This is a genomic window from Acinetobacter sp. 24-47-64, assembly GCF_057737055.1.
The window spans coordinates 1-230,686 of record NZ_CM173215.1; the positions used below are offsets into that span (position 1 = coordinate 1).

The window sequence follows — 230,686 nt, forward strand, 5'->3', positions numbered from 1 at the left end:
ATGCTGTGGACAGACTGCTTAAATCGCTTGCGACAAGAGCTCTCAGATAATGTCTTTGCAATGTGGATACGTCCATTGGTTGCCGAAGAGGTAGATGGTGTTTTAAAGCTTTATGCACCTAATCCTTACTGGACACGCTATATTCAAGAACATCATTTAGAATTAATTAGCATTCTTGCAGAACAAATGTCTGAAGGACGTGTTTGTAAAGTTGAAATTTTAGTCGACTCACGACCAGGCGCGATTTTATCTGCTTCAGAGCAACCAGCGACAACAACTGCAGCGCTTGAGTCTTCAGCAGCAGCACCTGTAGTCAGAGCAAAAAAAGAAAGCAATGACCAGCAAAATGCAAAAACATCAAAAAAACGATTATTAAATCCGCTGTTTAATTTTGCATTGTTCGTCGAAGGGCGTTCAAATCAGATGGCGGCAGAAACCTGCCGTAAAGTATTAACTCAGTTAGGCGAACCTCAACATAACCCGTTATTTTTGTACGGTCCGACCGGTTTAGGTAAAACACATTTGATGCAAGCAGTGGGTAATGCTTTATTACAAGCTAAACCAAATGCTCGTGTGATGTACATGACTGCTGAAAGTTTTGTTCAGGATTTTGTGAGCTCACTTCAACAAGGTAAAGTCGAAGAATTTAAAAAGAATTGCCGTTCATTAGACTTACTTTTAGTGGATGATATTCATTTACTTGCAGGTAAAGAAGCCAGCTTGGTTGAGTTTTTTTACACGTTTAATGCCTTATTAGATGAATCTAAACAAATTATTTTAACCTCAGATCGCTATCCTAAAGAGTTGACCGAGTTAGATCCTCGTTTGGTATCTCGCTTTTCATGGGGGTTATCGGTAGGTGTAGAACCGCCTGATATTGAAACTCGAATTGAGATTTTACTAAAAAAAGCTGAAAGTAATGGTATCGATTTGCCTCGTAACTGTGCGCTCTTTATTGCACAGCAGGTTGTGGCAAACGTACGTGAACTTGAAGGTGCATTAAATAAAGTCGTCGCGATTTCTCGTTTTAAAGGGACACCAATCGACTTAGATGTGGTGCGTGAATCACTGAAAGATGTTCTTGCGATTCGTGCTCGTACCATTAGCACCGAAAATATTCAGCGTGTAGTCAGTGAATATTTTCGTATCCCATTGAAAGAGCTGGTTGGACCTAAACGAACTCGTATTTATGCTCGACCACGTCAGTTAGCAATGGGGCTTGCGCGTGAATTAACGGGCGATAGTTTTCCTGAAATTGGCATGGCATTTGGTGGTCGTGATCACAGTACAGTCATGCATGCCTGTGAAAAAGTGCAGAGTTTGTGTGCTGAAGATCCTATCTTTAATGAAGATTACAAAAATTTAATGCGCTTATTACAAAGCTAAATCTGTTTAAATTCTATTCTTGCAATGCGGCATATTCTGCCGCATAGTACATGATTAAAAGTGTTTTAGTCTGTCGTCGATATACTTTTTTTAGAGGAAATCCATCGTGCGTTTGAAGATCGCGAAAGAAAGCTTACTCAATGTTTTGTCTCATGTTGTAGGTGCTGTAGAACGTCGCCATACGTTAAATATTCTTTCAAACGTCAAAGTTCAGGTTACTCAAGATGCACTGACGATTACAGGTTCCGATCTTGAAGTTGAACTTGTTGCGAGTACAACGCTTTTAGAGGGAGCATGTTTACAAGCAGGTCAAACCACAGTACCCGCACGTAAATTGATGGATATCTGTAAATCTTTACCGACAGCAGCACTGATTGATTTACAAATCACAGAAGACCAGCGTTGTATTTTGAAATCTGGTAATAGCCGCTTTGTATTAGGAACATTATCTGCTGAGGATTACCCTTTATTAACGACTGAAAATAGTCAAGGGACTCAAGTTCAGGTCACTGAACGTGAACTAAAACGTTTATTTGAAAAAACCTCTTTTGCGATGGCTGTTCAGGATGTCCGTTTTTATCTTACAGGTACTTTACTTGAAATTGATGAAAATCAGCTTCGTGCAGTGACGACAGATGGACATCGTCTTGCTCTTTGTGAAACATTGGCCAGTTCGAATGCTTCGCAGTTAGTGCAAGCAATTGTGCCTCGTAAAGCGGTCGGTGAATTACAGCGTCTATTGAGTATCGAAGATAATCAACTCTCGTTGTTAATTGGTCGTGAACTGCTGAATGTTACTTTGACAATTCCAAGCCGTGATAAAGAGCAGGGTGATATTACTGTTCGTATTACTACAAAATTAATTGATGGTAAATTCCCTGATTATCGACGTGTTATTCCTCGTGGCGGTGATAAAACAGTTACGATTGCACATGATATTTTCAAACAATCATTACAGCGAGTTGCTATTCTGAGTAACGAAAAATTACGTGGTGTATTTTTAAACTTCAATCCAGATTCACTGCAACTTCGTGCCAATAACCCTGAGCAAGATGAGGCAGTTGAAGATCTTGCGATTCAATACAATAATGCACCTATGGAAATGTCATTCAACGCACAATACATTTTGGATGTATTGAATGTGTTGGATGGTGATGATGTATTAATGACAATGACTGAGGCAAACCAATCTGTATTGGTTCAAGATCCTGCTCATCAAGATCAAACTTATGTCGTCATGCCGATGCGTGTTTAATGTTGTTTTTGATTTAGTTTAATCTGGTCATGTTCATTACGCGTTTAAATATCCAGCGTGTGAGAAATTTAAAAGCGGTTGCACTCCAAGAGTTGCAACCGTTTAATGTTTTTTATGGACAAAATGGTTCAGGAAAAACGTCTATATTAGAAGCAATTCACTTATTGGCCACTGGTCGATCTTTTCGTACACATATTCCTAAACATTACATTCAAAATCAAATGCAAGATGCGATTGTATTTGCACAGTCTGCTACTGAAAAGATTGGTATGCAAAAGCTCATTACAGGTGAGCAAAATATTAAAGTGAATGGGGACAGTATTGCTACGCAGGGACAGCTAGCCAAAATTTTACCATTACAGCTTATTGACCCTCTGAGTACAGATATTATTGATCACGGCGCTAAACCAAGACGACAATTGCTTGATTGGTTAATGTTTCACGTGGAACCAGATTTTTATTATGCATGGCAATTTTATTCTAGAGCTTTAAAACAACGAAACAGCTTATTAAAATCAAAACGTAATCTGACGCTGCAAGATTTAGAAGCATGGAACAAAATGCTTAGTGAGTACGGTGAAATATTACATTTACAACGTCAGGCTATTGTTGAACAGTGGCAGATATTTTTTCAGCAAGATCTTAAAACGCTATTACCAGATATCGAGATCCATATGGAGTATGCAGCAGGCTTTCATGTGGAACATGGCTTGGCTGAAGACTTGATTTTGTATCATCAAAAAGACTGCGAAAGACGCTATACAGAATATGGTCCACACCGTGCAGATTTAAAGTTAAAAACCCCAACAGGAGATGCAGATGCCGTACTGTCACGGGGGCAAAAAAAATTATTAATCATGGCTTTAAAATTGTCACAGATCGCAATGTTGCATGCGTCTAATAAGGAAACTGTGGTATTATTAGATGATGTGACAGCAGAATTAGATATAACCGCACAACAACGTTTAATTGAGCGATTGAGCCAACTTGGTAGTCAAGTTTTCATTACCACTTTAGACCATGAATCTGTACAAAAGCATTTACATGATTTGTCTATTTCTTATCAATTATTCAATGTTGAAAACGGTTCTGTTCAAGTTGTTGTGCAATAATTTTTTGAAGTTTTCTCCATCTTTGGATAGACCTTTTTTTCACTAGGGAGTAACCATGAGTTCAGAAGATCAAGCTGCTTCTCAAACAGAACAAACCATTGAAAAGGCTTATGATTCCTCTAGCATCAAGGTATTACGTGGTTTAGACGCAGTACGTAAGCGTCCAGGCATGTATATTGGTGATACGGATGATGGTACTGGTTTACACCATATGGTGTTTGAAGTGGTGGACAACTCGATTGATGAAGCCCTTGCTGGTCACTGTGATGAAATTCTGGTTACCATTCACGAAGACGAATCTGTTTCTGTCGCAGATAACGGTCGTGGTATTCCCACAGATATTCACCCTGAAGAAGGTGTATCTGCTGCTGAAGTGATCTTAACCATTCTTCATGCGGGTGGTAAGTTTGATGACAACAGCTATAAGGTTTCTGGTGGTTTGCACGGTGTGGGTGTTTCAGTTGTAAACGCTTTGTCTAGTAAATTGGAACTCACAATTCATCGTGCTGGTAAAATTCATGAACAAGAATACCGCCATGGTGACCCTCAATACCCTTTAAAGGTGGTGGGCGATACAGATCGTTCGGGTACACGTGTACGTTTTTATCCAAGTGCTGAAACATTCAGTCAGACCATTTTCAATGTCGATATTTTAGCTCGTCGTTTACGTGAACTGTCATTTTTAAATGCGGGCGTTCGAATTGTTCTACGTGACGAACGTGTTGGTTTAGAACATGTATTTGATTATGAGGGTGGTTTATCAGAATTCGTTAAATACATTAACGAAGGAAAAACGCATCTTAACGATATTTTTCACTTTACCACGCAAGCTGATAATGGCATTGGTGTTGAAGTTGCATTGCAATGGAATGATACGTACCAAGAAAACGTACGTTGCTTTACCAATAACATTCCTCAAAAAGATGGTGGTACTCACTTAGCTGGTTTCCGAGCTGCTTTAACTCGTGGCCTTAATAACTACATGGAAAACGAAAACTTACTCAAAAAAGAGAAGGTTGCGGTTTCTGGTGATGATGCACGTGAAGGTTTAACAGCAATTGTTTCAGTGAAAGTTCCTGATCCAAAATTTTCCTCTCAAACCAAAGAAAAATTGGTATCGAGTGAGGTAAAACCTGCTGTTGAACAAGCAATGAATAAAGCTTTTTCAGAATATCTTCTTGAAAATCCAGCTGCAGCAAAATCGATTGCGGGTAAAATTATTGATGCAGCACGTGCACGCGATGCGGCGCGTAAAGCACGTGAAATGACTCGCCGTAAGAGTGCGCTTGATATAGCAGGTCTTCCTGGTAAATTGGCGGACTGCCAAGAAAAAGATCCAGCTTTATCTGAACTATATCTTGTCGAAGGTGATTCAGCAGGTGGTTCAGCGAAACAAGGTCGTAACCGTAAAATGCAAGCGATTTTACCACTTAAAGGTAAAATCCTAAATGTGGAACGTGCTCGATTTGACAAGATGATTTCTTCTGCTGAAGTTGGAACACTGATTACGGCATTAGGTTGTGGTATCGGTCGTGAAGAATATAATCCAGACAAATTACGTTACCACAAAATTATTATCATGACCGATGCGGACGTGGATGGTTCACATATTCGTACGCTGTTATTAACTTTCTTCTTCCGTCAAATGCCGGAATTAGTGGAACGTGGTCATATTTATATTGCTCAGCCACCACTTTATAAATTAAAGAAAGGTAAGCAAGAGCAGTATATTAAAGATAATGATGCGCTTGAAACATATTTAATTTCGAATGCAATTGATGAGTTGGCATTACATATCAGTGCTGACGCACCTGCGATTCGAGGTGAAGCGCTTGCAAAAGTCATTGCAGATTATCAGACATCACAAAAAAGCTTACAGCGATTAACGATTCGTTATCCTGCAACTTTATTGGATGCTTTACTTGGTTTAGATGCTTTTAAATTAGATCAAAATCAAGATGAAGCTTATGTGACGTCTTGGGCAGAGCAATTGCGTCAAGCAATTGAAACACAACAGCCAAGCTTAAGACCTGAATTCACGCTCGAAGCATTCGAAAAAGAACTCGCAGATGGTTCACGTGAAACACATTACTGGCCACGTTTAACAGTGTATGTACACAACCTTCCTCATCACTATTTATTAGATGCTGGTTTATTAGGTTCAGGTGAATATAAACGTTTACTTCAAAACTCAAAGAGTTGGTTTACGTTACTTGAAGACGGGGCTTATTTGCAAAAAGGTGAGCGTAAAGTCAATGTTGCTAACTTCCATCAAGTATGGCAACAAGTATTGGCAGATTCACGCCGTGGCATGATGATCCAACGCTATAAAGGCTTGGGCGAGATGAATGCTGAGCAGCTTTGGGAGACCACGATGGATCCTGAAAATCGTAATATGCTTCAAGTGACGATTGATGATGCAATTGAAGCAGATCGCATGTTCTCTTGTCTCATGGGTGATGATGTTGAACCACGTCGTGCATTTATTGAAGAGAATGCATTGAATGCAGATATTGATGCTTAATGCTATAAGTTAAAAAAAGCACTCTTAGGAGTGCTTTTTTTGTATTAATCTAAAATCTTAAGTCATTTTTTTGGAATTAATTTCAATAAAATGATGTGCTTTAAGTCACATATTTTATTTATTATATGAAATATACAGATAATTAAATAAGCATTTACGAAATTAATAAATAATTAAAATCATAAAATTCAATAAGTTATAATTGAATAATAAAAAATAGAGCAATAGCTCTATTTTTTTAAATGGAGAGTGATTAAAATTTTTGTCATGGAAAAGAATCCATTTAAATGCTTAAAAGGAACTAAGAATGAAAAAAACAACTCTGGCTTTATTGGCGGCTTCAACCATGGGTATGGTTTCAACTGCTCAAGCAAAGGTTGATGTGTGTGTATTTGATTTACTCGGTAAGTCTGGTGAATCGTTCCAAATGGCTCAGGAATGGGCATTGGCAGCAAAGGGTTGGGGGGCAGATATTAATCTGATTCCACGTCAGGATGAGGCTGTAGCCGATAATGATTTCAAAGCAGGTAAGTGTGATGCTGTTTTCTTAACAGCGATGCGTTCTCGTCAATATAACAAGTTTGTAGGCTCGATTGACTCTTTAGGTGGTGCGCCTTCAAATGCAATTGCACAACGTGCGATTACTTTTGCTTTAGACAAACGTAATGCTGCAAAGATGGTCACAAATCTTGGTGGGAAAAAATATGAAGTGGCTGGTATTGCACCACTTGGCGCTGCATATATTTTTGTGCGTGATAAAAAAATTGATTCTATTGAAAAAGCCGCTGGTAAGAAATTCGCAGTATTAAGTTATGACCCTGCACAAAAAATTATGGTGCAACGTGTAGGTGCTCAAGCGGTTGGATCTGATGTTTCCAACTTCGTTGCGAAGTTTAATAATGGTCAGGTGGATATGGTTGGTGCACCAGCATATGCCTATAAGCCTCTTGAAATTTATAAAGGTTTAGGTAATACAGGGGCAATGTTTGATTTCCCTGTTGTACATATTACAGCTAACTTTGTAATGAACCCTGAAAAATTCCCTGAAGGATTTGGTCAAAAATCACGTGATTGGTTTGTGAAAAACTTGCCGAAAAGCTACGCAATGATCAAGCGTTTAGAAAGTGAAATTCCAGCGAAATACAAATTGCAATTCTCAGCTGAAGAAAAGCTGAAATATCAAAAACTACTTCGTGATGGTCGTATGGATCTCACTAAACAAGGTATTTATGACAAAGAGATGATGTCTGTTCTTAAGAAAGCACGTTGCTCTGTCGATAAATCCAACTTCGAATGTTCACTTGGTGGTGAATAATTCTGATTTCTAAAGAAAAAATCCTAGACCTGGTCTAGGATTTTTTTTATTCATTTTATGTCATTTTCGCCAATGCACATTTATAAGAAAAAAGTATGCTTTAATCACAATAAGTACTATTTAAATGATCTGTATCTAAAAACCATATACATACAGCATCTCAGGATCAGTATCTACACAATTGGATCGTGTAATCTCATTTTAGTTCAACACACTGACACTGAAGTTTAAGGTGTTCGATATGGGATATTCGAGACTATAAGAAAGAAGGAATAGGAAACAATAAAATGAATTTAACCAAAACATTATTACTATCAGCAGGTTTAATGATTGCTGCAACGGCTTCACAAGCAAAGCAAGTCATCTGCGTGTTTGATCTCGTCGGGAAAAACGGCGATGTCTATGCGTTAATGAAAGACTATCAACTTGCTGCTAAGCAGTGGGGAGCTGATATTGAGCTTAAAGTCGGACAAAATGAAGGCGTAATTGCTGAAGATTTCAAAGCAGGTAAATGTGACGGTGTAAGTATCACAGGGATGCGCGGTCGTCAGTTTAATAATTTCACTGGCTCTTTAGATGCCATTGGTGCGATTACTAATCTCAATTTAGCTGTCAAAGTTATGCAAGGTTTAGCAAGTCCAACCTTTGCAAAGCATATGAAAAATGGCAACTATGAAGTTGCAGGTGTGATTCCTGTTGGCGATGCTTATTTAATGGTGCGTGATCGTAGTATTAATACGGTTGCTAAAGCTGCGGGAAAAAAGATCGCCGTACTTGATTATGATCAGGCACAAAAAATTATGGTACAGCAAATTGGTGCGCAAGCAGTGAGTTCTGATGTCACTAATTTTGGTAGTAAATTCAATAATGGCCAAGTTGATATTATTGGTGCACCAGCAGCGGTATTCCGTCCTTTAGAACTTCATAAAGGGCTAGGAACGAAAGGTGCAATTGTTAATTATCCAATTCTCCAAGTGACCGGTAATATCATCATTCGTCATGATAAATTCCCGGAAGGTTTCGGACAGAAATCGCGCGATTGGGTGAAAACACAATTACCACGTGCGAATCAAATTTTAGGCAAAATGAAAGCGGATATTCCGGCTAAATATTGGATGAATGTTCCAGCTGGAGATAAACCTGGTTATCAAAAATTGATGCGTGAATCTCGTATTGCACTTACTAAACAAGGAGTTTACAACAAACAAATGATGAAACTACTTTGGCAGTTCCGTTGTAAGAATGAACCGACAAACTTTGAATGTAGCTTGCAGGATGAGAACTACAAATAAGTTCATAGGACGTTACATTTAAATCCGATAAATTTACTCTGAATAAACTTTAAAGTTCGAGTTATGACCATATATTGAGTATGTTATACTTGATATATGGTCTTTTAATTTCAAAGCCTATTTAATTTTTTGAGGAATCCATCATGACTGCCCAAGCACTTGAGCTGACTGACAATGCTGCGAATAAAGTTCGTCAACTTCGTGAGAGCGAAGGAAATCAAGATTTGATGTTACGTGTATATGTGACAGGTGGTGGTTGCTCTGGTTTTTCTTACGGATTCAATTTTGCTGAATCTCAAAATGAAGACGATGCTGAATTTGTGAATGGTGATGTGAAGATGCTTGTTGACTCACTGAGTTATCAATATCTCGTTGGTTCAGTTGTTGATTATGTCGAAGGTTTGGAAGGATCTCGCTTTATCGTGCAAAATCCTAATGCGACAACGACATGTGGTTGTGGATCTTCATTCTCAATTTAATATGCAGCAAAAAAAGCCCGCTAAGCGGGCTTTTTTTATGATAATTTGTGCTGTTCTTTCAGAATTAAATCAGTCAGCTCATGATAATTTTGAACTGGAATCCAATGATTCGCCTCTAAATGAATTTCCGTATATGGACCTTCAACATAATTTTGATTGAACTGAACCCCTTTAGCATCAATTGCAACGTCATCTTTGCCCCAAATAAATAAAGTGGGAACTTTGACTTTATTGAATAGCGTTTTATTAGAGCTAAAAGGTAAACCTCGATACCAATTGAGTGATGGGCTGAGCCGTTTTTCTATAATCATTTCTTGTTTAAAGTCATTTAATTGTTCAACTGTCATCCCAGAATTTTTTAATAAAGCCTCGCCAATTTGAGGTGTTTTATTAAAGAGCAACTCAGGTATCCATGGAAGCTGAAATAGTCCCATATAATAGGATTTAAAAAGTTGTGTACTGCTGTAAAAAGCCCGCATAAATGCTGCTTTGTGAGGGACGGAGATCGCGGTCAAATGTTTAATTTTATTAGGATAACGTAGAGCAACTTCCCAAGCAACGACTGCGCCCCAGTCGTGTCCTACGATATATGAAGGCTCTCCAATTAAGTCGAGTAAAACATTTACATCATCTGCTAAATGTTGAATGGCATAATCTGCGCGTTTTTTCGGTTGAGCCCTTAAGCTATATCCACGTTGGTTTAACGCATAGGTGCGAAAACCATGTTGGTTTAGTATTTCGGCACTATGCTTCCAAATTTTTGATGTTTCAGGAAAACCATGTAATAGCACAATTGGAGTGCCATCGATTGGACCGCTGTCTATTACATCAAAAATAAGATTACCTTTTTGAAACTCAGTGATTCGTTGTTGTTTGTCCATAATCAATATCCTCTTTCCTTTACATATCTTTATCAAATTTGGATGATAGGACTAGGGCTGAACGGGTCAGTTCTAGGTGAAAGAAGGTCGTTCATTGTCTGACAATATTATGGGTTGATTAAACGGTGTATTTGTATTGGGATTTGTTTTTTTAAGAACGTTAAGCAAAGTCTCAAAGCTAAGGTCCGATAGCTTAAGCTCGGAGTAACCAAGTGGACATCTTCAGGGATTAGAGACCATTCAGGTAAAATATGAATCAACGTTGAGTTGACTAATTGATGGGCCACTTGGATTTCTGCAACGGCGGCAATACCTAAATGTGCTTCTACAGCAGCGAGAGCATGTTCGGATGGTGTCACCATCAAATGGGTATAAATTTTAAATTTTTTTATCGTACCGTTTTTGAAAAGTTTGATTTTGGACAGCTCGCGGTTATGCGAGATAAAATGATGATCACACAGTTGCTCTGGGTGTTCAGGAATGCCACAACGCATTTGATAGGTTGGACTGGCGCATAAAATTCTTCGAACTTGTCCAACCTTTTGAGCATGGAGTGTAGAGTCTGCTAAATCACCAAGTCTGATGGCTAAGTCATATCCTCCAGAAATCAAATCAACTTTAGTGTCATTCAAATCAATTTCAATATCAATGTGTGGATATTCAATTAAAAATTGAGAGATTAAAGGCAATACCACCAATTTTCCAAAAGTTCCCGAAGCAGCTATTCGAATTCGACCTTTGGGTTGTATTTCTAATTGTGTGAGATCATTCGTCAGAGATTCAATCTGATGAAATAGGGGGGAGATTTCTTTTAAGAAAATCTTCCCAGCATCAGTCAGTGAGCTTGAATTGGTATTTCGATTTAATAATCTAATATTTAAGGATTCTTCAAGTCTTGAAAGTCGATTGGATAACGTGGATTTAGCAATATCATAACGTCTTGCTGCCGCAGATAAACTTCCAGCATCTGCAATCAGTACGAACCAATATAGGTCATCGATTGAGTAGGGTAAGCTGTTCATAAAATCGAACACCACCTTTCATTTTTATTGTCTATTCACATCATTATAGAACCGCTAGGTTAAGTCAATCGATCAGATGTAGCAAATGATCTGATTTAGCAAATTGAGGACATAGCAATGACAATGAATTGTGATTTAGAAACCGGTACTTGTTCAGTAGCCGAATTGGAAAAAGACCAAAATGCAGTGGTCAATGTAGCATCTGACCTCAGCCTGATTTATGTGGGTGACCCAATGTGCTCATGGTGTTGGGGAAGTTCAAATATCATTAAACAAGCGCGTGAATATGCAATTCAGCATGGTGTTGGCTTTCAAGTGATTAGCGGTGGTTTAAGACCTGGCGGAGGTGATGCTTGGACCGATACTTTCAAGAATTTTTTACGCACCGAATGGAAAAATATTCAGAGACTGACTAAACAACCTTTCACTGAAAAATTGTTAGAAAGAGCACATTTTAACTATGATACCGAGCCTTCAGCACGTGCTGTTTACGTTGCTCGACAACTTTGGCAAGACCATGATCATCATGATGAAAAACTTTTGGCATTTTTTTCAGCAATCCAATATAAATTTTATGTGGATGGTGAAGATCCGAACGAGCTTGAATATTATCGAAGTATATGTGAAACGTTTGAGCTGGATTTTGACGTATTCTCAACGTTGTTTGAATTACCTGAGACCCAAGCAGCGACCTATGAAGAGTTCAAGCTTAATCGAAGTTGGGGCATAAAAGGGTTCCCAAGTTTTGCGATACGTCATGGAGACAATGTCAAAATCATAGGCTCTGGTCATGTGGCATTGGAAAAATTAACACAAGCTATTGATGACTTAATCAAAGATGCGCGTATATAAGGAAAAGTTGAATGGCGATTATTCTACAAATTGATTTTCCCTATGATGGACCTTGGGGGCATGAAATGTTTGAAAGTTTCAAAACACTCGCGGATTCAATAGCAAATGAGAAAGGCTTGATTTGGAAAATTTGGACTGAAAATGAAGCGTCCAAAGAAGCAGGTGGAATTTACTTATTTGAAAGTCAAGCAGATGCAGAGGATTATCTAAATATGCATCTTCAGCGTTTAAGGGAAAATGGCTTTACTGAATGTAGACATCGAATTTTTGCTGTAAACTCGCCACTTTCAAAATTGAATTTTGCACCTGTTTAAGTAAATCGATGTATCAACTCAGGATAGTGGATACATCGATTCTTCATTTAAACCGCAGTGATCGTTCCTAAAACTCGATCTCCTTGAGCTCCTGTCACTTCAGGTAAATTACCAGCAAGTTGGTTTACAAATCGCATAGCCAACCACGCAAAAGCGGTCGCCTCCACCCAAGTCGGTGCTAATCCCAAATCTGCTGTGGTTTGAACACTCCACTCATGTTTATGTAAACGCCAACGTAATTGTTCTAATAATTGTGAGTTGTATGCACCCCCCCCACAGACATAAACTTCGCCTGTGTCCATAGGGGAGCGATAAATGGCTTTCTTAATGGCACGTGTCGTGAGTTTCATCAGCGTTGCTTGAATATTTTCAGGCGTATCTTCAAGTTCATCGTATTCAACATCGCTACGCCAATCGGCAATTTGTTCATCCAACCATTCCAAATTAAAGTCTTCACGACCAGTACTTTTTGGCGGTTCTTTCGAGAAAAAGTCATGTGATTGCAAACGATCAAGCAAAGCGCGAATAGGCGTACCATAAGCAGCCCAATTGCCATTTTCATCATAAGGCTGACCTGTGTAACGTTCACACCAAGCATCCATCAAAATATTGGCTGGTCCTGTATCGAAGCCATATACGCCTTTAGGATCACCCGCAGGTAACATACTGACATTGGCAATTCCACCGAGATTTAAGATCACACGGTGTATCGTCGGATGCTGAAATAAGGCTTGATGGAATGCTGGCACTAGAGGTGCACCTTGACCACCAGCAGCCATATCACGGCGTCTAAAATCTGATACCACAGGAATTTGAGTGATTTCAGTAATAATGTTGGGATCACCAATTTGAAGGGTAAATCCATGTTCGGGACGATGACGAATCGTTTGACCATGAGATCCAATGGCTTTTATTTGAGTTCTATCGAGATTATTTTCTTGTATAAGTTGATTGACTCCATGACCGATCATCTGTGCTAAAGCGACATCAGCCTTACCCATGCGGTCAATTTCATTATCGTCTGGCAAAGTAAGTGCCATCAGTTCATCACGTAAATCTGGATCAAAGGCTAATGTCAGCGTTGCATGGATCTGTAATGGATCAAAAGAAGCGGCTACAAAATCGACGCCGTCCATACTCGTGCCAGTCATTACACCAATGTAGATTGTAGTCATGATTATTCTTAAGCCTGCATTGTGCTGAAAAAGTGTTAGTATATCGCACAAATTGAACAACAGATGTATTTGGGTTTTGTGATGTCAAATTTCCTGCCTGCTGAAGAACAACTTGCCCTCATTCAACGAGGCACACATGAAATTATTTCTGAAGAAGATCTTCTGAAGAAATTAAAATTGAATCGTCCTTTGAAAATTAAGGCGGGTTTTGATCCTACAGCACCAGACTTACACTTAGGTCATACGGTATTAATTAACAAGCTTAAAGTGTTTCAAGACTTAGGTCATGAAGTATTCTTCTTGATTGGTGATTACACTGCGATGATTGGTGACCCAACAGGTAAAAGTGCAACTCGTCCACCATTGTCACGTGAGCAAGTCTTAGAAAACGCGAAAACCTATCAGGAACAAGTGTTCAAAATTCTTGATCCAAATAAAACTAAGGTGGTGTTTAACTCAGAATGGTTTGCTCAAAAAACTGCTGCTGATCTGATCCAATTGGCTTCACAGCAAACGGTTGCACGTATGCTTGAACGTGATGACTTTACTAAACGCTATAACAACCAACAGCCGATTGCGATTCACGAGTTTTTGTATCCATTGGTGCAAGGCTATGACTCTATCGCGCTTGAGGCAGATGTTGAGTTAGGGGGTACAGATCAAACCTTTAACTTGCTGATGGGGCGTACTTTACAAGGTCGTTATAATCAAGAGCCACAAGTGTGTATCACTGTACCAATTCTTGAAGGTTTAGATGGCATCAACAAAATGTCTAAATCTTTAGGTAACTACATTGGTGTATTTGATGCACCTGGTGCGATGTACCAAAAAGTACTTTCAATGCCAGACAGCTTAATTGAGCGATATTTCGAACTGCTGAGCTTCAAGTCAATGGAAGAGATCGAAGGCTTATTGAAAGAAATGGCTGAAGGTCGTAACCCTCAAGAAATTAAACGTATCTTAGCGCTCGAGTTAGTGGAGCGTTTCCATGGAAGCGAAGCTGCTGCGAATGCACATAAAGGTGCAGGGAATATCATCACAGAGGGTGAGCTTCCTGAAGGAACGCCAGAAGTGACGATTTCACGTGGTGAATTCGGTGGTGAAATGTTTATTGCTTCTATTGTTCGTGCAGCAGGGTTAACTAAAAATGCAGCGCAAGCCAAAGATGCTGTTTCACGTGGAGCCGTAAAAGTTGATTGGGAGGTGGTGGATGCATCATTCTCAATTAAGGAAAACAAAACAGTGATTGTTCAAGCAGGTAAAAAGGCCATTGCTAAAGTAACTTTTACTGACTAAATCATAAAGTTTTGAATGATTCAAAAGCCATCCTGAGTGATGGCTTTTTTATGTCAAGAATGAAATGAAGATGAAAGATGGATTAATTTTTGGTTGTTCTGGTTGAAATCCATTAAAATGCGCCATCCAATACTTATTTGTTTGAATATCTATGATTCAGTTAGACCAACTTACCATTCGCCGCGGCGGTCGCATTTTATTTGAAAAAGCGTCTATGCAACTTCACCCTGGTTGGAAGATTGGTTTAACAGGTGTCAATGGTGCAGGAAAATCGACATTGTTTTCAGCATTACTTGGAGGCATGGAATCAGATGGTGGCTCATTGACACGACCATCGGTTTGGACAGTGGCGCATATGGCGCAAGAGATTAAAGCGCTGGATATGAAAGCGATTGATTTCGTTCTATCAGGTGATGAAGAGTATTGGGATATCCAACACAAACTTGAGCATCCTGACGGATTGTCTGATCAAGATTTGGCAAATCTATATGGTCGTTTTGATGAAATTAGTGGCTACTCAGCGCCGTCTAAAGCATCACAACTGATGGCTGGGCTAGGCTTCTTTGAACATCAGTCAGAACTTAGCGTAAAAAGTTTCTCTGGTGGATGGCGTATGCGTTTAAATCTTGCGCGTACTTTGATGAGTCGTTCAGATTTACTCTTACTTGATGAACCGACGAACCATTTAGATTTAGACGCTATTTTATGGTTAGAAGACTGGTTGAAAGCATATGAAGGCACATTGGTACTGATTTCGCATGACCGTGATTTCTTGGATGCCATTACCGACCATATTTTACATATCGAAAACCAAGAACTAACGCTTTATACCGGCAACTATTCAACCTTTGAACGTACTCGAAGTGAACGTTTAGCTCAACAACAACAAGCCTATGAGAAACAGCTTGAGCTACGTGCACATCTGCAAAAATATATCGATCGTTTTAAAGCTAAGGCAACCAAAGCAAAACAGGCACAAAGCCGTATTAAACAGCTCGAACGAATGCAAGAGCTTTCTGCTGCGCATGTCGATACGCCTTTTACCTTTAGCTTCCGTGAACCGACCAAAATGAGTTCTCCGTTGTTACAACTGGATAGTGCTGATATTGGTTATGGTAACAAACTGATTGTGACCAATGTGAAACTACAAATCACGCCAACCAGCCGTATCGGTTTACTGGGAATGAATGGTGCAGGTAAGTCCACATTAATTAAATCATTGGTGGGTGATTTACCTTTAATTCAAGGTCAACGCAAAGCATCCGAATTACTTAATATTGGTTATTTCGCCCAACATCAAATGGATGCATTAGATGGTAATGCGAGTCCAATGTTGCAGTTATCTCGTATTGCAGATAAAAAGATTAGTGAAGCGACTTTACGTGCCTTCTTAGGGAGTTTTGGTTTCTCTGGTGAGCGTATGGATACGCCGTGTGAAAGCTTCTCTGGGGGTGAGCGTGCACGTTTAGCATTGGCTTTGATTGTCTGGCAGCGTCCAAATGTTTTAATTTTAGATGAACCGACCAACCATTTAGACTTGGATATGCGTCATGCATTAACTATGGCACTACAAGACTTTGAGGGGGCAGTGGTGTTGGTCTCACATGAACGCCAATTAATTGCAAGTGTCTGTGATGAATTACTCCTAGTGCATAACGGTAAATGTCGTGAGTTTGAAGGTGATCTGGTCGCTTATGCAGACTGGTTACGTCAAGCACGTGCAGAGTTGATGAAGCAAGGGCAGCAAGCACCTGAGCCAGTAAAATCTCAAGTGATCGATAAGCCTGTAGTTTCTAAAGTAGATAAAGAAGCACAGCGTAAAGAAGCTGCGCGTCGCCGTGAAATGAGCCGACCAATTCGTAAAAATATTGAAAAAATGGAAGCTGAGATTGCGAAAATCCAACCACGTCTAGGTCAGATTGAGGATGCTTTAGGAGATGCATCACTTTATGATGCGTCTCGGAAAGATGATCTTTTAAAATTGATGAATGAACAAACTGAGCTTAAAGGAAAATTAGCACAAGCAGAAGAAAAAATGCTTGAACTGATGATGGAACTTGAAGAGTTAGAAAGTTCGTTTGATGAGTAATTCGTGATAAAGAGCCCAATGTAGATTGGGCTTTTTTATTAAAATAGGCAGGTTATTTTGGTCATCGTCATAAAAACTGTCATTTTAATTTTTCTATTTTATTTGTGTTTTTAATTCAACTTGACCTCAAGCTAACTTGAGATTTGATCATAAGAAATCTAATAACAAAATTGGAAAAACGACAGTGCCATCATCAATCAATAAAACTTTTTTAATTCATGGCATCAGTTATGGTCTAGGAAAAGCGTTAGCTACTTTAGTTCCAAATGATGATGATTTAATCTATGGAATATCACGCTCAACCCCACAACTACCACGCCAGATTGAGTGGATTCAAACTGATTTAGCTTATCCTGTCCAAGCATGCAAGAAAATTAAAGACGTAATTGGAGATAAAGCATTAGATGTATTTATTTATAATGTAGGTGTTTGGGAACAAGATGCTTTTACGCATGACTATGATTTTTCATCAATCTCAGCATTAGAAATTCAAACGATCATCAATACAAATATCACCAGTTGTATTTTATCTATACAATCCATTTTGGAAAATTTACAGAAATCAGATTATGCCAAAGTGATTCTCATTGGTTCAACATGGGGTTTAGACAATCACAATGGAAAAGAAATAGTGTTTTCAGCTACCAAATTTGCATTACGTGGAATTTCCCATGCCTTAAGAGAGTTGATACGAAAGGATCGAATAGGCGTTACGGTGTTAAATCTTGGATATTTAGCACCTGATTTTGATCTAGATACAACAATAGAATCTGTCCTAGAAGAAACAGACGAATCTTTAATTCCTGTGTCTGATGTAGTTGCTGCCGTTCATTTTGTGCTTAATATGTCTAGAGCATCTTGTGTGAAAGAAATTATGATGCCTGCAATGCAAGATACAAATATCTGATAATCATTTAAAAATTCAAAGATGTAAATAAAAAAACCGCGCTTTCGCGCGGTCTTTTATTTAAAGTGACAAATTATTTTTTGTCATCTTTAACTTCAGTGAACTCAGCATCTACAACACCGTCGTCCGCTTTTTGTTGTTGACCAGCAGCATCACCTTGGAATGCATTTGGATCAAAACCTTGCGCACCACCTTGAGCACCCTGCGCAGCTTCATAAGCACGTTGAGTGATCGGCATGATGATGTTTTGAAGTGCTTCAGTTTTCGCTTTGATCGCGTCAACATCATTTTCTTTGGTTGCAGCTTCAAGTTCTGAAACAGCAGTTTCAACCGCAGTTTTTTCATCAGCAGTCACTTGTTCACCAAGGTCTTTTACTGCTTTTTGAGCAGAAGAAACTAATGCATCAGCTTCGTTACGTGCTTTAGCAAGTTCTTCAAACTTACGATCTTCTTCAGCATTCGCTTCAGCATCTTTGATCATCGCTTCAATTTCAGCATCGCTCAAACCTGAGTTTGCTTTAATTTGAATTGATTGCTCTTTACCAGTGCTCTTGTCTTTCGCAGATACTTTCAAGATACCATCAGCGTTGATGTCGAACGATACTTCAATTTGCGGCACGCCACGTGGAGCAGGTGGGATATCGCCCAATTGGAAGTTACCCAACAATTTGTTTTGTTGAGCCATTTTACGTTCACCTTGGTAAACCGAAATGTCTACTGCAGGCTGGTTATCAGCAGCTGTAGAGAACACTTGTGATTTTTTCGCAGGGATTGTTGTGTTTTTCTCGATGATTGGAGTTAACACGCCACCCATTGTTTCAATACCAAGTGTCAAAGGTGTTACGTCAAGTAATAGAACGTCGTTCTTATCACCTGAAAGTACAGCACCTTGGATCGCAGCACCCATTGCCACAGCTTCGTCAGGGTTCACGTCTTTACGTGGCTCTTTACCGAAGAACTCTTGTACTTTTTGTTGTACAAGTGGCATACGAGACTGACCACCAACCAAGATCACGTCAGAGATATCAGAAGTTGATAGACCTGCATCTTTAAGTGCAATCTTACATGGCTCGATTGTACGAGCAACTAAGTCAGCAACAAGACCTTCTAATTTCGCACGTGTTACGTTGATCACTAAGTGTTTAGGACCAGTCGCATCAGCCGTGATATATGGAAGGTTAATTTCAGTTGCATTAGAAGAAGACAATTCAATCTTCGCTTTCTCAGCAGCTTCTTTTAAACGTTGAAGTGCAAGAGGATCGTTCTTCAAGTTTACGTTTTGTTCTTTCTTGAACTCTTCAACCAAGAAGTCGATTAACGCGTTATCAAAGTCTTCACCACCAAGGAATGTGTCACCATTAGTAGACAACACTTCGATTTGTTGGTCGCCATCAAGGTCAGCGATTTCAATGATTGATACGTCGAAAGTACCACCACCTAAGTCGTAAACCGCGATTTTACGGTCGCCTTCTTTCTTGTCCATACCGAACGCAAGCGCTGCAGCTGTTGGTTCGTTGATGATACGTTTAACATCTAAACCAGCAATTTTACCAGCATCTTTCGTTGCTTGACGTTGAGCATCGTTGAAGTATGCAGGAACAGTAACTACCGCTTCAGTAACTGTTTCACCTAAGTAATCTTCCGCAGTTTTCTTCATTTTCTTAAGAACTTCTGCAGAGATTTGTTGTGGTGCTAGTTTCTTGTCGTTTACATCAACCCAAGCATCGCCATTGTCAGCTTTGATGATTTTGTAAGGTACAAGACCAATATCTTTTTGAACTGCTTGATCTTCGTAACGACGACCGATCAAACGTTTGATCGCAAATAATGTATTTTTCGGGTTTGTTACCGCTTGACGTTTAGCTGATTGACCAACAAGGATCTCGCCATCTTTATACGCAATAATAGACGGAGTTGTACGAGCGCCTTCAGCGTTGTCGATTACTTTAACTTTATCGCCTTCAAGTACTGCAACACATGAGTTTGTAGTACCTAAGTCAATACCAATAATTTTAGCCATTGATGTGTTCCTCGAAAATTTTGTTGTGATCTTTCACTTGTTATCCGATATGAGAGCCATTCATTATTTTTCAAGTTAAAAACTTAAAAAATTTTTACAAACTCCCGTATTTCTTGACTTATTGGCCTACCATGACCATTGCAGGACGAAGTAAACGGCCAGAAAGGGTGTAACCTTTTTGAAGTACCGTACCAATCTCACCCGCTTTTGCATCTGGAGCAATACCTACTGCTTGATGCAAATCAGCATTAAAACCATTTTCAGTGTCAACTGCCACAACACCAAATTTTTCTAATGTTGCTAATAATGACTTCAGTGTGAGTTCTACACCTTCTGATAAAGGAGTTTTTTCATCACCTGCAGCAGCAATTGCACGTTCAAGGTTGTCAACTGAATCCAATAATTCTTTTGCAAATTTCTCTAAAGCAAATTTTTTCGCAGTATCCGCTTCACGCTCTAAACGTTCTTTGGTTTTTTCTGCTTCATACTTCGCATTTGCAGCAACTGCTTTTTCATATTTTAAGTTTTCAGTCAGCGTTGCGATTTGCGCTTGAAGGTCTTCTACAGAAACTTCAACTTCAGCTTGTTGATTTTCAACTTGCTGTTCAGTTTGTTCCGTTTGAACGTCCTGAGTTTGTTCGTTTTGCTCATTTGCCATGGAAGATCTCCGCTTAAATGGGTTTTTAAACATGTACAGTCCTTTGGCATCAGTGTTAACTGCGTTAATCTGAACTGCCATGCGTGTGTAATTCATCAATACAAAGGTAATGTGGGCGACTATAAATAATTCAAGCTTAAACGATGTTTATTTCTACTAAATTCATCTTTACAACAAGGAATGAAAATTTTTCGATCCATTTAGAGAAATCTAAAGTCTAGAATAAGACGAGGAGATGAACTGGAGAAAGATTATAAAAATATGATTTAGTGTATATTTTATATATAAAAAATATAGATTCAGATAAAACAAGTCTTTCCTTTTAAATAATCAAAACTGTATTATCTTTAACCAGATACTAACGCTGTAGTTTCTATTTATTTTGTTTTTGCTTTTTAATAGCTCATCCAACCTCCTTGGATGAGTTTTTTTTTGCTTGTCGAGATCTGAGTAACAATGTTAAGCAACCGATATACCGTGTAGCCACACTGTGATTCAGTCACCTTCAAAAAGGGCTTATATCGCACCACATATTCACTAAAAAATAAATTAAATAAATGGCTTAGGAGATATATTCAACTATAAAAGTTGAATTGCATTTTCTTTACACTTTTTTCATAAGTTCAACCTGAAGTCATCGAAACTTGAACCAAGAACTGACGCATGAAATAAAAAAGTCAGGAATGATAAGCCTTCAAAGTTAACTCTGACTTTGAATGTTTCAAGTAAGGAATTAAACAATGAAAAAATTAGGTCTCATTTCCCTGGCATTTGCAGCTATTGGTTTTGCTACTGTAGGTTGTACTTCAAACCAATCTGCTGAAACTGCTCAAGCGACTCAACCGACCACACAAACAGATGCTTCAATAGCGCAAGCGGCAACTACTGAAATGGATACCCAAAATGGTGTGGCTGTACAAGCTGACCCAAGTGTAGAGTCTGCTGAACCGATTCAAGCTGTCCCAGCTGAAGGTGCAGAAGCCCCTCAAGTTGTTGAGTAAAATGCAATGAAATTTAATTCATTTAAACTGCTTATAATGGATTAAATTTTATGAAAAAGCAGAGAATAGAGAGTAAATAGGATGCCTTTACTGTCTATTTTTAGAATCACAGCACTTAAAAAAACCTAACATTCAAATGTGAATGTTAGGTTTGTGAGGTAACTTTAAATCAATTGTGTTGAGTCCAAGAAACCTTAACGATCTCGGCGATCGTGTTGACGTTCCTGTTCTCGCTTCTTGCGGTCCTGTTCTCGCTTCTTACGGTCCTGTTCTAAGCGCTTACGTTGTTCTTCAATCGCTTTTTTACTATTATCTTGATTCCAACGATTACGTTCAGCTTGACGTTGTTTTAGAATTTCCTTTTGACGTTGTTCAATCTGTTTACGACGATCATGCTCAGCACGTTCTTTATTACGTCGATCTGCTAATTCACGTTGTTGGCGTTGACGTTCATATTGACGTTTGCGCTTTTCTTGTTCAAGGCGCTGTTGATGTAAACGTTGTGCGCGTTCTCTCTCCCAACGTTGACGGTCATAGTTGCGATCATAACGATGGTCATAATTACCATTATAATAAGGGCCATCATCAGGGAAGGCCACACAACCGACTGCAAGAACTGCTGTGGCCAATGACATTATCATTACTTTTATTGCCATAGCTTTCACCTTTATATGTTGAATCAGGACAACTAAAAAATTCCTGATGTTGGATTAAATAGTCAATGACAAGACTGCTATAGTCAGATTAGCGTAAATGGGATTGAAGTTTGTATATTGATCAGTAGACTTAGTTAACAAAATAGTCATGAAATGGCTGATCGTGTAGAAATTATGAAGAATACGGATTTTTAAAAGGATCGGAATCGTGAATCAAAAAATACAACAATTACTTGAAAATGGTCAGGGTTCTGCAGGACGTGCATTAGATCGACTCCCAAAGATCGTTCAAGAATCTCTAGTGAAGTTACTTGGCTATCCCTATGACTATCCTCAACTCGATAGTTTTACAAAATGCTTGATGGCTGCACAGTTGAAACAAGGAAAATCAGGCTTTATTGGCGCTGATATTGATAAATCAAGAAAAGAATTTGAAAATCAAATCCAATCCATCACACATAAATCATCTCATGTTCAATATGTAGAAGATATTCGTCTTCCTTTACAAAGTGGTACTGTATTTGCCAGACATTATCATCCTGCTCCGAATAAAAAACTACCAATGATTGTATTTTATCATGGTGGTGGGTTTGTTGTCGGAAGTGTGAATACACATGATGAAGCGTGCCGAATCATTGCGAATTATGCAAAAGCACAAGTAATCAGTATTGATTATCCTTTAGCACCAGAAGTTTCTCCACAATCATTGATTCAATCATGTGAAGATGCATTGGCATGGGTATATCAAAATCGCCGTCACTTTAAAATCTTAAAAAACCGTATTGCTGTAGCAGGAGATAGTGCTGGCGGTAATATTAGTGCTGTCGTTGCTCAACGTGCACTAAATGCCAGTTATGCGCCTCAAGCTCAATTTTTAATATATCCTGCGGTAGATTTCAAAAGTCGTCATCCATCATTCTTTGCGTATAAAGATGGTTTAGTATTAACCAACAGCGATATTGACTATGTGACAGAATACTACGCGACAAGACATAAAGTTGCTTTGGATAATCCACTAATCTCCCCAACATACGGTAATCTAAAAAAATTGGCACCAGCCTATGTTGTTACAGCGGGACATGATGTATTGCATGATGAAGGCAAAATTTACGCCCACAAATTACGTCAAAATGGCACTAAAGTGTTGTATCAAGATTTTGAAGATCAAACACACGGATTTATTAATCTAACGCTAGTCTCAGGGCGTTCTAAAAAATTGTTGATTGAAATGAGTAAAGAGTTTAGAAGATTTTGGGATAAAAATAGTTAATAGATGCTTACTTTCAAATCCTGAGATTCAAACGAAACTCAGGATTTTTTCTTTATATACAGTAATCGAATAAAAATACTTTGATGCTTAACAAAAAATTGAATCTTTTCTGGCGATTGATTCGTGAATAATAGATAAGATAAAACATCAATAAGAGGATAGCGTATGTTAAAAAAAATGATGTTAGGTGCTTCTGTTGCGGCGATGAGTACTTTGTCTTTGGCAGCAAATACGCATATGCAAATCAAAACATCAGCAGGAGATATCGAAATCGAGTTGTTTAATGATAAAGCTCCGATTTCAGTAAAGAACTTTGAAACTTATGCGAAAGCTAATTTTTATAACGGCACAATCTTCCATCGGGTTATTCCAGGGTTTATGATCCAAGGTGGAGGATTAGATGTATCGATGAAAGAAAAAGCGAATCGACCTCCAATCAAGAACGAGTCTTATAATGGCTTAAAGAATAACCGTGGCACTTTAGCCATGGCACGTACAAACCAGCCTGATTCAGCAACAAGCCAATTTTTTATCAATATTGCGGATAATGATTTTCTAAATAAAGCGCCAATGAATCCTGGTTATGCTGTGTTTGGTCAGGTAACTAAAGGCATGGATGTTGTCGATAAAATTGCAAAAGTGCCTACTGGTAGATTTGGTATGCATCAAGATGTGCCAAAAAATCCTATTAAAATTTTAAGTGTGAATATAAAACCTTCAAAAGCGAAATAGTGATTAAAAAAAGAAGCAGAAATATTAAATTAATATTTTTGCTTCAATATTATAGGGTTAAGTGTAAATGTGATTATTAATGAATCATAATGGTGCATAAAAATAGAACACTCAATAAAACATGGGGTTAAAAGCACTTGCAATGATTTCGAAATGCTCTAGAATGCACCCCATACCGACGAGATACACGGAAACGAGCGAAGCAGGTTGCTGAGTTGTTAAGTGTTTCGAGTCCAGCTTCTAGCATTGACGAGATGTTAGAAAGATCATTAAGAGATTATGAAGAACAACTTGTGTGGATTTTTACTGGTTGATTGGTCGATATATATTATCATTAATAATTGGTAGAAATTTCTCGAAGTTTATTTGAGCAAATTTTTTGTCAGTAATTGATGAGCCAAGATTGGTACCCTTTAGGTACTATTGATTTTAAACTGAAGAGTTTGATCATGGCTCAGATTGAACGCTGGCGGCAGGCTTAACACATGCAAGTCGAGCGGGGGAAGGTAGCTTGCTACTGGACCTAGCGGCGGACGGGTGAGTAATGCTTAGGAATCTGCCTATTAGTGGGGGACAACATCTCGAAAGGGATGCTAATACCGCATACGTCCTACGGGAGAAAGCAGGGGACCTTCGGGCCTTGCGCTAATAGATGAGCCTAAGTCGGATTAGCTAGTTGGTGGGGTAAAGGCCTACCAAGGCGACGATCTGTAGCGGGTCTGAGAGGATGATCCGCCACACTGGGACTGAGACACGGCCCAGACTCCTACGGGAGGCAGCAGTGGGGAATATTGGACAATGGGCGGAAGCCTGATCCAGCCATGCCGCGTGTGTGAAGAAGGCCTTTTGGTTGTAAAGCACTTTAAGCGAGGAGGAGGCTACTAAGATTAATACTCTTGGATAGTGGACGTTACTCGCAGAATAAGCACCGGCTAACTCTGTGCCAGCAGCCGCGGTAATACAGAGGGTGCGAGCGTTAATCGGATTTACTGGGCGTAAAGCGTGCGTAGGCGGCTTTTTAAGTCGGATGTGAAATCCCCGAGCTTAACTTGGGAATTGCATTCGATACTGGGAAGCTAGAGTATGGGAGAGGATGGTAGAATTCCAGGTGTAGCGGTGAAATGCGTAGAGATCTGGAGGAATACCGATGGCGAAGGCAGCCATCTGGCCTAATACTGACGCTGAGGTACGAAAGCATGGGGAGCAAACAGGATTAGATACCCTGGTAGTCCATGCCGTAAACGATGTCTACTAGCCGTTGGGGCCTTTGAGGCTTTAGTGGCGCAGCTAACGCGATAAGTAGACCGCCTGGGGAGTACGGTCGCAAGACTAAAACTCAAATGAATTGACGGGGGCCCGCACAAGCGGTGGAGCATGTGGTTTAATTCGATGCAACGCGAAGAACCTTACCTGGTCTTGACATAGTAAGAACTTTCCAGAGATGGATTGGTGCCTTCGGGAACTTACATACAGGTGCTGCATGGCTGTCGTCAGCTCGTGTCGTGAGATGTTGGGTTAAGTCCCGCAACGAGCGCAACCCTTTTCCTTATTTGCCAGCGGGTTAAGCCGGGAACTTTAAGGATACTGCCAGTGACAAACTGGAGGAAGGCGGGGACGACGTCAAGTCATCATGGCCCTTACGACCAGGGCTACACACGTGCTACAATGGTCGGTACAAAGGGTTGCTACCTAGCGATAGGATGCTAATCTCAAAAAGCCGATCGTAGTCCGGATTGGAGTCTGCAACTCGACTCCATGAAGTCGGAATCGCTAGTAATCGCGGATCAGAATGCCGCGGTGAATACGTTCCCGGGCCTTGTACACACCGCCCGTCACACCATGGGAGTTTGTTGCACCAGAAGTAGGTAGTCTAACCGCAAGGAGGACGCTTACCACGGTGTGGCCGATGACTGGGGTGAAGTCGTAACAAGGTAGCCGTAGGGGAACCTGCGGCTGGATCACCTCCTTAACGAAAGATTGACGATTGGTAAGAATCCACAACAAGTTGTTCTTCATGACGATGTATCTGAGGGTCTGTAGCTCAGTTGGTTAGAGCACACGCTTGATAAGCGTGGGGTCACAAGTTCAAGTCTTGTCAGACCCACCATGACATACTCATACGATACATTGATCTAAATGATAAGCTGGGGACTTAGCTTAGTTGGTAGAGCGCCTGCTTTGCACGCAGGAGGTCAGGAGTTCGACTCTCCTAGTCTCCACCACGTATTCATTCGAATACGTAGTAAGCAAACGAGTTGATAGCTTATAGAGCTTAGTAATAAAGCTGTGTATACTGCACGCCTTGATTATTAAGCTCTGTGATTTATCACAGTTGACTGCGATCTGACGAAGACGTAGTGAATCATTAACAGCATATATTTGAGTTGAAATAATTTGTTCATACTCATAGAAAGAGCGGAAACGAGATAACGTAAGTTATTAAGTTGAAGTGATTGAAATGAGAACTAGCGAAATTAACTGAATCAAGCGTTTTGGTATATGAATTTGAATTGAAGCTGTACAGTGTTTAGATACACAGTACTTCAAACTGTAATGTTGAACGATCTACTTGTAGGGTCGAACGACTGTTTGGGGTTGTATAGTCAAGTAATTAAGTGCATGTGGTGGATGCCTTGGCAGTCAGAGGCGATGAAAGACGTGATAGCCTGCGAAAAGCTCCGGGGAGGCGGCAAATATCCTGTGATCCGGAGATTTCTGAATGGGGGAACCCACCTATCATAAGATAGGTATTGCAACATGAATACATAGTGTTGCAAGGCAAACGCGGGGAAGTGAAACATCTCAGTACCCGTAGGAAAAGAAATCAATTGAGATTCCCTCAGTAGCGGCGAGCGAAAGGGGAAAAGCCCATTAAGTTATGTAAGCTTTAGTGGAATGCTCTGGGAAGTGCAACCATAGTAGGTGATAGTCCTGTACACGAAAGGGCTTACATGATGATGTCGAGTAGGGCGGGGCACGTGAAACCTTGTCTGAATATGGGGGGACCATCCTCCAAGGCTAAATACTCCTGACTGACCGATAGTGAACCAGTACCGTGAGGGAAAGGCGAAAAGAACCCCTGTGAGGGGAGTGAAATAGATCCTGAAACCGCATGCATACAAGCAGTGGGAGCCACTTCGTGTGGTGACTGCGTACCTTTTGTATAATGGGTCAGCGACTTACATTCAGTAGCAAGGTTAACCGAATAGGGGAGCCGTAGAGAAATCGAGTCTTAATAGGGCGTTTAGTTGCTGGGTGTAGACCCGAAACCAGGCGATCTATCCATGAGCAGGTTGAAGGTGAGGTAACACTTACTGGAGGACCGAACCCACTGTCGTTGAAAAGCCAGGGGATGACTTGTGGATAGGGGTGAAAGGCTAATCAAGCCTGGTGATAGCTGGTTCTCCCCGAAAGCTATTTAGGTAGCGCCTCGGACGAATACCATTGGGGGTAGAGCACTGTTTCGGCTAGGGGGTCATCCCGACTTACCAAACCGATGCAAACTCCGAATACCAATGAGTACTATCCGGGAGACAGACTGCGGGTGCTAACGTCCGTAGTCAAGAGGAAAACAATCCAGACCGCCAGCTAAGGTCCCTAAATCATAGTTAAGTGGGAAACGATGTGGGAAGGCATAGACAGCTAGGAGGTTGGCTTAGAAGCAGCCACCCTTTAAAGAAAGCGTAATAGCTCACTAGTCGAGTCGGCCTGCGCGGAAGATGTAACGGGGCTAAAACTATGTACCGAAGCTGCGGATTTGCAATTTATTGCAAGTGGTAGGGGAGCGTTCTGTAAGCCGATGAAGGTGGATTGAGAAGTCTGCTGGAGGTATCAGAAGTGCGAATGCTGACGTGAGTAACGATAAAACGGGTGAAAAACCCGTTCGCTGAAAGACCAAGGGTTCCAGTCCAACGTTAATCGGGGCTGGGTGAGTCGACCCCTAAGGCGAGGCCGAGAGGCGTAGTCGATGGGAAATTGGTTAATATTCCAATACTTCTGTGTAATGCGATGAGAGGACGGAGAAGGTTAAGTCAGCCTGGCGTTGGTTGTCCAGGTGGAAGATTGTAGGCATGTATCTTAGGCAAATCCGGGGTACTCTATGCTGAGAATCGATAGCAAGCTAGTTTACTAGCGAAGTGGCTGATACCATACTTCCAGGAAAAGTCTCTAAGCTTCAGTTACACAGGAATCGTACCCGAAACCGACACAGGTGGTCAGGTCGAGTAGACCAAAGCGCTTGAGAGAACTCTGCTGAAGGAACTAGGCAAAATGGTACCGTAACTTCGGGAGAAGGTACGCTGCCGGCGGTGATAGGACTTGCTCCTTGAGCTACTGGCAGCCTCAGAAACCAGGCCGCTGCAACTGTTTATTAAAAACATAGCACTCTGCAAACACGAAAGTGGACGTATAGGGTGTGATGCCTGCCCGGTGCTGGAAGGTTAATTGATGGGGTTAGCGTAAGCGAAGCTCTTGATCGAAGCCCCAGTAAACGGCGGCCGTAACTATAACGGTCCTAAGGTAGCGAAATTCCTTGTCGGGTAAGTTCCGACCTGCACGAATGGCATAATGATGGCGGCGCTGTCTCCAGCAGAGGCTCAGTGAAATCGAATTCGCCGTGAAGATGCGGTGTACCCGCGGCTAGACGGAAAGACCCCGTGAACCTTTACTGCAGCTTGACATTGAACTTTGATCTTACTTGTGTAGGATAGGTGGGAGGCTTTGAAGTAGAAACGCCAGTTTCTATGGAGCCGTCCTTGAAATACCACCCTGGTAATATTGAGGTTCTAACTCTGCTCCATTATCTGGAGCGAGGACCATGTCTGGTGGGTAGTTTGACTGGGGCGGTCTCCTCCTAAAGAGTAACGGAGGAGTACGAAGGTGCGCTCAGCGTGGTCGGAAATCACGCGTAGAGTATAAAGGCAAAAGCGCGCTTAACTGCGAGACCCACAAGTCGAGCAGGTACGAAAGTAGGTCTTAGTGATCCGGTGGTTCTGTATGGAAGGGCCATCGCTCAACGGATAAAAGGTACTCTGGGGATAACAGGCTGATACCGCCCAAGAGTTCATATCGACGGCGGTGTTTGGCACCTCGATGTCGGCTCATCTCATCCTGGGGCTGAAGCAGGTCCCAAGGGTATGGCTGTTCGCCATTTAAAGAGGTACGCGAGCTGGGTTTAGAACGTCGTGAGACAGTTCGGTCCCTATCTACCGTGGGCGTTGGAAATTTGAGAGGATCTGCTCCTAGTACGAGAGGACCAGAGTGGACGAACCTCTGGTGTACCGGTTGTGACGCCAGTCGCATCGCCGGGTAGCTATGTTCGGAAGGGATAACCGCTGAAAGCATCTAAGCGGGAAGCCTACCTCAAGATTAGATTTCCCAAGGACTTTATGTCCTCTAAAGAGCCGTTGAAGACTACAACGTTGATAGGTTGGATGTGGAAGTACGGTGACGTATGAAGCTGACCAATACTAATTACTCGTGAGGCTTGACTATACAACACCCAAACAGTTGGTGTTGTGGTTCAAATCATGACAAATAACTTGATTTAGTTAGATAAAACGCTAAACTGCACAAATTAAAGCAACTCAAATAGCTGTTAATAACTTCTTTGACCAAGCAAAGGCACGCAAACAATACATGCGAATAAGACCCAAGCAAAGTCACAACAGTTGTGCTGGCGACAATAGCAAGAGTGAACCACCTGATCCCTTCCCGAACTCAGAAGTGAAACCTCTTAGCGCTGATGGTAGTGTGGGGTTACCCATGTGAGAGTAAGTCATCGCCAGCTCATTATTCTAAACACCCCCTTCAATACAAGGGGGTGTTTTTTTATGTGAAAAGAAAAAAATAAACAAATAAAATTAAGGGAAAGGCATGGGTACGGGAAAATTAACTTCTAAATCGATGTCTTCACATAGTTAATTACAAGCGCAAACCATATCAATAAATACAAAAATGCCTGTATCGTTAACAGGCATTTTGAAAAGAGAATCAATGGAATATTACTGTTCTATATTGTTTGCTATTAAATTACCTTGTTCAGCTTCTCGCATGAAACGATCATGAGTTTCCTTGCTACGAACCAAGCCAGGCATTCGATATTCTGTATGACCGTAGTCATGAATTTTTGTCCAACGTCCTCCCCAAACTAAACCGACAGACTCAGCAACTTGACCATATAACTGATAGCCACGCATAGCCCAAGGATCACGTTCAGAAATAACGACTTTACCATCTCGCTTGAATGCGACATCAGCTGCCAAACCAAATTGGTGATAGCTACGGTATGCAGTCGCTAAAGTGGTTGCTTTATTCCGAGATAGGCTATTTTGTCGTGCAGGACTACGATAACCCTCTAGTAATACTAATTCATAGCCATGTTGTTCCTTCATAATTTTGAAGACCATAAGTAATCGTTGTTTATAGCGTGGATGCATCTTGTCCCACTTACGATTTACCATTGAAGTATCGAGATGACCATGAGAAAACTCTGAATTTTCTACATTAGGAATAGTTGTAGATGAAACAGAACCGCCAGTTTGAGCTTGATATTGTTGCTCAAGACGTACAGCTTCAATGATTGCTGCATCAACGAGACTTTCTTCAACCTCTGGTGGAGGGGAAAGAATTTCCCCATTTAATAAGTTATAAATTTGAGGATCAGCTTTCTTTAAATAGTTTGCTTCTATTTTTGTAGGATCAACGGGTTTTGTAAAAGCAAAAAGCATAATACTGCTAAGTAAGAAAAAACCAGCAATGAGTATCCACCATTGCTGTAAGTGCCAATGCGTTTGAATTTGGTCTGCTGAAGCAGCATGATTCATTTCATGTGCAAATTTACGTGCGTTTAAAAGCTTTTTTTTACCTTGTGGTAATAAGCTTTGTGCAAAATCTATTACTTTTTGTCTTATCTCATAAGACATCAATAAAGTCAGTGCGATGATTAATATCACAAAACTGACAATGATAAAAAAAATCACGGTGCAGGTTCTTTAGCAGTTCGTGTGACTGAAACTTCTACGCTGGCTACAGGAATATCAATATTTTCATCAGTGTCAGCTTTACTTTCAGCAACTTTATTTGCATTGGCTGTCGTAGGCTTAGACTCAGGCTTTTTTATGGTTTTCGGTAATGCTTCAGTTGTGGTCTTTTTTACTGGTTCTGCTTTAGGTGGAACTTGGGGAGTTTTGTTACTTAAAGGTTGCGCTTGATTAAAAGTTGATTCAAAGGGATTTTTACTTGAAGTCACTGGTTGAGTTGCTTGAGCAGAGTTTGTTTGCTGATGTTTGAAAATATTATTAAGCTCATTTAGCTTGGGTTGAGCTTGGTGATATTCATCAGGTTCAGATTGCTCGTTTTGATCAGCTTGAGTGACTCCTGAATCAATATTGGATAATTTATCATTTGAGTGTGTTGAATCTGTATCTGCTGCGTTAATTGGTTGGAAGCTTGGTTGATTTAAATAGGTATAAAAAGCTAAAGATGTGGCAGAGATACCAATTGCTACACCAATGATTCCACTTACTAGAGGCGAAATTTTTTTATTTTTTTTAGTAGGTGTAAGGACTCTAATATTTTTCTTTTCTTGGCTCATGTTGAATATCTTTTATGGTAAATGAATCGTTATGTGGGCCTGTTCAGCAGGTGCACTAATGACATTATTATATTGAGTCATGGCTTTGGTCTCTTGTTGACTGAGCATATAGCGAAGTCCAGAAAATGCCAATAATGCAAAGAGGAGTAAAAATAAGAGAATCCAAGCGAATGGAAGTTCTCTATGAATAATGTTTTTAATTTGATCAGGCAATGCAGCGAAAGGTGAAAAGAGGGCTTTTTTACCTTTTAAATAATCTATTTCATCGCCTACGCGTGCAACCAAATGATTTAAGCTTTCAATTGATTCAATACGGTATTTACCTTGAAAACCTAACAGTAAACAGTAGTGAAAAACTTCTAAAGCCGCTAAGCGATCTTTTCCACGAGTTCTAATTTTTTCTAATAAGTCAAAAAATTGATAACCTGCGAGTTGAGATCCAAATAAAGTTAACTGAAGAGGACTAATTAACCACGAATTTTGTAAATGGAAATAACTAGGGTCCTGTTGTGTGACAATCGTTTCATCAAGTAATGCACAAAATGCATATTTTGCATCATGGATATCCTCGGCTGAGAACTGCAACTTCTTCGCTTGTAATTCGAAACGTTGTAGTTGATCCATGATTTTTTGGCGAAATTCATCGACATTGTCAGGAACGTATTGGTTACGAATTAAAAAAACGATATAGAAACCGTCATGCATTAAATCAACCAAATTAGAAGACTGTGTCAATTTATTCTGTTGCTGTGGTGTAGAGCCTGCTCCAATCTGACCGTCATCGAACAGTGAAGGTGCTCCATTAGGCATATTCATATTTTTCTCTTCTCAATCTCTAGCCATTCATCACTGCGATGAGTTCAATGCTGATATCTTGGAATCCAGCAGGTACATAAATACAGATGGTTTCAGACTCCAACATGCGTTGATAGAGTTCATGATGAGGTTCAATTTCAAAATAACTCACACCAGAGCGGACTGGAATCGCAGTAGGTACTTGCATCAAATGGTGAATCGGAATAGCAGGCAATGCAGAGACGACACGTTGCTCAACATCGACTGTTGTGCCCACTTTAAAACGTAGTGGGACAATTTGTACAAGTTCGTGTGTCTGCATCATTGAACTAGACACAGCAATATACAGACGAGATTCGCGAGTGATCTTATCTGACTCTAAGCTACCAACCCAATACGAAGGACGTATTTCTTTAAGACTGATATTGAAGTATCGACTTGAAATGATTGTGTCGAGTAACTCTCTTAAAATGACATCTAACTGCGCAAAGCTATCTTGTAAATTATGATGTTGATATTGAGGTAAATGTTCAACTTCATAGGCTGTTGAGAATGTCAGTAATGAGCCAGTCAATCTGAGTAATTCAAAAAATAAGCGTTCAGGGTGAATTTGGGGATGAGTCAATAAATGGCTGAGAGTTGCATGAGCAGTATTCAATGCATTCACTAGCCAAAATGAAACAATGTCACCTGATCTAAATTCAATTAATTTTTGTTCGTTTTCGCGATTGTTGGTTTGAATAGTTTTGATTTTTGCTTTAATGACATTCAAGGTACGTTTTAAATTAGCAACCAATGACTCACATGAAGCAATATGCAAAATTGGTGGAATAAATTTTGTATCAAGTTCAAAGCTTCCTGAACTATGACGCTTAATTTTTCCTATTGGCAAATATAAAAAACCATCCAGTTCATGAGGAGTATCATTCTGAGATTCCAGTAATTTCAGCTCAGCACGACGACGAATGTAAGTAATTTCAGCAGGTGTGGCATCTGTGAACAAATCATGAGTTTCATTCAGATACGAATGATATCGACTTGGTTGTGTCGAAGCCTCATGGGCGATATTACGCTTGTTTGGTTGAACGATAGGGAGCGCAAGAAAAATGGTCATTTCACCACGGAAATTGAGCTCATCGAGCAGTACGGGCTGAGGTAAAAGATCTCGCGAAGGAGCAGCGTAAATTTCACCATCTTGCCAAATCATTTCAATGTGCTCAATTGCTAGCACATGGGTCGTTAATTGAGATTCATCAAATTTGAGCTGTTGTACCCCATATGCGAATGGAATGGTGGCGCGAATAGTTTGATTTAAACGCTGTTCATGATAACTGTCTTGAATTTGAAAGTGCTGTGGTCTTAAAAACAGACCTTCACCCCACAGTACTTTTTCTGCTTTAAACATTGAGATTACCATTCATTAGATTCATTGCTATTTTTTACACCCAAGAGTTCATGGACTGATTCCAATGGGTTGTTATCGTTTTTAATGACTTGTGCGAGCCATTCATGAAGCGGCATTTGGCTCCATTTAATGGTTTTTTGAAGCATATAACTCACAGGACTATGTGGTTCATTTGCTTGAAAATAATCCGCAATATCTTTAAGCACTCGCATTGCTTGTTCACGATTTTGTAGATGACTTTGTGGTTGAGGTTGAAATGACTGCTGAGTTACTGCTGCTTGTATATTTGCTGTTGGAGCAGAATTTATATTTGAATTGTTTTCTTGGAATTGTAGGTCTTGATTCATGTCAGGAGTATCCTCAGACATTAAAAATGCATCTGCTTTGTAAATTTTTTTCAGTGTTTTATGTATGTCTTCCAACTGAGAATCAGTATTTGCGAAACTTGGAGCGTCTAATTGCATCAGTTGATCAAGTACTTGCTTGAGGGTATCCCAGTGCATCAAAATTTCTAAAAAGAACTGATAATTGCTGTATTGGAAACTTTTTGAGGTATTAAATAAGCTTTGTTCGAACTGCTCAACTTCTGGATGATTCTGAGAAGATCCATAATCATCAGCATTTTTTAATCTTACATTTTGTTGATGCAGTAATTTTTCATAATCGTAGATTGAATAGAAAGGAGCTGAATTGATGAGTGGAACACGTTTAATCAAAGCAGGTAACTGAGAAGTCAAACCTTGCAATAAACCCAGACGTTGATCTAAATCATCATCTTCAATTTCAGGATGTATAGCTTTCCAATAATTGGATAACATACGATGCGAAAGCTCAAGGCTACGAGCGACTCCTTCGTAACCGTAGAGTTGACTCCAAGCCTCGCTTAACCAAGTCAATAAACGAATATCTTTACTTTTTTGAGTCAGAACATCGATACATTTTGCCGAAACAAATGACCAATCTGCTTGCTTAGGTTCAGCTACCCAATCCCCCATATCTAAGAGCGGATCATCTTGGGTTTTCGCTTTCTTGATCTCATGAAATTCATTCGAAAAAGATAGATCTTCGCCACAGATTGCTTGATCTGAGATTGGTTGAAGTAGCTGTTCTATATCAATGTTCATATTAATTCATATACTCAAATAATTATGCTTCAACAATTTTCTTTTTGGTGGCTTTACGCTTTTTCGGTGCTGTTGTTGGATCTAATCGATAATCAATCACGTCATCTTTGCTATCAATTTGAATTAACTTAGGGACTTTGTTATCAGCCAAGGCGATCAATATTTGTGTTGCAAGTTCAGGTAAAACTGAAGAGTTTAGAATATTGTCGACATTACGTGCGCCACTATCGACTTCTGTACAGCGACTTAAGAGTAGTTCCACCAAATCATCCGTGTATTCAACACGTGTTTGATATTGTTTGAAAATACGATCAGTAATTTTGCCTAACTTATGATGAATAATACGCACAAGTAGATCATCATGGAGTGGGAAGTAAGGCACGATACGCATACGTCCCAAGAAGGCCGGTTTAAACTGTTTATATAAACTTGGCTTTAAATGTTCAATTAAGTCTTCTGCCGTAGGCCATTCTTCTACAGGTTTAGTCAAACAGGCCTGCATAATTGCGCTTGAGCCAGTGTTAGAGGTCAATAAAATTGTGGTGTTTTTAAAATCGATAACACGTCCTTCACCATCTTCAAGTGTGCCTTTGTCAAAAACTTGGTAAAACAACTCTTGAACATCTGAATGTGCTTTTTCAATTTCATCTAACAAAACAACGCTATACGGATTGCGTCTAACAGCTTCAGTGAGGACACCACCTTGACCATATCCTACATAGCCTGGAGGCGCACCTTTCAATGAGGAAACAGTATGAGCCTCTTGATACTCAGACATGTTAATCGTGATGAGATGAGATTCCCCACCATACAGCTCATTGGCTAAAGCTAAAGCCGTTTCTGTTTTCCCTACACCACTTGGCCCAACCAACATAAATACCCCTTGAGGCTTGTTTGGATCTTCAAGTTTTGCTTTAGAGGTTTTGATTCCTTGAACAAGTTGATGCAGGGCATAGTCTTGCCCCATGACGCGTTGTTCCAGTTTTTCTTCTAAACTTAGAATTTGCTTAATTTCGTCATTGACCATTTTTCCTACAGGAATACCAGTCCAGTCTGAGATAATCTCATTAATGATTTGAGCATTAACACGTTCAAATACCAGAGGTTGTTCACCTTGTAATATTTTTAAATCTGATCTAAGTTGCTGAATCTGATTTTTAAAATCATTACTTTGTTCTTCATCTTTTATTTCAAAATTTTTTTGCTCAAGTGTTTTAATTTGTTGAACAATTTCAATTTCTTGTTTCCACTTTTCAGTTGTGGTATTTAACTCATTTTCTATTTCATTGATCGTATTTTTAAGATCGGAAATGCGTTCGTCATGCTGTGGGAACTGATTATTCTCTTGTTCCAAAATATCTAATTCAAGCAATAAATTATGATGTTGAGCATGTAGCTGATCTAACTTTACTGGCTGAGCATTCTGAGTCAATGCCACACGAGCGGCAGCAGTATCTAAAACACTCACTGCTTTATCTGGGAGTTGTCGACCAGCAATATATCGATGTGAAGAATGAACAGCAGTCACAATGGCTTCGTCATCGATTTGAAGATTAAAGTGTTTAGCCATGACAGGAATCATGGCGCGAAGCATATCAATCGCAACCTCTTCAGTCGGTTCTTCAACTTTGACGACTTGGAAACGACGACTGAGCGCCGCATCTTTTTCAAAATATTGCTTATATTCAGCCCATGTAGTTGCAGCAATTGTTCTTAACTCGCCACGTGCTAAGGCTGGTTTAAGGAGATTCGCCGCATCATTTTGACCCGCTTGACCGCCTGCACCAATCAGTGTGTGTGCTTCATCAATGAAGATGATGATAGGATGAGCGGAACTTTGAACCTCTTGGATGACTTGTTTTAAGCGATTTTCAAACTCACCTTTTACACTTGCACCTGCTTGTAATAGACCCATATCAAGAACATGGATATGTACATTTTTTAATGCATCAGGCACTTGGTTGTTGGCAATCTTCAGCGCTAAACCTTCAACGACAGCAGTTTTACCTACGCCTGGCTCACCCGTTAAAATAGGATTATTTTGACGACGACGCATCAGAATATCCAACATAAGGCGAATTTCAAACTCACGTCCAATGACAGGATCAATCCCACCGTTAAGCGCTTTTTGAGTCAAGTTAATGGTGTATTGATCTAGTGCAGGTGTTTTTACATGAGATTCTGAACTTTGAATCGTATCCTGATCCTGAACATCATTTTGATGATCAGCTTGAGGGAGATGCTCTTCAATGCTAGCTCTACAAATTTCTATAAATTTGTGTTTCATCGTATCAATCGGGAACAGATCGAATAAACTCGATGCACGAAGCGCGATTTGATATAAATCTCCTGCAGTCAATAACGCAACTAATAAGTGTCCGCTACGGATGACTGGGGTTTGATCTGCGGAAGCGATAAGCCAAGCTTGTTCTAGCAAACGTACAATCGATTGAGCAAAAATAGGTGTACGCGTATTGCCTTTGGGCAAGTGCGAAATCGTTTCTTGTAAATCATCGATCAGTGCATTTTTAGAAATTTTATAGTGATCGAGCAAAATGGAGAGATCATTTTTTACGTTTTGATTTAATAATTCGAAGAGTAGATGTTCAATTTCGATTTCATAATTTTGTTGATTAATACAATAATTTGCAGACTTTTCTAGTGCTGTTCTTGTCGTAGGAGATAGTTTTGTAATCAAAATTTTCAAGTTATTCATCAGAATTCTCTGTGTTCAAATTATTTATAGTTACTTAAAATAAACCTGCATAACGTCTATTTTTAAGATTTTTAACGACTAAATATTTAATAAACAATAATTTTTAGTATGAAAAAATTCACCCATATTTTTTATTCTACCTAAATAAAGGTGATAAAAAAACTATCCTATAGTGTGAATCGTTTACAGAACTATATAATTTTGTAACTTAAAAAACTTAATTGTTTCTTTATTATAATGGTCATAATGTTGACTAAGTTTGCATTTATAAGTTTAAATTTTAATTAAATCTAATATATAGAAGACATTGCTCTAAACATTGAGTGTGTTAAAAAAATGATTTAATGAATCATATAGTTAATGTAAATTTTATAATAAATGAGGGTGTGTTTTGAATACTAAAATTCTGCTTATAACTCTGCTAATTGGGTTGGGGATGGCGTCTACAACTTACGCAGATGAAGTAAAACTCAAAAGAGGTTGTGTTAAAGATCATCCATTAGTAGCGGGTGAAACAGACCAGACATTGCTACAAATTTATGCTCAAGCATGTGATAAAAAAAATAAAGACAACAAAAATGGTTTTCTAGCACAAGCAGCTCAGCGTTTTCAACAAATCGGACAAAATCAGAAAGCACTTCAATTGGTGAACAGTCTTAATGCACAAAATGTTCAGCACTCATCGTTAACAGATACTAAGTTTTTAGCTGGAATCGGAATCGCGAATGAGGCATTAGAGCAAATGCGTGGACCAGAAGTACGTTATTTGACTGAAGAGACTTACGAACCTGCGTTGGCACTTTCTGAAGCAGTTAAAAAAGCTAAACCTTTGACTGTAATCGAAACCAAAGTTGAAGAAGCCCCTAAGCGTGTTCAAGAGACTCGAACTACTCGACAGCCTGCACGTACAACGCGCCGTGCATCGACTCCAGCAAAAACAACACCTGCTAAAACAACGACACCTGCGAAAGTTGAAAAACCAGCAGCACCAAAACGTGAGAATCCGTTTGGCTCGTTGAACTGATCAAATTACAAATTTAGGAAAAAATAATATGGCTAAGCGTGAAAGTGTTCAAAAAAAATTACAACGCATCCGACCACCTCGAGTACAACTGACGTATGACGTAGAAGTAGGTGATGGTAAAGAAATAAAAGAACTTCCTTTTGTTGTTGGTGTATTAGGGGACTTCTCAGCAGCATCTGAACTTGAAAGAACCAAACTGAAAGATAAGAAATTTATTAATGTGGATTTGGATAACATTGATGAAGTAATGAGTTCGCTAGCACCAAGAGCAGCCTTCCAAGTTGAAAACACAATTTCGGAAGAGGGTGGAAATATGTCGGTAGATCTTACTTTTAACTCAATGGAAGATTTCCGACCTGAAAATGTTGTTCAACAAGTTGACCCTTTACGCAAATTGGTTGAAGCGCGTGAACGCCTTTCAGATTTGCGTAATAAAATTTCAAATAGTGAACGTTTAGAAGATCTGCTTGATGAAATTCTTCAAAATACAGATCAAGTACGCAAATTAAGTGCTGAAGCAGGAGGCGACGACCGTGAGTAATTTACAAACCGCACCTGCGACAAGCAATGCTGTTGAAGAAACGAGTCTTCTAGATTCGATTGTTGAACAAAGTCGAATTGCGCGTAACGATGATGAACATGTTCGTGCGAAAAATTTAATTGGTGAATTAGCCAAAGAAGTTATGGCTGGAACAATTACTGTTTCAGAAAACATGACGGTCTCAATAGATAAGCGTATTGCTGAAATTGATGCTTTAATTTCTGCTCAATTAAGTAAAATTATGCATCATGAACAGTTTCAAAAGATTGAATCGACTTGGCGTGGACTTTACTACTTCTGTCAAGAAACACCATCAAATCCTTTAATTAAAATCCGCATTTTAAATACCACAAAAAAAGAATTGATTAAGGACTTCCAAGGCGCAACTGACTTTGATCAAAGCACATTGTTCAAAAAAGTGTATGAAGAAGAATATGGTTCTTTTGGTGGTGCACCATACGCAACTTTGATTGGTGATTTTGAGTTCGATCGCACACCGTCAGATATGTATCTTTTAGAACAAATCTCTCATGTTGCCGCTGCCTCTCATGCACCCTTTATTTCAGCAGCAAGCCCTTCAATTCTAGGTCTTGAATCTTTCACTGAAATTGATCGTCCTCGTGATGTATCTAAAATTTTTGAAACTGCAGAATATGTACAGTGGCGCTCATTCCGTGAAAGTGATGATTCTCGCTATGTGGCTTTAACTATGCCACGTGTTTTAGGTCGCCTGCCTTATGACCCTAAAGAGGGTTGGGCAACAGAAGGCTTTAACTTCGTTGAAGAAGTCTCAGGTGAAGATCACGATCAATATCTCTGGATGAATGCAGCATACGGTTTCGGTACACGTTTAACGAATGCATTTGATATGCATGGTTGGTGTGCAGCAATTCGTGGGGTTGAAGGTGGTGGTTTAGTAGAAGGCTTGCCAGTACATACTTTCAAAACTAATGATGGTGAAGTCGTATTTAAGTGTCCGACAGAAGTTGCGATTACGGACCGCCGTGAGAAAGAGTTGAGCGATCTCGGTTTTATTCCATTAGTACACTGCAAAAACACAGACTACGCAGCGTTCTTTGGGGCTCAATCGACCCAAAAGCCTAAGAAATATGATAGCGATACAGCGAATGCAAATTCAGCACTTTCAAGCCAGATTCAATACATCATGGCTGTGTCGCGTATTGCGCATTATTTGAAAGCAATGATGCGAGATAAAGTCGGAAGTTTTGCTTCAGCTGGAAATGTAGAAAGCTTCTTGAATGATTGGTTATCTCAATATGTATTACTAGATGATGGTGCATCACAAGAGGCTAAAGCTAAGCGCCCGCTTCGTGAAGCATCTGTAAAAGTTGTGGAAGACCCGGCAAACCCTGGTCACTACAAATCGGTCGTGTTTTTAAGACCGCACTTCCAGTTGGACGAGTTGTCGGTATCTTTGAGACTTGTCACTGAGTTACCTCAGTCCTCTAATTAAATAGAGCAACTTTATAATAACGTTAAATAAAACAGGAAATCTTCATGAAAGATATATATGTTCAATTTCGAGGAAAATACAAAGTAGACGGCGAATCTCGTGACACTGAGCACAAAGATTGGTTGGAAGTTAATTCTTGGTCTCATAACATCCGTCAGCCTAAATCTGCGACATCTTCAAGTGTTGGTGGTCATACTTCTGAGCGTGTTGAACATTCAGACATGTTGTTCGTTAAAGATTTAGATGCGACTAGCCCGAAACTTTGGGAAGCATGTTCTGCTGGTTACACTTTTGATGAAGTACAAATCGATTACTACCGTGCGAATGGTGATAAGCGTATCAAGTACCTTCAAATCAAATTGAAACATGTTCTAGTTTCAAGCGTAACACCATCTGTAAATGCTGAAGGTGTTCCGACTGAAGCATTTGGTTTGAAATATGCTGCTGTTGAGTGGACATATAACCAACAAGATATCGATGGTACTCAAAAAGGTGCGATCACGAAGCAATGGTCACTTTCTAACAACACTGCAAGCTACAAAGCTTAAAGTCTTGAAAGTGAGAGGAGTAGGGGCTGACTTAAGTTGGCCTTTATTCATCTTCTAGAGTAGGCAAGATGAAAACAAATTTAGATCATCTTTATCCATTTGGCTTCCGTTCAACTTTATTTGATCGCTTGATTCCAGAATACGAGGATCAGATCAAAGGCTTGTCTATGCAAGAGCTGCGTGAATCTGTTGCACATGACTTGGAAGATCTACTCAATAGTCGAGTAGCTAAGTTTGATCAGATTGATGACTTCCCTACGGTTAAAGGCTCGATTGCACAGTTTGGCATTATTGATTTTGTTGGATTATCAACAGCGAATCCAATGGATCGAGACAAAATTTGCCAATCTATTCAGCAGTCCATTGCGGCACATGAACCTCGCCTACGACAAATTCAAGTTGAAATGCTGTTAGACAGCGACAATATGGGCGCACTTTGCCTCAGTATTCAAGCATATTTAAATATCCATCCATTGTATGAGCCTGTAGTTTTTGATGCTTTATTGAAACCAACGACACAACAATATGTAATTTCGGCTAGATCTTAAGATTGGGGCTTTTGTGATAGAAGAACTTTTACCGTACTACGAAAAACAATTACAAGAATTTGGTCAACAATCTCGCGAGTTTGCTCAGAAGTATCCTAAAATTGCCCAACGGCTCTCGCTCAACCAAGAACAGATTGATGATCCACACATTGAGCGCTTAATTCAGGCGTTTTCGTTGATTGCTGCTCGAATTGATAAAAAATTAGCAGACAGTTATGACGTTTTTACACGTGCTTTATTTGAGGTGATGTTCCCTCAATATCTAAGACATTTTCCAAGTTGTACTGTCGTCAGTTTCGAGGATCAAAATAAAATAAAACAATTAACTGAAGCTCACGTCATTCCGCAGGCAACAACGCTAAAATCACGAAGCTTTAAGGGGGTACAATGTGAATTTAATACCTCTCAAGCTGTACGATTACTTCCCATTCAACTGAATCAAGTTCAATTTAAAACGAACCCAAGTGCTCAAATTCATCTCAATCAAAATGCCACTTTGCAATTAAGTTTTGAAACTTTCAATGAAGCAGGCTTGTGGATTCATCAAGAAAAACTCCCTATTTATTTAGATGCTATTTCAAATTTTCCGCTGCAAGTTTTGGATAGTATTTTCAAAAAAGATACGACTTTTACGGTACGCATTGGAACACAGCTTTATCAAATTTCTAATCCATTTTCCTTAATGGGCTTTGAGGAAGATGAGAGTTTATTGCCTATTGATCAACATACACATCATGCCTATCGCTTGTTGATGGAATATTTTTGTTTTGCAGATAAATTCAGCTTTCTTAATCTTGATTTTTCTTTTTTAAGAAATTTATTAGATCAGCAAACGAGTTTTGATCTCCAAATTCATTTTAAGTTAAACCTAAACGATCAGGCGATTATTCGTAATTATTCAGAGCTGAATGTTGCAAATTTCAAATTATTTAGCACGCCGGCTGTTAATCTTTTTGAAAAAAATGCTGAACCACAAAAAATACATCATCGACAACTTGAATATCCATTGATCACGGATGCGCATCATCCTGAGTTTTATCAGGTCTATTCGATTCAGAAAATGCACATGGTTCGTGAAAAGATTAATCAGGAACAGGTTTATCATCCAGTGTTGCCGTTCTTTGGAATGAGTCATTACCATGATGAAAATGTCCAATTTTTCTATGCATTGAACTCATCACAGCTCAACAATAAGTTTGTTGAAACGGGTTATTCCATTATTTCTAAGCATTTACAGCCGTATGATACAAAGTCTGATTTTATTAGCACCGTATTGCTATGTTCGAATCGGAATTTACCGCATGAAGCATTAAGCCAGTCAAATAATATTTTAAATCTGAATGATAGTAGTTTGGCACGTCGAGCGTTGGTATTGAAGCGTCCGAGTTTACCCTATCAATTTGAGCAAAATCAGAAAGAGCAATGGCGCATTATTTCTCATCTTTCATTAAATACGTTAGCACTGATGAAAGGGGATGCGGTAGTACATTTAAAAGAATTATTAGAGTTATATAACTTACCGGCGAATAAAGAAAATCATCTGTTAATTAATTCGATTAAACAAATTGAATTTAGCCTGACGCATAAGTTGGTTGAAGCAAAACCTTTCCCGCTTTTCGTACGAGGACTCAAAGTTGTTATCCGAATCGATGAACAAATATTCAGAGGTCATAGTCTTTATATTTTCAGTCAATTGCTGAGTCATGTGTTTAACTTAAAAGTGCAGTTAAACAGTTTTGTCGATGTCATAATCGAAGATGCTCAATCACAACAGGAGTTATACCAATGCGTGCAGAACGTTGGTGGCAAGAAGCTTCTGTAATAGACCATTTATTTCAACAGCCGACTGCTTATGAGTTTATTCAGTCGATTCGATTGTTAAGACATGTGCCCTTTGCTCGGCCACATACACCATGGGATCGTGATTTTAAATTTCATCCTTCCTTAGAGCTTAACTTCCCTAAAAAAGAAATTGAATCGCTAGCTTTAGAAGATGAAAAAGTTCAGCTTACAAATTTAATGGTGGGTTTGACTGGCATGCAGGGGGCATTACCCTATAGCTATACCAATAAAGTTAAATCAGCATCACGCAAATTTCGAGTTGAAACAACGCAATTCTTGAGTTTATTTAATCATAAGCTCACTTCACAATTCGTTGATGCGACGGTCAAGTACAATTTACCAGTACGGTATGAGGTCGAGTCTGAAAATCATTATCTGAATATTATCCATGCTTTAAATGGTTATATTAGTCAGCAACATCAACAACAAGAACTTGATGATTATTTTGCTGAATTTGCAGGATTAATGCAGGGGCAAAATAATACAGCACATGCTTTAAAAACCATGATTGCACAGGTATTTAATCAGCATGTGGCAATACAAGAGTTTATCCCTGAAAAATTTAAATTAGAGCTTCAGCAGAGAACATCCTTAGGAGGGGCGACGCCAAGCTTGTTAGGATTGAATACATTTTGTGGAGAGACTATTACCCAAATTGATGGCAAAATTGAAATTCAAATTGGACCGTTGGATCGTAAAACTTACCTAGATTTTCTACCACAACAAAAACTAAGTTTAAAATTAAAAAAACTACTACAAAGCTGGTGTAGCCCAACCTTATTGGTTGATGTTCGTTTAATTTTATCAAAACAAGAAATACAGCCTATTACTTTAAATTCGGAGCATTCTATGGGGCTTAGTCAGGGTGCCTTTTTAGCTCATAATCAACCGCTAGACAATGATGAAACTTGCTACCCATTGCTTGGAGTCGCGTCATGATCAAAATCATTGTTGGAGTGTTCCTTACTGTTTATCTGGTGATTTCTGCGATTGTGGTGCTGTATTGGCGTGACATCAATTTTGATCCTTCTGGCAGTGATCTACTTATCTTTTTTGGATTGTTACCTGTTGCAATCACTGCTTTTTTGGTGATGCCATATATGATTTATCATTGGATAAAAGAGCAAAAAAATAAACAGAATGATCCTCAACTTAGCGATGAGGTCGCAATTGAGGAGCTACAGCCTGAGCCTGTGGAGTGGATCAATTTAAATGTCTATCGCGCTTATGCACTCAATGCTTTGGGTCAAAATCATCTGATTATTGATGCGATTCGGGAATTCAAGAGTCCTGAACTTGATGACAAATTATTGAATGGGTATGGCTTGCCTATTCTGAGTTATCGAATTTCTGATTTAGACGTCGAACAAGATGAAGAGGATGAATATAGCTTCAAACGGCAATACCGCATTCACCAATTGATTCTGACTCAACTCGAACAACAAACAGAAATACTCTGGGAAATTAGTGAGCATTTAAAAAAATCTGCACTTTTCTACGATACTCAAATTAGCCAATCTTATCGTATGCATCCAGCATGGATTGATCCTCAGGCTGAGTATCATGATGGGGAAGAAGATACTCCTTCTGTGCAGCAAGTTTATCGACTGAATAAGCTTAAAATCCACCTGATTCTCGCTGAAGAATTACTGCATGTTTGGGATGAACAAGATTCTGAGCAACTCATTTCAGACTACCTGAGTCAGCTCAATTATATTCCTGAAGTGTTTCACGTGGAACACCACTATTGGGGTGCTGAAACAAGCTATAGTGAATGGATTCATCTTTTACAAAGTATTGAAAAAGATGAGTCGTCTATAAGTCTTGTGTTTATCGTTGATTCCGAAATTGACCAAGATACATTAGATGAAAAGATTTGGATTTCAGAGCAGTATATTCCTGCAGAATATATTTCGAGCTGTTGTTTAGCTTCACCTAAAATTCAAATTGAAAATGTTTTACCTACGAAAACATTAGATATTGCGATAAATGAAAAACAACTGAAACAGAGTTTAGATCGCTATAACATTGATCATCAGTTCAAAGTGGAAAATGAGCAGCCCTTTACAGTTCTGTTGGATGACATTACTCAACTCAAAACACTTAAGAAAATTGAGCAAAATTTTGCCAATACGAATATTGAGCAACATCACTATTTAATGCTTTTTCCAACACTTGGGAATACACAAAGCTTAGCTAAAATTTTTGGCTTTACTCTCGCTTTTCAGTTTGATGATGCCTTGATGACAATGGTGTATACAACTCAAAACCCAGATGTTCAGACATTTATTCAAACTTATCAATCAGAATCAGACATAAATCCTGAGCAGCAAAACGTTTAAAAATTTACGAAAAAAATGAGAATACAATGCACACGATATTAGGCTATGTATGGCAGTACGTTTCAAACCCAAAGGCAATCATTGCATTGTCATTGTTTGTTGCCTTAGTGTCTGCCTATCACACGATACCTAGACAGTATTTCTGGCCGCTTGCGGTGGCTTATGTACTGGGTCTAATCGGTTATGGAGTCTATTGGTTCATTCAACGCAAACGCCATGAGAAGCAAGGGGAAGAATTGGCGGAAGCAATCGAAAAAGATACCCAAGCTGAGTATGGTAAGCAGAAGGATAAAGATGAACTACAATTGGTTCATCAACAGATGAAGGATTCAATTCAGCTCATTCGTAAGTCAAAGCTGGGTGATAAAAAAGGGAATGCAGCGCTATATGAGTTGCCTTGGTATATGGTCATTGGTAACCCTGCTGCCGGTAAGAGTTCTGCCATTTATAACTCGGGCTTAAAGTTCCCATTCGAAGAAACGCATAAAAATGCAGTGTCTTCAGGTTTGAGTGGAACACGTAATTGCGACTGGTTTTTCTCAACAGAAGGGGTATTGTTGGATACTGCTGGTCGTTACTCAGTCTATGCAGAAGATCACTCTGAGTGGATTGGTTTTTTGAACTTGCTCAAAAAAAATAGATCTAAAGCGCCGATTAATGGACTGATTGTCACCGTCAGTATTGCCGAGTTAGTTAGTCAAAGTCCTGAAAAATCGTTGAAACTCGCTAAAAACTTGAGAGCACGTATACAAGATTTGACGGAACGTTTAGAAATCTTTGCACCTGTGTATTTGGTGTTTTCTAAAATGGATTTGATCGCAGGATTCACTGAGTTTTTTGATTGTTATGATCAGGATGAATTTGACCAAGTTTGGGGAGCAACGCTGCCTTATAATCCAGATTCATCTGAAAATGCTGTTGATCTATTCGAGCATCATTACAATATTTTGTATGATGGATTGAAAAGCGTAAGTACGACTCATTTAAGTCGCCGTCATGCACAGAATATCTCACCAAGTGTGATGACTTTTCCGCTTGAGTTTAAGACTTTAAAGCCAGCACTCAAAACTTTTATAGGAACACTATTTGAGGAAAACCCGTATCAGTTCAAACCTGTATTCCGTGGTTTTTACTTCACCAGTGCCTTACAAGAAGGAACGATCGAGAGTCCAATGACGGAGCAAATTGCTCAAGAATTTAGACTTCAGAAAATTCCGAACAGCGAACATGGTATTCCACTAAATTCTGTATCACAGAATCATGGGTATTTCTTAAAGGGATTATTTTCAGATGTCATTCTGAAAGATAAAAACTTGGTGAAGCAACATATTAACCCAGCGAAAAAGCGCCAACGTTATTTGAGTTTTATTGCAGCTTTACTTGGGGTATCTGTAATTTTAGGCCTGTGGGTGTGGTCTTACCGTAACAACCAACAGTTGATCGCAGATGTTCAAGCCGATCTGAATAAAGTGATGCAAATGGAGCAGGCATCAGGTCAGCATTTGGCGACACAGCTCGACTCGTTACTAATTTTACAACAGCGTTTAGAACAGTTAGATCAATTTGAAGAAGATCGTCCATTAAAGTTTGGCTTTGGTTTGTATCAAGGCAATGATCTGCGGGAAAAACTTAAAACCGAATATTTAAATGGTGTGCGACAAATTGTTTTAGAACCGTCTCAACAAAATATTGGCCAATTCTTGCAACGTGTCAAAAATAATGAAGCGACACTAAAAGAAAATCACGTTAATGTTGAAATTCAGCAAGTATCGGCTAAACCTGCACAAAATGCTTTGGAACCTTCTGATTCGAATCCGCAAGATGCTTACAACGCATTGAAAGCTTATTTGATGATGAGCAATTCAAAATATATGGAAGCAAGTCATCTGAGTGATCAGGTTACGCGCTTTTGGCGTTCATGGTTAGATGCCAATCGTGGACAAATGCCACGTGGTGAAATGATCCAAAAAGCGGAGCAGGTGCTGACCTATACCATGACATTGGCGAATGATCCAAAATTCCCACAGTTGTCAGCTGATGCGCAATTGGTTGATCAAAGCCGACAAGTATTGTTGGCGGTGATGAAGGGGATGCCAGCACGTGATCGAGTTTATAATGAGATCAAAATGCGTGCTGCCGTACGATATCCAGCAGTGACAGTAGCTCAAATTGTAGGTGAGAACAATCGTAGTGCCGTATTAGGTTCTTATGCTCTTCCTGGGGTATTTACATATAAGGCATGGAACGAATATATCGATCAAGCCATTGATGAAGCTGCGAATAGTCCGACAGACAGTCGTGACTGGGTGTTGAACAGCAATCAATCAGATGACCTCACCTTTAGTGGTAGTCCAGATCAAATTCGTAAGCAGCTGACTGAACTCTATAAGAAAGAATATATCGCAGAGTGGCGTAAATTCTTGAATGGAATTTATTATGCAAAACAACCTGATTTTGCCCAGCAACATAAAACAATAGATTTATTGGGTGAGCCTCAAAACTCCCCGATACGTTTGCTCATTGAGCATACAGCGAAAGAAACCAATTGGGATAACCCTGTGGTTCAAGCGGAATTAGCTGCTCCACAAACAGGATTTATCGCTTGGTTTAAACGTAAGGTTCTTCGTCAAGATAATACCAATGAAATTCAACGTGCAGCTGAGCGCGCCCAAGGTGCTATCTCAAAAGAATTTAACGTTTTTTATCAGTTGGTTCGTAAACGTGATGATCAGCAAAATAAATCATTACTTGATGAGTATTTAGAAAATCTCGCACAGGTACGCAGTAAGTTCAATGACCTCCGAAATGCAGGGGATATTGGCCCAAATGCGATGGCTTTGGTAAAACAAACCATCAATGAACAAACCTCAGTATTTAATACTACGCAAAAACTTGTCGATGAAAAACTGACGGTCGGTCTGAATGATATTGACAATAAGCTCATTCAAAAGCTTTTGGTGAGTCCACTGACACAATCCTTTGCAAGCTTAATCACGCCAGCACAAGATGAGATTAATAAATTATGGGTGATGCAAGCTTATCAACCGTTTAATCAGACTCTGAGCCAAAAGGTTCCATTCAATACCTCGGCTTCAATCCAAGCGACGAGTAGTGAAATCGGTCAAATCTTCGGTGAGGGCGGTAGTATTGCCAATTTTGTTAAAGAAACGCTCGATCCATTTGTGATTCGTCGTGGCTACACACTGACTTCTAAAACGTGGAAAGACCAAGGCATTATCTTGAATCCACAATTTGTGATGAGTTTCCAACGCTATGTTTCACCACTTAACGGTGTAGCTACAGGTACTTTGTCACAAGGTTCTGCGCCTGCTGCGACCAATCAGTCCAACTTCCAATTCTATCCATTGTCTAATCCACAGTTGCTGTCATATACGATTGATATTGATGGTCAACGTATGGTCTTTGAAAATGGTATCCAACAGTGGGTGAACTTTGTTTGGCCGAATACTGGTGCTATTCCTGGAGCACGTATTACTGCAGTCGATCTCGAAGGGAAAACGCATACGATTTTTGATGCACCAGGTGAATACGGGATCAATCGTTTGATCGACTCTTCGCAACGTCGTGATCAAAATGGTGTCATCGAAATGACTTGGGCAAGTGTTCAACAACCATCATTAGCGGTAAAAGTAAACTTTCGTTTGATCAGTGGGAATTCAGGTCAAGGTGGAACAGGCGTTGGTTCTAATCGTGATTTAAACGGTTTGCAATTGGTTGATAAGGTGACGACCAACAAGGCGACAGCACGTGTGGTATCTGCTCAAAAGGCACCAACACCAGCACCTCAAGCTGAGAATTCAACGAATACGGCATTGCAAAATGCAACACAAGGAGCACAGCCATGATGTATGGAGTACAACTTAAGATGGATCATCAGTAGGAGGCGATATGTACAGTGTGAAAACAACGCCTTTGTACTATGGTAAGAGTCCTGCTCGTGGCGATTTTCTGAAAACCAAAGGACAGTATTCTTTGATTCAAGTGATTGATCAGTGGATTACTGAAGCGCTTGAAATGGCAATGAGAAATCCAAATTTCGATCAAAATTATCAAAGTTTGGCATCATTAGATTTCTTTATTGCCAATCCGCGTGAAAATATGTTCTTGGTTGCAAACTTAGTGACCAGCAAAGACAGCTCAGGTCGTCAGTTTCCTATGGTGTTGAGTCACTTATTGGAAGTGGATGCACCCTACCAAAATTTGCTCTATGCACCTTATAGCTATAAGCCAGTTTTGATTGACTTATTTCAAAGAAACCGTGTGATTCGTCAAATTCGAGATGCTGATGATTTAATCGAAAAACTGGCTCAGCTCAAAAAAGAAATTCAAGTTCTTGATGTAACTGAATCAACCGCTTTTTTTGAAAATCATACCATGCATTCGTTTGCACAAATGATGAAAATATCGGTCTATGAGCTTGCACAAAGCATGATTGGACTAGGTCTTTTACTCCAACCTGTATTAAAAAATGGAACGAGTAAACTGAATAAGGTGTTAATTTTACCGATTCACAACCCTAGTTTTTGTTATGAAATCGCAGGATTCTGGGTTAGTTTAATCGCAAGATTTTTGCCAAAACATAATACCGAAGTGTTAATTGGTATTCTTCATTCAGAACGTCCAGTTTTATTATTTGGCTTTCAGGGCGCAGATATTGAAGCATTAAGTGATATTTTCAATCAGAACTTAAGCTCTGAACATTGGGTTTCATTGGTACAAGCACAGTGGATTGATCGCTATTTGGAGCAAAATGCAGGTCTTGCTGCACTCGAGCAATCTTTGTGCGAACGACAGTTAAGTTTAAATCAAGGAATGAAATTATTCCGACAGACTTTTATAGAAGAAAAATGATGAAGAAAACCTTATTAAAGATTTCATTGCTTAGTTCGATATTGAGTATAAGTGTTATATCGTTTGCGAAAGAAATTATCGTTGAGGGAGTTGTTCCTAACGAGATGAGCAAACAGGCCATATTGAATAAAATGAAAGTGGTCTATAGCCAAGACCAGATTATTGATAAAATTCAGGTTCGTCCTGTCACTGCACCCAATGGATGGAGTGATTCCGTGACACAAGTCATTACACCTGATCTTAAAAAAGTTTCTCAAGGAAAATTGAGTGTAAGAGGAACACAAGTTGAGCTCACAGGTAAAGTCCTCAATCAAAATGATATCGTACCGACTCAAAATACATTTCAAAATTTAGTTGTGGCACCTTATCGCTTTAATGCACAGTTATCTGTGAATCATGCAGAACAAGCCATCATTGATAATGCTTTAAAAAATCGAATTATTGAATTTGCTTCTGGAAGTGCCACACTTTTACCAGCAGGCACACAAATTTTAGACGAAATGGTGGTTGCGCTAAACAAAGTTCAAGGCAAAAATGTCAAAATCATCGGACATACTGACAGTCAAGGTAATCCACAGAAAAACAAAGAATTGAGCTTGCAACGTGCGGATGCAGTAAAACAATATTTGATTGCCAAGAATATTTCACCTTCACGATTAAGTACAGCGGGTATGGGTGCTGATGAACCTGTTGCAGACAATGCAACGGAAGAGGGTCGTAAGAAAAATCGAAGAATCGAGTTTGAAGTTCAATAAAATATTATAAAAGGAACAAGTGTATGGCTTTCCCTTATATTACGATTGGCTCTCCAACCACTGGTGGTGGGCAGGTTATTTCAGCAAATAGTTCTTTCTTAATCGAAGGTAAGCCAGTTGCTTGTGTAGGGGATAAGGCCACCTGTCCTAAACATAAAACGGTGACGACAATTGTTGCGGGTGACAGCAAAATGCTTATTATGGGAAAACCCGCCGCACAGCATAATTCACCTTTGGCATGTGGATGCAAATGTATAGGGAATCAAAGTTTAACGGTTGGACAAAATTAGTTAATTCATTGGGATCTGTATCTAAAAAGAACCCTCTAATTTTAGAGGGTTCACTTTTTCAACTATAATTTTATCTCGATCAAAGTGTCTTCGGTATTTATAATCGCGCACCTATTGATGATCTGAAGATGATTATTACGCACTTACATATTGCACAATTTTATCAAACGCAGATTTAAGCGCTTTATCATCGAATTCATTGCCTTCGAATGTTTCACTGCGATTGCGTGCAAAAATATCGCGAATCTCAACCACGGCATTTGAGTCGACTAAACCTAATTGCGTAGCAACTTGACGGATTTGATCGATAGAGCGAGAGCCATTACTACCGCCATAACTGACATAAGCAGCAGGTTTTCCATTCCACTCTTTACCTAAATAGTCGAGTGCATTTTTAAGTGCAGGGCTGTATCCATGATTATATTCAGGACTAATAAATATAAATGCATCACCTTTCGCGATTTGAGCAGCCCATTCTTGTTGCTTAGGTTGATCATATATACCCGTTAGTGGTGGATTTGCTCCAGCGAAAAACGGTAAATCCCATTCTTTTAAGTCCACAATTTCTGTCTTAATCGTGCTGTAGTTATATGATGAAATCGTGTTTTGAACCCAATTTGCAACTTTAATGGCTGTGCGGCCTTCTCGAATGCTTCCCACAATAATTTGAATATTCACCAAATTTATCCTTCTAACTGTTATCACACTGACTTTAAAATGTTTTTTTTAAAAAAGGTAGATCGAAAATGTATCTAAAAAAAAGCGCCATAAGGCGCTTTTTTATGTACGAATCAGGCATTACATAATTTTGATGCCTTGCTGACCTGCTGGTGTTACTTTGAAAATTTCAACTTCAAAAGTAATGTCCTTACCAGCAAGCGGATGGTTAAAGTCGACCTCAGTGATATCATCACCAACCGATTTAACCACACCATATAATGACTGCTTTGCTTTATCTTCAAACTCAATCATTTGACCTTCAGCAGGACGTTGCTCAAATTTAACAGTATCAAATTTTTGCACGTTCTCTTGGTTCCAAGGGCCAAAAGCATCTTCAGCAGGTAAACTTACTGTACGACGGTCACCCGCGCGCAAGCCAAATAAAGCTTTTTCAAAACCAGGCAATAAGCTGCCATCACCTATCACGAGGCTTACAGGTTCTTCGCGACTACGGGTATTATCAATTTCAACACCATTTTCAATGGCTACTGAAAAGTGTAAATGTACTTTTGAACCCGCTTCAATGCGAGTATCTTCATTTGGATTAATAAAATCAGTCATTTTGCGCTTCCGCACGTTGAATACGATGTTTCTCTAAGAAAAAAGTATCGATCAGCATTAAGATGGTACCTAAAGTAATGGCACTATCTGCAAGGTTAAAAGCAGGGAAGTGGCTATTGTTATAGTAGACATGAATAAAATCTACAACATAGCCTAAACTTACTCGATCAATAAGATTACCAATCGCCCCACCTAAGATGAGTGCGATGGCTAAAGGCAATACTTTCATGTTTTTTGGCATACGCATAATCCAAAACACAAAAATAACCGAGACAATTCCTGCAAGTGATGTAAAGAAATAACGTTGCCATCCACCGGCATCGGACAAGAAACTAAAGGCAGCGCCGTAGTTATGTAGTAATGTCCAATTTAAAAAAGGTAAAACAGGTACAGGGTCTGCATAAGTCAGATGTGTACTTGCTATCCATTTAGTCCATTGATCCAAAATAATGGCAACAATAGACAATCCTATCCACCACAAATTGTGGGGATAGAATTGGAATAAACCTTTTTTATTATTTTGTGGATTAGGCATATTTTCTCTCTTCGCCTTGACCTGTAGGGAGGTTAATAATACAACGACCACATAGTCCTGGATGTGATGGATGTGTATTCACATCAGGCAGAACATGCCAGCAACGAACGCATTTTTCGCCGTCAGCAGCAGAAACTTTCACATTCAAGCCTTCTAAGTCAGATACTTCACCTTGTGCTGCATCGAAACTATTGACCATCACTTGTGAAGTAATGAGAACGAAACGAAGTTCATCGCCTAATTTGTCTAGAACGGCTTTAAGTTCCTCATTCGCCCAAAGCTCAACCTTAGCAGACAAGTTTGAACCCACAGTTTTCGCACCACGTGCTGCCTCGATAAACTTATTCACTGCCGATTTCACATTGATCAATGTTTGCCATTCAGTTTCTGATACGACATTGGCACTTGATGCAGTCGGAATATCATACCATTCAGCAGTGAAGACATATTTCTCAGTTTGACCGGGAATCAATGGCCAAGCTTCTTGTGCAGTAAAGCTCAAGATTGGTGCCATCCAACGTACGAATGCTTGTACCAAGTGATACAGCGCAGTTTGTGCAGAATGACGTGCTTGTGAGTCCGCTTTCGTAGTGTACTGACGGTCTTTGATGATGTCTAAGTAGAAACCACCCAAGTCATTAATACAGAAGTTAGTTAACGCACTTGTCACGATATGGAAGTTCATTTCTTCATACGCTTTCTTAACGGTTTCTTGAACCTCAGAGGCACGTTGTAAGATGTATTGATCAAGCGCAATCAGTTGATCGACAGGAAGCGCATCTGTTGATGGTTTGAAGCCATTCAAGTTCGCAAGTAAGAAACGAAGCGTGTTACGAATACGACGGTAACCGTCAGAGGCACGGCTAAAGATTTCTTTACCTGCGGTCATTTCATAACGGTAATCCGCAGATGCGATCCAGAAACGAAGGCCATCAGCACCCATATCTTTAATGATGTCTTGTGGGGTAATGATGTTACCCAACGATTTCGACATCTTACGGCCTTTCTCATCCACTACGAAGCCATGCGTCAACAAGCCTTTGTATGGCGCACGTTCATTGATTGCCATTGAAGTCAATAATGAAGATTGGAACCAACCACGGTGTTGGTCTGAACCTTCAAGGTACAAATCAGCAGGGTCTTGTAGTTCTTCACGCTCACGCAGTACTGCGTAGTGAGTTGTACCTGAGTCGAACCAAACGTCTAGCGTGTCACGCACAGCATTGTATTGTTCAGCATCATTACCAATGAACTCACGTGCATCACGGTTGTACCAACCATCAATACCTTCTTGTTCAATCAGTTTTGCAACTTCTTCGATCAATTCTGGGGTACGTGGGTGCAATTCGTTGGTGTCTTTATGTACGAAGAATGGAATTGGCACGCCCCAAGTACGTTGACGTGAGATACACCAATCAGGACGACCTTCGATCATCGCTTGAATACGGTTTTTACCCCAATCTGGTACGAAGCTGATCTCGTTTTCAATGGCATTTAGGGCATTGTTACGTAGACCTTTCGCATCCATGCTGATGAACCATTGTGGTGTCGCACGGAAGATAATTGGAGTCTTATGACGCCAGCAATGCGGGTAGCTATGCTTGATTACGACATGTGCCCAGAGCTTGGTTGCTTCAGTCAATGCTTCAATAATTTTTGGATTAGCTTTGTAGATGTGTTCGCCCGGGAAGATTGGCGATGTTGGTAAATACACCCCATTACCACCGACTGGGTTTTCAACTTTTAAGTTGTACTGTAAGCCAACTTTATAGTCGTCCACACCGTGACCCGGAGCCGTATGTACAGCACCTGTACCGCTACCATCGGTGACGTGCTCACCCAAGATCACTGGCACTTGGCGTTCAGCGATTAAAGGATGTTGAAGCAGTAAGTTTTCAAGTTTAGAACCTGTGAATTCAGCAAGCACTTCAAATGCAGTGAAACCATAACGCTGAGTCGCTGATTCAACCAATGATTTTGCAAGAATGAAGTTTTGCGCAGATCTTTCTTCACCAGTGGCTTTCACCAATTGGTATTCAAGTTCAGCGTGGAGTGCCACTGCTTGGTTAGCAGGCATGGTCCAAGGTGTTGTGGTCCAGATCACGATATCGGTACGATCAGCGATGTCTACGCCTACACGTGCAGATAAATCAGCAAGGTCTACAACCGTGAAACCAACGTCAATTGCGTCAGACTTTTTATCTTCGTATTCAACTTCAGCTTCAGCCAAAGATGAACCACAGTCTAAACACCAGTTCACAGGCTTCAGACCCGGCTCGATATGACCTGCTTTTGCAATCGCACCCAGCGAACGAACGATGTCTGCTTCTTGTTTGAAGTTCATCGTTAAGTAAGGATTGTCCCAATCACCGAACACACCCATACGCACGAAGTCTTTCTTTTGAAGTTCAACTTGGGTATAAGCATATTCACGGCAGGCTTTACGGAAGGTAGAAGCATCTACTTTTACGCCGACTTTACCGACTTTTTCTTCAACTTTAAGTTCAATTGGAAGACCATGACAGTCCCAACCTGGTACGTATGGTGCATCAAAACCATCCATTACTCGGCTTTTAATAATGATGTCTTTTAAGACTTTGTTAACCGCATGACCTAAGTGAATTTGACCATTTGCATATGGAGGGCCGTCATGAAGCACATATTTTTTCTTGCCAATACGCGACGCACGAATCTGCTGATAAATGTTGTCGGCATACCACTCTTCTAACCATTTCGCTTCACGTACTGCGAGATTTGCTTTCATCGCAAAGTCAGTACCTGGGAGGTTTAGCGTGGCTTTATAGTCCACTGCATTTTCAGGAGTTTGCTTATCGCTCATGCAAGTTGTCTTCCAATTTAATCAGTCTAAAGCTGACGCGTTTTACAAAAATTAAGGAGTATTAATAAGGAAAGTTGGGGTTGTTTCGGCGAAACTCAAGCAGTTGCTCAACATCATCATCGATCCCAGCTTTGAGTGCTTCTAGCGAAGGATAATTCTTTTCGCCATGAACAAAGTTCAAAAATGTTACCCGCATTAACAGGCCATACAGATTAGCAGAAACATCAGGGAAATGTACTTCTAATCGCCACTCTGGATGTTCCTGTTCGATGGCTGGTCGGGTGCCGACATGTCCTGCACCGAAAAGGGCTGTAGCCTCATAACCAGCAATACCTGGATATTCGGCATTTTCATTGCGAACTTTGTCTTTTAACGATTCTGTTTCACAAATCACTTCAACACCATAGATGCCATGCAAACAGGGCTTATGGCGGTTTAGACGAACATTGATAGTTGGAAAGTTAATGGTGCGACCGATTTGATCACCATATTGAACACGACCCGTAATGCTATACGGGCGACCAAGTAGCTCCGCAGCTTTTTTAAGGTCCCCTGTAGCCAAAGTTTGGCGTATTAAGGTAGAGCTAATACGCTCGCCATTCAGTTCAACGTTATTTAAATCGGTGACTTGAAAACCATAATCGCGCAAGAATTGGCTATTACCTTGTCGGTTTTTACCAAAATGATGATCTTCACCGAGTACTAGGCTTTGGGTATTCAGCTTGTATTTTAAAATATCAGCAAACTCTTCCGCACTTAAATTACGGAATGTGTCATCAAATTTGGCAACAACAATGTAGTCGATACCAAGTGCAGCCAAATGTTCCACTTTTTCACGTAATGAACTAATTCGTGGTGGTGCGTCGTAACTTTTAAAATATTCTAAAGGCTGTGGTTCAAAAATCATCACCACAGTTTTTAAATCTTGTTGTTGTGCTATGTCTTTTAATTGCTGAACCATCGCCTGATGACCCAAATGAACACCATCAAAATTGCCAATGGTGACGGCAGTTTTGGGCAATTGAAAGTTGGGCGCTAAAGCATTCAGACGGAGTAGCTTCATGGGCGAAATGGTGACTAAAATTAATTTGGGCTATATATTGCCATATTCTCACAGTTTCGTCTTGTTGTTGTGTTTTTATTCAATACTTTTCTTATTCTAGATCAAGATGCTTGAGTCATTAGATCAAAGAAACTTTTATTTCCGGATATATTTTTGTCTAATGTGTTCCATTCAATATTTAATGAGTAAGTAATGTCTGATCTAGCCCTAATTATGGCCTTAGCAAGTGAATCTAAAGGATTATTCGAAGCTGAAAATATTGCAGTGCATTATAGTGGTATTGGTAAGGTCAATGCAGCATTTAAAGCATTTGAGGTGATTCAAAAAACGGGATGCACAACTTTGCTGAATTTAGGAACAGCAGGAAGTTCGCATTTTGATGCGCATTCCTTGGTTGAAGTAACAACATTTGTACAGCGAGATATGGATGTTTCACCGCTTGGCTTTGAAGTTGGTGTTACACCGATGGATCAGGAATTTCCCGCAGCGATTAACCTAGAGCCGTATTTTCAACATCTTCCCAAGGGCATTTGTGGGACTGGCGATAGCTTTGAAACTGGTGAACCTAAGGTGCCATGTCAGTTGGTTGATATGGAAGGATATGCGCTCGCCAAAGTATGTAAGAAACTTGGCGTTCGTTTGATTTCCGTGAAATACATTACAGATGGGGCAAACGACACCGCACATTTAGATTGGGAGGAGAACTTGTTGTTGGGCGCTCAAAAATTATTGGCTTTATATCAGAGCGTGGAACACTAGATTTTGAAGATTTTGGCGACCATAGAAACTATGGTCGTATGCCAGAGATCAATCTCGAAGAGATTTAGAGAAACCAATTATGATCGAGGTAAAATACCGTATAGCATCATATGGACTGTATGCTCGATGGTACGTTGATACATGGTGCGATTGCGTAAGGTTTTTCCCGTTACCATTTCGGTTTGGGTGCTAAAATCAGCATAGTTTTGTGTGATACCCCAAAGGTTAATAATTAAAACCTCAGCATCGATCTTGTCTGATATTTTGCCTTGCTCTTGCCACGTGGAAATGACTTTAGATTTACGTTTGAAGAGTTTTTTTAATGGGCCTTTCAAAATTGGCAGGATATGTGGTGCGCCTTGGATAATTTCTAAAGCAAATAATTTTGATGCCTTATGTTGAGTACGGGAAACCTCAATCTTTTGCATGAGATATTGTGTGATCGCTTCAGCAGGCTCTAAATCAGCTTCCAACATTTGCAGTGGAGCTAACCATTTTTGCATGACAGTAGTCAGCACTTCGACATAGAGCGCTTCTTTATTTTCATAGTAATAGAAAATATTCGATTTGTGCATTTCCGCGAGTTGTGCAATTTCATCTAAGCTTGCACCACTAAAACCATACACAGAAAACACATCTAATGCAGCAGCTAAAAGCTGTTGACGTTTTTGCGTACTCTTCTTTTGTTCCATCTCGTCAGTAAATTATAAAAAGGAACCTCAAATTGTACGGCAAAACGTGCGATTTGTGCACAAGGATTAGGGCATTTGCAAAAGAATATGAAGAATAATTGTGTAGTTAAGTGATAAAACTAATAATAAGACACATGTACAATTTATTTGATAAACAAATACATATTACTCATGTGGGAAATGCTGATCGAGAATATCTTTTAATTTAATTAAAAAAAGCCATTTATCAGTACGAAAAGTGTCTAATTTTCCGACGAAAATTAGACACTTCCATTTACCTCATTCAACAATTCAGAATGTCATATTTTGTATCGCTTAAGTTGAAAGTACGGCTTCTAAAACTTGTTGTTCAAGCTCTGCAAATTTGACATTTTTTTGTCGCGGTCGTGGTAAATCTACTTTGAACTGATGTGCGATATGACCTTTATCGAGCAAAATAATACGATCTGCTAACTGAACAGCTTCACTGACATCATGTGTCACTAAGATGGTGGTGAAGCCTTGTTCTAGCCATAGTTTCTCGATTAAATTTTGCATGTCTAAACGCGTAAGCGCATCTAAAGCCCCCAAAGGTTCATCAAGTAATAGTATTCGAGGGGTATGAGACAAGGCACGTGCTAGCGCTGCTCGTTGACGTTGTCCACCTGAAAGTTGTGCAGGCCAAAGTTCAGCTTTTTCATTTAAGCCAACTTTTTCCAATAATGCTTCAGCCTTATCATGCTGGGATTTATCTAAGCCCAATTGCACATTTTTTAAAATGCTTTTCCATGGTAATAGGCGAGGATCTTGGAACATGACGCGGATGTCATCAGCGGTAATACCTTCACGAAAGTTCAGTGCAGATTTAAATTTAATCTCACCATAACTCGGTTGTTCTAAATCCGCGATTAACCGTAACAACGTACTCTTACCACAGCCACTTCGACCCACAATGGCAACAAATTCACCAGGTTCTATATGTAGGTCTAAATCCTCTAATACTTTAACTTTGCCATAGAACTTGTGCAGTTGTTCAAGATTGATTTCTGCACCGATCTTTTGTGGAGCTGATCTGGCATGATCTGGAATGACATGTTCATCAGCGAGATTTGAAATACTTAAATCAGTCATACGCATTCCTATTTTTGATAGCCTGGATGCCAGCGTAATAAATATTTTTCTAAGGCAACCGCGAGTACATCCGCTAATTTACCAAGTAGGGCATACAGTAGAATCCCAACTAAAACGACATCTGTTTGTAAAAATTCACGCGCATTCATGGTCATGTAGCCAATTCCAGCTTGTGCCGAGATGGTTTCAGCTACAATTAAAAGAACCCAAACTAAACCTAGTGCGAAGCGCAAACCAACTAAAATGGAAGGAAGAGCACCTGGTAAAATAATTTCTTTGTATAACTGCCAGCGTGTTAAACCATAACTCTTGCCCATCTCGATCAGCTGAGGATCTACAGATCGGATACCGTGATACGTATTGATATAAATTGGGAAAAACACGCCAATCGCGACCAAAAATAATTTGGCAGATTCGTCAATTCCAAACCATAGAATCACCAATGGAATTAAAGCTAAAGCTGGAATATTACGGATCATTTGTAGGGTCGTGTCGAGTAACGTAGAGGCGACTTTAGATGAGCCATTTAACAATCCTAAAAATAATCCTAAGCCACCACCAATCAGCAAGCCAATCAGTGCACGTCCCGCACTGACTTGGACATGTGTCCACAGTTCACCACTGAACAATAGATGCCAAAAAGCCAAAACCACTGCGGTTGGAGCAGGCAAGACACGGCTTTCTAAAATGCCAGTGACTGAAGCCAGTTGCCAAATCACAATAAGAAAAATGGGTACTAACCAAGGCAACAAACGTTGCCCCAGTTGTTTGATTCCTCGAGAGAGAAAACCTTCAGGTTTAACTACCTTGGTTTTACTCAACACGATAGAATGTTTTTGAGTTTTATCTACCGCTGTTGTCATGCCGGCTCCTGAACCTGATCTCCTTTTTTATTTTCTTCAGGAGTATAGTTATTCGCGACAATCTCACCAAAAGGACCAGTCAGATTAGGTTGAGTCAGTTTTTGGCGTGTTTCTAATGGTAGAAGAGGGAATATCAATTCAGCAAAACGAATTGATTCTTCAAGATGCGGATAACCCGAGAAAATAAAGGTATTAATGCCTAAATCTGCATATTCTTGGATACGTGCCGCCACAGTTTCAGGGTCACCTACTAATGCCGTGCCTGCACCCCCACGGACGAGACCTACGCCAGCCCATAAGTTTGGTGACACTTCAAGTTTCGAGCGATCTCCATTATGAAGTTCAGCCATACGACGTTGACCAACAGAGTCCATTTGTTTAAATTTTTTCTGTGCCGCAGCGATGGTTTCATCATCAACATACTGAATTAATTCTTCAGCAGCTCTCCATGCTTCCTCGTTGGTTTCGCGGACGATGACATGTAAACGAATACCGTAATCTAGGGTGCGACCTTTAGCTGCCGCCTTAGCGCGGACATTTTCAATTTTTTCTTTAACCGCTGCTGGAGGCTCTCCCCAAGTTAAATAGGTATCTACTTGATCAGTTGCCAGTTCAACAGCATCATCAGAAGAACCACCAAACCACAATGGTGGATATGGTTTTTGGACGGGTGGATATAATAATTTTGCATCATCCACGCTTAGACGTTCACCATGGAACGTGAAGCTTTCACCCGTATGAGAGCGTTTTAAAATTTCGCGCCAAATCGTAGTATATTCAGTCGCAGTTTTATAACGCGTTTTATGATCTTCATAGACGCCGTCACCTTTTAACTCTTGCTCATCACCACCAGTGACCAAGTTCAATAGAACACGGCCATTTGAAAGACGGTCAAAGGTTGCTGCCATACGTGCAGCCAGTGCAGGAGTGGTTACCCCTGGACGCAAAGCAACGAGAAATTTAAGATTTTTGGTGGCATCAATTAAACTTGCGGCAGTCAACCATGGATCTTCACAAGAACGACCAGTCGGGATAAGCACACCTTCATAACCTAGATTATCCACCGCCACAGCGATTTGTTTCATGTAGGCATGGTCGACAACACGTCCGCCTTTGCTTGTACCTAGGTAGCGACTATCACCATGAGTAGGAATAAACCAGAAAATTTTCATTACTTAAGTCCTTAATATGAGTTACTTACCAGTCCATACGACTTGGTTAATTTGTATCGGTTTAGGAATGATTTTGAGCTCAGCAAAGCGATCAGCCAGTTGTTGCTGATCTGCAATGACTTTCGCGGTTAAAGGTGCTGCATAAGATGGACGAGGTCGGCGCTGAACAAAGGTTTGGCTGACATTCGGCTTTAAACCTGTTGTTTTGGCAAAAATCGTTGCTGTAGTTTTTAAGTTCTTTTGAACCCATTGATCAGCAAGATTAATCTGTTCAATGACACCTGAAATCGCTTGAGGATGTTTGTCGATAAACTTGCCTGAAGCGAGATAGAACGTGTAATTCGGGCTCAGCCCTTGTCCAGTGGTCAAAACTTTTGCTTTATCTTCAAGTTCAGCAGCAGCGTAATACGGGTCCCAAATGGCCCATGCATCAACAGCACCTTTTTGAAATGCTGCGCGTGCATCAGCAGGACTTAACCAAATTGGTTTTACATCGCTCCATTGCAAACCTGCTTTTCGGACGGCTTGGACCAATAGATAATGTGAACTAGATCCACGATGTACTGCGACACGCTTGCCTTTGAGTTGTTTAAGCTGAGTAATTTTGGATTTTTGCGGCACTAAGATTGCTGAAGAAAGAGGCTTCGCCGCCTCATAAGCAATGTAATGCAAAGGTTTGTTTCCTGCTTGAGCATAAACAGGGGGGGTATCACCTGTTGCACCAATATCCACTGAACCCACTGCAAGTGCTTCTAAAATTTGAGGACCACCAGGGAACTCATTCCATGTAATTTTGGCATTGGGAAATTCTTGCTCAAACAGTTTTTGCTGTTGAGCAATCACCAAATTTACGGAAGATTTTTGGAAGCCAATGCGTAATTCTTTCACTGAGGGATCAACAGCCCATGCAGCTGAGCAACCCAACATCGCACAGGCAAATAGCATCGTTGTCATTGAATGACTTGAGGTTTTAAACCAAGTGTGTGCTGTATTTCCTGATTGATATTGAGTCATGTTCATCACCTTTTCATGTTGTTATTTGGGTGTAGGCGCAATAATTGCGGCCTGAATATTGATTTTGTTTGGAATTAACTTCTGTTGATGGAATACATCGGCAACTTTTTGCTGATGTTGAGCAACTTCAGTACTAATTGGATAAACGCCGAAGCTCATACGTCCAATTGAGGTTTGAAGAATTTTGAAATCTAGGCCTGTAGGCTTCACGAGCAGTTGAGCTGCTTCGTCTTTATTGGAAGCAATCCAATCTGATGCTTCATTAAGTTCTTGAACAACGGTTTGTATAATTTCAGGATTCTGTTCAACGAACTTACGATCAGCCATATAGAACTGGTAGTTATTGGCATGCCCTTCGCCAGAAGCGAGAACACGTGCGCCGATTTGATGCTCTGCTGCTGCAAAGAACGGATCCCAGATTACCCATGCATCGACTGCACCGCGCTCAAATGCTGCGCGAGCATCCGATGGTGGTAGGTAAACCACTTCAATATCATCAAGCGTCAAATGATTCTTTTCTAAGATCTTCAGGAGAAGATAATGAACGTTAGAACCTTTGTTTAACGCTACACGCTTACCTTTAAGTTGTTGAATATTTTTGATGTTCGAATTTTTTTGAACAATCAACGCTTCAGCGCGTGGAGTCGCAGGTTGATTTGCGACATAAACCAAATTTGAATTCGCTGCTTGGGCAAAAATAGGGGGTGCTTCACCGACTTCACCAAATGAAACACTGCCGACATTCAAACCTTCTAACAGTTGTGGTCCACCTGGGAACTCTACCCATTTCACTTGAATGTTTTGATCCTTCAAAGCGGCTTCTAATTCACCACGTTCTTTAATCACGGGCAGTAAGCCATACTTTTGATAACCGATATTTAACACTTGGGTTTTATCTTCTTTTTTTGAGTCGCAACCAGTGAGTAGCAAAGCACCTGTTAACGCAGAAGACAAAATGAGTGTTTTTTTCCAAAGATTAGCGTTAAAGCTGCTCATATTGAAAATCCTGAAAACTTAAAAATAAAAAAAATCAAAAAAATAAATGCGTCATGTAACGCGCCTAAGTTAATGAATTTTCTATTTCGTAAAAAATAAGAATTCAGGAATTCCTAATGAATAAAAAAGATAAAATTAAAAGAGAAAAAAATATCTAAAAAAATGCAAAAGGCTCAATCTAAGAATAACGATATTTTTGATTCTAAGTTTGTGAAATATATAAATATATATTAAAATATTAAATTGTGATAAGGATATGATTTGTATGAATATATCGAATGATTGTGAAGATAGTTCACCTAGGAATATCGATATATAAAAGAAAGATAAAGCAGTTCATAAGGGTGCAATAAAAAAGCCACTTTAGAGTGGCTTTTTACAAACAATTGAGTTTCTTTGGAAATTATAAAGTGCCTGACGCGCTTGTGGTAAGTCATCCACCGATGCTTTGACAAACCCTTGTTCCAAAAACCAATGTGCGGTTCGTGTCGTAAGAATAAATAACTGTTGGATATTAGACTTTTTTGCTTTCTCTTCTAAATAGTGCAAGATTTGGCTACCACGATTTGATTTGCGGTAACTTGGATGTACTGCCACACAGGCTATTTCTGCAGAACGAATTTCATTTGATTCAGTTGGTATTGGATATAATGCTGCACAAGCCAGAACCATACCGTCACGTTCAATCACAGCGAAATGATCAATTTCATTTTCCAAGCGTTCTCTAGAGCGGTATACCAAAATGCCTTCTTGTTCTAATGGGCGTAATAAACTGATTAATCCACCGACATCCTGAATCGTCGCTGTGCGGACTTCTTCATAATGTGCATCGGTGATCATCGTGCCATGCCCATCACGAGTAAATAATTCTTCGATTAATGCACCATCATGTTCATAAGATAATAAATGAACGCGGTTAACGCCATTTAAAGAGGCTTCCTTGGCATTTTGTAAATGCAATGCCAATTCATAATTTTGCTCTAAAGCAACGTCAATATGTTGATCTAGCTGATGCGGGGTCACTTCGCGCAACAACTGCTGTGGGCTTTGCATTAAACCTTGTTCGGAACCGAGAAAAATGAGTTTATCGGCACCGAGTTGGATAGCTGTTTTGGTCGCCACTTCTTCAGCAAGCAAGTTATAAACTTCACCAGTGGTTGAATAACCTGAGGGGCCAAGCAATACAATATTGTGATTGTCCAAATGTTTTTGAATCGCATCTGCATCGACTGAACGCACTTCACCGGTAAGTTGAAAATCGATACCATTACGAATGCCATAAGGTTTAGCTGTTATAAAATTACCAGATACCACATCAATGCGAGCACCATACATGGGTGAATTTGCAAGTCCCATAGACAATAAGGCTTCGATTTGTAAACGGATTGAGCCTACTGCAGACATGACCGCACCTAATGAGTCACGTGTTGTTACTCTACGATGATTATGAAAAGGACTATCTAAATTCTTCTCAGCAAGATTTGCACTGATTTGTGGTCGTGCTCCATGAACCAGAATGAGTCGAATGCCGAGAGAATGTAAAAGGGCAATATCATGAATAATATGTTGAAAATTTGGTGATTGAACTGCTTCGCCGCCAAACATTAAAACGAAGGTTTTATTACGATGGGCGTTGATATACGGCGCTGAGTTTCGGAACCAATGCACATATTGCTGTGTCATATTTTGAGTTGTATCTATTGAGTCCGATTGCATGCATGTACCGATAGAAGCGGGAAGTGGTCATCAGATTCTAAACAAAAAAATGATTTTCCACACCTGCATTAAAATAAAGACATAAAAAAGCCCAAACTGAGTTTGGGCTGAGTGCAGGGAAGATCAATTTGAGAAGATCTAGGAATAAGCTTATCCGATGATACGCACGATGCGATCTGTACGCTCATTCACTAAGACATAGTCTCCATTAATTTTGTACCACTGCTGGTTACGCGCCGCTTTAGGTAGATTCTTCGCTTGACGATCACTTAACTCAAATTTTGAAGAGTTGAATTGACGTGGTAACTGTTGACCTACTCGCCATTGACGGCTTGGATTTACATTTTGGAAGCCACGATTTTGTTCATAGCGGTCATGTTGATATTTCCCAGGCTGACCTTTATTCCAATGCGCTGGTGGTGGAGTTGGTTTTGAATAGTGACGACCATCGTCATGTGGACCAGCCATCGCAGATGTTGCCAATAAACCACTCATTGCTAATGTAAGTACTGATACTAACTTTTTCATGTGGGATACCTCTAACTTTGTTATTTATCCGATATCGCTAAAGTACAAAATGATTTGAGATAAACCGTGGAGAGATATAGTCAATTTGTGAAATGTATGAAGAAGTGATGAAGATGAATGATTAGGATTGAACTCAACAAAAAACCCGACATGAAGTCGGGTCGATTTAAACGTCAAAATTAATCTTGCTGGATTTTCAAAATGCTATTGCTGTTTGAATCCACCAGAATAAAGTCATTATTCACTTTGTACCATTGTTGGTTTTTACCAGGTTTTGGTAGGTTATGATCTCTATATTCGGTTTTATAACTATTGCCACGATAGTGTTGAGGCATGACGTAGCCAGTTTGCCATTTATGTTGACGTAAACGTTTTACGCCACGCTCTTCTCTGTTTTTACGACGATCTTGGAACTCTTGATCTGATGAAGCATCATGTTGAGTAGGTTTCTCAAATCCTTTACCACGTTCACGTGAACCTTTATCTTGGTAGTCATCAGAGTAAGGAGCAGCATTGGCAATATTTGCTGTAAATATTGCACTTAAAGATAATGTCAAAACTGTCATAATCTTTTTCATATTCCGCCCTCGTTGACCTTATAAATTGGGGTTCACACTAATGTACTGAAAAAATGCAGAGAAACTGTGAAGATAGAATGTAATTTAGATTAAAAATAACGAGATAATAAGAACATATTTTAATAGGAATGAAAATAGAAACCGATGCTTTAGCTGAGCAATCAATGCTTTGAGCAATTTTAAATTTTGAATCCTAATATGATTTTTAAATTGTAAATATTTTAATAACACAGAAGATGATTTTCTTTTAAATAAGAAAAATCATCTGATCCGTTTCATCTCAGTGCCACTGATTATGATATTCCTGCAATTGTTGAATAGCTTCGATAATGATCCACGCAGTTTCGGCATGATCTAAACCTTGAACTAATGAAGCATCCAACTGTAACTGTTCGATCGTTTGGATCGTTGATAATTTTCGAGCTTGGTCTGCCATATTATTTCCTTATAAAAGTGTTGAATTTCATGGCATTGATCATAGTTAAAACTTATAAATATAAAAAACCGAATATTTTTCTTAATTTAATCTAATTATTCGATTAAGGTTCAAATCAAATGCTTAAAAGACAGCATAATTTTTTATATCGATAAACTTAGCGTATGTATAGACTTTTGTTATAGTAAGAACAATTTTAAAGCAACACTAGGAATAGGTTATGTCTGTCGCTCCGCGTATTGGGATTTTAGGTGCTGGTGGCCGTATGGGTCGTACATTGATTCAAGCAGTTCAAGATGCTGGTTATCAATTAGCAGCAGCGGTAGAGCGTCCAGGCAGTAGCCTTATTGGCGCGGATGCAGGCGAATTAGCGGGTATTGGTACACTTGGTGTGAAAGTCGTGGGTGATATCCAAGATGTTTTAAATGATTGTGATGTATTTATTGACTTTACTGCACCAGTTGCAACTGAACAGCATTTGAAACTGTGCCGTGAGGCTGGTGTTGCATTAGTGATCGGTACGACAGGAATGAACGATGAGCAAAAAGCATTTTTAGATGAAAGTGCAACGATTGCTCCTGTAGTCTACGCAGCAAACTACTCCGTAGGCGTGAATGTATCCATTAAACTTTTAGAATTAGCATCTAAAGTCTTTGGTGACAGTGTCGATATTGAAGTGATCGAAGCACATCATCGTCATAAAGTTGATGCGCCATCAGGTACTGCTTTAATGATGGGTGAGGCGATTGCTGATGCATTAGGTCGTGATTTGAAGCAAGATGCGGTGTATCACCGTGAAGGACATACTGGTCCTCGTGAACGTCAAAGTATTGGTTTCCAAACCATTCGTGGTGGCGATATTGTGGGTGAACATACGGTAATGTTTATTGGTGAAGGTGAACGTGTAGAAATCACACATAAAGCCACGAACCGCATGAATTTTGCTGCAGGTGCAGTACGTGCCGCTGCTTGGGTTGTCGGTAAAGCACCGAAAAAATATGACATGAAAGACGTTTTAGGCTTCAACGATATCAAAGTTTAAGTTTAAAAATACTGCGTGATCATCTAAATAATAATGTGAAATATGAAGAATAAAAATGAAGAAAATTTCTATGATCTGCTTGCTTGTCAGTGCCATTGGCCTGACAAGCCAAGTTCAAGCCAATGAAGCCTCTCGACTCACCATTAACAAAAACAATATTAAAGTGTGGACGATACAAAATCCTGATCATCCTGTGTTGTCCTATCGTGCTGAAACAGTAGTGGATGCTTCACTCGAAAGAGCAGTTGCAATAGTTTTGGATGTGGAAAATGCAAAATCATGGGTACCCAATGTCGGTTCAGCACAGGTGATTTCTCAAGATTTGAAGCAAGGGGAATTTAAACTCTACATGGTGTTAGATTTTCCATTTCCTTTGAAAGATCGAGATCTGATTGTGCAAGGGAAAATGTATAAGGATTCAAAAGGTATTGTTCATATTAAGAATAAAGCTTCGCAAACGGGAAAATCGAAGAATCCTCAGTATATTCGGCTGCAACACTATGTTGGAGACTGGAGCTTTGAACAGATTGGACCGAATAAGGTGAAGGTCAGCACTTCAGGATATGCGGATCCAGAAGGTGCAATTCCACAAAGTGTGACCAATATGTTTGTACAACAGCAGCCTTATCAAATGTTGCAAAAAATGAAAACTGAATTAGCAAAATCTCAATCTGCGCAGATATCGTTACCAGATATTTTGAAATAATGACTTTATATCAGTCATTTAATCATTTTTCAAAGTGTAAGCTGTAAATTGCTTTAACTCTGCTGCTTGAGGCAAATGAAAACTCAAAATTGGTTGCTTAGTCTTAGACGTCTGATCCAATAGAAAAACTTGGTAGGTCTGTTTTTTGGAATCATCACATTGAAAATTTAAATTTTTTTGTGTGGGGCTATTGAGCTTGACTGCATGATCAGAAGACACGGTGTAAAGGTAAATTTTCTGCTGCTCTGGAGATTCAATATTTTTCGTAAAACGATAATGGCTGTTGTGTGTCACTTTCAAGAAGCCATCAATTAATGATGTACAAATAAATTTTTGCTCAAGTGCAACTTGATCGATCGCATGCTCTGGTTGGCAAGCTGTCATAAGTGTTACCAAGGGTAATATCAAATATAATTTATCGTTGTTCATGTGGCCTCCTGTGTTTTTTTAGCTGTAAGACCATCATAAATTTGCTAGGTTTATAGATACAGATACACACATTTTATAAAAATGAGCACAGTTCATGTTCCAGTATCAAATCTTAGCCAAACATATCAAACAGAAAATTCTGAGTGGAGAACTGTGTTCAGGACAGAAGCTCATTTCCCTTCGACAATTTTCAGCATTACATGCCGTCAGTTTAAATACAGCAAAAAATTGTTATGCATTATTGGAATCGGAAGGGCTCATCACTGTTAAAAATAAATCGGGTTATTTTGTTCAACATTTGAAATCCAGAAACGATCCGCCAGTATTGCCTTATCATCATGAATTTGAAGCTGAAGCAAAGGATATCAGTAACTTAAATTTGCAAATTGAAATACAGGAGTCTTCAACCAATAATCGATCAATTCATTTAGGTGCAGTACAAATCTCTCCAAATCACGTGCCTGTAGATGCAATCCGAAAGTCAATTCAACGTGCTTTAAAACACAGTCAACCAGAAGATTTCCTTTACAGTAATCGACAAGGGCATTTGAGATTGAGACAAGCTTTATCAGACCATTGGGCTGAAGATGGTTTTTATATCAATCCAGACGAGATTTATATCACCAATGGCTGTATGGCTGCGTTATCACTCGTGGTTCAGCTCTTGACCAAGGAAGGGGATGGCATTGTGATTCCAACCCCAAATTTTAATGGTCAATTACAGTTGTTAGGGACACTGAAACGCAAGTTGATTGAGATACCTGCAAATGTGGATGGTTTTGATTTAGAACGCTTAGAAAGAGCAATGCAGCACCCCGATACCAAAGCCTGTCTATTGACTGTGAATTATCAAAATCCACTAGGATTTGAGCTTTCAAATCATGATAAACAGAAAATTGTGCAATTGGCTGAACAATATCAATGTTATGTGATTGAAGATGATATTTATGCTGAATGTAGTTTTAATTTACAGCGACCTTTACCGATCAAACATTGGGATGAAGCAGGCTATGTCATTTTATGCAGTTCAATATCAAAATCATTGTCGAGCGCATATCGAGTAGGTTGGTTTTGTTTACCGCCGAGGCTTAAATATTTGCATCGTCAAATTGTCATTCAAAATGTCAGTGTGAATACACCTTTGCAATTGGCTTTGGCTGACCTGATGTATAGTAGAGCCTATCGTGAGCATGTACTCCGATTAAAACCAAAATTAAATCATCAAGTTGATGCATATCGACAAACGATATTAAGCGCTTTTCACGGGATCGACATTGGGTTAAGTCAGCCGGATGGTGGTTATGTTTTATGGCTGCAATTGCCGACACATATTGATGGTTTAGAACTCTATTATGCTGCACGTCAACATGGTATTAACATTGTTCCCGGTGATGTTTTTGGAGAAGAACGCCGTTATAAAAATTATATTCGCTTAAATGCAGGGCATGAACTAACTCATGAAATTCATGACTCCATCGTGTTTTTAGCGGATTGGGTGAAACAAAAAATGAGGTCATCATCCCAAGCACCTTCTTAAAAAGATTATGGCGCTAAACTAAGCTTTTTAAAGCAGTGATTTTCATGATCATCAATCATTCCTACCGCTTGCAGATAAGAATAGATAATGGTTGGACCCACGAATTTAAAACCATTCTTTTTTAGAGTTTTAGACAGTTGCAGGCTTAATTCGCTTTGTGTTGGTGCTAAGCGATAGTCTGGCACAGAATGAACTTTGGGTTGATGCCCTACAAAACTCCATAACCATTTGACCATATCAGGCATGATTTGGCGCATATTCAACCATGCTCGAGCATTATCTCGAATCGCCTTTAGTTTACCTAAATGACGAATTATGCCCGGATCTTGTGCTATTTCGATTAAATGTTCATCTGTAAAAGTCGCAATTTCTTCAATGGTGTATTGAAAGAAATGATATCGATATCGCTCGCGTTTTTTTAAAACAATAACCCAAGCGAGTCCTGCTTGCTGACCTTCTAAACAGAGCATTTCAAATAAGGTGTGTTCATCATATACAGGCACACCCCATTCTTGATCGTGATAATTAATATAAATCTGCTCATCGGAGCACCAGCCACAGCGTTGAATCGTCATGCGAATGCTCTGAAGTGATCAAATGGTAAAAGCAACCCACTGATCGTTTTGATTGTCCCAAAAGAACAACTCTGCCTGTTCTAAATCCGAAAAATTAATCCAGAAATCTTTACCTGCTTTATCTGCAAACCCAGTGCTAATCAACAGAGCTTCTTCGGTAATTTCCATAATCCAGCCCTGATGGCTTTGTCCATTTAAGACAATACGTTGTTGATTGCCAGATTCTGCAAATTCAACTAGACGATTAATCAAGGCTTCTGACATGAAAACTTCCTAATAATAAAAACTTTAATTTAACGTAAATAAGGGTATGGATTGACAGGGCCTCGACCGCGACCATCTAAGTAAATTCCATAATGTAAATGAGGGGCAGTATGTCGAGCATTACCCGTATTGCCGACATAACCAATATGGTCACCTCGTCGCACGAAGTCACCCTCATTGAGACCTTTTTTATGCTGATCTAAATGCGCATAATAATGCCAAGAACCAGCGGGTCCTAAAATCCAAATGACTTTCCCACCCAGCTTATTATCGCGCATACTGCGAACAATTCCATCAGTTGCACTATAAACTTTTGTACCACGAGCCGCCAAGATATCAATGCCTTCATGTGTTCGACCGTGACTTCGTGATGCACCCCAAGTGTCAGTGAGTTGTCTCGCTTTTACACCTTGTACTGGGATAGGTAATTTGCGGTCCAAAGGAAGCATATGTAAGCGAGCAACGAGGGTTGGGTCAAGCGGCGTTTGTTTTGGAGGTTGGCTACTGCAGGCAACAAGTAAAATAGCTACACTTAGGATGATGTAATGTCGCAAATACTTAGTCACTCCAACTCCTTGATTGATACAGCCACACTTATTTGAATCGACTATGTCACAATTTCACGGCTGAGATCAATTTTTTCATCGCAGTTGGAATGCCCATTTCTGTTACAACTTGTGGAGCGAGCCATTCACCTCCTAATTCTGTTTGGAGGTATTCCATCTGGTCGAGATCAACATGGAAAATATGTGCATTCAGTAACCAGGTAAAGTGGGTGAAACTGTGTGAAATTTGAGTTGGTAATTGATTACTCACCAAACCATATTGCTGAGTCAATTGACTAAATTCTGAAGTTTCATCAATGATGGGTAAGGTCCATAAACCACCCCATAAGCCTGAATGCGGACGTTGTTGCCATAACCATGTATTTTCAGTACTTCGCAGTAATAAAACATCCGCAGTCTTTATAGGCACTGCTTTTTTTGGCTTTTTAAATGGTAACTCTTGTGTCAGACCCTGCTTTAAAGCTTGGCATTCTGACTGCATTGGACAGTACAGGCAAAGTGGTTTTTTAGGAGTACAAATTGTTGCACCCAAATCCATAATGGCTTGCGTGTAATCATGGTTGCGTTGTTCAGGACAGAGTTGCTCGGCTAATTCCCACATTGCACGTTCATGGACAGGCTTTGATAAATCATCTTCAATGGCAAAGAAACGTGCTAAAACACGCTTAACATTTCCATCCATTATCACGCCGTATTTGCGTAATCCAAGTGACATCAATGCACCAGCAGTTGATCTACCTATTCCTGGCAGGGCCATCCAAGCTTCTAAAGTCTCTGGAAAATGTCCATTTTGACTTACGATTGTGGCTGCTTTATGCAGGTTGCGAGCACGCGCATAATAGCCTAGACCTGCCCAGTAAGGAGCAACTTCATCCCAAGTAGCATGACCTAAATCGTTGACCGTCGGAAAGCGCTCAATAAAACGATCATAGTATTTCAGAACAGTTTTCACTTGGGTTTGCTGCAACATAATTTCAGAGACCCAAACTTTGTAAGGATCATCTGCGACTTGCCATGGCAGGTCATGTCGACCATGTACATCAAACCAATCCAGTAACGCAGTTGAAAAAGAAAACATGAAAATACCATTAATACAATCTGTGCTCAGTATAACCAATCTAGGCAAAGACCTTTTAAAAAAGCATGAAAAAAGGCGCATATTGCGCCTTTTTGTAAAATCAACATTACTCTTGAATAATGCCCCAACGACTATCTAATTTAAGCGGTTGGTTTTTGTAACGAGGAATAATATGGATGTGTAAATGTTCCGACTCTTCATCGCCAAAAACTTTGCCATCATTAAAAGCGATATGAAAGCCTTCCGGATGATGACGGATTTTTAACTCGTTACGTGCCAGTTCTAACAACGACTGTAAACTTTTACGCTCTTTATCGGTAATTTCAAAAAAAGAACTCACATGACGTAAAGGAATAATAACGGAATGTCCTTTAGTCAACGGCTGCTGTTCTGGCAAAATCACACCGAATTCATTTTTATCAATCACATCATATTCATCGTGATTGCAATAAGTACATTGTTCACTCATCCTTATATTCCTCTTATATTTTATCTTCTTTCTTCAATAATCTTAGCGCTAATAAACTTTGAAAGTAATTAATCTAAGTGACGCGACAGTAACTCATACATCGCAGCTAAGCTTTTTTCCTCAGCTTCAGCGTTATAACCGAGATCTACACCATTGGCTTTTGCCCGTTCATCAGCTTGTGGATTGCTAAAACCATGTTTTGCATCCTCAAAGATAATGACCTCATGTGGCACCTGAGCTGCAAACATTTCTTCTTTAAATTGTGCCACATCATCTAGCGTGACCATGCTATCTAGCTCACCATGCAAAACCAGAATTTCAGCTTTTACTTGACCTTGTTGAGCAGGTGTTTGCGCAGATAAATTAGCATGGAAGGTAGCAACTGCATTTAAGTTCGCACCAGAGCGAGCAAGATCTAAAACAACTTTTCCGCCGTAACAAAAACCAATCGCAGCTAATCTAGTTGCGTCAACTTCAGGCTGTGCAGATAAAGTGTCTAACGCAGCTGTAGCGCGTTGTACAATCGTTTCAGGCTGTGCGAAAGTTTGCATCATCCACTCATTTGCTTGAGAAGCTTCAGTGGTTACCTTTTTGTCGCCGTACATATCAATGGCAAAAGCAGCATATCCTTGTTCTGCAAGTTCTCGAGCACGTTGTTCTGTATATTCATTACGACCCCACCACTCTGGGGCTACAATAATACCTGCAGCTCCTGAAGAGTTTTCAGGTGCGGCAAAATAACCAATCAATTGAGTACCATCTGCCGCTTTATACTGAATTTCTCTTGTTTGAATTGCTGAAGTCATTATTGAAAGTCCTTTCGTTTATGAAAATCAGCAAAGATTAAAGCATAAATGTTTTCCGAAGTGATGAATTTGCAATAAGAAAGTAAAATCAAATGTGAGAATTTATGAAAGATTGGAATATATAAAACGCGTATCAATGAACAGATAAAAAGAAATAAAAAAAGAAGAAGGAGTACCTTCTTCTTTTCATCAATCTTGTGTTTTCAATTTAATCTAGTGATTTAGAACACTAGACTTTGCCTCTTGAGATAAAGCCTACAATTGCGAGAATCACTGCAATCACAAGTAAGATAATTGCGAAATCTTTAGATAAGCCTGCTACACCACCAAACCCTAGCAAACTTGCTATCAATGCAATCACTGCAAAAATAATCGCCCAACGGAACATTTTGATTCTCCATAAATTTTTATTAATGTTCATTCAGTATAAGAAAATAAACTGAGCAAAATGTATACAAAGGGTATTTTAACGTAGAGTATTGATATTCTTTAGTTAATCAACTGTAACTGAGATTGATGAAATTTTATGAGAATTATTAGTGATATACTGACTCAAATTTTTGATATTTAGCTGAATCATGAGCACATCTTTACGCCTTGAATTTTGGAAACATTATTCACTGTTTGAAATGAACCAAGCAGAATGGGAGGCACTGTGTGATGGTTGTGGTATGTGTTGTTTGGTTAAATTAGAAGATGATGAAACCGAAGAAATCGCATATACCAAAGTGGCTTGCAAACTTCTAGATTGTCAGACGGGGCATTGTTCAGATTATGAAAATCGTCAGGTGCATGTACCTGACTGTATTCAGTTAACGCCTGAAAAATTACAACAAATACGATGGCTACCTTCGAGTTGTGCATATCGACGTATTAATGAAGGTAAAAAGCTACCGAATTGGCATCACTTGGTGACAGGCAATAAACAAAGTGTGATTAGTGCTCGAAAATCTGTAGCAGGTCGTTGTATATCTGAACAGCTTGTTAATGAAAATGAAATAGATGAATACATCGTGCGGTGGGTACGCTAGTACATTCAATTGCTAGACTGCACATATTTTGTAATATAAAAACACTTTTAAAATGATCATTGCCGTTTAATCCTAGAGACTGATATTCAAGGATTTAAAAAGGGAAAGGCATGTTAAAAGCTGCAAAACTGATTTGGATTGTTGGTTTGAGCGGAATCATAATGGCGTGTCATGCCAATCAAAATAAAGTCACTGAAGCACATAATCCGCAGGAATCAACAGTCAAAAACGAAAATTCAAAAGCTCAAGAACAACGATATCAAGTTGAAAAAATTGCTCTATTTAATGAACCATGGGCGATTGCAACTTTACCAAATGGTCAACTGTTAATTACAGAAAAGTCAGGCATACTTAAGTTGTTTGACCCACAATCAAAACGTAGTTTTAACGTGGCTGATGTGCCTCAAGTTGCTTATGGCGGACAAGGTGGGTTAGGTGATGTTTCGATTCATCCTAATTTCAATAATAACGCTTGGTTATATCTCAGTTATGCCGAAGAAAAAAATGGATTGTTTGGTGCAGTGGTAATCCGAGCGAAATTGGATTTATCGAATATCGAAGCACCGAAACTGACGGATATCGAACGCATATGGGAGCAAGTCCCTAAAGTGTCGGGTCAGGGGCATTATGCACATCGTATAGTGTTTGACCAGCAAGCGAATTTATGGATTAGTTCAGGGGAACGGCAGAAGTTTCAGCCTGCACAAGATATGCAGTCTAATCTAGGTAAAATTGTATATTTGTATGATGATGGTCGTGCTCAAGAATCTAATCCATTTGACAAACAAGGTGGTGTCTCAGCGCAGATTTGGAGTTTAGGTCATCGTAATCCTTTAGGTATGGCATTTGATCATCAAAATCGTTTGTGGGTGGCAGAAATGGGTCCTAAAGGTGGCGATGAGTTCAATCTTATTGAAAAAGGTAAGAATTATGGCTATCCAATTGTATCTAATGGTGATCACTATGATGGGAAACAGATTCCGAATCATGAAACGCGACCTGAATTTATAGCCCCTAAACTTGATTGGTCTCCAGTGATTTCACCCTCGAGTCTGATCTTTTATAAATCTAACTATTTTCCACAATGGAAGAACAAAGCCTTAATCGGTGGATTATCATCGAAAGCCATTATTGTGGTAGATCCACAATCTGAACCTGTACGAGAAATTCAGCGCTTGGATATGGGGGTTCGAGTACGAGACTTGCATGAAGCGAAGGATGGCACAATTTGGGGAATAGAAGATGGACCGCAAGCTTATTTATTCAAATTAAAAGCAAAACTCGAATCTGAGTAAAATGAAAAATGTTGAATAGTGATGGTTGTTTTGACTATTAATATTGGAATTTGACTATTACATAGTAGACTAGTCAACAGCACTTTGAGATCTATAAAAAAATATGTCCGATACACAAATTCCGCTACCTGAACGCTTACGTCCACGTGATTTGTCTGAGATTATCGGACAAGATCATTTACTTGGTGAAGACGCACCTTTACGTCAAATGATTGACCAAGGACATTTACCTTCGATTATTTTTTGGGGGCCTCCAGGCGTCGGCAAGACCACCATTGCGCTATTGTTAGCTCAAGCTGTAGATCGTACTTTTATTAGCTTGTCTGCACTCAACACTGGTGTTAAAGAGCTTCGAGAAATCATTGGGGAAAGTGGTGATCTCATTGTGCCAGTGGTTTTTATTGATGAAATTCATCGTTTTAATAAATCTCAACAAGATGCCTTACTGAGCGCAGTAGAAAAAGGCAAGATTACTCTGGTTGGTGCAACCACAGAAAATCCTTCTTTTGAAGTCAATAATGCTTTGTTGTCGCGCTGTCAGGTGTATACGCTGAATGCATTATCTGAGCATGATATTCAACATTTAATTGAACGTGCACTCAAGCAAGACCAATTTCTGAAAGACCGTCATATTCACATCGAAGAATATGATGCATTAATTCAATTTGCCGCAGGTGATGCTCGTAAAGCACTCAATTTATTGGATCTCATTGCGAGCACATTTGAAGCAGATGTTGAAAATATTGTCACCAATGCCATCGTGGTGAAAGTAGCTCAACAAAATATTGCGCGATATGACAAATCTGGTGAGCAGCACTATGATTTAGTCTCAGCATTCATTAAATCAATTCGTGGAAGTGATCCTGACGCTGCACTATATTGGATGGCGAGAATGTTAAAGGGGGGGGAAGATCCAGTCTTTATTGCGCGTCGGATGTTGATAGCCGCTTCGGAAGATATTGGAAATTCTAATCCTAATGCGTTGTTATTGGCTGGGGAGTGTTTTAGGTCCGTTCAAGCGGTTGGGATGCCAGAATGCCGTATTATTTTAGGACAATGTGCAGTGTATTTGGCCACAAGCGCGAAAAGTAACAGCACTTACTTAGCAATCAATAAAGCATTAGAGTTGGCTGAACGTACGTCAAATCTTCCAGTTCCATTGCATTTAAGAAATGCTCCAACCAAGTTAATGAAAGAGCAGGGATATGGTGTAGATTACTTATATCCACATCACTATCCAGAACATTTCGTGTTGCAGGATTATATGCCTCCAGAGCTGAAAGGCACCAAATTGTACGAATCAGCTCGTAATAAGCGTGAAGTCGAAGCAGAGCGTTTACAGCAGCGACGTTGGCAGCAAGAGCAGCAACAACAATAAAAAAAGCCCAGTTCTATGGGAAGCTGGGCGAAAAGCGATTCATCTGGTCGGCAACTACAGTCTCTCTCTTGAGCCACCAACTCCTGTAGTTGCCTGGTATAAAAATATATTAGTTGAACTTAGTGATATTGTAAAAACGATCATTTTAATAAATAGCATTAATTTATTCGATTAATGGGTGTAAATTTAAAAACAAAAAAAACAATTGAGTTTTTTAATGATCAAAACCCCAGATTTGTCATCTTATTTAAATATCGATTCGATAAATTAATAGCATTACCAATGAGGAGAGAGCATTGGTAATGCGACTTAACAAAAATAATGAATGTATAACAAGAATTTGAAAATATAAAAATAATATCAACAGATACAAAAAAGCCGAGTCATATGACTCGGCTTTATTTTATCTAAATTTTGATTTAGATATCAGAAAGGTCAACACCGATACGTGTAGCAACTTCTTCATAAGCTTCAACCACACCACCTAAACCTTGGCGGAAACGGTCTTTATCTAATTTTTTCTTGGTATCTTTGTCCCATAGACGGCAACCATCTGGAGAGAACTCATCACCAAGAACGATACGGTCATGGAACACACCAAATTCAAGTTTAAAATCAACTAAAAGCATGTTGCCTTGAGCAAAAAGATCTTTTAAAACCACGTTTACTTGGTGAGTTAACTCTTTCATACGCTCAAGTTGTTCAGCAGTAGCCCAACCTAAAGCAATGGCTTGAGATTCATTCACCATTGGGTCGCCCAAAGCGTCATCTTTGAAAAATAATTCAAATGTAGGTGGTGTAAGTTCTAAACCTTCTTCAACACCCAAACGACGGCAAAGCGAACCAGCTGCATAGTTACGGATTACACATTCAACTGGAATCATATTTAACTTTTTAACCAAAACTTCGTTTGGTGTTAAAAGTTTTTCGAAATGAGTTTCGATACCTGCAGCTGCAAGTTTTTCCATGATAAAGGCGTTAAAACGGTTGTTCACCTTACCTTTGCGATCTAGCTGTTCGATTTTTTCGCCATTAAATGCTGAGGCATCATCACGAAAGACTAAAATCAGGTGGTCTGCACTATCGGTTTCATAAACGGATTTAGCTTTACCAGTATAGAGCAAGGTTTGTTTTAACATGGTGGAACCTTTTTCAGAAAAAATATGCCTAGAACGACTAGGCTGGCCAGTTTTGATAAATCTGGGTTAACAGGCTCGCAGCTTTTTGTTTGTCTGCAAACGCGTTAGTTGGGGTAAACACGGCCAAGGTATGACTCGAACCTACAGATGTCAGTTTAAGCACTAAACTTTCACCATCCACTTGAATTGTCGCGGAATGGGGATTCTTAGGTTGATTGACAAAGTTGTAGTTGAGGCTACTGAGGGTGGCGATTGTGTATTGCCAAATTGTAGCAGAATTTCCGTCAATTTTGATCAACGAATTGCCATTTCCATCAGTTAAAAGTTGTGGACGACCGACAGCAGTTGATTGTTCACTCTCAACAGGATTAGAAACGGTTGGTGCCACATTAGGACGAGGTAGCTCAAAACGATTACCTCGCTTATTAACCATTTGTGGCGCATTGTCTATTGCAAGCTGTTCAACAACAGGCGCTGGATAAAGCGGTGTTGCTGGTCTAACCATTGAACCTTCAGGGAATTTAAGCGGGGCTTGTGCAGTAGATTTTTTATAATCGAGTGAACCATTATCGATACCAATCGTACTACAACCGACCATGCTGAGGGCTGAAAGGGCAAGGGGTAAACCAAAACGTAGTTGCATAGTTGTTAAACTCTTCTTTAAATAATGCTCGCAGCTTTTAATGCATCACGCAGTGAAGCTCGATATTGTTCTGCTAATGGAGTAAGTGGTAAACGGATACCTGTACCAATTAATCCCATTTCATGAAGTGCCCATTTCACAGGAATTGGGTTTGATTCACAAAATAGAATTTCGTGTAAATTTGCAACTTGATCATTAATTGCTTTTGCTTGAGCTGCATCACCCACTAAACCAGCGGCACACACTTGGCTCATTTGCTTTGGAGCAACGTTAGCGGTCACAGAAATATTACCTTTCGCACCATGCTCAATCAGTTGATATGCTGTTGCGTCATCACCTGAATAGACCACCATATCTTTGCCTTCAAGTGCTTTTAAAAGCTCAGCACCGCGAGGAACATCACCTGTTGCATCTTTAATCCCTACGATTTGAGGAATATCAGCAAGACGAACTACAGTTTCATTGCTCATATCAACGCCAGTACGGCCAGGTACGTTATAAAGAATTTGCGGTAAATCAACAGCTTCAGCAATTGCTTTGTAATGCTGATACAAGCCTTCTTGAGTCGGTTTGTTATAATATGGCGTTACTAAAAGTGCAGCATCTGCACCAAGCTCTTTAGCTTCTTTGGTAAGCTCAATCGCTTCATGCGTTGAGTTTGCGCCTGTGCCGGCAATAATTGGAATGCGTTTATTGGCTACACGAATGATTTCTTTGATCACTTGAGTGTGTTCAGCCATGCTTAAGGTCGAAGCTTCACCTGTTGTTCCCACGGCAACGATACTATTTGTACCTTGTTCAATGTGCCATTCAACAAGCTTCTCGAGACCCTTCCAATCAACAGTTCCATCTTCAAACATTGGAGTGACGATTGCGACGATTGAGCCTTGAATTACCTGAGCTTGCTGAGTAGTCATTTTAAAACACGATCCTATTTTTCCATCCAGTGAAGGTTGAGAAGCGAAGTTTGGATGGGTATGTATTTTGATTTATATCACGATCCAATATGCCTGCATACTGGATAATGCGTATGCAAATTATGAACTAAGCAACCAATAAGAACAATATGAATTCACTTCAGTCAAAAAAAAGTTTAGTTAAAACAAGTAACTTTTTTTAAAAAAAGCAATTTTAAGACCTTATGGTTAGGCATTTAAATAACAGTGAAGATAGATGTTCGTCTATGAAAGTATTGCGGATAAAAATGAAAATTCGAACTAAAATCTGACCAATTTACCCTGAATTAATAGCTTATATCACTTACATCAGATTTAAGATGTATGTATATACAGGTGAATAGACTAATAATTTTTAAATTATGTGATTATTATAATTTATAAAACGTCTTATTTTTTTTACTTAAAGGTTAAATTATTCTAATACTTATAGATTTTATAATAGATTTTTCTTGGTTTTTTCCTAAATAAAAAAAATAATTAATCGTTTTGAAGACTAGAATTTATTTTGGTTGGCAAGAGGTATGAAATTTAATCTTATTTTGATTACATTTTATTACACCATTTGATAACTCTCACTTTCATTGACTTACATAGATAATCGGGCATCGGACTCAAATGCTGATGAGTGAGGGAAGTTCAATGCAAGAATCAGTAAGTAACAAACATGCAATTTTGACGGTAGGTATCTGCTTCCTCATTGCAGTAATTGAAGGCTTAGATATTCAGGCTGCTGGTATTGCAGCTGCGGGTATTCGTGAACATTTTGGTTTAGATAGTTCACAATTAGGTGTGTTTTTTAGTGCTGGTATTTTAGGTCTGTTACCTGGGGCACTGGTAGGTGGGCGTATTGCGGACCGTATTGGTCGTAAAACAGTTTTAATTTGGTCTGTTGCTGTTTTCGCTGTATTCACTTTATGTACGGTATGGGTAAATAGTTTTAACAGTTTATTGGCTGTACGTTTCCTTGCAGGTGCAGGACTAGGTGCAGCAATGCCAATTCTCATCACTTTGGCTTCTGAAGCTGTAACCCCACAAAATCGTGGTCGTGCTGTAGGGCTAATGTATTGCGGTATGCCTGTCGGTGCTGCGATCTTATCTTTAATTGCAAGTACAGATTTCGGTGCTAACTGGAAAAATATTTTCTATCTTGGTGGTTTATTACCATTAATTGTTATACCAGTGATGATGAAATTCTTACCTGAATCTAAAGAATTCTTGAAAACGCAAAATAGAACTGAAGCTGAAATTGCAGAAGCTCCACAAGGTTCGTTTAAAGATTTGTTTAATTCACAGAATCTTCTTCGTACGATGTTCATCTGGTGTAGCTATTTCTTCACGCTCATGGTGGTTTACATCATGCTCAGCTGGTTACCTTCTCTATTCCAAGAATTAGGTTTTTCGAGAAAAGAAGGTGCGACAGCGCAATTCTACTTCATGGTAAGTGCTACTGTAGGTACTGTGATTTTAGGTGTATTAACTGACCGCTGGAAAAAAGCTTATGTGATCTTGTTAATGTACGGTGGTATTTTGGCTGGCCTTCTTGCGTTGAATGCAGCAAGCTCACTCACACAAATGTATTTGGCTTCAGCATTGGTTGGTGCTTTCGTGATTGGCTGTCAAGGCGTGCTTTACGCATTTGGTGGTATTGTGTACCCAACAGAAGTACGTGGTACAGGTGTTGGTGTAGCATCAGCAGTAGGTCGTATCGGTGCTATGCTTGGGCCAGCAATTGCAGGATCATTATTAACGGCTGGATTTGGTGCAGCAGGCGTAATCTCTGCAGCAATCCCTTGTATTATTATTTCTGCAATCTTCATGTTAATGTTGGTACGTCGTATCCAGAATTAAGACAAAAACATAGATTAAAGCCTGCTTGATGCAGGCTTTTTTTATAGAATTTTGATATCAAATTTTCAACTCAAGCAATTGTAGTTCTCTTGATCCTATGCAATAGTCCCTAACAATTTTAAAAATATTGGGAGCTGAAAAGGATGTTCCAACCACAACAAAGTGCACTTATCGTTGTTGATGTTCAGAATGGATTTACCCCTGGGGGAAATTTGGCGGTAGCAAATTCAGATCAAATTATTCCAACCATTAATTCACTTGCTCGGCATTTTGATAATGTTGTCCTTACCCAAGATTGGCATCCTCAAGACCATATTTCATTTTTTGAAAATCATCCTGGAAAGTCTGCTTATGATACGATTGAATTAGCTTATGGCCGCCAGGTGTTATGGCCTTCACATTGTGTGCAGGGTACACATGATGCAGATTTTCATCCAGACTTGAATATATCCAAAGCGCAGTTGGTCATTCGTAAAGGTTTTCATCCACATATTGATAGTTATTCTGCCTTTTTAGAAGCTGATCATCGAACATCGACTGGCTTAGCAGGTTATCTGCGTGAGCGTGGAATTCGTGACATCTTCATTGTCGGGATCGCCACTGATTTTTGTGTGGCTTGGACGGCAATTGATGCTGCAAAATTAGGTTTTAACAGTTATGTCGTGTCAGATGCGACTAAAGGCATCGATTTAAATGGTTCGTTGCAACATGCATGGCAAGAAATGCTTGCACAAGGTGTGAAACGAATTTACGCCAAAGAACTGATGACTCTCAGACACTCAGCGCAGACCATTTAAAGGCATGGCTCAAGATCATACGTCGTTAATCCAACAAGTGAACTTCTAAATGAAAGCTATCAATCAATTCGTGCAGAAAACCTTTGCGCTGTGGGTACTCCTATTTGCGGGAATTGCCATGTATATGCCAGAAGCTTTTATTTGGCTTAAGTCTTATATCACTTGGATGCTCGGGATTATCATGTTTGGCATGGGAATGACCCTGTCGTGGGAAGATTTTAAAAGTGTTTTCAGCCAGCCTAAGGCGGTTGCCGTTGGCGTGAGTGCTCAATTTATAGTGATGCCATTATTGGCATGGGGATTGTGCATAGCATTTCGATTACCCGCTGAAATTGCCGTTGGCGTACTCCTTGTTGGATGTTGTCCCGGAGGTACAGCATCTAACGTCATTGCTTATATGGCAAAGGCAAATGTGGCTTTGTCCGTCGCGTGTACCTCAGTTTCAACGATGTTAGCACCTTTGCTGACACCATTGATTTTTTATCTCTTAGCGAGTCAGTGGATCGATATAGATGCGGTAGCAATGCTTGTATCGGTAATGCAAGTGATTTTGTTCCCTATCATTTTAGGGGTGATCGTGAGCGGCCTATTTAAGCAAAAAATAGATCGATATATCGCAATGATGCCTATGGTTTCAGTCATCGCGATTGTATTGATTGTGGCTGCGATTATTGCTGGAAGCAAAATGCAAATTTTACAGTCAGGGTTACTGATCCTTGCTGTTGTAATTTTACATAATGGATTAGGATATTTTATAGGTTATTGGGCTGCAAAATTATTGCAGCTTAATCAAGCAGATGCTAAAGCAGTTTCGATAGAAGTAGGGATGCAAAATTCTGGCTTAGGCGTTGCTTTAGCTGCGGTTCATTTTGCGGCAACACCCATTACAGCACTTCCAAGTGCGATTTTTAGTTTATGGCACAATATTTCGGGACCCATCTTGGCGAGTTATTGGGCGACGCGTGACAAAGCTCACCTTAAAAAACATGAATATGACGATGATGTGATTAAGTAGCTGATTTTATTTCATTAACTGATCTAGAAATTCTTTTTCAGTCATGATGTGAATACCATGTTGCTTTAAAAGCGCTGCTGTAACACCGTCCGCATTTATTTTTGACCCCGAAAAAGAGCCATCATAAATCTGACCAAAACCACATGATGGACTTTTAGCTTTCAAAATCGCATGAGTAATCCCATGTTTTTTCGCAAAAGCTAAGGTCTGTTTGGCACCTAAAATAAATGCTTCGGTAACATCTTTTCCCGAAAGATCAAATACTTTTGCATGGCCACTCAAAACATCGGAGCCTGTTCCTTTTTGAATTTCAGCAGGGGCTCTGGGAGTGCTAAGTCCTCCAGAAATTTCAGGGCAGATTACGACGGCCTGATTGGCATCAATCAGCGTTTTAATTTTTTCTTGAAGGCAATGTTGACCATCGTAGCGAACTGGATGTCCGACTAAACATGCACTGATAAGATATTTCATTTGATAAAAAAAAGACCGATAATTTTCATTATCGATCTTTTTAAGTGTAGATCAAATTGAATTATTCAACCGTAACTGACTTTGCTAAGTTACGCGGCTGATCTACATCGGTACCACGTAGTACAGCGACATGATAAGACAAAAGCTGCACAGGAATACTGTATACGATTGGTGATAATAGTGCTGAAACGCTCGGAACTTGAACGACGTGTTGGCGCTCTTTCTCCTTAATGCCACTATTTTCATCTGCAAATACAAACAGCTCACCACCACGTGCTTGAACCTCTTCCATATTTGATTTGAGCTTATCAAGCATGTCATCCTGAGGAGCAAGAATGACAACAGGCATATCATTATCAACTAAGGCCAATGGGCCGTGTTTCAACTCACCAGCTGCATAACCTTCAGCATGAATATATGAAATTTCTTTCAGTTTAAGCGCTCCTTCAAGCGCGATTGGGAACTGTGTTCCACGACCTAAAAATAGGCAATGTTGTTTTTCAACAAATAATTCAGATAGGCGTAAAATTTCTTTATCACATTGTAATGTGTCAAGAATCACTTTAGGTGTATGCCACAATCCAGTAATGATTTCTGATACTTGTTTATTAGAAATCGTTTGTTTAACTTGACCGAACTTAAGCACGAGAAGCATCAAGGCAGCAAGTTGTGTGGTGAATGCTTTGGTCGACGCAACCCCAATTTCTGGACCTGCTAATGTCAATAAGCTGTAATCTGTTTCACGCACCATGGAAGATGTTGCAACGTTACAGATCGTCATCGTGGTGATATTAATATTTTTCGCTTTGGCACGTTTTTGTGTATCACGAAGAGCAGCCAATGTGTCGGCAGTTTCACCTGATTGAGAAATACACACATAGAGTGTATTGTTCACGATGACTGGAGTGCGATAGCGGAACTCACTTGCAATTTCAACTTGACAAGGTACATCAATCAGTTGTTCAAACCAATATTTTGCGATCATGCCTGCATGGTAACTGGTACCGCAAGCGATGATTTGAACTTGCTGAATCTGAGAAAAATCTTCTACAGCATTTGCAAGAAAATCATCACGTAAGTGATCGGCATTTAAGGCTTGAGAGATGGTTTGCTTGATCGCTTCAGGTTGCTCATAAATTTCTTTCAGCATGTAATGCTTATATTCACCTTTTGAAGCATTACTCACTGTCGCATCAAGTTCTTTGACAGGGCGTTCAACGCGCTCACCTTGTACATAGACTTCAATCGTATCACGTGTTAAACGCGCAATATCACCTTCTTCAAGGTATATAAAACGATTGGTAATCGGTAATAGGGCCAATTGATCAGAACTGATAAAGTTCTCACCAATTCCCACACCGATCACGAGCGGTGAACCTTCACGAACAGTGATCAATTCATTTGGGTAATCTGTATGTACGATACCGAGTGCAAATGCACCTTTGAGTTGAGGCACAACTTGTTCAACGGCTTTAAGCAGGTTAGGAGCAGACTTCAGTGCATCATGAACTAAGTGTGCAACAACTTCAGTATCTGTTTGGGATGTAAACACATATCCTAATGCTTCAAGATCATCTTTAAGCTCTTGGTAATTTTCAATAATACCGTTATGTACCACAGCGACTTGACCAGATATATGCGGATGTGCATTATTTTCTGTAGGTTTGCCATGAGTAGCCCAACGTGTATGTGCGATACCAAGCGCGCCAGTGATCGCTGCTTCTGAAACCGCTTCTTCAAGGTTGATAACTTTACCGACACGACGTTCACGTAAAACTTGACCTGCATTGATTAAAGCTAATCCCGCTGAGTCATAACCACGGTATTCAAGACGCTTTAAGCCTTCAATTAGAATATTCGTTATGCTTCGTTCTGCTACACCGCCGACGATACCACACATATTGTAATCCCCTTAATTCTTAATCTTTTGTGGACGTGGATAATTGTCTTTCACAAATTGTTTAGAGCGTTCTACGGCTAAACTATGATCATCCACATCACGAGTAATCGTCGATCCAGCACCAACTGTTGCACCATTACCAATTTTAACCGGCGCGACTAAAGAGCTGTTTGAACCTATAAAGGCTTGGTCACCAATGATCGTTTTAAACTTGTTGGCACCATCATAATTACATGTGATCGTACCCGCGCCGATATTTGAACCCTCACCCACTTCAGCATCACCTAAGTACGTAAAATGATTGGCTTTAGAGCCTAAACCAATGGTGGTGTTTTTCACTTCAACAAAGTTGCCAATGTGTACTTCATTTGCCAATTTAGCACCAGGGCGCAAACGTGCGAATGGTCCAATTTGAGTCTGCTCACCCACAATGGCTGAATCAAATACGCTATACGGTTGAACTTTCGTGCCTGCAGCAATTTTGGAGTTTTTAATTACACATCCTGCACCGATTTCGACATTGTCACCAAGTTCACATTCGCCCTCGATAATGACATTGATATCGATACGCACATCTTGACCAACCTTGAGTGAACCTCGGAGATCGAAACGACTCGGATCGATCAAATGTACACCTTGCTGCATCAGTAATTTCGCTTGGTAGTTTTGGTATTCTCTTTCCAATGCTGCCAATTGCACACGATCATTTACACCTTCAACTTCGAAAGCTAAAGCAGGTTCAACTGAAGCAATTTCGAGTCCATCGTTAATAGCCATTGCTACGATATCTGTTAAATAGTATTCGCCTTGCGCATTATTATTATTCAGACGTGGCAACCACTCGTGCAATTTGGCATTGCTTACTGCATAAATGCCAGTATTAATTTCTTGAATTAAACGTTGCGCTTCAGAAGCATCTTTATGTTCAACAATGGCTTGGATTTTACCATTTTCTCTCACGATACGACCGTAACCTGAAGCATCGTCTAGTGTAAGTGTGACTAAGCCAATACCTTTAGATTGTGTTGCTTCAAGTAATTTTTGTAATGTATCGGCTGTAATACAAGGCACATCGCCGGATAAAATTAAAGAAATACCATCTTTGGGTAAGACAGGTAAGGTCATTTGAACAGCGTGACCTGTACCAAGTTGTTCAGCTTGTTCAACCCAGTCAATATTTTCTGTCGAAAATGCTTGTTTAACTAGAGCGCCGCCGTGACCGAAAATAGTAATAATATTTTCAGCTTGTATTTTTTTTGCGGTTTCAATGACATGCCCTAAGAGTGGACGTCCTGCTAAAGGCTGTAATACTTTTGGTAGTTTTGAACGCATTCGCGTCCCTTTACCTGCAGCAAGAATAACAACTGTGGTTGACATACAACATCCTTTCTTTGGAGCTTGGCTTAAGCCATATCAATATAGAGATAAATTATAATACAAAGTGCTGCCCACAAACCTGCGATCAGGTCATCAAGCATAATGCCGAAACCACCGTCGACTTGACGATCAATGACGCGAATCGGCCAAGGTTTCCAAACATCAAAGAGACGGAAAAGTGCAAAACCGACCAATAGCCATACCCAATTCATTAGGCCTAGGTAGATTAAAGGGAGAAACGTGATCGATTGCCCCGCAAATTCATCCCACACAATTCGTCCGTCATCATGGACGCGCATTATATCAGCGGCTCTTCCACAAATATATATTCCAATCAATGACATAACGATTATGGCAATCGTACTATACAAAAAACCTATTGTCATGAAAGCAGGGATAAACAGCAACGCAAAAGCTGAACCAAAAGTACCCGGTGCTTTTGGTGCCAAACCAGAGCCGAATCCAACGCCACAAAAAACAATGAAACGTTCAGACCAAGTCATCGCTTTAAAATTAATTGGTTGTTTTGGCAAAGTGCTGATATCCCTGTAATTCTAGTTCTTGTGGTTGTTGATGATGATAAAAATCTAATTGCTGAGTCTCTTTTACGACACCAATCACCGTGATCGGTGTATCGCAGTGTCGAGCTTTTAATTCATCCAAGGCAGGTGAAGGAATGGTAAAACACAATTCATAATCATCACCACCTGCTAAAGCCAATTGCCATTTTTGTTGATTGGGCAATGCTTGTAAGGCAGGACTAAGTGGAAGTTGATCTAAGTGTAGGTCGGCACCAACATGAGATGCTTTGAGAATATGTCCTAGATCTTGTGCTAAACCATCGGATACGTCAATCATACTATGCGCCAATCCTTTAAGCGCTTGACCGAGTTCACAACGTGGAGTGGGATAATCGAGACGTTTTTTTAAAGCATGATCGGGATATTTTAATCCGAATGCAGCATCACCGACAGTGCCGGATACACAGATTAAATCACCTGCTTGAGCACCAGAACGTGGCACGGCTTTTCCAATATCCACCCAGCCTAGAGCGGTAACTGATAATGTGAGATGTGGGCTTTGCGTTGTGTCGCCGCCAATTAAACTTACTCCAAATTGATCGCAACAATCATACAAACCCTGACTAAACCCTTTTAGCCAGTGATGATCAATTTGGGGTAGGCTCAATGCCAAGAGAATGCTTTGAGGTTTTGCACCCATGGCTGCAATGTCTGAAAGATTCACAGCTACAGATTTCCATCCAATCGCATGGGGATCTGTATCGATGGGGAAATGTCGACCAGCAACGAGGGTATCGGCACAAATGACCAATTGTTGCTGTGGAGGCGGGGTGAGCAGGGCTGAGTCATCACCGACACCTAGATCGACTGAAGAATAACTCGGTCGATTGAAATAGGTGTCAATAATAGAAAACTCAGCCATTTCAACAACAACTTATTTTGCTTGTTGCTTTTCTGCTTCACGTAGGCTTTGTGCCAAACGGTCTAATACACCATTGATGTATTTGTGACTATCTGCACCGCCGAAGTGTTTAGCCAATTCAATTGCTTCATCGAGAACGACGCGATATGGAATTTCAAGATGCTCTTTCAATTCATACGCGCCAAGACGCAAAGTAGCTAATTCAACGCCGTCCAGTGCCGAGATCTCACGATCTAGTACTGGAATTAATAACGCATCCAATGCTTCATGATTTGCAATCACTTGTGTGAGCAACTCGTGATAATAGCTGAGATCCACTTTATGCATGGCATTTTCAGCACGTGTACGTGCTTCAATTTCATGCACAGGGTTGTGGCTCATTTGCCATTCATAAATCCCTTGTACAGCAAAACGACGTGCTTTGCGTTTAGCTGCATAAGTAGCTTGGAGTGTCTGCGACATGCTTTAGATCGCCTTTAGCAAGTTAACCATTTCAATTGCAGTCAAGGCAGCTTCACCACCTTTATTACCTGCTTTTGTACCTGAACGCTCGATGGCTTGTTCAATGCTGTCTGTAGTCAATACGCCATTGATTACAGGTAAACCAGCTTCTAAACCAACAACACCAAGGCCTTTTGCACATTCACCAGCAACAAAGTCAAAGTGAGGAGTGCTACCGCGAATAACTGCACCAAGTGCAATTACCGCATCAAACTTACCAGAATTTGCGAGTTTTTTCGCCACAACCGGAAGTTCCCAAGCGCCTGGCGCGTGAACGACAGTGATATTATCGTCTTTAACACCATGTCGATGCAATGTATCAATTGCACCTTCTAATAAATGTTCAACAACAAAGCTGTTAAAACGACCAACTAGAATCGCGTAACGATCTTCGCTCGCGAGATGTAATAAACCTTCAATACGGCGAATCGCCATAGCAACCTCGATATTTAATAAGAGTTATGAATGAGAGCTCTGATCAGCTGTGATGTATTCGACCACTTCTAAATTAAAGCCAGACAATGCATTGAAGCGTAAAGGTGAGCTCAGGAGCTTCATTTTCTGTACGCCTAAATCACGTAAAATTTGTGCACCCACACCAATAGTTTGGTATTGCTGAGATAAGGCAGCATTTGACTTGGCTGGTTTTGGCGCAGTTAATGCTTCTAATGCTGGACCTAAATCAGACGGCTGACGTTGTCCAATCCATACCAAGACACCACGATCGCTTTGAGCAATTTCTTTTAAAGCACGATCTAAGTTCCAAGCTGCTTCACCATCTTGCTTATTAAGTTTTAATAAGTCTCGCGCTGGATTGAAGCCATGAACGCGAACAGTCGTCACACCTTCTTCAGGTTGACCTTTAACCAATGCCAAATGAATATCAGGATTCCCGACTTCACGATAACGGTAAAGATCAAAAGTACCATACTCGGTATCGAGTTTTTGTTGATCCAAACGCTCTACCGTTTGTTCATTGGTCATACGGTAGTGAATAAGATCAGCAATTGTACCAATTTTTAGACCGTGTTTTTCAGCAAAAATTTCAAGGTCAGCACGACGGGCCATAGTCCCGTCTTCATTGATAATTTCACAAATCACAGAAGCTGGTTCAAGACCTGCAAGACGAGCTAAATCACAACCTGCTTCGGTATGACCTGCACGATGGAGCACACCACCTGGTTGTGCCATGAGTGGAAAAATATGGCCTGGCTGAACGATATCTGCTGGTTTTGCATGTGCCGCAACTGCTGTTTGAATCGTGTGCGCACGTTCTGCTGGAGAAATACCTGTAGAAATGCCATTTGCAGCTTCAATAGAAAGCGTGAAGTTTGTCCCGTGTTGAGCGCCGTTCGCATCAACCATTAACGGTAAATTTAATTGTTTGCAGCGTTCACGACTTAACGTTAAGCAAACCAAGCCACGAGCATGCGTGATCATGAAATTAATGTCTTCAGGTCGTACGTGCGTTGCAGCAATAACGAGGTCGCCTTCATTTTCACGATCTTCATCATCCATCAGGATGACCATTTTTCCTGCACGGATATCTGCTACAAGTTCTTCTACAGTATTGAGCGACATCAACCTTCACCTTTTTGTTATGTCATTCTGACATTTGAATAAATTTGTTGCGCCATAGTCTAACGCTTTTTTAGTCAGTTTGCCTATGCTTATGACTGTACCATTCAATACAGTCCAACATACACCTTCATAGCACATTGAAAAGAGAGATAAAATTACCAAAAGAGCACTTTTGTATACAAACTAGACGCTTAGTCTAACTTTTCACGACTGTGAGCTTTTAAAAAGAAAAACCAGATTTAACTTAGCATCAAATCTGGTTTACTTATTAAAATTTAATCTAATTAAGAGCTGATTGTACGATCCGTCGAGGAGCTTTGGGCTTTGCCTTTCAAAATCTCAGTACGGATATTTTGTGCGAGTTCGGCACAGGCTTCGTTCATACCATTAATCATGAAAGCGTGACGTGTTAACACACTGGTTGGATTCGGCATCGGAACCAATTGGTAGCATTCACCAATATGCTTTAACTGATCGTGGGTCAAATATAGCGCCATTTCTTTCGCAATCAGGTGATGTGTGAGTCTTTCCGCCGCTTGTACTGAATCGAGTTGCATTGCCTCCACTGGTGCGGTTACAGCACAACGTGTTTGCAATACGAACCGTTTATCCTCACGGTAACGTTTATAGAGTACTTCTGACAATAATTGAAACACCGAACCAATCATTAAGATGCAAGCAATCGAGTTATTCTTGAGTGAAGAAATACTGATGACAGCGCCTTGTTGATCAAAACTACGATTCACAACGATATCATCAACATTCAAATGATAATGCGCTGTACACAGTTCGATGCTCTTATTTAAGAAAATTTGACATAAATTAAAATAAGGTAAAGAGACAGATTTGTTGACCGTATTAATTAATTGTTTCGGATCATAAAATTGGATATTCAGGGATAAAGCATCCTGATCTAACTGCAGAGTCGGTACTTTTGGCGTAATTGCAGCTTGTTCTTTATTTTGCTCTGGCGTATGAGGTTGTTTAGGCTGACTCTTTTCCAGTTCTAATGCTTCAGTGAGCAGCTTGATCTCATGACGTAAACGGGACTCATTATTTAATCTCGCAAGATATTCGCTACGAGTAGGGCGAGCAATGGCACGATAAGCCAACCATAATAAGCCATGAATAAAGAGTGACGAGAGGATCGCCAGCCATTGTGTTCTTAATATTTCACCGATACTTGGTTTAACCAATGTGATTTCCACACTGCCAATTTTCTTTTCATTTTGTAGTGCATCTCGAACGAAGATTTCACCCTGACGCGTCTTAGACAAGCCTGCAGTCGCGAGAACTTGATCTCCTGTGCCAAGAATACGTATATATGCAACACTTGGATTCGTTGCATAGCGGTTGGCTAATAATGCAAGAGATACAGTATTGGCAGGTTCAAGTTCAGTTAAGCTATCTGCGACCAGTTGAGTCGTCATTAGCAAACCTTGGCTTGCACGGTTTTCATTTAATTGATGTGTCGTTGCAATAACCAATAAAAAGGTATGCAAGGCAAAACTTACAATCAGCAGGCTAGCAAATAGCCCTTGTCTAGGCGCATTCAACGTAAACTTCCAAAGAAAATTAATTCAATTTCGATTATGATTCTTACAATATTCGTAGCTCAGACCCGAGTCAATTCATGCGAGAAATCATTCTTATTTCATTTTTAGGACCTGACCAACCGAATCAGTTTACTCGATTGATGCAGGTGTTGTCCGTACATTCTTTGCAAATTTTAGATGTAGGACAAGCAGTTATCCATAACCAATTGACTCTCGGCATCGTGGTTGCTTCCGAAGACCAGACAGCAACGGCTTTGGCCATGAAAGATATTCTGATTTTAGCACACGATATTGGTCTTACTGTGCGCTTTAAACCGATCGATTCAGAAGATTATGAGCAATGGGTGAAAGAGGGTGGACGTACACGATATATCGTGACGGCATTGGCACCTGAACTTACCGCAGCACATTTGCAAGCAGTGACTAATATTGTTTCAAGTCAAGGGTTTAATATTGAAACAGTCACTCGTTTGTCTGGTCGCCCAACGTTGAATCATTTTGAAAATGAACCAAAACGTGCTTGTGTGCAATTTGGTTTGAGCGGTCAGATGTTAGATGCTGCAACGATGCGAGCGGCATGTTTAAGTTTATCAAATGACCTTAGTGTCGATGTTGCAGTACAAGAAGACACGCCGTACCGTCGTAATCGTCGTTTAGTTTGCTTTGATATGGATTCAACGCTGATCGAACAAGAAGTGATTGATGAGCTTGCAATTGAAGCAGGTGTCGGTGCACAAGTCGCAGAAATTACTGAGCGTGCTATGCAAGGTGAGCTGGACTTTCAGAGCAGTTTCCGTGCGCGTGTGGCGCTACTGAAAGGTATGGATGCTTCTGTATTGCCTAAAATTGCAGAACGTTTAACGATTACTGAAGGTGCAGAACGTCTTATTTCAACCCTGAAATCTTTGGGTTATCGCACGGCTATTTTATCTGGTGGCTTCCAATACTTCGCTGAATATTTACAAGCAAAACTTGGGATTGATGAAGTTCATGCCAATATCTTGGATGTTCAAGATGGGCAGGTCACTGGCGAAGTTAAAGGGCATATTGTGGATGGCGCTCGTAAAGCATTTTTATTAGGCCAAATTGCGGATGAAATGGGCATTTCACTTGAGCAAACGATTGCAGTAGGTGATGGTGCGAATGATTTGCCAATGCTCTCTATAGCGGGCTTGGGCGTTGCATTCCGTGCTAAACCATTGGTGCGTCAAAATGCAAATCAAGCCATCTCAAGTGTTGGTTTGGATGGTGTTCTGTACCTGTTAGGTGTACATGATAAAGATTTAAGTCGAGCTTAAAATCAAAAAAAGCTTATTAAAAAGGCGACCAAATGGTCGCTTTTTTTTATCTAAGTGAATCATTCTTAGACAAATTTTAATCAGCTAAGTTCAGACGAAAAAACAGATGGTCATCATCGAAAAAAAGATGTTTTTGACAAAAAATTACGAGGTGTTTTTTTGTAATGACACGCCAAGTTTGACTGATTCTGACTCTATGAAAAATGTCTAATCTTAAAAAATGTAATGACAAAAGAATGTTGCGACAATATGTGTCGCTTACAAAAGCATCAGGTCTTTTTTTCTGAAAAAAACTCACCATAATGCTTTCATAGACGCCAACAAGACCATTGAAGAAAGTGAAGCGTTATTTAATTTGTTGTGAAACACCATTAGGCAGTATTTGAAACATCTAAATTTTGACGGAGATTTTTATGGTCACTTTAACTTTTGCAACGATACTCGGATTTGCTCTGATCGCTGTAGCATTGGCGGCCGTATTCTTTTCACCTTATCGTCATTGGCTAGGGTTTATGTTGGCGGGTATGGTCTTCTGGGGTTTACTTGAAGGTATTCGTTATAGTGTCCAACACGTCTTTGACATGTCTTTGGCATATAGTTATTTAACAGCGATTAGCTTAGCCATGGTGGCTTTAACGGCTTTCTTACTTCGCGAAGATAGTCGTGCGCAAAAGGCTTTAGAAAATCGTCGTTATATTGAACATACTCCTGTATATGAGGACGATTAAATCCTACTCATGACAAATGATATGTAGACCAAAACTGCGTGGTAACAATTTTATATTTAAAGGTGTATCAAAATGATATACCTTTTTTTTGCCTATACGTTTTGTTAAACAAAGCTGCATTTCCTTACTTATAAGATATGCTAGGATGAATCAATTATTTTTGATATTAAAAAAACGGACTTAAATTGTCATGAAACTATCTTCAATACCTGTTGTGAAATTACCTATCGTTGATGCAAGCACAGATCCACTAGACCTTTTGGTGTTAGGTTTGGCGTTGCGTATGAAACAATTGTCACGTACGAGTCCAAAATTTATTGAGTTAATTCATGATCGTCAGTTCCGTATTCAAATTGGTACAGATCTAGGTGTTGCACGTCAGATTTTAGTCAACAATGGTCAGATTGATTCTGTTTCAGGTGATGCAGAGAAAGCAGATTTCGTACTTCAGTTTGCTGATAGCGAGCAAGGTGTTAAAACCCTGTTGAAAGGTGATCCAACTGCATTCATGACGGGTATGCAAAATGGCAGTATTAAAATGGAAGGTGATTTCAGCTTATTGGTATGGTTTAACCAAGTCGCTAAATTAATTCCACCAAAAATTCCTAAACCTGTAAAAGAAAAAATACAATTTGCTCGTCAATTTATTAAAGAAAAGACAGGCAAGTAATACAGCACCTAAATACGGACTTTTCTCGTTTTGATTCTAGAGATGAGTATTTAAATGCAAGAAAAAAAGCCCTCATCAGAGGGCTTTTTTAGTCATTCAACTTCAAGATTGAAGGTTACCGGACCATCATTGATGAGATGCACTTTCATATCCGCTGCAAAGATTCCTGTTTGTACATGTTCAAACTGAGATTTAGCATATTCAACTAACTGTTCATACAGTTCTTTTGCTTCGAGAGGCGGCATTGCAGGGCCGAAGTCAGGACGCAAACCTTTTTGGGTTTGTGCCATCAGGGTAAATTGCGAGACTAATAATAATCCGCCTCCGGCTTGGCTAAGATTCCAACCCATTTTTCCTTGGTCATCATCAAAAAAACGGTATTTTAAAATCTTATCGATGAGCTTCTTACCTTTTTCAAAGTTATCTTCTTTGCCAATACCAATAAAAACTAAAATCCCTTTTTCGATTTGACCAGTAATCTCACCATCCACAACGACTTTCGCTTCAAGGACGCGTTGGAGTAAAGCACGCATAATTCAACCAAGTTTGATGTTTTTTAATTCAAATGAATTGTATCAAATTGGAAAAAAGAAAAGGGATAAAGTCGTCATCTATCCTCATAAGTCATTGATAAAAAAATAATTAATTGGAGTATATACTTTTAATTTAATAAAGCGATTGAAATAATAAAAATTAACCTTTTTACCAATTTTGTTAAAGAAGGTAATTTACGCGTGCAGGAAAGGTAAATTTGAGAGAGAAAACGATGTTTAAGCGTTCAATGTTGGTTGCAATGCTTGCAACTGCGACAGCAGCATCAGCTGCACCATTAACAAAAGATAACGGCGCACCAGTGGGTGATAACCAAAACTCAATCACTGCAGGTCCAAATGGTTCTGTATTATTACAAGATGTACAGTTAATTCAAAAACTTCAACGTTTCGGTCGTGAGCGTATCCCTGAGCGTGTTGTACACGCACGTGGTACGGGAGCTTATGGTGAATTCGTTGCAACTAAAGATTTATCAGATCTTACTATTGCTTCACTTTTCAAAGCAGGTACGAAAACTCCAGTATTCTTACGCTTCTCTACAGTAATTCATGGTAAGCATTCTCCAGAAACTTTACGTGACCCACATGGCTTCGCAATTAAGTTTTATACTCAAGAAGGTAACTGGGATTTAGTTGGTAACCAAACGCCTGTATTCTTCATTCGTGATGCGATCAAGTTCCCAGACTTCATCCACGCAATGAAACCAAGCCCAATTGACAACGTTCAAGACGCTAATCGCGTATTTGACTTCTTGTCTAGCCAGCCATGGGCAACAAATATGTTGACTTATGTATATGGTAACCAAGGTGTTCCTACGAGCTACCGTGAACAAGACGGTTTCGGTGTACATGCATTTAAATTGTACAACGACAAAGGCGAATATAAATACGTTAAATTTAACTTCCGTTCTAAGCAAGGTGTTAAAGGTCTAAACGTTAAAGAAGCTGCTGAATTACAAGGTAAAGACTTTAACCACTTAACGAATGATCTTTATAAGAACATCAATGCGGGCAATTTCCCGAAATGGGATCTTTATATCCAAGTGTTGGATCCTAAAGATTTGAATAGCTTCGATTTCGATCCACTTGATCCAACTAAAATCTGGCCTACTGATTTAGTACCAGAAACAAAAGTGGGCACTTTGACATTAAATCGTATGCCGAAGAATTTCTTCCAAGAAACGGAACAAGTTGCTTTAGCACCAGGTAATTTAGTACCAGGTATCGAGCCATCAGAAGACCGCTTACTTCAAGGTCGTATCTTCTCTTACTCTGATACACAAATGTACCGTTTAGGTGCAAATCACCAACAAATTCCAGTAAACCGTCCATTGGTAAATGTGAACAACAATAACCAAGATGGTTATATGAATGTTGGTGCTACGACATCTAATGTGAATTACGAACCAAGTCGTATTGAACCAAAACCATCTACAGCAAAAGCTCGTGCTGTTGAAACTCCACTTTCTGGTACGGTTCAGCAACGTGGTGTGAAAGAGCAAAACTTTAAGCAAGCGGGTGATTTATACCGTTCATACTCTGCTAAAGAGAAATCTGACCTCATTATGAACTTAGCAGCTGATCTTGGTAACGTAAAAGATTCAGAAACTAAACACATCATGTTGTCTTATTTCTATAAAGCAGATGCGGATTACGGCACACGTATGACTAAAGCTGTAAACGGTAACTTAGCGACTGTTAAAGCGAAAGCGGCAGCTTTAAAAGACTAATCAAGATTAGTCCTTGAATTGGTGATTAGGGTCTAAGGTGTCACCTCAAAAAAGTCCTGTAAAACTCAATTCCTTTCCTGCAACCCTAGGGGAGTTTTACAGGCACTCGTTATCGAATTTAAACTCAGGTGAGGGAAGAATGAAAAATATTGTATATAGTTTATTAATCGCTTTACTGAGTTTAAGTTCAGTAATGCTTCAAGCTCAAACGACGTCTGTCAGTAGCTCACAACAATCAGATCAGAAAGAAGTGATTGACTTATTTTTTGCAGCAGCGAAAACAGGAAACAAAGAAGTTATTCATGAATTTTTGAAACATGGTTTTCCAGTCAATATTAAAAACCATGCTGGTTTTACACCATTAATGATGGCGACCTACTATGGTCATCAAGATATTGTAACGACTCTATTGGAAAACGGCGCAGACCGCTGTGCTCGTGATAATAAGGGTAATACAGCTTTGATGGGTGCTATCTTTAAGCTTGAATGGTCGATTGCCAAACAATTACGCCAGGTCGATTGTGATGCTCAAGCGAAACAGACAGGACACAAGACCACAGAAGAATTCGCAAAAGTTATTGGGCAAGATAAAGCATTGAAAGCTTTGACTGAGTCATATAGTCAAGACAATGCAAAAAAATAATCAGTTTAAGTTTTAGTAATTAGTCGAATAATCTTCGACAATTACTAAAACGAGCTATGAATCGCAACAAAATGTGCTTTAATGCAATAAGTTGCTAAAAACTGAAAAATAATATGTCTGCCATTATTCAATCCTTACTTGATACTGACTTGTATAAATTCACGATGTTACAAGTGGTATTACATCAATTTCCTCAAACGGATAGTGTCTATCAATTTCGTTGTCGTAACCTTGAAGATACAGCCTATCCACTCGTGGATATATTAGAGGAACTGAACGAACAGTTAGATTTATTGTGTCAGCTCAAATTTAAAGAAGATGAATTACAATATTTAAGAAGTTTACGCTTTATTAAAAGTGATTTTGTAGACTATTTAGAATTATTCCAACTTAAGCGCCGCTTTATTAAAGCCAGTATAGATGATCAAGGCCGTTTAGATATTCGTATCGAAGGACCTATGGTTCAAGCAATGATGTTTGAAATTTTCGTGCTTGCAATCGTCAATGAACTCTATTTTCGTCGTATTCGCGATGAGCAGGTATTGGCAGAAGGAGAGCGCCGTCTTAAAGCTAAAATTGAATTGTTGAAACACTATGAAAGTAGTCAACAACCGAATGATCCACCATTTCTTGTTTCCGATTTTGGAACACGCCGTCGCTATAGTTTTGACTGGCAGAAACATGTGGTGGAAGAGTTTAATAAGGCTGCACCACATATTTTTCGTGGCACAAGTAATGTTTTATTGGCAAAGCAGTTGAGTATTACACCCATTGGTACGATGGCACATGAATTTTTACAAGCTTTCCAAGCACTGGATGTTCGCTTACGTGATTTCCAAAAAGCTGCACTTGAAACTTGGGTGCAGGAATATCGCGGAGATTTAGGCATTGCACTGACAGATGTTGTTGGTATGGATGCATTCCTAAGAGACTTTGATTTGTATTTTGCCAAATTGTTTGATGGTCTACGACATGACAGTGGTGATCCATATGAGTGGGGCGATAAAGCCTACGCACATTATAAAAAATTAAAAATTGACAGCAAAACTAAAATGCTCACTTTCAGTGATGGTCTAAACTTAGAGAAGGCATGGGATTTGCATCAATATTTTAAAGATCGTTTCCAAGTGAGTTTCGGGATTGGTACTAACCTCACCAATGATATGGGACAAACTGCTTTGAATATTGTTTTAAAGTTAGTCGAATGCAATGGTCAATCGGTAGCTAAACTCTCTGATAGTCCAGGAAAAACGATGACTGATAATGATACCTTCCTCGCATATTTGCGTCAGGTATTTGATGTTGAGTCTCCTTAATCATAATTTCCCTTTTCTGATTTTTTGCTAATACCATGCAAAAAATCAGAATAATTTTGAAAAAGTCTTGTGCTAAGATTTGAACAAGGCCAATAGAACTATTCAATAAATATGACCACTAACGCTTTTGATTTCGGTCTGCTCATTGAAGCAGAACAACTTGTTCCTCATTTAGGAAGTGAAAAGTTACGTATTGTTGATTTGACCCGAAGTTCGGTCTATGAGCAATTACATATTCCGCATGCTATACATCTGAAGCCAAAATTTTTAGTGCGCCAAGAGGAACAAGCTACGGGTTTATTGCCTGATGATGAAGGGCTTCAGCAGCTAGTCCAGATATTAAACATATCACCTGAGCATCATGTCGTGGTCTATGATGATGAAGGTGGGGCATGGGCTGGTCGACTGATCTGGAATCTACACTGTATGGGTTTTTATAACACCAGTTTATTAAATGGTGGTATTCATGCATGGTTAGGCGCCAACTATCCTACGTCTTCAGAAGTTGAAGAGGTTCAGCCAGTCACATGTCTTTTTCAAGTTAAGACATCCAATGTTGATCAACACCGTATTGATTATTCAACTTTAATAAAAAAAATTGAAAATAAAACTTGCCAAGTATGGGACTGCCGAACGGCTGAGGAGTATACCGGGCAACGTCTCGCGACACGTCGTGGGGGACATATTCCAACGGCTAGACATTTTGAGTGGAGTACTGCACTTAATCGTCAAAATCATTTAAAATTGCACCCCTTAGAACGCACGCAACAACGTTTAGAACAATTGGGCTTTCAATTTGATCAGCCAGTCGTCGTATATTGTCAGTCTCATCACCGTTCAGGTTTAGCTTACATTATTGGTCGATTACTGGGTTGGGATATCCAAGCTTATGATGGTGCGTGGAGCGAGTGGGGCAACCGCCTCGACAGTCCAATCATTACTGGAGAGTCACCTGAGTGAGTCTGACAAATTTAAAAAAGAAACTATTTATTCAAGCGCAGCAAATCGTCCCGCAACAAAAACTCAGCCGTTTGGTGGGTAAAGTCGCAGCCAGTGAAAACCCAGTATTAAAGAATGTTGTCATTCAAGCATTTAAAGCAAAATATGGCATTGATATGTCAATTGCTGAGCAACAAAATGCTTTGAAATTTAAATCCTTTAATGAGTTTTTCACTCGCTCTTTGAAAACAGGCGTTCGTTCAATTGATTCTAATCCTAGAAGTGTCGTGTCACCTGCAGACGGTGCAATTTCACAATTAGGTAAAATCAATGAGGGCGATATTTTTCAGGCAAAAGGTCAAAGCTTTTCAGTTGAAAAGTTAATTGGTGATCCTCAATTGGCAGCACCATTCAAAAATGGTGAATTTGCAACAGTGTACTTATCACCGCGTGATTATCATCGTGTGCATATGCCTTATTCTGGTACATTGACTGAAACTTTATATATTCCAGGTGAATTATTTTCAGTCAACCAAACTACAGCTGAAAATATTCCGGGTTTGTTTGCACGTAATGAACGAATGGTATGTTTATTCGATACTGATGTTGGTCGTATGGCTGTTGTTTTAGTTGGCGCAATGATTGTTGCTGGAATTGAAACTGTTGCGACAGGTAAAGTAAAACCAACAGGTCGCTTAGAGCTGAACCATCATGCGATGAAACTTGAAAAAGGTGATGAGCTCGGACGTTTTTATTTGGGTTCAACGGCTGTAGTTTTGTTTGAGAAAGATAAAATGCAATGGGACCAAGCATTTAAGGCGAACTCAACTGTAGTAATGGGTGAAGCGTTAGGTCATCTTATTTGAGTATATCTTCTCAATAAAAAAAAGCGCCTTAGGCGCTTTTTTTATTCGTGCATTTTATACAAGCGTTCTTTGGGAAACACGGCAATAAATGTAGAGCCTTCGTTTTCTTTCGACTCGATTTCAATATGTGCGCCATGTTGCATAAGTACGTGCTTAACGATGGCAAGGCCTAAACCAGTACCACCTGTTTGACGACTGCGTGCACTATCCACACGATAAAAACGTTCAGTTAAACGCGGTAAGTGTTTTGGATCAATTCCAATACCAGTATCCTGAACAGAAAAATAGCCACGTTCTCCATCATCATGCCAGCCGATGGTGATGGTGCCACCTTTCGGGGTGTACTTTATGGCATTGGTAATTAAGTTACTAAACGCACTCGCCAATTCCATATCTGAACCAATTAAGTCACAGTGGCTGTCTATATCAAGGTTAAGTGTATGACCATAATCAATATTGTAAGCTTGCGCATCATCGAACAGATGGTTCATTAAACTTGGCATTTCGATAATTTGATTTTTCGCAATTTGTTTTTCATTTTCTAAACGAGACAAAAGCAAAAGATCATTGACCAATGCATTCATGCGTTTAGTTTGCGATTGCATTTGTTCAAAGGCACGTTTCCAGCGCGGATTGATATCTTCTTGATCTGTGAATGTTTCGATATACCCACTTAACACTGTGAGTGGTGTTCTTAATTCATGTGAAATATTGTCAACAAAATCTGAACGCATTTGCTCGAGATTTTTCATACGGGTAATGTCGTGCGCAACTAAGAGGCGACTTTCATTGCCAAAGCGAGTCAGTTTAATTTGCGCATACTTATTATCATGGTTCACCAATTTAATTTTTACACCATCTGGTGCTTGATGGGTATTATGAAAATACTCAATAAAATCAGGTTGGCGAATAATCGTGAGCAGGTTACGGCCACGATCAACAGCTTGAATGCCAAATAACTTTTCCGCAGCAGGATTCCACCATTCGATTTGATGGGAATCATCCGTAAGAATAATCGCTTCTGATAAAGCCACGAGAGAAGATTGAGTTCGATCGATCAGTCCAACCATTTCAGACTGAACAATACGTTCTTGGCGTTGAGCCCGATATACATTGAACAGTAATGCCCCCCAGATTCCATTTAAATTTGGTGGTACATCGTAAGGACGATTCGAAATCCAATCATTGACTAAATATAATGAGCGTAATTGGATACCAAAAAATATGAGACAGGCAATGCCTAAGCATATCCAAAGATAGCCAATCCCTAACCCGATACAGCCCGCAATAATCAGTAGAAATACCAGTAAACGTAAGTCTTGCTTGGCAAAAGTCCATAAACTGCTATATAGAAACTTTTGATGTTCACGTGCCAATTCTGGGACGGGGTAGGGTTCGTACATAAAATCTAAATTAACCTAAAGCAACATCAGCTCGTGTTGAAAAACGATAGCCAGTACCACGCACAGTTTGAACATAACGGTCTGCACCATAAGGTTCGAGCACCTTACGTAAGCGACGGATATGGACATCGATGGTTCTGTCTTCAATATACACATTTCCACCCCATACCTGATCAAGTAATTGAGCACGGGTATAGGCACGTTCTGGATGAGTCATAAAGAATGCCAATAGACGATATTCTGTTGGCCCCATATCAAGAATATTTTGATTATAGCTGACACGTTGGCTTACTGGGTCAAGAATTAAGCCATTTGCATCAATGGTTTTTTCGCCATTTAACGCATTTGCACGTCTTAACACCGCTTTAATACGGGATACCAACTCACGTGTTGAAAATGGTTTCGTCATATAGTCATCTGCACCAGCATCAAGACCTTGAACTTTATGGTCTTCTTCGCCACGTGCAGTCAACATAATGACTGGAATTTCTGAAAGTGTTTCATCACGCTTAAGGCGACGACACAAATCTACGCCACTCACGCCACCCGGTAACATCCAGTCGAGTAGGATAAGCGCTGGACGTTGATCAACAATCATTTGATGTGCTTGTTTCGCATCTTCTGCTTCCAAGCATTGAAAGCCTGCCATATCTAAAGAAGTATGGATCATTTCCCGAATTGGGAGCTCGTCGTCGACAATTAAAATGTAGTCATCTTTCACAACGCAATATCCTATGATGAACGGTGAACCGTTTTATATTTATGACAGGCTTATTACAAAGATTAATTATGACAGTATCATTGCAAGATGGAAATCGAAGTTAAATATAGCAATGTTTTGTGACAATTAGGCTGATATTTTGTCTCATTGATATTTATTAATCTTAAATTAAATCAATATCTTAAATTTACTTACGATTTGTCACAATTTCTTCATCTTAATTTGATGCTACTTTTTCATTAGATCATTCAATAGGGCGAGAAAAACGGTTTTACATGCCTGAACGACCTCAGCACGTGGAAGTTTAAAACCACCTACTACCCAGCGAACAGCAACTTGAGTGACATAGCCATTTAGACCAGTTGCAATCAAGGAGATCTCTTTTTCAGTGAGATGGGTATGTGGCATCATTAATGTGACAAAGGCATGAATCATTCGGTCGAAACGGCCCATTGTTTCTTGAATGGTTGCATGATTATGAAGTTCTTGGACGAGCATTGCATCAATATAAATAATCCGAGCGGTACGCGGATCATCTTCTAAAAAACTAAAGAACGCATTTAGACCTGCATTAATCATGTTTAGAGGCTCAGGAGAGGCTTTCATAATAGCTTGCATTAATGTTTGTTGAAGCTTCTCAATCAGTTCTAAAAAGATCGTTTGGAATAAGTTTTCACTTTTCTTAAAAGATTCATAAAAGTAACGTTCAGTTAATTTCGCTTGTGTGCAAATATCTTTAACGGTTACTGAGAAAAAACCATGAGTTCCATATGCTTCAATACCCGCTTCAATAAGTTTCTCACGGCGTGCTTGTTTGCGTTCAGTTAAGGACATCCCTTTAAATTGACGCTCTTTTGCGGGAGGCTTTTCAATCGCTTGCTCGTGTTCTGATGGAGTGAGGTTCTCTGGGTTCATAGCAATTCGAGTCTTTTTATAAAAGTGTTATGCTGCGGTCAGTATAGAGTACTGATCAGCTAAAGATACTAAATTGGCCTATAGTAACAATAAAAATGGTCGATAGTTACATTGACAATAATAATTGTCAAAATTATAGTGAACATGAATGACCCAGATCAACGCTGTGGTGCATAAAAATCAAAAAAAGGATTCACAATGAAAAATTTTAAAAACAAAGTGGCTGCAATCACAGGTGCAGGTTCTGGTATTGGTCAACAACTTGCGGTGTTACTGGCTAAGCAAGGTTGTCATTTGTCTTTAAGTGACGTAAATGAAAAAGGCTTAGCAGAAACAGTTGAACTGACGAAGAATGCAAATGTACGAGTCACAACCAAAAAAGTAGATGTTGCGAATCGTGACGAAGTTAAAGCATGGGCGGCTGAAACTGTACAGAATCATGGTTCAGTGAACATGATTTTCAACAATGCTGGGGTGGCATTGGGTTCGACCGTTGAAGGTGCAACATACGAAGAGTTGGAATGGATTGTTAATATTAACTTCTGGGGTGTCGTATACGGCACCAAAGAATTCTTACCATATATTAAGAAAACAGGTGATGGACACATTATCAACATTTCAAGTTTATTCGGTTTAACTGCGCAACCAACTCAGTCTGCTTATAATGCAACTAAATTTGCTGTACGTGGTTTCACTGAATCTCTTCGTCAAGAGCTAGATATTGAAAATGTGGGTGTGAGCGCGCTTTGCGTACATCCAGGTGGCATTCGTACCAATATTGCGAAAGCTGCAAAAATGAATGACAGTTTAAAGTCTTTGGGCATGAATCCACAGAAATCTGCACAGACATTTGATAAATTATTACGTTGTCCACCTGAAGAAGCAGCGCGTCAAATTCTAGAAGCAGTGCAAAAAGATCGCCGTCGTTTACTGATTGGTAACGATGCGAAAGTGATTGATTTAATGCAACGTGTGATGCCAACGGGCTATCAAAAAGTGACTGCATTTGCGACTAAAATGAGTAAACGTTTCGATTCTAAATAATCGTTAAAAAAACCCGCGTCATGCGGGTTTTTTATTTTCTTGATTTCTAATTTAAATCAGTACTTGAACAGTTTTCTTTTTCCAAACAAATTGATAATACAAACCTTGCATCACACATAAGCACACGAAAGCCAAAGCATAAGCGTACCAGATTCCCGCCAGCCCCCACCATGCGCTAAATAGATAAGCTGCTGGGAGTTCTATACAGAGTATGGCCACTATATTGATGATCATTGGCATAGTGACAGTGCCACTTGCACGCATAATTGAGGCGAAAATAGCACTCGCGCCAAAAAATAAAATTGACCACAGCACAATAAACAATAATTGTTGCCCGAGTATCACAACTTTATCATCTGTAATAAATAATGCCATGAGATATTTTGAGAACAAATAAGCCAAGATTACGAGCCCGCCTGTAAAGACAAAATTCATGCCCAGTGCTGTTTTAGTTACACGTGATAAAGAATCCGCTTTACCTGCACCAATCGCTTGAGCCCCAAAAATAGAAGTGGCAATTGCGATAGACAGAGCAGGGAATTGGATATAGTTCAAAACCTGATTGACTGCGCCATAAGCAGCTGTTGCTTCTGAACCATAGCGATTGACCAAGCCGACAATGACTAAACCTGCCACAGAAGTCGTGACCATTTGAATGCCAGTAGGAACGCCAAGCCTGAGAATAATTTTGCTTAGTTCAGGATTGTGGCGTACATGTTTACACATTGCTAAATCTGGACGTAATGGATGATTTTTTTTATTTAAATAAACGTACAGAAAAATAAGCACGGCCAGATAACCCACAATCGTGGCGATGGCAGGTGCAATGATACCCAATTGAGGAAATCCAAAATATCCAGCGATGAGAACAGGGGTAATAAAGAGCCCAATTAAACTGGTCATTCCCAAAGCGATGAGAGGTGTAATGCTATCACCGACACCACGTAAGATAGAGGTATAAATAATATAAATAAAAAGGAGTGGGCTACCTGCTAACATCCATTGAACATAAGGCAAAGATAAATGCATGACACTTGGGTCTGTGCCCAAGGCCTCAAGAATGTGGCGTGCAGATAGAACACCTAAAATGGCAATAATCGTCCCGCCGATCAATGTCATAAAAATAGTAGAGCCGACAACCGCTCTTACTTTTTCTAAATTTTGTGCTCCCCACGCTTGACCAACCAATACCGTCGAGCCAGCCGAAAGCCCAATTACGAAAGCCAAGAGACAGAACAAAATAGGGAAGAAGACGGAAACAGCAGCAATTGCTTGGACGCCCATCATTTGCCCGACGAAGATCGTATTAATTGTGCCTGATAAATTTTGCAGGATATTGGTTGCAATCAGCGGAACTAAAAAAACTAAAAAAACTTTCCAGAAACCAGGTTCATCAATCGGCCGTAAGGTTCTCGCCATATATAAGTCTTATCCATTATTGTTTTCTATATCAACGGATTGACCTTAACACCTTATCATTCAAATTGCTTTAGTAATAAAGTAATCCGTCTCGTCTCTTTTCGTTATTGTGATTGAACCTTCGTTAAAATTTCTCCTGCAAGATGCAAGGTTTCCTCTCGTTTTGCAAAACAGACCCGAATGAGCTTCAGATCTTGAGGTGGCTGTTGATAAAACACTGATATAGGAATCGCTACCAGTTTGTGTTGTTCTGCAAGATATTGGCACATTTCTATATCTGTGAGCTCAGGTCTTAGTGTACTGAAATCTAAGTTTTGAAAATAAGTTCCTGGTGACGGCAGATATTGAAATTTTGAATGCTGAATTCCATGGATGAATAAGTCACGTTTAGCTTGATAAAAATTGGGGAGATCTAAAATATGTTCAGGATGTTGTTCGATGAATTGATTAAGCGCGACTTGAATCGGATGGACACCACAGAAATTGGCAAATTGATAAATTTGACGAAATACTTTCATCAGTACCTGAGGTGCAACGCAATATCCAGTTTTCCAACCAGTAACATGAAACGTTTTTCCGAATGAACCAATCACAAAACTACGATCTCGAAGTTCAGGAAAACTAAGCGCAGAATAATGTTGTTGACCATCAAACACTAAATGTTCATAGACCTCGTCAGAAAGTACACAAATGTTTTTATCCTGAATCAACTCGATCAGTTGTTGCCAATCTTGCTTGGACCAAATTGCACCTGAGGGATTATGTGGTGTATTTACAATGATTAATCGCGTTCGTTCATTTATTCGATCTTTCACCACATTCCAGTCAACATGGAAGTCTGGATGTACCAAGTTGATATGGATCGCTTGCGCCCCAGCGAGTTTCACTGCAGGTGCATAACTATCATAAGCAGGATCGAAAATAATTACTTCATCTCCAGCATTTACAACAGCTTGAATGGCACACAAAATTGCAGTCGTTGCACCAGGTGTAATGGTGATTTCGCTGATCGGGTCTAAATCGACTTGGTCTCGTTGGCAGAATTGGGCTGCAATTTTTTGTCTTAAACTCAGCAGACCGTCACCAGGTGGATATTGGTTATAGCCTTGTTGTGTGGCTTGAGCTAAAGCTGCAATTAATTCAGGAGGAGGTGGAAAATCAGGAAAACCTTGAGAAAGATTTAACGCGTTCAACTTTTGGGCGAGTACTGACATCACGCTAAAAATAGTGACACCTAAGTCTGGTAATTTAGATTCAATTTTAATCATGCTGGATAGTAATATTTAGCCCGTTTCTTCGTAGTTTAGCAGTTGAAATGCCTGCACTAAATACAAATATCTGCGACATATTCGTTTTAATTCTCATAAGATTCTAATGATCTTCAATTAAGTTTAAAACCTTAGATGATCTATGTGATCTCATGTTAAAAATGATTGATCTGACTTTGCTTCATTTCATTTTTTAACCAATTTAAAAAAATAATCTTCCGAGGATCTTCAATAAATCTAGTATGGGACAGTAGATAATAGGCAGAACCATCCTGAAGAATTGGTGTTATTTTTTTTACAGACTTGAGCTCTAATTCTTTTTCAATCATGTAGATAGAAATGATCGTCTTTCCTAGGCCAGCCAAGCAGCCTTCTAAACATAAGTAAAAATGCTCTAATTCTATTTTGGAATGTTTCTTCAAAATATCTTTGAGTTCATCCAATTGGTGTAATTTTTTTGAAAAATAAGGGCGTGATTTAGAAATTAACAATTCTTTGGTTTTAGGGTGGTGAGATGCTTGGACTGCCACAATATATTCATCGCCAATTTTCTCACTAAACAGATGCGATCCCCATTCAAAATCATTTCTTCGTATTGCGATATCGATATTATCTTTTTCAAAGTCGACTACACCACCACCTGTGAGCAAAACCACTTCAAAATCATGTCCGAGTTTTTTAAATTCAACAAGTCGTGGAATTAACCACTTCATCGAAATGGTTGGTTCACAGGACAGTACCAATTGTTTGTTTTCAGTTTTATTTTGAGTTAGTCCAATTAAACAATCATCCAATTGATTGAAAATATTCTGAGCGCAATGAAAAAGAGTTTCTCCTTCTTTGGTGAGTATCAAGGTTTTATTTCGTCGTTCAAATAATGTGATATTTAATATTTCTTCGAGATTGTAAATTTGCTTACTGACGGCACTTTGCGTAACAAATAATTTCTTTGCTGCAATCGTGACACTGCTGTATTTAGCGACAAAATAAAAAAACTTCAGTGAATTCAAAGATATTTTTTCTATCATTCCAAAAACTCATGTATTTTTAGTCGATTTTATTGATTTTATTTTTTTAACTTTTGTTCAAAATGAAGATTACCAAAAGCAAAATAAAGCTAATACAATGGAAAATATATTAAAATTCAGTCCATTTAACAAGCAGCATCTCGATGAATACAGATATTCAAAAGAGATAATCAAAAAGGGTTATGCATTTATTGATTTAAATACATTCCAAGAAATACAGAAAAATAATAATTTTCACGATGCTAATGAGCAAGATGTCAGTGATTTTATAGACAGTTGGAACGCTCTAGATTTAGATCAATTTATGTCGGATAAAGGTAAATATCGAACAAGAAAACATGCAACTTTTACTATTAATGATAAGCATAAAATTTTACTGAAAAATTCTTATATTCCTCATTTTCAGACGATTGAATACAACACTTTGAATGGTGGAATTGCGAGATATTTTTCAGAGATTGATAAAAATATAATTGAAAATCCAATTTTTAGAAATTTACTACAATTCGCATATCTTACCTTTTCAGAAATTGAAACTGAAAATTGGTTTATCGAAGCGCATCAATTTCGCATTGAAGCAAAATTTAACGATAGTGGTAAGCCAACCCCTGAGGGGATACATCGAGATGGGGTGGATTTCGTTTTAATGGCCATGATCAACCGTCAAAATGTTCAGGGTGGAATGACCCGAATTTATGACTTAAATAAGAATTTGAAAGCAGAATTTATGCTTGAAAATTTTTTAGATATCGCACTTGTGGATGATCATCAGGTCTATCACAGCGTAACGGAAATCAAAGTCAATGATTTTACGTTGGGTGATACTGGATTAAGAGATGTATTAGTGATCACGTTTAAAAAGGCATAATGAATGGGTGAGTTTATAGCAGTTATTCTCATCACCATACTCGCTGTTGTGAGTCCTGGTGCTGATTTTGCTATCGTGACAAAAAACAGTTACTTATATGGTAGAAGGATAGGTGTTCTCACTTCACTGGGAATTTCTTTAGGTGTGTTGATTCATGTGACTTATACGCTTATTGCTGTCGCATTTGTCATGGCGTATACACCTCAAATTCTAAATATTGTGAAGTATATTGGAGCCATTTATCTCATCTATATCGGTTATAAAACTTTTGTACAAAGTCCGGTTGTCGAGATGTCATCAACTGCTGCAATTAATCCTTTTCAAGCAGTGAAATATGGCTTTTTCACCAATGCACTTAATCCTAAAACGACTTTATTTGTGATTAGTACATACACTCAGATCATCAGTGTGAGTACGCCGAAAGCGATTCTGGTCGGTTATGGGCTATTTATGTCTTTTGCTCATTTTTTATGGTTTGGATTGGTGGCTTTGCTTTTTTCATCGATTGTTTTAAGACAGAAAATGTTAGCTAAGCAAGTACAGATTAACCGAGTGATTGGAACTGTATTATGTCTGCTAGGGATAGCACTTCTGTTTGCTAAATTTCAATAATAGGGTAGCAATATGAAAAAGATGGCTTTTATCGATATGGAAGGTGTTCTTGTCCCTGAAATATGGAAACACTTTTCAAATGTATACAATATCCCAGAGTTGGCGATTACAACTCGAGAAGTCGCAGACTATAAGTCTCTGATGGAATTTAGAATTAATTTACTGAAAGAAAATAAAATTCCTTTAAAACAATTAATCGATGACATTAAAGAACTGGATGTCATTCCAGATGCTAAGGAGTTTTTAGAATATTTGCAAAAGGCTGAAAATTTTGAAGTTAACATTATTTCAGATTGCTTTTATGAGTTTTTATTTCCCTTTTTTGAAAAATTAAATCTTCCTGTTAAAAATACATATTGTCATCACTTAGAAATTGGACCAGATGGATTTATAGAAAATGTTCTGTATACACGAGATAAAGGGAAACATGAAATTATTGTAGAGTTCCAAAAAGAAAACGTTTCAATGACCAATAGTATTGCGATCGGTGATGCATTCAATGATTTTTCGATGTTGCATTTAGTTGATTATGGTTTTTTATTTCAACCCTCAGAAGACGTGAGAAAGAACTCCCCAGCTTATTTTTGTAAAGTAGACTCTTATCAAGATATTATTTCACATTTAAATCGTAAAAAAATTATGTAACCTTATAATATTATTATGGTTTATATAAGATGAAGCAGATAGGAATGACTCTAGTGATAGCTTAGTTATTTAAATGGATTAAGAATAATAAATACAGCCCATTCATGCAGAAATGGGCTTTTTGATGACGTCAATTCACAATGAATTCAATTTTAGTCAGCGACCAAATTTAAATTTCATTTCTAAGTTAAATCAAAAATTCAACTGCTGCTCGGATGATCCCTAACACTAAACCGATAAATGCACCAACGACAACACCGTTGACGCGAATCATATGTAAGTCACCACCGACTTCATTTTCAATTTTATCGATCATTTCTCGTGAGTCCCATTCGTGAATGCGTTCACTGATAAATAAAATGACTTTTTCGCTGTATTGATCACTGAGATTGACTGCCATTGAACTCATTTTTTCATTTAATAATTGGCGTAATGCAGGATTGGAAATGATGTTTTGACCGACTTGTTGAATCGCAACACGTAAATTTTCAGCTATACCTGAATCTGCTTTCTCCAAATCTTCACGAATGGCATTGCACAGAATGACGACGGCACCAGTAATAAAATTTAAAACTTGAGGACTATCTAACAATGCATTTTTAGTTTCATTTAATTTAAGACTCGCCTGACTTTCAGGATTTGCCAGTTCAGTCATTAAATGCTGTGCAATACTCTCAATTTTTTGACGCCATGGATGCTCTGGATCAGCCAACATTGACTCGACACGCTCTATCAAAGAGTCAATCGTTCTTTGTTGAACATCGATACCGATCCAACTTGCGCCTTTGGCTAAACGCCACACTCCGAGTTCTTTAAATAGGGTGCGGGTTAGCTCCCGAGTTTGTTCAGGATGTGAAGTCACCCAACCGTGCGCAACATCGAGACCACGTTGTAAAACATCTTGGTGGAAGTCATTTTCTAATACGGCACGAATCATTTCACTGGCCAGGGTATTGATTTGAGTGTTCTTTACCCATTGCACACTGTTAGTTTGAATAAACCTACCGACTTGTTCTTGTCCAACAAACTCAAAAACTTTAGGCACTGTCTGTTGAATCACTTGAGTCACTTGACGATTGTTATCTGGATTGGCTAGCCATTGTCCTACTGCCAAACTCACATCTGTTTGACTCAAGCTTTTTGCCACAATCTGTGGCGATAGGAAGTTTTCTTGAACAAAACGTCCCATGGATTCTGCAATACGCGCTTTGTTACGTGGAATAATTTCGGTGTGATCTTTTAAAAACTTAGGAATAGGGATATGACCGAATGGGTTCCGAAACAAAACCGTAATGGCATACCAATCTGCTAAACCACCAACCACACCTGCTTCAGCAGACAACATTAAAATATGAATAAGCCAAACATATTCTGGAAAAATTTTGGCAGCCACCATGAGCGATATCCAAGCCAATACAGCGACAACCAGTGCGATCATGGCAAACCGTTTGCTTCGATCCAGACTAGGGGTAGTCATTGTTGGTGATGCACTCATGCATAATTCCTATGTAAGCTGTTGTATTAATATTATTTTATTGTGATTGAGAAGGCTGTGTTTGTACAGGCAGTATGTCGCCTGTAGCACTTAAACCATATTTAGACCCTAAGGCCTGTAAAATTAAACGTGCATCAAAAGTATCTTGAGGTGCTGTTTTTTGATCTTTAAAACAAGTGATGGTATAGGCTACTTGAACTGGCTCTAAACTGACCACCTGTGGCACATCATAAAAAGGATCAAAGAACATAGGATGTCTACGATATCCATAACCATACGGGTAAGGATTGGAATAAACCACAGCTTGACGAGGTGGTTGTTGTGTGCGATTGCTTGGATCATCTTGGACTTTAAAAAAATGAAAGCCCTGTTTGACCGTTGTTTGTGCAGCTTTAAGTAAGGTTATTTCTTCAGCTGTACCATAGCTCATGTTAGATGAGCCTTGAAAACTAATACGATACGTTGATTGGTTCAAGGGAATAGTTGCGAATTGCCCAAGCTGATCAAATGTACGCGGTTTACTTGGCGTCGTGACACAACCAGACAGCAGGAGCATGCCAGATAATCCCAAAATCATGCATAAGTTTTTCATTTCGCTCTCCTGAAGTCTGTTGTGTCAATATCAATTTAGAAGCTACTGTTTGGCTGTTTTAAGAATTCTATTTCCTCAGGCGTAGAGAGACGATTTAAAATTTCATTACGATGAGGATAGCGGCCGAAACGTTCAATGATGACTTGATGCTTTTTCTCAAAGTCTAAATTTACAGGGTTGCCTAATGCCTCAAACAAACGAAGCGCTTGAGTGTGAATGATTTTTGATTCGCTATGCATGAAAGGCATATATAAGAAGCTACGTTGTTCAGGTTCCAGTTCGAGATCTAAACCAAGACGAACCGCTTCTTGAGCTAGCCCAAGTGCTAATGGATCTTGGGCAAAAGATTCAGCTTTGCCACGATAAACATTACGAGAAAATTGATCCAAGACAATGATTTCTGCTAAGCGTCCTAAAGCAGCTTCCCGCCATGTCCATAGTTCGCCTGCGGCAGCTTGTTGGATGGTGTGACCAAATTGCGCTTGAATAAGTTGATCGAAAGCATCGCTTTTCGCAAACCAATGCGGTTGAGTTTCGGCACTGAACCAAAAATCTATAACGTTGTGATAATTCATATTCTTTACAGTTTGTTAGCATTTATTCTGCAATAAAATCACAAATTTCAGATGTCTTAAAGACTAAGATTGTGTTAAAAATTTGCCAAAATAAAAGGTTTATCCAACTGAAATGTATATGCAAACTGCATTTGGGAATATAAATCACGGTATACTTGATATAAATCAATAATTTTTTATCTCAGTCGTTCTTCTAGATAAGCGAGTAAGTAATGAGTCAACCCGAAGCGCTCTCTGAAACAATTTTACCAAATTGGGTGGATTCGACGGTGTTTAAAGGTATGTTACGAGGCATTGAGCGCGAAAGCCTAAGGATGCAAAGTAATGGCTTTATCTCCCAGAAAGATCATCCTAAGGGTTTAGGCTCTGCGTTAACTCATCCTCATATTACGACAGATTATTCTGAAGCCTTACTTGAGTTTATTACGCCTCCTCAATCTTCAATTTCTGAAGCATTAAGCTACTTAGAAGATATTCATGCTTTCACCCATCGACACCTAGAAGATGGTGAAAAGCTATGGCCAATGTCGATGCCATGTATGTTGGATGATGAAGAAGAAAGCATTCGTCTTGCGCAATATGGCTCATCCAATATCGGTAAATTCAAAACTTTATACCGCCGTGGTTTAGGTGTACGTTATGGTCGTCGTATGCAGACGATTTCAGGTGTACATTACAATGTTTCATTCCCTGATGCGTTGTTTGAGCAGTTGCAAGCAAACGAGCAAGATGAAGCTTTAAAACAGCTCAGTTTGCAGGATTATCGCAGCCATCGATATTTCGCTTTAATTCGAAATTTCATTCGTTTAACCCCATTGGTTATGTTCCTGATAGGTGCAAGCCCATCAGTCTGTCGTTGTTTTATGACGGGTCGTGAACATCATTTATTGCCTTTAATTAAGGGAACATTGTATTTGCCATATGCCACTGCATTGCGTATGGGGCGCTTTGGATATCAAAACTCGGCGCAGAAAGAGTTAGGTATTCATTACAATGATTTGAAAGGATATTTAGCAGGCTTACAAAAGGCGGTGAAAACGTCTTATGCTGCTTTCAGTCGTTTGGGATTAGATGACGAAGCGGGCGAACCGATCCAAATTAATGATCACGTACTGCAAATTGAAAACGAGTACTATAGTCTTGTACGTCCTAAACAAGTACCACAGTCTGGTGAAACACCATCTGATGCATTAGCAAACCGTGGGGTAGGGTATGTTGAATTACGCGCAGTAGATGTGAATCCATACAGCCCAATTGGTATCAATGAAGATACTGCAGGCTTCCTAGAGGTATTAGCGCTTTATTGTTTATTAAAAGACAGTCCTGAGCTGCTAGATGATGAACTTGAAGTGATTGAACAAAACCAGCAAGAAGTTGTGAATCGTGGGCGTGCCCCAAATGCTGCCATTGTTGAAAATGGTCAATCAATTGAAATTGAGACATGGGCAAATCAATATCTCAAACAGATGCAGCCTTTAGCAGAAACGTTAGATCAAGCTCACTCGACCTCGTTGTATTCTGATGCAATGCAAATTATGCAATCACGAGTAGATGAAGTGGATGAAACCTTCTCTGCGAAAATAGTAGAAGATACTGTAAAACATAGTGGTACTTGGAGCTTAGGCAGTGTGCTCGCGCATCAACATGCTGATCATTATCAAAATTATGTGTTATCTCAGGATAAAGTCACCTATTTTGAACAACTCACAGTGCAATCACTTGAACAGCAACAACAGTTGGAAGCAGAGTGTAGTCTAAGCTTTAAAGAATATTTAAAAGCATATCGATAAAAATATTGAGGAAAGTATATGCAGTGGCAAAATTATCGCATGGTGAGTGGTCTGTTGTTTGTAGCCAGCGTGATTGGAATGGTCTTCGCGTTGTATCTCGAACATGTCCAAGGACTTGAGCCTTGTCCATTGTGTGTATTTCAACGGTTAGGTCTGATCGGACTGGGACTGATTTCTTTTATTGCGGTTCTACACAATCCCGTCCGTAATGGTTTAAAACGAGCATATGCTTTCCTAGGGACATTATCGATTTTATGGTCAGCGGGTGTTGCTGCACGTCATGTCTGGCTGCAGAGTTTACCTCCAGATAAAGTGCCAAGTTGTGGGCCTGGTTTAGATTATTTGGTAGATGCTTTGCCGCTTAAAACAGTGCTTCAACAAGTGTTGTCAGGATCAGGCGAATGTGCGGTAGTAGACTGGACTTTCCTAGGTCAGTCTTTACCTGTATGGTCTTTGGTATTTTTTAGTATTTTGCTGATCATCTCGATTTGGCAGTTATTCAGAAAGTATCCTGCTTAAAATAAAAAAGCCAACTAATAGTTGGCTTTTTTATTGAAGATGGTCAGGTTTCTACGATTCCTTCCATGCTTTCTAATTTGATTAAATATTTACGGATTTGCTCTTCAGCTAATTCATCGTGATGTGGATAGAACCATTTAACGATTTGCTCAGCAACACTGGAATGGTATTGAATCTCCATATGATTGAGCCCGTAGAACACAGCTTTGTGTGATTCTGGCAATTTCAGTTGGAATCGCGGATTTGGATGCTCACCCAAAGCACTTTGCACACTCACTAAGTAATCGCCAATGACTTTGAGTGTACGATTTTTACGATTTTCAAACTCAATTGTTCCAGCTACTAGGAATGTATTGATATGTGAAGGCAGCGGTGCAGGTTTACGATTATCATCCATCATGCCAATACGAGCGTGATTGTGTTCCCAGTCATCATCACGGACACTACCATGGCGTAAATCCAAAATACCATCACTGCGAATATTCACAATGTGGCTGGCTAACTTGATGACGGGAAAGTGTCCAATTTTTTCTTGAACGGCAAAGCCAATACGTTCTAGAACCGCACCATGATGTGGAGAACCTAAGCAGACCAAATTCTCTGCCATGTGAAACCATTGATGGAGATTTTGTTTACCATAAAACAAAGCACTTCGAGAAACCAAACCACCCATACTGTGACCGATTAAATCAAGGCTGGTGATACGTGGATTGCGCTTTACCAAGTCTTCAAGCATATTGGCCAACGAACGACCATTCGCTGAAATTCTGCGACCAGTGTTGTAATGCAAATAAAGCATGGTGTTGTTGTCGCGTTGTGCAAGCAGTTTTTCACCAATGCCGCCATAGTTGCGATTGGTCCAATCAAGATGATTCATGCACAGACCATGGCAAAAGATCACGACACGACCTGACAGGTCACCCTGTTGTAACTCTCCATAGTGATCATACAGATTACTGGTAATCGCCAACGGATTTTGATTTTTGAGTAAATAGTCGCCAATCACGCCATTAAGAGCACTGACCAAAAAAATCATTTTTGGCGTGAGGGGTTTATCATGGAGTTTCGGAAATTGATCAATGATTTTGCGCAGGGCTGGTGCGACCAAATAATTTCCGTAATTTAGAAGCGTGTCATATGAAAATTTATATAACTTTCGAACGTAGGTTTTCTTTTGAAATTCTTTTGATGTTTTTTTACTTAAACCAAATACGGTTAAGAGCACTTCACGTTGAAGTGATTGAATGAGATTTTGAACAGCAAGGTTAATTGGAGTGCTGACCAGTTGTGCCAAACCTTCAAGCACATCGGCCTGACTCGGAGGAGATCGATCCCATTTACAATAGGTTTCATGTAGTGGCGTTAAACTCGGCATCTAGTCTTATCCTGATAGTGCATGATCATCTAAAGACACTTTATTTTTAGCAATGATCACTGTATAAAATTCCTTGTATTTATCTTATGTTGTTCATCCCGAACAATTTTTAAGATAACTTTGATTTCAGATCGGCTCTAATTTTTTTGTCTGACAATATTTGTGATCGTACAAAAGAGAAACAAATATGTGATCTGATTCACAATAAAAATTAGAACAATTTTGAGGAAAATGCAATTAATCAGTTCATGAATATTATCTATCTACATGGATTTCAAAGTAGTCCTTTTTCGATTAAAGGGCAACTGATTCGTCAGTATTTTGAAAGACATGAACATGTACAAGTGCATTTACCCGATTTAAATATGCCGCCTGATCAGGTCATTACTTCGATTTCGACACTCATCGAGTCTATGTCAAATGTCGTTTTGATTGGGAGCAGTTTAGGTGGATTTTATGCGACGCAGCTTGCCGCGAAACATGGAGTCGCAGCTGTACTGATTAATCCCGCTATGCAACCATGGAAATTATTTAGAAACTTGTTTTCAACGGCGCAGTTTCCTTATCCAGTCACTGCGAATTGGTCGTTAGATGAAGCTCAGCTTGATCAATTGGAGCATATGGCAGTTCCGTTTGTGCAAGATGCAGACAAAATCTTGGTCTTGTTACAACAAGGTGATGAAGTTTTGGATTATCGTGAAGCGGAACGTTATTATAATTGCGATGGTCATCAAGCGTTCCTCATTACGGAAACATATGGCAATCACGCGATGGATGATTTCGCGGATAAAATACCCTTGGTATATCAGTTTTTAGCTGACAGCTTAAAATAAGGAAACAATTCAACGTGTCTCAATATACGGCCCAATCCCTTGAAGTCTTATCTGGTTTAGATCCTGTACGCCGTCGTCCAGGCATGTATACCGATACCACACGTCCAAACCATTTGGCGCAAGAGGTCATTGATAATGCGGTCGATGAAGCATTGGCAGGACACGCGAATAAAATTACAGTGACTGTGTATAAAGATGGTTCATTGTCAGTAGAAGATAACGGGCGTGGTATGCCAGTTGATATTCATCCTGAATATGGTCAAAGCGGCATTGAAATTATTCTGACTAAACTGCATGCAGGCGGGAAATTCAGCACAGATAATTATCAATTCTCTGGTGGTTTGCACGGGGTTGGTATTTCTGTTGTAAATGCGCTTTCCACACGTGTGGAAGTCCAAGTTCAGCGCCAAGGTAATTTGTACAAAATGGCCTTTGAGCAAGGTGAAGCAACGGCACCACTTGAAGTTCTGGAAGGTAAAGCACCTAAACGTGCATCGGGTACCTCAGTTCACTTTTGGCCTGAAGCGAAATATTTTGATTCACCTAAATTTGCATTAAAGGCACTTAAACACAATTTAAAAGCGAAGGCGGTATTAGCTGCTGGCTTACAAATCAATTATGTTGATGAAATTAACGACGAAAAGATCACTTGGCAGTTTGAAAATGGTCTCGTCGATTATTTGATGGATGAGTTGGAAGATCGTGAAATCATCCCTATGCCTGCATTTGTCGCTACAGGTGACGCGGAACGTGCCAGTGCGGAGTTTGCGATTTGTTGGAATGTTGAAGGCGGAGAGAGCATTCAAGAATCTTATGTGAACTTGATTCCAACGGCGCAAGGTGGCACACATGTGAATGGTCTTCGTTCAGGTGTGACGGATGCGATCCGTGAGTTCTGTGAGTTACGTAATCTCTTACCACGTAATATGAAACTTTCAGCGGAAGATGTGTGGGATGGCGTGAACTATATTCTATCTTTGAAATTTCAAGAGCCACAATTTTCAGGTCAAACCAAAGAGCGTCTTTCAAGTCGTGAAGCCTCTGGGATTGTGCAGAACATCGCAAAAGATGCTTTTGCCTTATGGTTGAATCAAAATTCAGAAATTGCAATGCAATTGGCTGAAATGGCGATTTCAAAAGCGGGACGTCGTTTAAAAGCTGCAAAGAAAGTTGAGCGCAAAAAAATCGTTTCAGGTCCAACTTTACCAGGCAAATTATCTGATTGTGTGGGACATAGTTTGGAAGAGTCAGAACTATTTATTGTGGAAGGTGATTCTGCTGGAGGATCTGCCAAACAGGCGCGTGATAAGAATTTCCAAGCGATTATGCCGATCCGCGGAAAAATTTTAAACACTTGGGAAGTCTCTTCAGATGAAGTACTTGCTTCTCAAGAGGTGCATAATATTGCAATCGCAATAGGAGTCGATCCGGGTTCTGATGATTTGTCTGAACTTCGCTATGGCAAGATCTGTATTCTTGCCGATGCAGACTCAGATGGATTACATATTGCGACTTTGCTATGTGCATTATTTGTGAAGCACTTCCCAAGTCTAGTTGAAGCAGGGCACTTATTTGTTGCGATGCCACCTTTATTCCGTATTGATGACGGTAAAGATGTGCATTACGCGCTTGATGAAGCAGAATTAGAAGGCATATTGAAAAAAGCCAAAACTAAATCCCCACAAATCACACGATTTAAAGGTTTGGGTGAGATGAATGCAAGTCAGCTCCGTGAAACAACATTGGATCCCAATACTCGTCGTTTGGTGCAACTAGATTTGGATGATGTGCATTTTACTTCAGGTTTATTAGATAAATTATTAGCCAAGAAACGCGCAAGTGATCGTAAAGAATGGTTGGAACAAAAAGGCAACTTAGCTGAATTAGTCGTTTAATTGTCCGTAGACACGAGCATTAAAGCCCGCATCTGCGGGCTTTTTTATACTTCACAGAGTGAACAATTCACACCACGACAATTGTGTAGCACTGAACTGCGCGCACTATTTTTATTGGTACCTGGACCGCCGACTAAAGGTCCTGCAAGTTGTTCTGCGCCTGACTCTGGGCGCCATTTGGTCTTCATGTTGATTTGTTGTCTGCCAGTGATCATCGGTTTTGCTAAGGTTTGTTGTTGGCAGTATTTACATTCGATGGTGTCAGTTGCAATCCTAGAAATAGGCACACGTTGTTCAAAAATTCCTTCGCAGTGATCACAGCGGAAATCGTATAATGGCATGGTCGTGCTCCTACTTATTTTTAAGCATGCGCATGTTTAAAAGTTAAAAAGGAGGTAGCTCGCATGCTTACTCAAGCTACCCCGTAAAATGGTGAAACCTGTAACAACAATAATGCGCTAATTAGCGTTTATGCCCCCAAAATTTATCGTCATTTAAAGCACCTTGCGGCAAGATATTTTGTTCAAAAATGGAGGTTGGGAGTGAGACGGTACATGCACAGTTTGGAATATCTACAATACCTCCGATACGACCTTCAACCGGTGCAGCGGTAAGTAACATGTAGGCTTGTGACCCAGTAAAGCCAAAGTTTTCAAGATACTTAATGGCTTTTAAACATGCTTGGCGGTAAGCCACTGTCGCATCGAGATAGTGATTTACACCATCTTCAACACTGATCCCTTCGAAAGTCAGCCATTGATCATAATTTGGACGCACATTGCTTGGAACAAAGATAGGTGAATCAATATTGTATTTTTCCATCCCACCTTTGATTAAATCGAAACCGACACGTGTAACGCCATCCATTTCTATCGCACCACAGAAACCAATTTCACCATCACCTTGTGAGAAGTGGAGGTCCCCCATTGAGAAGCCAGCACCTTTTTGATAAACAGGGAAGTAAATACGGCTTCCTGCAGCAAGGTCTTTAATGTCTGTGTTACCCCCATGTTCACGTGGAGGAACTGTGCGTGCAGCTTCAGCCGCCATACGATCAAATTCGGGACCTTTCACACCACGCAGAACGGCTGTACGTGGATCAGGAGGGTTTGCCTGACCTTTAGGAACGAGCAATGCTTCACGGCGATTCCATTCTTTCAGTAAATCATGTGATGGTAGAGTTCCCATCAAGCCAGGATGTTTTAATCCTGCAATACGTACACCAGGGATATGACGTGAAGTTGCAAATAAACCTTTCAAATCCCAAATGGCTTTATCTGCTTCTGGGAAATAGTCCGCCAAGAAGCCACCACCATTTTCCTTGGCAAAAACACCCGAAAAACCCACATCAGAAATCGGTTGAATGTCTAGTAGATCAATGACCAACAAATCACCTGGTTCTGCACCTTCAACATAGAATGGACCTGTTAAAGGATGAGCACGTGTTAAATCCACATTTTTAACATCAGAAATATCGTCAGTATCTTTAATTTGAGCGTCAAGGAAATCCAAACTTTCAATCAGAATTTCTTCACCAGGTTTTACTGATGTCAGAAAAGGTAAGTCTGGGTGCCAACGGTTGTGACCAATTTCGGCTTGCTCCGCAAGTGGAACTCCTGGTTTGATTTTAATATGTTGCATAATGTATCCCCTGTATTGAGGTCAAATAAAGTTTAGGTCTCAGTGTTGTTGTGATGCTTCGTGTATCAGTAACGGATCAAGTTGTTTCACTGCAGGCTCAATCATCTGAATTTGAAGCTTCGTATTGTCGTAATCGATGATGAATTCACTAATGTGCTTGTTGTTTAGAAAAGCTTTCGCGAGTGCAGGTTCAACTAACACTTTAAAACGACGGCTTAACCCCCGAGCACCAAATCGAACATCATGTCCTGAACTCAGGAATCGAATGGCAGCATCGGTCAAAGCAATGGTTCGACTTTGCTTTTTTAGACGTTGGTTCATTTTGTCAATTTCGAGTTGGACTAAGGTTGCAGCAAAATCAGATTCAACTGGCTGATAATGTAAGATTCGCTCAATTCGATTTAGAAACTCAGGATCAAACTTTTTATCGAGTGCTTTTGTCGTGATTTCACTGTCATCTAACTTCAAATGCTTGGCTAATTTCAGGAGTGGTTTCGGTAATTGACTAAGTTGTTTCAGGCGCTTTTGAGCTTCTTTGGCACCCACATTACTGGTCATAAAAATCATGCAGTTTTTAAAGTCTAAAACCTTTGTACCCGCAGTTAATTTTAAAGTTCCTGTTTCAAGCACATTGAGTAGTCCTCGAATGACTTCAGTACTGGCTTTTTCAATTTCATCAAAGAGAACAATGCCAGGTTTGGAGAAACTCCCTTGAATCAGGGCTTCATCGAATAAAGTATTTCCTTCTTTAGAGCCGACATAGCCTGGTGGGGCACCTGTCAGGGCGGCTGCATAATGCTCTTGTGCCAATGTATTCATATCAATTCGGCAGAATGCATCAGCTTTACCGTGTATCGCTTCAGCAATGAGGCGGACTGTTTCAGTTTTTCCTACACCGGTAGGACCTAACATCAGTGTGACACTTAAAGGACGATGAGCTGCGTTAAAATCTGCTTTCACTGTGGTGAGCATATTTTCAATTTCATCAAGTGCGGCTTCTTGTCCAATAATACGTTCACGTAGATGGGTCATCACGGCATCTGGTTCAAAACTGAATCGGGAAGTACGTGCTATACATTCCTTGCTTTGCATGTCATAGCATTGTTTTGCCAAGCTTTCCTGATTGGCATGTATACGGTCACTGGCAAATGTCATGTTCGAAACCTCCTGAAATCAAGTCGGACGAAGCTTCTTTAAGAAGCTTCTTTCTCTAACCCTTCGTGAGGTAAGTTGCCAATTGGGCATTCTGCAACGCCAATGGTTGAACGCGTAAACTGCTCAACATTTTCCTGTGCTTTTTGTGCGTCTAAGACCCATGTCTTGTAGAAGTCGAATGGACAATCGGCAACCCCTTTAACACCATCACCATTGTTGTATACGCCTGTATAGCCACGGTGTAGCAGCTTGAATAAGTGGTTTTGTGATTGATCGTATTTACGTGCATCACGTATTTCTGTGAGTGATAACTGTGCGTATTGGATGCCATTTTCTTCCGTACCACATTCACCTAATGTACGTCCGTCAAAGCCGACCACTGCCGAATGTCCAAAGTAGGTATACACCCCATCAAAACCAGTACAATTGGCAACAGCGACATAAACGTTATTTGCCCAAGCCATACATTTGGCCATATTGATTTGCTGTTCATCAGCCGGGTACATATAACCTTGGCATCGCACCACAAGTTCAGCACCTTTCATCGCACAGTCGCGCCAAATTTCAGGGTAATTGCCGTCGTCACAGATAATGAGTGACATCTTGATGCCTTTAGGGCCCTCTGTCACATAAGTCGTATCTCCAGGGCACCAGCCTTCAATTGGGCACCATGGAATAATCTTGCGATATTTTTGAACGATTTCACCTTTGTTATTGATGAGCACTAAGGTGTTATATGGCACTTTATGCGGGTGTTCTTCGTGCTGTTCCCCAGTAATTGAGAATACGCCCCAAACATTTGCTTCAATACAAGCTTGAGAGAAAATTGCCGTTTCATCACCTGGGATTGTGGCTGCAGTTGCCATCATTTCATCATGATCATACATAATGCCCATGGTGCTGTATTCAGGAAAAACAATGAGATCCATACCTGGAATACCTTGTTTAATTCCTTTCAACATTTCAGCAATTTTTTTTGCATTCTCAAGTACTTCTGCTTTGGTGTGCAAGCGTGGAATTTTATAGTTCACTACTGCTACACCTACTGTATTTGGACTACTTGAGATATCACCGTGACGCATTCAACTTACTCCCCATATCTTTAAAATTAAAATCTATGTAAGGAGTTTCTCGTGAAATTGATCGATGCAAAATACGGTGAATTGCGTATATGAAGCGATATTTTGAATGAGTCTTTAGATCGAAATAACAATACCACTCCAACAAATGGTCAAAAAAAATCCCCCGAAAAATCGAGGGAGATGCCAAATTAAGAATTGATGAGATGACGTGCTTTAAACTGAAAGATATTTGCTAATGGTCGCTTCATCGACATTCGCTCTGACATCTTCATAAGCAAAACGGCCTTTATCGATGACCAAGAAGCGATCTGCCATCGCCATAGTAAAGCTCAGTACTTGCTCGGAGACCACGATAGTGAGGTCTCGTTGATCGCGAATTTCTTTTAGCGTTTTCGCAATATCTTTAATAATCGAGGGCTGGATTCCCTCGGTAGGTTCATCGAGCAGCAATACTTTGGGATTGGTGGCGAGTGCACGTGCAATTGCCAATTGTTGCTGTTGTCCACCAGATAAATTTCCCCCTTTGCGTTTACGCATATCCCAAAGTACAGGGAAAAGCTCATACAGATCGTCAGGTACTTTGCCATGGGCAGTCGCAGGGAGACCTGTTTGAATATTCTCTAGAACAGACATGGTTGAGAAAATCATACGACCTTGAGGAACATAAGCAACACCATTTTTCACACGTTGATACGGGTCAAGCTTTTCTAAGTTTTTACCATCGAGCTTGATTTCGCCTTGAGTATTTTTAATATCACCGATAAGGGTTTTAAACAGTGTGGTTTTTCCCATCCCATTTCGACCCATAATCGCCACAATTTCTTTGGGTTGAATTTTAAGTTCTAGATCATGAATGACTTGGCTTTGTTTATAACCTGAACACAAAGAACTAATTTCTAATAATCCGCTCATAAGGCCTCCTTAGTGTCCGAGATAGACTTCAATGACTTTTGGATCACTTTGCACATCATCCATTTTTCCTGCTGCGAGGATTTTCCCTTGGTGCAATACTGTCACTTTATCTGCAATGGTTTTTACAAACTCCATATCGTGCTCAATCACGAGGACTGAGCGTCCTTTACTGATTTCACGAAGCAGTTGTGCTGTCTGTTCGCGCTCAGAAACACTCATGCCTGCCACAGGTTCATCCAGCATTAACAACTTGGGGTCTTGCATAAGCAACATCCCTATTTCAAGCCATTGTTTTTGTCCATGAGACAATAGGCCTGCGGAGGTGTGTAATAAATCAGTGAGGAAAATTTTTGAAGCGACTTCTTGGATACGCTCTTCGACATCTTTGGTTCGCTTAAAGAACAAAGCCCCAAACACATTACGACCACGTGGGAAAGACATTTCGAGGTTGTCATAGACTGAAAGGTTTTCGTAAATATTGGGATTTTGAAATTTACGACCGACACCTTTACGAACGATTTCGAACTCTTTGAGCTTAGTCAGTTCAATATCATTAAATTTGATCGTGCCAGAAGTTGCTTTAGTTTTACCGCAAATCAAATCTAACACTGTTGTTTTACCTGCACCATTAGGGCCGATCACCACGTGAACTTCGTTTTTATCGAGATAGAAGTTGAGATCGCTGACGGCTTTAAAGCCGTCAAACGAGACTGTGAGATCTTCAATTACAAGTACAGGTTTTGCCATTTCTACGCCGACTTTACTCATTTCACACCTCCTTCTACTTCAATATTGCTATTTTTTTTGGACTCCGTGGGTTGATGGGGGATAGGCGAAGCCGTTGTTTTTTTATCTTTGAAGATAAGTCGGCGAACATATTTTTCATATAGGCCTGCTAAACCATTCGGTAAGAACATCACAACGCCTATGAACAATGCACCAAGGAAGTACAACCATACTTCAGGGAATGCTTCAGAGAAGTAAGTTTTACCAAGGTTAACTAAAACTGCACCATATACAGCTCCAATCAGTGATAAACGTCCGCCTACTGCAGCCAAGATCACCATTTCAATAGATGGGACGATGCCAATAATCGTTGGAGACATGAAGCCGACTTGCAGCGTAAACATTGCCCCACCGACGGAAGAAACGACTGCCGCAAAGCAGAAGATAAAGACTTTGTACATTGAAACGTCATAGCCAGAAAAACGTACACGTTCTTCTTTTTCACGCATTGCAGAAAGTAAGCGACCTAACTTTGAGCTGAGAACAAAGCGACTGATCATGATGACTGCGATGAGTAACAATGCATTGATGTAATACAAAACGTACTTTGCTTCATCCGTACGGATGTCCCAGCCATGTAATGTCTTGAGATCAGTAATACCGTTAATACCGCCAGTAAAGCCTTGTTGACCAATAATCAAAATTGTCAAAATCGCCACAATCGCTTGCATGATGATAGAGAAATACACGTCTCCTACACGACGAGTAAACATTGCAAAACCAATAATAAAAGCCAATAAAATTGGAATAATTACAATCGCGAATAGGGTAAATGTGAAACTATGGAACGGTTCCCAGAACATTGGTAAACTGGTAATTTGGTTCCAGTCCATAAAATCAGGAATACCGGGTGTGGTTTGAGCTGCTGTGGATTGCATGTCAGAAGCTTCGAGTTTGAGGAACATAGCCATACAGTAGCCACCGATCCCAAAGAAAATACCCTGACCTAAACTCAAAATGCCGCCGTAACCCCAGCACAGCACTAAACCAATCGCGACAAAGGCAAACGTAAGATATTTACCCATTAAATTGAGACGGAAAACATCTAAAAACATGGGCATTACAAATAGGATCAGTACTGCCAATATAGCCAGTCCAATCGCACCTTCTTTACCGCCTAACAAGGCATTCATTGGATTACTCATATCAATCTCTCCTGAATACCTATTTACGAACTTTGATTGAGAACAAACCTTGAGGACGTAACATCAAAATGATGATGACCGTCGCTAAGGTAATGACTTTGGCAACAGAGCCTGACAGGAAGAACTCTAAGATTGATTGGGCTTGTGCAATACTGAAAGCCGAAGCGATAGTGCCTAATAGACTTGCAGCTCCACCAAACACCACAACCAAGAACGTGTCTACGATATAGAGAGAGCCTGCAGTTGGACCAGTTGAGCCAATTGTCGTAAACGCCGCACCAGCAATACCGGCCAAACCACAACCTAATGCGAATGTTAGACTGTCCACACGCTTTGTATTAATACCAACGGCACCACTCATGAAACGGTTTTGGTTTGTCGCACGAAGCTGTAAGCCCCAGCGAGAACGATAGATGAGGAAATAGACGAAAGCGGTCACGGTGAGTGTGACACCGACAAGGAATAAGCCATTAATAGGAATATCAATCGTCTCTGTCGGTTGATAAGAGCCCATAAGCCAATCAGGTAGTGTTGGACTCACTTCTTTGGGACCAAATGTAGAGCGAAACACTTGTTGCATGATTAAGCTCAAGCCCCAAGTTGCAAGCAAAGTATCGAGTGGCCGTTGATAAAGCCGACTAATCATGAGCCGTTCGACCATATAGCCGATAATGCCTGCTGTCAGAAAAGCTGCCACAATCGCTACAATAAAATAATAGGGAAGCAATTGAGGAAAATAGCTTTCAGTCAGGGTTGAAATGACAAATGTGGTATACGCGCCTATTGTGAGGAATTCACCATGTGCCATATTGATGACACCCATTTGCCCAAAAATAATTGCAAGGCCCAGTGCCATTAACAACAGCACACAGAAAACAGAAAGACCATTAAAGCCTTGCATCGCAAATATTGCACCGAAGTCAGCTAAAGATAAATCCATCGCCTCATCCTCCAAGCTTTAAATAATAGGTTTGAAATGAAAAGATCAGGAGAGGGCTCTCCTGATCATGTGCTGTCGATTAGTAGCCTTTAGGGAATGGATTAGGCTTGATTAAACCTTTTGATTCGTAGACCACTTTGAATTGACCATTGGTTTGCACTTGTGCAATACGTGATTTGCTCCATAAATGATGATTGGCATCAATTTTCACGTAACCTTCAGGCGCATTTTTCATTTCGATGCCTGGAGAGGCTTTGGTAACTTTGGCAACATCAAAACTACCAGCTTTTTCAACTGCGGCTTTCCATAGCCATGGACCAAGATAAGCGGCTTGAGTCACATCACCAATTACTGCTTTAGGACCATATTTCGCTTTAAATGCTTTTACGAAAGCTGCGTTACTTGAATTATTTAGACTTTGGAAATATTTCATTGAAGAGTAGAAGCCCTTCATATTTTCGCCACCAATCCCCAGTAATTCATCTTCTGTCACAGAGAAGGTGAGCAGTGTTTGCTTATCGCCAGTCACGCCTGCAGCTTTCATTTGCTTATAGAATGAAACGTTTGATCCACCCACCACGGCAGCGACAATTGCATCTGGTTTACGAAGTTTGGTTTTGTTAATTAAAGAACCAAATTGCGTATGTCCAAGCGGGTAGTATTCTTCACCGACGACTTTACCTTTCAACACTTTTTCAATGTGTGTACGGGCAATTTTCATGGTGGTACGTGGCCAAATATAGTCAGAACCGATTAAATAGAATGTTTTGGCTTTTTTCTCACGTGCAAGCCAATTCAGAGACTCAAGCACCTGTTGCGTAGCTTCTTGACCGGTATAAATCACATTTTTAGATTGTTCTAGACCTTCATAGAATGTTGGGTAATACAGAAGCGAATTATTTCGTTCAATAATAGGTAATACGGCTTTACGAGAAGCTGAAGTCCAGCAACCAAAAATTGCTGCAACACGATCCTTTTCAGTTAATTTTCGGGCTTTCTCAGCGAAAGTTGGCCAGTCAGATGCACCATCTTCTTGAACAATTTTAATCTGACGACCTAATACACCACCTTGTTTGTTGATCTGCTCAATGGCTAAACGTTCTGCTTGGATGGCTCCTGTTTCAGAGATTGCCATCGTTCCCGTCGCTGAATGAAGCTGACCGACATAGACGAATTTATCATTTACGTTAAGTTTGGTTGTATTTACTTTTGCTGTCGCTGGAGCACTCGCAGTGGTCAAGACAGGTGCCAGTAAAAAAGGAACAGCGAGTAGTCCTGCGAGTAAGCCAGATGTTTTAACTTTAGATTTTAAGGTCATTGGTGTTCCCCTGATGAAGTGGATAAGGCCATTGCGCGATTTATTGTTTGCGCTTGCTATGGACTTAAGCCTAAGGGGTGTTAAAAAATGAGCATATACGTCACTTTACGTATATCGATGTTCCTCAAAATGATTTTTGATGAAAGTTAAGCTGGGCATAGATTTTGCTAACTGTAAGGGTCTATTTAAATTGCCTAGCTTTATGGTTTCATCTAGCAATACTCCTCAAGCACCGCAACGGGTGATTCATACACGCCGTAAATACAATACTTGGGTGGTTGATGAGAGTATTGAAGACTATGCACTACGCTACGCACCGAGGTCAGTAAGACGGTGGTCCCTTTGGACGGTGACCAATACAGCGCTTGCAGCAGTCAGTTTTCTAGCGATGGAAGCGCTTGGTGCAACCATGTTATGGCAATACGGCTTTAGCAATGCATTCTGGGCCTTAGTGGTCGTTTCAATCATTATCTTTTTGACCAGTTGGCCTATTGGATATTACGCGGCCAAATACAATGTTGATATTGACCTACTTACGCGGGGCGCAGGCTTTGGCTATATCGGCTCATCTATAACTTCAGTCATTTACGCCAGTTTTACTTTCATCTTCTTTGCTTTTGAAGCCGCTATCATGGCTTTGGCGCTTGAGCTTGGTTTAGGTGTGCCGCTGAGTCTAGGTTATTTAATTTCTGCGCTTATTATTCTGCCCCTAGTAATCAAAGGCATAGGGTTTATTAATAAAGTACAAGCGTTTACCCAACCATTATGGATTTTTTTATTATTACTACCATGGTGCTTTGTTTTGGTGAAGCACCCGACTCTGCTCTCAGAAGTTGCCCTAATAGAAGGCGCGCAAAGTCAAAGTGCAGGATTCAATTTGGCTTTTTTTGGCGCATCTTGCACTGTTTTGTTTGCGCTGATTACGCAGATTGGTGAACAAGCTGATTATTTAAGATTTTTGCCAGACAAAAAACATGCTCAAAACAAATGGAATTGGGCGGTATTTTTAGGCGGTCCTGCATGGATATTGGTGGGATTCATTAAAATTTTTATGGGCATGATTTTAATGGTACTCGCCCTTAAATTTATGGTGCCGAATCATGAATTAAGCAATCCGAATTATCTATATTGGATCGCCTACCAACAAGTGATTGAGCATCCTGCTGCTGCATTATTTCTTACAGTCATGTTTGTGTGTATCGCACAGTTAAAGATCAATGTAACCAACGCTTATGCTGGCTCATTGGCATGGTCTAATTTCTTTGCACGCTTAACGCACAGTCATCCCGGACGTGTGGTTTGGTTAGTGTTCAATATTTTTATTGCGCTATTGTTGATGGAACTAGGCGTCATCCATGCGGTGGAGCGTGTATTGGGGCTTTATAGTAATGTGGCTTTGGCATGGGTGGGTGCCATCGTTGCTGATCTCGTCATTTGTAAGCCATTGGGGCTGAGCCCGAAAGGAATTGAATTTAGGCGTGCTTACCTCTATGACATTAATCCAGTCGGTGTTGGCAGTTTATGTATTGCATCCTTATTGTCGATTTTATGCTACTGGGGATTATTTGGTGATATCGCAAAATCCTTAGCAGGATTTATTGCTTTAGGTTCAGCTATCGTCTGTGTCCCAATGCTTGCTTATTTTACTCGTGGCAAATACTACATCGCACGTCATGAAGATAAATCATTAAAACCAATAGAGACACAACGATGTGTGGTTTGTGAGCATGATTATGAAATGGCTGACATGGCGACTTGTCCTGCTTATAACAATATGATTTGTTCTTTATGCTGTACCTTAGAAGCTCGTTGCCATGATTTATGTAAGCCTCATGCACGGTGGTCTGCACAACTTAAGCATTTTGCAGTTTGGTTTCTACCGCGCCAATGGTTGAGATACATCAATACTAGATTGAGTCTTTATATTTTGATGATCTTTGTTCTGAGTGTGGTTTTGGCAGTCAGTTTAAGTCTGGTTTATTTACAAGAACTGAGTAAATTCGGCACAGTATTTGGATCAACTCAACAGCATGAGTTGCTGATGCTATTTGTGAAAATTTATGCCGTATTATTTTTACTGTTATGTGTTGCAGCATGGTGGTTGGTACTCAATGATGAAAGTCGCCGACAAGCTCAGCTTGAAAGTAATATGCAAACACAACTGCTCATGGACGAAATTGAAGCGCATAAAATTACAGATCGGCAATTACAAGATGCACGAACTCAAGCTGAAAAAGCCAATGAGGCCAAAAGTCGTTATGTTGTTGGAATTAGTCATGAACTGAGAACACCTCTAAATAGTATTTTAGGATATAGCCAGTTACTCAATAAACAAGAACAACTCTCTGAACAAGGAAAAGCTGCGCTGGGTGTGATTCGTCGTAGTGGGCAGCATTTAACGTCCTTGATTGATGGTTTACTTGATCTTGCAAGGATTGAAACAGGTAAAATTTCTTTAGAAATGTCGAATATTGAATTTCCGAAGTTTCTCCAACAAATCGTGAATATGTTTGAGCCACAATTCCAACAGAAACAACTGAAATTTACGGTCGAAATTAGTGAAAAAATACCACAATACGTACGTATAGATAAAAAAAGACTTGAACAGATCCTTATCAATTTAATGGGAAATGCTTTGAAATTTACGCTCGAAGGAGAGGTGAAATTTCGAGTAGATTATCGCTTTCAGACGGCATATTTTGAAATTCATGATACGGGATGCGGGATTGCTCAAGCAGATCTAGAGCGAATATTCCAGCCTTTTGAGCGCGGACAAAATGTCGTACAAGGTAGCTTTGCTGGAACAGGTTTGGGTTTACCAATTGTTAAACTATTGGTGGATATTCTCGGTGGGGAGTTAAAGGTAAGCAGTACGTTAAAAAACGGTTCAATTTTTAAAATAAAACTATATTTACCTTCAAAGTCGGTCATTCATCCCATTGCTGATGTCGCATCGAATACAGTATCTGGCTATACGGGACATCGCCGTAAAATATTGGTCGTAGACAATGAAGCAACTGATCGTGGACTAGTTTTAAATTTCCTTAAACCTCTCGGCTTTATTCTTGAAGAAGCAGAATCGGGATTGCAATGTCTAAGAAAAGTCCCTGAATTTCGACCAGATTTAATTTTGATGGATTTGAGTATGCCTTTGATGGGAGGGTGGGAAACTGCGAAATTATTGAGAAATAATAAAATGACCAATGTTCCCATCATCATTATTTCCGCAGATGCCAATGAACGAATGCAGAATCCTGAAACCGATGTATTGAATGAAGACTTTCTGGTCAAACCCGTGGACTTAAATCTGCTACTGAACAAGATTGGAGATAAATTAGGCTTAAACTGGCTTCATCAGAATGAGCCGAATCAAGCCGCAGAAGAACCTCAAAAACAGGTTGAACCCTTACACCATGATGGCAACGCTTTATCTGTCAGCGTGATTGATGAGAATGATGAAGCACCAGAACAAGCGCTAATCAAACTAGAAGATTATTTGAGTATTGGTTATATCCGTGGAGCCAAAGAGATGCTCGAAATTTGCAAGAAACTCAATGTCTGTGATCCTTCTATATGGCAGCACATAGAATTTGATATTCAACGCTTCGATACCCAACGTGCATTACAACGATTACACGAGCACCTATCTGATATCAGATCTGATTTGGAAGGGAGTTAAGCTATGTTAGAAAGTATCTTAATTGTGGATGATATTCCTGAAAATCTAAGTTTATTACATGAGAGTCTTGATCAAGCCGGCTATCAGGTCTTAGTTGCCACCAATGGTTTTACTGCTATTGAAATTGCGCACCGTTCACAGCCAGATATGATTTTATTGGATGGGAGTATGCCTGAGATTGATGGTTTTGAAACCTGTATCCAGCTTAAAGCGAGTCCAATGACTGAGCACATCCCTGTCATATTTATGACGGGTTTGACGGAAACCGAACATATTGTAAAAGGCTTTCAAGTTGGGGGTGTAGATTATGTGACAAAGCCACTGAATATCGATGAAGTACAAGCACGTGTCAAAACGCATTTACTGCAAGCCCGTTTAATGCACCAACAGAAACAAATGCTCGATGCAACAGGCAGTGCAATTTTGTCGATGAATATGGATGGGGAAATTATTTGGCAGACACCTGTAGTGCAAGGTTTATTAACGCAACATGGAATTGATATTGCTCATTTTAGAAAGAGTATAAATCAGTGGTTAAAAGCACTTTTCCAGCAATCGAATCAAGAAGAAATGCTACATGGTCAATATGGTCATGGGCATCAGCAATTACAATTAAATTTATTAACCAAGTTGAAAGAAGGACAATTACCTAAACATGTTTTGGTTCAGCTCAAAGAGCAAACACACATGCCAAGTGTTGAAGAGATCGCTCAAGCTTGTCCGAATTTAACACCACGTGAGGCTGAAGTTATGCATTGGGTAACGCTTGGCAAAACCAACCGAGATATTGCAGAAATTTTGGAGTTGAGTCCACGCACCGTCAATAAACATTTAGAGCATGTTTTTGAGAAGCTGTTTGTGGAAACGAGAACTGCTGCGGTGTTACATGTGATGTCAGCTTGTCAAAATCAAGCAGTCGTATAGAACTCATCGTTTCTAGCAAAATCTTTAAATCGCTATACCAGCTGATAGTGATCTTTCACTCTCCCTTCATTAACCTCTTTTTATCCTAAGATAAAAAGAGTAAATAAAATGAGTATGATCAATTCACTTCAAATCATAGACCAAATGTTTGAGGCATTTAGGTCTCAAGATTTACAGGCTGCTGTTGCAACAGTAACTGAGGATACGGTATGGATTCACCATGGCTCACAAAAACTGCCTTCAATTCGATTTGAAGGAAAAACGGGTGTAGAACAGTTCTTCAATACCAATTTCACAACCATGCATGTCGCATACTTTGATATTTTACGTATGGTCAAAGAAGGTAACAAAGTGGTGGTTTTTGGACGCGAAAAATTTACGATTGATGGTCAAGATGGTGAATTTGAGCAAAAATGGGTACAAGAGTACACCATTGAAAATGGACTAATTTCAAGAATGGAAGAATATGCGACATCGGTGAATGACAATGATTACCTGGTTGTAAAATAATAGTCAAAGATGGACATAAAATTAGATGGTCTCATGATCTGCATAACTGAGATGCATAAGCACCAGATTCAATGTGATATTTCAATTTGATCAAACTTAAACACGTCACAATTAGATCCACTGCCAATCCGATCCACCACCGCAAAATCGCTCGGGCTTTCCAATGTTAAAAGTGGATGATGCCAAGTCCCCGTACGATAGTTTACACCTTGAGAGCCATTAGTTATAAAAGCTTGTAGGTTTGAAATATCGGGCTGATTCGCATTTAAGACTGGTGCAACCACTATTAAAAACTTTTGTCCCTGCATCGGGATAAAAGCTTGTGATCCATGAGGATGACGTTCAAGCATCGAAATTTTAAACGGAATATTGGTACTTTGAATATTTCGAAAAATACTAATCCCGGCTTTGGCATCGCCAATAATTTCAGTGGTCACTAAAGCATGATAGCGCTCTGTATGCGCATCGTTAATATGAAAATAATCATTTCCTTGGCAAGCAATGACGTCACCAAAAGGTGCAAAATTTTCGGAGGTTAAAGGTTGTAGGGTAATGGTATGCATCATAAAAATTCGCTAAAAAGATACTGCATTTTCAATTTAGAATTGAGTCGAAAATGCAGTCAAAATAAGATCACTTTAAAAGTAACAAATGCTCAACTAAGGATTTACTTTACCCCAGAGGCGTATACGGCTAATCCCTCCATCAGGAATCATATTCACCCGAATATGAGAAATTTTTTCGTGTCCCAATACTTCATTTACAAAGTTATGAATGTGATCCATTTGCATTGGTTGAGGTGCGAGTATAAAAGGCCAAAACATACTTTGGGGAATCAATTGAGGATCCGTTGCATCTTCTATATAAATGGCTTGAATGGACACTTCAGCAGGATAATTTCCTTTAAAGTGGGCTGTATCAATCTCGATCTTTTCAATGTGACCAGCTTGCCCTAAAGCTAAAATACACCAGTCGAAACCGGGTGCACGACGGCGTGCGGTTTCCCAACCATCACCCATATTAATCCCACGTCCTGGATTGATCAGATTACGTGGATGTCCGAAGTGTGCATCACTATAGGCAATAACACGTCCACCATTTTCAAGTGCAAGCAGGTCGAGGGTTTGGCTTTGATCTTGGATTTTAACGCTGACTTCACCATATACGCGGAATCGTGCGATACCCCCATCTGGAAAAATATTTAAACGAAGATGGGTAAAGATCTGATTCATTGAAACTTCAAAGACATGGTGCTGACTTGGTCCCAATATACTATTTGGTAAAATTTGGTGCCATTCAGCATCATCCAAGTTTTCATTTGGTGCATAACACCCTTCTACTGAAGCAGAAGCGGGATAATTACCACTAAAAAAAGTAGTATCAATATCGAGTGCTTTAATTTTACCTGCAACACCTAACTGAACAATTGCCCAATCATAACCACTGTGACGTTTACGACGGGTTTCCCATCCATCCATCCACTTGCCATGATCATCAAATTTACCTTCTACAAAGATAGGCGCCTCAAACTGAAGCATACGTTGAGCTTCAGCAAAAAAATCATCAGAACATGTTGTGACTTTTGCACCAATTCGGGCATCTGCAAGGTTAGTAAGTTGCTGTAAATGAGTAGGGATTTCAAATTCCGGTGCCAATAGTGTTGCCATGTCATCTTCCATTATTGCTTTAAAACTTGATTCTTATCAAAAGAATGCATTCTTAGAATCGTAATGCGTTGTTATGTCGCATCTGCTTAAGGGCTTTAAAAAGAATGCACAGCATGTGCCAACCTTGCACTTATGTAGCGCTCTATTGGTGGAAATGGCACGTTTTTCGCTTTAAGCAGTGGGTTAAAGCAAAAAAAATTGTGGAAGTAAAAATGAATATCACCATTATTGGTGCCGGAATGGCAGGATTAACGACCGGAATTGCGCTGAAGAAATTTGGTCATCAAGTTTCAATATATGAACAAACTGAAAAAATTTTACCCGTGGGTGCTGCGATTTCATTGTGGTCAAATGGTGTGAAATGTTTGAACTATCTAGGACTCACGGATCAAGTCGCTCAACTTGGTGGGAAAATGGATCACCTTGCTTATGTCGATGGGCTCACGGGTGATGTCATGACGCAATTTAATTTATATCCGTTGATTGAAGAAGTTGGGCAGCGACCTTATCCAGTTTCTCGCGCTGAATTACAAAATATGTTGATGGATGAGTTTGGGCGTGAAGATATTCATCTTGCAAAAAAAATGATCGGACTTGAGGATCAAGGTGATGACGTCAAAATCCATTTTGCTGACGGAACAGAAATCACCACGGATTTATTGGTCGGCGCGGATGGCACTCATTCGATCACGCGTGCCTATGTTTTAGGTGAGCAAGTTGAGCGTCGTTATGCCGGTTATGTGAATTGGAATGGGTTGGTCGAAATTTCTGAGTCGCTGGCACCTGCTGATCAGTGGACCACCTTTGTGGGAGAAGGGAAGCGAGCTTCTTTAATGCCAGTCGCAGGTAATCGTTTTTATTTCTTCTTTGATGTACCACTTGAATTAGGTTTGGAAAATGATCGTACTCAATATAAAAAATTATTGAAACAATATTTTGACGGTTGGTGTCCGCCAGTACAAACTTTGATTGATTCTATTGATGAACAGCGAACCAATCGTGTTGAAATCCATGATATAGAACCATTTGCAGATTTCTATAAAGGGCGAGTTGTGATTGTTGGCGATGCAGCACATAGTACAACACCTGATATTGGGCAGGGCGGTTGCCAAGCGATGGAAGATGCCATTTATTTGGCTCGGGCATTACAGATTAATACATTGGGAATTCAGGATGCGTTAAGACGTTATCAAAACAAACGTAATGAACGCACTGCTGAAATGGTATTGAGAGCGCGTAAACGTTGTGATGTGACGCATATGAAAGACGAATCGATTACTCGTGAATGGTATGAGGACTTAAGAAAAGAACAAGGACCTCATATTATGAAAGGTATAATCAGTAATATTGTTGGAAATCCTTTGGATTAAAGATTTTAACTAAAAGGGCTAAATGCCCTTTTTAAGTATTTAGATTCAGTTGGAATAAGACGAGATTGCGCCAAGATCCAAATTTTTGTCCGACTTCTGGTAAATAGCCTGTTTGTTTAAAGCCAAAGTATTCATGTAATTTGATGGATGCAAAATTTTCATGATCTATAGCAGCGATCATGACATGAATTTTATGTTGGCTTGCGTGTTGAATTAAATGTTGGAGTAAAGCTTTACCTAAACCCAAACGTGTAAAATTGGGATGAATATACACAGAGTGTTCGACAGTTTGTCTAAAACCACTGATCGCTCTAAATGTACTATATTCAGCATAACCTGCAATTTGTTGGGTGAGTTCGTTTTCAACCACAAAAATAGGGAAATGATCTATTAGATGCTGACGATACCAATTCTGATAATAATAAATGTCTTGATCTTGCTCATTCCATGTTGCAAAACCATTCAGAATTTCATCGTTGTAAATATCTTGGATTTGAGTTAAATCCTGTTCAGTTGCGAAACGAATTTTAAAAGACATTTTTTATTCTAATCGTCAGTATTTATAACTTTATTTTGATTATTGAGCATAAAAAAAGCAAGACACTAGTCTTGCTTTTTTATTATAAATATCAATTAGAAATGATATTTAACCAATGCACTTACATCGTTTTGGTCTTGACCTTTTTGACCGAATTTATTGTTCCAGACAGAGTGTTCAACACCTACATACAATTTGGTTTTTGGAGAGATATGTTTACCAACATTCCATTTATATTGGCTTGTCCAGTTCAATTCACTCGCATGACCAGGACCTTCATTTGTAGACCAATCAAGGAATGCATCTGCCAAGAATTCTTCATTGCCTAGCTTGAATGGAACAGCGTAAGTGATCGTCATTTGGTAGTCATCTTCAGTCAAGTCATTGTCAACTCGATAGAAGTTAATATTTGCATATTGCGTGTAAGGAATATCTAAAGCAAAGCCTACGCCATACAAGAAGTTATTGAACTCAGTATTGTTGTTATAACCAGCGTTGTGTTCCCAAGTCGTTGCAATCAATACATCTTTGATTGGACCAACGCTTAGTTTTTGGCCAGAAACTTCACTTAAACTTAATCGTGGAGCTAATTCAAGATAAGTTGAATCACCATCTTTTCCGCCCCATTGTTGATCGACGAAAAAGAAAACATCCGAGTACTTAAGCTTTGCAGCATATTCAGCAGTGATGGTATAGCGTTCACCTTCTTGTTGAGAGAAAGGGTTTAGGTAGTTATCGCCATAAAGACCAGTTAGGCTGAAATCTTGCCAAACAATTGGACTTGCTTGAGTAAACGCTGCTGTAGAAGCTAATGCGCAAAGTGCTGCGATTTGATTAAGTTTCATAAAAGAATCCCCAGAGAAAGCGGTAACAGAATAACGATTCTTTTGCAAAAATAAAGCCAAAAGTGGATGAAAGGAAAAATTAATGCCCACGTATGCAGGCATTGATACAAAGATGGTTTAAATTAATGATGAGAATCAATTATTTGTTTACTTTTAATACTAATTTTCGGTCCAAATAATTTTAAGTGATTAAATAATATATTGAGGATTATCGCCATTAAGCAGGTTGAGCTAATACCCGAATGGAACAAGGTTTGGACCCATTTTGGGAAGTCGGAATAGAACGAATGGTCAATAATGGGTACCATTCCTGCAGCAATGGAAGTCGCGACAATAATTAAGTTTTTCTGATCGTTATAATCAATTTTTGCCAGTGTACGGATACCACTCGCGGCTACTGTACCAAATAAAACAAGGCCAGCACCCCCAAGTACAGGCACAGGAATCGCTGCAATAAAACGCCCCATCACTGGGAGTAATCCAAGTACGACCAGAATTATCCCGCCAGCAGCGACAACATAGCGACTTTTAATCCCTGTTATTGCAACTAAACCAACGTTTTGCGCAAACGCACTTTGCATAAATGAACCAAAGATCGGTGCTGCTGCACTTGATAACATATCTGCGCGTAGACCATCTGAAATACGTTTTGAATCTACATCGGTACCGATAATTTCACCGACTGCAATAATATCAGCTGTAGTCTCAGTCATAATCACGAGGGTAACAATGATCATGGAAAGTATTGCTGTAAAATCAAAGGTCGGCATACCAAATGCAAAGAAGCTAGGAACCTGTAACCAATGACCTTCCCCAACTTTGCTAAAATCACCAAAGCCAAACATAAATGCTAAGACAGTGCCAAGAATAATTGCCAGTAAAATTGAAAGGCGTCGAATTGTGGCACTGCCAGCCATATTCAATATTATGACAATTGCAAGCGTCGCTAACGCTAAACAAATATTTTCAGCACTTCCCCAATCAGGTGCACTTTTATTGCCGCCCATCATCCAACGCACAGCAACTGGCAGGAGTGATAAGCCTATGATTGTAATTACACAGCCTGTAACAACTGGGGGGAAAAATCGAATAATTTTAGAGAAGTAGGGCGCTAAGAAAAAACCTAAAAGGGATGCCACAATGACGGCACCATAGACTGCCTGTAATCCGCCACCTGTGGTGACAATTGTGACCATTGTGGCTACACCAGCAAAAGAGACACCCTGAACCAAGGGCAATTGTGCGCCAATATGTTTAACGCCTATGGTTTGTAAAATTGTCGCTAAGCCACCGACAAATAAAGCAGCAGCGATGAGTAGCCCAATTTCCATACCTGATAAGCCTGCAGCCGTACCCACGATCAGAGGAGGCGCTATAATGCCACCATACATGGTTAAAACATGTTGTAAGCCATAAGCAGCACTTTTACCAGCACCAAGATATTCATGTTCGGGTGATTGTTGTTGTTCGTGTGCAGTCATAATAAATCCCTCTATATTTTAAATTTGCGAGTGCTCAGCTGCCACGATAGGTGGAGTAGGCATAAGGGCTAATGAGCAAGGGAATGTGGTAATGTTGGTGAGCATCGTTTACTGAAAAATGAATGACGGCTTTAGGAAAAAAAGTTGGGATGTTCTGCGCTGAGAAATAAGCTTGTGTCATAAATTCGATGCTGTATTCAGCGACATCAATTTGATCGAGTCCAAAATCTGCTGCTGTCACACGTCCATCAGAATTGGTTTTGGCTATCGCTAATAACTCTCCAGATGCAGAAAAAAGCTTAACTTCAACATTACTTGCAGGACGTCCAAGGTGGGTATCTAAAATATGTGAGCTGATCATGCTTGAATTTCCTGTGAGAGGCGCAGTAAAGCAATTTCTAAAAGTTGGCGATGGACGATTCTTTTTTCAGTCTCAAAATCGTTTAGCAAGCGGTATTCCAATGCTGTCAGAATCTCTTCACTATTCAAACCAGAAGCTTTAATCAGAAAAATAAAACCGAATTTTTTTTCATAGGCCAAGTTGCCTTTATATAACGCATCTAGAATTTCTTGATCATGTGTGATGCGTGCTTGTTCACGCCTTGAAAAAGTTTGTTCTTGTTCTGATAATTCAAGTTTTGCTTTTCTTTCGCCAATCCTTGGGTGTGTATTTAGGGCTGCTAAAATTTCATCCCATGTCCATGTAATGGCATGTTGTTCAGCATACTTTAATAGTCCTTCTCGTGTGTCAAAAGGACCGTAATGAATGATTTCCTCGCCCCATCGTGGGATATGAACACATTGCAATAAAAATGCTTTCTGATGTTCAACAGATGTTTGATTAAATTCTGAAAGCAACACAATTCAAACCTATACATTGAAACTTTAGGCTTAAATTGCAATAACAATGCCAACGTAGATTTGGTGGAAAAAGTGACTGAAAAAAGATCAAAAGAGCACCTTATAAAGCACTCTTTTTCTCGTGAATGTGAAATTATGGTGCGAAATGATCGATCCAATGTTGCGCAATATCTCCACGACGACAAATCCAAACATGTTCATGAGATTGAACATAGTCTAAGAACTGTTGTAGTGCCTTGAAGCGTCCTGGGCGTCCTAAAAGACGGCAGTGCATCCCAATAGACATCATTTTTGGTGCAGTTTCCCCTTCGGCATACAAGACATCAAAGGCATCCTTTAGATATTGATAAAACTGTTCACCATGATTGAAGCCACCTGCTGAACTAAACTTCATGTCGTTGGTGTCCAGGGTATAAGGAATAATTAAATGCGGATGCTGCTCGCCATTGGGATGGGTGAGCTGTGTCCAAAAAGGTAAATCATCGCCGTAATAATCGCAGTCGTATTTGATTTGAGGAAATTCAGTTAAAAGTTGACGTGTGTTGGGACTATCTCGACCTGTGTACCAACCGATTGGGGCTTGTCCGAATAGCGTTTCAAGTACACAAATGGCTTGATCCATATGCTGCCTTTCGGTCTCAATATCCATATTCTGATAATGCAACCAACGTTGACCATGAGATACCACATCGTAATCCGCAGATTTAATTGCTTCGACCACATCTGGATGACGTGCCAAAGCCATTCCCACACCAAAAATAGTCATGGGTAATTGACGTTTCTTGAACTCATTATGAATACGCCAAAAACCGACTCTTGACCCATACTCATACATAGAATCCATTGACATATGCTTAGCATTAAAACTGGCAGCACCAACGATTTCAGATAAAAATTGCTCTGAACCTTGATCACCGTGCTCAATGTGGTTTTCACCACCTTCTTCATAATTTAAGACAAATTGCACTGCGATACGCGCTTGATTAGGCCAATGAGGATGAGGTGGATTCGCCCCATAACCTCTTAAGTCTCTGGAATAAGGTGCATTTTGAATCGAATCAATAAGCGCCTGTCCGCGTAAGTAAGTACTTGTCACAATGAGTAATCCTTTTATTAATTTTTTAAAATACCACTTGCATATTTTTGAGTTAGGCCCGATATTCAAAGTATAAGGACACGGTTCTGCAGACTCAAAAAGTGTTCATCATTCAATGTGGAGGGACGTATTCCAAACAGTAATTGAAGATGTTCGATGCAATTAGATTGCAAGCTACAAACGTGCCAAGATAAAAAGTTTTGCACAAAAATGATTCAGAAGAAGAGTGAGGATGATATTTATGAACATAGAAATCCGTACAGATAAGAATATTCAAAACAGTGAGCGATTAATTGATTATGTACGTGCAGAACTAAATACAGAGTTTCAACGCCATAGTGAAAGAATTACCCATTTTTCGGTTCATTTAAGTGATGAAAATGCCCATAAAGGCGGTGCAGACGATATTCAATGTATGATCGAAGCTCGCCCAGCTGGACTAAAACCAGTTGTGGTCAATCACAGAGGTCATAATATCGACACAGCGATTCATGGTGCGATTGACCGATTAAAGCGTAGTCTTGAACATGTATTCGAGAAAAAAGAGAACCCTCGTGGAGCGCCCATCCAACTGAAAGAAGATGAAGTGGATGTGGAATAGCAAAAAGCCCTTCGGGGCTTTTTTTTTTGAATAAAATTTTGAATGAACAGTTTTGATTTATTTAATTGAATAATGATCTGCATTATTAGGCATAATGTCGTTATAGATAAATAGTAGAGAAAGTAAATGCTAACAGCACATCAACAAGTGTTTTTACAGGCCTTAGAAGAATTAGACCTAGCACAGGTACAGCGCCTGTTAGCAGAAGGTTTAGATCCAAACTTTATCGCAGGAGAGAAAGGCCCTGCGGTTTCTGTGTGGTCAGACACTTTATTTCAATGGTGGGAAGAAATTTGTGAAGCGTATGAGCAAGGAAATGCGCTTTCAACAGAAGAAAAACAACAGAAATTACAAGTACATCTTGATATTCTAGATGCACTGATTGCAGCGAAAGCTAATTTCCATTTATGGGATGCAGAGGAATGTTACGGCCCACTTTGGGATGCTGCGAGTGCTGCATGTGTGCCTGCAGTTCAACGCTTACTTGATCATCAAGTTGATCCTAATACCAAAGATGAAGAGGGGAATACCATTCTGAGTTCAATTAGTGATTTATTTTTCGACTGCGATTTTGATACCATTGATTGGTCACAGGCTTTACCGGAAGAACGTGAGACACTCGAGTTATTACGTAGCCGTGGCGCAAAAATGACGAAAGAATTAAATTAATTTGGGTGCCCCATGACAAAATTAAAACAACTGAGCTTGATACTTTGCTCAACTGCGAGTGTAAGTGCGATGGCTGCAGATTTTGCCTTCGATCGACCTGGTACGAGTTTCAGCACAGGCATTACGCCCGTAGGTCAATTGGCATGGGAGCAGGGACTTCCAACTGCACAGTATGTTGAAAGTACTGAAAATGGTTTTAAAAATAAATCATTGCGACTCAATGCTGATGTCCTGTTGCGTACGGGATTGAGTAAGAATACTGAGCTTCAATTGGGTTGGGATGGCCCAGCGTGGGAGCGGACCCGAATCCAAAATCGAACTGATGACCATGATGGTTTAGGTGATGTTTCTGTTGGGATTAAGCATCACGTTGACTTACAAGATGATCAACTGAAAATGGCTATTTTGGCGCAAGCTAAAATCGCAACAGGAAATGATCGTTTTACTTATGTTGATGATATTTATACCTTGGGCTCATCTGTTGAGTATCAATATAACGATACTGTAACGACAGGAATAGGAATGTTCTATTCAGCTCAAAATAGTGATTGGTCTGTGACTGCTGTCCCGACAATTGGCTATAAAATCGTGGGTAATTTATCGGGCTATTCTGAAGCAGTATTTACCAAGAAAGAAAGCCAAGAGCGAGAGTATGGACTGGCATCTGGTTTAATCTATGCCTTGAATGATCGTGCGCAGTTAGATGCAAGCATCGGTGTAGACCTAAGTGGATCCGATCGAAGTTATCATGGTGGATTTGGTGTCTCATACTTATTCTAAATGAATAAAAAAGGAGTAGCTTACGCTACTCTTTTTTATGTTTACTTCAGTTTTGATTCAATCAGTCTTTATCCAAACGATGGGCAAACTCTGCGATATCGGTCAAAGCTTGCTTTGCTTCATCAAACCAAGCGCTAAACATTTGGAAGTTATGCCACATACCGGTGTATAACTTAAACTCAACATCTACTCCAGCTGCTTTAGCCTTTTCTTCAAATCGCGTAGAGTCGTCTAACAAAATTTCTTTTGAACCCACCTGAACCAATGTCGGTGGCAATCCTTTGAGATCTCCAAAAATTGGGGAAATTTCGGGAATTGAGACATCTACACCTTTAGGAACATAATGATTTATGCCTGCTTCTAAAGCTTCAATTGACAATAAAGCATCATGCTTTTGATTGTAGCGTAGAGATTCACTGGTCAAAGTTAAGTCAAGAAAGGGTGACATTAAAATCAAGCCACTTGGAAGAAGTTTTGGATTTTCTTCTTTTAAACGTAAAGCCAGTGCAAGTGCTAAATTGGCACCACAAGAATCGCCAGATAAAATAATATCTTTCGGTTGAGCACCTTGCTCTACCAATAATTGGTACACATCATAGATTGCTTCTCCGAGATCGGGGAAACGTTGTTCAGGTGAAAGAGGGTAATCGATATGTAGCACTTGCATTTGAGTCCGAAGTGCCATTTCAGTCATCAATGCGCGATGTGTATTTAACGATCCTAAAAAGAATGCGCCACCATGAATGTGAAAAATGAGCTGAGTCGTTTCAGGTTGAGGCAAAATTTCTTCGGCACGAATACCTGCGATTCTTAGTTTGCGAATACTGACATCTTTGGACTGTGGAAAAACACGCGTCATCTGCTCTAAGGCAACACGAAGTACGGTGGGGGGAAGATTAAAGCGACTCGGAAAGCGAAGACTCGTTTTTAAAAAAGACTCTGTTATGTATTGTTTCAAAACCGGATTGATCTTCATTGTTTTTCCATATTAATGAAATTATGTTTATTATCAGCACACAGCATTACAATGGTACACTAAATAGTCACATTCAAAAATTGCTTAAATGTTATCAATTTTTAATAATATTAAAGTCAATTCAGCAAGGGAAACAAAAAACAATGAAAAAAATTGCACTAGCGTTAGGATTACTCGCTTCAGCAGTATTTGCAAATGCTGCAGATCCACTCAATGGTACCGTGTGGAATACGATTGATGAGAAAACTAAAAAAGCTAAAGCTTTTGTAAAATTCACTGAACAGCCAAACGGAACATTGAATGCAACGATTCAGAGTGTTGTCACACCGGGTCAAGAAAATTCATGTACGAACTGTGAAGGTCCCTATCACAAGAAATCTTTAAAAGGTTTAACCATTGTGAAGGGTCTTAAAAATGTAGGTGGAACGAATTACGATGGTGGTTCAATCTTAGACCCACAATCTGGAAAAACTTACAAATTGAAGGGTTCATTGAAAGACGGTGGTCAAAAGCTCGAACTTCGTGGTTTCATCGGCGTATCAGCGCTTGGTCGTAACCAAACTTGGGTACGCGTGAACTAATTTAAGATTCATAAAAAAGCCGAGTAGTTGCTCGGCTTTTTTTATTTCTTTAATGCTTTTATCGCATTCTCATCAAAACCTACTACATAGCCTGATTCAGTAGTGATCACTGGTCTTTTAATAAGGCTCGTATGTGTAGTCAGTGCTTCAATCAAACCCTGTTCAGATGCAAGGGCAATTTGTTGATCTTCCTCAGACAATTTACGCCAAGTCGTTCCCTTTTTATTGAGGACAAGTTCAGCACCAAGATCATTTAGCCATTTTTGTACTGTTTCAGCATCAATACCTTGTTTCTTATAATCGTGGAACTCATAACTAAGCCCCAACTCATTGAGTAAATCGAATGCTTTTTTCATCGAGTTGCAATTTTTAATGCCGTAAACTTTAATCATCTCTAACAGTCTTATTCATTGTGATCAGTCTAGAGCTTAGCAAAATTTACGCAAAAACATAAATGAGATCAGAATATTTTAAATAGGTTTGAAATCTACAGTGTGGCTTTATGGTGGTTATCAATAAAATGGTGGAAAATTTCTTATCTTAAAATTTGTATTGATCTTTTAAATAGAGAAAACCCGCATTAAATCATCCTGATCATGCGGGTCTCAATTCAACGTCCAATGTCTTCATCCTTGGAAAATAAACCGAAATTTATTTTCTTTTCATCCTACGGCTTCCAATCCCTATTGTCATCCTGACATGTCCCTGTGCCGTGCGACAATAATGCACTGAATTAGTCGGAATAAAAATACGTTAACACGACAAGATTTGTGAGCAATTAGCGTACATTTAGGAAACAGTTGTTCACTCAGTTTGCACGGCACTAAATTTTATAATCGATAATGACAGGGGCATGATCGCTAAACCACGTTTCTTTATATACCCATGCATTCACAGTACGATCTTTCCAATCTGGTGAGCAAGCATGATAGTCAATCCGCCAACCCACATTCTTGGCACGGGCTTGTCCTCGGTTTGACCACCATGAATAAAGTTCTGCTTCTTTACGCACTTCACGGAAGGTATCGACATAGCCTAAATCATCATAAATATGATCGAGCCATGCACGTTCATGTGGTAAACAACCTGAAGCTTTTTGATTGCCTGACCAGTTCTTAATATCAATGCGTTTATGTACGATATTGTAGTCACCGCAAACAATCACAGATTTACCTTCATCACGCCATTGTTTCAAGATCTGCTTGTATTCATTTAGAAAGTGATCTTTACGGGCTTGTGCTTCTTCACCAGAAGAACCTGATGGTAAATAGAGTGAGCAAATATGAGCTGTTTTCTCTAAGCCTAGATCAAATTCTGCTGAGATAAAACGACCTTGTGAATCAGCCAATTCAAAACCCAGACCATCGGTAACTGAGATAAACGGCAAACGACTATAGATTGCGGTACCAGCATAGCCAGGACGCTCAGCTGGGAATAGGTGTGTATACCAACCTTCTGGCTTAAATTTATCTGTCCATTGTTCGTGTGTAATACGGGATTCTTGCATGCAAATGACATCGGCATCTGAAGTTGCCATCCAGTCAAAAATTCCTTTTTTTTCTGCAGAACGAAGACCATTTACGTTGATTGATACGACACGTAAAATTTTTTGATCACTAGGATAGCTACTCTTTGGTATCATGCTCGAGTTTAACCTCAATTTAATAAATGGAGCACCTCATGACAGCGCAAGCGGCATTTAATCCACAAGCTTTTATCGAACTGGCATTATCACGTGGTGTGCTTAAATTTGGTGAGTTTACTTTAAAATCAGGTCGTGTGAGTCCTTATTTTTTCAACGCCGGTTTGTTAAATGACGGTGAAGCCTTAACTGGCTTGGCTTCTGGCTATGCAGCAAAATTAACTGAATGTGATAATGTTGAAGTGATTTTTGGCCCTGCGTATAAAGGTATTCCATTTGTCGCTGCAACGGCTGTGGCATTGTCACAAAACCACGGTGTAAGTGTACCTTGGGGCTTCAACCGTAAAGAAGTTAAAGATCACGGTGAGGGGGGGGGTTTAGTTGGTGCTTCAGTTGAAGGTAAAAAGGTATGGATCATTGATGATGTAATCACTGCGGGTACAGCCATTCGTGAAGTTGTGACCATTTTAAAAAATGCAGGCGCGCAAATAGCGGGTGTATTGGTTGCGCTTGACCGTCAAGAAAAAGGTCAGGGTGAATTGTCTGCGATTCAAGAAGTTCAAAAAGAGCTTGAAATTCCTGTGCATGCGCTTATCACAATGAAAGATTTAATGGATTACTTAGATGCTAAAGGCGACAAAGATGCTTTAGCGAAAATGGAAGCGTACCGTGTGAAGTACGGAATCTAAGTCTTATAAAGTTCTACTTAATATTAATGTGAAACATTGCTTAATAAATAAGCGTGGAACTTGAAGAATCTATAAAAAAGCCCAGATCTATAGGTCTGGGTTTTTTATATTGATATAAGTTATTGATTTGTATTTAATAAAAAATCATTTCGCATAAGGTGTATTATGTTAATTTTAGGAAATCTAGATACTCTTTTGATTCACACGCTTTGAAAGCTCTTCTGCACTTTCTACACGTTCAGAGTAACGGTCTGTGAGATATGAGGACTGTCCCCTGGTTAAAAGCGTAAATTTATAAAGTTCTTCCATCACATCGACAATCCTCATGTAATAAGAAGAAGGCTTCATACGACCATCCTCTTCAAACTCTAGAAATGCTTTAGGGACTGAGGACTGATTTGGTATCGTGATCATACGCATCCAACGCCCTAAAATACGTAATTGATTTACAGCATTAAAGGATTGCGAACCTCCACACACTTGCATTACAGCTAAGGTTTTACCTTGCGTTGCACGGATTGCACCCGCTGCTAATGGAATCCAATCAATTTGAGCTTTCAATATCGAACTCATTGAGCCATGACGCTCAGGAGAGCACCACACCATGCCTTCTGACCATGCTAAGAGTTCATGGAGTTCCTTAACCTTTGTATGTTGCATATCACCATCTTCAGGGAGGGGTAGCCCTTTTGGATGGAAGATTTTCACTTCCGCACCAAAATATTCAAGAATTCGACCAGCTTCCTGAACAGCTAAACGGCTATATGATCTATCACGATTTGAGCCATACAAAAGCAGTATTCTTGGTGGATGTTTAAGGTTCTTTGCCTGAACTTTTTCTAAAGTCGGTTTTTCTAAAAGACTAGGATCAATATTTGGTAGGTTCATTCGACTCATGCCTCTTTAAACACTTTTTTTCTAAGCCATAGCGACACTGTCACTAAAGCAATCAATACAGGAACTTCAACAAGCGGACCAATCACGGTTGTGAAAGCTACAGGTGAAGCTAATCCAAAAGTGGCAATCGCTACGGCCAGTGCTAATTCAAAATTGTTGCCTGCCGCAGTAAAGGAAATAGCAGTCGTTTTAGGGTAATCATTGCCCATCCACTTACTCATAAAGAAGCTGATGAAGAACATCGCAACAAAGTAAATTGTCAAAGGAATAGCGATTCTAAGCACGTCTAGAGGAAGGCTAATCACTTCACCACCTTTAAGACTGAACATGGCTACAATCGTGAATAAAAGGGCAATAAGGCTGATTGGGCTAATCTTTGGGATAAATTTATCCTGATACCAAGCCAAACCATTCTTTTTAACCAAAATCAGTCGGGTTAAACACCCAAGTAAGAACGGAATACCTAGATAAATAAGAACAGCATGGGTAATTGTCCAAAAGCTCACATTAATGATTTGTGCTTCTACCCCAAAGAATGGTGGTAAGAAGGTTAAGAATAACCAGACATAAGTACTAAAGAATAAGATCTGGAAGATACTGTTAAACGCGACTAAGGCAGCGACATATTGATTATCCCCACATGCCAGATCGTTCCAGACGAGGACCATCGCAATACATCGGGCTAAGCCTATGAGAATTAGGCCAGTCATGTATTCAGGATAGGCATGTAAAAAAATGATTGCCAAACCAAACATTAAGCAAGGTGCTATTAGCCAGTTTTGAACGAGAGATAATGTAAGGGTTCGCTTGTCCTCAAAGACTTTAGGCAAAGTCGCATAGTCTACTTTGGCAAGTGGTGGATACATCATCAAAATAAGCCCTATTGCGATAGGGATATTCACTGAATTAATGCTTAATTGATCGAGTACCACAGATGCTTGAGGAAAAAATACACCAATACCTACTCCTAATGCCATGGCAATAAAAATCCATAGCGTTAGATTTCGATCTAAGAATGAGAGCTTTGATCCGGACATTGAATTACTCGCATTGCATAGAGATAGATAAGTTGCTTGCAGGTTTATTCAGTACTTCATCATTTAAGACATTGAGCACTGCATTTACCCATTCTGGTAAATCAGGATTTAATCGGTAATACACCCATTGTCCCTTGCGCTCATCTAGCAAAATTGAGAGGTTACGGAGTAAAGCCAAGTGACGAGAAATTTTGGGTTGGCTCAGTTGTAATATCTCTGTGATTTCACAAACACATACATTTTGTCTTGCTAAAATAATTTTTAAAATATCTAGACGTGTCGGGTCAGATAGGCATTTAAAGAAATCTGCTTGATCCATCATCTACACTCCAATATATGCTATTGCGAATATACGCATATCCATATATAAATGCAATATTACTAAGCTTTGAGTTAATCCAATGTCATCAAAAGTTAAGATCTATCACAACCCTGCTTGCGGAACATCAAGAAATACACTGGCTTTAATTCGAAATACCGGAGAGGAACCTGAAATTATTGAGTATCTTCTCAATCCTCCGAGCAAGAGAGAACTGATTAATTTAATTGAAAAATCAGGTCTTTCTGTACATGAAGCTATTCGTAAAAATGTAGAACCTTTTGAAACTCATAAATTGGATAAGCCACACTGGACAGATGAACAGCTCATTAATTTTATGCTTGAGTATCCAATTTTGATTAATCGTCCATTCGTAGTAACTGAGATCGGTGTAAAACTTTGTAGACCATCTGAACTCGTTTTAGATATTTTGTCTGCGCCTCAATTAGGAGCTTTTATCAAAGAGGATGGTCAAATCATCATAGATAAAGATGGTAAGCGGATTAAATAAATCCCCCCATTTAACATAATAGGCGTTATACGAAATTTTAAAAAAAATAGTAAAAAATGGGAGCCTAAGACTCCCATTTTTGATTTCGCATAAGGTGTATTATGTTAATTTTAGAGAAACTACTAAATTATATTGAGTTGTAAATAGTTGAAATTCCGTTAAGATATTTTGGATTAAATTCTATTCCTAGATAGCATTCGTGTTGACTCATCTCTCCAAAAAACTTTGGTTTTGTTTTCTTATGGTTTTTGCCATAGGATGGAGTAGTGTGTCTGTTGCATCAGTAAAGATAATGCATATCAATATGCAAACTGAAATGAGCCAAGATCATTGTTTAGATCAAGCACAGCAAGTCACTCAACATGGTATTAATCACGAAGTACAAACGAATACCGATTGCCATAATCATTTAGCTATTAATCAGAATATAGATCACAAAAAGTGTCAGGAATGTTCTAGCTTATCCTGCCAGACACAGATCTCATGTCTTCATTCTTTGCAAAGCTCGCTAGATCCCCTAGATACCTTCTATTCTATAGATCAGCCTAATTTTTATTACCTCAACCAATATCTAAATGGGTATTGGCAAGAAATTTCACGTCCTCCTAAAACTTAACCAATTTTTTTAAAATTTATTTATTTTTCAAAAATTAAGGTTAAGTTATGTCTCATAAAATTAGTTCGTACCTATTAGCAGGTATTTGTTTTGCATCGTCGCCTTTGGTTTTTGCCGAAGTGCGTGAATATCAGCTTGTTATTGATGAAGCAGTGGTCAGCCCAACTGGAAAGCCTGTAAAGCGCATTACCGTAAATGGTCAATTTCCTGCGCCTTTGCTTGAGTTTGAAGAGGGTGATGAAGCCATCATTCGCGTGAAAAATAATTTAAAAAACCAAGATTCTTCTATTCATTGGCACGGACTGTTGTTGCCGGGCATTATGGATGGTGTACCAGGATTTAATGGTTTTAACGGTATTAAGCCTCAAAGCGAGTATGTTTATAAATTCAAGATTCGCCAAAGCGGGACTTATTGGTATCACGCTCATTCTAAAGGACAGGAACAAGACGGCTTATATGGTTCTTTTGTGATTTATCCAAAAGGTAAAACACCATTGGCAGCACATGAAAAAGCTGAACGTGACTATGTGGTGATGTTGTCAGATTTTCATGAAAAAACCAGTGATCAAATTCAGAAAGATCTTAAAATTTCAGCTGAATATTATCAAGATCAGCGTGAAACCTTGGGTGATGTTTGGAAGCAGGTTAAACGTGATGGTATAAAAGCGACATGGTCTGACCGCAACATGTGGAATCAGATGCGTATGCTAAAAACCGACATGTCAGATGTTACAGGTTATACCTTCCTCATTAATGGCAAAACACCTGAACAAAATTGGACAGGAATGTTTAAACCGAATGAAAAAATTCGCCTACGTTTTGTGAATGCATCTGCGATGTCTTTCTACGATGTCCGTATTCCTAACTTGAAAATGACTGTGGTTAGTGCTGATGGTCAGCCTGTGAAACCCATTTCTGTAGATGAATTCCGTATTGGTACGGCTGAAACTTATGATGTGATTGTGGAGCCAAAAGGTGGACATTATCAAATTGAAGCTGAGTCAATTGACCGTTCAGGTTATGCGATTGGTACGCTACACAATGAACTAAATCCTGTAACACACGGCATTCATATGCCTCAGCCACGTTCACGCTCGCTTTTGACTATGGAAGATATGGGACATGGTGGTGGTGATCATTCAGGAATGGATCATTCGAAAATGAACCATGGCGATATGAAAGGCACGGATCATTCACAGCATAGCGCAGTAAAACCGCAAAAAAATGATCAAGTGGTTTATGGTTGGGCAAATGCCTCTACACCTGCAGGTAACAAAGCCTTGCAATATAGCGATTTAAAATCGTTAGAGCCGCAAAAAGATACTCGTGAAGCCAGCAGTGAATTGGTCGTGCGTTTGGGCGGTACTATGGAACGTTATATTTGGACCATTAACGGTAAAAAATTTAGTGATGCTGAGCCTTTAAAAGTGAAATATGGCGAGCGTATCCGTATCAAATTTATTAATGACAGTATGATGGCGCACCCGATGCATTTACACGGTATGTTTATGCAGTTGGAGAATGGTCAAGAGTCGGTAGATATGCCAAATAAACACACATTGATCGTACCACCGGGTAAAACAGTTACGGCTTTATTAACTGCGGATGAATTGGGTGAATGGGCAATCCATTGTCATTTGTTGTATCACATGAGTGCGGGGATGATGAACAAGTTAATCGTGGCGAATGTTAGCGATGAACAAGTATCTACAATGCCAATTCAAGGTACAAATTCGACTCAAACTCACCAAGTAACTGAGCAAAAAGGAGCTGAACATGCACATCACTAATTTTGTATTGAAAGCGATTTTTTCTGTTGCGGTATTGAGTTTAACGACCTTAAGTGTGGCGCACGAAGGGCATCATTCAACCACTCAGAATAATGGGAAAAATATGCCATCAATGAATCATCAAGCCATGTCTGAGATGAATCATGCACAACATCAGGCAACATCTACGGTTAATCATTTACATCATGTACCAGATGCGAATACTCAGCAGAGTTCGCATTATGATCATCGCTCAGAACACGGTGCGCAAATTTATGCGATTACGACGGTGGATAATAAGTGGTTTGTCAATGAAGATGGCACAGGCGGTTTAAAGTCAGAGTTTGAAACCAGTATTGGCACAGATGAAAATAAGGTTTTTATTAAAGTTCATGCCGATAAAGAAGAATCGCATGATGCACATTATGATGCCAAACTTTTATATAGCCGTATGATTTCAGACTTTTGGGATGCACAGATTGGTGCACGTTATCGCAGTGAAAAAGTTGAACTCGATGATCATCGCAAAGACACCGAAGAAAATGTTGATGCAGTGATTGGCTTACATGGTATGGCACCATATTTCTTTGAAACTGATGCTTATCTCTATGCAGGAGAAGACAGTTATGCGGGCTTTAGTCTAGAAACGGAACGTGATTTTCTGATTACCCAAAAGTTGATTATTCAAACTTATTTAGAGTTGGATGCGATCTTTAGTGATGACTCTAAATATGCGAAAAAAACTGGTTTAAGCAGTGCAACCGCAGGGCTTGAAACTCGCTATGAAATCAGTAAAAAGATCATGCCGTATATCGACATTGCCTATGAGTATTCAAAAGGTAATGATGAAACGTCGTGGCAAATAGAATCAAACTCTGAGAAAGGTTGGTTATATGGAGCTGGTGTTAGATTTAGATTTTAATTAATTTAATGATTACTAAATAGCTTTATTTAAATAAAACTCTAGCTTAATGTGGTCGGAAGCAAAATGTTAACTTATTTTGCTCCCTCCCTCCCATTTAACATAATAGAGCTTATGCGAAATTCTTATCTGCATCACACAAATTACATTTTTACGTTATGCCCAACTTTTCATTCAGTTCTTGTTACCTCATCACTCAAGGACGATTTTGCTACGGTGGGGTATATCAAATGTATAACCTGATCGCAGGCAAGAATCATCTAATCAATGATTTTTATCTTCTGAATAAAAGACGATAATGGCGGGTTGCATCATTAGAAACCCCGGGAATAAATTGTAGTTTAAATAAGTTAAAGAGACTCATAAAAGAGCGCTGTGCTGAATATCCCATACCCAGCGATGGTCATGAGGATCGCGCCACACAAGGCTAAGATTTTTGAATAAATACGTTGTTGAGAAATAGCGTTAAAACCTAAATAGACCAAAGATAGTACGACAAAATCTAGAAGAATCCATGTGATGATTAACAGCGTCAAACTTAAATCTATATTTGGTGTAATTTGAATAAACTGCGGAAAAAAAGCAGTGAAGAAAATAATATCTTTTGGATTGGAAATACCAACTAAAAAACCTTTGGAAAAACCACTATCGATCGGCTTGATCTTTGAAGAGGCAGTTTGATTGTGCTGAAAAGTTTCTCTAAGAATTTCAAAACCTAAATAGCCAATATAAAGACATCCTAGGACTTTGATGATGTTGAAAATATGCTCATTAAAATGAAGAACACCCTTAAGTGCAAGAATTGAAAGCGCAATTAAACATAGTGAGGCGACATTAGTGCCTAAAATGGTTTGTAATGCTTTTCGATAACCACCTTTTGCACCTGCACTGGCCACCAAAATCATAACAGGGCCTGGAGTGGCAATCATAATAATGACAGTGAAAATATATAAAAAATACTCAAGATAATTCATAAAAATACTAATTTTTAAATTTTATTTATATGAATATTACAACCTCTTTAGATTTCATACATCTCATTTATTTAAAATATTTCATAGAGTGAAATAAATAATAAAAAAGGAAGCTTAAGCTTCCTTTTTTAATAATATCATTGAATATTAATAACCGACGCTAAAGCGCTCTTGAATATGGTTATTATTTTCAAGCTCATCACTGAGCGCTACTGCGAAATCTTCTGCAGAGATTTTACTGCCTTCTTCACCAACGATAAGTTCATCTTTACCAGAGCGATATTCACCAGTTCGCTTACCAGGACCGAATTCCGCTGCAGGAGCAATAAAGGTCCAGTCAAAGTCGTCCACTTGTTTTAACTTATCAAAGAACTGAATGCCTGCTTCCGCCTCAGCTTTATATGCATCAGGGAAGTCTTCTGTATCGATTACACGCACATTTTGATTTGGTACAGTTAAACCGCCAGCGCCACCAACAACAATATAACGTTTAACTTTTGATTCACGAATAGCATTAAGAAGTGAATTGATATCAAGACCTTGGAAACGTACTGCACTAATTACAGCATCTTGACCTTTCAGCTCATTTACAAGTGCTTCTTGATCATTTAAATCTAAATCTACAGTTAAAACACGCTCTGTATCTGAAACTTTGCTTGTATTACGCGCAATCGCTTTGACGTAGTGTCCACGTGAAACAAGCTCTTCAAGAATACGAGAACCTGCCATGCCTGTTGCACCAATTAAAACTATTTTCATAATGCCCTCATTAAATTTATAACTATGATTATTGGAGTGCTAAATATTTAGTCATCACGATTAAAAAAATAAAATCATGAATGATTAAAATGTAATATTAATTTAGCTTAAAATAAAAAAGATTAATGTATTAAATCTATGTTGATTTATAGTTAAAATAGGAGTGAGAAGTTATTTAATTATTTTAAATGTAAATTTTATGTAATTATAAGCTTGAAAAATATTCATATAAAACCAGTCTAACTTTTATTTATTGTTGAAGTTGGTTTAAAGAAAATCGCCATATATCATTTTTATATCCATAGCTTCCATCTTTTGAGTTTGGTGGATGCTGTAAGATAAAATCATGTAGTTGCTTTTTTTGATCATTATTCAGAACTTCAACAATAGCTGGTTGGTCGACAATTTGATTATTTAAATTCGCAATAATGTCTTCAATCATCTTCGGATTTTTATGCGCAAGTTGTTCTAAAGTTGTGTTATTTCCCTGACCATTTAGCAGATATTGAGAAAGAAATTGTGCTTCGTTTGGTGAGATAGAATTTTGTTGAAGAAGTTCTTGTACAAGACTGTGCTGAGTTTGGACAGATGCGGTATGCGGTAGGCTAGAAATAAGAACTTGTTTAACCTTTGGATCTAAATTTGGATCCTGAAAACGTTGCTCTAAAGCGTGACTAATTTTCTGTCGAATCAAATGATTTTCAGGTAGGGATTTTTTGAGTTCATGTTCTCGATCAGTCAGCAACATCGCATTATTCAGTGCGCCTATCGCTAAGCTTTGAATTTTAGGATTTTGATGTGTGAGAAATGGCAAAATTTGTTCAGTTGCTTCTAAAGGATTGAGAGAAGTAAGTTGAGTCAGGATTTCTTCTATTGCATTTTCATCATGCTGGTTTTGTTCAAGGAGCTGAATTAAATCATGTATTTTTTCTTCTCGATTCGCAGTAGATTGATCCAGTTGAAGTAACTTTTTTGCCCATACGGGTAGGTTGTTAGTGTTGAGTTCCATATCTGCACTATTTTCAGACAAGCTAGTCGCACGATCTTCATTGCTTTTTAGCGTTGAAGTATTATTGTTTTGATTTGATATACTTTGAGTCGTATCTGCTGTCGATTTCAAATACACCCATAAAATTACTGCACAGATCACGAAGATCAAAATAACCAAAAAAATATTTTTCTTATTCATAATATTAAGCTGTCGTTGCCTTCAACATCAGAGATGTGAAGGCAATATAATGGGAATGATTTATTTACACTCGTGTAATTGTGAGTAAGCTACTGTTGAAAGTTCCACGCGGTGTGCTTCCTCCTAGATTACCATTACCTGTCTGAGTGTAGAGCCATTTCGTAAAGCTGTCACATCGGAACGTTCCCTTTTGCCATGTATATTTGCTACAAGCACCGTTGGAGTTATATTGTGAACAGACTTGCACAGCTGGGTTCGGTGTTGCTGAATACAGCGTGTAAGCGACATGAGGTCGTTGCTGATTTGAAATCGCAGTGATTTGATTAGCAGCAGATGAGTAAGGAGATTTATATCCAAAACTTGTTTTGGCCTTTGCTCCCCAATATTTTGTAGTTTTAAATCCACTTAAGCTGACATATTCAATCACATCTACATATGCCGTTTTGTTCATGACTTGAACAATATTGTTTGAACTTACATATACACCTGTATGCCCTAATGCACCAACGAGTGGAACGTCGAGGTCTCGACCGAGTACATCACCGACTCGTGTAGGATTGCCTGCTGCTAAAGTAATTGAACTGATAGTGAGTAAACAGAGTGTAGAAATTATTTTAATCATGGACTTGTACCTATTGTTGGAATAGCAAGTCCTGTTAGTTTTATTCAACGATGTTAATGTTTGATGTAACTTGTATTTGAAGTTGTAACAATAATTTTGTAATTTTTCTTAATAATTTAATTTGAAATAGTAATATTATTTTGTGAGTAAATCTTAATAAAAACGTAATAATTTTAGCGTAACTATGATATTTATTTAGTTATTCTTAAGGATTAATTGTGCTTGATCAATTAGACGCTAATACTGAATCGTATAGCAATTTGACTGCTATAAAACATCAAGAAATTGATTTGAAGAATACCTTCAAAGCAAAAGGGTATCTACATTATAAATCTATAGAGGTGGATCATTTTTCTAAACTATTACTAGCTAAAGAGTTTGAAAAACTTGAAAAAGATCCTTTTGCACCTACACATACTCAAAGGTTTAGAAGATACGGAAATGCCTTAATTTTACCTTGGGAAAAAGATCTTAAGCCTATTTGGTTGCCGACAGTGCGTGATAATATAGGGCAGGAGTTATCTGGATATGATCAGGGAGGGAACAATCCCGAGCATCAGTCGATTCGTTATTTTAACGCGTTGAGCCAAGAAGCTAAATCTACGCAATATCTTAATGATTTGATTGTAGATGATTATCAACTTACTTTTGGTTTGGAAAATGCCTATCTGCCAATTTACGTGGGTGTCCATTTTGTCAAACTGCGTTCAACTCATGCCGATCAGCTAGGAATTAGTTCGCCTAATTGTTTTCATCAGGATGGTGAGCCATTCACATTTGCTCATTTGTTTTATAGGAGCAATAACATTGAAGGAGGTGAAAACTTTATTGCATCACCTCAGGAAAGAAATAAGCGTTTAGATGAGGTAAATAATTATAATATTTATCAAAAATTTACGTTGAGACAAGCTTCTGAAAGTTTTGCTGTACACGATCCAGCAGTTTCACATTATGTATCACCTATTAGAAAAATAGATCAAGGCACAAATGCTGAGGCTGGTGAGCGCTGGATGATTTTGATTGATTTCTCTCTTACAAAGCAAAAAATATGATTCAAAATTTAATAATTTCGCTTTTACCTATTCTCATTTCTCTTATATTGGGTTGGGGCATAGGTAAAGCTGCAAACGTTCAAGTTCGCAATATATTGGTTGGTCAAATTACGTTTTTGGTGTGGTTGCTCCTCATTTCTATAGGCTTTCAATTTGGCAGTGTCTTGTTTGATAAAGATCTTGGTTCAAAAATATTAATTGAAGCTTTTATTTATTCTACAGTGTTAAGTGTGATTACCTTTGGACTTTTATTTAATCGTAGCCACTTTAAGGCTGAGCACCAAAAATCATTCAAGGATATGCTCAAACCTATTACCGAATGCTTGATTGCGATTGGAATGGTGTTGATCGGGATGGGGCTATATTGGCTATTACCCAAGACTTTATCAGGGGAAATGTTAAGCGCGATACTATTGTATGTGTTGATTTTTTTAATCGGAGTGGATTTGTCTACGATTAAAATTCAAGCCCTCACTATGAATCATATTAAAGTGCCATTTTTTTCAATCATTGCACTATTTATTGCGGCTTATTTGACGAGTCATATCATGACTCAATCTTTTGTCGAACTCGTTGTGATGGGGAGTGGATTTGGTTGGTTCTCTCTTTCTGGTCCTTTAGTTGCTAAAGTTTTAGGACCTGAGCAGGGAACTTTTGCTTTAATCACAGATCTTGTACGAGAGTTTTATGCGATTGCATTGTTGTATTTATTAGGTCAGCGTTATCCAAAGCCAATCATTGGTGTATGTGGTGCCACGGCGATGGACTCAACTTTACCCTTTGTAAAAAACAATTGTTCACCATTAGATGTACAAATTGCAATTCTCAGTGGATTTTTCCTGACGCTCATTGCGCCGTTTTTTATTATTTTTTTTAGTAGTTTGATATGAATCCAAATTCTAGTGCTCAGCAGAAATAGGAAAGAGCTTCTCTGAATTTATACAATTGATCCTTTGATAGATCAGTAGATCGTTCACTAAACTTCGTTATAATCGCTTCATTGATAAAATAGAGAACAGATCATGCGCGTACTTGTGGTGATGGATCCCATCGAAAATGTAAACCTCAAAAAAGATTCGACCATGGCAATGCTTTGGGCTGCTGCACGTCGCGGTCATGAGTTAGGGTATGCACTTCAGGAAGATTTATATATCGATCAAGGCAAAGCTTTTGGTTTGATCTCACCACTTAAAGTGTTTGAGGATTATAATCATTACTATGAACTTGGTGAAAAACAGAAAGAATCTTTAGCCGCATACGATGTTGTACTCATGCGTAAAGATCCACCTTTTGATATGAACTTTGTTTATACAACTTATATTCTGGAACAAGCGGAACGTGAAGGTTCCTGGATTATCAATAAACCTCAAAGTTTGCGAGACTGTAACGAAAAGCTGTTCGCTACACAATTTCCAGAACTGCAGGTTCCGACTTTGGTAACTTCACAGCAAAGTTTAATCCGAGAGTTTATTGCTGAACATCAAGATGTGATTGTAAAACCGCTAGATGGGATGGGCGGTATGGGGATTTTCCGTTTAACCGCTGCAGGGGCAAATATCGGTTCAACTTTGGAAATGTTGACTCAAATGGGTCAGCAACCGATTATGGCGCAACGTTATATTCCTGAAATTGTGGATGGAGATAAGCGTATTCTGATGGTCAATGGTGAGCCAATTCCATATTGTTTAGCGCGTATCCCACAAAATGGTGAAACGCGAGGTAACCTTGCTGCTGGTGGGCGTGGTGAAGCACGTCCGTTGACTGAAAATGATAAGGTGATTGCTGCTAAAGTTGGACCATTCTTGCGTGAGAAGGGGCTGGTATTTGTTGGTCTTGATGTCATTGGAAACTATGTAACAGAAATTAATGTGACTAGTCCAACGTGTATACGTGAAATAGACGCACAATTTGGTACTTCTATCGCAGATACATTATTTGATGTTTTGGAAGCTGGACGTTAGCTGATCTGCAAAAAAGAGCCTAAATAGGCTCTTTTTTTTGCGTATATATTTTAAATAAATAATAGCTGGTCAATAGTCCTAGGGTGGAAAGACTTACGGTAACCCATGCGGCATTGGACCACTGGTGAGAAGACGAAACGAGAGCTGCTGTTGCTGGGGGAACAAGGAACTGCGCACATGCAGAAATTTGCAGCACTAAGCCCATACTGGATGCTGCTGCATTGACCTGTGGTGCGTATCTAAGCGTATTGGCAAAGACGGTCGTCGGAATAATGCCACCGATAAAAGAAAACAAAATAGCGCACAAATATTGCAACTCAAAAATCAACCAATAGGGTTGTGAAAATACAACCCAGCTACATAAAATTAGACTTAAAAAACTAAATTGAAGTAATTTAAAAGGAGCTATGCCTTTTTGAAGTAATACGCCTGCGCCAAAGGTTCCACCTAAGTTAGATAATACAACCATTGACACCAAAATTCCTGCAAGCTTTAAATCCATATTGAATGAGACATAAAGACTGGGTAAAAAACCTGTGAGTGTGATCCATTGACTGGTATAGCAAGCAAAGATAACGGCTAGACAGAGAATGGGTGGATGGGTCACGGTGACTTTAACAATAGATAAAAAAGAGTTGGAGGTTGATGTGCTCAGTGCCTTTGTCGTTACAGTGGTTTGCTTATCGTCATAACGTAAAAAATGGTAAATCATCAAGGCAACCAGCCAACAAAAGGCACCAAATAATGCCCAAATGTGTTGCCAACTGAGCCATTCGAGTAATACAGGGATGGTCAAAATAGCAAGACTAACCCCAACTCCCATATAAGAACTCCATAACCCCATTTTAAAATTCATGGTTTCAGGCGTGCTTAGGCGTTTTAAAATTGCGGGAGCGCAAAGACTAATGGTGAGAAATCCAATGCCTTCCATAAATCGAAAAAAATAAAGGCTAATACTATGATCAATCCATAAGCCTGCAAAACTACTCATCCCCAATAGAATGAGTGCAAAAATAAGACATTTTTTGAGTCCTATTTTCTCAGATACAGCACCAATACACAGGGCAAATAGCATTCCAGCACCTTGAACCAGTGATAAGGATAGGCCTGCTTGGGTGAAACTTAGATTTAAATCTTTTTGAAGAATTGGAATAACAGCAGAAAGTTTACCGACATGAATTGCAGCAAGGTAGCCTGCCAAAATAATCCAAATGTCATAAGATGATATTTTTGACATTTGCGTTTAAAAATCCTTTTATTCGCGAGCTGAATCTCAATGAGATATAGCAATATCATAAATAGAACTATTGCCTCATACCATTTAGACATAAGTTTATATCCAATATGGTGGTAGCGCAGATACGAAGGAACAATAGAGCCAATACGGTGGTGGTTTTTAATGTGCACATTAATCATTATTTTGGTGCGTTATAAACTAGATCGAATGGTAAAATACATAAAAAAGGCACACCTCATAATAAATCTAGTTTAAACTCTGAAATCATATGAAAAAAACAATTAAAGGGTCCGTGAAAAAAAGTAAATAAACTTTCATGGATATACGATTGTGATTACAATTGATGCCATATATAAAATTTTCTGTTAGCTCTTAGATTTGAAGAATTAGACCGTGACACAAGCTCAGCATAAACAACCTAAACATGTCATGATGATGGCTGCAGGTACAGGTGGACATGTATTTCCTGCCCTAGCAGTTGCTCAGGAATTACAACAGCAAGGTGTCGAAGTGTCATGGTTGGCAACGCCTTCAGGTATGGAAAACCGCTTGCTTAAAAATCACCAAATTCCAATTTATCAAATTGATATTCAGGGTGTGCGTGGCAATGGAATCGTCCGTAAGCTGCAAGCCCCTTTTAAAATTTTAAAAGCAACGCTTAGCGCAATGCGCTATATGAAACGATTAAACGTAGATGCAGTCGCTGGTTTTGGAGGTTATGTTGCAGGTCCTGGTGGTTTGGCTGCGCGTATTCTTGGTATTCCTGTCATCATTCATGAGCAAAATGCAGTAGCGGGTTTCACCAATACCCAATTGGCTCGTGTTGCTAAAACGGTCTGTCAGGCATTCCCGAAAACATTTCCAGAAAATCATAAAATCGTGACTACAGGTAATCCCGTACGTAAGGAAATTTCTGCGATATTGAGTCCTGCTTGGCGATATCAAGAGCGAGAAAAAGCCAATCAACCTATTCGAATTTTAATTGTAGGCGGCTCTTTGGGCGCACAAGCATTGAATGAGCGCGTACCCGAAGCACTGAAACAATTAGATGTTCCTTTAAGTGTTTATCATCAGTGTGGTCAAAATCATGCTGATAGCACGCGGGCACGTTATGCCGATGCTCCTGATCATTTACAGGTAGAAGTTCAACCGTTTATTGAAAATATGGCGGAAGCCTATGCCAATGCCGATCTTGTAATCTGTCGTGCTGGTGCACTGACGGTCACTGAGATTGCTACTGCGGGTGTTGCAGCCGTATTTGTACCTTTGCCAAGTGCAGTAGATGACCACCAAACCGCGAATGCCAAATTCCTAGCAGATATTAATGCTGCAAAAATTTGTCCACAAGCGACACTCACTCCTGATTCATTAAAAGCAGTTTTATTGCCACTCATGAACCGTACATTGTTGACGGAAATGGCTGTTAAAGCACGTCAACAAGCTCAACCAGATGCAACTCAGCGTGTGGTTGGTTTAATTCAAGATTTGTAAGTTTTAGAGAAAATTATGTCTTCAACGAACCCAGCTGATAAAGCTAAAAACCTGATTAAAATTCCTGAAATGCGCCGTATCAAGCATATCCATTTTGTGGGTATTGGCGGTGCAGGAATGTGCGGGATTGCGGAAGTCTTAAAAAACCAAGGCTATAAAGTTTCAGGGTCGGATATTAAAGCCTCTAAAACCACTGCACAGCTTGAAGAAAATGGCATTAAAGTTCATATCGGACACGCTGCTGATAATATTAACGGTGCGAATGTATTGGTTGTATCGACTGCGATTGACCAAGAAAATCCAGAAATTAAAGCAGCGATTGAAACACGTATCCCTGTAGTTCGTCGTGCGGAAATGTTGGGCGAGTTGATGCGTTACCGTCATGGTATTGCGGTTGCAGGTACACATGGTAAAACCACAACAACAAGTTTGGTGACCTGTATGCTTGCTGAAGAAAACATGGATCCGACATACGTGATTGGTGGTTTGCTTAATCGCTCTGGAGTAAATGCTGCTTTAGGTGCGAGTCGTTATATTGTAGCTGAAGCAGATGAATCTGATGCTTCATTCCTATATTTAGAACCAATGGCCGCTATTGTCACCAACATTGATGCTGATCATATGGACACTTATGGTGGTAGCTTCGATGTTTTGAAAGATACTTTTGTTCAATTCTTGCAGAAGCTTCCGTTCTACGGTTTAGCCGTAGTGTGTGGCGATGATCAAAATATTCGTGAAATTATGCCACGTATTGGTCGACCTGTTTTAACTTATGGTTTTAACGAAGATAACGATATTCGTGCTGTAGATGTGGTACAAGAAGGGATGCAATCACATTTTACTGTGCTTCGTAAAAACAAAGAGCCACTCAAGTTAACCATTAATATGCCTGGTTTGCATAACATCCTTAATGCGTTAGCTGCGATTGGTGTGGCAACTGATGAAGGTGTATCTGATGCTGCAATCGCTCGTGCTTTAGAAAGTTTTAGTGGTGTAGGGCGTCGTTTCCAAATTCAAGGTGAATTTGAGTTAGGTGATGGAACGGTCAAACTGGTTGATGATTATGGTCACCATCCAAAAGAAGTTGAAGCAACGATTAAAGCTGCGCGTGCAAGTCATCCTGATCGTAGACTTGTGATGATGTTCCAACCTCACCGTTTTAGCCGTACACGTGATTGTTTTGATGATTTCGTTGATGTCTTGTCACAAGTCGATCAATTACTGCTATTAGAAGTATATTCTGCAGGTGAAAAGCCGATTGTTGGTGCAGATAGTCGCTCATTGGCAAGAAGTATCCGATTGCGTGGTGATGTTGAACCAATCTTGATTGATCCAGTAGAAGGGAATTTGCCAAATGTGATACAAAAAGTGTTACAAGCAAATGACTTGTTATTGACTCAAGGTGCGGGTAACGTTGGAGCAATTTCAATTGAGCTTGCTCAGAACCAGCTCTATTTAAAATAATCGTCGTTTGATGATTTGGCTAAATTGAAAATTTTATAAGTTTAAGGAACTAAACGTGTCAAATGCTTCTAAATTCGGCAAAGTTGCTGTATTGCTTGGTGGTAAATCTGCAGAGCGTGAGGTGTCATTAGATAGTGGTAAGGCTGTACTTGAAGCATTGGTACGTTCAGGGGTGAATGCAGAGGGTTTTGACCCTCAAGAACGCAGTGTGACTGAACTGGTAAATTACGATCGTGCATTTATTGTGTTACATGGTCGTGGTGGAGAAGATGGTCAAATCCAAGGCGCATTAGAGTGGTTAAATATTCCATATACTGGAACTGGTGTGCAGGGGTCGGCTATCGGAATGGATAAAGTAAAGACCAAGCAAATTTGGCAAGGTTCTGAACTTCCTACAGCGCCATACCGCATTGTTTCTAAAGATACTGATGCACAAGCACTCGTTGCAGAGCTTGGATTACCACTGATTATCAAACCCGTGCACGAAGGCTCGAGTGTGGGCATGAGTAAGGTTGAGAAAGCAGAGGATTTAGCTGAAGCAATTAAAAAAGCGACTCAACATGATGCCGTGGTCATGGCTGAGAAGTGGATTACAGGTCGTGAATTTACGATTTCATTTTTAAACGGACAACCATTACCAGTCATCCGTTTACAACCTCCAGCTGATGTAGCCTTTTATGATTATGAAGCTAAATACCAACGTAATGATGTTGAATATGGTATCCCTTGTGGTTTGAGTGAAGCTGAAGAAAAAAGTTTACAAGCGCTTTGCTTACGAGCGTTTCAAGCTGTTGGGGCAAGTGGTTGGGGTAGAATTGATGCTATGCAGGACGAGCAAGGTCAATTTTGGCTGCTAGAAGTGAATACTGTTCCAGGCATGACCAGTCATTCATTGGTACCAAAAGCAGCTCAAGCAGTAGGTTATAGTTTTGAAGATTTGTGTTTGGCTATTTTAGAGCAAACCTTAGCGAAAGAATCACACTAAGTTATGGCTCAACTACCTCCATCGATGCGTCGCAAACGTGCGGCGATTACATCGATTCATGACAAACCACCGACTCGCAAAGAGAAAATGATTAATGCGGGTGGTTGGGTCATGCTTATTTTTGCATGTTGTGTACTTTTGGTCGGGATTTATGGCTTATATAGCGTCATGACCAGTGCAAAGGTAGCATCTTTGGATGTGGTTGGTCTGCAAGCCGAGCCTGAAATTAGTCAAGTGAAACAGCAGTTAATGCCTACCATTACAGGCAATTATTTTACTGCTGATCTTGAGCAAATTCGTGATAAGGCATTAGAGATTTCTTGGGTAGATCGAGTGGTCATTTCTAGAGCTTGGCCAGACGGTATTAAGGTTCGTGTTATTCCGAAACATCCGATTGCACGTTGGGGAACAGGACGTCTGTTAAGTGATCAGGGTGTGGTCTATACAGAGGCATATTCTAGAAATCACGCAAATTTACCACTTATGCATGGTCCGTCAGATCAGTCAAAAGTCATGATGAGACGTTATCATGAAATTAATCAACTGTTTAGTCCAGTGAATCTGCGTTTGAAAGAGCTATATTTAACAGATCGTCGGACATGGTTTATGCAGTTCGATTCGGGTTTACGTATTATTGTGGATCAGGATCAGACCATGAGCAAACTGCAACGATTGAGTCACTTATCTCAAGCAGATCTGAAAGTGGTTTGGCCAAGAGTTTCAGCGATTGACTTACGTTACCGTAATGGCTTGGCGATTCAATGGAAAAATGCGACACCACCAAAGATTATAAATGGTCAGTTTGTTGTAACCATTAATGACATTAACATTGCAGATTCAAGAGTTGCAAAGCCATAATACGTGGCTTTAAAAATAGGCATAAGCCAGATATAAACAATGAAGAAAATGGTAGTGAATCATGAATGAGGCTGTTCCCTCAGTTGTTGCGATAGACATTGGGACACATAAAGTTTCAGTTCTAATTGGTAAAGTGCATGCGCCGGATAATATCCAGGTCATCGGTATGGCGACTGCGCGAAATAAAGGCATGAACAAAGGAAAAATTGTTAGCCTTGAAAAAGTGATCTCTGCGATTAAGAATGCGGTACAAGAAGCAGAAGATATGGCGGAGTGCCGTGTGCATTCAGCATGGGTATCGATCCCGAGTACAGAACTGCAAAGTGCTTATGCGACAGGCCGGACACCGATTTCTAATCCAGAACGCACCATTACGACTTCAGAAGTGGTTAAAGCTTTAGAAATGGCAAAAGCCAGTCATTTAACTTCTGATCATTATCTTGCAAGTGCAGTCCCATTGGGTTTTGAGTTGGATGATTCACCTGAGTGGGTGCATAATCCAATTAACCTTTCAGCAAATAGCATGACGGCGCATTATCAACTCATGATGCTACCAATCAGCACCATGCAAAATTTAGATCGTGCAATGAAAGGCGCCAATATTTTTGTCGAAAAGATGGTGATTTCATGTTTAGCAACGGCTGAAGGTGCATTGCTGAAAGATGAAAAAGAGTATGGTGTATGCTTATTGGATATTGGGGCTGGTACAACCAATATTGCAGTTTATATTGAAGGTCATTTAGTGCTAGCACACACCATTCAACGTGGTGGTGAAAATGTAACGCGTGATATCGCCGCAGTATTGCAAACGACGACCGAAGAAGCTGAACGACTCAAATTGCTTTACGGTTGTGTTGATTTACAGCAAGTCAAACCTGAACATATGATCGAGTTTGAAGCGATCGATGGTCCTCAAGCGATCAGTCGGATTGAGCTATCAGAGATTATTATTGCACGTTACGAAGAAATTCTTTCTATGGTGCGTGATGAGTTACAACAACGTGGTGCGCTACAAAGTTTATATCACGGTGTAGTTTTAAGTGGTGATGCATGTCAGATTGAGGGTATGATCACATTATCACGTCGGATGTTGGGTGTTTCTGCTCATTTAGGCAACCCTCCGCTACAAGTATATGCGGATGATCAACATTTACCTGCATTAAGACGTTCAATGTATTCTACCGCAACAGGACTGCTGTTATTTAGTCAAAGCGATTTACAAGAATCGGTTGAGCAACCTGAAGAAGTGAATAAGCGTCCATTATTAGAGCGCATAGCGAATGGTTGGAATGCGTTTAATAACAAATTGAAAGGTATTTTTTAAGTTTAGTTTTTAAGGGAGTATTGTTTGCAACTTGTAAGAGCAACTTCATGTGCTTGACAAGAATGTGATTGCAACGCATCCTAAAAACAAATTTTTATTATTGAAGATCAAGGCAGTATACGGGCTTAAGTGACTGCCAAATTTATTAGGAAAAGTTAAGGTCATGGCTTCATTTGAATTTTTAGAAGATGAACAAACCGATAATAACGGTCAAGCCCGTTTTACTGTGTTTGGTGTTGGTGGCGGTGGTGGTAATGCCGTACAACACATGGTGCAATCTGATATCAAAGGCGTGAAATTTGTTTGTGCAAATACAGATAAACAAGCTTTGGATCGTATGAATGCGCCATTCAAAATCCAATTGGGCCAACAAAGTACGCGTGGACTAGGTGCAGGAGCAAATCCTGATGTCGGTCAAATTGCAGCAGAAGAAAGTCGCGAATTAATCCGTCAGCATCTGGAAGGTGCAGATATGGTATTTGTTACTGCCGGCATGGGTGGTGGTACTGGTACTGGTGCAGCACCAGTCGTGGCTGAAATAGCACAAGAAATGGGTATTTTGACGGTTGGTGTTGTCACCACTCCATTTAACTTCGAGGGTCGTCGTCGTCAACGTTCTGCTGAAAAAGGGATCGAAGAACTTGAAAAGCATGTTGACTCATTGATTATCATTCCAAACCAACGCCTACTTAGCGTTTATGGTGATATCTCGATGCAAGATGCTTATCGCAAAGCGGATGATGTCTTGCTTAACGCAGTACGAAGTATCTTTGATTTAGTTGTGCGTCCTGGTCATATCAACCTTGACTTCGCCGATTTAAAAACAGCGATGAGCACACGCGGTTATGCGATGATGGGTGAAGGTAAGAGTAGCGGTCCAGATCGTGCTGAAGATGCAGCGCGTCTTGCGATTCGCAGTCCGTTGCTTGACAACGTAAATATTATGAACGCGAAGGGTGTTTTAATTAATATCACTGGCGGTAATGATGTTACCTTGCGTGAAACTGAAATTATCACAGATGTTGTCAATCAAATTGTTGATCTGGATGAAGGTGAAGTCTTCTTTGGTACAGTATTTGATCCAGATGCGCGTGATGAAATCCGTGTTACTGTGATTGCGACAGGTTTAACTCGTAATGCGAATGAAACGGAAGTGAAGCGCCGTGCGCCAGTGAGTGTAAACCCATCAGTTGGTGGACAAGCTGCTGCTTTGGATGAAGATGATGTTCCAGCAATCAGTAAACGTCAGAATCAAGAGAGTGTAGCCCCTGAGCCTTCTGCAGCGCCTCGATCTGCACCAATGAGCATTCAAGATTATCTTAAAAATCAACAGCGTAAATAACATGTAACATAATGTGTTTACGATGATCAAACAGAAAAGGTGGCGCTTATGCCACCTTTTTGATTTTTATCAATGGCTAAATGTGCTAACGTATACTAGATTTTAGATGAATATTGAAGAAACATGTTGAAACAACGCACCCTGAAACGAGTCGTGAAAGCGAGTGGTATCGGATTACACAGTGGGCAAAAAGTAATGATTAACTTTGTACCACATGTAGCTGATGGGGGTATTGTTTTTCGTCGTATTGATTTAAATCCGCCTGTAAATATTCCTGCTAATGCGATGCTGATTCAAGAAGCATTTATGTGTTCGAATTTGGTACAAGAAAATGCCAAAGTTGGGACTATCGAACATATTATGAGTGCGATTGCAGGTCTTGGTATTGATAATCTGATTATTGAAGTATCAGCTTCAGAAGTTCCAATTATGGATGGAAGCGCCGGTCCATTTATCTATTTACTCATGCAAGGTGAGTTGATGGAGCAAGAAGCGCCTAAAAAATTTATAAAAATATTAAAGCCTGTAGAAGCATTAATTGACGATAAGCGCGCTATTTTTAATCCGCATGATGGTTTTCAACTTAATTTTACGATTGATTTCGATCACCCAGCCTTTGCCAAAGAATATCAGTCTGCCAGTATTGATTTCTCAACGGAAACATTTGTTTATGAAGTCAGTGAGGCACGTACTTTCGGCTTTATGAAAGATTTGGATTATCTTAAGGCGCATAATTTAGCTTTGGGTGCTAGTTTAGAGAATGCAATTGGTGTTGATGATTCAGGTGTCGTGAACGAAGAAGGCTTACGATTTGCTGATGAATTTGTACGTCATAAAATATTGGATGCGGTGGGTGATCTTTATTTACTCGGACATCAAATTATTGCGAAGTTTGATGGTTACAAATCTGGACATGCACTCAATAATCAACTGCTTCGCAATGTTCAGAGTGATCCATCTAATTATGAAATTGTAACATTTGATGACGAAAAGTCTTGTCCAATTCAATATGTAAGTGTGATCTAAGTCATTGTCTTCAGGTTAAATGTTATAGTGTAACATTGTTAAGTGTGACTTAATTTGCCTTTAAAATAGTGAATGACGTTTAAATCAAATGGTCCTGTTACTTTTTATTGCTTGCCAAACGTATCATAGCTTGGCTAAGCTTAGGATCGTTCACAAAACTAGCAGCGTTGAGTAACATTTCTTGCGTTGTCGGACATAAAGAAGTTTTGGAATTTTCAGTTTGTGTTTGGGGAATTTCTTTTTTTGCTCGAAGACGAACTTGGATTTTTTGTAAATCTTTGAGTTCAGGGATTTGTGATAACTGAGAAATATACTGTTTTTGAAGGTAACCGAGTTGACTAATCATGGCTTGATTTTCACCGGTGATGGTCAAAATACCGTATTGATAACAGACAACTTGCCATTGTTCATTTTTGGGCAATAGCGGTTGAATTAATTTTGTAAGTCTCTGCCAGTCAGCAACTTGCTTTGTGAGAAACGATAAGTTTCCTGTTTTTATGTGTTGTCTTGTTTGTTGAAACATATTTTTTGGTTCTGACATACATTGTTCCTACATTGTTTTGTCTTAATCTTAAACGCTTGTTTCTTTCGATATCAAGGAAGAGATCACACAAGAGACTTGAGTAAGAACAGTTTAATGAGGTTTATATGTATACGCGACGTATTTTATTAGCGTTTTCTTTAGCAGCTTCAGCAGCTTCGGTTGCATTTGCAGATTTAGTTCAATTAGATGCCACACAAGCCTCCAATCCTGATCGATTGGAAGAGTTAACAAGAACACTATCACAAGGTTCTTATAGTCATCCTGATGACATGGACATTCCAGCGACAGCACAAGTCGATGTGACAGTTCGAGCGAAGACGGATCCAATCGAATTAAATAATGCGCTGCTTAATAGTAAATACCCTGCTCAAAAAACTACAACGACAAGTTCAAATCGTTACTCTTCAAATAATGCATATTCATGGTTAGTGACACACCCGCTTCCAACTGGTCGTGTCAGTTCAAATTATGGCGGCCGAACAATGGGCGGCCGTGCTGAAAACCATTCAGGCTTAGATCTTGCTGCACCAACAGGCACTCCAATTTATGCAACCGGTCCAGGTATAGTGACCAAATCAGGTTGGGGTACAGGTTATGGTCAATATGTTGAAATCAACCACGGTAATGGGTATATCACACGATATGCACATGCTTCACGCTTGATTGCTAAAGTAGGTGATAAAGTCACTGCTGGTGAGCATATTGCCAATGTGGGTTGTACTGGACGTTGTACTGGTCCTCACTTACATTATGAAGTGGTCAAAGATGGTCAGCGTAAAAACCCTTCAACTTACCTAGCGATGTTGCCTTAATTAATTATCAAACCTCATTAATACACATCCATTGTTAAGTCGTTTGAATAAATCGCCAAGCAAAGTCTTGGCGATTTTCGTTTTTGCTGTCAGGTCACCTGATTAAATTTAAGATTAGAATAAAGCTTTGTATAAAAAAACAGCAATATTGGCGTTTTAGTGTTAATTTGTGTAATAAATGGTCAAGTACTATTTATTATCGAAATATTAGTCTAATGTCGTATTCATTTATAGCCATAACTGCGTATCGCGAAAATATGTTAAATATAGGGCATACAAATAGGCATGAATATAGGTGTAATATGGCGTATTACGGTGATACCGACGCACAAGAAACCCAAGAGTGGCAGGACGCTTTTGACTCTGTTTTACAGCATATGGGGACGGAAAGAGCAGCCTTTCTTCTTGAAAAACTGTATCAACGTGCGATTGCGAAACATGTTCCCATTCAGCGTCTAAATACTCCTTACTTAAATACGATTTCAGTAGAAGAGCAACCTGCAATGCCTGGTGATCCAGATATGGAGCGCCGAATTCGTGCTTTGATTCGTTGGAATGCTTTAGCAATGGTGCTTCGCGCCAATAAAACAGGCGACGATCTTGGTGGTCACTTAGCCAGCTTTGCATCTTCTGCAACTTTATATGATGTTGGCTTTAACCATTTCTTCCGTGCGAACAGTGATAACTTCGGCGGTGACATGATTTATTATCAAGGTCACTGTGCACCAGGGATTTATGCGCGCTCATTCTTGGAAGGTCGTTTAACTGAAGAGCATCTGAACAATTTCCGTCGTGAAGTTGATGGTATTGGTTTACCTTCGTACCCACATCCATACTTAATGCCAGACTATTGGCAGTTCCCAACGGTATCGATGGGTCTGGGTCCAATCATGTCCATTTATCAAGCACATATTCAAAAGTACTTGATGAACCGCGGTTTGATTAAAGAAGAAGATCGTAAGGTTTGGGCTTATCTTGGCGATGGTGAGATGGATGAGCCAGAAAGTACTGGTGCAATCTCGTTGGCAGGTCGTGAAAAGTTAGACAACTTGGTTTGGGTTGTAAACTGTAACTTGCAACGTTTAGATGGTCCAGTTCGTGGTAATGGTAAGATCATCCAAGAACTTGAGTCTTTATTCCGTGGTGCAGGTTGGCGCGTGATTAAAGTAGTATGGGGTCGTCATTGGGATCCACTACTTGCTAAAGATGAATCTGGTGCGCTTAAAGCCATTATGGAAGAAGCTGTAGATGGTGATTATCAGCGTTATCAAGTGAAAGGTGGTGCTTATACACGTGCGCACTTCTTTGGTAAATATCCTGAAGCTGAAGAGTTAGTTAAACACTTAAGTGATGAAGATATCGATAATTTAAATCGTGGCGGTCACGATCCTTACAAAGTATATGCTGCTTATGCAGAAGCCATGAAATCTACAGGTCAGCCAACGGTTATTCTCGCGAAAACTGTTAAAGGTTACGGCTTATCTGAAGAAATTGAAGCGGTCAATAAAACGCATCAAATCAAGAAAATGCAACTTGAATCGCTTAAATATGTACGTAACCGTTTCAACTTGCCATTTACCGATGAGCAACTTGAAGAAGTTCCATTTTATCGCCCAAGTGAAAACTCGCCTGAAATTAAGTATATGAAGGCTCGCCGTGAGGCATTAGGTGGTTACTTACCAGCACGTCGTAAAGAGAGCGAATCTTTAGCGATTCCTGAGTTGTCTGTATTTGATGCAGTGTTAGCTGGTTCTAATGGTAAGCAACAATCAACGACCATGGTGATGGTACGTTTAATCTCTGCACTACTGAAAGAAAAAGCAATTAAAGACCGTGTGGTACCAATTGTTCCAGATGAGGCGCGTACTTTCGGTTTAGAAGGGATGTTCCGTCAATTGGGCATTTATGCCGCGCACGGTCAAAAATATACCCCTGAAGATCAAGAGCAGTTGATGCATTACCGTGAAGCGAAAGATGGTCATATGCTTCAAGAGGGGATCAATGAAGCAGGTGCGATGAGTGCTTGGGCTGCTTTAGGAACAAGTTATTCAACCAATAACCTTCCTATGATCCCGATGTACATGTATTACTCAATGTTTGGCTTCCAACGTATTGGTGATATTGCATGGGCGGCAGGTGATGCACAGGCGCAAGGTTTCTTATTGGGTGCAACTGCTGGTCGTACTACGCTGAATGGTGAAGGTCTACAGCATCAAGATGGTCACTCACATATTCTTGCGAATACGATTCCAAATTGTATTTCTTATGATCCATGTTTCGGATATGAACTTGCGGTGATTGTACATGACGGTCTAAAACGCATGTATGTGGATCAGGAGCGTGTGTTCTATTACTTAACTGTAATGAATGAGAACTATGAGCATCCAGCGATGCCACAAGGTGCTGAAGAAGGCATTAAACGTGGTATGTATTTACTTGAGGAAGATGAAAAAGCCACAGTTCAGCTTTTAGGTTCAGGTGTAATTCTGCGTGAAGTGATTAAAGCGGCTCAAATCTTACGTGATGAATATCAAATTCATTCGAATGTCTACAGCGTAACAAGCTTTAATGAGCTTGCGCGTGATGGTATGGCGTGCGAAGAATATAATCGTTTACATCCACTTACTGAAGATGTAAAAGAAGCATGGGTGTCGAAGCAGTTGCGTGGTACGAAAGGTATCGTCGTTTCTGCAACAGATCATATGCGTGCTTACAGTGAGCAAATTCGCGCTTACCTTCCAGATAACCGTCCATTTGTAGCATTAGGTACAGACGGTTATGGTCGCTCAGATACACGTGCAAAACTTCGTAGCTACTTTGGTGTAGATGCTGCACATATTGTTGTTGCGACACTGAAGAAACTTGCTGACGAGGGTGAAGTAGATGCGCGTCTAGTTAAAGATGCGATTTCTAGCTTTGAATTAGATACTGACCGTCCAGTCGCTTGGGCACCTCAAACAACGCCTGAACTTCACGCTGTAGCTGACTACAAAGAGGAGAACTAAGCATGCAAATTACGACTCCTGATATTGGTGTAGATAAAGCTACAGTGGCTGAAATTTTGGTCAAAGTGGGTGATACGATTAGTGTCGATGACAGCATTGTTTTGTTGGAGTCTGACAAAGCATCTGTTGAAGTGCCAAGCACTTCAGCAGGTGTGGTGAAAAGTATTTTGGTGAGCCTTGGTGACGAAGTTGCTGAAGGTGCGGTTTTGGTAGAGCTTGAAGCGGAGGGGCAAACGTCATCTGAAGCACCTACAGCACAAGTTGAAGAATCGAAAGCACAAGCTCACGCAGAACCTGTAGCCCAATCTCAAGCGGAAGCACCAAAAGCAGCAACGGCATCTGAAACTGTTGATGTTCAAGTACCAGACATTGGTGTTGAAAAAGCCACTGTGGGTGAGATCTTGGTTGCGGTTGGCGACGAAATTGATGCCGATCAAAGTATCATTGTCGTTGAGTCTGACAAAGCGACAGTTGAAGTTCCAAGTGCTGTTGCGGGTACAGTTGAATCGATTGAAATTTCAGTCGGTGATACAGTGAAAGAAGGTGTTGTGATTCTGAAAGTGAAAACAGCAGCTTCAGCATCAACCGCGGCGCAAGCTTCTGCAGAAACTACACCGACGACTGTTCCATCTGCAGAGGCACCACCTGCAGAATCAACAAAAGCGACAGTTGCTTCAGCGCCAGCAGGTAAAATTGAGATTGCTGTCCCTGACTTAGGTGTAGACAAAGCTGCTGTAGCTGAAATTTTAGTGGCTGTTGGTGATAAGGTTGAAAAAGACCAAAGCATCATTGTGGTTGAATCAGATAAAGCGACCGTTGAAGTACCAAGTACCACCACAGGTGTGATTACCGCAATTCATATTGAATTGGGTCAAAATGTGTCTGAAGGTGTGGCTTTAGTCACGATTGAAGCTGAAGGTCAAGCAACCCCAGTTACAGAAGCCCCTGTATCAGCACCAGTGACTACAAAAGCGGAAGCACCAAAAGCTGCCCCTGCGCAAGCAGCGGTTGCTCCTGTACAAACAGCAGCCCCTTCAGCAGATAAACTGACCAAAGAGCAAAATGCAGCAAATGCCAAAGTATATGCTGGTCCTGCGGTACGTAAGTTGGCGCGTGAGCTTGGTGTTGTGTTGGCAGAAGTCAAAGCTTCTGGTCCACATGCACGCTTAATGAAAGAAGACATCTTTGCGTATGTGAAAACACGTTTAACTGCACCAGCACCTGTAACTGCTGCACCGACAGTTGCTGCACCAGCAGGATTGCCTAAATTACCAAGTTTTGATGCCTTTGGTGGTGTAGAAGAAAAAGCGTTAACACGTTTACAGCAAGTGTCTATTCCACAGTTGTCATTGAACAATTATATCCCGCAAGTGACCCAATTTGATGCGGCAGATATTACGGAACTTGAAACATGGCGAAATGAGCTTAAAGGCAACTTTAAGAAAGAAGGCATTAGCCTGACCATTATGGCATTCATCATCAAAGCTGTAGCGCATTTGCTAAAAGAAGAACGTGAGTTTGCAGGTCACTTGTCTGATGATGGCAAAACCGTATTACTGCGTAAAGAAATCCATATGGGCATTGCTGTTGCCACACCAGATGGTTTAACAGTGCCTGTGCTACGTAATCCAGATCAAAAATCAATTAAGCAAATCGCAGTTGAACTCGGTGAGTTAGGTCAAAAAGCACGTGATAAGAAATTGTCACCGAAAGATCTGCAAGGTGCCAACTTCACGATTTCAAGCCTAGGCGCAATTGGTGGTACGGCATTCACTCCGCTTGTCAACTGGCCGCAAGTGGCAATCTTGGGTATTTCACCTGCAACGATGCAACCTGTGTGGAATGGACAAGGTTTTGATCCACGTTTAATGCTTCCATTGTCATTGTCTTATGACCATCGTGTCATTAATGGTGCTGATGCTGCTCGCTTTACTAATAAACTGACGAAGCTGCTTAAAGATATTCGTACATTGCTCATTTAAATATTTTTAACGTATTTTGTCTGCAGAATCAAAACCTAACTTCGGTGGGGTTTTTATTTGTAAAAACAAAAAGCCAGGCTTATAATGGATAAACTTCATTGGGGAGTAGCCGCTGTTCTGCAATAGAACAGGTGATGGTCAACATATTTGCTCTAAAACGAGCATGGTCATCATAGCAAAGAACCAAATGAGCTCTATTTGAGCTTTCTTTTGTTGGCAAGACCTTTGATTTACCATTCTGCGGATTTTTGGCTAGCAGGGATGGTGGGTCATTGGTATTTGTTATGCTAGCCAGAGAAAGACATCATGTATGAATTCCTTCTGTCTACAGGTATCGTCGCACTAGCTGAAATGGGTGATAAAACCCAATTGTTAGCTTTACTTCTTGCTGCACGCTTTCGTAAACCCGTTCCAATCTTAATTGCTATTTTGTTAGCGACAATTGTCAATCATGGAGTTTCCGCTGCTCTAGGACAATGGGTTACAACAATTTTAAGTCCCGAGATCCTCATGTGGATTCTAGCAATAGGATTTATTGCTATGGCCGCTTGGATGCTGGTCCCTGATGAACTAGAGGATGAGTCAGGAAGTATTCAAAAATGGCAAAAATTTGGCGTTTTTGGAGCGACATTTATTTTATTTTTCTTGGCTGAAATTGGCGACAAAACGCAGATTGCGACAGTGGCACTTGCTGCACGTTTTGACAGTATCTGGTGGGTGATGGCTGGAACGACATTAGGTATGATGATCGCTAATGCGCCGGCAGTATTTATTGGTGATAAATTGGCGAATCGATTACCTATTTCCTTGATTCACAAAATTGGCGCAATAATTTTCCTTGTCATTGGTGTGGGCACTTTAGTACAACATTATTGTTTATAAATGGTTGTATACGCATAAAGATCTGAATCTTCAAAAGATTTAGTTTATTTATAAATAGTATTGAAATAATGCACCATGAAAGTGATTCATAATGGTGCATTTTTTTAATGGAAGTTATTGATTAGTAAATAAATATAATAAAAATAAATCTTGTTTTTGAAATTAAGTTTTTTTAGGATTTCGTCACTAAAAAATTATTTTTAAGAGATTTAAAAATGCTCTCTCAGATTTCTGCACAGGATGCGTGTTTAAGTTGTGGTGCTTGTTGTGCCTATTTCCGTGTTTCATTTTATGGTGCGGAAGCGATGAACATCCCTACCGAGATGGTTGAGGATATTAACCCTGTATATGCTTGTATGGTGGGGACGAATCAAACTAACCCGCGATGCGTTGCTCTAGAAGGAGAAATAGGGAAGCAGGTCTCTTGCTCGATCTATACGGTTCGCAGTTCATCGTGTAGAGAGGTCCAAGCCGGAGATGCGCAATGTGCCAAAGCTCGACAAGCCCATCATCTGATCCCATTAATTGATATTGAAATTGTTCCATCGTCGAATGATGACGATTACGATCAGGTCAGTTAATTTGAATGATTTCAAATATGCTTCTGTTTTATATGCTCTTATTATGATTTTTTCGGATAGTAAATTGCATAAAAATAGGAGTGGTGGGTAAATTTCATAAAATTGTCGATAATAAGAAATGAAATTTACCTTAAAATTTGTATATAATGGCGCACGGAAATTACCAGTGAGACTGTTATGTTGACCATCGTTCAAGACGCGTTAACTTTTGATGATGTCCTATTACTCCCTGCCTACTCTACTGTTCTCCCAAAAGATGTCTCTCTAAAGACACGTTTAACTCGCGGCATTAATTTGAATATCCCTCTTGTGTCTGCAGCAATGGATACGGTGACTGAATCCCGTATGGCAATTGCAATGGCACAAAATGGCGGTATTGGTATCCTTCATAAAAATATGGATATTGCAGCGCAAGCTGCTGAAGTACGCCGTGTGAAAAAATTCGAAGCAGGCATGGTGAAAGATCCAATTACAGTAACCCCTGAAACGACTGTGCGTGAGTTAATCGCAATTACGCAAGCGAACAATATCAGCGGTGTGCCAGTGGTGAAAGATGGCAAAGTAGTTGGTATTGTGACAGGTCGTGATACACGCTTTGAAACTAATCTTGAACAGCCAGTAAGCAACATCATGACTGGTCAAGATCGTTTGGTCACCGTTCGCGAAGGTGAATCGAAAGAAAACATTCAGGCACTTCTCCAAAAAAATCGCATTGAGAAAGTGATTGTTGTTGGCGAAAACAACGAACTAAAAGGTTTAATCACTGTAACAGATTTTAATAAGGCTGAGCTTTATCCAAATAGCTGTAAAGATGGCTTAGGTCGTTTACGTGTGGGTGCTGCAGTTGGTACAGGTGTTGAAACTCCAAGCCGTGTTGAAGCATTGGTTGATGCGGGTGTTGACGTGATTGTAGTCGATACTGCACATGGTCACTCTGCTGGTGTTATCGAGCGCGTACGTTGGGTTAAAGCCAACTACCCACAAGTTCAAGTCATTGGCGGTAACATTGCGACTGGCGATGCTGCATTGGCTTTACTTGATGCAGGCGCAGATGCTGTGAAAGTAGGTATCGGTCCTGGTTCAATCTGTACGACTCGTATTGTTGCAGGTATTGGTATGCCACAAATTTCGGCGATCGATTCTGTTGCTAACGCACTGAAAGATCAAATTCCATTGATCGCAGACGGTGGTATCCGCTTCTCAGGTGATATGGCAAAAGCGATCGGTGCAGGTGCAAGTACGATTATGGTGGGTTCTTTACTTGCTGGTACTGAAGAAGCACCAGGTGAAGTTGAATTCTTCCAAGGTCGTTATTACAAAGCTTACCGTGGCATGGGTTCATTGGGGGCAATGGCGGGTGCAACAGGTTCTGCGGATCGTTATTTCCAAGACTCTAAAGCAGGTGCTGAGAAGTTGGTTCCAGAAGGTATTGAAGGCCGCGTACCTTACAAAGGGCCAATGGGCAACATCGTGCATCAAATGATGGGTGGTTTACGTTCATCTATGGGTTATACAGGCTCTGCAGTGATTGAAGATCTTCGTCAAAATGCGAAATTCGTGAAAATCACGTCTGCGGGTATGTCTGAATCACACGTTCACGATGTGACCATTACTAAAGAAGCACCGAATTACCGTGTTGGTTAATTGCCTGTTATAAAACAATTTTTAAAAAAAACCGTCATGTAAATGACGGTTTTTTTATTTTGGTGTAAAGTGGTGCGCATTGAAAAAGGATGATGTTAATCACCCGCTAAGAAGTGAGAGAATGAATGAGTTATTTTGGTACTGATGGTATTCGTGGGAAATTCGGTGTATTTCCAATCACACCTGAGTTTGCACTCAAATTAGGGTTTGCTGCGGGTAAAGTACTTAAGCGTAGAACAAAAAGAAATAAACCGATTGTGGTGATGGGCAAAGATCCTCGTTTATCAGGTTATATTTTAGAAGCGGCTTTACAATCGGGTTTAAACGCAGCTGGTGTTTATGTGCATTTATTGGGTCCATTACCTACGCCTGCCATTGCTCATTTAACTCGTGCTTTGCATGCCAGTTTAGGGATTGTCATCTCAGCTTCACATAACCCTTATCATGATAATGGCATTAAGTTTTTTTCTTCAGAAGGAAAAAAATTACCAGACGAGTTTCAAGATGAGATTAATGCTGAACTCGAGAAAGATATTGTCATTGATGATATTGCGAGTCTAGGAAAAAGTGTGCGTGTTGATGATGCTCCAGGTCGTTATATTGAATTTTGTAAATCAACGTTCCCATACCATTATGATTTAAACAATTTAAAGATTGTCGTCGACTGTGCCAATGGAGCAGCATATAACGTGGGTCCTGCGGTATTCCGTGAGCTCGGTGCCAAAGTGATTGCGATTCATAATGAACCGAATGGTTTGAATATTAACCAAGGCTGTGGCTCAACTCATCCTGAGAGTTTGCAAGCTGCTGTTGTTGAGCATCAAGCAGATTTGGGTATTGCATTTGATGGCGATGCAGATCGTGTCATTCTAGTGGATCAGAATGGAAAGCTGATTGATGGCGATCATATTCTATATATCTTGGCGACACAAAGTGCCAATAAACCAGCCGGTATTGTCGGTACGCTCATGAGCAATATGGCACTTGAATTAGCACTTGAAAAAGCAGAAGTTCCACTGCTTCGTGCCAAAGTTGGTGACCGTTATGTACTGCAAGGTTTAGAGGAAAACGGTTGGGTTATTGGTGGTGAACCTTCAGGTCACATTTTAACTCTAGACAAGAGCACCACAGGTGATGCGATTATTGCAGCCCTACAAGTCTTAACTGTCATGGTTGAACAGAAGAAAGCATTGCATGAGTTGGTTGCTGACTTTAAATTACTGCCAAACGTGCTTGTAAATGTCCGTTTAGATGCAATGTTTGATCCATACTCAGTACCTGCATTGGCTGCAGAATTTGCCAAAGCCGAAGCGCAACTTAAAGGTCGTGGTCGATTACTGATTCGTAAGTCAGGGACTGAACCTGTAATTCGTGTGATGGTTGAAGGTGATAATCTTCAAGAAGTGACTGCACTGGCACATGCTTTGGCAGATGCTGTACGTGCTAATGCAGCAGCTTAATCGGGGATTGATCTCATGAGTGATTTGATTAAAGATCTCAGTGAACTGCGTCTAAATTATCAAAAAGGCGAATTACATGAGGATCAGGTGAATGCTAATCCACATGAACAGTTTTTATTGTGGTTTAACGATGCGTTAGAAGCTCAGCTTCACGAACCGTATGCCATGTCATTGGCTACAGCAAATGCTGAGGGTCGACCGCACGTACGTACCGTATTACTTCGCGGTGCCGATGAAAATGGTTATGCGTTTTATACCAATTATGACAGCCAAAAAGGACTCGACTTAGTAGCCAATCCTTATGCGCAAATACTGTTTTATTGGGCTGAACAAGAACGCCAAATTCGCATTTCAGGTCGAGTGGTAAAAATTTCGGAACAAGAATCCGCTGATTATTACCATAAGCGCCCGCGTGATAGCCAAATTGCAGCGCATATTAGTACCCCACAAAGTGGTGTGATTGCGAGCCGTGACGAGCTACAGCAACGCTTTAATGATTTGCATGAGCGTGTGGCAGATCAACAAACTTTAGATAAGCCTGATTTCTGGGGTGGTTACCGTATAGAGCCAGATTATTATGAGTTCTGGCAAGGTCGCCCAAACCGTTTGCACGACCGTTTGTGTTATGAAAAAATCGACGGTGCGTGGAAATTACAACGATTGATGCCATAAATGCCAAAACTTGAAATCAAGCAACGTCCATTTTTAACACGCCCTGAAAATTTTCAGGGCGTGCCTTCATTTATTGCCGAAATTTTGGCACGTCGTGGCGTTGAATCTGAACAAGAATTAGAACTGAAATTAAAACATTTATTGGCGCCAACCATGAAAGGTTTGGATGCTGCAATTCAGTTGATTGACCAAGCCATCAATCAACACAAAAAAATTGTGATTGTCGGTGACTACGATGCTGACGGTGCAACCAGTACAGCACTGATGATGCTTGCATTGCGTGACATGGGGGCAGATGTTGATTACTTAGTCCCTGATCGCTTTAAGTATGGCTATGGTTTGACACCTGCTATAGCAGATCTTGCGTTTGCCAACTTTACGCCTGATTTGTTGATTACGGTCGACAATGGTATTTCAAGTCATGATGGAGTTAAGCAAGCCCAAGATCATGGCATGCAAGTAATTATTACTGATCATCATCTCACAACCAAGCCAACGCCTATGGCTGAGGCAGTGGTGAATCCGAATCAACTCGGTTGTGAGTTTCCAAGTAAAGCTTTGGCAGGAGTAGGAGTTGCCTTTTATGTGTTGGCGAATTTATCTAGTCATCGTAAAAAAATGGGCAAGTCTTTTTCACAAATGATTAACTATTTGGATTTGGTAGCGCTTGGGACCTATGCCGATGTTGCCAGTTTGGACTATAACAACCGAATCTTAATCGACAGTGGTCTAAAGCGGATTCAACAAGGATTATGTCGCCCCGGGATTTCAGCCTTATTAGATATTGCAAAACGTGATCCTGCAGGACTGAAAGCGCAAGACTTAGGTTTTGTGATTGGACCGCGAATTAATGCGGCAGGGCGTATGGAAACCATGGACATTGGCATCGAATGTCTCTTGGCATCCGACTTGGCTACAGCATATCCTTTGGTTGAACAGCTGAATCAACTCAATGTTGAGCGTCGTCAGGTTGAAGGCAAGATTAAACAAGAAGCATTAAGTGCATTAGATCAAATTCAGCTAGATAAGGATGCAATACCTGCAGCGTTAATTATGTTTGAGCCACATTGGCATCAAGGCGTGATTGGAATTGTGGCAGGACGCTTAAAAGAGCAGTTCCATCGTCCGAGTATCGTTTTTGCCCGTGATGAAGATGGCATTCATATCAAAGGTTCAGCGCGTTCGATTGAGGGAATTCATATTCGGGATGCGATTGAGCGTGTGGCTGAGCAATATCCACATATTGTCAGTCACTTTGGTGGGCATGCTGCAGCTGCAGGTCTAACCATTAAAAAAGAACATTTTGCTGAGTTTAAGCAGGTATTTGAGCAGTTGATCGCCAGTCAAGATGAAAGTCTGTTTACTGCAACTTTATGGACGGATGGGGAGTTGCCAGCATCAGCTTTCCAAATTGAAACGGTGGACGTATTACAAAATTTAAGTCCTTGGGGGCAAAAGTTTCCTGCGCCTGTATTCGAGGGAGTTTTTAAAATTTTGGATTATCGCTGGCTTAAGGATGTGCACTTGAAACTGCGTGTAGCTTTAGAAAATGGTCAAGTGGTGGAGGCAATCGCCTTTAACGCAGCAGATAAATATCAGTTTGATCCGATGCTCAATGAAATTCGCTTGGTCTATGAGCTGGATAAAAATACCTTTAATGGCAATACCAGTTTACAAATGCGCATTTTACATATGCATCAATAAAAAACCGCTCATTAGAGCGGTTTTTAGCACTCAAAGATTAGAAGCGGTATGCACCACGTACAGCAAAGGTATTACCGTCATCTGCAAAACCAATTCGACCTTCGACACTTACTTGCTGATTGAAGAATTTTTTAGCATTTACACCAAATTCATCAAAAGATCCGCCGTTGAAATCTTGATTGAAATAGTCGACACCCACGCTGAGTGTTTTATCAATGTAATAATCGCCTCTTAAAGAGAACTCATCTAAATCACCAAATGCAGCACCAGCCTCTAAATTCACATCGTTTGCGCCAATTTGAGTGACATATTTTGCTCGAAGAGTAGGGTCAATACCATCATCGTTGTCATCATCCCAACCACGTAAACCAGCTGCGACCAATAAAGATGGTGCTAAGAAATAACCAGCTTCAATTTTATAGTTTGTGACATCATTATCAGGGGTGTTAGGTATTTTTTGAGTTTCCTGAGAAAGATTGGCATTTAGATAGAAATCAGTATTTGGAACAAAGTATTCAATTCCAACACCATAATTCCAGTATTCGACTACATCAAAGTCGTCATAAGATACTTTTGCATTCACGTTGCTCGAACGATTTAAAAATGCAGCTTCGTTCAATGGAGAGTTCTTGATTTGAACAGGATTAAAATAATATGTGCCATCAAGCGCAAAACCTGCAGAATTGCTACCATTATCAGGATCGATCAATTTGGCTGTAGCCCCAACTTCAGCTTGATACGCATGTGCAGTTCCTAAGCTTGCAATAAGTGCAGTCGCAAGTGTAATTTTTTTAAACATATATTGACTCTCTTTGTTATAGAAATATGACTGTTTTGTGACAGCTGATTTCTATTGTAAGAACAAAAGGGGATGAGTCAATGCACAAAAAATGACATTCCATCGGGATTTTGCACAAAAAAAGCCCATCATTAAGATGGGCTTTTAAGAAACACTAAATTTTAATTAAGATATTAGAAGCGATATTTAGCAGCTAAACCGAACTTGTTGTAATCATTATTTGCAAGTTCACCGAAACCTACACGACCTTCTAAGCTTACTTGAGGTGTAAAGAATTTACGTGCGCTTACACCAAACTCGTTTGTATCTGCAGGACCAGTATCTTTACTATAGTAATCCACACCAACACTTAAAGTTTTATCGATGAAGTAATCAGCAGCTAGATTATATTCATCAAGGTCACCGAATGCAGCGCCAGCTTCTAAGTTGATATCTTTACCGTTAGACAATGTAGTTACATATTTAGCACGTAATGTTGGGTCAACACCATCATCATAGTCGTTATCGTAACCCTTAAGACCTGCTGCAATTAATAAGCCAGGTGCAGGCAAATAACCTACTTCAGCACCATAAACTGTCTCATCAAAATCAGGTCCAATATCAAATTTACGATCATCACGACCAACATTACCGCTTACATAAAAATCAGAATTAGGTACGAAGTATTCAACACCTACGCCGTATTGATGTCTTTCATCATCACCAACTTCGCTGTATTGGTATTTCGCATTTACATTACTTGCACGATCAAGGAATGCAGCTTCAGCTAGTGGAGCATTGCGTGTTTGAACTGGTTGGAAATAATAAGTACCATCAACACCAAATGAACCACTTGTACTACCATTATCAGGATCGATAAGACCTGCAGAAGCACCTACTTCAGCTTGATATGCATTTGCAGTTCCAGTTACAGCTAAAGCAGAAAGAAGTGCAGACGCGATTGCTAATTTTTTCATGGATACTTCCCCTCAATAGAGTTAGTTGTTAATACATTTTTTGTTACAAGTTCAGTGTAGGGGAAAATCATGAAGGATCAATCAAGCAAAAGTAACAGTAATGTATCTTGTGTAATTTTTATGTAAAAATAAAACTTTAAATTATTGATTTTAAAAAATAAAAAATCATGTTAATTCATGTGAAAGATAAGGTGTTTTAGTCATTTTATGTTGCTTTTCAATATGAATTGTATGCAATTTGAACGAAAGTAGCAGTTTTGGCACTGCTACTTCCCCATGTTGAATGGAATTAGAATCGATATGTTCCGTTTATATTAAACTTATCTTCATCATCACTGAATCTTAAAATACTCCCAAGAGAGAGGTTATTATTGATAAAGTATTTGCCACGTAATTGGTATTCGTCTTTATGAATTTTACTAGTGCTATTCGTATCTCGCGTATAAGCACTACCTAGGCTTAAGCGTTGAGTTAAATAATAATCCCCACCAAATGTAATCGAATCAATATCATGTCCAAAGCTACCATCCAATTCTAAATTGAGATATTGACCATTTTGGCCTAATGGGGTGACATATTTGGCTTTTAAAGCAAAAGCATTTTCATCAAAGCCTTCACCTTTATAAGCATTAATACCTGCTGCTATCAGTAAATTTTGAATAGGAGTATAACCAACGAGAGCTCTATAGGTGGTTAGATCGAAACGCTGCTTAGCATGAGATGAACCGTTTAGTGAGCTTGAGCGTGACTCCACTTTATAATGTTGACGACCGACCTCACCTGTGAAGTACAGTTGATCAATATAATATTCTCCCCCTATTGAATAGCCGTGCAGCTCTTGTTTGCTTTGCGCAACTGTTTCATTTATATACAATTTATCGTCTTTAATATGCTGAAAACTATATTTCGCTGAAACGCGATTATGGTGGCCAAGAAATGCAGCCTCATTAAGTGGTTTATTTTCAGTATCAACTGCTTTGAAGTAATAAGTACCTTCTGTTTCAAATACACCGTGATAATCAACCTTGAGACTATCATGGTCAAAATAGGTATATCCAGCATCAATTTGAGCTTGGTAGGCCATGGCTGAAGTTGTCAAAGGGAGGATGGCCAAAGCCAAATAGGTTTTGTTCATTTTCATAAGTCTCTGCTTATTGTTGTAAAAATAAAGTAAGTATTTTTAATAATTAAATGTATTGTTAATAATAACTAAACAATGGTCAAGAGAATATTGAATAAAAAAGCAAACTCTCAAGTTTTACTTGGCTGTGTTAAAATATTGGCAATTTTGATATAGACATATTTAGGATCTACACCGTGGAAATTAATCCTTATCTTCTCCAGCTAAAAGACTTGAGCGAACGTGGTCAAACACTACGGGGGTATCTTTGACTACGATCTAAAAAAAGAGCGTTTAGAGGAGGTTCTCCGCGAACTTGAAGATCCAGCAATTTGGAATGATCAAAATCGTGCCCAAGCGATGGCGAAAGAAAAAGGTGAGCTCGAAAACGTTTTAAATGTTTTAGATGGTTTAGCAACACAACTTGATGATGCACAAGCGATGCTTGATCTTGCTGTAGAAGCGGATGAAGAAGAAATGCTTGCAGATGTTCAAGCAGAACTTGATTCAGCTGAGGCTGAACTGGCTAAACTTGAATTCAGACGTATGTTTAGTAATCCAATGGATCCAAATCCTTGCTATGTCGAAATTCAAGCGGGGTCAGGTGGTACTGAAGCTCAAGATTGGGCATCTATGCTATTACGTATGTACTTACGTTGGATTGAGCGTCATGGCTTTAAAGCTGAGTTAATGGAAGAATCTGACGGTGATGTGGCTGGGATTAAATCGGCAACAATTCGTGTAGAAGGCGAATATGCTTATGGTTGGTTACGTACTGAATCAGGTGTACATCGCTTAGTTCGTAAATCACCTTTTGACTCAGGCAACCGTCGTCACACTTCATTCTCAGCGGTTTTTGTGTCTCCAGAAATTGATGACAACATTGAAATTGAGATCAATCCAGCAGATGTTCGAACGGATACATACCGCGCTTCAGGTGCAGGTGGTCAGCACATTAACAAAACAGATTCTGCCGTGCGTTTAACCCATGCACCTACTGGAATTGTGGTGGCTTGTCAGAACCAGCGTTCACAACATGCTAACCGTGATCATGCTTGGAAACAGCTTCGTGCTAAATTGTACGAATTGGAAATGAATAAGCGTAATGAAGCAGCTCAAGCACTAGAAGATTCTAAATCGGATATTGGGTGGGGGAGCCAAATTCGATCTTATGTGTTGGATGATTCACGTATTAAGGACTTACGTACTGGCGTTGAAAATTCAAATACGGGTGCCGTGTTAGATGGTGATCTTGATAAATTTATTGAAGCTAGTTTGAAACAAGGGCTTTAATATTTTTTTAAAAAAAGGCAGGGCAAAAGCCCTGCCTTTTTCGTTCTAGCACGAAGCTTGCTAGATTAAATCAGTTCAATGTTAGAATCAGAATTATTCGGCACAGTCATTCATAAACTCGATTTGTTAAATATCGTAATAATTCGATATTAATATCTATAAAAATCGATATAATGAGTTCAGCACAGTGCAGATCATTAACTTGAGTGAAATGAGATGGATACTGAAGCAATTTTCAAAGCCTTATCGAACCCGATACGCCGCCAAATTTTACAATGTTTAAAAGATCCAGAGCGCTTTATTCCACAAGATGAGTGCGTGCAAGATTTTAGTCGTGGCGTATGTGCAGGACAGATTGAAAAAATTGCAGATGTATCTCAGTCAACCATGTCTAATCATTTATCTGTTTTACAACAAGCAGGTTTGGTTCATGTTACTAAGCATGGTCAATGGTCTTATTTTTCTCGTAATGAAGCATTGATAAAAAGTTTTGCAGAACACCTTCAACAATCACTCTAACGATAATGAGTGAAGAGGATAGATGAATGACTGATTTTAGTAGCCCAGTAGTCTTTGGTGAATTAAAGCTCAAAAATCGCGTGGTTATGGCACCTTTAACGCGTAGTCGTGCGACAGATGATCGTGTACCAACAGAAATGATGGCTGAGTATTATGCGCAACGTGCAAGTAGTGGATTAATTATCTCAGAAGCGACCGTAATTTCTGAGGAGGCGAATGGCTATTTAAATACGCCAGGATTATTCACTGATGCTCAAGTGGAAGGGTGGAAGAAAGTAACCCAAGCTGTTCATGACAAAGATGGCTTAATTGTCGCTCAGCTTTGGCATGTTGGACGTGTGTCACATCCAGATTTACTGAAGGGTGATATACCCGTTTCGGCGAGTGCTGTTCAACAAGCCGGACATGTCAGTTTGTTGCGTCCGAAACGTCCTTATGTCTTGCCACGTCCATTAGAAATTTCTGAAATTCACGCGATTACAGCGCAATATAAACAAGCAGCAATTCGTGCTAAAGAGGCAGGATTTGATGGTGTGGAATTGCATGCGGCGAATGGTTATTTAATTGATCAATTCTTGCAATCGAAAACCAATCAGCGTGAAGATGAATATGGCGGCTCGGTGGAAAATCGTGCGCGTTTCTTGTTAGAAGTCGTGGATGAGCTAATTGAAGTTTGGGGTGCTGGTCGAGTAGGTGTACATTTAGCTCCTCGTGGTGATGAACACGATATGGGTGATGATGATCCACGTGAAACTTTTGGTTATGTGTTAGAACAACTCGGTCAAAGACACATTGCATTTTTCTTTACACGTGAATATTTGGCAGAAGACAGTATTAGTCAAGAATTAAAAGCGCGTGGACAAGGTATTCCTTTTATTGCCAATATGCGTTTAAGTCGAGAGGATGCTTTACAACTTCTCACTTCAGGTCAAGCTGATGCAGTGTCTTTTGGTAAAGATTATATCGCCAATCCTGATTTATATGAGCGTTTGGTACAGAATGCTCCTTTGAATGAATTAAAGTTAGAAAATATGATCGGGACGAATGTGGCTGAAGGCTATATCGATTATCCTTTTTTACAAGGAAATTGAAATTTAAGATAAGTATTTGAACCGAAAAAATTCGCAGGGTATGATCTCAACTTCGTGGTCATGCCCTATTTTTTTAAGAAAGCTCGAGGTCTTACGTTTTGACAACTCCATTTTGGTATAACGCAGCATTGGCTTTATTAAAGCCAATTTATAAATGGCGTATAAAAAAGCGAGCAGACAATATTGAGCAATTTCATCAAGAGTGCTTAGAGCGCTTCGGTCCGTTTCAATCTCCAAAAAATCTTAATGCGATATGGTTTCATGTGGTTTCAGTTGGAGAAACCAATGCTGCACAACCTCTGATAGAACATTATTTAAAGCTTGGGTATGCTGTGTTGGTTACGAATACCACCAAAACAGGTCAGGCACGAGCTAAATCCTTATTTGCAAAAGTACCATATGTAGATCTTTTTCAAGCAGTATATTTACCTGCAGATCAAAAAAAATTAGTCAGTGCTTTTTTAAAAAAATATCAACCTAAAATGTTGGTTTTGGTTGAAACGGAACTATGGCCCAATTTAATTGATCAGGCGAAAATTAGTAAAATACCCACTTTTTTGGTGAACGCACGTTTATCTAAAAAGTCAGCAAAAGGATACGCCAAAGTACCAAGTATTACTCAGCCTATGCTCAGCGGTCTGACTCAACTTTTGGCTCAAGATGAAGCTTCACTGAATCGATTTAGGGCTTTAGGTGCTGCTACAGCGCATAGTCAAACAGTGGGTAGTATTAAGTTTGATATTCATGCGCCCGAAGAAATGCTATTGAAAGCGCAACAAATTCATCAAGATTGGGATTTGCAAGCACGCCAAATTATTACGATTGCAAGCACACATCATCCTGAAGAGAAAAATCTGTTATCTAAGTTTAAAGATTATTTAAATGATCATCCTGCCGTCTTGCTGATTATTGTACCGCGTCATCCAGAACGTTTTTATGAAGTTGCACAAGCCATTCAAAGTCATGAGTTAAAAATGCATCGACGTAGTTTAGGTGAAATCATTGAGGCTGATACACAAGTTTATCTTGCTGATAGTATGGGTGAAATGTGGATTTGGTATGCATTGAGCCAAGCAAGTTTTGTGGGTGGATCATTAAATGAACCTGGCGGTGGGCATAATATCTTAGAGCCAATATCACTCAATGTCCCGACTGTGATTGGACCGAACTACTTTAACTTTCAAACCATTGTCGATGAATTTGTGGAAGAAAAAGGGATTCTAATCGGTCAAACTACGGAAGAGGTGGTGAATCATCTTATTCAGTGCTTATCTCAGGATGAAACGATTTTAGCAGTACAAAATCAGGCTCAAAAGATCATGCAACGGAATACAGGGTCATTGCAAAAACATATTCATGTCCTGAATCAATACCTTTAGTTTTTAAGTATATGAATATTGTATTGCTTGATCCTGCATCAGCACAGGATGACCTCTGGACGATTCAATCTGCACGCCAAATTGAGCATCTGAAGCATCAACTTGATATTAAAATTGGAGATACTTTAAAGGTTGGTATTAGAGGTGCTGGTCGATATACAGCTGAGGTCATAGAAATTTCTGAAAGGAAAATCTTAATTCAGCCACTTTATGAAGAGCCTGTACCGAAGAAATTACCTGTAACGTTAATCGTTGCTATGCCTAGACCGAAAGTATTGAGACGATTGATTCAAGATGCTGTAACTTTAGGCGTAGAAAAAATCATTTTGCTGCACAGCTATCGGGTCGATAAAAGCTATTGGCAAACACCATTTTTACAGCAAATTGATCACTATGTTCAACTGGGCTTAGAACAAGCGGGTGATACATTTCCACCTGAAATCGGAATATATAAACGCTTTAAACCTTTTGTGGAAGATGTTCTTCCTCAAATGATTTCCGTTGAACGACCAGCTTATGTAGCACATCCTTATGCAACCCACAGTATGCCTCATGCGATTGAGCACCCGTGCACGATATTGATTGGGCCTGAAGGTGGTTATATTCCTTATGAGATTGATTTACTCAAAAAAAACGGCTGCCAAGCTGTCAGCTTAGGCAACCGAATTATCCGTACTGAGACGGTGATTCCTTATGTGTTAGGTCGTCTGTTTAGCACGTGGTGATTCATCTTCTTGTGAAGAATCTCCGCGATAGACTTTAACTTCTTGAACTGGATATGGAATCGAAATTTCATGTTCAGCAAAAGCTTGAATTACTTTTTCTTGCACTAAACTGATAGATGTAGATGTCGCAGTTTCACCCGTATTCACCCACCAACGTACAGTGAGGTTGATTGAGAAATCAGCTAAGGCAGAGACATTCACGCTAAATCCGGGTTGACTGAGAATCTGTTGATCGCGGTCTAAAATACTTAAAATAATATCTTTCGCTTTTTGAACATTATCTTCATAACCAATACCAACCACGAATTCACAACGACGACGTGGATATGCCGTATTGACGGTCACTGCATTGGTATAGACCGTTGCGTTTGGAATGACGATACGGCGACCATCAGGTGAACGTAAGTAGGTTGCACGAATTTGAATATCTTCAACGGTCCCTTCTAAACCATTCACAATGATATCGTCGCCAATTTTGAAGGGTTCACCGAGTAGAATTAAAATACCAGAGAGCAGGTTTTGAAAAATATCTTTAAATGCAAAACCAATTGCGACAGAGCCGATCCCCAGTGCACTCATCAGCTGTCCAGGTGTAAACCCTGGAATTGCAATAACCATCGCAATTAAGAAGCCAAAGAAAATAATAAAAGAGCTACCGACGCGGTTGAGGACGAGCACTAAATTTTGTTTGGTATATGAACGCTCTGAAAGTGCTTTTCTGACAAATAATTTGAACAGCTTAGACAACAACCAAAATAAGGTAAATACAATCAAAGCAATACAGATATAAGGGATTCGTTCCCAAAAGCCATCCATGATTTTATCAATGGTGGTATATGCATCATTGTATTTCGCAGTATGTGCAATGACGGTTTGAGCCGTTTTCTCACTTGCATCTTGTAGAAGTTGAGTCGTACCTTGAGCCACCTGACTCAAAGAATTTTGTTGTTCAGCCACGAGTGTTCCAAATGTATTGAATGTTTACATTTTGCCTGAAAATACAGTGAATAAAAATCACGTTCGCAGGTTTTATCGTCATTTTTATTCATTGAATAAACTGAAAATAACAAAAAAATTGCATGTTTTTATAAACATTCAGCACCTTGTCCAACAAAAAAATCGAAATGGTATTTATTGATAAAAAAATGGAGTTTTTTGACAACGACAGATTTTACTTGCTTAGGAATGATGATCAGCAATGATTCGGATCATTGATTGTTAGATATTTTAGGTTGTTCAATTGGCAAGAAGATACGGATAACTTTTGAAATAAATGAATGCTCAGTCTACGACCAAAGCATGATTGTTTGAAATTTTAAAGTATAGTCATACTCAAGATATAAGACAAAAAATGATCAGTATGATCAAGACAACTCTCGAGATGAGAAACATAAATCAAGGATGCGAATTATGAATGAAATATATCCAGTACCCGAAGTTTTTAAAAAAACTGCACGAACCAATGAAGAGCAATATTTCGAGCGGTATAAAGCATCTATTGAAAACCCCGAAGCATTTTGGACCGAAGCAGCCAAGAAACTAGACTGGATTAAGCCTTTTACACAAGTCAAAAATACCAACTTTGATAAAGAGAATTACAAAGTTGAATGGTTTGCAGATGGCCAATTAAATGTCAGTGAAAACTGTCTCGATCGACATTTAAAAGAACACCCACATAAACCTGCGATTATTTGGGAAGGTGATCATCCATCACGCCATAAAATTATTTCATTTGAAGAATTACACGATGAAGTTTGTCGTTTTGCCAATGTTCTCAAGAAGCATGGCGTGACCAAAGGCGACCGTGTTGTTCTGTATATGCCAATGGTCCCTGAAGCAGCCATTGCGATGTTGGCATGTACGCGTATTGGTGCGGTACATTGCGTGGTGTTTGGAGGTTTTTCACCAGATTCTTTAGCAAGTCGTATTGATGATAGCCAAGCAAAAGTCATCATTACAGCAGACTCGGGCATGCGGGGTGGTAAGCCAATTCCACTGAAAGAAAACGTTGATGCAGCGATGGAGCTTGAAGGGACGAGCTCTGTACAAAATGTCATTGTGGTACATCGTACTGGTAACCCAATCACGATGCATGAAGGTCGTGACCTGTGGTATCACATGGAAATCATGACAGTCACAGATATCTGTCCACCTGAACCGATGAATTCAGAAGATCCGCTGTTTATTTTATATACTTCAGGCTCAACGGGTAAACCTAAAGGTGTGCTACATACTACAGGCGGTTATCTGACTTACGCGAACTTTACCTTTAGGGAAGTATTTGATTTAAAGCAAGACGATATTTTCTGGTGTACCGCTGACGTCGGTTGGATTACTGGTCACTCTTATGTGTTGTATGGTCCACTTTCAAATGGGACGACAACATTGATGTTTGAGGGTGTTCCACAATACCCAACTTGGGCACGCACTGGACATATTGTAGATAAGCACAACGTCACAATTTTATATACGGCACCAACGGCGATCCGAGCGATGATGCGTGAAGGTGATGCATTTATCCGTGAAAGTGACCGTAGTAGTTTACGCTTGTTGGGCTCCGTCGGTGAGCCAATTAATCCTGAAGCTTGGAACTGGTACTACACCGTAGTTGGTGAAAGTCGTTGTCCAATTGTAGATACATGGTGGCAAACTGAAACAGGTGGCTTTATGATTTCGCCTTTACCGGGCGCAACTGCACTTAAACCTGGTTCTGCAACACGTCCATTCTTTGGTGTACAACCTGCTTTGGTTGATGCTGATGGTAAAGAGCTAGAAGGAGAGGCTGAAGGTAATTTGGTGATCAAAGATTCTTGGCCAGGACAAATGCGTACCATTTGGGGTGATCCAGATCGTTTTATCGAGGCATATTTCTCAACTTATCCAGGGAATTATTTCACGGGAGATGGTGCACGCCGTGATAAAGATGGTTATTACTGGATTACGGGGCGAGTGGATGATGTTCTGAACGTTTCGGGACACCGCTTGGGGACTGCAGAGATTGAAAGTGCATTGGTTGCACATGAACATGTTGCAGAAGCAGCCGTTGTGGGTATGCCACATGACATCAAAGGTCAAGGGATTGCAGCCTATGTAACTTTACAGGCAGATACGCCAGAGTCAGAAGAACTCAGGAAAGAGCTAGTAGGTTGGGTAAGAAAAGTTTTAGGACCTGTGGCTACACCAGATGCAATTTATTGGGCGCCAGCATTACCCAAAACACGTTCAGGCAAGATTATGCGCCGAATTTTGAGAAAAATTGCCGCTAATGAGCTAGATAGTTTGGGTGATACCTCAACTTTGGCAGATCCACAGGTCGTGGATCAATTAATTGCTGAAGTGAAATCACAGCAGTAATCCCGATTAAACAGACGAAGTCATGTTTTAAATACCGTTAGTTCAACTAGCGGTATTTTTAGTTCAGTGATAAGAAAAGCAGGCATTGTGATAAGTCAAATCATGTTGATCTGCTAAGCTTATCAGCAGATGCGATACGGAATATAACAATGAATTCTCCCCTAAATTTTAATCCTGAAACGCCACTTGAGACTGCGCAAATACTTGCATCTGAGTTTGCGAAAACCGCAGCAGAACGAGATAAACAAGGTGGAAATCCAAAGGCTCAGCGAGATCTAATTCGACAAAGTGGTTTGTTGTCTTTATCTATTCCAAAAGAATTTGGTGGGCAAGGTGCAACTTGGAGCACGATTTTTAAAACTATTCAAACCATTGCTCAAGTCGATAGTTCACTTGCGCATGTATATGGCTTTCATCATTTGCTTATTGCGACGGTACAACTTTTTGCACAGCCAGCTCAATATGGAGATTGGTTTAGACAAACCGCCAAACACAACTTATTTTGGGGAAATACGTTAAATCCATTAGATCGTAGAACAACCGCGAAACAAGTTTCTGATGAAGAATTTATCTTCCATGGTGATAAAAGTTTTTGTTCTGGATCAATTGATTCAGATATCTTGCTCTGTTCAGGATTTAATGAAGATGGAAAGTTACTGATTGGCGTGATTCCAACAGCACGAGAGGGCGTGAGCTTTCTTGGGGATTGGAATAATATGGGGCAACGTCAAACGGATAGTGGTACCAGTCATTTTGAACAGGTCAAAATTCGCAAGGATGAATTACTCCTCAATCCCGGTCCTTTAAGTACACCTTATTCAAGTTTGAGACCGCTAATTGCTCAACTGATTTTCGTGCATTTATTTTTAGGTGTTGCTGAGGGAGCGTTCAATGTTGCGAAAGAGACAGTTCAAACACAAAAAGCTTGGTCGAAATCACTGGTTGAACAAGCGGTGAATGATCCATTTACCCAGAAGCATTTCGCCGAATTTTATGTGCAACTTGAAGGTGTGCGCTTGCTCGCGGAAAAAGCGATCAATACATTACAAAAGGCGTGGGATGAAGGGGAAACATTAACTGCGGAGCAACGTGGTGAAGCCTCAATTGCAATCGCAACCGCCAAAATTGCAGCGACTCATACTTCACTTTATGTGACACAAAATATTTTTCAAGTGATGGGTGCACGCGCGACTACTGCAAAACTGAATTTAGATCGATTCTGGCGTAATGTACGAACCCAAACCCTGCATGATCCAATTGATTATAAATATCAGGAAGTCGGAGAGTGGGCATTAACTGGAAAAGTTCCAGATCCGAGTTTCTACTCTTAGATCCAATTGATTATGAAAAAAGCCTCTATCGTAGAGGCTTTTATTTATTTTTGATGAATATTTTCTAAAGTATCGACAAGCGTACGTGTCATCTGATCAATTTCGTAATTGACTTGATCGCCGACTTGAATATATTTCCATGTGGTTAAGCGTAAAGTTTCTGGAATAAGATCGATTGAGATTTGATTGTTTGCACGATCAACCCGATTGACTGTCAAACTGCAGCCATTTAAACCGATAAAGCCCTTTAAGAAGAAATATTTGATATTGCCATTTGGAATTTCAAGGTCGATATGAACAGTTTCACCATTTTTGGTTAAATGCTTTACGGTTGCAGTGCCTTCAATATGACCATATAAATTATGCCCACCATTCTCAGCACCTACTTTAGCGGAGCGTTCAATGTTGACCTCATCACCGACGTTGAGTTGACCTAAAGTGGTTAATTCAAGTGTTAGATTTGAAACATCAAAATGCACTTGACCAGCGATCAGATCAATTTGTGTAGCGGTTAAGCAAACACCATTAATCGCAACACTGGCGCCGATAAATACATCATGAAAAAGATTGAGCGCATTAGAAATAACAAAAGTCCGATATCCCTCTTTATGCTGTATATCTAATACTTTTTCTAACCCTTGCACGATACCTGTATACATAATAAACCTTTGCCTAAAAATAAATCTTAATTGCTTTTAATCCTACCTGAGATCGTAGAGATGATCATCTTACGCAGATCAATTGGTTCTAGGTAAAAAGAAGGTCAATAAACCCAGTAGTGGTAAGTATGAGCTAAAGTGAAATACCCAACGAATACCTTGATGATCTGCTACATAGCCCAAAGCTGCTGCCGCGATACCGCTGATGCCAAACATCAAACCAAACATCAAACCAGAGACCATGCCGACACGACCTGGCATCGCTTCTTGTGCATATACAACCATTGCTGAAAATGCGGAAGACATAATCAATCCAGCAAGAATCGCAAAGATACACGTCCACATCAAATTCACATGTGGCATGAGTAATGCAAAGGGTGCCATGCCAATAAAGGAAATCCAAATGACAGCTTTACGACCTATTTTGTCACCGATAGGGCCGCCAGCAAAAGTACCGATTGCTACTGCGGCTAAAAAAGCAAATAAATAAAGCTGAGCTTGTTGAATACTGACCTGAAACTTTTCGATCAAATAGAAGGTATAGTAATTTCCAATACTTGCAATGTACGTGAATTTTGCAAACATTAACGCACAGATAATCACAATTCCCTGTACAAGTTTAGAACCTTTCAACGGTGTTGATTGCTTGGCTTTTACTGCTGAAGCAGCTTGAACACCATATTGAATGGTCCATCGACTTATTCTGTAAAGCAGATAAATAGCGAAAATGGCAAATATCATGAGCCAAGCAACTGAGGCTTGGCCGTTCGGTACAATGATTGCTGCGGCCAACAGTGGCCCAACGGCAGAGCCGCTATTACCACCCACTTGAAAAGCGGATTGAGCAGTTCCGAAGCGACCACCTGATGCTGTTCTCGCTACTCGTGAGGCTTCTGGGTGAAAGGCAGATGAGCCCACACCGATGAGTGCTGCTGAAATCAGTAAGATTGGAAAAGTCCATGCAAATGCCAGCAAAACGATACCTAGCAGTGTAACGCACATACCCAAAGGGAGGAGGTAGGGCTTAGGATGCTTATCAGTGTAGAGTCCAACCCAAGGTTGCAGAATAGATGCAGTCATTTGATAGACCAAAGAAATAATCCCGATTTGGGTAAAGCTCAAGTCAAAATTGAGTTTCAGCATGGGATAAATGGCTGGTAAGCAAGACTGGATAAGATCATGTAATCCATGCGCTAATGCAATAGCGAAAATAATATGAACCGCCATTTTATTCGCTGAAGCACCAGAGGAATTGTTTGAATGTTCTATTGATTGAATTGAACCCATAAGGCTGTGCTGTCTTCATTTTTGAGGTGATTATAACCGTGCAACAGCGGAACAATGTACGATTTATTCAATTTTCGATGTACTGTTGCTGATCAGATTATATGAACTATCCAATAAAAAGCCCCCAAGCCGAGCCTTGGGGGTTAAGTTGCTACTGCATGACGCTATTATTATAGTTATCAGGGTCAAAACAAGACTGAACAAAGCGCTGATTTCATTCAGATCGTTGTTAATTAATCGAAGACCAATTAAGCTGATTTAGCGGTGATGTGTTGTTGCTGTTCAGCTTCGAGTTTTCGAACTAAAGGCAGTACTTTTTCACCAAAATATTCAACTTCCTCTATAAAATGTAAGAAGCCAGATAAGATCAGATCCACACCAACTGATTTTAATTCAACGATACGTTCAGCAATTTGTTGCGGTGTACCGATGAGATTTGTTCTGAACCCGTCGTTGTATTGGACAAGATCTTCAAATGTTGATTTTGCCCAGTTACCTTCACCTTCTTGAGTTGCGGCACCTGCTTCACGAGTTGCATCACCAAAAGCATTGACTGCTTCTACATTTGCATTGTCAATGATTTCTTGAAGTACAGCTTTTGCTTCCTCTTCAGTATCACGAGCAATGATAAAGGCATTCACCCCAATTTTGACTTGATGGTGATTCAGCTTGGCTTTTTCACGGATGTCATCAATCTGCTTTTTAATTTCAGCAGGCGTGTTTCCATTGGTGAAATACCAATCAGAAACACGAGATGCCATATCACGTGCGGCACGCGAGCTACCCCCTTGGAAAATTTCAATATGTGGGCTTTGAACAGGTTTTGGCTTCAAGGTGTAGTCTTTAAATTGATAATATTTTCCATCAAAACTAAAGTTATCCTGCGTCCAAATGCCTTTTAAGCTACGAATAAACTCCTCTGAACGTGCATATCGTTGATCGTGTTCAGGCCATTCTTCACCGATGGCATCAAATTCACCACGGAACCATCCGCTCACAACATTAATAGCGATACGACCATTGGTTAAATGATCAATTGTCGCGAGCTGTTTAGCCGCCAGCGCGGGTTTCCAAGGGCCTGGTAAAATTGCTGCGATTACACGTAACTTTTCAGTTTTTGCCAATAAGCCATGACTAAAGCTTACAGATTCATGCTGATTCTCCGCACCGTATCCTGCCGTGAATCGAATCTGTGTCAAAGCATATTCAAATCCACTTTTTTCAGCAGCTTGCGCGAGTCGAACATTGTAGTCGTAGCTCCAGTCTGTTCGTTGTTCAACATTACTGACGACAAGACCACCACTGACATTTGGAACCCAATAGGCAAATTTAATCGCTTGTTTTTCTGCATTAGACATGGCTTATACCCTCATTATTGATTCAATTATATTTATGCCACTTCAATTTTTGGGGCAGCATTATTCTTGTGATGCAAGCGTGACTCTGCTGCATCTAAACTTGGTACTGCTGCTGAAGGCAATACTTCTTCTTGTTCGATTTGTTTGTTAATGCCCAAGTTTTGATTGGCTTGTTGGGTTTTATCTTTAACGACTTCAGCACGTTTACCTTTGGCTGGTGCCCACTCTAAAATTGGTAAAGCACGAGCAATGGCTAAGGTAATGCGTGCACGTAATAGTTCACTGTGAATGGTGTATTCAGGCGTAAAATCACGATCAGTTGCATAAACGCCAATTGGCAAAGTCTGTGCTTGGAAGAAGCTAAATAAAGGACGCAATTGATGCTCAAGTACTAAGGCATGGCGATCACTGCCCCCTGATGCAGCTAGTAATACAGGCACATCAACCAGCGCAGTTTGTTCTACAAAGTCAAAGAAATGTTTAAATAAACCTGTGAAAGATGCGCGATATACGGGCGTTCCCACAATCAATGCGTCCGCGGCTTCAACAGCAGCAAGATCATCTTGAACACGTTGCGGCAGCTGATTGCGATAAATGGCACCACCTAATAAATGACCGATTTCGCTAAATTTAATAAAATGCACATTAATAGGTGTTGCTTCACCTAACTCATCTAAAATCGCTTGAACAAGCGCTTCAGTTTTTGAAGGATTATTTAGACCGCCAGAGACAGCAACGATATTTAATGGTTTTTGTTGAGCAGTAGACATAGTACAAACCTAAAAATTTAAAATTAATCTCGGATGCACTATTTATGTGGATTTATGCTTATTCTGTAAAATAAGCAAAATAAGAATAAATATCATTTTTGCGTATATAGCGATAATTTAATCTTTTTGAGATATAAATAAGTGATAAATAACTGAATAAACGTATATTTATGATTATGAATAAGCTATTTCAATATTTGAATAAATTTTATATTTAAAAGTGATGTGCTTATCGAATTTTCAAAATTACATAAAAAAATCGCGTTTGTAAGATTTAGCCCGACATTTTCTGCAAAAATTCGTTAATATTTATATATCCTTAACAGCTATAGCACAGTTAGTATATTGATTGTGTTTGAGATCTCTCGCCTCGCTTATGAATATTTTAATCGTTGATGATCATCCACTGTTTCGTCATGCTTTAATTCAAGCAGTTCGTTACAGCTTACCGCAAGCCCAAATCCATGAAACAGCTGCTGTTAATGAATTTTATGAACGTTTAGAAAAAGGTCCTGAACCAGATTTAGTGCTTTTAGATTTGAATCTTCCAGGTGCATCAGGCTTCTCAGCGTTGGTGCATGTGCGTGCACAGTATCCATCGTTACCAATTATTGTCGTATCGGCGCATGAAGAAGTTTCAATTATTCAACGCTCGATTGCACATGGTGCAATGGGCTATATTCCAAAATCAGCGCATCCAAGTCACATTGGTGAAGCGATTCGTCAGGTATTAGAAGGGGATATGTGGTTACCACCAAACCTGCCTGCGAATTTAAACTTTGATCCACGTGCTGCAGATGAAACAGCTTTAGCAGAACGTATTCAATCTCTAACACCACAACAATTCCGAGTGTTAATGATGGTTGCGGAAGGTTTGTTGAATAAACAGATCGCATACGAACTTGATGTTTCTGAAGCAACGATTAAAGCGCATGTGACCGCGATTTTCCGTAAATTAGGCGTTCAAAATCGTACTCAGGCTGTATTAGCGATTAATGCATTAAACATCGAAGAAAAACGTGTTTAATTGATTCTTAGATTTGAAAAAAAGACCTAATCAAAGGTCTTTTTTTCGATGCGTATCTACTTTAGGCTAAACAGTCCTGTTTAGGTGTCAACTCATTACAATATAGAGGATTGAGTGCACATTGAAGTTCATCAATTTGATCTTGTGTTACATAGCCCTTGCGTTTTAAATATTCTGCAACGCGATCATCTCTAAGACTTAAAAAAGCGGCATCATAAACTTTCAGATCAACAAAGAGTGCAGCCGTTTCAAGTCCATTAAAACGATCTAAAAATACCTCATTGCCATACATGAGAAAAATATGATCGAAATCTGCATATGCATCGATGCCCAGTTGTTCTGCGAGTGCAAGCGGCGGTGTTTTGATGAAGAGTAAATCTGAAATTTCATCAAACTGCGTGGTATCCAGCGTATTTTCACCAGTTTTCACTTTACCAAGCCAAGCTTTAAAGACCAAAACGGCACCACCACGCAACAACATACTCCACACTTGATGACGCGTATGTTCATCTAAATCTCGGCATTCTGATGCTAAACGTTGAATAAGTTGATTTTCTTGTTGTGCCAATTTATCAAATAAACCTAAGCCTTGAGGGTGATAAGCTGCTGGTGTAAATACATCAAATTTTAATTGTTCAAAAACCTGTAAAGCCAAAGGTACTGCAGTTTGGTAAATCTGTTCTAAGGCACGTACATGTACATTTTTTAAGGATGTAGATGGAAAAATTTCTTGCCACTTGATTTCAGGCAAAATTGCATTGGCACCATATTGGCGATGAAATTCGTGATTACGATCTAAACCATGTGGCATAGCTTCTGAAATATTCATTGCAAGACTCCATTTGATACTTTTATTCTCGAGAAAATTTGAGGCACTTTGATTTCTTTAATCGAAAGAAGATGTGCTGATGGCTAGATTTAGAATTATGTTGATTGCAATAAGAATAAGACTAAAGTATTAATTTTTATTTGATGAGTAAATTTGTCATCTAAAAACATGATGTTAGTAAACTTGTAACTATTTGTTTTAAATGATCTTTCAACTTTTGATGTGTTTTGCCATAGAAAATCGGACTTTGATTTTTTTGGTCAATTGCCAACGCTCTCTTTAGCTTTATTTTGTTCTCTTTTGCCACCTCTAAAGCTAAGGTCTGCCAATCATTGTAAAGTATGGTGTGAATATGTATCAAAATCACCCAGCTCTTCTTGGAAAAACTGGGTGATGAATGTATCAAAATATAACTATTCAAATCTTATTTTGAAATTTTTAAACCTGATAACCATGAACGTAGTGAGGCAGGTTTGAGAGGTTTTTTCAGTAGGACAATATTCAGCTCTTTGAGTCGTTGAGGAAGCTCAGGATCTGAATCAGCTGTAATCAATGCCACAGGTACATTTTCTTGACGATGGTCTACAATAAAATCTAATCCTATTTTATTTGAATTCAGGTGTTGATCGACCAACCAAACTTGAATGTTCTCTTGTTGAATAATCTCAAGCGCTTGTTCAGGTTCTGTGGCTTTAAACACTTGATAACCCCATTTAGTAAGCAAAGTTGCCATGCCTTCTAAAATAGTTTCATCATTGTCTAAACATAAAATTTTATACGCTGCAGATTTTAATGGTGTGGCTTGAATTGGTGCGGTCACAACCTTTGGTGCATCGATGAGTGGGACTTCAATCATAAAACATGAACCCTTACCTAACTCGGAATACACATGCACAGGATAACCCAACATGCTGGTCATTCTCTGAACGATGGCGAGTCCAAGACCTAAACCTTGTTCACCCCATGGCGAGGTATGTCCACAACGTTCAAACTCTTGGAAGAGTTTAATACGTTGTTGTTCAGCAATCCCTGGACCAGTATCCCAAACACCAATACGAATATGGTTTGCTCTTTCTGCTGAACGTAACACCCCAACAATTACACGACCTTTTGCTGTGTATCTTAGGGCATTACTGACAAAGTTTTGAATAATACGGCGAATCCATTGAGGATCTGTATCAATCCAGAACTTCACGTCATGCACTCGGAAGGAGATCGCTCGTTGTGCTGCAATTGATTTAAATTGTAGTTCTAAGTCACTCAATAGGTCATGTAATGGATAGGCTTGTCGTTTAGGTTGTATTGTTCCACCTTCTAAACGTGCAATGTCTAATAATGCAGAAAGCATACTCTCTGCACCATGTAAGGCACGATCGAGTTGCTGTAGCGTTTTAGCATCTTCTTCATTTTGAATGCTTTGTTCTAATGCCGTACTGAATAACCGTGCAGCGTGCATAGGTTGAAGTAAATCATGACTTGCTGCAGCAATGAATCGACTTTTTGACATATTGGCTTTGTCAGCTTGTTCACGTGCCAATTGTTGTTCTGCCAAGGCATTGGCAAGTTGTTGAGTACGATCTTGAACGCGTCCTTCAAGTAATGCTTCAGTTTCTCGGAATGCCGTAATATCAGCAAATGTCGTCACGAAGCCACCGCCTTCGATTGGATTTCCTCGCATTTGGATAACACGACCATCTTTACGAATACGTTCAAACTCATGAGCGCTACCTACTTTCATCCAATGAATACGTTTACGTACGTGCTCTTCAACGGAACCAGGTCCACATTCACCGCGCTCTGCGTTGTATCGGATCAAGTCTGCAATCGGGCAGCCCACATATACCAAATCTTTTGGATAATCGAATAAAACGAGATATTGATTATTCCATGCGACTAAACACATGTTTTCATCGACAACACTTACCCCTTGGGTCATGTGGTCGATCATGGTCATAATTAGATTTTGGTTAAAGCGTTGCCATTGTGATGCTTGGTCTAGAATATTAGCGACCTGTCCAAGTGCTAATCCATTGTTAACCATGGCTGTAGTGAGTAGGGTACGTGCCGATGCAGCTCCAATCGTGCCAGCAAGATATTGTTCAGTGAAACGCCACCACATCCCATTGGCACTGCTGTTTTCGTTTAATATCACATTATTGGATAAGCAGAATTGATTAAACGCATGCATGGTCGGACCTTCACCCGTAATCCGTTTGGCAAGCGTGATCAGGTCACCCACTTTTAATCGTGCGACATCATGATGTAAATAATTAACTTCATTTGAGGTTTGTTGCGTTTGTAGGGGTTTTGTTTCGTAATAGAAGAAACTTTCTGCCTGTATTTGCTCAGCAATACTTGGACGATAAATTCGTGAGATCCAGATGTAGAGCACGATATTTAAGCCAAGTGACCAAATTACACCATGTGTTAATGGCGCAAATGATTCAAAACCAAGTAATGCTTCAGGCTTTAATAAGTCAAATCCCAGAGGGCCAAACATCAGAAACGAATAAGTAAATTGATAATATTCATCTGGTAAACTTCTTAAAATTGTTGGTAAGAGCAGTGTGTAACTCCACATCACAAAACCAACGATGAGACCTGCATAGACCCCTTGCTTACTTCCACCACGCCAGTACAACCCCCCAATAAGTGCAGGTGCAAACTGTGCAACAGCACTAAATGCCAAAAGACCAAATACTGACAGCTGATCAATGTCATTAAAGAAATGGAAGAACAAGAATCCAAGTAGCATGACCGCCAAAATACATACGCGACGTGTGAATTTCAGCATTCGAGGTAAACGCTTGTCATGACGAGAAATCCAACCCAAGCGCCATAGCGCAGGCATAATCAAGTCGTTACTGAGCATGATTGAGAGTGCGACTGAAGAGACTAAAAGCATACCAGTTGAAGCCGAAAATCCTCCAAGGAATGCTAAGAGCGTCAGCCATTCTTGGTTATAGCTCAAAGGCAGTGACAGCACGGCAACATCAGGGACTGCCATGTATTCTGGTGCAGCATGAAGTGCCCAACTTGCAATCGGAATAATCGCGACAACGGTTAAAATGATGTAAGCGGCAAACCATCTGCGCGCACCACGAATATGTTTTTCATCACGTAATTCAACTACAGCAACATGAAACTGGCGTGGCAAACATATAATCGCTAATGCTGCTAAAAGTGTTTGAATCCAAAAGGTATCTGGCACGCCCATCAGTTGAATTTCATGGAAGGTTTTGGATACGTCTGCGGAAACTTGAATGAGGTTTTCGGGGCGTTCAAATAAAAAGAAAAAAGCGACACAGAGGAGTGCAAATAATTTAACAAAGGATTCAAAAGCGACTGCCAGCATTAAACCGCCATGCTGTTCGGTGTTGGCAATCTGACGTGTACCAAACATCATAGCCAAAATTGCGAGAACCCCTGTAAGTGCAAGAACACCATTGGTGGTCAGATTCATCACTTCTGAATCTTGTTGCAACATCACGGATGCACTGAGTGCAATGGCTCTCAGTTGTAAGGCAAGATAAGGAATGATGGCGATCACGGCTAAAATGGTGACGAGTGAGGCGAGAGGTCCGCTTTTGCCATAACGTGCTGCCACAAAGTCAGCAATTGAGGAAATAGCATGGTGCTGACGTACCCGACCTAAGCGACGCCAAATATCATAACCAAACCAGACAAACAGAAGTGGGCCTAAGTAGATTGGAAGGAAAATGATCCCTTCACGAACAGCAGCACCCGTTGCGCCGTAGAATGTCCAAGACGAACAGTACACGCCTAAGGTCAAACTAAACAATAACATGCGTCCACGTGGGCTGAGCCGACTGGCATGTTTTTCACCAAAAAAGGCGCAAATAAAAAGGATGAGGATGTAGAGGGCGAGTACCCCAATAATCAACCAACTGTTCATAGGACTTACACTTGAGAATCTCGTGTAATGATAACGCATCCATGAACTGTCACGTTCAAATTGATCAAAATTTAGCGACCAAAGTCTAAATTACAACCAATGCAAAATCTTGCTAATTTAAAAATCGGAATAATTTAAATAAAAAAAATGACCTACGGTTGGGTCTCATATGGAGTCTTGTTTATGGATGAGAGACAAGTAGAGCAAATTCTACAGAATCCCAAATTCAAAGAAATGGTCAAAAAGAAAAGCACACTGAGCTGGACATTGACAGGCATTATGCTGTTTGTCTACGTTGGTTTTATGCTTTTAGTTGGCTATAACAAAGAGTTTTTATTGTCATCGCTTTCAGGTGGTGTAACCACTTGGGGTATCCCTCTAGGATTAGGCATCATCGTGCTGTCTTTCTTGTTATGTGGTGTGTATTCGTACATTGCCAACAATAAGCTCGATCAATTAAACGAAGAAGCTATGCGCGAAGTTGAAGCCATCACTCACGAGAAGGGACTACACTAAGATGAAATGGAATTCTTTACTCACATTTGCAGGGACTGCAATGTTATCTGGATTGGCATTTGCAGGTCCTGATTTAGGTGCAGCAGAACAACAAGCAACAAATTGGCCTGCGATTATCATGTTCTTGATTTTCGTCGGTGCAACGCTGGGGATTACCAAATGGGCAGCTAAACAAACCACAAACACCAAAGATTTCTATACCGCAGGCGGTGGAATTTCTGGTTTCCAAAATGGTTTAGCCATTGCTGGTGACTATATGTCCGCAGCATCGTTCCTTGGTATTTCTGCGATGGTTTTCCTGTCAGGTTTCGATGGCTTACTCTATTCACTTGGTTTCATGGTAGGTTGGCCTATCGTACTTTTCTTGATAGCAGAGCGTTTGCGTAACTTGGGTAAATACAATTTATCTGACGTTGTATCATTCCGTTTACAAGAAAAACCTGTACGCACACTGGCAGCGTTAAGCTCTCTTGTTGTTGTTGCATTCTACTTGATTGCCCAAATGGTCGGCGCTGGTCAGTTGATCAAGCTTCTGTTTGGCTTGAACTATAACATTGCTGTCGTCATCGTCGGTCTGCTCATGATGGCATACGTTATGTTTGGCGGTATGTTAGCGACAACATGGGTGCAAATCATTAAGGCAGTGATGTTGTTGTCAGGTGCTACCTTCATGGCATTTATGGTGATGAAAGGCGTTGGCTTTAGCTTCACCAATATGTTCGAGCAATCGATTCAAGTCTTCTCTAAAGTACATGATTTAACCTTAGATGATGCAACCAAAATCATGGGACCAGGTAGTCTGGCATCAAACCCAATTGATGCGATTTCTCTTGGTTTAGCATTGATGTTTGGTACAGCTGGTTTACCACATATCCTCATGCGTTTCTTCACAGTAAAAGATGCGAAAGAAGCACGTAAATCAGTTGTTGTTGCAACAGGCTTTATCGGTTACTTCTATCTTTTAACTTTCATCATTGGTTTCGGTGCGATTCTCTATGTATCGAACAACCCACAATTCCTTGATATTGCGAAAATGGCAGTAACTGGCAAGCTAGAGCTTGTTGGTGGTAATAACATGGCTGCGGTTCACTTGTCTGATGCTTTAGGCGGTGACTTGTTCATGGGCTTCATTTCAGCGGTTGCATTTGCCACGATTCTAGCAGTTGTTGCAGGTTTAACGTTGTCAGGTGCTTCAGCAATTTCACATGACTTATATGCGAACGTATTGAAAAAAGGACAAACTACACCTGAATCTGAACTTCGTATGTCTAAAATCGCGACTTTAGGTCTTGCGATCTTTGCGATGATCTTGGGTATCTTGTTCGAGAAACAAAACGTTGCCTTCATGGTGGGTTTAGCATTCTCTGTTGCTGCATGTGCAAACTTCCCAGTGCTTGTACTTTCAATGTTCTGGAAAGGTTTAACAACGCGTGGTGCAGTTGCCGGTGGTGTTGTTGGATTAGTTTTAGCGGTTGTACTCATCGTACTTTCTAAAGCAGTTTGGGTAGATACGCTTGGTATTTCTGATACACCAATTAATCCATATAACGGTCCTGCATTATTTGCGATGCCTTTAGCATTCTTCTTCTGCTGGTTGTTCTCTGTGACAGACAATTCTGCACAAGCGCAAGCAGAACGTAAAGCATTTGATGCACAGTTTGTACGTTCACAAACAGGTATTGGTATTTCTGGTGCGTCAGACCACTAAACCATACTGATCATGATAAAAAGCCCCTTTAAGGGGCTTTTTTTCTTTACCAAATTTCTAGTTTAAATGACATACAAGTCATCAACTGTCCGCTATGCTTTCATTCAAACAAAACAATAAAAATAGTTGGAGTTGAGATGAGTTTAATATGCCGCGTGATACGTGATCTCGTACGTTTACCATCCGCGTGTCTACTGATTTTACAGCTGCTGATTTTATTCCTCGCAGTGATATCAAGTCATGATTTGGCTTATCGCTCCATAACTTGGATTCTCGGCGCTTTAGTCCTTCTCATTATTGCTAAAGTCATCAAAATGACCCCAATTTTTAGTGCTGTAGGTTTATTGGGGGTATTAGGGGCTCTCATTTTCTCTTTCTTGATTCTGATTGGATACCATCAAGCCTATATTCAAATTACAGCGCATATATTTGAAGTTATCGCGTATACGACAGCGGCTTATGGTTTGATTCGATATATGTTCGAAGACCGCTATTTGACCAAAGATGAATTATTTGCGGCAGCAGCTGTTTTTACTTTAATTGCATGGAGCTTCGCATTTTTATATAGCATCTGCCAGCTATATGACCCACTGAGTTTTAGCATAACGCCTGAACAATCTATTCAACATAGTTGGTTAGATTTGTTGTTTCTCAGTTTTAGTATTCAGTCGGCAACAGGTCTTTCAGATATTATGCCCTTGAGTCCGCCGGCGAGACTGATTGCTATGATTCAAATGTTTAGTGGAGTCATGTATCTGGCTTTGATTGTTTCGCGCTTAATTGCATTGCAATACATTGCTCATTTGCCAAAGCATCAGGATGATTAAAACAGAACGTTACATCTTGCTAACGGCATTCATCTGCAAAATCATGAATAATAAGTACTTAGATCAAAAAACAGTCTCCGATGCTCTATATTGAGCCGATTTTTCTATTCCGTCTTTGATGAAACTAACTCGGCTTTGTATGAGGTTGAGGATAAATGATCTCATTTCATATAGCGTTTTATCCAGTTTGAAGCGTTTCACCGAAAAATAAATATATAGGGGAATTATGTCTTCTCAGCATCCTTCATGGTATTCAAATGTGAATCCACGTGTTTTTATCAGCACGGTACTCATTATTTTTGTATTTTTGGCCACTGTGGTGTTATCTCCTCATGGTTTTGAATTAGTTACTCAGCAACTGAACCAATGGATTACGGATTCTTTTAGTTGGTTTTATGTTTTAGCAGTTGCCATATTTCTGATCGTGCTGGCTTATATCGCAATTTCTGACTACGGCAAAATCAGGCTCGGTCCAGATCATAGCCAACCGAGTTACAGTAATGGCTCTTGGTTTGCAATGCTCTTTACCGCAGGTATGGGGATTGGCCTGATGTTTTTTGGGGTAGCAGAACCTGTAATGCATTATGTCTCTCCGCCAGTCGGTGATGGAGAAACGGTTTTGGCAGCGCAGCAAGCGATGCGAGTGACTTTCTTCCACTGGGGACTTCATGCATGGGGAATCTATGCATTGATTGGATTGTCTTTGGCGTATTTTGCTTATCGACATCAATTGCCTTTAAAAGTACGTTCCGCGCTTTATCCGATCATTGAAAAAAAAATTCATGGTCCCATGGGGGATGCCGTAGACACATTTGCCACGATTGGAACAGTATTTGGTGTGGCGACAACGTTGGGTTTTGGTGTAACGCAAATTAACTCAGGCTTGAATTATTTATTTGATGTTCCTCAATCAGCAAGTACTCAAGTGATACTGATCATTATCGTCAGTTCATTGGCATCATTGTCCGTTTTTCTAGGTTTAGAAAAAGGAATTAAACGGTTGTCTGAGTTGAATTTGGTATTGGCAATAAGTTTATTGCTCTTTGTATTCTTCGCGAGTTCTACCATTTATCTTTTGCAAACCACAATTCAGAACATGGGTCAGTATGTTTCTAATCTCTTTACCATGACATTTAATTTATATGCTTATCAACCGAATGGTTGGATTGGTGGTTGGACGATTATGTATTGGGCATGGTGGATCTCATGGTCACCATTTGTCGGGATGTTTATCGCACGTGTGTCACATGGAAGAACTATTCGAGAGTTTATCGTTGGAGTTATGTTGATTCCTACTGGATTTACACTCATTTGGATGGGCTTTATGGGGAATGCTGCGCTCTTCAGTATTATGCAAGAAGGCAATGAAGCACTGATGCTAGCAGTACAGAAGGATTCTTCCGTTGCATTATTCGAATTTTTAAATAGCTTACCACTCGCTTCAATCATGAGTGTGGTGGCAACATCGCTGGTTATTTTATTCTTTGTCACTTCAGCGGATTCAGGTGCATTAGTTACAGACTATTTGACGGCCAAAGGTGAAGGTTCACCGACATGGCAACGACTCTTTTGGACTGTGCTTATGGCGGTATTGGCAATTGTATTATTATTGGTCGGTGGGCTCGGTGCTTTACAATCTGCAACCATCATGAGTGCATTGCCATTCTCCGTCATTATGCTCTTTATTTGTTGGGGATTACTCAAAGCCTTAAAAGTAGATTTAATTAAAATGAATGCTTTGCAAGAAGCGAGAATTACACCTCGAGCGATTCATCAACCACGGAGTTGGCAAAAACGCTTAGGATTGATTATGCACTATCCTCATTCTAAGGAAGAGGTTGATGTATTTATTGCATCTCAAGTATCTCAAGCATTAGAGCAAGTGCAGAAAGAGTTCAAGAGAAGACAGTTTAAGGTTAGTGTAAATCGATTGGGTGAAGGTGTAGAGTTGAGGGTAGATCATCATGCTGAGTTGAATTTCGTATATCAAGTGATGTCACAAAGAACAACGCCACCGAGCTTTATGCCAGATACAATGGTGACTGAGCAGGATTATTATCAGGCGGAAGTGTTTTTAAGAGAGGGTGGACAGGCCTATGATGTAATGGACTGGACACAAGAAGACTTAATTCAAGATGTCATTGATCAATACGAAAGACATTTACATTTCTTAAGTGTAATTCGTAGCCCTGAGTAAATAGTGAATGATTAAAAAAGGACGCATTATGCGTCCTTTTTTGATTCTGTATCTAATAATTTATTAGAAACGGAATTTAGCATTTAAGCCAACAGTTTCAGTATCACGGCTAGAACCATTTTCAGCGTTAGCATTTACATAACTTGCACCAACAGCTACAGCTGGAGTGATGAAGTAGTTTACGTTAGCACCGATAGCTGAGCTTGGAGTGTCATTAAAGCTTGATTCAGTATAAGAAACGCCTGCGCTTAACTGTGGATTGAAGTAAAGGTCAGATTTTAATTGGTAAAGTGTGTCTTCACCGTATACTAAACCAGCTTCAAAGCCAACAGACATATTTGTATCAGTGATGCCGCCTACATATTTAGTACGAGCTGTGATCGCATCTTGATCTTCAGCAATAGTACCTGTTTCAAGTGCTGAGAATACGCTGCCGTTGTTGATTGCTTTAAAGACATCAAAAGAGTATTGATCAGCAACGCTTGTATAACCTACAGCAACTAAGAAATTTGGAAGTAACATTGCACCAAGTTCTAAAGCATAACGATCGCCGTTACCATCTGCTAATTTAGCAACTTGTGGGTGGTTTAATGGGTTGTTTGCAGTGAAATCATTTTTAGCATCAGTTTTTGAGTGGCTATATGACGCGCTTGCATATAAAGGAATAAGTTTAGTTGGGATGTAAGCTTCAGCTTTAGCACCGTAGTTATGTTGTTCTGCTTTAACTTCTTCATTAATACTGTAAGCAGGTACTTTAACATCAGCAGAATATTCACCGAAGTTATAAGCCACAGATACATTAGATGCCTGATTTAAGAAAGCCGCTTCAGCTAAAGGACCTTTAGTTGAGTCAACATTCTTGAAGTAATAAGTACCTTGTACAGAACCAGTGTAGTTATCATTGTTCAATGAGTCATCAAAGTATTCAGCAGCCCCTTGTACTTCAACTTGATATGCGTGTGCCCCAGTCATTGCTACTAATAAAGCAGTGGCTAAACTAATTTTTTTCATAATAGTTACCAAATAAATGTCGAATGAATATGCAGTAAATATTGTATTGTAACAATGTATTAAGTCAATGATCTTTAAGGTAATAGTCTGCTGGTCTAAATTTATGTTGTGTGTTATGTCTTGATACAAGAAGATTAAGAACATGAATTTTTGAACATTTTATTCAAAAATAACAATATGATAAGGAGATTTTCAAGGTCGATTAAGCTAAAAAAATTGCATCGAAATTATACAAAAAAAAGATTATTAGAATCGGATAAAACGTATAAAGAAAATGTTAATTTACATGAAATTTAAGATTTTCGTTTAATTTTAACTCATTTGAAAATAAATAATGTGACTTTTTTCACCTACTTGGCTGTAAAGTGTTAGGTGGATTCGGAATTTCAAAGGGTTACGATGTTTGCAATTTAAGTTAATTTTCACATAATTACATGATTGTTAACTAAGTTTTTTTTTATATTTAAATAAATTGAGTTTTACCTTTTAGATTTACTAAATATCATAGTGGTTATTTCTCTTATATGCCCAGCTTTCCCCAAAGCTGGGTTTTTTTTTAACTTATATTTATTGCACTATTATGGTGCGTAATCGGGTGTATTCTTTATCAATACTGAGCAAAAAAAAACCTAGTTTTCTATGAAAACTAGGTTTTTTTGCCAAAACTTGAGGGAAATACAGAAATTCTGCTGAGGTATATTTCTATCTCGCCCTAATGTGGGGCATTATGCACCAGCATATTGCACATGTAAATATTATTTTTAAAAAAAGTGTTAAAAATAGACAAAAAAATTGGAAATAATCTGTCAAAATTGAATTAAATGCATTGGTCAAATTGGAACATTGAATTGAAAGGAATCTACGTTGTTGCACTTTTTTTAACGTCTGTTTTTTTATCTGCCTGCCAGGCCTTAGATCATATTAATCCGAGAATAAAAGCATACGATTTAAAAGACGATTCAATGCTGAATAGCAGTGAATCAAAGAATCAGCATCATATTGAGACCCTATTTAATCAGCAAAATATTCAAGGTGTATTTATCACCTATGATGGCAAATACGTTAAAACTTACGGTTCTGATCGAACAAGAGCAAAAGAAAATTTTATCCCTGCATCCACTTTTAAAATAGTGAATGCTTTGATTGGATTAGAGCATCATAAATCAACTCGGTATGAAGTGTTTAAATGGGATGGAAATAAGCGTTCATTTGATAGTTGGCAAGGTGATTTTACGCTTGGTGAGGCCTTACAATCATCTGTTGTACCTGTGTATCAAGCCTTAGCACACCGTATTGGACCAACATTGATGCAACAGGAATTAATTCGAATTCAGTATGGAAATGCAAAAGTCGGGGATGAGATAGATCAGTTTTGGTTAAAAGGTCCTCTAGAGATTACACCTGATCAACAAGTTAAATTTGTTTATAGATTGGCGCAGTTGTCATTGCCGTTTCGTAGAGATGTACAACAAGATGTAAGAGACATGATGTATGTCGAATCACGTGGTGCGAATAAGCTATATGCCAAAAGTGGTTGGGGAATGGATATTGAGCCTCAGGTGGGCTGGTATGTGGGTTTTGTAGAACAAGCCAGCGGTCAAGTCACTGCCTTTGCATTAAATTTAGAAATGAAAAATGGTGATAAAATTCAGCAACGGAAGGAAATCACTTTAGATATTTTAGATCGACTTGGTTTATTTCATTATTTACGTTAAAAGTCATATAAAAGATAAAAAAAACCCAGCCGATTGGGAAGGCTGGGCTGAAAAAGGATGTTCTGTATGTGGGAGAAACATCCGAGGGTAGAACAAAATTCATTAAGCAAATCTGATATGAATCAGTGTCTTTGCAATGTAAGCATTATGGTTTAAAGGATGAGGTTTGTATAATGATTAAAAATTATGCGCATGATCTATTTTTTCGATGCTGATTAAGTGATCAAAATAATCATCTGATTTTAATTCAAAAAAAGTAAATACTACCAAATATGTCACTTGTATATTGGTGGAAAAATAATTTAAATATTGAACAAAAAAAATTTACGGCATTACAATAGTGTGATATTTATCACATTGTTTCTTAAATAAAAACTTGTGCTTTAAGTGCTTTTTAAGCATGGTTATATTGTAAAATATAACTAAGTTCAAAGAAATTTTATAAATCTCACCGCTTTATACGGTCTTTTATTTTAGAGGTAGTTTGGATGTTAAAATCACATTCCGAGCAAATTGGTCGCCGCCTATTTGTGTTCGTGATGATTATCGTCTTATCTATCCTCTGTATTTCAATCCCATTGGTCATTAGCCATTATCGCGAATATCAGAAATCACAAACAGCATTGATTGAAATAGAAAATCTTCGTGCCGTTGCTGCTCTAGCGAATCGTATTTCACGCGAGCGTGGCCCTGCGAACATGGCAATGTCGAGTTCACAAGAAGAGTTTGAAAAAAATAAACAAGCGCTTATTGAGTATCGCGCGGGAGTAGATGAACAAATTAAGGTCTCGATTCATCGATTAGATCAGTCTGGATATGATGGGTTAGAAGAGTACGTCGCTCAATACCTAAATCCAAAATTAGCGGAAGGTCGCAAACAAGTCGATCACTATATTTCGTTGCCATTTGCAGAGCGTACGCCTGAAGCTTTAGATCAAGCTATTCTTACAATGTTTAATGCGTGGGATAGCAGTCATGATTTACTGAAGAAACTGGTAATGCAGTCTAAAAGTAAAGACAGTTCGATGGGGCATTATTACACCATGATTTTGGTGTTGGCTGATTTGCGAGATCAGGCTGGACGTGTTGCTTCAAATGTAACTGCACATGTGACATTTCAGCAGCCGTTACCAAGTGACAATATTGCACGCGCATTACAAACGCAAAAACAAGTTCGCTATTTGTGGGATTTAGTGAATACCATCCAACCCGAACGCCATCGTACAGCTGAATTCGCTCGCTTACACCAAGAAGTGAAAACTCAGTTTATTGATCAAGGTTTACCTATCATCATGCGATTAATTGATGAAAGCCGAAAGGGACAACCTTATTTTTTATCAGGGACTGAATTAAGTGTAGCTGTATCTGGTAAATTCTTAACAGTTATCGATTTACAAGACTATTTGCTCAATAAGAGCGTTGAAATCGCAAAGTCAGAAAAAGACGCGAATCAATTGAACTTCCTACTCACGTTGATAGTCTCTTTAATTTCACTATTGGCTGCTTTATTTACGATGATCTATGTTCAACGTAAAGTTATTTCGCCGCTTATCATGGTGAGAGATAAATTAGTTGAATTGTCGTATGCCAATGCTTTGGTCGATAGTCATTTTATTGAAGATCAGCAGAAGCAAGTACATTCATTATACGAAGCGATGCAAAAGCTTCAGAAAATGTTGCATCAACGTGATGAATTTGAGTTTGAATTAAAGAATATTGCCAATACCGATAAATTAACAGGTGTTTCAAATCGTTTTGCTTTAGAAGCCTATACCAAACTTATGGAAGCTCAGCCCAATAAGTTTACCCAAACGTGTTTGATGATTGTAGATATTGATTATTTTAAACAGGTCAATGATCAATATGGTCATGTGGCAGGGGATCAGGTCATTCAGCAGGTGGCAAATTGTTTAAGTCATAATGTTCGATCAACTGATTTAGTCGTTCGCTTTGGTGGGGATGAATTTTTGGTGTTGATTGAAAATTTAGATCTTGAACATGGGTTACGTGCTGCAGAAAAGATGCGTAAGGGTATTGGTGATTTACAATTTACAGATGAGCAAGGTCAATCATTTACGGTTTCGATCAGTGTGGGTGTTACGGTAGGTGCTGATTCTTGGAAAGCTTTATTTGCTAAGGCAGACCAAGCATTATTTAGAGCGAAAGCGCAGGGACGCAATACGGTTTCAAGCTAAGATTATGTGAATATTGGCTGTAATCACGTCCTCAATTGTCAGTTAGATTTTTTATTAAATTTGCGTAGTAGTTTCCTACTTTTGAAAGAAAAAAGTAGGCAAAATGCTTTTGTTTGATTGAGGATACATCCTTATATCTTAATCAAACGGGCGACATCCAGGTCGCTTTCTTGTGATTGGATTTCAGTTAAAAATTATTTAGGAATGGCTTTATTTAAACTTTGATAAAGTTGTTTTCTAGTCTCTAATATACTTGCTTTATATTCAGCAATTTTCTCAATTGAAACAGATTCTTTACGAAAACATGTATAGGAATTAAAAGCACCTACAAGTTCACCGTATCTTCTCAATATTTCTTGTTGATCTTTATAGTCATATAAAAGTAAAAGCCCTTCATTTTTACTTAATAGATTAAAGTCATCAAATAGGTTTTCTCGCAGAGGAGAGAGTCTGTCGCTAATTACTTCTTTATATAATACAGGCTTTTTAATTTCAAAATCAAATATAGCCCAAATTTTTAAAATTAAATGATTTATTTCCTCTATATCAGAAGAAATTTTTGTTAAAAGATTACGATTAAATTCTTTGTTTTCCTTATTTTGTTGTGCCTTCAAATTTGCCTTTTGATTGAAATAAGTAATGATCCCTGTAATGAGCGCACCTAAACCAATTTTAATAGCTGTATCTAATATTTCTAATAAAGTCATAAGAATAAAAAACGGTGAATGAATCACCGTTTTAGCATAATAAATTATTATTTTGAAACCTCCCTAACCCTCCTTTTCAAAGATGAGGAGCATTAATCCGTAAGGGGGGAGATTATTTCAACATTGGTTTTAAGAAACGTGCAGTATGCGAAACCTTATTTTTCGCTACTTCTTCAGGCGTACCTTCAGCAATAATCATACCGCCACCAGCACCACCTTCAGGACCTAAGTCCACAATCCAGTCGGCAGTTTTAATCACATCTAAGTTATGCTCAATCACCACAATGGTATTACCTTTATTGCGTAGCTCATGAAGAATATCTAAAAGTTTGGCAATATCGTGGAAATGTAAACCTGTAGTCGGCTCATCAAGCACATACAGGGTTTTACCTGTATCACGCTTCGCCAACTCACGTGCAAGTTTCACACGCTGTGCTTCACCACCTGAAAGCGTGGTTGCAGACTGACCTAAACGGATATAACCTAAACCAACTTGATGTAAAGTTTCTAAACGACGGTGAATCACAGGAATCGCATCAAAGAAATGCATGGCGTCTTCAACAGTCATCTCTAAAACATCAGAAATGTTTTTGCCTTTATAGCCGACTTCCAATGTTTCACGGTTATAACGCTTGCCGTGGCAGGCATCGCATGGCACATACATATCCGGTAAGAAATGCATCGCCACTTTAATCATACCGTCGCCTTCACAAGCCTCACAGCGACCACCTTTCACGTTAAACGAGAAACGACCTGCGGCATACCCACGTGCTTTGGCTTCTGGGGTTTGAGCAAAGAGTTCACGAATTGGCGTAAACAAACCTGTATAGGTTGCAGGGTTTGAGCGCGGTGTACGTCCAATTGGGCTTTGGTCAATATCCACGACTTTATCGAGGAATTGTAAGCCATCAATCGAATCAAATTTTTCTGCCGTTAACGTCGTTGCACCATTCAATTGTGTTGCAGCAAGTGGCAATAAAGTACGGTTAATTAAAGTCGATTTACCTGAACCCGATACACCCGTCACACAGGTCATAACACCTAAAGGAATGGTGAGATCAACATTCTTTAAGTTGTGACCACATGCACCCATCAGCTTAATTTGCTCATCAGGTTTAGGTGGTTGTACACGCGTTTTCGGCACCTCAATTTTTAACTTACCTGAAAGGTATTTGCCTGTCAGAGAATCCTCATTGGCTGCCAATTCATCATAAGTCCCCTCGGCAATGACATGACCGCCATGCACACCTGCACCCGGACCAATATCAATAATATGATCCGCTGCGCGAATGGCATCTTCATCATGCTCAACCACTAAAACGGTATTGCCGAGATCACGTAAACGAACCAAAGTCTCAAGCAAACGGTCATTGTCACGTTGATGCAAACCAATCGATGGCTCATCCAGCACATACATCACGCCCATTAAGCCAGCACCAATTTGCGAAGCTAAACGAATACGCTGTGCTTCACCGCCTGATAAGGTTTCGGCTGAACGAGATAGACTTAAATAGTTCAAGCCGACTGATACAAGGAAGTGCAAACGCTCACGAATTTCTTTAAAAATCTTATCGGCAATTTCACCTTTGGCGCCTTCAAGATTGAGATCTTGATAATAGCTTTCAGCATCGCCAATCGACATTTTGGTGATTTCGGCAATGGTTTTGTCTTTGACACGCACATGACGTGAAATTTCATTGAGACGTGAACCGCCACAAGCGTCACATGCAGCATTCGATAAATACTGAGCTAAATCATCACGTACATAGTTTGATTCAGTTTCACGGTAACGACGTTCTAAATGTGGTAAAACCCCTTCGAAAGCCATCACACGGTTATGACGGCGACCACGTTCATCGATATAGCTTAAATCAATTTTTTCTTTGCCTGTACCGTAAAGGAATTTCTTTTTGGTTTCCGCATCAAGTTCATTCCACGGCGTATCAAGAGAAAAGTCGAAATGTGCAGCGACTTTTTCAATCATGCTGTAATAGTATGGACGCTGACGATCCCAACCACGAATTGCCCCTTGGCTAATGCTGACTTCAGGGTTTGGAATGAGTTTGTCAGAACTAAAATGGCTGCGTGTCCCTAAACCATCACAGACTGGGCAAGCACCAAATGGGTTGTTAAAAGAAAACAGACGAGGTTCTAATTCGGCAACGGCACGGTCACATTCAGGACATGAGTGTTTTGCTGAAAACACACGATCAGATTGTTCGCCTTTCATCCATGACAAAATCGCAATATCGCCACCTAAACGCAGTGCGGTTTCAAAACTTTCTGCAATACGGTTGCCTAGGTCATCGCGGACTTTAAAACGGTCGACCACGACTTCAATGGTATGTTTTTTCTTCTTATCCAGTTCAGGCGGTGGATCAATTTCCATGATTTCACCGTCTACACGTGCACGGACGAAACCTTGGCTTTGTAATTGCTCAAATAAATTGGTGTATTCACCTTTGCGCTCACGTACAACAGGAGCAAGTAACAATAAAGCTGTACCTTCTTCAAGTGCTTTAACCGCATCAACCATTTCCGACACAGTTTGTGCCACCATCGGCAAGTCATGCTCAGGGCAGTAGGGTGTACCCACTCGAGCATACAACAAACGTAAATAGTCATAAATTTCAGTAATCGTACCGACCGTTGAACGTGGGTTATGACTGGTTGATTTCTGCTCGATGGCAATAGCTGGGCTTAAACCTTCAATCGAATCGACTTCAGGTTTTTCCATTTGGGATAGGAATTGGCGTGCATAGGCAGATAAAGATTCAACATAGCGACGTTGACCTTCTGCATATAAGGTGTCGAAAGCCAGTGAAGATTTACCTGAACCTGAAAGTCCCGTAATCACCACGAACTTATCGCGTGGAATATCAAGGTTCACATTTTTTAAGTTATGGGTGCGTGCGCCTCGAATACGGATATGACTTTGGCTCATAAAACATCTCGAAAATATGCTGAGTGAAGGTGATATATGATAGCGATTTAATTTTGTTCAAGCACAATTGAAAAATAAAACACGACAAATTATGTCGGTAGAATTTCATTGAACAGCAAAAGTCCAATGTAAAGTGCTTTGAGAGCTCCTGCAATCTGATTTTAAATAGATGAACAAGACAGAATCAATTCGCAAATTTGATGTCATGATGAGCCATAGGATGTTAAGTATAAGTGAATTTCGGGTGAATATTGATCAGCAAGCACGTGAATAGTGACGTTCGAAAATAGAGTCCACCTGTTCAAAACATATATGTCTTTCAATAGCATGATGTTGACGTGCGTAAAAATTCACTTCTTTTTCTAAGTGTTGAAGAAAATCGTTATATTCGGTTTCGAAATGTTGTAAATCTAGAAAGTCAAAACGTATCGAGCTTGAACAAGAGTATTGTGCAATGAAGTCGAGCATTAAATTTTGAATATGATGATTGGTAAAATAAATGAGATATGTGGCAGCAGATCCACAGTGTGTACATCCTTTTTCTAAATAAACTTCTTCATTATTTAACCAACAGCATTGTAAAGTGAAATATGCACGGATTGCTTCTGTTCCCAGTGAATGTTGCATAGAAAACCTCAAGTAAATTTTATTTATGATAATGAGAATTATTATCAATAATAATTGTGCTTGAAGTTTGCTTTAAAATCCAGTCTTAAATCCATTTAAATCGAAATGAGCCTGAAAGTCGGCAATGCAGTTTAGATCACCGACCTTTAATTTGGTTATGCAGGTGATAGCATCATCAGTGATCTAGGCTTAACCATTGACGTTGATGATAGGCACTATCCCAGAATAAATATTCGAGTTCAGCTCCCCGTGTGTAAGCTTGATGCATTTTTTCAATGGTATGTTGATCGCTTTCTGCCGCAACACGGTCAATAATTTCAATGACTTTTCGTACTTCTTCGTTGAAATGCTCGCCAGCATAAGTGTCAATCCAAGCTTGATAAGGATTATTTGCAATATTACGTTTAAGAATGTCTTTGCCCACTTCAGCATAAATCCAATAGCACGGCAGTAATGAAGCTAAAACGACAGGATAACTCTCTGACCATGCAGTAGCTGTCAGAAATGAGGTGTAATGATGGCAAGCAGCAGTCAAAGGTGTATTTTCAAAATCAGCTTTAGTGATGCCGAATTCGTGCATAAAACCATTGTGCAGTTCACGTTCAACCACAATTGCTTCATTAGCGCCTTGCGTAAATTGAATAATGGCATCGGAGTCATATGCTTTAGCACCACAAATAGCCAATGCTCGACCATAGGCAACTAGGTAATGCGCATCTTGGATGACGTAATGGCAAAAAACTTCTCGATCGAGTGTTCCAAGCGCCAGCTCTTGGTTAAAAGGGAGTGCTAATGTTTTTTGATATAAATCGTAGTTTCGTTGCCAAACGGCTTCTGAAAAACGCATAAATCCATCCTGAATAAAATCATCTCTAGGTATCATCTAAGATCATATCAATTTGTCGTTACAAAACTAGCTTGAGCGATACATCATCTTCAACAAAAAAATCATACGAAGAACTTTGGATTAATTTTGAAAACTCGTCATAATTAGCACAGTTTAATTGAGTGTCTTTTAGCGCTAGAGATCAGACATTCAACTCATAGAATTTTTACAAATCACTAAGCACAGACTTCACTTAATATTCGTCATATAAAAATTCTAAGTTTATGTTTTGTAAAATTTTTATTGATTCACCTCATTTTTTATAAGGTCGCTAGATTATGTGGAAACATTTTGGTTTCTCTATCGTATTCACGATCGTGTGTCTTGCGCTGTCTGCCTATTGGGGTTATACCCATGGTCCAGAAGCTGGCCTCAAGACCATGTTCACCGTACTGACCATCACTGCAATTTTAGCTGTGATGGAGGTTTCACTTTCTTTTGATAATGCTGTTGTCAATGCTTCAGTGCTTCGTCATTGGGATCACTTTTGGAAAATGCTTTTCCTGACTGTGGGTATTCTCATTGCAGTATTTGGTATGCGTTTAATCTTCCCAATTGTGATCGTCGCGGTCACAGCGGATATGGGCATGATGGAAGTTGTCAATTTGGCATTAAATGACCCTAAAGAATATTCGGCACGACTGATGAATCATCATCCTGAAATTGCAGCATTTGGTGGTGCATTCTTATTGATGGTATTCCTTAACTTTTTCTTGGATGATGGTAAAGACACGCATTGGTTCAAATGGATTGAGCGTCGTTTAGCGAAATTGGCATCTGTACCTGCACTATCTGTATTTGTTGCTTTAGTGGCTTTACTGATCATGGCTGCTAATGTTGATGAAGCTAAACGCTTAGTCGTGACTATGGCGGGTATTTGGGGCATCGTCATTTATATTGGGGTACAAGTACTGAGCCATTTGCTGGGTGGTGAGCCTGAAATTGATGAAAATGGTAATGCAATTGGTCACGATAGTAATGGTGTGCCAACAGGCGTAGTCAAAGCAGGTATCGGTGGGTTCTTGTATTTAGAAGTATTGGATGCATCATTTAGTTTTGATGGTGTGATTGGTGCTTTTGCCATTACTTCAGATGTTGTGGTGATTATGTTAGGTCTCGCGATTGGTGCCATCTTTGTTCGTTCGATTACCATCTATCTCGTTGAGAAAGGCACTTTAGATGCTTACATCTATTTAGAACATGGTGCGCACTATGCAATTGGTGCATTAGCTTTCATTATGATTGCGAGTGGTACGGGCGTACATGTTCCTGAAGTGGTAACAGGTCTGATTGGTGTAGCATTTATTGTTTGGGCAGTGATTGCATCTATTCAATATAAGAAACGTCAAGCGCTACAAGGCTAGATGAACACATCGAAAAAAGCACAGCACAAGCTGTGCTTTTTTTGCTTAAGGCCTTTGTTCTAGGGAAAACAGATGGTGTTGATCTTTATTTCAAATAAAATTCATGCCTGTTCATCAGCCGAATATTCTATAATCAAAGTAGACATAGAAATCACGCGATAACCTAAATTTTATGATGAATGCCTTAGAACGCCGTTCCACATTTGCATTGAGCAGCATTTTTGCATTGCGAATGTTAGGTCTGTTTATGATTGTCCCGGTCTTTTCTGTTGCGGGACAGGCTTATGAATATGCAACACCTGCTTTGATTGGTTTGGCCGTAGGTGTGTATGGTTTGACTCAGGCAATACTACAAATTCCTTTTAGTTTGATTGCAGACCGTTATAGCCGAAAGCCGCTGATCGTATTGGGTTTATTGCTGTTTGCCTTGGGTGGTGCAATCGCCGCAATGTCAGACACAATCTATGGTGTGATTATAGGGCGTGCAATAGCTGGGGGTGGAGCTGTCTCTGCTGTCGTCATGGCGTTATTGGCAGATGTTACGCGTGAAGAAAATCGTATGAAGGCGATGGCAATGATGGGGATGAGTATTGGTCTCTCTTTCGTTATTGCATTTAGTTTAGGGCCATGGTTGACCAGCGTGGTGGGTATTTCAGGCTTATTCTGGGTGACCACACTCATGGGATTACTTGCCATTGCAATGCTATTTCTTGTTCCCAAAACAACACGTCATCATAAAAATTTTCAGCAAGGTTATCTCACTCAGCTAAAACAAGTTTTGAAAATGGGCGATTTAAATCGCTTACATGTTTCTGTGTTTGCTTTGCATTTATTGCTGACGGCGATGTTCATCTATGTGCCTTCTCAATTGATTGACTTTGCAGATATTCCTTTAGCTCAGCATGGTTTGATCTATCTTCCCTTATTGGTAATCAGTTTATTTTTTGCTTTTCCTAGTATCATTCTTGCTGAAAAATATCGAAAAATGCGAGGTATTTTTCTGACTGCGATTGCTGGGATCATCGCCGGTTTGATCGTGATGATTTTTGGATTTGAATCGAAATACATTTTGTTGCTTGGTTTAGGTCTTTTCTTTATTGCCTTTAATGTGATGGAAGCACTACTGCCATCTTGGTTATCGAAGGCAGCACCTATCCAATCCAAAGCGACAGCAATGGGTGTGAATGCCAGTGGTCAATTCTTAGGTGCTTTTTTTGGCGGTATACTGGGTGGGCAATTGCTGATGTTAAATAACACTGCTCTAGGCTGGGGGGTACTGACAGGAATTGCCATTCTTTGGCTGTTGATTAGTTTTGGATTAAAGCAGCCACGTTATTTATCATCACTGATTTTGAGTTTGCCCAAAGTCCAAGAAACAGATGAATGGACTTCTCAGTTACTGGCAATTCGTGGTATTGAAGAGGTCGTGGTGATGACTGATCAACAAGTGGTCTATGTCAAAGTTGATAAGCAGCAGTTAGATGACACTGCGCGACAACATTTAACGCACTTGTTGGGTAAAGAGGTAGCCATTTAATCATAACTCTTATAAAGTAAAACATAGAATCGAATAGGAAGATTAGAGCACATGCGCGGCGTGAATAAAGTTATTTTAGTTGGTACTTTAGGTAAAGATCCTGAGACAAAAACATTTCCCAATGGTGGTTCATTAACGCAGTTTTCAATTGCGACAAGTGAATCTTGGACAGATAAAAACTCAGGTGAACGCAAAGAACAAACAGAATGGCACCGTATCGTCTTACATAATCGTTTAGGTGAAATTGCACAGCAATATTTACGTAAAGGTTCAAAAGTTTATATTGAAGGCTCTTTACGTACCCGTCAGTGGACAGACCAAAATGGTCAAGAACGTTACACGACTGAAATTCGTGGCGAACAAATGCAGATGTTAGATTCTAATAATCGTCAGCAAAGTGAAAATGGTGGTGAAGGTTATAATCAACCACGTTTTAATAACAACCAAGGCGGTGGTTATGGCAACCAAGGTGGTTATAACAATAATAATCAAGGTAGCGGTTATGGTAACCAAGCTGGTTATGGTAATAACAACGTTAACCAAGGCTTCCAAAAGCCACAAAATCAACCAGCGCCGAAGCCAATGGCGACAGCACCATCTGATTTAGATGATGATTTACCGTTCTGAATCATATACCTAATTAATTTGTTAAATTTTAATGTTTTTTATTATTTAACAATGAATTAAATAGTTAAAAACCCTTTGTATAACAAAGGGTTTTTTGTTTTTATGGTGATATAGTAAAACGTTTGTTCATAGTTGAATTAGGGATAGTTGAATGAAAGACGGGATTATATTTTTAACTTGTGTGCTGTGTAGCAGCATGAGCTTAGCACAATCACCACAATGGACCATGTTTGATCGGGATGATGGGGGCTGGTCATATATTGATAAAACGACTATTAAATCACTCGATCAAGCCTCGCATATTTTTGAAATTGACTATAAATATGTGTATGAACATGGCGTACCCTCATTAAACATCAAACCCAAGGGCTACATACAAGCCGTTCATCAAATTGATTGTCAAAATAAAGCCAGAGCCTATGTCAAAAGCCAGCGTTTTACGCCGCAAGGTAAAGCCGTAGATGATAATAATTCATTCGATACGATTTATTTTGAACCCATGTCAATGCAACTTTCTAAAAATATTAAGTTAATTGAAATGTTATGCATTAAATAAAATTTATTAAAGACTTTGTATAACGCTACAACTTATTGAGATTTGATGCGAATCCATGAGTGATCCTTCAAAGCCTTTTTAAATAACAAGGCTTTGAAGGATAGTTAACCTAAAATTAGAATTTACCATTCATAACGTAAACGGAATAAATGCATATCTGGGGTTTGGAACGTATCATGTGTATATAAACGTTCATAATCAAATCCAAAACCATGGTTAAATCTAGCTGCTATACCAACACCGAGATCACGGCGTTTAAACTCTGAGCCACTGGTATATTCAAGTTGATTTCCCATGATATAGGGCTGAATGAATTTGATACCGTATTCTTCAATCTTGAAGTGCTGTCCCGCATAAAATTCAACGCCATAAGCCTCAGTATTCAGCAATGATTGAAGTTGAAAATCGCTCGATTCACTGTAAGCATCAAAATTTGGAACTAGATTTTTATACCAACCAGCGCCAAAGCTAAGCATCCATTTTCCATCAAAATAAAATAATGAACTTGCCCAAATTTCTTGCTTTAAATCATGTTTATCTTGTTGATTATTCAGACTAGCATCGTTGTACTTCCATGAGGTCGCCCAACTTAAATTTTTATTTAAATGCACATCAACTGCCAATTCGGCACCATTTTTACGTTGATATTGCACATCCGTATCTGCGACCGTCGTACTATCCTTGAACAAATAGCTGGCATATAAGTTTGCTTTATCCGTTTTGAGCTCATAACGTAAAGTTTTATGAGCTGCTTGCGTACCATCTGTATAAGCGACAGGGCTCCACGTTTGGGGCTGAGCCAAGGTTGAGTAATTCCATAGGTCAGTTTTGGCACCTACAATGTCGTAATAAATACTATAGATTTTTCCAAATTTAACGGTACCGTACGCTGAATCACGCAGACCAATATACGCCTGTTCGGTGGTGATGTTTTCATCAGAGGAACGGTAATGACCGTCCCAATCCAGCATCTTGGGAAGATTGATATAGTTTTGATAGCCTGCAATTAAATGCAAACGTTCATTCCATGCATAATCAGCATTGGCATACATACGGCTATTTGAGCTATAGCCATCTCTGCGATATTTCTGATTTTCGTTAGATTTATCGTAATGATCGAAATTTAAGGCTTGTAGGCGAATACTACCAGACGTGGTGAGTTTTAAACGATCGGATTCACTCACAATTTGCTGTTCATCAATGAGTGTTATCTCGGCAAATGTAAGATTTGAAAAAATAAAGGTGCAGGAAAGCAATAGCTTGTAAAAGCATGGTTTTGACATAGTAACATCCGTGTGACTAAATATAAATTAAGCTGGTGATTCTGCTGATTAAAGCTGAGTAGAAATTAGGTGGTCATTGTCGATTTAAAATATCGTTCCAAAATGGAGTAGTGGTTAGTGTCTACAAAACTCAATAGATGCGTGAATTCAGGCTCTAGTTGCTGTCGAATTTGATAATATTTTTGGCTCTGCCATTTCAGTTCTGGTAACTCATCGAGTCCATACGCAATCGTACAGGGCTTAGCAAAGTGCGTAGAATGTTCAACTGGACTTAAGTTTTTAATGTCTAGCTCAGATAAATTTAGCGCCTTGTTTAAATGTGTTTCTTGAATCGGTTTTAGGTCATAGATCCCACTGAGTAATACTGCTGAACCAATCAGGGGGTGATCTAAATTTAAAGCAGCTAAATGGGCACCGGCAGAATGCCCAACCACAATGACATTGGAGCTGATCCAAGTTTGTTTGTGGATATAATCGAGCGCTTTGCGAATTTGTAGATTAATCAGATTTAAACTACTTAGAGGTGCTAAATCATATTCAACCAACACACATTGAGCATTTTGCTTTAAAACAAATTCAGCAACAAAGGCAAAATCCCTTTTTTCACACCATTGCCAATAACCACCATGTATAAAAATAACAGTAGTATTGGTGGCAACAGGCGTGGGGAAAAAATCCAGTGTAGATCTTCGCTGAAAGTCATACTGTAAATCGGCAATATGATGGTGTTGTTCATAAGTTGCTTGGCTCATTTTTTTAAAATCAGACAAGATCTGATTTTCATCCACCACAGTTTTCGAGTTGTCATAGAGCATGATTTACAGCTCCTTTACTAGGCTTGTTCATTTTCAGTTAATTGATGCTTTAACGATGATTTCTTCATTTGATAGAAAATGATTAACATCACGATAAAAGGCACGCCAAACTGGAGAGTTGATTTAAATTCTTGCGTAAACCATGTGGTAAGCGTGATTGCAAGAATTGCAAACAAACCAATAAAGGAAATATATCGACTACCAGGAATGCTGTATTTGAGGTGGATATTATTTTTTGCTAAGTTCTTTCTAAAGAAATAGTGTGTGGCAAAGATCGCCCCCCAAGTAAATAAAGCTCCAAACATGGACAGTGCAATCATGATTGGAAATGCTGATTCGGGATTAATGCTATAAACAATACTCGCCACGGCAATACCTGTTGCCGAAAGTAGCAAGGCATTGATGGGCACCCCATTTTTACGAATTTTACCAAACAGCTTAGGTGCATCTCCTGAACGTGACAAACTGAATAACATACGCGTTGAGATATATAACATGCTGTTCATTGCGGACAGTGCTGCCACAATCACAATGAAGTTTAAAATATGATCAGCAAAAGGAATGCCGACAATTTGCATAACAGACACGAAAGGACTGGTTGCACCTGGTGCTATCAATTGAGTCCATGGAACGAGAGTGACAATTAAACTCAGCGATAGTAAATAAAATAGAAATAAGCGAATCGCAGTGCTTTTGAAAGCGTATTTAACTGCTTTTTCAGGATCATTGGCTTCACCTGCAGCAACCGCGATCATTTCGATACTGAGATAACTAAAAATAGAAATAATGACACCAATCCAAACACCTTTAAATCCATTTGGCATAAAGCCATCATGTGCAGTGAGATTGTGAGTTAGCGCTTGATGAGGATTTGGATCTTGCGTCAAAATACCTATTGCCAACAGAATAAACACAATGATGGCAAACACTTTGATCGTCGAAAACCAATATTCAACTAAGCCAAATGCTTTGACACTATAAGCATTTACTGCGAGAAGTACGGTTGAAAAAAACACGATCCAAATACCTGAACCGACATGAGGAAACCAAAGTTTCATATAGTCAGCCACGGCGGTAATTTCTGTGCCTACAGCCAACACGATACATGCCCAGTAGCTATAACGAACTAAGAAACCAGAAAGTGGATTTATATAATGTTCAGCGTAAGCACCAAACGAGCCTGAAGTGGGGTGTTGTACAGTCATTTCTGCCAAGCAAGCCATTAGTGCAAAAGCAATTAATCCGCCGATCGCATAGCTTAGAATGACAGCAGGTCCTGCAAAACTAATGGCAAATTTACTACCCATGAATAGACCGGTGCCAATGGCACCGCCTATTGCAATCATGCCCATTTGTTTAGCGGTTAATTTTTTATGTAATCCTGCTTCGCGTGTTTG

At 39.7% G+C, this 230,686-nt stretch carries 208 protein-coding genes, 2 tRNA genes, 3 rRNA genes and 1 riboswitch (1 of these 214 cut by a window edge); of the genes, 108 read left to right on the forward strand and 105 right to left on the reverse strand.

Translation table 11 applies throughout. The features are described from left to right. The 7 genes from dnaA (at position 1) to erpA (ending at position 9,363) form a co-directional block, all read left to right on the forward strand. Complete coding sequence (gene dnaA / locus AC1M85_RS00005; protein ID WP_481611137.1) at positions 1–1,386, forward strand: chromosomal replication initiator protein DnaA; 1,386 nt, start codon at positions 1–3, stop codon at positions 1,384–1,386. Positions 1,387–1,492: 106 nt separating this feature from the next. Next, positions 1,493–2,641, forward strand: coding sequence for a DNA polymerase III subunit beta (gene dnaN / locus AC1M85_RS00010; RefSeq protein WP_180028822.1), 1,149 nt, complete (start codon positions 1,493–1,495; stop codon positions 2,639–2,641). A 29-nt stretch (positions 2,642–2,670) separates the two neighbouring features. Further along, positions 2,671–3,753 (forward strand): DNA replication/repair protein RecF, encoded by a 1,083-nt coding sequence (recF, locus tag AC1M85_RS00015; protein ID WP_481590914.1) that lies wholly within the window; start codon positions 2,671–2,673, stop codon positions 3,751–3,753. Positions 3,754–3,808: 55 nt separating this feature from the next. After that, positions 3,809–6,277, forward strand: coding sequence for a DNA topoisomerase (ATP-hydrolyzing) subunit B (gene gyrB / locus AC1M85_RS00020; RefSeq protein ID WP_035268615.1), 2,469 nt, complete (start codon positions 3,809–3,811; stop codon positions 6,275–6,277). 307 nt (positions 6,278–6,584) lie between these two features. Beyond that, on the forward strand, positions 6,585–7,592 hold the full coding sequence (locus AC1M85_RS00025) for a putative solute-binding protein (protein ID WP_035268618.1): 1,008 nt from the start codon (positions 6,585–6,587) through the stop codon (positions 7,590–7,592). Between the two features lie 287 nt (positions 7,593–7,879). Continuing rightward, the gene (locus AC1M85_RS00030; RefSeq protein WP_488213321.1) at positions 7,880–8,884 is read left to right on the forward strand and encodes a putative solute-binding protein; all 1,005 of its coding nucleotides are present in this window, start codon (positions 7,880–7,882) and stop codon (positions 8,882–8,884) included. A gap of 143 nt (positions 8,885–9,027) precedes the next feature. Next, positions 9,028–9,363: an iron-sulfur cluster insertion protein ErpA gene (erpA, locus tag AC1M85_RS00035; RefSeq protein WP_035268624.1), complete on the forward strand. Its 336-nt coding sequence runs from the start codon at positions 9,028–9,030 to the stop codon at positions 9,361–9,363. Between the two features lie 35 nt (positions 9,364–9,398). Here erpA and AC1M85_RS00040 read toward each other — a convergent pair whose 3' ends face one another. Together AC1M85_RS00040 and AC1M85_RS00045 are read right to left on the reverse strand one after the other, a co-directional pair. Beyond that, the gene (locus AC1M85_RS00040; RefSeq protein ID WP_488213322.1) at positions 9,399–10,244 is read right to left on the reverse strand and encodes an alpha/beta fold hydrolase; all 846 of its coding nucleotides are present in this window, start codon (positions 10,242–10,244) and stop codon (positions 9,399–9,401) included. Positions 10,245–10,351: 107 nt separating this feature from the next. Continuing rightward, complete coding sequence (locus AC1M85_RS00045; protein WP_481612123.1) at positions 10,352–11,266, reverse strand: LysR family transcriptional regulator; 915 nt, start codon at positions 11,264–11,266, stop codon at positions 10,352–10,354. Positions 11,267–11,383: 117 nt separating this feature from the next. On the opposite strand from AC1M85_RS00045, the gene AC1M85_RS00050 reads away from it, so the two are divergent. Then, the gene (locus AC1M85_RS00050) at positions 11,384–12,118 is read left to right on the forward strand and encodes a DsbA family protein (RefSeq protein WP_488213323.1); all 735 of its coding nucleotides are present in this window, start codon (positions 11,384–11,386) and stop codon (positions 12,116–12,118) included. Positions 12,119–12,129: 11 nt separating this feature from the next. Next, positions 12,130–12,432 (forward strand): monooxygenase, encoded by a 303-nt coding sequence (locus AC1M85_RS00055; RefSeq protein ID WP_481589586.1) that lies wholly within the window; start codon positions 12,130–12,132, stop codon positions 12,430–12,432. 47 nt (positions 12,433–12,479) lie between these two features. Here AC1M85_RS00055 and AC1M85_RS00060 read toward each other — a convergent pair whose 3' ends face one another. Continuing rightward, positions 12,480–13,607: an anhydro-N-acetylmuramic acid kinase gene (locus AC1M85_RS00060; protein ID WP_488213324.1), complete on the reverse strand. Its 1,128-nt coding sequence runs from the start codon at positions 13,605–13,607 to the stop codon at positions 12,480–12,482. A gap of 63 nt (positions 13,608–13,670) precedes the next feature. Between AC1M85_RS00060 and tyrS the strand changes: the two genes are divergently transcribed. The 3 genes from tyrS to AC1M85_RS00075 all read left to right on the forward strand — a co-directional run bounded on the left by tyrS (position 13,671) and on the right by AC1M85_RS00075 (position 17,899). Next, positions 13,671–14,903, forward strand: coding sequence for a tyrosine--tRNA ligase (tyrS, locus tag AC1M85_RS00065; RefSeq protein WP_488213325.1), 1,233 nt, complete (start codon positions 13,671–13,673; stop codon positions 14,901–14,903). A 151-nt stretch (positions 14,904–15,054) separates the two neighbouring features. Next, a complete protein-coding gene (locus tag AC1M85_RS00070) occupies positions 15,055–16,992 on the forward strand; it encodes an ATP-binding cassette domain-containing protein (RefSeq protein ID WP_488213326.1) in 1,938 nt (645 codons plus the stop codon). A gap of 184 nt (positions 16,993–17,176) precedes the next feature. Beyond that, positions 17,177–17,899 (forward strand): SDR family oxidoreductase, encoded by a 723-nt coding sequence (locus AC1M85_RS00075; protein ID WP_488213327.1) that lies wholly within the window; start codon positions 17,177–17,179, stop codon positions 17,897–17,899. Between the two features lie 73 nt (positions 17,900–17,972). On the opposite strand, the gene dnaK is transcribed toward AC1M85_RS00075, so the two are convergent. Further along, entirely contained in the window at positions 17,973–19,919 is a 1,947-nt protein-coding gene (dnaK, locus tag AC1M85_RS00080) for a molecular chaperone DnaK (RefSeq protein ID WP_092768678.1), read from the reverse strand. Positions 19,920–20,037: 118 nt separating this feature from the next. Next, entirely contained in the window at positions 20,038–20,577 is a 540-nt protein-coding gene (grpE, locus tag AC1M85_RS00085; RefSeq protein ID WP_035269471.1) for a nucleotide exchange factor GrpE, read from the reverse strand. Between the two features lie 740 nt (positions 20,578–21,317). On the opposite strand from grpE, the gene AC1M85_RS00090 reads away from it, so the two are divergent. Continuing rightward, positions 21,318–21,578 (forward strand): molybdenum ABC transporter substrate-binding protein, encoded by a 261-nt coding sequence (locus AC1M85_RS00090; protein WP_180029016.1) that lies wholly within the window; start codon positions 21,318–21,320, stop codon positions 21,576–21,578. A 194-nt stretch (positions 21,579–21,772) separates the two neighbouring features. On the opposite strand, the gene AC1M85_RS00095 is transcribed toward AC1M85_RS00090, so the two are convergent. After that, positions 21,773–22,234 (reverse strand): hypothetical protein, encoded by a 462-nt coding sequence (locus AC1M85_RS00095; protein WP_488213328.1) that lies wholly within the window; start codon positions 22,232–22,234, stop codon positions 21,773–21,775. A gap of 199 nt (positions 22,235–22,433) precedes the next feature. Here AC1M85_RS00095 and AC1M85_RS00100 point away from each other — a divergent pair, with 199 nt between their 5' ends. The 7 genes from AC1M85_RS00100 (at position 22,434) to rrf (ending at position 30,024) form a co-directional block, all read left to right on the forward strand. Then, the gene (locus AC1M85_RS00100; protein ID WP_035269477.1) at positions 22,434–23,504 is read left to right on the forward strand and encodes an alpha/beta hydrolase; all 1,071 of its coding nucleotides are present in this window, start codon (positions 22,434–22,436) and stop codon (positions 23,502–23,504) included. A gap of 165 nt (positions 23,505–23,669) precedes the next feature. Then, positions 23,670–24,236 carry a peptidylprolyl isomerase gene (locus AC1M85_RS00105; RefSeq protein WP_481589581.1) on the forward strand — a complete coding sequence of 189 codons (567 nt, stop codon included), beginning with the start codon at positions 23,670–23,672 and terminating at the stop codon, positions 24,234–24,236. Between the two features lie 431 nt (positions 24,237–24,667). Beyond that, positions 24,668–26,205 (forward strand): 16S ribosomal RNA (locus AC1M85_RS00110). 61 nt (positions 26,206–26,266) lie between these two features. Further along, positions 26,267–26,343, forward strand: a tRNA-Ile gene (locus AC1M85_RS00115). A 39-nt stretch (positions 26,344–26,382) separates the two neighbouring features. Beyond that, a tRNA-Ala gene (locus AC1M85_RS00120) sits at positions 26,383–26,458 on the forward strand. A gap of 379 nt (positions 26,459–26,837) precedes the next feature. Further along, positions 26,838–29,729 (forward strand): 23S ribosomal RNA (locus AC1M85_RS00125). Between the two features lie 180 nt (positions 29,730–29,909). Continuing rightward, positions 29,910–30,024: ribosomal RNA gene (gene rrf, locus AC1M85_RS00130) — 5S ribosomal RNA — on the forward strand. Together the 16S, 23S and 5S rRNA genes with 2 tRNA genes alongside form the textbook arrangement of a ribosomal RNA operon. 214 nt (positions 30,025–30,238) lie before the next feature. Here the strand turns inward: rrf and AC1M85_RS00135 are convergent. The 6 genes from AC1M85_RS00135 to tssH are packed head-to-tail and all read right to left on the reverse strand — an operon-like array spanning position 30,239 to position 37,873. Next, positions 30,239–31,216, reverse strand: coding sequence for a M15 family metallopeptidase (locus tag AC1M85_RS00135; protein WP_488213329.1), 978 nt, complete (start codon positions 31,214–31,216; stop codon positions 30,239–30,241). After that, complete coding sequence (locus AC1M85_RS00140) at positions 31,213–31,830, reverse strand: hypothetical protein (RefSeq protein ID WP_481595674.1); 618 nt, start codon at positions 31,828–31,830, stop codon at positions 31,213–31,215. Before AC1M85_RS00140 ends, AC1M85_RS00135 begins: the two co-directional genes overlap by 4 nt. A 12-nt stretch (positions 31,831–31,842) precedes the next feature. Beyond that, positions 31,843–32,646, reverse strand: a complete 804-nt coding sequence (gene icmH, locus AC1M85_RS00145) for a type IVB secretion system protein IcmH/DotU (protein ID WP_481592014.1) — start codon at positions 32,644–32,646, stop codon at positions 31,843–31,845. Between the two features lie 19 nt (positions 32,647–32,665). Then, on the reverse strand, positions 32,666–34,030 hold the full coding sequence (tssK, locus tag AC1M85_RS00150) for a type VI secretion system baseplate subunit TssK (RefSeq protein ID WP_481594548.1): 1,365 nt from the start codon (positions 34,028–34,030) through the stop codon (positions 32,666–32,668). Positions 34,031–34,035: 5 nt separating this feature from the next. Continuing rightward, positions 34,036–35,154 carry a type VI secretion system protein TssA gene (tssA, locus tag AC1M85_RS00155; RefSeq protein ID WP_488213330.1) on the reverse strand — a complete coding sequence of 373 codons (1,119 nt, stop codon included), beginning with the start codon at positions 35,152–35,154 and terminating at the stop codon, positions 34,036–34,038. A 22-nt stretch (positions 35,155–35,176) separates the two neighbouring features. Further along, positions 35,177–37,873: a type VI secretion system ATPase TssH gene (tssH, locus tag AC1M85_RS00160; protein ID WP_488213838.1), complete on the reverse strand. Its 2,697-nt coding sequence runs from the start codon at positions 37,871–37,873 to the stop codon at positions 35,177–35,179. A gap of 433 nt (positions 37,874–38,306) precedes the next feature. On the opposite strand from tssH, the gene AC1M85_RS00165 reads away from it, so the two are divergent. From AC1M85_RS00165 to AC1M85_RS00220, 12 genes are all read left to right on the forward strand, one after another. Next, positions 38,307–38,894, forward strand: coding sequence for a hypothetical protein (locus tag AC1M85_RS00165; protein WP_092766614.1), 588 nt, complete (start codon positions 38,307–38,309; stop codon positions 38,892–38,894). A 28-nt stretch (positions 38,895–38,922) separates the two neighbouring features. Next, on the forward strand, positions 38,923–39,435 hold the full coding sequence (tssB, locus tag AC1M85_RS00170) for a type VI secretion system contractile sheath small subunit (protein WP_092766613.1): 513 nt from the start codon (positions 38,923–38,925) through the stop codon (positions 39,433–39,435). Then, positions 39,428–40,909 carry a type VI secretion system contractile sheath large subunit gene (tssC, locus tag AC1M85_RS00175; RefSeq protein WP_092766612.1) on the forward strand — a complete coding sequence of 494 codons (1,482 nt, stop codon included), beginning with the start codon at positions 39,428–39,430 and terminating at the stop codon, positions 40,907–40,909. The genes tssB and tssC overlap by 8 nt, the downstream gene beginning before the upstream one ends. A 44-nt stretch (positions 40,910–40,953) precedes the next feature. Next, complete coding sequence (locus AC1M85_RS00180; protein ID WP_092766611.1) at positions 40,954–41,457, forward strand: Hcp family type VI secretion system effector; 504 nt, start codon at positions 40,954–40,956, stop codon at positions 41,455–41,457. 68 nt (positions 41,458–41,525) lie between these two features. Further along, positions 41,526–42,005: a type VI secretion system baseplate subunit TssE gene (gene tssE / locus AC1M85_RS00185; RefSeq protein WP_481592762.1), complete on the forward strand. Its 480-nt coding sequence runs from the start codon at positions 41,526–41,528 to the stop codon at positions 42,003–42,005. Positions 42,006–42,018: 13 nt separating this feature from the next. After that, positions 42,019–43,827 (forward strand): type VI secretion system baseplate subunit TssF, encoded by a 1,809-nt coding sequence (gene tssF, locus AC1M85_RS00190; protein WP_488213331.1) that lies wholly within the window; start codon positions 42,019–42,021, stop codon positions 43,825–43,827. Then, positions 43,791–44,786: a type VI secretion system baseplate subunit TssG gene (gene tssG, locus AC1M85_RS00195; RefSeq protein ID WP_481607148.1), complete on the forward strand. Its 996-nt coding sequence runs from the start codon at positions 43,791–43,793 to the stop codon at positions 44,784–44,786. The genes tssF and tssG overlap by 37 nt, the downstream gene beginning before the upstream one ends. Next, positions 44,783–46,189: a hypothetical protein gene (locus AC1M85_RS00200; protein WP_488213332.1), complete on the forward strand. Its 1,407-nt coding sequence runs from the start codon at positions 44,783–44,785 to the stop codon at positions 46,187–46,189. The genes tssG and AC1M85_RS00200 overlap by 4 nt, the downstream gene beginning before the upstream one ends. 26 nt (positions 46,190–46,215) lie before the next feature. Beyond that, positions 46,216–50,055, forward strand: coding sequence for a type VI secretion system membrane subunit TssM (gene tssM, locus AC1M85_RS00205; protein ID WP_488213333.1), 3,840 nt, complete (start codon positions 46,216–46,218; stop codon positions 50,053–50,055). A gap of 43 nt (positions 50,056–50,098) precedes the next feature. Beyond that, on the forward strand, positions 50,099–51,061 hold the full coding sequence (tagF, locus tag AC1M85_RS00210; RefSeq protein ID WP_488213334.1) for a type VI secretion system-associated protein TagF: 963 nt from the start codon (positions 50,099–50,101) through the stop codon (positions 51,059–51,061). Next, complete coding sequence (locus AC1M85_RS00215) at positions 51,058–51,816, forward strand: OmpA family protein (RefSeq protein ID WP_092766604.1); 759 nt, start codon at positions 51,058–51,060, stop codon at positions 51,814–51,816. Before tagF ends, AC1M85_RS00215 begins: the two co-directional genes overlap by 4 nt. A 23-nt stretch (positions 51,817–51,839) precedes the next feature. Further along, positions 51,840–52,106, forward strand: coding sequence for a PAAR domain-containing protein (locus AC1M85_RS00220; protein WP_481595680.1), 267 nt, complete (start codon positions 51,840–51,842; stop codon positions 52,104–52,106). A gap of 135 nt (positions 52,107–52,241) precedes the next feature. Here AC1M85_RS00220 and AC1M85_RS00225 read toward each other — a convergent pair whose 3' ends face one another. The 5 genes from AC1M85_RS00225 to ribF form a co-directional block, all read right to left on the reverse strand. Beyond that, the gene (locus AC1M85_RS00225) at positions 52,242–52,784 is read right to left on the reverse strand and encodes an NADPH-dependent FMN reductase (protein WP_488213335.1); all 543 of its coding nucleotides are present in this window, start codon (positions 52,782–52,784) and stop codon (positions 52,242–52,244) included. Between the two features lie 120 nt (positions 52,785–52,904). Next, complete coding sequence (locus AC1M85_RS00230; protein ID WP_035270560.1) at positions 52,905–53,387, reverse strand: FKBP-type peptidyl-prolyl cis-trans isomerase; 483 nt, start codon at positions 53,385–53,387, stop codon at positions 52,905–52,907. Beyond that, positions 53,380–53,922, reverse strand: coding sequence for a signal peptidase II (gene lspA / locus AC1M85_RS00235; RefSeq protein WP_035270556.1), 543 nt, complete (start codon positions 53,920–53,922; stop codon positions 53,380–53,382). The genes AC1M85_RS00230 and lspA overlap by 8 nt, the downstream gene beginning before the upstream one ends. Further along, on the reverse strand, positions 53,915–56,761 hold the full coding sequence (ileS, locus tag AC1M85_RS00240; RefSeq protein WP_488213336.1) for an isoleucine--tRNA ligase: 2,847 nt from the start codon (positions 56,759–56,761) through the stop codon (positions 53,915–53,917). Before ileS ends, lspA begins: the two co-directional genes overlap by 8 nt. Before the next feature lie 61 nt (positions 56,762–56,822). Further along, complete coding sequence (gene ribF / locus AC1M85_RS00245) at positions 56,823–57,824, reverse strand: riboflavin biosynthesis protein RibF (RefSeq protein WP_481588752.1); 1,002 nt, start codon at positions 57,822–57,824, stop codon at positions 56,823–56,825. 192 nt (positions 57,825–58,016) lie between these two features. On the opposite strand from ribF, the gene AC1M85_RS00250 reads away from it, so the two are divergent. Beyond that, positions 58,017–58,583 carry a 5'-methylthioadenosine/S-adenosylhomocysteine nucleosidase family protein gene (locus AC1M85_RS00250; protein ID WP_488213337.1) on the forward strand — a complete coding sequence of 189 codons (567 nt, stop codon included), beginning with the start codon at positions 58,017–58,019 and terminating at the stop codon, positions 58,581–58,583. 77 nt (positions 58,584–58,660) lie between these two features. Here AC1M85_RS00250 and AC1M85_RS00255 read toward each other — a convergent pair whose 3' ends face one another. The 10 genes from AC1M85_RS00255 to AC1M85_RS00300 all read right to left on the reverse strand — a co-directional run bounded on the left by AC1M85_RS00255 (position 58,661) and on the right by AC1M85_RS00300 (position 67,688). Then, positions 58,661–59,275, reverse strand: a complete 615-nt coding sequence (locus AC1M85_RS00255; protein WP_481607153.1) for a TetR family transcriptional regulator C-terminal domain-containing protein — start codon at positions 59,273–59,275, stop codon at positions 58,661–58,663. A gap of 315 nt (positions 59,276–59,590) precedes the next feature. Beyond that, on the reverse strand, positions 59,591–60,385 hold the full coding sequence (locus AC1M85_RS00260; protein WP_035264921.1) for an ABC transporter ATP-binding protein: 795 nt from the start codon (positions 60,383–60,385) through the stop codon (positions 59,591–59,593). Between the two features lie 8 nt (positions 60,386–60,393). Then, positions 60,394–61,248 carry an aliphatic sulfonate ABC transporter permease SsuC gene (gene ssuC, locus AC1M85_RS00265; protein WP_488213338.1) on the reverse strand — a complete coding sequence of 285 codons (855 nt, stop codon included), beginning with the start codon at positions 61,246–61,248 and terminating at the stop codon, positions 60,394–60,396. After that, complete coding sequence (gene ssuD / locus AC1M85_RS00270) at positions 61,245–62,420, reverse strand: FMNH2-dependent alkanesulfonate monooxygenase (RefSeq protein ID WP_488213339.1); 1,176 nt, start codon at positions 62,418–62,420, stop codon at positions 61,245–61,247. The genes ssuC and ssuD overlap by 4 nt, the downstream gene beginning before the upstream one ends. Before the next feature lie 21 nt (positions 62,421–62,441). Then, complete coding sequence (locus AC1M85_RS00275) at positions 62,442–63,374, reverse strand: sulfonate ABC transporter substrate-binding protein (RefSeq protein WP_481592880.1); 933 nt, start codon at positions 63,372–63,374, stop codon at positions 62,442–62,444. Positions 63,375–63,455: 81 nt separating this feature from the next. Then, a complete protein-coding gene (locus tag AC1M85_RS00280; protein ID WP_488213340.1) occupies positions 63,456–64,430 on the reverse strand; it encodes a sulfonate ABC transporter substrate-binding protein in 975 nt (324 codons plus the stop codon). 363 nt (positions 64,431–64,793) lie between these two features. Then, positions 64,794–66,146 (reverse strand): amino-acid N-acetyltransferase, encoded by a 1,353-nt coding sequence (argA, locus tag AC1M85_RS00285; protein WP_035264904.1) that lies wholly within the window; start codon positions 66,144–66,146, stop codon positions 64,794–64,796. Between the two features lie 150 nt (positions 66,147–66,296). Next, on the reverse strand, positions 66,297–66,674 hold the full coding sequence (locus tag AC1M85_RS00290) for an RcnB family protein (protein ID WP_035264902.1): 378 nt from the start codon (positions 66,672–66,674) through the stop codon (positions 66,297–66,299). A 179-nt stretch (positions 66,675–66,853) separates the two neighbouring features. After that, entirely contained in the window at positions 66,854–67,252 is a 399-nt protein-coding gene (locus tag AC1M85_RS00295; RefSeq protein WP_481590185.1) for an RcnB family protein, read from the reverse strand. Positions 67,253–67,532: 280 nt separating this feature from the next. Continuing rightward, positions 67,533–67,688, reverse strand: a complete 156-nt coding sequence (locus AC1M85_RS00300) for a hypothetical protein (protein ID WP_171076739.1) — start codon at positions 67,686–67,688, stop codon at positions 67,533–67,535. Between the two features lie 220 nt (positions 67,689–67,908). Here AC1M85_RS00300 and dapB point away from each other — a divergent pair, with 220 nt between their 5' ends. Both dapB and AC1M85_RS00310 read left to right on the forward strand, forming a co-directional pair. After that, on the forward strand, positions 67,909–68,730 hold the full coding sequence (gene dapB / locus AC1M85_RS00305) for a 4-hydroxy-tetrahydrodipicolinate reductase (protein WP_035264896.1): 822 nt from the start codon (positions 67,909–67,911) through the stop codon (positions 68,728–68,730). A gap of 55 nt (positions 68,731–68,785) precedes the next feature. After that, a complete protein-coding gene (locus tag AC1M85_RS00310; protein WP_481586940.1) occupies positions 68,786–69,436 on the forward strand; it encodes an START domain-containing protein in 651 nt (216 codons plus the stop codon). A gap of 18 nt (positions 69,437–69,454) precedes the next feature. Here AC1M85_RS00310 and AC1M85_RS00315 read toward each other — a convergent pair whose 3' ends face one another. Beyond that, positions 69,455–69,865 (reverse strand): hypothetical protein, encoded by a 411-nt coding sequence (locus AC1M85_RS00315; protein ID WP_481590184.1) that lies wholly within the window; start codon positions 69,863–69,865, stop codon positions 69,455–69,457. Between the two features lie 94 nt (positions 69,866–69,959). On the opposite strand from AC1M85_RS00315, the gene AC1M85_RS00320 reads away from it, so the two are divergent. Continuing rightward, positions 69,960–71,402 (forward strand): aminotransferase-like domain-containing protein, encoded by a 1,443-nt coding sequence (locus tag AC1M85_RS00320; protein ID WP_488213341.1) that lies wholly within the window; start codon positions 69,960–69,962, stop codon positions 71,400–71,402. A gap of 5 nt (positions 71,403–71,407) precedes the next feature. Here the strand turns inward: AC1M85_RS00320 and AC1M85_RS00325 are convergent, their stop codons facing one another. From AC1M85_RS00325 to AC1M85_RS00355, 7 genes are all read right to left on the reverse strand, one after another. Beyond that, entirely contained in the window at positions 71,408–71,977 is a 570-nt protein-coding gene (locus AC1M85_RS00325) for a DNA-3-methyladenine glycosylase I (RefSeq protein ID WP_035264883.1), read from the reverse strand. Between the two features lie 18 nt (positions 71,978–71,995). Continuing rightward, entirely contained in the window at positions 71,996–72,241 is a 246-nt protein-coding gene (locus tag AC1M85_RS00330) for a hypothetical protein (protein ID WP_035264881.1), read from the reverse strand. A 29-nt stretch (positions 72,242–72,270) separates the two neighbouring features. Next, positions 72,271–72,795: a M23 family metallopeptidase gene (locus AC1M85_RS00335; RefSeq protein ID WP_035264946.1), complete on the reverse strand. Its 525-nt coding sequence runs from the start codon at positions 72,793–72,795 to the stop codon at positions 72,271–72,273. A 58-nt stretch (positions 72,796–72,853) separates the two neighbouring features. Then, a complete protein-coding gene (gene mutY / locus AC1M85_RS00340) occupies positions 72,854–73,885 on the reverse strand; it encodes an A/G-specific adenine glycosylase (RefSeq protein ID WP_488213342.1) in 1,032 nt (343 codons plus the stop codon). 106 nt (positions 73,886–73,991) lie between these two features. Beyond that, positions 73,992–74,354, reverse strand: a complete 363-nt coding sequence (locus tag AC1M85_RS00345) for an HIT family protein (protein ID WP_035264873.1) — start codon at positions 74,352–74,354, stop codon at positions 73,992–73,994. A gap of 68 nt (positions 74,355–74,422) precedes the next feature. Beyond that, complete coding sequence (locus AC1M85_RS00350) at positions 74,423–75,160, reverse strand: dienelactone hydrolase family protein (RefSeq protein WP_488213343.1); 738 nt, start codon at positions 75,158–75,160, stop codon at positions 74,423–74,425. Between the two features lie 229 nt (positions 75,161–75,389). Continuing rightward, positions 75,390–75,548 (reverse strand): DUF1328 domain-containing protein, encoded by a 159-nt coding sequence (locus AC1M85_RS00355; protein WP_035264869.1) that lies wholly within the window; start codon positions 75,546–75,548, stop codon positions 75,390–75,392. 190 nt (positions 75,549–75,738) lie between these two features. Between AC1M85_RS00355 and AC1M85_RS00360 the strand changes: the two genes are divergently transcribed. The 3 genes from AC1M85_RS00360 (at position 75,739) to AC1M85_RS00370 (ending at position 78,864) form a co-directional block, all read left to right on the forward strand. Continuing rightward, positions 75,739–76,191, forward strand: coding sequence for a YcgN family cysteine cluster protein (locus tag AC1M85_RS00360; RefSeq protein ID WP_488213344.1), 453 nt, complete (start codon positions 75,739–75,741; stop codon positions 76,189–76,191). Positions 76,192–76,301: 110 nt separating this feature from the next. Continuing rightward, positions 76,302–77,486 carry a PQQ-dependent sugar dehydrogenase gene (locus AC1M85_RS00365; RefSeq protein ID WP_488213345.1) on the forward strand — a complete coding sequence of 395 codons (1,185 nt, stop codon included), beginning with the start codon at positions 76,302–76,304 and terminating at the stop codon, positions 77,484–77,486. 103 nt (positions 77,487–77,589) lie between these two features. Continuing rightward, positions 77,590–78,864, forward strand: a complete 1,275-nt coding sequence (locus AC1M85_RS00370; RefSeq protein WP_092766586.1) for a replication-associated recombination protein A — start codon at positions 77,590–77,592, stop codon at positions 78,862–78,864. A gap of 419 nt (positions 78,865–79,283) precedes the next feature. Here AC1M85_RS00370 and purC read toward each other — a convergent pair whose 3' ends face one another. From purC to dapA, 3 genes are read right to left on the reverse strand one after another with little or no spacing between them, the layout of a single operon-like run. Further along, positions 79,284–80,003 (reverse strand): phosphoribosylaminoimidazolesuccinocarboxamide synthase, encoded by a 720-nt coding sequence (gene purC, locus AC1M85_RS00375; protein WP_092766585.1) that lies wholly within the window; start codon positions 80,001–80,003, stop codon positions 79,284–79,286. A 37-nt stretch (positions 80,004–80,040) separates the two neighbouring features. After that, positions 80,041–80,646: a lipoprotein-34 precursor (NlpB) gene (locus AC1M85_RS00380; RefSeq protein WP_488213346.1), complete on the reverse strand. Its 606-nt coding sequence runs from the start codon at positions 80,644–80,646 to the stop codon at positions 80,041–80,043. 17 nt (positions 80,647–80,663) lie between these two features. Then, positions 80,664–81,563, reverse strand: coding sequence for a 4-hydroxy-tetrahydrodipicolinate synthase (gene dapA / locus AC1M85_RS00385; protein ID WP_179999608.1), 900 nt, complete (start codon positions 81,561–81,563; stop codon positions 80,664–80,666). A gap of 681 nt (positions 81,564–82,244) precedes the next feature. Here dapA and mhpT point away from each other — a divergent pair. From mhpT to AC1M85_RS00400, 3 genes are all read left to right on the forward strand, one after another. Then, positions 82,245–83,453, forward strand: a complete 1,209-nt coding sequence (gene mhpT, locus AC1M85_RS00390) for a 3-(3-hydroxy-phenyl)propionate transporter MhpT (protein WP_035264856.1) — start codon at positions 82,245–82,247, stop codon at positions 83,451–83,453. 143 nt (positions 83,454–83,596) lie between these two features. Further along, a complete protein-coding gene (gene pncA / locus AC1M85_RS00395) occupies positions 83,597–84,250 on the forward strand; it encodes a bifunctional nicotinamidase/pyrazinamidase (RefSeq protein ID WP_488213347.1) in 654 nt (217 codons plus the stop codon). Positions 84,251–84,299: 49 nt separating this feature from the next. Further along, the gene (locus tag AC1M85_RS00400) at positions 84,300–85,265 is read left to right on the forward strand and encodes a bile acid:sodium symporter family protein (RefSeq protein WP_481954355.1); all 966 of its coding nucleotides are present in this window, start codon (positions 84,300–84,302) and stop codon (positions 85,263–85,265) included. A gap of 6 nt (positions 85,266–85,271) precedes the next feature. Here AC1M85_RS00400 and AC1M85_RS00405 read toward each other — a convergent pair whose 3' ends face one another. The 9 genes from AC1M85_RS00405 to AC1M85_RS00445 all read right to left on the reverse strand — a co-directional run bounded on the left by AC1M85_RS00405 (position 85,272) and on the right by AC1M85_RS00445 (position 94,094). After that, positions 85,272–85,736 (reverse strand): 2-thiouracil desulfurase family protein, encoded by a 465-nt coding sequence (locus tag AC1M85_RS00405; RefSeq protein WP_481591984.1) that lies wholly within the window; start codon positions 85,734–85,736, stop codon positions 85,272–85,274. A gap of 61 nt (positions 85,737–85,797) precedes the next feature. Then, positions 85,798–87,636, reverse strand: a complete 1,839-nt coding sequence (gene glmS / locus AC1M85_RS00410) for a glutamine--fructose-6-phosphate transaminase (isomerizing) (protein WP_481591983.1) — start codon at positions 87,634–87,636, stop codon at positions 85,798–85,800. Between the two features lie 12 nt (positions 87,637–87,648). Further along, a complete protein-coding gene (glmU, locus tag AC1M85_RS00415; protein ID WP_035264841.1) occupies positions 87,649–89,013 on the reverse strand; it encodes a bifunctional UDP-N-acetylglucosamine diphosphorylase/glucosamine-1-phosphate N-acetyltransferase GlmU in 1,365 nt (454 codons plus the stop codon). A 26-nt stretch (positions 89,014–89,039) separates the two neighbouring features. Then, positions 89,040–89,516 (reverse strand): phosphatidylglycerophosphatase A family protein, encoded by a 477-nt coding sequence (locus tag AC1M85_RS00420; RefSeq protein WP_481590207.1) that lies wholly within the window; start codon positions 89,514–89,516, stop codon positions 89,040–89,042. Positions 89,517–89,526: 10 nt separating this feature from the next. Further along, entirely contained in the window at positions 89,527–90,456 is a 930-nt protein-coding gene (thiL, locus tag AC1M85_RS00425; RefSeq protein WP_092766564.1) for a thiamine-phosphate kinase, read from the reverse strand. 12 nt (positions 90,457–90,468) lie between these two features. Continuing rightward, the gene (gene nusB, locus AC1M85_RS00430) at positions 90,469–90,918 is read right to left on the reverse strand and encodes a transcription antitermination factor NusB (RefSeq protein ID WP_035264834.1); all 450 of its coding nucleotides are present in this window, start codon (positions 90,916–90,918) and stop codon (positions 90,469–90,471) included. Positions 90,919–90,921: 3 nt separating this feature from the next. Continuing rightward, positions 90,922–91,392, reverse strand: a complete 471-nt coding sequence (gene ribH, locus AC1M85_RS00435) for a 6,7-dimethyl-8-ribityllumazine synthase (protein ID WP_035264832.1) — start codon at positions 91,390–91,392, stop codon at positions 90,922–90,924. A gap of 24 nt (positions 91,393–91,416) precedes the next feature. Next, on the reverse strand, positions 91,417–92,538 hold the full coding sequence (gene ribBA / locus AC1M85_RS00440; RefSeq protein WP_035264829.1) for a bifunctional 3,4-dihydroxy-2-butanone-4-phosphate synthase/GTP cyclohydrolase II: 1,122 nt from the start codon (positions 92,536–92,538) through the stop codon (positions 91,417–91,419). Between the two features lie 284 nt (positions 92,539–92,822). Continuing rightward, positions 92,823–94,094, reverse strand: coding sequence for a hypothetical protein (locus AC1M85_RS00445; RefSeq protein ID WP_092766563.1), 1,272 nt, complete (start codon positions 94,092–94,094; stop codon positions 92,823–92,825). A 77-nt stretch (positions 94,095–94,171) separates the two neighbouring features. Here AC1M85_RS00445 and serB point away from each other — a divergent pair, with 77 nt between their 5' ends. The 3 genes from serB (at position 94,172) to AC1M85_RS00460 (ending at position 96,790) form a co-directional block, all read left to right on the forward strand. After that, a complete protein-coding gene (serB, locus tag AC1M85_RS00450) occupies positions 94,172–95,392 on the forward strand; it encodes a phosphoserine phosphatase SerB (RefSeq protein ID WP_035264823.1) in 1,221 nt (406 codons plus the stop codon). Positions 95,393–95,805: 413 nt separating this feature from the next. Then, positions 95,806–96,120, forward strand: coding sequence for a ciprofloxacin tolerance protein AciT (gene aciT, locus AC1M85_RS00455; protein WP_035264816.1), 315 nt, complete (start codon positions 95,806–95,808; stop codon positions 96,118–96,120). 190 nt (positions 96,121–96,310) lie between these two features. Then, on the forward strand, positions 96,311–96,790 hold the full coding sequence (locus AC1M85_RS00460; RefSeq protein WP_481592791.1) for an SCP-2 sterol transfer family protein: 480 nt from the start codon (positions 96,311–96,313) through the stop codon (positions 96,788–96,790). 92 nt (positions 96,791–96,882) lie between these two features. Here AC1M85_RS00460 and dtd read toward each other — a convergent pair whose 3' ends face one another. After that, entirely contained in the window at positions 96,883–97,323 is a 441-nt protein-coding gene (gene dtd / locus AC1M85_RS00465; RefSeq protein WP_035264810.1) for a D-aminoacyl-tRNA deacylase, read from the reverse strand. Positions 97,324–97,556: 233 nt separating this feature from the next. On the opposite strand from dtd, the gene AC1M85_RS00470 reads away from it, so the two are divergent. The 5 genes from AC1M85_RS00470 to asd all read left to right on the forward strand — a co-directional run bounded on the left by AC1M85_RS00470 (position 97,557) and on the right by asd (position 102,835). Next, entirely contained in the window at positions 97,557–99,071 is a 1,515-nt protein-coding gene (locus tag AC1M85_RS00470) for a catalase (RefSeq protein WP_180028376.1), read from the forward strand. A gap of 139 nt (positions 99,072–99,210) precedes the next feature. Next, complete coding sequence (locus tag AC1M85_RS00475; protein WP_092766558.1) at positions 99,211–99,714, forward strand: ankyrin repeat domain-containing protein; 504 nt, start codon at positions 99,211–99,213, stop codon at positions 99,712–99,714. A gap of 113 nt (positions 99,715–99,827) precedes the next feature. Next, positions 99,828–101,030: a nicotinate phosphoribosyltransferase gene (gene pncB, locus AC1M85_RS00480; RefSeq protein WP_488213348.1), complete on the forward strand. Its 1,203-nt coding sequence runs from the start codon at positions 99,828–99,830 to the stop codon at positions 101,028–101,030. 111 nt (positions 101,031–101,141) lie between these two features. Next, the gene (locus AC1M85_RS00485; RefSeq protein WP_488213349.1) at positions 101,142–101,990 is read left to right on the forward strand and encodes a sulfurtransferase; all 849 of its coding nucleotides are present in this window, start codon (positions 101,142–101,144) and stop codon (positions 101,988–101,990) included. Then, a complete protein-coding gene (gene asd, locus AC1M85_RS00490) occupies positions 101,987–102,835 on the forward strand; it encodes an archaetidylserine decarboxylase (RefSeq protein WP_180028379.1) in 849 nt (282 codons plus the stop codon). The genes AC1M85_RS00485 and asd overlap by 4 nt, the downstream gene beginning before the upstream one ends. 41 nt (positions 102,836–102,876) lie before the next feature. Here the strand turns inward: asd and phoR are convergent, their stop codons facing one another. The 3 genes from phoR to AC1M85_RS00505 all read right to left on the reverse strand — a co-directional run bounded on the left by phoR (position 102,877) and on the right by AC1M85_RS00505 (position 105,874). Further along, on the reverse strand, positions 102,877–104,238 hold the full coding sequence (gene phoR / locus AC1M85_RS00495) for a phosphate regulon sensor histidine kinase PhoR (protein ID WP_035264800.1): 1,362 nt from the start codon (positions 104,236–104,238) through the stop codon (positions 102,877–102,879). Between the two features lie 10 nt (positions 104,239–104,248). Further along, on the reverse strand, positions 104,249–104,959 hold the full coding sequence (gene phoB / locus AC1M85_RS00500; RefSeq protein WP_035264799.1) for a phosphate regulon transcriptional regulator PhoB: 711 nt from the start codon (positions 104,957–104,959) through the stop codon (positions 104,249–104,251). 228 nt (positions 104,960–105,187) lie between these two features. Continuing rightward, on the reverse strand, positions 105,188–105,874 hold the full coding sequence (locus AC1M85_RS00505) for a TetR/AcrR family transcriptional regulator (RefSeq protein ID WP_488213350.1): 687 nt from the start codon (positions 105,872–105,874) through the stop codon (positions 105,188–105,190). Between the two features lie 198 nt (positions 105,875–106,072). Here AC1M85_RS00505 and AC1M85_RS00510 point away from each other — a divergent pair, with 198 nt between their 5' ends. Next, positions 106,073–106,918, forward strand: coding sequence for an SDR family NAD(P)-dependent oxidoreductase (locus tag AC1M85_RS00510; RefSeq protein ID WP_035264797.1), 846 nt, complete (start codon positions 106,073–106,075; stop codon positions 106,916–106,918). Positions 106,919–106,969: 51 nt separating this feature from the next. Here the strand turns inward: AC1M85_RS00510 and AC1M85_RS00515 are convergent, their stop codons facing one another. The 3 genes from AC1M85_RS00515 to AC1M85_RS00525 form a co-directional block, all read right to left on the reverse strand. Next, positions 106,970–108,337 carry an MATE family efflux transporter gene (locus AC1M85_RS00515; protein WP_488213351.1) on the reverse strand — a complete coding sequence of 456 codons (1,368 nt, stop codon included), beginning with the start codon at positions 108,335–108,337 and terminating at the stop codon, positions 106,970–106,972. A 104-nt stretch (positions 108,338–108,441) separates the two neighbouring features. Continuing rightward, entirely contained in the window at positions 108,442–109,605 is a 1,164-nt protein-coding gene (locus AC1M85_RS00520; protein ID WP_488213352.1) for a methionine aminotransferase, read from the reverse strand. A 155-nt stretch (positions 109,606–109,760) separates the two neighbouring features. Beyond that, positions 109,761–110,633: a LysR family transcriptional regulator gene (locus AC1M85_RS00525; protein WP_035264791.1), complete on the reverse strand. Its 873-nt coding sequence runs from the start codon at positions 110,631–110,633 to the stop codon at positions 109,761–109,763. Between the two features lie 97 nt (positions 110,634–110,730). Here AC1M85_RS00525 and AC1M85_RS00530 point away from each other — a divergent pair, with 97 nt between their 5' ends. The 3 genes from AC1M85_RS00530 to thrH are packed head-to-tail and all read left to right on the forward strand — an operon-like array spanning position 110,731 to position 112,758. After that, the gene (locus AC1M85_RS00530) at positions 110,731–111,501 is read left to right on the forward strand and encodes a 2OG-Fe dioxygenase family protein (RefSeq protein ID WP_488213353.1); all 771 of its coding nucleotides are present in this window, start codon (positions 110,731–110,733) and stop codon (positions 111,499–111,501) included. Between the two features lie 3 nt (positions 111,502–111,504). Further along, the gene (locus tag AC1M85_RS00535; RefSeq protein WP_481590167.1) at positions 111,505–112,113 is read left to right on the forward strand and encodes a LysE family translocator; all 609 of its coding nucleotides are present in this window, start codon (positions 111,505–111,507) and stop codon (positions 112,111–112,113) included. A gap of 12 nt (positions 112,114–112,125) precedes the next feature. Then, positions 112,126–112,758, forward strand: coding sequence for a bifunctional phosphoserine phosphatase/homoserine phosphotransferase ThrH (gene thrH / locus AC1M85_RS00540; RefSeq protein WP_488213354.1), 633 nt, complete (start codon positions 112,126–112,128; stop codon positions 112,756–112,758). Between the two features lie 187 nt (positions 112,759–112,945). Here the strand turns inward: thrH and AC1M85_RS00545 are convergent, their stop codons facing one another. Genes AC1M85_RS00545 through AC1M85_RS00555 form a run of 3 tightly spaced genes read right to left on the reverse strand, consistent with a single transcriptional unit; the run spans position 112,946 to position 115,420 of the window. Continuing rightward, on the reverse strand, positions 112,946–114,253 hold the full coding sequence (locus AC1M85_RS00545) for a DUF445 domain-containing protein (protein WP_488213355.1): 1,308 nt from the start codon (positions 114,251–114,253) through the stop codon (positions 112,946–112,948). Between the two features lie 37 nt (positions 114,254–114,290). Continuing rightward, positions 114,291–114,845, reverse strand: a complete 555-nt coding sequence (locus AC1M85_RS00550; RefSeq protein ID WP_488213356.1) for a CC0125/CC1285 family lipoprotein — start codon at positions 114,843–114,845, stop codon at positions 114,291–114,293. Between the two features lie 35 nt (positions 114,846–114,880). Further along, positions 114,881–115,420, reverse strand: a complete 540-nt coding sequence (locus AC1M85_RS00555) for a DUF924 family protein (protein WP_488213357.1) — start codon at positions 115,418–115,420, stop codon at positions 114,881–114,883. Positions 115,421–115,632: 212 nt separating this feature from the next. Here AC1M85_RS00555 and gshA point away from each other — a divergent pair, with 212 nt between their 5' ends. Next, positions 115,633–117,210, forward strand: coding sequence for a glutamate--cysteine ligase (gene gshA, locus AC1M85_RS00560; protein WP_488213358.1), 1,578 nt, complete (start codon positions 115,633–115,635; stop codon positions 117,208–117,210). An 18-nt stretch (positions 117,211–117,228) separates the two neighbouring features. After that, complete coding sequence (locus tag AC1M85_RS00565) at positions 117,229–117,729, forward strand: disulfide bond formation protein B (RefSeq protein WP_481590165.1); 501 nt, start codon at positions 117,229–117,231, stop codon at positions 117,727–117,729. A 43-nt stretch (positions 117,730–117,772) separates the two neighbouring features. Here the strand turns inward: AC1M85_RS00565 and AC1M85_RS00570 are convergent, their stop codons facing one another. Continuing rightward, the gene (locus AC1M85_RS00570) at positions 117,773–119,104 is read right to left on the reverse strand and encodes a PGAP1-like alpha/beta domain-containing protein (protein ID WP_481607183.1); all 1,332 of its coding nucleotides are present in this window, start codon (positions 119,102–119,104) and stop codon (positions 117,773–117,775) included. Between the two features lie 248 nt (positions 119,105–119,352). Here AC1M85_RS00570 and AC1M85_RS00575 point away from each other — a divergent pair, with 248 nt between their 5' ends. Both AC1M85_RS00575 and parE read left to right on the forward strand, forming a co-directional pair. Beyond that, positions 119,353–119,937, forward strand: coding sequence for a YqiA/YcfP family alpha/beta fold hydrolase (locus AC1M85_RS00575; RefSeq protein ID WP_035264764.1), 585 nt, complete (start codon positions 119,353–119,355; stop codon positions 119,935–119,937). A gap of 14 nt (positions 119,938–119,951) precedes the next feature. After that, positions 119,952–121,832 carry a DNA topoisomerase IV subunit B gene (gene parE, locus AC1M85_RS00580; RefSeq protein ID WP_481591969.1) on the forward strand — a complete coding sequence of 627 codons (1,881 nt, stop codon included), beginning with the start codon at positions 119,952–119,954 and terminating at the stop codon, positions 121,830–121,832. A 44-nt stretch (positions 121,833–121,876) separates the two neighbouring features. Here the strand turns inward: parE and AC1M85_RS00585 are convergent, their stop codons facing one another. From AC1M85_RS00585 to urtA, 9 genes are all read right to left on the reverse strand, one after another. Beyond that, a complete protein-coding gene (locus AC1M85_RS00585) occupies positions 121,877–122,173 on the reverse strand; it encodes an FmdB family zinc ribbon protein (protein ID WP_488213359.1) in 297 nt (98 codons plus the stop codon). Between the two features lie 121 nt (positions 122,174–122,294). Continuing rightward, the gene (fmdA, locus tag AC1M85_RS00590) at positions 122,295–123,473 is read right to left on the reverse strand and encodes a formamidase (protein WP_092766540.1); all 1,179 of its coding nucleotides are present in this window, start codon (positions 123,471–123,473) and stop codon (positions 122,295–122,297) included. Positions 123,474–123,512: 39 nt separating this feature from the next. Then, the gene (locus tag AC1M85_RS00595) at positions 123,513–124,628 is read right to left on the reverse strand and encodes an AAA family ATPase (RefSeq protein WP_488213360.1); all 1,116 of its coding nucleotides are present in this window, start codon (positions 124,626–124,628) and stop codon (positions 123,513–123,515) included. A 38-nt stretch (positions 124,629–124,666) separates the two neighbouring features. Further along, on the reverse strand, positions 124,667–125,710 hold the full coding sequence (locus AC1M85_RS00600) for an aliphatic amidase (RefSeq protein WP_488213361.1): 1,044 nt from the start codon (positions 125,708–125,710) through the stop codon (positions 124,667–124,669). A gap of 213 nt (positions 125,711–125,923) precedes the next feature. After that, a complete protein-coding gene (urtE, locus tag AC1M85_RS00605) occupies positions 125,924–126,622 on the reverse strand; it encodes an urea ABC transporter ATP-binding subunit UrtE (RefSeq protein ID WP_488213362.1) in 699 nt (232 codons plus the stop codon). Positions 126,623–126,631: 9 nt separating this feature from the next. Beyond that, positions 126,632–127,390 carry an urea ABC transporter ATP-binding protein UrtD gene (gene urtD / locus AC1M85_RS00610; protein WP_488213363.1) on the reverse strand — a complete coding sequence of 253 codons (759 nt, stop codon included), beginning with the start codon at positions 127,388–127,390 and terminating at the stop codon, positions 126,632–126,634. After that, positions 127,387–128,553: an urea ABC transporter permease subunit UrtC gene (urtC, locus tag AC1M85_RS00615; RefSeq protein ID WP_488213364.1), complete on the reverse strand. Its 1,167-nt coding sequence runs from the start codon at positions 128,551–128,553 to the stop codon at positions 127,387–127,389. Before urtC ends, urtD begins: the two co-directional genes overlap by 4 nt. Before the next feature lie 19 nt (positions 128,554–128,572). Then, positions 128,573–129,493: an urea ABC transporter permease subunit UrtB gene (gene urtB, locus AC1M85_RS00620; protein WP_035264743.1), complete on the reverse strand. Its 921-nt coding sequence runs from the start codon at positions 129,491–129,493 to the stop codon at positions 128,573–128,575. Between the two features lie 79 nt (positions 129,494–129,572). Continuing rightward, a complete protein-coding gene (gene urtA, locus AC1M85_RS00625; protein WP_035264741.1) occupies positions 129,573–130,811 on the reverse strand; it encodes an urea ABC transporter substrate-binding protein in 1,239 nt (412 codons plus the stop codon). 202 nt (positions 130,812–131,013) lie between these two features. On the opposite strand from urtA, the gene AC1M85_RS00630 reads away from it, so the two are divergent. From AC1M85_RS00630 to AC1M85_RS00640, 3 genes are all read left to right on the forward strand, one after another. After that, positions 131,014–134,490 (forward strand): hybrid sensor histidine kinase/response regulator, encoded by a 3,477-nt coding sequence (locus AC1M85_RS00630; RefSeq protein ID WP_488213839.1) that lies wholly within the window; start codon positions 131,014–131,016, stop codon positions 134,488–134,490. 3 nt (positions 134,491–134,493) lie between these two features. After that, positions 134,494–135,414 (forward strand): response regulator transcription factor, encoded by a 921-nt coding sequence (locus AC1M85_RS00635; RefSeq protein ID WP_035264738.1) that lies wholly within the window; start codon positions 134,494–134,496, stop codon positions 135,412–135,414. A 108-nt stretch (positions 135,415–135,522) separates the two neighbouring features. Continuing rightward, entirely contained in the window at positions 135,523–135,924 is a 402-nt protein-coding gene (locus AC1M85_RS00640; protein WP_218945362.1) for a nuclear transport factor 2 family protein, read from the forward strand. A 68-nt stretch (positions 135,925–135,992) separates the two neighbouring features. On the opposite strand, the gene AC1M85_RS00645 is transcribed toward AC1M85_RS00640, so the two are convergent. Together AC1M85_RS00645 and alc are read right to left on the reverse strand one after the other, a co-directional pair. Beyond that, positions 135,993–136,490 carry an ureidoglycolate lyase gene (locus AC1M85_RS00645; protein ID WP_035264735.1) on the reverse strand — a complete coding sequence of 166 codons (498 nt, stop codon included), beginning with the start codon at positions 136,488–136,490 and terminating at the stop codon, positions 135,993–135,995. Positions 136,491–136,583: 93 nt separating this feature from the next. Beyond that, a complete protein-coding gene (gene alc / locus AC1M85_RS00650) occupies positions 136,584–137,591 on the reverse strand; it encodes an allantoicase (RefSeq protein ID WP_488213365.1) in 1,008 nt (335 codons plus the stop codon). 212 nt (positions 137,592–137,803) lie between these two features. On the opposite strand from alc, the gene hpxO reads away from it, so the two are divergent. After that, positions 137,804–138,961, forward strand: a complete 1,158-nt coding sequence (gene hpxO, locus AC1M85_RS00655; protein ID WP_180028398.1) for an FAD-dependent urate hydroxylase HpxO — start codon at positions 137,804–137,806, stop codon at positions 138,959–138,961. 31 nt (positions 138,962–138,992) lie between these two features. On the opposite strand, the gene AC1M85_RS00660 is transcribed toward hpxO, so the two are convergent. The 6 genes from AC1M85_RS00660 to puuE form a co-directional block, all read right to left on the reverse strand. After that, the gene (locus AC1M85_RS00660) at positions 138,993–139,499 is read right to left on the reverse strand and encodes a GNAT family N-acetyltransferase (protein ID WP_179999697.1); all 507 of its coding nucleotides are present in this window, start codon (positions 139,497–139,499) and stop codon (positions 138,993–138,995) included. 95 nt (positions 139,500–139,594) lie between these two features. After that, positions 139,595–140,344: an outer membrane protein OmpK gene (locus AC1M85_RS00665; protein ID WP_092766621.1), complete on the reverse strand. Its 750-nt coding sequence runs from the start codon at positions 140,342–140,344 to the stop codon at positions 139,595–139,597. A 122-nt stretch (positions 140,345–140,466) separates the two neighbouring features. Further along, a complete protein-coding gene (locus AC1M85_RS00670) occupies positions 140,467–141,825 on the reverse strand; it encodes a nucleobase:cation symporter-2 family protein (protein ID WP_488213366.1) in 1,359 nt (452 codons plus the stop codon). A 34-nt stretch (positions 141,826–141,859) separates the two neighbouring features. Next, positions 141,860–142,186, reverse strand: coding sequence for a hydroxyisourate hydrolase (gene uraH, locus AC1M85_RS00675; RefSeq protein ID WP_035264724.1), 327 nt, complete (start codon positions 142,184–142,186; stop codon positions 141,860–141,862). Beyond that, positions 142,183–142,686, reverse strand: a complete 504-nt coding sequence (uraD, locus tag AC1M85_RS00680; RefSeq protein ID WP_180028400.1) for a 2-oxo-4-hydroxy-4-carboxy-5-ureidoimidazoline decarboxylase — start codon at positions 142,684–142,686, stop codon at positions 142,183–142,185. The genes uraH and uraD overlap by 4 nt, the downstream gene beginning before the upstream one ends. Before the next feature lie 133 nt (positions 142,687–142,819). Continuing rightward, positions 142,820–143,782, reverse strand: a complete 963-nt coding sequence (puuE, locus tag AC1M85_RS00685; RefSeq protein WP_035264719.1) for an allantoinase PuuE — start codon at positions 143,780–143,782, stop codon at positions 142,820–142,822. Positions 143,783–144,023: 241 nt separating this feature from the next. Between puuE and AC1M85_RS00690 the strand changes: the two genes are divergently transcribed. The 3 genes from AC1M85_RS00690 (at position 144,024) to AC1M85_RS00700 (ending at position 145,832) form a co-directional block, all read left to right on the forward strand. Continuing rightward, positions 144,024–144,383 (forward strand): HPF/RaiA family ribosome-associated protein, encoded by a 360-nt coding sequence (locus AC1M85_RS00690; protein ID WP_035264715.1) that lies wholly within the window; start codon positions 144,024–144,026, stop codon positions 144,381–144,383. Positions 144,384–144,509: 126 nt separating this feature from the next. Then, a complete protein-coding gene (locus AC1M85_RS00695; protein WP_035264700.1) occupies positions 144,510–145,052 on the forward strand; it encodes an ankyrin repeat domain-containing protein in 543 nt (180 codons plus the stop codon). Positions 145,053–145,064: 12 nt separating this feature from the next. Further along, complete coding sequence (locus AC1M85_RS00700) at positions 145,065–145,832, forward strand: transporter (RefSeq protein ID WP_035264697.1); 768 nt, start codon at positions 145,065–145,067, stop codon at positions 145,830–145,832. A gap of 61 nt (positions 145,833–145,893) precedes the next feature. On the opposite strand, the gene AC1M85_RS00705 is transcribed toward AC1M85_RS00700, so the two are convergent. After that, positions 145,894–146,808: an alpha/beta hydrolase gene (locus AC1M85_RS00705; RefSeq protein ID WP_035264694.1), complete on the reverse strand. Its 915-nt coding sequence runs from the start codon at positions 146,806–146,808 to the stop codon at positions 145,894–145,896. A 143-nt stretch (positions 146,809–146,951) separates the two neighbouring features. On the opposite strand from AC1M85_RS00705, the gene AC1M85_RS00710 reads away from it, so the two are divergent. Beyond that, a complete protein-coding gene (locus AC1M85_RS00710; protein ID WP_035264927.1) occupies positions 146,952–147,389 on the forward strand; it encodes a DUF2147 domain-containing protein in 438 nt (145 codons plus the stop codon). Between the two features lie 41 nt (positions 147,390–147,430). Here AC1M85_RS00710 and AC1M85_RS00715 read toward each other — a convergent pair whose 3' ends face one another. Beyond that, a complete protein-coding gene (locus AC1M85_RS00715) occupies positions 147,431–147,781 on the reverse strand; it encodes a Spx/MgsR family RNA polymerase-binding regulatory protein (RefSeq protein ID WP_092766526.1) in 351 nt (116 codons plus the stop codon). Between the two features lie 431 nt (positions 147,782–148,212). Continuing rightward, positions 148,213–149,031 (reverse strand): exodeoxyribonuclease III, encoded by an 819-nt coding sequence (locus tag AC1M85_RS00720; RefSeq protein ID WP_035264689.1) that lies wholly within the window; start codon positions 149,029–149,031, stop codon positions 148,213–148,215. A 38-nt stretch (positions 149,032–149,069) separates the two neighbouring features. Here AC1M85_RS00720 and pyrE point away from each other — a divergent pair, with 38 nt between their 5' ends. After that, a complete protein-coding gene (gene pyrE / locus AC1M85_RS00725) occupies positions 149,070–149,720 on the forward strand; it encodes an orotate phosphoribosyltransferase (RefSeq protein ID WP_481612368.1) in 651 nt (216 codons plus the stop codon). 183 nt (positions 149,721–149,903) lie between these two features. Here pyrE and arsH read toward each other — a convergent pair whose 3' ends face one another. The 3 genes from arsH to AC1M85_RS00740 are packed head-to-tail and all read right to left on the reverse strand — an operon-like array spanning position 149,904 to position 151,973. Continuing rightward, complete coding sequence (gene arsH / locus AC1M85_RS00730; RefSeq protein ID WP_035264925.1) at positions 149,904–150,608, reverse strand: arsenical resistance protein ArsH; 705 nt, start codon at positions 150,606–150,608, stop codon at positions 149,904–149,906. 5 nt (positions 150,609–150,613) lie between these two features. Beyond that, entirely contained in the window at positions 150,614–151,654 is a 1,041-nt protein-coding gene (arsB, locus tag AC1M85_RS00735; protein ID WP_488213367.1) for an ACR3 family arsenite efflux transporter, read from the reverse strand. 4 nt (positions 151,655–151,658) lie between these two features. After that, positions 151,659–151,973 carry an ArsR/SmtB family transcription factor gene (locus AC1M85_RS00740; protein ID WP_035264683.1) on the reverse strand — a complete coding sequence of 105 codons (315 nt, stop codon included), beginning with the start codon at positions 151,971–151,973 and terminating at the stop codon, positions 151,659–151,661. Positions 151,974–152,055: 82 nt separating this feature from the next. Here AC1M85_RS00740 and arsC point away from each other — a divergent pair, with 82 nt between their 5' ends. The 4 genes from arsC (at position 152,056) to AC1M85_RS00760 (ending at position 155,791) form a co-directional block, all read left to right on the forward strand. Beyond that, the gene (gene arsC / locus AC1M85_RS00745) at positions 152,056–152,484 is read left to right on the forward strand and encodes an arsenate reductase (glutaredoxin) (protein ID WP_488213368.1); all 429 of its coding nucleotides are present in this window, start codon (positions 152,056–152,058) and stop codon (positions 152,482–152,484) included. 268 nt (positions 152,485–152,752) lie between these two features. Beyond that, entirely contained in the window at positions 152,753–153,100 is a 348-nt protein-coding gene (locus AC1M85_RS00750) for a hypothetical protein (protein WP_081401042.1), read from the forward strand. A gap of 47 nt (positions 153,101–153,147) precedes the next feature. Further along, positions 153,148–154,890: a multicopper oxidase domain-containing protein gene (locus AC1M85_RS00755; protein WP_481608668.1), complete on the forward strand. Its 1,743-nt coding sequence runs from the start codon at positions 153,148–153,150 to the stop codon at positions 154,888–154,890. Beyond that, complete coding sequence (locus AC1M85_RS00760) at positions 154,877–155,791, forward strand: copper resistance protein B (protein ID WP_481954331.1); 915 nt, start codon at positions 154,877–154,879, stop codon at positions 155,789–155,791. The genes AC1M85_RS00755 and AC1M85_RS00760 overlap by 14 nt, the downstream gene beginning before the upstream one ends. 350 nt (positions 155,792–156,141) lie before the next feature. On the opposite strand, the gene AC1M85_RS00765 is transcribed toward AC1M85_RS00760, so the two are convergent. The 4 genes from AC1M85_RS00765 to AC1M85_RS00780 form a co-directional block, all read right to left on the reverse strand. Then, positions 156,142–156,765, reverse strand: coding sequence for a LysE family translocator (locus AC1M85_RS00765; protein ID WP_488213369.1), 624 nt, complete (start codon positions 156,763–156,765; stop codon positions 156,142–156,144). 147 nt (positions 156,766–156,912) lie between these two features. After that, positions 156,913–157,524 (reverse strand): NAD(P)-dependent oxidoreductase, encoded by a 612-nt coding sequence (locus AC1M85_RS00770; RefSeq protein WP_488213370.1) that lies wholly within the window; start codon positions 157,522–157,524, stop codon positions 156,913–156,915. A 250-nt stretch (positions 157,525–157,774) separates the two neighbouring features. After that, a complete protein-coding gene (locus tag AC1M85_RS00775; RefSeq protein WP_488213371.1) occupies positions 157,775–158,713 on the reverse strand; it encodes a hypothetical protein in 939 nt (312 codons plus the stop codon). Between the two features lie 64 nt (positions 158,714–158,777). Then, entirely contained in the window at positions 158,778–159,335 is a 558-nt protein-coding gene (locus AC1M85_RS00780) for a hypothetical protein (protein WP_035270262.1), read from the reverse strand. Between the two features lie 218 nt (positions 159,336–159,553). On the opposite strand from AC1M85_RS00780, the gene AC1M85_RS00785 reads away from it, so the two are divergent. The 3 genes from AC1M85_RS00785 to gshB all read left to right on the forward strand — a co-directional run bounded on the left by AC1M85_RS00785 (position 159,554) and on the right by gshB (position 162,348). Continuing rightward, positions 159,554–160,387 (forward strand): 2OG-Fe dioxygenase family protein, encoded by an 834-nt coding sequence (locus tag AC1M85_RS00785; protein ID WP_081403308.1) that lies wholly within the window; start codon positions 159,554–159,556, stop codon positions 160,385–160,387. Continuing rightward, complete coding sequence (locus AC1M85_RS00790) at positions 160,384–161,277, forward strand: LysO family transporter (protein WP_035270265.1); 894 nt, start codon at positions 160,384–160,386, stop codon at positions 161,275–161,277. Before AC1M85_RS00785 ends, AC1M85_RS00790 begins: the two co-directional genes overlap by 4 nt. A gap of 132 nt (positions 161,278–161,409) precedes the next feature. Beyond that, positions 161,410–162,348 carry a glutathione synthase gene (gshB, locus tag AC1M85_RS00795; protein WP_035270267.1) on the forward strand — a complete coding sequence of 313 codons (939 nt, stop codon included), beginning with the start codon at positions 161,410–161,412 and terminating at the stop codon, positions 162,346–162,348. Between the two features lie 19 nt (positions 162,349–162,367). On the opposite strand, the gene AC1M85_RS00800 is transcribed toward gshB, so the two are convergent. Beyond that, positions 162,368–163,585 carry an MFS transporter gene (locus AC1M85_RS00800; RefSeq protein WP_488213372.1) on the reverse strand — a complete coding sequence of 406 codons (1,218 nt, stop codon included), beginning with the start codon at positions 163,583–163,585 and terminating at the stop codon, positions 162,368–162,370. Positions 163,586–164,014: 429 nt separating this feature from the next. Between AC1M85_RS00800 and murG the strand changes: the two genes are divergently transcribed. The 7 genes from murG to lpxC all read left to right on the forward strand — a co-directional run bounded on the left by murG (position 164,015) and on the right by lpxC (position 172,075). After that, the gene (gene murG / locus AC1M85_RS00805; RefSeq protein WP_488213840.1) at positions 164,015–165,076 is read left to right on the forward strand and encodes an undecaprenyldiphospho-muramoylpentapeptide beta-N-acetylglucosaminyltransferase; all 1,062 of its coding nucleotides are present in this window, start codon (positions 164,015–164,017) and stop codon (positions 165,074–165,076) included. Positions 165,077–165,091: 15 nt separating this feature from the next. Beyond that, a complete protein-coding gene (gene murC, locus AC1M85_RS00810; RefSeq protein WP_180028490.1) occupies positions 165,092–166,540 on the forward strand; it encodes a UDP-N-acetylmuramate--L-alanine ligase in 1,449 nt (482 codons plus the stop codon). 55 nt (positions 166,541–166,595) lie between these two features. Next, positions 166,596–167,525, forward strand: coding sequence for a D-alanine--D-alanine ligase (locus AC1M85_RS00815; RefSeq protein ID WP_035265835.1), 930 nt, complete (start codon positions 166,596–166,598; stop codon positions 167,523–167,525). A 3-nt stretch (positions 167,526–167,528) separates the two neighbouring features. Beyond that, a complete protein-coding gene (locus AC1M85_RS00820) occupies positions 167,529–168,383 on the forward strand; it encodes a cell division protein FtsQ/DivIB (protein ID WP_035265833.1) in 855 nt (284 codons plus the stop codon). 61 nt (positions 168,384–168,444) lie between these two features. Next, on the forward strand, positions 168,445–169,707 hold the full coding sequence (gene ftsA, locus AC1M85_RS00825; protein WP_035265831.1) for a cell division protein FtsA: 1,263 nt from the start codon (positions 168,445–168,447) through the stop codon (positions 169,705–169,707). Between the two features lie 163 nt (positions 169,708–169,870). Beyond that, a complete protein-coding gene (gene ftsZ / locus AC1M85_RS00830; RefSeq protein ID WP_035265829.1) occupies positions 169,871–171,049 on the forward strand; it encodes a cell division protein FtsZ in 1,179 nt (392 codons plus the stop codon). 123 nt (positions 171,050–171,172) lie between these two features. After that, positions 171,173–172,075, forward strand: a complete 903-nt coding sequence (gene lpxC, locus AC1M85_RS00835; RefSeq protein ID WP_488213373.1) for a UDP-3-O-acyl-N-acetylglucosamine deacetylase — start codon at positions 171,173–171,175, stop codon at positions 172,073–172,075. A gap of 97 nt (positions 172,076–172,172) precedes the next feature. On the opposite strand, the gene AC1M85_RS00840 is transcribed toward lpxC, so the two are convergent. Then, a complete protein-coding gene (locus AC1M85_RS00840) occupies positions 172,173–172,616 on the reverse strand; it encodes a DciA family protein (protein WP_035265826.1) in 444 nt (147 codons plus the stop codon). A 107-nt stretch (positions 172,617–172,723) separates the two neighbouring features. On the opposite strand from AC1M85_RS00840, the gene AC1M85_RS00845 reads away from it, so the two are divergent. The 9 genes from AC1M85_RS00845 to recJ all read left to right on the forward strand — a co-directional run bounded on the left by AC1M85_RS00845 (position 172,724) and on the right by recJ (position 185,361). After that, positions 172,724–173,431, forward strand: a complete 708-nt coding sequence (locus AC1M85_RS00845; RefSeq protein WP_481595741.1) for a M23 family metallopeptidase — start codon at positions 172,724–172,726, stop codon at positions 173,429–173,431. A gap of 302 nt (positions 173,432–173,733) precedes the next feature. Then, positions 173,734–176,436, forward strand: a complete 2,703-nt coding sequence (gene aceE, locus AC1M85_RS00850) for a pyruvate dehydrogenase (acetyl-transferring), homodimeric type (RefSeq protein WP_092766512.1) — start codon at positions 173,734–173,736, stop codon at positions 176,434–176,436. Between the two features lie 2 nt (positions 176,437–176,438). Next, positions 176,439–178,418 (forward strand): 2-oxo acid dehydrogenase subunit E2, encoded by a 1,980-nt coding sequence (locus AC1M85_RS00855; RefSeq protein WP_488213374.1) that lies wholly within the window; start codon positions 176,439–176,441, stop codon positions 178,416–178,418. Positions 178,419–178,506: 88 nt separating this feature from the next. Further along, positions 178,507–178,649: riboswitch (yybP-ykoY riboswitch) on the forward strand. Between the two features lie 75 nt (positions 178,650–178,724). Next, a complete protein-coding gene (locus tag AC1M85_RS00860) occupies positions 178,725–179,300 on the forward strand; it encodes a TMEM165/GDT1 family protein (protein WP_035265818.1) in 576 nt (191 codons plus the stop codon). Positions 179,301–179,515: 215 nt separating this feature from the next. Next, entirely contained in the window at positions 179,516–179,881 is a 366-nt protein-coding gene (locus AC1M85_RS00865) for a YkgJ family cysteine cluster protein (RefSeq protein ID WP_179999146.1), read from the forward strand. A 177-nt stretch (positions 179,882–180,058) separates the two neighbouring features. Beyond that, positions 180,059–181,525: an IMP dehydrogenase gene (gene guaB, locus AC1M85_RS00870; RefSeq protein ID WP_488213375.1), complete on the forward strand. Its 1,467-nt coding sequence runs from the start codon at positions 180,059–180,061 to the stop codon at positions 181,523–181,525. Between the two features lie 125 nt (positions 181,526–181,650). Next, a complete protein-coding gene (gene glmM, locus AC1M85_RS00875) occupies positions 181,651–182,985 on the forward strand; it encodes a phosphoglucosamine mutase (RefSeq protein WP_035265813.1) in 1,335 nt (444 codons plus the stop codon). Positions 182,986–183,000: 15 nt separating this feature from the next. Next, on the forward strand, positions 183,001–183,657 hold the full coding sequence (pdxH, locus tag AC1M85_RS00880; RefSeq protein ID WP_488213376.1) for a pyridoxamine 5'-phosphate oxidase: 657 nt from the start codon (positions 183,001–183,003) through the stop codon (positions 183,655–183,657). Further along, the gene (gene recJ, locus AC1M85_RS00885) at positions 183,658–185,361 is read left to right on the forward strand and encodes a single-stranded-DNA-specific exonuclease RecJ (RefSeq protein ID WP_488213377.1); all 1,704 of its coding nucleotides are present in this window, start codon (positions 183,658–183,660) and stop codon (positions 185,359–185,361) included. A gap of 37 nt (positions 185,362–185,398) precedes the next feature. On the opposite strand, the gene AC1M85_RS00890 is transcribed toward recJ, so the two are convergent. The 3 genes from AC1M85_RS00890 to AC1M85_RS00900 all read right to left on the reverse strand — a co-directional run bounded on the left by AC1M85_RS00890 (position 185,399) and on the right by AC1M85_RS00900 (position 188,257). Next, a complete protein-coding gene (locus tag AC1M85_RS00890) occupies positions 185,399–186,160 on the reverse strand; it encodes a putative porin (RefSeq protein WP_180028487.1) in 762 nt (253 codons plus the stop codon). A gap of 173 nt (positions 186,161–186,333) precedes the next feature. Beyond that, positions 186,334–187,116 carry a putative porin gene (locus AC1M85_RS00895; RefSeq protein WP_035265806.1) on the reverse strand — a complete coding sequence of 261 codons (783 nt, stop codon included), beginning with the start codon at positions 187,114–187,116 and terminating at the stop codon, positions 186,334–186,336. Positions 187,117–187,405: 289 nt separating this feature from the next. Next, positions 187,406–188,257, reverse strand: coding sequence for a putative porin (locus AC1M85_RS00900; RefSeq protein ID WP_481594501.1), 852 nt, complete (start codon positions 188,255–188,257; stop codon positions 187,406–187,408). 176 nt (positions 188,258–188,433) lie between these two features. On the opposite strand from AC1M85_RS00900, the gene prfB reads away from it, so the two are divergent. From prfB to AC1M85_RS00925, 5 genes are all read left to right on the forward strand, one after another. Next, positions 188,434–189,529 (forward strand): peptide chain release factor 2 gene (gene prfB, locus AC1M85_RS00905; RefSeq protein ID WP_143047395.1). Its coding sequence is split into 2 segments (ribosomal slippage): positions 188,434–188,505 and positions 188,507–189,529, totalling 1,095 coding nucleotides; the frame shifts between segments, so codons are not numbered across the junction. Between the two features lie 216 nt (positions 189,530–189,745). Beyond that, the gene (locus tag AC1M85_RS00910; protein ID WP_035265803.1) at positions 189,746–190,048 is read left to right on the forward strand and encodes an ArsR/SmtB family transcription factor; all 303 of its coding nucleotides are present in this window, start codon (positions 189,746–189,748) and stop codon (positions 190,046–190,048) included. 26 nt (positions 190,049–190,074) lie between these two features. Beyond that, positions 190,075–191,139, forward strand: a complete 1,065-nt coding sequence (locus AC1M85_RS00915; protein ID WP_035265802.1) for an alkene reductase — start codon at positions 190,075–190,077, stop codon at positions 191,137–191,139. A 98-nt stretch (positions 191,140–191,237) separates the two neighbouring features. After that, positions 191,238–192,518, forward strand: a complete 1,281-nt coding sequence (locus AC1M85_RS00920; RefSeq protein WP_180028486.1) for a 3-deoxy-D-manno-octulosonic acid transferase — start codon at positions 191,238–191,240, stop codon at positions 192,516–192,518. 11 nt (positions 192,519–192,529) lie between these two features. Next, a complete protein-coding gene (locus AC1M85_RS00925) occupies positions 192,530–193,243 on the forward strand; it encodes a 16S rRNA (uracil(1498)-N(3))-methyltransferase (RefSeq protein WP_180028485.1) in 714 nt (237 codons plus the stop codon). Here AC1M85_RS00925 and AC1M85_RS00930 read toward each other — a convergent pair. Beyond that, positions 193,217–194,200, reverse strand: coding sequence for a mechanosensitive ion channel family protein (locus tag AC1M85_RS00930; RefSeq protein WP_180028484.1), 984 nt, complete (start codon positions 194,198–194,200; stop codon positions 193,217–193,219). The genes AC1M85_RS00925 and AC1M85_RS00930 overlap by 27 nt on opposite strands. Positions 194,201–194,653: 453 nt before the next feature. Between AC1M85_RS00930 and acs the strand changes: the two genes are divergently transcribed. Together acs and AC1M85_RS00940 are read left to right on the forward strand one after the other, a co-directional pair. Then, on the forward strand, positions 194,654–196,597 hold the full coding sequence (gene acs, locus AC1M85_RS00935) for an acetate--CoA ligase (RefSeq protein ID WP_179999124.1): 1,944 nt from the start codon (positions 194,654–194,656) through the stop codon (positions 196,595–196,597). Between the two features lie 149 nt (positions 196,598–196,746). Next, a complete protein-coding gene (locus AC1M85_RS00940) occupies positions 196,747–197,928 on the forward strand; it encodes an acyl-CoA dehydrogenase family protein (protein WP_481597184.1) in 1,182 nt (393 codons plus the stop codon). Positions 197,929–197,972: 44 nt separating this feature from the next. Here the strand turns inward: AC1M85_RS00940 and AC1M85_RS00945 are convergent, their stop codons facing one another. The 4 genes from AC1M85_RS00945 to msuE form a co-directional block, all read right to left on the reverse strand. Continuing rightward, positions 197,973–198,587 carry a riboflavin synthase gene (locus AC1M85_RS00945; RefSeq protein ID WP_035265791.1) on the reverse strand — a complete coding sequence of 205 codons (615 nt, stop codon included), beginning with the start codon at positions 198,585–198,587 and terminating at the stop codon, positions 197,973–197,975. A gap of 78 nt (positions 198,588–198,665) precedes the next feature. Then, a complete protein-coding gene (locus AC1M85_RS00950) occupies positions 198,666–199,814 on the reverse strand; it encodes an MFS transporter (protein WP_322840068.1) in 1,149 nt (382 codons plus the stop codon). A gap of 308 nt (positions 199,815–200,122) precedes the next feature. Beyond that, positions 200,123–201,232, reverse strand: a complete 1,110-nt coding sequence (sfnG, locus tag AC1M85_RS00955) for a dimethylsulfone monooxygenase SfnG (protein WP_035265790.1) — start codon at positions 201,230–201,232, stop codon at positions 200,123–200,125. Between the two features lie 32 nt (positions 201,233–201,264). Next, the gene (msuE, locus tag AC1M85_RS00960) at positions 201,265–202,002 is read right to left on the reverse strand and encodes an FMN reductase (protein WP_035265789.1); all 738 of its coding nucleotides are present in this window, start codon (positions 202,000–202,002) and stop codon (positions 201,265–201,267) included. 376 nt (positions 202,003–202,378) lie between these two features. Here msuE and AC1M85_RS00965 point away from each other — a divergent pair, with 376 nt between their 5' ends. Continuing rightward, the gene (locus AC1M85_RS00965; protein ID WP_035265788.1) at positions 202,379–203,029 is read left to right on the forward strand and encodes a response regulator; all 651 of its coding nucleotides are present in this window, start codon (positions 202,379–202,381) and stop codon (positions 203,027–203,029) included. Positions 203,030–203,090: 61 nt separating this feature from the next. Here AC1M85_RS00965 and AC1M85_RS00970 read toward each other — a convergent pair whose 3' ends face one another. Both AC1M85_RS00970 and AC1M85_RS00975 read right to left on the reverse strand, forming a co-directional pair. Then, positions 203,091–203,858, reverse strand: coding sequence for a hypothetical protein (locus AC1M85_RS00970; protein WP_035265786.1), 768 nt, complete (start codon positions 203,856–203,858; stop codon positions 203,091–203,093). Positions 203,859–204,282: 424 nt separating this feature from the next. Beyond that, complete coding sequence (locus AC1M85_RS00975) at positions 204,283–207,774, reverse strand: hybrid sensor histidine kinase/response regulator (RefSeq protein ID WP_481954320.1); 3,492 nt, start codon at positions 207,772–207,774, stop codon at positions 204,283–204,285. Between the two features lie 183 nt (positions 207,775–207,957). On the opposite strand from AC1M85_RS00975, the gene AC1M85_RS00980 reads away from it, so the two are divergent. The 4 genes from AC1M85_RS00980 to AC1M85_RS00995 all read left to right on the forward strand — a co-directional run bounded on the left by AC1M85_RS00980 (position 207,958) and on the right by AC1M85_RS00995 (position 213,022). Beyond that, positions 207,958–208,290 (forward strand): DUF485 domain-containing protein, encoded by a 333-nt coding sequence (locus tag AC1M85_RS00980; protein ID WP_035265779.1) that lies wholly within the window; start codon positions 207,958–207,960, stop codon positions 208,288–208,290. A gap of 1 nt (position 208,291) precedes the next feature. Next, entirely contained in the window at positions 208,292–209,998 is a 1,707-nt protein-coding gene (locus AC1M85_RS00985; protein WP_180028478.1) for a cation acetate symporter, read from the forward strand. 137 nt (positions 209,999–210,135) lie between these two features. Beyond that, the gene (locus tag AC1M85_RS00990; protein WP_488213378.1) at positions 210,136–210,825 is read left to right on the forward strand and encodes an ion channel; all 690 of its coding nucleotides are present in this window, start codon (positions 210,136–210,138) and stop codon (positions 210,823–210,825) included. A gap of 226 nt (positions 210,826–211,051) precedes the next feature. Beyond that, positions 211,052–213,022, forward strand: a complete 1,971-nt coding sequence (locus tag AC1M85_RS00995; RefSeq protein ID WP_488213379.1) for a BCCT family transporter — start codon at positions 211,052–211,054, stop codon at positions 213,020–213,022. Positions 213,023–213,085: 63 nt separating this feature from the next. Here the strand turns inward: AC1M85_RS00995 and omp33-36 are convergent, their stop codons facing one another. Further along, a complete protein-coding gene (gene omp33-36 / locus AC1M85_RS01000) occupies positions 213,086–214,033 on the reverse strand; it encodes a porin Omp33-36 (RefSeq protein ID WP_488213380.1) in 948 nt (315 codons plus the stop codon). A gap of 821 nt (positions 214,034–214,854) precedes the next feature. Between omp33-36 and blaOXA the strand changes: the two genes are divergently transcribed. Both blaOXA and AC1M85_RS01010 read left to right on the forward strand, forming a co-directional pair. Next, entirely contained in the window at positions 214,855–215,748 is an 894-nt protein-coding gene (gene blaOXA, locus AC1M85_RS01005; protein WP_488213381.1) for a class D beta-lactamase, read from the forward strand. Positions 215,749–216,236: 488 nt separating this feature from the next. Then, positions 216,237–217,943 carry a GGDEF domain-containing protein gene (locus AC1M85_RS01010; RefSeq protein WP_488213382.1) on the forward strand — a complete coding sequence of 569 codons (1,707 nt, stop codon included), beginning with the start codon at positions 216,237–216,239 and terminating at the stop codon, positions 217,941–217,943. Between the two features lie 194 nt (positions 217,944–218,137). Here AC1M85_RS01010 and AC1M85_RS01015 read toward each other — a convergent pair whose 3' ends face one another. From AC1M85_RS01015 to tenA, 4 genes are all read right to left on the reverse strand, one after another. Further along, positions 218,138–218,650, reverse strand: a complete 513-nt coding sequence (locus AC1M85_RS01015; protein WP_488213383.1) for a hypothetical protein — start codon at positions 218,648–218,650, stop codon at positions 218,138–218,140. Between the two features lie 112 nt (positions 218,651–218,762). Further along, positions 218,763–221,594 carry an excinuclease ABC subunit UvrA gene (uvrA, locus tag AC1M85_RS01020; protein WP_035265769.1) on the reverse strand — a complete coding sequence of 944 codons (2,832 nt, stop codon included), beginning with the start codon at positions 221,592–221,594 and terminating at the stop codon, positions 218,763–218,765. A gap of 255 nt (positions 221,595–221,849) precedes the next feature. After that, positions 221,850–222,221 (reverse strand): hypothetical protein, encoded by a 372-nt coding sequence (locus AC1M85_RS01025; protein WP_488213384.1) that lies wholly within the window; start codon positions 222,219–222,221, stop codon positions 221,850–221,852. Between the two features lie 175 nt (positions 222,222–222,396). Then, positions 222,397–223,068 carry a thiaminase II gene (gene tenA / locus AC1M85_RS01030; protein ID WP_488213385.1) on the reverse strand — a complete coding sequence of 224 codons (672 nt, stop codon included), beginning with the start codon at positions 223,066–223,068 and terminating at the stop codon, positions 222,397–222,399. A gap of 317 nt (positions 223,069–223,385) precedes the next feature. Between tenA and AC1M85_RS01035 the strand changes: the two genes are divergently transcribed. The 4 genes from AC1M85_RS01035 (at position 223,386) to AC1M85_RS01050 (ending at position 227,191) form a co-directional block, all read left to right on the forward strand. Beyond that, the gene (locus AC1M85_RS01035; protein ID WP_179999088.1) at positions 223,386–224,471 is read left to right on the forward strand and encodes a DUF475 domain-containing protein; all 1,086 of its coding nucleotides are present in this window, start codon (positions 223,386–223,388) and stop codon (positions 224,469–224,471) included. A 172-nt stretch (positions 224,472–224,643) separates the two neighbouring features. Then, positions 224,644–226,008: an MFS transporter gene (locus tag AC1M85_RS01040; RefSeq protein ID WP_035265762.1), complete on the forward strand. Its 1,365-nt coding sequence runs from the start codon at positions 224,644–224,646 to the stop codon at positions 226,006–226,008. A gap of 51 nt (positions 226,009–226,059) precedes the next feature. Further along, on the forward strand, positions 226,060–226,635 hold the full coding sequence (gene ssb, locus AC1M85_RS01045) for a single-stranded DNA-binding protein (RefSeq protein ID WP_092766486.1): 576 nt from the start codon (positions 226,060–226,062) through the stop codon (positions 226,633–226,635). A gap of 196 nt (positions 226,636–226,831) precedes the next feature. Further along, positions 226,832–227,191, forward strand: a complete 360-nt coding sequence (locus tag AC1M85_RS01050) for a hypothetical protein (protein WP_092766485.1) — start codon at positions 226,832–226,834, stop codon at positions 227,189–227,191. Between the two features lie 122 nt (positions 227,192–227,313). Here the strand turns inward: AC1M85_RS01050 and AC1M85_RS01055 are convergent, their stop codons facing one another. The 3 genes from AC1M85_RS01055 to AC1M85_RS01065 form a co-directional block, all read right to left on the reverse strand. After that, on the reverse strand, positions 227,314–228,474 hold the full coding sequence (locus tag AC1M85_RS01055; RefSeq protein WP_488213386.1) for a porin: 1,161 nt from the start codon (positions 228,472–228,474) through the stop codon (positions 227,314–227,316). A gap of 65 nt (positions 228,475–228,539) precedes the next feature. Next, on the reverse strand, positions 228,540–229,289 hold the full coding sequence (locus AC1M85_RS01060; protein ID WP_481607223.1) for an alpha/beta hydrolase: 750 nt from the start codon (positions 229,287–229,289) through the stop codon (positions 228,540–228,542). Between the two features lie 17 nt (positions 229,290–229,306). Then, positions 229,307–230,686, reverse strand: the 3' portion of a protein-coding gene (locus tag AC1M85_RS01065) for an amino acid permease (protein WP_180028467.1). Its footprint extends 21 nt past the window's final position; 1,380 of the gene's 1,401 nt are visible here — the last part of the coding sequence; its start codon lies off the right edge, out of view; it ends in the stop codon at positions 229,307–229,309.

Bases quoted from the DNA above. Each gene is read 5' to 3' on its own strand.
- dnaA (WP_481611137.1), top strand. From the start codon at position 1: ATGCTGTGGACAGACTGCTTAAATCGCTTGCGACAAGAGCTCTCAGAT.
- recF (WP_481590914.1), top strand. From the start codon at position 2,671: ATGTTCATTACGCGTTTAAATATCCAGCGTGTGAGAAATTTAAAAGCG.
- gyrB (WP_035268615.1), top strand. From the start codon at position 3,809: ATGAGTTCAGAAGATCAAGCTGCTTCTCAAACAGAACAAACCATTGAA.
- AC1M85_RS00025 (WP_035268618.1), top strand. From the start codon at position 6,585: ATGAAAAAAACAACTCTGGCTTTATTGGCGGCTTCAACCATGGGTATG.
- AC1M85_RS00030 (WP_488213321.1), top strand. From the start codon at position 7,880: ATGAATTTAACCAAAACATTATTACTATCAGCAGGTTTAATGATTGCT.
- erpA (WP_035268624.1), top strand. From the start codon at position 9,028: ATGACTGCCCAAGCACTTGAGCTGACTGACAATGCTGCGAATAAAGTT.
- AC1M85_RS00040 (WP_488213322.1), bottom strand. From the start codon at position 10,244: ATGGACAAACAACAACGAATCACTGAGTTTCAAAAAGGTAATCTTATT.
- AC1M85_RS00045 (WP_481612123.1), bottom strand. From the start codon at position 11,266: ATGAACAGCTTACCCTACTCAATCGATGACCTATATTGGTTCGTACTG.
- AC1M85_RS00050 (WP_488213323.1), top strand. From the start codon at position 11,384: ATGACAATGAATTGTGATTTAGAAACCGGTACTTGTTCAGTAGCCGAA.
- AC1M85_RS00055 (WP_481589586.1), top strand. From the start codon at position 12,130: ATGGCGATTATTCTACAAATTGATTTTCCCTATGATGGACCTTGGGGG.
- AC1M85_RS00060 (WP_488213324.1), bottom strand. From the start codon at position 13,607: ATGACTACAATCTACATTGGTGTAATGACTGGCACGAGTATGGACGGC.
- tyrS (WP_488213325.1), top strand. From the start codon at position 13,671: ATGTATTTGGGTTTTGTGATGTCAAATTTCCTGCCTGCTGAAGAACAA.
- AC1M85_RS00070 (WP_488213326.1), top strand. From the start codon at position 15,055: ATGATTCAGTTAGACCAACTTACCATTCGCCGCGGCGGTCGCATTTTA.
- dnaK (WP_092768678.1), bottom strand. From the start codon at position 19,919: ATGGCTAAAATTATTGGTATTGACTTAGGTACTACAAACTCATGTGTT.
- grpE (WP_035269471.1), bottom strand. From the start codon at position 20,577: ATGGCAAATGAGCAAAACGAACAAACTCAGGACGTTCAAACGGAACAA.
- AC1M85_RS00090 (WP_180029016.1), top strand. From the start codon at position 21,318: ATGAAAAAATTAGGTCTCATTTCCCTGGCATTTGCAGCTATTGGTTTT.
- AC1M85_RS00095 (WP_488213328.1), bottom strand. From the start codon at position 22,234: ATGGCAATAAAAGTAATGATAATGTCATTGGCCACAGCAGTTCTTGCA.
- AC1M85_RS00105 (WP_481589581.1), top strand. From the start codon at position 23,670: ATGTTAAAAAAAATGATGTTAGGTGCTTCTGTTGCGGCGATGAGTACT.
- AC1M85_RS00140 (WP_481595674.1), bottom strand. From the start codon at position 31,830: ATGAGCCAAGAAAAGAAAAATATTAGAGTCCTTACACCTACTAAAAAA.
- icmH (WP_481592014.1), bottom strand. From the start codon at position 32,646: ATGAATATGCCTAATGGAGCACCTTCACTGTTCGATGACGGTCAGATT.
- tssK (WP_481594548.1), bottom strand. From the start codon at position 34,030: ATGTTTAAAGCAGAAAAAGTACTGTGGGGTGAAGGTCTGTTTTTAAGA.
- tssA (WP_488213330.1), bottom strand. From the start codon at position 35,154: ATGAACATTGATATAGAACAGCTACTTCAACCAATCTCAGATCAAGCA.
- AC1M85_RS00165 (WP_092766614.1), top strand. From the start codon at position 38,307: ATGGCGTCTACAACTTACGCAGATGAAGTAAAACTCAAAAGAGGTTGT.
- tssB (WP_092766613.1), top strand. From the start codon at position 38,923: ATGGCTAAGCGTGAAAGTGTTCAAAAAAAATTACAACGCATCCGACCA.
- AC1M85_RS00180 (WP_092766611.1), top strand. From the start codon at position 40,954: ATGAAAGATATATATGTTCAATTTCGAGGAAAATACAAAGTAGACGGC.
- tssE (WP_481592762.1), top strand. From the start codon at position 41,526: ATGAAAACAAATTTAGATCATCTTTATCCATTTGGCTTCCGTTCAACT.
- tssG (WP_481607148.1), top strand. From the start codon at position 43,791: ATGCGTGCAGAACGTTGGTGGCAAGAAGCTTCTGTAATAGACCATTTA.
- AC1M85_RS00200 (WP_488213332.1), top strand. From the start codon at position 44,783: ATGATCAAAATCATTGTTGGAGTGTTCCTTACTGTTTATCTGGTGATT.
- tssM (WP_488213333.1), top strand. From the start codon at position 46,216: ATGCACACGATATTAGGCTATGTATGGCAGTACGTTTCAAACCCAAAG.
- tagF (WP_488213334.1), top strand. From the start codon at position 50,099: ATGTACAGTGTGAAAACAACGCCTTTGTACTATGGTAAGAGTCCTGCT.
- AC1M85_RS00215 (WP_092766604.1), top strand. From the start codon at position 51,058: ATGATGAAGAAAACCTTATTAAAGATTTCATTGCTTAGTTCGATATTG.
- AC1M85_RS00220 (WP_481595680.1), top strand. From the start codon at position 51,840: ATGGCTTTCCCTTATATTACGATTGGCTCTCCAACCACTGGTGGTGGG.
- AC1M85_RS00230 (WP_035270560.1), bottom strand. From the start codon at position 53,387: ATGACTGATTTTATTAATCCAAATGAAGATACTCGCATTGAAGCGGGT.
- lspA (WP_035270556.1), bottom strand. From the start codon at position 53,922: ATGCCTAATCCACAAAATAATAAAAAAGGTTTATTCCAATTCTATCCC.
- ileS (WP_488213336.1), bottom strand. From the start codon at position 56,761: ATGAGCGATAAGCAAACTCCTGAAAATGCAGTGGACTATAAAGCCACG.
- ribF (WP_481588752.1), bottom strand. From the start codon at position 57,824: ATGAAGCTACTCCGTCTGAATGCTTTAGCGCCCAACTTTCAATTGCCC.
- AC1M85_RS00250 (WP_488213337.1), top strand. From the start codon at position 58,017: ATGTCTGATCTAGCCCTAATTATGGCCTTAGCAAGTGAATCTAAAGGA.
- AC1M85_RS00255 (WP_481607153.1), bottom strand. From the start codon at position 59,275: ATGGAACAAAAGAAGAGTACGCAAAAACGTCAACAGCTTTTAGCTGCT.
- AC1M85_RS00260 (WP_035264921.1), bottom strand. From the start codon at position 60,385: ATGACTGATTTAAGTATTTCAAATCTCGCTGATGAACATGTCATTCCA.
- ssuC (WP_488213338.1), bottom strand. From the start codon at position 61,248: ATGACAACAGCGGTAGATAAAACTCAAAAACATTCTATCGTGTTGAGT.
- ssuD (WP_488213339.1), bottom strand. From the start codon at position 62,420: ATGAAAATTTTCTGGTTTATTCCTACTCATGGTGATAGTCGCTACCTA.
- AC1M85_RS00275 (WP_481592880.1), bottom strand. From the start codon at position 63,374: ATGACAACGATGCTATTTGCCTGTGCGATGTTGGGTTGCTCAGCTGCA.
- AC1M85_RS00280 (WP_488213340.1), bottom strand. From the start codon at position 64,430: ATGAGCAGCTTTAACGCTAATCTTTGGAAAAAAACACTCATTTTGTCT.
- argA (WP_035264904.1), bottom strand. From the start codon at position 66,146: ATGCAATCGGACTCAATAGATACAACTCAAAATATGACACAGCAATAT.
- AC1M85_RS00290 (WP_035264902.1), bottom strand. From the start codon at position 66,674: ATGAAAAAGTTAGTATCAGTACTTACATTAGCAATGAGTGGTTTATTG.
- AC1M85_RS00295 (WP_481590185.1), bottom strand. From the start codon at position 67,252: ATGAAAAAGATTATGACAGTTTTGACATTATCTTTAAGTGCAATATTT.
- AC1M85_RS00300 (WP_171076739.1), bottom strand. From the start codon at position 67,688: ATGGCAGACCAAGCTCGAAAATTATCAACGATCCAAACGATCGAACAG.
- dapB (WP_035264896.1), top strand. From the start codon at position 67,909: ATGTCTGTCGCTCCGCGTATTGGGATTTTAGGTGCTGGTGGCCGTATG.
- AC1M85_RS00310 (WP_481586940.1), top strand. From the start codon at position 68,786: ATGAAGAAAATTTCTATGATCTGCTTGCTTGTCAGTGCCATTGGCCTG.
- AC1M85_RS00315 (WP_481590184.1), bottom strand. From the start codon at position 69,865: ATGAACAACGATAAATTATATTTGATATTACCCTTGGTAACACTTATG.
- AC1M85_RS00320 (WP_488213341.1), top strand. From the start codon at position 69,960: ATGTTCCAGTATCAAATCTTAGCCAAACATATCAAACAGAAAATTCTG.
- AC1M85_RS00325 (WP_035264883.1), bottom strand. From the start codon at position 71,977: ATGACGATTCAACGCTGTGGCTGGTGCTCCGATGAGCAGATTTATATT.
- AC1M85_RS00330 (WP_035264881.1), bottom strand. From the start codon at position 72,241: ATGTCAGAAGCCTTGATTAATCGTCTAGTTGAATTTGCAGAATCTGGC.
- mutY (WP_488213342.1), bottom strand. From the start codon at position 73,885: ATGTTTTCTTTTTCAACTGCGTTACTGGATTGGTTTGATGTACATGGT.
- AC1M85_RS00345 (WP_035264873.1), bottom strand. From the start codon at position 74,354: ATGAGTGAACAATGTACTTATTGCAATCACGATGAATATGATGTGATT.
- AC1M85_RS00350 (WP_488213343.1), bottom strand. From the start codon at position 75,160: ATGACTTCAGCAATTCAAACAAGAGAAATTCAGTATAAAGCGGCAGAT.
- AC1M85_RS00355 (WP_035264869.1), bottom strand. From the start codon at position 75,548: ATGTTCCGTTGGGCGATTATTTTTGCAGTGATTGCATTGATAGCAAGT.
- AC1M85_RS00360 (WP_488213344.1), top strand. From the start codon at position 75,739: ATGAGCACATCTTTACGCCTTGAATTTTGGAAACATTATTCACTGTTT.
- AC1M85_RS00365 (WP_488213345.1), top strand. From the start codon at position 76,302: ATGTTAAAAGCTGCAAAACTGATTTGGATTGTTGGTTTGAGCGGAATC.
- AC1M85_RS00370 (WP_092766586.1), top strand. From the start codon at position 77,590: ATGTCCGATACACAAATTCCGCTACCTGAACGCTTACGTCCACGTGAT.
- purC (WP_092766585.1), bottom strand. From the start codon at position 80,003: ATGTTAAAACAAACCTTGCTCTATACTGGTAAAGCTAAATCCGTTTAT.
- AC1M85_RS00380 (WP_488213346.1), bottom strand. From the start codon at position 80,646: ATGCAACTACGTTTTGGTTTACCCCTTGCCCTTTCAGCCCTCAGCATG.
- dapA (WP_179999608.1), bottom strand. From the start codon at position 81,563: ATGACTACTCAGCAAGCTCAGGTAATTCAAGGCTCAATCGTCGCAATC.
- mhpT (WP_035264856.1), top strand. From the start codon at position 82,245: ATGCAAGAATCAGTAAGTAACAAACATGCAATTTTGACGGTAGGTATC.
- pncA (WP_488213347.1), top strand. From the start codon at position 83,597: ATGTTCCAACCACAACAAAGTGCACTTATCGTTGTTGATGTTCAGAAT.
- AC1M85_RS00400 (WP_481954355.1), top strand. From the start codon at position 84,300: ATGAAAGCTATCAATCAATTCGTGCAGAAAACCTTTGCGCTGTGGGTA.
- AC1M85_RS00405 (WP_481591984.1), bottom strand. From the start codon at position 85,736: ATGAAATATCTTATCAGTGCATGTTTAGTCGGACATCCAGTTCGCTAC.
- glmS (WP_481591983.1), bottom strand. From the start codon at position 87,636: ATGTGTGGTATCGTCGGCGGTGTAGCAGAACGAAGCATAACGAATATT.
- glmU (WP_035264841.1), bottom strand. From the start codon at position 89,013: ATGTCAACCACAGTTGTTATTCTTGCTGCAGGTAAAGGGACGCGAATG.
- AC1M85_RS00420 (WP_481590207.1), bottom strand. From the start codon at position 89,516: ATGACTTGGTCTGAACGTTTCATTGTTTTTTGTGGCGTTGGATTCGGC.
- thiL (WP_092766564.1), bottom strand. From the start codon at position 90,456: ATGGCTGAGTTTTCTATTATTGACACCTATTTCAATCGACCGAGTTAT.
- nusB (WP_035264834.1), bottom strand. From the start codon at position 90,918: ATGTCGCAGACACTCCAAGCTACTTATGCAGCTAAACGCAAAGCACGT.
- ribH (WP_035264832.1), bottom strand. From the start codon at position 91,392: ATGGCGATTCGCCGTATTGAAGGTTTATTACATCTCGCGAGCGAAGAT.
- ribBA (WP_035264829.1), bottom strand. From the start codon at position 92,538: ATGTCGCTCAATACTGTAGAAGAACTTGTAGCAGATATCCGTGCAGGA.
- serB (WP_035264823.1), top strand. From the start codon at position 94,172: ATGCGAGAAATCATTCTTATTTCATTTTTAGGACCTGACCAACCGAAT.
- aciT (WP_035264816.1), top strand. From the start codon at position 95,806: ATGGTCACTTTAACTTTTGCAACGATACTCGGATTTGCTCTGATCGCT.
- AC1M85_RS00460 (WP_481592791.1), top strand. From the start codon at position 96,311: ATGAAACTATCTTCAATACCTGTTGTGAAATTACCTATCGTTGATGCA.
- dtd (WP_035264810.1), bottom strand. From the start codon at position 97,323: ATGCGTGCTTTACTCCAACGCGTCCTTGAAGCGAAAGTCGTTGTGGAT.
- AC1M85_RS00470 (WP_180028376.1), top strand. From the start codon at position 97,557: ATGTTTAAGCGTTCAATGTTGGTTGCAATGCTTGCAACTGCGACAGCA.
- AC1M85_RS00475 (WP_092766558.1), top strand. From the start codon at position 99,211: ATGAAAAATATTGTATATAGTTTATTAATCGCTTTACTGAGTTTAAGT.
- pncB (WP_488213348.1), top strand. From the start codon at position 99,828: ATGTCTGCCATTATTCAATCCTTACTTGATACTGACTTGTATAAATTC.
- AC1M85_RS00485 (WP_488213349.1), top strand. From the start codon at position 101,142: ATGACCACTAACGCTTTTGATTTCGGTCTGCTCATTGAAGCAGAACAA.
- phoR (WP_035264800.1), bottom strand. From the start codon at position 104,238: ATGTACGAACCCTACCCCGTCCCAGAATTGGCACGTGAACATCAAAAG.
- AC1M85_RS00505 (WP_488213350.1), bottom strand. From the start codon at position 105,874: ATGAACCCAGAGAACCTCACTCCATCAGAACACGAGCAAGCGATTGAA.
- AC1M85_RS00510 (WP_035264797.1), top strand. From the start codon at position 106,073: ATGAAAAATTTTAAAAACAAAGTGGCTGCAATCACAGGTGCAGGTTCT.
- AC1M85_RS00515 (WP_488213351.1), bottom strand. From the start codon at position 108,337: ATGGCGAGAACCTTACGGCCGATTGATGAACCTGGTTTCTGGAAAGTT.
- AC1M85_RS00520 (WP_488213352.1), bottom strand. From the start codon at position 109,605: ATGATTAAAATTGAATCTAAATTACCAGACTTAGGTGTCACTATTTTT.
- AC1M85_RS00525 (WP_035264791.1), bottom strand. From the start codon at position 110,633: ATGATAGAAAAAATATCTTTGAATTCACTGAAGTTTTTTTATTTTGTC.
- AC1M85_RS00530 (WP_488213353.1), top strand. From the start codon at position 110,731: ATGGAAAATATATTAAAATTCAGTCCATTTAACAAGCAGCATCTCGAT.
- AC1M85_RS00535 (WP_481590167.1), top strand. From the start codon at position 111,505: ATGGGTGAGTTTATAGCAGTTATTCTCATCACCATACTCGCTGTTGTG.
- thrH (WP_488213354.1), top strand. From the start codon at position 112,126: ATGAAAAAGATGGCTTTTATCGATATGGAAGGTGTTCTTGTCCCTGAA.
- AC1M85_RS00545 (WP_488213355.1), bottom strand. From the start codon at position 114,253: ATGAGTGCATCACCAACAATGACTACCCCTAGTCTGGATCGAAGCAAA.
- AC1M85_RS00550 (WP_488213356.1), bottom strand. From the start codon at position 114,845: ATGAAAAACTTATGCATGATTTTGGGATTATCTGGCATGCTCCTGCTG.
- AC1M85_RS00555 (WP_488213357.1), bottom strand. From the start codon at position 115,420: ATGAATTATCACAACGTTATAGATTTTTGGTTCAGTGCCGAAACTCAA.
- gshA (WP_488213358.1), top strand. From the start codon at position 115,633: ATGAGTCAACCCGAAGCGCTCTCTGAAACAATTTTACCAAATTGGGTG.
- AC1M85_RS00565 (WP_481590165.1), top strand. From the start codon at position 117,229: ATGCAGTGGCAAAATTATCGCATGGTGAGTGGTCTGTTGTTTGTAGCC.
- AC1M85_RS00570 (WP_481607183.1), bottom strand. From the start codon at position 119,104: ATGCCGAGTTTAACGCCACTACATGAAACCTATTGTAAATGGGATCGA.
- AC1M85_RS00575 (WP_035264764.1), top strand. From the start codon at position 119,353: ATGAATATTATCTATCTACATGGATTTCAAAGTAGTCCTTTTTCGATT.
- AC1M85_RS00585 (WP_488213359.1), bottom strand. From the start codon at position 122,173: ATGCCATTATACGATTTCCGCTGTGATCACTGCGAAGGAATTTTTGAA.
- fmdA (WP_092766540.1), bottom strand. From the start codon at position 123,473: ATGCAACATATTAAAATCAAACCAGGAGTTCCACTTGCGGAGCAAGCC.
- AC1M85_RS00595 (WP_488213360.1), bottom strand. From the start codon at position 124,628: ATGACATTTGCCAGTGACCGTATACATGCCAATCAGGAAAGCTTGGCA.
- AC1M85_RS00600 (WP_488213361.1), bottom strand. From the start codon at position 125,710: ATGCGTCACGGTGATATCTCAAGTAGTCCAAATACAGTAGGTGTAGCA.
- urtE (WP_488213362.1), bottom strand. From the start codon at position 126,622: ATGAGCGGATTATTAGAAATTAGTTCTTTGTGTTCAGGTTATAAACAA.
- urtD (WP_488213363.1), bottom strand. From the start codon at position 127,390: ATGAGTAAAGTCGGCGTAGAAATGGCAAAACCTGTACTTGTAATTGAA.
- urtC (WP_488213364.1), bottom strand. From the start codon at position 128,553: ATGAGTAATCCAATGAATGCCTTGTTAGGCGGTAAAGAAGGTGCGATT.
- urtB (WP_035264743.1), bottom strand. From the start codon at position 129,493: ATGGATTTATCTTTAGCTGACTTCGGTGCAATATTTGCGATGCAAGGC.
- urtA (WP_035264741.1), bottom strand. From the start codon at position 130,811: ATGACCTTAAAATCTAAAGTTAAAACATCTGGCTTACTCGCAGGACTA.
- AC1M85_RS00630 (WP_488213839.1), top strand. From the start codon at position 131,014: ATGGTTTCATCTAGCAATACTCCTCAAGCACCGCAACGGGTGATTCAT.
- AC1M85_RS00635 (WP_035264738.1), top strand. From the start codon at position 134,494: ATGTTAGAAAGTATCTTAATTGTGGATGATATTCCTGAAAATCTAAGT.
- AC1M85_RS00640 (WP_218945362.1), top strand. From the start codon at position 135,523: ATGAGTATGATCAATTCACTTCAAATCATAGACCAAATGTTTGAGGCA.
- AC1M85_RS00645 (WP_035264735.1), bottom strand. From the start codon at position 136,490: ATGATGCATACCATTACCCTACAACCTTTAACCTCCGAAAATTTTGCA.
- alc (WP_488213365.1), bottom strand. From the start codon at position 137,591: ATGGCAACACTATTGGCACCGGAATTTGAAATCCCTACTCATTTACAG.
- hpxO (WP_180028398.1), top strand. From the start codon at position 137,804: ATGAATATCACCATTATTGGTGCCGGAATGGCAGGATTAACGACCGGA.
- AC1M85_RS00660 (WP_179999697.1), bottom strand. From the start codon at position 139,499: ATGTCTTTTAAAATTCGTTTCGCAACTGAACAGGATTTAACTCAAATC.
- AC1M85_RS00665 (WP_092766621.1), bottom strand. From the start codon at position 140,344: ATGAAACTTAATCAAATCGCAGCACTTTGCGCATTAGCTTCTACAGCA.
- AC1M85_RS00670 (WP_488213366.1), bottom strand. From the start codon at position 141,825: ATGACTGCACACGAACAACAACAATCACCCGAACATGAATATCTTGGT.
- uraH (WP_035264724.1), bottom strand. From the start codon at position 142,186: ATGATCAGCTCACATATTTTAGATACCCACCTTGGACGTCCTGCAAGT.
- AC1M85_RS00690 (WP_035264715.1), top strand. From the start codon at position 144,024: ATGAACATAGAAATCCGTACAGATAAGAATATTCAAAACAGTGAGCGA.
- AC1M85_RS00695 (WP_035264700.1), top strand. From the start codon at position 144,510: ATGCTAACAGCACATCAACAAGTGTTTTTACAGGCCTTAGAAGAATTA.
- AC1M85_RS00700 (WP_035264697.1), top strand. From the start codon at position 145,065: ATGACAAAATTAAAACAACTGAGCTTGATACTTTGCTCAACTGCGAGT.
- AC1M85_RS00705 (WP_035264694.1), bottom strand. From the start codon at position 146,808: ATGAAGATCAATCCGGTTTTGAAACAATACATAACAGAGTCTTTTTTA.
- AC1M85_RS00710 (WP_035264927.1), top strand. From the start codon at position 146,952: ATGAAAAAAATTGCACTAGCGTTAGGATTACTCGCTTCAGCAGTATTT.
- AC1M85_RS00715 (WP_092766526.1), bottom strand. From the start codon at position 147,781: ATGATTAAAGTTTACGGCATTAAAAATTGCAACTCGATGAAAAAAGCA.
- AC1M85_RS00720 (WP_035264689.1), bottom strand. From the start codon at position 149,031: ATGATACCAAAGAGTAGCTATCCTAGTGATCAAAAAATTTTACGTGTC.
- pyrE (WP_481612368.1), top strand. From the start codon at position 149,070: ATGACAGCGCAAGCGGCATTTAATCCACAAGCTTTTATCGAACTGGCA.
- arsH (WP_035264925.1), bottom strand. From the start codon at position 150,608: ATGAACCTACCAAATATTGATCCTAGTCTTTTAGAAAAACCGACTTTA.
- arsB (WP_488213367.1), bottom strand. From the start codon at position 151,654: ATGTCCGGATCAAAGCTCTCATTCTTAGATCGAAATCTAACGCTATGG.
- AC1M85_RS00740 (WP_035264683.1), bottom strand. From the start codon at position 151,973: ATGGATCAAGCAGATTTCTTTAAATGCCTATCTGACCCGACACGTCTA.
- arsC (WP_488213368.1), top strand. From the start codon at position 152,056: ATGTCATCAAAAGTTAAGATCTATCACAACCCTGCTTGCGGAACATCA.
- AC1M85_RS00755 (WP_481608668.1), top strand. From the start codon at position 153,148: ATGTCTCATAAAATTAGTTCGTACCTATTAGCAGGTATTTGTTTTGCA.
- AC1M85_RS00760 (WP_481954331.1), top strand. From the start codon at position 154,877: ATGCACATCACTAATTTTGTATTGAAAGCGATTTTTTCTGTTGCGGTA.
- AC1M85_RS00765 (WP_488213369.1), bottom strand. From the start codon at position 156,765: ATGAATTATCTTGAGTATTTTTTATATATTTTCACTGTCATTATTATG.
- AC1M85_RS00770 (WP_488213370.1), bottom strand. From the start codon at position 157,524: ATGAAAATAGTTTTAATTGGTGCAACAGGCATGGCAGGTTCTCGTATT.
- AC1M85_RS00775 (WP_488213371.1), bottom strand. From the start codon at position 158,713: ATGAATAAGAAAAATATTTTTTTGGTTATTTTGATCTTCGTGATCTGT.
- AC1M85_RS00780 (WP_035270262.1), bottom strand. From the start codon at position 159,335: ATGATTAAAATAATTTCTACACTCTGTTTACTCACTATCAGTTCAATT.
- AC1M85_RS00790 (WP_035270265.1), top strand. From the start codon at position 160,384: ATGATTCAAAATTTAATAATTTCGCTTTTACCTATTCTCATTTCTCTT.
- gshB (WP_035270267.1), top strand. From the start codon at position 161,410: ATGCGCGTACTTGTGGTGATGGATCCCATCGAAAATGTAAACCTCAAA.
- AC1M85_RS00800 (WP_488213372.1), bottom strand. From the start codon at position 163,585: ATGTCAAAAATATCATCTTATGACATTTGGATTATTTTGGCAGGCTAC.
- murG (WP_488213840.1), top strand. From the start codon at position 164,015: ATGATGATGGCTGCAGGTACAGGTGGACATGTATTTCCTGCCCTAGCA.
- murC (WP_180028490.1), top strand. From the start codon at position 165,092: ATGTCTTCAACGAACCCAGCTGATAAAGCTAAAAACCTGATTAAAATT.
- AC1M85_RS00820 (WP_035265833.1), top strand. From the start codon at position 167,529: ATGGCTCAACTACCTCCATCGATGCGTCGCAAACGTGCGGCGATTACA.
- ftsA (WP_035265831.1), top strand. From the start codon at position 168,445: ATGAATGAGGCTGTTCCCTCAGTTGTTGCGATAGACATTGGGACACAT.
- ftsZ (WP_035265829.1), top strand. From the start codon at position 169,871: ATGGCTTCATTTGAATTTTTAGAAGATGAACAAACCGATAATAACGGT.
- lpxC (WP_488213373.1), top strand. From the start codon at position 171,173: ATGTTGAAACAACGCACCCTGAAACGAGTCGTGAAAGCGAGTGGTATC.
- AC1M85_RS00840 (WP_035265826.1), bottom strand. From the start codon at position 172,616: ATGTCAGAACCAAAAAATATGTTTCAACAAACAAGACAACACATAAAA.
- AC1M85_RS00845 (WP_481595741.1), top strand. From the start codon at position 172,724: ATGTATACGCGACGTATTTTATTAGCGTTTTCTTTAGCAGCTTCAGCA.
- aceE (WP_092766512.1), top strand. From the start codon at position 173,734: ATGGCGTATTACGGTGATACCGACGCACAAGAAACCCAAGAGTGGCAG.
- AC1M85_RS00855 (WP_488213374.1), top strand. From the start codon at position 176,439: ATGCAAATTACGACTCCTGATATTGGTGTAGATAAAGCTACAGTGGCT.
- AC1M85_RS00860 (WP_035265818.1), top strand. From the start codon at position 178,725: ATGTATGAATTCCTTCTGTCTACAGGTATCGTCGCACTAGCTGAAATG.
- AC1M85_RS00865 (WP_179999146.1), top strand. From the start codon at position 179,516: ATGCTCTCTCAGATTTCTGCACAGGATGCGTGTTTAAGTTGTGGTGCT.
- guaB (WP_488213375.1), top strand. From the start codon at position 180,059: ATGTTGACCATCGTTCAAGACGCGTTAACTTTTGATGATGTCCTATTA.
- glmM (WP_035265813.1), top strand. From the start codon at position 181,651: ATGAGTTATTTTGGTACTGATGGTATTCGTGGGAAATTCGGTGTATTT.
- pdxH (WP_488213376.1), top strand. From the start codon at position 183,001: ATGAGTGATTTGATTAAAGATCTCAGTGAACTGCGTCTAAATTATCAA.
- recJ (WP_488213377.1), top strand. From the start codon at position 183,658: ATGCCAAAACTTGAAATCAAGCAACGTCCATTTTTAACACGCCCTGAA.
- AC1M85_RS00890 (WP_180028487.1), bottom strand. From the start codon at position 186,160: ATGTTTAAAAAAATTACACTTGCGACTGCACTTATTGCAAGCTTAGGA.
- AC1M85_RS00895 (WP_035265806.1), bottom strand. From the start codon at position 187,116: ATGAAAAAATTAGCAATCGCGTCTGCACTTCTTTCTGCTTTAGCTGTA.
- AC1M85_RS00900 (WP_481594501.1), bottom strand. From the start codon at position 188,257: ATGAAAATGAACAAAACCTATTTGGCTTTGGCCATCCTCCCTTTGACA.
- AC1M85_RS00910 (WP_035265803.1), top strand. From the start codon at position 189,746: ATGGATACTGAAGCAATTTTCAAAGCCTTATCGAACCCGATACGCCGC.
- AC1M85_RS00915 (WP_035265802.1), top strand. From the start codon at position 190,075: ATGACTGATTTTAGTAGCCCAGTAGTCTTTGGTGAATTAAAGCTCAAA.
- AC1M85_RS00925 (WP_180028485.1), top strand. From the start codon at position 192,530: ATGAATATTGTATTGCTTGATCCTGCATCAGCACAGGATGACCTCTGG.
- acs (WP_179999124.1), top strand. From the start codon at position 194,654: ATGAATGAAATATATCCAGTACCCGAAGTTTTTAAAAAAACTGCACGA.
- AC1M85_RS00940 (WP_481597184.1), top strand. From the start codon at position 196,747: ATGAATTCTCCCCTAAATTTTAATCCTGAAACGCCACTTGAGACTGCG.
- AC1M85_RS00945 (WP_035265791.1), bottom strand. From the start codon at position 198,587: ATGTATACAGGTATCGTGCAAGGGTTAGAAAAAGTATTAGATATACAG.
- AC1M85_RS00950 (WP_322840068.1), bottom strand. From the start codon at position 199,814: ATGGCGGTTCATATTATTTTCGCTATTGCATTAGCGCATGGATTACAT.
- sfnG (WP_035265790.1), bottom strand. From the start codon at position 201,232: ATGTCTAATGCAGAAAAACAAGCGATTAAATTTGCCTATTGGGTTCCA.
- msuE (WP_035265789.1), bottom strand. From the start codon at position 202,002: ATGTCTACTGCTCAACAAAAACCATTAAATATCGTTGCTGTCTCTGGC.
- AC1M85_RS00965 (WP_035265788.1), top strand. From the start codon at position 202,379: ATGAATATTTTAATCGTTGATGATCATCCACTGTTTCGTCATGCTTTA.
- AC1M85_RS00970 (WP_035265786.1), bottom strand. From the start codon at position 203,858: ATGAATATTTCAGAAGCTATGCCACATGGTTTAGATCGTAATCACGAA.
- AC1M85_RS00975 (WP_481954320.1), bottom strand. From the start codon at position 207,774: ATGAACAGTTGGTTGATTATTGGGGTACTCGCCCTCTACATCCTCATC.
- AC1M85_RS00980 (WP_035265779.1), top strand. From the start codon at position 207,958: ATGGATGAGAGACAAGTAGAGCAAATTCTACAGAATCCCAAATTCAAA.
- AC1M85_RS00985 (WP_180028478.1), top strand. From the start codon at position 208,292: ATGAAATGGAATTCTTTACTCACATTTGCAGGGACTGCAATGTTATCT.
- AC1M85_RS00990 (WP_488213378.1), top strand. From the start codon at position 210,136: ATGAGTTTAATATGCCGCGTGATACGTGATCTCGTACGTTTACCATCC.
- AC1M85_RS00995 (WP_488213379.1), top strand. From the start codon at position 211,052: ATGTCTTCTCAGCATCCTTCATGGTATTCAAATGTGAATCCACGTGTT.
- omp33-36 (WP_488213380.1), bottom strand. From the start codon at position 214,033: ATGAAAAAAATTAGTTTAGCCACTGCTTTATTAGTAGCAATGACTGGG.
- blaOXA (WP_488213381.1), top strand. From the start codon at position 214,855: ATGCATTGGTCAAATTGGAACATTGAATTGAAAGGAATCTACGTTGTT.
- AC1M85_RS01010 (WP_488213382.1), top strand. From the start codon at position 216,237: ATGTTAAAATCACATTCCGAGCAAATTGGTCGCCGCCTATTTGTGTTC.
- AC1M85_RS01015 (WP_488213383.1), bottom strand. From the start codon at position 218,650: ATGACTTTATTAGAAATATTAGATACAGCTATTAAAATTGGTTTAGGT.
- uvrA (WP_035265769.1), bottom strand. From the start codon at position 221,594: ATGAGCCAAAGTCATATCCGTATTCGAGGCGCACGCACCCATAACTTA.
- AC1M85_RS01025 (WP_488213384.1), bottom strand. From the start codon at position 222,221: ATGCAACATTCACTGGGAACAGAAGCAATCCGTGCATATTTCACTTTA.
- tenA (WP_488213385.1), bottom strand. From the start codon at position 223,068: ATGCGTTTTTCAGAAGCCGTTTGGCAACGAAACTACGATTTATATCAA.
- AC1M85_RS01035 (WP_179999088.1), top strand. From the start codon at position 223,386: ATGTGGAAACATTTTGGTTTCTCTATCGTATTCACGATCGTGTGTCTT.
- AC1M85_RS01040 (WP_035265762.1), top strand. From the start codon at position 224,644: ATGATGAATGCCTTAGAACGCCGTTCCACATTTGCATTGAGCAGCATT.
- ssb (WP_092766486.1), top strand. From the start codon at position 226,060: ATGCGCGGCGTGAATAAAGTTATTTTAGTTGGTACTTTAGGTAAAGAT.
- AC1M85_RS01050 (WP_092766485.1), top strand. From the start codon at position 226,832: ATGAGCTTAGCACAATCACCACAATGGACCATGTTTGATCGGGATGAT.
- AC1M85_RS01055 (WP_488213386.1), bottom strand. From the start codon at position 228,474: ATGTCAAAACCATGCTTTTACAAGCTATTGCTTTCCTGCACCTTTATT.
- AC1M85_RS01060 (WP_481607223.1), bottom strand. From the start codon at position 229,289: ATGCTCTATGACAACTCGAAAACTGTGGTGGATGAAAATCAGATCTTG.